General features: G+C 56.4%; 149 protein-coding genes, 5 tRNA genes, 2 other RNA genes and 4 pseudogenes. 115 read left to right on the forward strand and 45 right to left on the reverse strand.

All coding sequences use genetic code 11. The features are described 5' to 3' along the window. Positions 1-930 (forward strand): reverse transcriptase family protein (locus H5P17_RS09855; RefSeq protein ID WP_182822631.1); only part of this gene is annotated, 930 nt, incomplete at its 5' end. Beyond that, the gene (locus H5P17_RS09860) at positions 930-1,652 is read left to right on the forward strand and encodes a retron Ec48 family effector membrane protein (RefSeq protein ID WP_182822632.1); all 723 of its coding nucleotides are present in this window, start codon (positions 930-932) and stop codon (positions 1,650-1,652) included. The genes H5P17_RS09855 and H5P17_RS09860, both read left to right, overlap by 1 nt. 47 nt (positions 1,653-1,699) lie before the next feature. On the opposite strand, the pseudogene H5P17_RS26635 reads toward H5P17_RS09860, so the two are convergent. After that, positions 1,700-1,798 (reverse strand): annotated as a pseudogene (locus H5P17_RS26635) (hypothetical protein); the annotation flags it as partial. A 307-nt stretch (positions 1,799-2,105) separates the two neighbouring features. On the opposite strand from H5P17_RS26635, the gene H5P17_RS09865 reads away from it, so the two are divergent. Together H5P17_RS09865 and H5P17_RS09870 are read left to right on the forward strand one after the other, a co-directional pair. Beyond that, complete coding sequence (locus H5P17_RS09865; protein WP_182822783.1) at positions 2,106-2,330, forward strand: hypothetical protein; 225 nt, start codon at positions 2,106-2,108, stop codon at positions 2,328-2,330. Continuing rightward, positions 2,318-2,560 (forward strand): annotated as a pseudogene (locus H5P17_RS09870) (alpha/beta hydrolase); the annotation flags it as partial. The gene H5P17_RS09865 and the pseudogene H5P17_RS09870, both read left to right, overlap by 13 nt. Here H5P17_RS09870 and H5P17_RS09875 read toward each other — a convergent pair. Together H5P17_RS09875 and H5P17_RS09880 are read right to left on the reverse strand one after the other, a co-directional pair. Further along, positions 2,557-3,306 (reverse strand): NAD(P)-dependent oxidoreductase, encoded by a 750-nt coding sequence (locus H5P17_RS09875; protein WP_182822634.1) that lies wholly within the window; start codon positions 3,304-3,306, stop codon positions 2,557-2,559. The pseudogene H5P17_RS09870 and the gene H5P17_RS09875 sit on opposite strands and share 4 nt — an antisense overlap. Positions 3,307-3,397: 91 nt before the next feature. After that, a complete protein-coding gene (locus H5P17_RS09880; protein WP_182822636.1) occupies positions 3,398-4,261 on the reverse strand; it encodes a LysR family transcriptional regulator in 864 nt (287 codons plus the stop codon). 114 nt (positions 4,262-4,375) lie between these two features. Between H5P17_RS09880 and H5P17_RS09885 the strand changes: the two genes are divergently transcribed. The 4 genes from H5P17_RS09885 to H5P17_RS09900 all read left to right on the forward strand — a co-directional run bounded on the left by H5P17_RS09885 (position 4,376) and on the right by H5P17_RS09900 (position 10,200). After that, on the forward strand, positions 4,376-5,134 hold the full coding sequence (locus H5P17_RS09885) for an SDR family NAD(P)-dependent oxidoreductase (RefSeq protein WP_182822638.1): 759 nt from the start codon (positions 4,376-4,378) through the stop codon (positions 5,132-5,134). Between the two features lie 262 nt (positions 5,135-5,396). After that, positions 5,397-7,259, forward strand: a complete 1,863-nt coding sequence (gene bglF / locus H5P17_RS09890; protein WP_182822639.1) for a PTS beta-glucoside transporter subunit IIABC — start codon at positions 5,397-5,399, stop codon at positions 7,257-7,259. A gap of 14 nt (positions 7,260-7,273) precedes the next feature. After that, positions 7,274-8,677, forward strand: a complete 1,404-nt coding sequence (locus H5P17_RS09895; RefSeq protein WP_182822641.1) for a glycoside hydrolase family 1 protein — start codon at positions 7,274-7,276, stop codon at positions 8,675-8,677. Positions 8,678-8,805: 128 nt separating this feature from the next. Next, a complete protein-coding gene (locus H5P17_RS09900) occupies positions 8,806-10,200 on the forward strand; it encodes a carbohydrate porin (protein WP_182822643.1) in 1,395 nt (464 codons plus the stop codon). A 3-nt stretch (positions 10,201-10,203) separates the two neighbouring features. Here H5P17_RS09900 and H5P17_RS09905 read toward each other — a convergent pair whose 3' ends face one another. Next, positions 10,204-10,803 (reverse strand): HD domain-containing protein, encoded by a 600-nt coding sequence (locus H5P17_RS09905; protein WP_041415142.1) that lies wholly within the window; start codon positions 10,801-10,803, stop codon positions 10,204-10,206. 112 nt (positions 10,804-10,915) lie between these two features. On the opposite strand from H5P17_RS09905, the gene H5P17_RS09910 reads away from it, so the two are divergent. The 8 genes from H5P17_RS09910 to H5P17_RS09945 all read left to right on the forward strand — a co-directional run bounded on the left by H5P17_RS09910 (position 10,916) and on the right by H5P17_RS09945 (position 18,118). Then, positions 10,916-11,380, forward strand: coding sequence for a MarR family winged helix-turn-helix transcriptional regulator (locus H5P17_RS09910; RefSeq protein ID WP_020824719.1), 465 nt, complete (start codon positions 10,916-10,918; stop codon positions 11,378-11,380). Between the two features lie 158 nt (positions 11,381-11,538). Then, positions 11,539-11,964 carry an organic hydroperoxide resistance protein gene (locus tag H5P17_RS09915; protein WP_004934114.1) on the forward strand — a complete coding sequence of 142 codons (426 nt, stop codon included), beginning with the start codon at positions 11,539-11,541 and terminating at the stop codon, positions 11,962-11,964. Positions 11,965-12,190: 226 nt separating this feature from the next. After that, positions 12,191-13,885 carry a kdo(2)-lipid A phosphoethanolamine 7''-transferase gene (eptB, locus tag H5P17_RS09920; protein WP_182822645.1) on the forward strand — a complete coding sequence of 565 codons (1,695 nt, stop codon included), beginning with the start codon at positions 12,191-12,193 and terminating at the stop codon, positions 13,883-13,885. Positions 13,886-14,204: 319 nt separating this feature from the next. Beyond that, the gene (gene uhpA, locus H5P17_RS09925) at positions 14,205-14,795 is read left to right on the forward strand and encodes a transcriptional regulator UhpA (RefSeq protein WP_020824721.1); all 591 of its coding nucleotides are present in this window, start codon (positions 14,205-14,207) and stop codon (positions 14,793-14,795) included. Beyond that, positions 14,795-16,336 carry a signal transduction histidine-protein kinase/phosphatase UhpB gene (uhpB, locus tag H5P17_RS09930; protein ID WP_182822776.1) on the forward strand — a complete coding sequence of 514 codons (1,542 nt, stop codon included), beginning with the start codon at positions 14,795-14,797 and terminating at the stop codon, positions 16,334-16,336. Before uhpA ends, uhpB begins: the two co-directional genes overlap by 1 nt. Positions 16,337-16,430: 94 nt before the next feature. After that, positions 16,431-17,762 (forward strand): MFS transporter, encoded by a 1,332-nt coding sequence (locus H5P17_RS09935; RefSeq protein ID WP_182822647.1) that lies wholly within the window; start codon positions 16,431-16,433, stop codon positions 17,760-17,762. A 120-nt stretch (positions 17,763-17,882) separates the two neighbouring features. Next, positions 17,883-17,959, forward strand: a tRNA-Pro gene (locus H5P17_RS09940). Positions 17,960-17,990: 31 nt separating this feature from the next. Continuing rightward, a non-coding RNA gene (locus tag H5P17_RS09945) (RtT sRNA) lies at positions 17,991-18,118 on the forward strand. Positions 18,119-18,171: 53 nt separating this feature from the next. Here the strand turns inward: H5P17_RS09945 and H5P17_RS09950 are convergent. Beyond that, positions 18,172-18,504, reverse strand: a complete 333-nt coding sequence (locus H5P17_RS09950) for a transcriptional regulator (protein ID WP_255477887.1) — start codon at positions 18,502-18,504, stop codon at positions 18,172-18,174. An 11-nt stretch (positions 18,505-18,515) separates the two neighbouring features. Next, a complete protein-coding gene (locus tag H5P17_RS26545) occupies positions 18,516-18,683 on the reverse strand; it encodes a DUF6516 family protein (RefSeq protein WP_370570034.1) in 168 nt (55 codons plus the stop codon). 508 nt (positions 18,684-19,191) lie between these two features. Here H5P17_RS26545 and H5P17_RS09955 point away from each other — a divergent pair. From H5P17_RS09955 to dppF, 6 genes are all read left to right on the forward strand, one after another. Continuing rightward, positions 19,192-20,883, forward strand: a complete 1,692-nt coding sequence (locus H5P17_RS09955) for a glycosyl hydrolase family 18 protein (RefSeq protein WP_182822651.1) — start codon at positions 19,192-19,194, stop codon at positions 20,881-20,883. A 604-nt stretch (positions 20,884-21,487) separates the two neighbouring features. Then, the gene (gene dppA / locus H5P17_RS09960) at positions 21,488-23,095 is read left to right on the forward strand and encodes a dipeptide ABC transporter periplasmic-binding protein DppA (RefSeq protein WP_020824727.1); all 1,608 of its coding nucleotides are present in this window, start codon (positions 21,488-21,490) and stop codon (positions 23,093-23,095) included. Positions 23,096-23,265: 170 nt separating this feature from the next. Beyond that, a complete protein-coding gene (dppB, locus tag H5P17_RS09965; protein ID WP_182822653.1) occupies positions 23,266-24,285 on the forward strand; it encodes a dipeptide ABC transporter permease DppB in 1,020 nt (339 codons plus the stop codon). Between the two features lie 11 nt (positions 24,286-24,296). Continuing rightward, on the forward strand, positions 24,297-25,199 hold the full coding sequence (dppC, locus tag H5P17_RS09970; RefSeq protein ID WP_182822655.1) for a dipeptide ABC transporter permease DppC: 903 nt from the start codon (positions 24,297-24,299) through the stop codon (positions 25,197-25,199). Positions 25,200-25,214: 15 nt separating this feature from the next. Then, positions 25,215-26,195, forward strand: a complete 981-nt coding sequence (dppD, locus tag H5P17_RS09975) for a dipeptide ABC transporter ATP-binding protein (RefSeq protein ID WP_020824730.1) — start codon at positions 25,215-25,217, stop codon at positions 26,193-26,195. Then, complete coding sequence (gene dppF, locus H5P17_RS09980) at positions 26,192-27,181, forward strand: dipeptide ABC transporter ATP-binding subunit DppF (protein WP_044554378.1); 990 nt, start codon at positions 26,192-26,194, stop codon at positions 27,179-27,181. The genes dppD and dppF overlap by 4 nt, the downstream gene beginning before the upstream one ends. Positions 27,182-27,514: 333 nt before the next feature. On the opposite strand, the gene bcsG is transcribed toward dppF, so the two are convergent. From bcsG to bcsE, 3 genes are read right to left on the reverse strand one after another with little or no spacing between them, the layout of a single operon-like run. Beyond that, entirely contained in the window at positions 27,515-29,167 is a 1,653-nt protein-coding gene (bcsG, locus tag H5P17_RS09985) for a cellulose biosynthesis protein BcsG (protein ID WP_044554379.1), read from the reverse strand. Next, complete coding sequence (bcsF, locus tag H5P17_RS09990; RefSeq protein ID WP_044554380.1) at positions 29,164-29,367, reverse strand: cellulose biosynthesis protein BcsF; 204 nt, start codon at positions 29,365-29,367, stop codon at positions 29,164-29,166. The genes bcsG and bcsF overlap by 4 nt, the downstream gene beginning before the upstream one ends. Beyond that, positions 29,354-30,922, reverse strand: a complete 1,569-nt coding sequence (gene bcsE, locus H5P17_RS09995) for a cellulose biosynthesis protein BcsE (RefSeq protein ID WP_044554381.1) — start codon at positions 30,920-30,922, stop codon at positions 29,354-29,356. The genes bcsF and bcsE overlap by 14 nt, the downstream gene beginning before the upstream one ends. A gap of 201 nt (positions 30,923-31,123) precedes the next feature. Here bcsE and bcsR point away from each other — a divergent pair, with 201 nt between their 5' ends. The 9 genes from bcsR to H5P17_RS10040 all read left to right on the forward strand — a co-directional run bounded on the left by bcsR (position 31,124) and on the right by H5P17_RS10040 (position 47,174). Then, entirely contained in the window at positions 31,124-31,315 is a 192-nt protein-coding gene (gene bcsR / locus H5P17_RS10000; protein ID WP_044554382.1) for a cellulose biosynthesis protein BcsR, read from the forward strand. Between the two features lie 3 nt (positions 31,316-31,318). Then, the gene (gene bcsQ / locus H5P17_RS10005) at positions 31,319-32,056 is read left to right on the forward strand and encodes a cellulose biosynthesis protein BcsQ (protein ID WP_182822657.1); all 738 of its coding nucleotides are present in this window, start codon (positions 31,319-31,321) and stop codon (positions 32,054-32,056) included. Beyond that, on the forward strand, positions 32,053-34,656 hold the full coding sequence (gene bcsA / locus H5P17_RS10010; protein ID WP_182822659.1) for a UDP-forming cellulose synthase catalytic subunit: 2,604 nt from the start codon (positions 32,053-32,055) through the stop codon (positions 34,654-34,656). Before bcsQ ends, bcsA begins: the two co-directional genes overlap by 4 nt. Before the next feature lie 55 nt (positions 34,657-34,711). Continuing rightward, positions 34,712-37,021 carry a cellulose biosynthesis cyclic di-GMP-binding regulatory protein BcsB gene (gene bcsB, locus H5P17_RS10015; RefSeq protein ID WP_182822661.1) on the forward strand — a complete coding sequence of 770 codons (2,310 nt, stop codon included), beginning with the start codon at positions 34,712-34,714 and terminating at the stop codon, positions 37,019-37,021. A 5-nt stretch (positions 37,022-37,026) separates the two neighbouring features. After that, entirely contained in the window at positions 37,027-38,139 is a 1,113-nt protein-coding gene (gene bcsZ / locus H5P17_RS10020) for a cellulose synthase complex periplasmic endoglucanase BcsZ (protein WP_044554479.1), read from the forward strand. After that, positions 38,121-41,594, forward strand: a complete 3,474-nt coding sequence (gene bcsC / locus H5P17_RS10025) for a cellulose synthase complex outer membrane protein BcsC (protein ID WP_182822663.1) — start codon at positions 38,121-38,123, stop codon at positions 41,592-41,594. The genes bcsZ and bcsC overlap by 19 nt, the downstream gene beginning before the upstream one ends. Before the next feature lie 214 nt (positions 41,595-41,808). Continuing rightward, complete coding sequence (hmsP, locus tag H5P17_RS10030; protein ID WP_182822665.1) at positions 41,809-43,815, forward strand: biofilm formation regulator HmsP; 2,007 nt, start codon at positions 41,809-41,811, stop codon at positions 43,813-43,815. A gap of 296 nt (positions 43,816-44,111) precedes the next feature. After that, positions 44,112-45,401 (forward strand): dicarboxylate/amino acid:cation symporter, encoded by a 1,290-nt coding sequence (locus H5P17_RS10035; protein WP_020824742.1) that lies wholly within the window; start codon positions 44,112-44,114, stop codon positions 45,399-45,401. 279 nt (positions 45,402-45,680) lie between these two features. Continuing rightward, entirely contained in the window at positions 45,681-47,174 is a 1,494-nt protein-coding gene (locus H5P17_RS10040; RefSeq protein WP_044554389.1) for a pitrilysin family protein, read from the forward strand. Positions 47,175-47,201: 27 nt separating this feature from the next. Here the strand turns inward: H5P17_RS10040 and ppiC are convergent, their stop codons facing one another. Beyond that, positions 47,202-47,483, reverse strand: a complete 282-nt coding sequence (ppiC, locus tag H5P17_RS10045; protein WP_182822667.1) for a peptidylprolyl isomerase PpiC — start codon at positions 47,481-47,483, stop codon at positions 47,202-47,204. Positions 47,484-47,592: 109 nt separating this feature from the next. Here ppiC and rep point away from each other — a divergent pair, with 109 nt between their 5' ends. Further along, a complete protein-coding gene (rep, locus tag H5P17_RS10050) occupies positions 47,593-49,617 on the forward strand; it encodes a DNA helicase Rep (RefSeq protein ID WP_182822669.1) in 2,025 nt (674 codons plus the stop codon). Positions 49,618-49,797: 180 nt separating this feature from the next. Here the strand turns inward: rep and ppx are convergent, their stop codons facing one another. Further along, positions 49,798-51,294, reverse strand: coding sequence for an exopolyphosphatase (ppx, locus tag H5P17_RS10055; RefSeq protein ID WP_020824746.1), 1,497 nt, complete (start codon positions 51,292-51,294; stop codon positions 49,798-49,800). 6 nt (positions 51,295-51,300) lie between these two features. Further along, on the reverse strand, positions 51,301-52,587 hold the full coding sequence (rhlB, locus tag H5P17_RS10060) for an ATP-dependent RNA helicase RhlB (RefSeq protein WP_020824747.1): 1,287 nt from the start codon (positions 52,585-52,587) through the stop codon (positions 51,301-51,303). Positions 52,588-52,704: 117 nt separating this feature from the next. Here rhlB and trxA point away from each other — a divergent pair, with 117 nt between their 5' ends. The 20 genes from trxA to H5P17_RS10160 all read left to right on the forward strand — a co-directional run bounded on the left by trxA (position 52,705) and on the right by H5P17_RS10160 (position 70,672). After that, positions 52,705-53,031, forward strand: coding sequence for a thioredoxin TrxA (gene trxA / locus H5P17_RS10065; protein ID WP_044554391.1), 327 nt, complete (start codon positions 52,705-52,707; stop codon positions 53,029-53,031). A 577-nt stretch (positions 53,032-53,608) separates the two neighbouring features. Beyond that, positions 53,609-54,868 carry a transcription termination factor Rho gene (gene rho, locus H5P17_RS10070; RefSeq protein WP_004950874.1) on the forward strand — a complete coding sequence of 420 codons (1,260 nt, stop codon included), beginning with the start codon at positions 53,609-53,611 and terminating at the stop codon, positions 54,866-54,868. Between the two features lie 315 nt (positions 54,869-55,183). Beyond that, entirely contained in the window at positions 55,184-56,281 is a 1,098-nt protein-coding gene (gene wecA / locus H5P17_RS10075) for a UDP-N-acetylglucosamine--undecaprenyl-phosphate N-acetylglucosaminephosphotransferase (RefSeq protein WP_156033879.1), read from the forward strand. A gap of 20 nt (positions 56,282-56,301) precedes the next feature. Then, the gene (gene wzzE / locus H5P17_RS10080) at positions 56,302-57,354 is read left to right on the forward strand and encodes an ECA polysaccharide chain length modulation protein (protein WP_182822778.1); all 1,053 of its coding nucleotides are present in this window, start codon (positions 56,302-56,304) and stop codon (positions 57,352-57,354) included. Positions 57,355-57,438: 84 nt separating this feature from the next. Then, positions 57,439-58,569 carry a non-hydrolyzing UDP-N-acetylglucosamine 2-epimerase gene (wecB, locus tag H5P17_RS10085; RefSeq protein WP_044554394.1) on the forward strand — a complete coding sequence of 377 codons (1,131 nt, stop codon included), beginning with the start codon at positions 57,439-57,441 and terminating at the stop codon, positions 58,567-58,569. Continuing rightward, the gene (wecC, locus tag H5P17_RS10090) at positions 58,566-59,828 is read left to right on the forward strand and encodes a UDP-N-acetyl-D-mannosamine dehydrogenase (RefSeq protein ID WP_182822671.1); all 1,263 of its coding nucleotides are present in this window, start codon (positions 58,566-58,568) and stop codon (positions 59,826-59,828) included. Before wecB ends, wecC begins: the two co-directional genes overlap by 4 nt. Beyond that, positions 59,819-60,892 carry a dTDP-glucose 4,6-dehydratase gene (gene rffG, locus H5P17_RS10095; protein ID WP_182822673.1) on the forward strand — a complete coding sequence of 358 codons (1,074 nt, stop codon included), beginning with the start codon at positions 59,819-59,821 and terminating at the stop codon, positions 60,890-60,892. Before wecC ends, rffG begins: the two co-directional genes overlap by 10 nt. A gap of 48 nt (positions 60,893-60,940) precedes the next feature. Next, positions 60,941-61,822: a glucose-1-phosphate thymidylyltransferase RfbA gene (rfbA, locus tag H5P17_RS10100; protein ID WP_182822675.1), complete on the forward strand. Its 882-nt coding sequence runs from the start codon at positions 60,941-60,943 to the stop codon at positions 61,820-61,822. Continuing rightward, a complete protein-coding gene (gene rffC, locus H5P17_RS10105; RefSeq protein ID WP_182822677.1) occupies positions 61,800-62,531 on the forward strand; it encodes a dTDP-4-amino-4,6-dideoxy-D-galactose acyltransferase in 732 nt (243 codons plus the stop codon). The genes rfbA and rffC overlap by 23 nt, the downstream gene beginning before the upstream one ends. Then, positions 62,518-63,648, forward strand: coding sequence for a dTDP-4-amino-4,6-dideoxygalactose transaminase (rffA, locus tag H5P17_RS10110; protein ID WP_182822679.1), 1,131 nt, complete (start codon positions 62,518-62,520; stop codon positions 63,646-63,648). Before rffC ends, rffA begins: the two co-directional genes overlap by 14 nt. A 1-nt stretch (position 63,649) precedes the next feature. Beyond that, positions 63,650-64,900: a lipid III flippase WzxE gene (wzxE, locus tag H5P17_RS10115; protein ID WP_130016597.1), complete on the forward strand. Its 1,251-nt coding sequence runs from the start codon at positions 63,650-63,652 to the stop codon at positions 64,898-64,900. Then, positions 64,897-65,982 carry a TDP-N-acetylfucosamine:lipid II N-acetylfucosaminyltransferase gene (locus tag H5P17_RS10120; RefSeq protein ID WP_182822682.1) on the forward strand — a complete coding sequence of 362 codons (1,086 nt, stop codon included), beginning with the start codon at positions 64,897-64,899 and terminating at the stop codon, positions 65,980-65,982. Before wzxE ends, H5P17_RS10120 begins: the two co-directional genes overlap by 4 nt. Further along, positions 65,979-67,355 (forward strand): ECA oligosaccharide polymerase, encoded by a 1,377-nt coding sequence (gene wzyE, locus H5P17_RS10125; RefSeq protein ID WP_182822684.1) that lies wholly within the window; start codon positions 65,979-65,981, stop codon positions 67,353-67,355. The genes H5P17_RS10120 and wzyE overlap by 4 nt, the downstream gene beginning before the upstream one ends. Before the next feature lie 14 nt (positions 67,356-67,369). Continuing rightward, positions 67,370-68,110, forward strand: a complete 741-nt coding sequence (gene wecG, locus H5P17_RS10130; RefSeq protein ID WP_044554403.1) for a lipopolysaccharide N-acetylmannosaminouronosyltransferase — start codon at positions 67,370-67,372, stop codon at positions 68,108-68,110. 367 nt (positions 68,111-68,477) lie between these two features. Continuing rightward, positions 68,478-69,881 carry an amino acid permease gene (locus H5P17_RS10135; RefSeq protein ID WP_182822686.1) on the forward strand — a complete coding sequence of 468 codons (1,404 nt, stop codon included), beginning with the start codon at positions 68,478-68,480 and terminating at the stop codon, positions 69,879-69,881. Positions 69,882-70,016: 135 nt separating this feature from the next. Next, positions 70,017-70,093, forward strand: a tRNA-Arg gene (locus H5P17_RS10140). 62 nt (positions 70,094-70,155) lie between these two features. Next, positions 70,156-70,231 (forward strand) — tRNA-His (locus H5P17_RS10145). A gap of 43 nt (positions 70,232-70,274) precedes the next feature. Next, positions 70,275-70,361 (forward strand) — tRNA-Leu (locus H5P17_RS10150). A gap of 74 nt (positions 70,362-70,435) precedes the next feature. Further along, positions 70,436-70,512: transfer RNA gene (locus tag H5P17_RS10155), tRNA-Pro, on the forward strand. Positions 70,513-70,543: 31 nt separating this feature from the next. Then, positions 70,544-70,672, forward strand: a non-coding RNA gene (locus H5P17_RS10160) — RtT sRNA. Between the two features lie 695 nt (positions 70,673-71,367). Here the strand turns inward: H5P17_RS10160 and hemY are convergent. The 4 genes from hemY to hemC are packed head-to-tail and all read right to left on the reverse strand — an operon-like array spanning position 71,368 to position 75,394. Further along, positions 71,368-72,564, reverse strand: a complete 1,197-nt coding sequence (gene hemY, locus H5P17_RS10165; protein WP_044554404.1) for a protoheme IX biogenesis protein HemY — start codon at positions 72,562-72,564, stop codon at positions 71,368-71,370. Between the two features lie 3 nt (positions 72,565-72,567). After that, entirely contained in the window at positions 72,568-73,692 is a 1,125-nt protein-coding gene (gene hemX / locus H5P17_RS10170; protein WP_182822687.1) for a uroporphyrinogen-III C-methyltransferase, read from the reverse strand. A gap of 17 nt (positions 73,693-73,709) precedes the next feature. After that, positions 73,710-74,456, reverse strand: a complete 747-nt coding sequence (gene hemD / locus H5P17_RS10175) for a uroporphyrinogen-III synthase (protein WP_182822689.1) — start codon at positions 74,454-74,456, stop codon at positions 73,710-73,712. Further along, positions 74,453-75,394 (reverse strand): hydroxymethylbilane synthase, encoded by a 942-nt coding sequence (hemC, locus tag H5P17_RS10180; RefSeq protein WP_182822691.1) that lies wholly within the window; start codon positions 75,392-75,394, stop codon positions 74,453-74,455. The genes hemD and hemC overlap by 4 nt, the downstream gene beginning before the upstream one ends. 316 nt (positions 75,395-75,710) lie before the next feature. On the opposite strand from hemC, the gene H5P17_RS10185 reads away from it, so the two are divergent. Then, complete coding sequence (locus H5P17_RS10185; protein ID WP_046374741.1) at positions 75,711-78,263, forward strand: class I adenylate cyclase; 2,553 nt, start codon at positions 75,711-75,713, stop codon at positions 78,261-78,263. 49 nt (positions 78,264-78,312) lie between these two features. Here H5P17_RS10185 and cyaY read toward each other — a convergent pair whose 3' ends face one another. Beyond that, complete coding sequence (gene cyaY, locus H5P17_RS10190) at positions 78,313-78,633, reverse strand: iron donor protein CyaY (RefSeq protein ID WP_182822693.1); 321 nt, start codon at positions 78,631-78,633, stop codon at positions 78,313-78,315. Between the two features lie 78 nt (positions 78,634-78,711). Here cyaY and H5P17_RS10195 point away from each other — a divergent pair, with 78 nt between their 5' ends. From H5P17_RS10195 to uvrD, 6 genes are all read left to right on the forward strand, one after another. After that, on the forward strand, positions 78,712-78,918 hold the full coding sequence (locus tag H5P17_RS10195) for a lipoprotein (RefSeq protein ID WP_304621579.1): 207 nt from the start codon (positions 78,712-78,714) through the stop codon (positions 78,916-78,918). Positions 78,919-78,976: 58 nt separating this feature from the next. Next, entirely contained in the window at positions 78,977-79,801 is an 825-nt protein-coding gene (dapF, locus tag H5P17_RS10200; protein ID WP_020824769.1) for a diaminopimelate epimerase, read from the forward strand. Next, positions 79,798-80,502: a DUF484 domain-containing protein gene (locus tag H5P17_RS10205; protein WP_182822697.1), complete on the forward strand. Its 705-nt coding sequence runs from the start codon at positions 79,798-79,800 to the stop codon at positions 80,500-80,502. Before dapF ends, H5P17_RS10205 begins: the two co-directional genes overlap by 4 nt. Then, a complete protein-coding gene (xerC, locus tag H5P17_RS10210; RefSeq protein WP_182822699.1) occupies positions 80,499-81,410 on the forward strand; it encodes a tyrosine recombinase XerC in 912 nt (303 codons plus the stop codon). Before H5P17_RS10205 ends, xerC begins: the two co-directional genes overlap by 4 nt. Then, positions 81,410-82,126 carry a 5-amino-6-(5-phospho-D-ribitylamino)uracil phosphatase YigB gene (yigB, locus tag H5P17_RS10215; protein WP_182822701.1) on the forward strand — a complete coding sequence of 239 codons (717 nt, stop codon included), beginning with the start codon at positions 81,410-81,412 and terminating at the stop codon, positions 82,124-82,126. Before xerC ends, yigB begins: the two co-directional genes overlap by 1 nt. 77 nt (positions 82,127-82,203) lie before the next feature. Beyond that, positions 82,204-84,366, forward strand: a complete 2,163-nt coding sequence (uvrD, locus tag H5P17_RS10220; protein ID WP_044554480.1) for a DNA helicase II — start codon at positions 82,204-82,206, stop codon at positions 84,364-84,366. A gap of 61 nt (positions 84,367-84,427) precedes the next feature. On the opposite strand, the gene H5P17_RS10225 is transcribed toward uvrD, so the two are convergent. Next, positions 84,428-84,907, reverse strand: a complete 480-nt coding sequence (locus H5P17_RS10225; RefSeq protein WP_044554414.1) for a WbuC family cupin fold metalloprotein — start codon at positions 84,905-84,907, stop codon at positions 84,428-84,430. Between the two features lie 445 nt (positions 84,908-85,352). Between H5P17_RS10225 and corA the strand changes: the two genes are divergently transcribed. Both corA and H5P17_RS10235 read left to right on the forward strand, forming a co-directional pair. Then, positions 85,353-86,303 carry a magnesium/cobalt transporter CorA gene (corA, locus tag H5P17_RS10230; protein ID WP_020824775.1) on the forward strand — a complete coding sequence of 317 codons (951 nt, stop codon included), beginning with the start codon at positions 85,353-85,355 and terminating at the stop codon, positions 86,301-86,303. A gap of 113 nt (positions 86,304-86,416) precedes the next feature. Further along, on the forward strand, positions 86,417-87,475 hold the full coding sequence (locus H5P17_RS10235; protein WP_182822703.1) for an AbrB family transcriptional regulator: 1,059 nt from the start codon (positions 86,417-86,419) through the stop codon (positions 87,473-87,475). A gap of 7 nt (positions 87,476-87,482) precedes the next feature. Here the strand turns inward: H5P17_RS10235 and rarD are convergent, their stop codons facing one another. Next, positions 87,483-88,370, reverse strand: a complete 888-nt coding sequence (gene rarD, locus H5P17_RS10240; protein WP_044554416.1) for an EamA family transporter RarD — start codon at positions 88,368-88,370, stop codon at positions 87,483-87,485. A gap of 64 nt (positions 88,371-88,434) precedes the next feature. Continuing rightward, positions 88,435-88,905 (reverse strand): thioesterase family protein, encoded by a 471-nt coding sequence (locus tag H5P17_RS10245; RefSeq protein WP_182822705.1) that lies wholly within the window; start codon positions 88,903-88,905, stop codon positions 88,435-88,437. 202 nt (positions 88,906-89,107) lie between these two features. On the opposite strand from H5P17_RS10245, the gene pldA reads away from it, so the two are divergent. The 3 genes from pldA to rhtC are packed head-to-tail and all read left to right on the forward strand — an operon-like array spanning position 89,108 to position 92,506. Then, positions 89,108-89,986, forward strand: coding sequence for a phospholipase A (pldA, locus tag H5P17_RS10250; protein ID WP_044554417.1), 879 nt, complete (start codon positions 89,108-89,110; stop codon positions 89,984-89,986). A 48-nt stretch (positions 89,987-90,034) separates the two neighbouring features. Then, positions 90,035-91,867 carry an ATP-dependent DNA helicase RecQ gene (recQ, locus tag H5P17_RS10255; RefSeq protein WP_020824780.1) on the forward strand — a complete coding sequence of 611 codons (1,833 nt, stop codon included), beginning with the start codon at positions 90,035-90,037 and terminating at the stop codon, positions 91,865-91,867. 12 nt (positions 91,868-91,879) lie between these two features. Continuing rightward, the gene (gene rhtC / locus H5P17_RS10260; RefSeq protein WP_044554418.1) at positions 91,880-92,506 is read left to right on the forward strand and encodes a threonine export protein RhtC; all 627 of its coding nucleotides are present in this window, start codon (positions 91,880-91,882) and stop codon (positions 92,504-92,506) included. A gap of 51 nt (positions 92,507-92,557) precedes the next feature. Here rhtC and rhtB read toward each other — a convergent pair whose 3' ends face one another. After that, complete coding sequence (rhtB, locus tag H5P17_RS10265) at positions 92,558-93,178, reverse strand: homoserine/homoserine lactone efflux protein (RefSeq protein ID WP_182822707.1); 621 nt, start codon at positions 93,176-93,178, stop codon at positions 92,558-92,560. Between the two features lie 135 nt (positions 93,179-93,313). Here rhtB and pldB point away from each other — a divergent pair, with 135 nt between their 5' ends. Both pldB and yigL read left to right on the forward strand, forming a co-directional pair. Continuing rightward, positions 93,314-94,351: a lysophospholipase L2 gene (pldB, locus tag H5P17_RS10270; RefSeq protein ID WP_044554420.1), complete on the forward strand. Its 1,038-nt coding sequence runs from the start codon at positions 93,314-93,316 to the stop codon at positions 94,349-94,351. A gap of 11 nt (positions 94,352-94,362) precedes the next feature. Continuing rightward, the gene (yigL, locus tag H5P17_RS10275) at positions 94,363-95,163 is read left to right on the forward strand and encodes a sugar/pyridoxal phosphate phosphatase YigL (protein WP_020824784.1); all 801 of its coding nucleotides are present in this window, start codon (positions 94,363-94,365) and stop codon (positions 95,161-95,163) included. Positions 95,164-95,238: 75 nt separating this feature from the next. On the opposite strand, the gene glpQ is transcribed toward yigL, so the two are convergent. Then, positions 95,239-96,318 carry a glycerophosphodiester phosphodiesterase gene (gene glpQ, locus H5P17_RS10280; protein ID WP_182822710.1) on the reverse strand — a complete coding sequence of 360 codons (1,080 nt, stop codon included), beginning with the start codon at positions 96,316-96,318 and terminating at the stop codon, positions 95,239-95,241. Positions 96,319-96,401: 83 nt separating this feature from the next. Continuing rightward, positions 96,402-97,757 carry a glycerol-3-phosphate transporter gene (glpT, locus tag H5P17_RS10285; RefSeq protein WP_182822712.1) on the reverse strand — a complete coding sequence of 452 codons (1,356 nt, stop codon included), beginning with the start codon at positions 97,755-97,757 and terminating at the stop codon, positions 96,402-96,404. Positions 97,758-98,122: 365 nt separating this feature from the next. On the opposite strand from glpT, the gene glpA reads away from it, so the two are divergent. Genes glpA through glpC form a run of 3 tightly spaced genes read left to right on the forward strand, consistent with a single transcriptional unit; the run spans position 98,123 to position 102,223 of the window. Next, positions 98,123-99,766, forward strand: coding sequence for an anaerobic glycerol-3-phosphate dehydrogenase subunit A (gene glpA, locus H5P17_RS10290; protein WP_182822713.1), 1,644 nt, complete (start codon positions 98,123-98,125; stop codon positions 99,764-99,766). Further along, entirely contained in the window at positions 99,756-101,027 is a 1,272-nt protein-coding gene (gene glpB, locus H5P17_RS10295) for a glycerol-3-phosphate dehydrogenase subunit GlpB (protein ID WP_182822780.1), read from the forward strand. The genes glpA and glpB overlap by 11 nt, the downstream gene beginning before the upstream one ends. Beyond that, positions 101,024-102,223, forward strand: coding sequence for an anaerobic glycerol-3-phosphate dehydrogenase subunit GlpC (glpC, locus tag H5P17_RS10300; RefSeq protein ID WP_182822715.1), 1,200 nt, complete (start codon positions 101,024-101,026; stop codon positions 102,221-102,223). The genes glpB and glpC overlap by 4 nt, the downstream gene beginning before the upstream one ends. Positions 102,224-102,269: 46 nt before the next feature. Here glpC and H5P17_RS10305 read toward each other — a convergent pair whose 3' ends face one another. From H5P17_RS10305 to H5P17_RS10315, 3 genes and pseudogenes are all read right to left on the reverse strand, one after another. Further along, positions 102,270-102,833, reverse strand: a complete 564-nt coding sequence (locus tag H5P17_RS10305; RefSeq protein ID WP_182822717.1) for a DcrB family lipoprotein — start codon at positions 102,831-102,833, stop codon at positions 102,270-102,272. An 80-nt stretch (positions 102,834-102,913) separates the two neighbouring features. Further along, positions 102,914-103,366 (reverse strand): annotated as a pseudogene (locus H5P17_RS10310) (N-acetyltransferase family protein); the annotation flags it as partial. A gap of 22 nt (positions 103,367-103,388) precedes the next feature. Beyond that, entirely contained in the window at positions 103,389-104,054 is a 666-nt protein-coding gene (locus H5P17_RS10315) for a 7-cyano-7-deazaguanine/7-aminomethyl-7-deazaguanine transporter (protein ID WP_020824792.1), read from the reverse strand. A 220-nt stretch (positions 104,055-104,274) separates the two neighbouring features. Here H5P17_RS10315 and tusA point away from each other — a divergent pair, with 220 nt between their 5' ends. Then, positions 104,275-104,526, forward strand: a complete 252-nt coding sequence (gene tusA, locus H5P17_RS10320; RefSeq protein ID WP_020824793.1) for a sulfurtransferase TusA — start codon at positions 104,275-104,277, stop codon at positions 104,524-104,526. 13 nt (positions 104,527-104,539) lie between these two features. Here the strand turns inward: tusA and H5P17_RS10325 are convergent, their stop codons facing one another. From H5P17_RS10325 to H5P17_RS10340, 4 genes are all read right to left on the reverse strand, one after another. Continuing rightward, on the reverse strand, positions 104,540-105,661 hold the full coding sequence (locus tag H5P17_RS10325; RefSeq protein WP_182822722.1) for a DUF4056 domain-containing protein: 1,122 nt from the start codon (positions 105,659-105,661) through the stop codon (positions 104,540-104,542). After that, on the reverse strand, positions 105,661-106,797 hold the full coding sequence (locus H5P17_RS10330; protein WP_182822724.1) for a BamA/TamA family outer membrane protein: 1,137 nt from the start codon (positions 106,795-106,797) through the stop codon (positions 105,661-105,663). The genes H5P17_RS10325 and H5P17_RS10330 overlap by 1 nt, the downstream gene beginning before the upstream one ends. Continuing rightward, entirely contained in the window at positions 106,797-107,861 is a 1,065-nt protein-coding gene (locus H5P17_RS10335; protein ID WP_182822725.1) for a hypothetical protein, read from the reverse strand. The genes H5P17_RS10330 and H5P17_RS10335 overlap by 1 nt, the downstream gene beginning before the upstream one ends. A 175-nt stretch (positions 107,862-108,036) precedes the next feature. Beyond that, positions 108,037-110,352: a zinc/cadmium/mercury/lead-transporting ATPase gene (locus tag H5P17_RS10340; RefSeq protein ID WP_044554430.1), complete on the reverse strand. Its 2,316-nt coding sequence runs from the start codon at positions 110,350-110,352 to the stop codon at positions 108,037-108,039. Between the two features lie 672 nt (positions 110,353-111,024). Between H5P17_RS10340 and H5P17_RS10345 the strand changes: the two genes are divergently transcribed. Beyond that, the gene (locus H5P17_RS10345; protein WP_182822727.1) at positions 111,025-112,488 is read left to right on the forward strand and encodes a serralysin family metalloprotease; all 1,464 of its coding nucleotides are present in this window, start codon (positions 111,025-111,027) and stop codon (positions 112,486-112,488) included. 55 nt (positions 112,489-112,543) lie between these two features. Then, positions 112,544-112,921, forward strand: a complete 378-nt coding sequence (locus H5P17_RS10350; protein ID WP_182822729.1) for an AprI/Inh family metalloprotease inhibitor — start codon at positions 112,544-112,546, stop codon at positions 112,919-112,921. Positions 112,922-112,960: 39 nt separating this feature from the next. Here H5P17_RS10350 and H5P17_RS10355 read toward each other — a convergent pair whose 3' ends face one another. Next, entirely contained in the window at positions 112,961-113,587 is a 627-nt protein-coding gene (locus H5P17_RS10355) for a lysoplasmalogenase (protein ID WP_020824800.1), read from the reverse strand. Between the two features lie 399 nt (positions 113,588-113,986). Between H5P17_RS10355 and H5P17_RS10360 the strand changes: the two genes are divergently transcribed. Beyond that, complete coding sequence (locus H5P17_RS10360; RefSeq protein WP_370570033.1) at positions 113,987-114,544, forward strand: tyrosine-type DNA invertase; 558 nt, start codon at positions 113,987-113,989, stop codon at positions 114,542-114,544. A 46-nt stretch (positions 114,545-114,590) separates the two neighbouring features. On the opposite strand, the gene H5P17_RS10365 is transcribed toward H5P17_RS10360, so the two are convergent. The 3 genes from H5P17_RS10365 to H5P17_RS10375 all read right to left on the reverse strand — a co-directional run bounded on the left by H5P17_RS10365 (position 114,591) and on the right by H5P17_RS10375 (position 117,246). Further along, entirely contained in the window at positions 114,591-115,385 is a 795-nt protein-coding gene (locus H5P17_RS10365) for a LuxR C-terminal-related transcriptional regulator (RefSeq protein ID WP_182822731.1), read from the reverse strand. Between the two features lie 288 nt (positions 115,386-115,673). Continuing rightward, a complete protein-coding gene (locus H5P17_RS10370; protein WP_182822733.1) occupies positions 115,674-116,054 on the reverse strand; it encodes a CaiF/GrlA family transcriptional regulator in 381 nt (126 codons plus the stop codon). Between the two features lie 634 nt (positions 116,055-116,688). Beyond that, positions 116,689-117,246 (reverse strand): tyrosine-type DNA invertase, encoded by a 558-nt coding sequence (locus tag H5P17_RS10375; protein ID WP_182822782.1) that lies wholly within the window; start codon positions 117,244-117,246, stop codon positions 116,689-116,691. Positions 117,247-117,392: 146 nt separating this feature from the next. On the opposite strand from H5P17_RS10375, the gene H5P17_RS10380 reads away from it, so the two are divergent. From H5P17_RS10380 to H5P17_RS10395, 4 genes are all read left to right on the forward strand, one after another. Then, on the forward strand, positions 117,393-117,698 hold the full coding sequence (locus H5P17_RS10380; RefSeq protein ID WP_182822735.1) for a hypothetical protein: 306 nt from the start codon (positions 117,393-117,395) through the stop codon (positions 117,696-117,698). Positions 117,699-117,720: 22 nt separating this feature from the next. Next, positions 117,721-118,407: a hypothetical protein gene (locus H5P17_RS10385; RefSeq protein WP_182822737.1), complete on the forward strand. Its 687-nt coding sequence runs from the start codon at positions 117,721-117,723 to the stop codon at positions 118,405-118,407. A gap of 595 nt (positions 118,408-119,002) precedes the next feature. Then, positions 119,003-119,686 (forward strand): LuxR C-terminal-related transcriptional regulator, encoded by a 684-nt coding sequence (locus tag H5P17_RS10390; RefSeq protein WP_182822739.1) that lies wholly within the window; start codon positions 119,003-119,005, stop codon positions 119,684-119,686. An 86-nt stretch (positions 119,687-119,772) separates the two neighbouring features. Next, the gene (locus H5P17_RS10395; protein ID WP_044554438.1) at positions 119,773-120,129 is read left to right on the forward strand and encodes a DUF2500 domain-containing protein; all 357 of its coding nucleotides are present in this window, start codon (positions 119,773-119,775) and stop codon (positions 120,127-120,129) included. A 27-nt stretch (positions 120,130-120,156) separates the two neighbouring features. On the opposite strand, the gene H5P17_RS10400 is transcribed toward H5P17_RS10395, so the two are convergent. Together H5P17_RS10400 and rsmD are read right to left on the reverse strand one after the other, a co-directional pair. Further along, entirely contained in the window at positions 120,157-120,429 is a 273-nt protein-coding gene (locus H5P17_RS10400) for a DUF1145 family protein (RefSeq protein WP_006317223.1), read from the reverse strand. Continuing rightward, positions 120,419-121,039, reverse strand: a complete 621-nt coding sequence (rsmD, locus tag H5P17_RS10405) for a 16S rRNA (guanine(966)-N(2))-methyltransferase (RefSeq protein WP_044554439.1) — start codon at positions 121,037-121,039, stop codon at positions 120,419-120,421. The genes H5P17_RS10400 and rsmD overlap by 11 nt, the downstream gene beginning before the upstream one ends. Before the next feature lie 221 nt (positions 121,040-121,260). Here rsmD and ftsY point away from each other — a divergent pair, with 221 nt between their 5' ends. The 4 genes from ftsY (at position 121,261) to rpoH (ending at position 125,727) form a co-directional block, all read left to right on the forward strand. After that, positions 121,261-122,934, forward strand: coding sequence for a signal recognition particle-docking protein FtsY (ftsY, locus tag H5P17_RS10410; protein ID WP_182822741.1), 1,674 nt, complete (start codon positions 121,261-121,263; stop codon positions 122,932-122,934). Between the two features lie 5 nt (positions 122,935-122,939). Then, the gene (ftsE, locus tag H5P17_RS10415; RefSeq protein WP_020824813.1) at positions 122,940-123,611 is read left to right on the forward strand and encodes a cell division ATP-binding protein FtsE; all 672 of its coding nucleotides are present in this window, start codon (positions 122,940-122,942) and stop codon (positions 123,609-123,611) included. Further along, positions 123,601-124,554 carry a permease-like cell division protein FtsX gene (gene ftsX / locus H5P17_RS10420; protein WP_020824814.1) on the forward strand — a complete coding sequence of 318 codons (954 nt, stop codon included), beginning with the start codon at positions 123,601-123,603 and terminating at the stop codon, positions 124,552-124,554. The genes ftsE and ftsX overlap by 11 nt, the downstream gene beginning before the upstream one ends. Positions 124,555-124,869: 315 nt before the next feature. Then, complete coding sequence (rpoH, locus tag H5P17_RS10425; protein ID WP_020824815.1) at positions 124,870-125,727, forward strand: RNA polymerase sigma factor RpoH; 858 nt, start codon at positions 124,870-124,872, stop codon at positions 125,725-125,727. Positions 125,728-125,786: 59 nt separating this feature from the next. On the opposite strand, the gene H5P17_RS10430 is transcribed toward rpoH, so the two are convergent. The 3 genes from H5P17_RS10430 to panM all read right to left on the reverse strand — a co-directional run bounded on the left by H5P17_RS10430 (position 125,787) and on the right by panM (position 129,461). Beyond that, a complete protein-coding gene (locus H5P17_RS10430; RefSeq protein ID WP_255477892.1) occupies positions 125,787-127,784 on the reverse strand; it encodes a hypothetical protein in 1,998 nt (665 codons plus the stop codon). Between the two features lie 70 nt (positions 127,785-127,854). Further along, positions 127,855-129,072 carry a DUF3142 domain-containing protein gene (locus tag H5P17_RS10435; protein WP_182822745.1) on the reverse strand — a complete coding sequence of 406 codons (1,218 nt, stop codon included), beginning with the start codon at positions 129,070-129,072 and terminating at the stop codon, positions 127,855-127,857. Next, entirely contained in the window at positions 129,069-129,461 is a 393-nt protein-coding gene (gene panM, locus H5P17_RS10440; protein ID WP_044554443.1) for an aspartate 1-decarboxylase autocleavage activator PanM, read from the reverse strand. Before panM ends, H5P17_RS10435 begins: the two co-directional genes overlap by 4 nt. 406 nt (positions 129,462-129,867) lie before the next feature. Between panM and H5P17_RS10445 the strand changes: the two genes are divergently transcribed. The 12 genes from H5P17_RS10445 (at position 129,868) to H5P17_RS10500 (ending at position 142,447) form a co-directional block, all read left to right on the forward strand. Continuing rightward, complete coding sequence (locus tag H5P17_RS10445) at positions 129,868-130,983, forward strand: branched-chain amino acid ABC transporter substrate-binding protein (protein ID WP_044554444.1); 1,116 nt, start codon at positions 129,868-129,870, stop codon at positions 130,981-130,983. A 125-nt stretch (positions 130,984-131,108) separates the two neighbouring features. Next, positions 131,109-132,035, forward strand: a complete 927-nt coding sequence (gene livH, locus H5P17_RS10450) for a high-affinity branched-chain amino acid ABC transporter permease LivH (protein ID WP_044554445.1) — start codon at positions 131,109-131,111, stop codon at positions 132,033-132,035. Then, a complete protein-coding gene (locus tag H5P17_RS10455; RefSeq protein ID WP_122076566.1) occupies positions 132,032-133,315 on the forward strand; it encodes a high-affinity branched-chain amino acid ABC transporter permease LivM in 1,284 nt (427 codons plus the stop codon). Before livH ends, H5P17_RS10455 begins: the two co-directional genes overlap by 4 nt. After that, the gene (gene livG / locus H5P17_RS10460) at positions 133,312-134,079 is read left to right on the forward strand and encodes a high-affinity branched-chain amino acid ABC transporter ATP-binding protein LivG (protein WP_020824822.1); all 768 of its coding nucleotides are present in this window, start codon (positions 133,312-133,314) and stop codon (positions 134,077-134,079) included. The genes H5P17_RS10455 and livG overlap by 4 nt, the downstream gene beginning before the upstream one ends. 3 nt (positions 134,080-134,082) lie before the next feature. Then, positions 134,083-134,784, forward strand: coding sequence for a high-affinity branched-chain amino acid ABC transporter ATP-binding protein LivF (livF, locus tag H5P17_RS10465; RefSeq protein ID WP_020824823.1), 702 nt, complete (start codon positions 134,083-134,085; stop codon positions 134,782-134,784). Positions 134,785-134,889: 105 nt separating this feature from the next. After that, positions 134,890-136,077 carry a PLP-dependent aminotransferase family protein gene (locus H5P17_RS10470; RefSeq protein WP_182822747.1) on the forward strand — a complete coding sequence of 396 codons (1,188 nt, stop codon included), beginning with the start codon at positions 134,890-134,892 and terminating at the stop codon, positions 136,075-136,077. Positions 136,078-136,391: 314 nt separating this feature from the next. Next, positions 136,392-137,711, forward strand: coding sequence for a sn-glycerol-3-phosphate ABC transporter substrate-binding protein UgpB (gene ugpB / locus H5P17_RS10475; RefSeq protein ID WP_182822749.1), 1,320 nt, complete (start codon positions 136,392-136,394; stop codon positions 137,709-137,711). Positions 137,712-137,819: 108 nt separating this feature from the next. Further along, positions 137,820-138,707, forward strand: a complete 888-nt coding sequence (ugpA, locus tag H5P17_RS10480; protein WP_044554449.1) for a sn-glycerol-3-phosphate ABC transporter permease UgpA — start codon at positions 137,820-137,822, stop codon at positions 138,705-138,707. After that, complete coding sequence (gene ugpE / locus H5P17_RS10485) at positions 138,704-139,549, forward strand: sn-glycerol-3-phosphate ABC transporter permease UgpE (RefSeq protein WP_044554450.1); 846 nt, start codon at positions 138,704-138,706, stop codon at positions 139,547-139,549. Before ugpA ends, ugpE begins: the two co-directional genes overlap by 4 nt. A gap of 16 nt (positions 139,550-139,565) precedes the next feature. Continuing rightward, entirely contained in the window at positions 139,566-140,642 is a 1,077-nt protein-coding gene (locus tag H5P17_RS10490; RefSeq protein WP_182822751.1) for a sn-glycerol-3-phosphate import ATP-binding protein UgpC, read from the forward strand. Continuing rightward, positions 140,639-141,385 (forward strand): glycerophosphodiester phosphodiesterase, encoded by a 747-nt coding sequence (gene ugpQ, locus H5P17_RS10495; RefSeq protein WP_044554452.1) that lies wholly within the window; start codon positions 140,639-140,641, stop codon positions 141,383-141,385. Before H5P17_RS10490 ends, ugpQ begins: the two co-directional genes overlap by 4 nt. Before the next feature lie 105 nt (positions 141,386-141,490). Continuing rightward, a complete protein-coding gene (locus H5P17_RS10500) occupies positions 141,491-142,447 on the forward strand; it encodes an AEC family transporter (RefSeq protein ID WP_044554453.1) in 957 nt (318 codons plus the stop codon). On the opposite strand, the gene H5P17_RS10505 is transcribed toward H5P17_RS10500, so the two are convergent. Further along, a complete protein-coding gene (locus H5P17_RS10505; protein WP_044554454.1) occupies positions 142,428-142,757 on the reverse strand; it encodes a hypothetical protein in 330 nt (109 codons plus the stop codon). The two genes, H5P17_RS10500 and H5P17_RS10505, sit on opposite strands and share 20 nt — an antisense overlap. A 150-nt stretch (positions 142,758-142,907) precedes the next feature. Between H5P17_RS10505 and H5P17_RS10510 the strand changes: the two genes are divergently transcribed. Then, positions 142,908-143,771: a carboxylate/amino acid/amine transporter gene (locus H5P17_RS10510; protein WP_044554455.1), complete on the forward strand. Its 864-nt coding sequence runs from the start codon at positions 142,908-142,910 to the stop codon at positions 143,769-143,771. 32 nt (positions 143,772-143,803) lie between these two features. Here the strand turns inward: H5P17_RS10510 and metR are convergent, their stop codons facing one another. Beyond that, on the reverse strand, positions 143,804-144,754 hold the full coding sequence (metR, locus tag H5P17_RS10515; RefSeq protein WP_044554456.1) for an HTH-type transcriptional regulator MetR: 951 nt from the start codon (positions 144,752-144,754) through the stop codon (positions 143,804-143,806). 90 nt (positions 144,755-144,844) lie between these two features. On the opposite strand from metR, the gene metE reads away from it, so the two are divergent. After that, complete coding sequence (gene metE, locus H5P17_RS10520) at positions 144,845-147,136, forward strand: 5-methyltetrahydropteroyltriglutamate--homocysteine S-methyltransferase (protein ID WP_182822752.1); 2,292 nt, start codon at positions 144,845-144,847, stop codon at positions 147,134-147,136. Between the two features lie 87 nt (positions 147,137-147,223). Here metE and H5P17_RS10525 read toward each other — a convergent pair whose 3' ends face one another. Then, positions 147,224-148,060, reverse strand: a complete 837-nt coding sequence (locus H5P17_RS10525) for a dienelactone hydrolase family protein (RefSeq protein ID WP_182822754.1) — start codon at positions 148,058-148,060, stop codon at positions 147,224-147,226. Between the two features lie 512 nt (positions 148,061-148,572). On the opposite strand from H5P17_RS10525, the gene udp reads away from it, so the two are divergent. The 12 genes from udp to hemB all read left to right on the forward strand — a co-directional run bounded on the left by udp (position 148,573) and on the right by hemB (position 159,238). Continuing rightward, a complete protein-coding gene (gene udp / locus H5P17_RS10530; RefSeq protein WP_044554459.1) occupies positions 148,573-149,334 on the forward strand; it encodes a uridine phosphorylase in 762 nt (253 codons plus the stop codon). Positions 149,335-149,505: 171 nt separating this feature from the next. Beyond that, complete coding sequence (locus tag H5P17_RS10535) at positions 149,506-150,288, forward strand: tyrosine-protein phosphatase (protein WP_182822756.1); 783 nt, start codon at positions 149,506-149,508, stop codon at positions 150,286-150,288. Positions 150,289-150,375: 87 nt separating this feature from the next. After that, positions 150,376-150,906, forward strand: coding sequence for a DedA family protein (locus tag H5P17_RS10540; protein ID WP_182822757.1), 531 nt, complete (start codon positions 150,376-150,378; stop codon positions 150,904-150,906). 140 nt (positions 150,907-151,046) lie between these two features. Then, the gene (rmuC, locus tag H5P17_RS10545; protein ID WP_182822759.1) at positions 151,047-152,594 is read left to right on the forward strand and encodes a DNA recombination protein RmuC; all 1,548 of its coding nucleotides are present in this window, start codon (positions 151,047-151,049) and stop codon (positions 152,592-152,594) included. Between the two features lie 79 nt (positions 152,595-152,673). Next, entirely contained in the window at positions 152,674-153,429 is a 756-nt protein-coding gene (gene ubiE / locus H5P17_RS10550) for a bifunctional demethylmenaquinone methyltransferase/2-methoxy-6-polyprenyl-1,4-benzoquinol methylase UbiE (RefSeq protein WP_020824839.1), read from the forward strand. A gap of 13 nt (positions 153,430-153,442) precedes the next feature. Then, on the forward strand, positions 153,443-154,051 hold the full coding sequence (locus H5P17_RS10555; RefSeq protein ID WP_044554483.1) for an SCP2 domain-containing protein: 609 nt from the start codon (positions 153,443-153,445) through the stop codon (positions 154,049-154,051). After that, positions 154,048-155,679: a ubiquinone biosynthesis regulatory protein kinase UbiB gene (gene ubiB, locus H5P17_RS10560; protein ID WP_044554463.1), complete on the forward strand. Its 1,632-nt coding sequence runs from the start codon at positions 154,048-154,050 to the stop codon at positions 155,677-155,679. The genes H5P17_RS10555 and ubiB overlap by 4 nt, the downstream gene beginning before the upstream one ends. 80 nt (positions 155,680-155,759) lie before the next feature. After that, entirely contained in the window at positions 155,760-156,023 is a 264-nt protein-coding gene (gene tatA / locus H5P17_RS10565) for a Sec-independent protein translocase subunit TatA (protein WP_006323098.1), read from the forward strand. Positions 156,024-156,026: 3 nt separating this feature from the next. Then, complete coding sequence (gene tatB, locus H5P17_RS10570; protein ID WP_044554464.1) at positions 156,027-156,593, forward strand: Sec-independent protein translocase protein TatB; 567 nt, start codon at positions 156,027-156,029, stop codon at positions 156,591-156,593. Between the two features lie 3 nt (positions 156,594-156,596). After that, positions 156,597-157,367 (forward strand): Sec-independent protein translocase subunit TatC, encoded by a 771-nt coding sequence (gene tatC / locus H5P17_RS10575; RefSeq protein ID WP_012004722.1) that lies wholly within the window; start codon positions 156,597-156,599, stop codon positions 157,365-157,367. A gap of 51 nt (positions 157,368-157,418) precedes the next feature. Beyond that, positions 157,419-158,201 (forward strand): 3'-5' ssDNA/RNA exonuclease TatD, encoded by a 783-nt coding sequence (gene tatD / locus H5P17_RS10580; protein WP_182822761.1) that lies wholly within the window; start codon positions 157,419-157,421, stop codon positions 158,199-158,201. 14 nt (positions 158,202-158,215) lie between these two features. Further along, a complete protein-coding gene (hemB, locus tag H5P17_RS10585; RefSeq protein WP_044554465.1) occupies positions 158,216-159,238 on the forward strand; it encodes a porphobilinogen synthase in 1,023 nt (340 codons plus the stop codon). A 45-nt stretch (positions 159,239-159,283) separates the two neighbouring features. Here hemB and rfaH read toward each other — a convergent pair whose 3' ends face one another. After that, on the reverse strand, positions 159,284-159,772 hold the full coding sequence (gene rfaH, locus H5P17_RS10590; protein WP_020824847.1) for a transcription/translation regulatory transformer protein RfaH: 489 nt from the start codon (positions 159,770-159,772) through the stop codon (positions 159,284-159,286). 243 nt (positions 159,773-160,015) lie between these two features. Between rfaH and pepE the strand changes: the two genes are divergently transcribed. The 3 genes from pepE to fre all read left to right on the forward strand — a co-directional run bounded on the left by pepE (position 160,016) and on the right by fre (position 163,077). Further along, entirely contained in the window at positions 160,016-160,741 is a 726-nt protein-coding gene (pepE, locus tag H5P17_RS10595) for a dipeptidase PepE (protein ID WP_115057978.1), read from the forward strand. A gap of 63 nt (positions 160,742-160,804) precedes the next feature. Further along, positions 160,805-162,325, forward strand: coding sequence for a 4-hydroxy-3-polyprenylbenzoate decarboxylase (ubiD, locus tag H5P17_RS10600; protein WP_182822763.1), 1,521 nt, complete (start codon positions 160,805-160,807; stop codon positions 162,323-162,325). A 50-nt stretch (positions 162,326-162,375) separates the two neighbouring features. After that, complete coding sequence (gene fre / locus H5P17_RS10605; RefSeq protein ID WP_020824850.1) at positions 162,376-163,077, forward strand: NAD(P)H-flavin reductase; 702 nt, start codon at positions 162,376-162,378, stop codon at positions 163,075-163,077. 169 nt (positions 163,078-163,246) lie between these two features. Here fre and fadA read toward each other — a convergent pair whose 3' ends face one another. Both fadA and fadB read right to left on the reverse strand, forming a co-directional pair. Then, positions 163,247-164,410 (reverse strand): acetyl-CoA C-acyltransferase FadA, encoded by a 1,164-nt coding sequence (gene fadA, locus H5P17_RS10610; protein WP_182822764.1) that lies wholly within the window; start codon positions 164,408-164,410, stop codon positions 163,247-163,249. Positions 164,411-164,420: 10 nt separating this feature from the next. Continuing rightward, the gene (gene fadB / locus H5P17_RS10615; protein ID WP_182822766.1) at positions 164,421-166,610 is read right to left on the reverse strand and encodes a fatty acid oxidation complex subunit alpha FadB; all 2,190 of its coding nucleotides are present in this window, start codon (positions 166,608-166,610) and stop codon (positions 164,421-164,423) included. A gap of 233 nt (positions 166,611-166,843) precedes the next feature. On the opposite strand from fadB, the gene H5P17_RS10620 reads away from it, so the two are divergent. From H5P17_RS10620 to hemG, 5 genes and pseudogenes are all read left to right on the forward strand, one after another. After that, on the forward strand, positions 166,844-168,040 hold the full coding sequence (locus H5P17_RS10620) for an MFS transporter (protein WP_182822768.1): 1,197 nt from the start codon (positions 166,844-166,846) through the stop codon (positions 168,038-168,040). 117 nt (positions 168,041-168,157) lie between these two features. After that, complete coding sequence (gene pepQ, locus H5P17_RS10625) at positions 168,158-169,489, forward strand: Xaa-Pro dipeptidase (protein WP_182822770.1); 1,332 nt, start codon at positions 168,158-168,160, stop codon at positions 169,487-169,489. Then, positions 169,489-170,103 carry an IMPACT family protein gene (locus H5P17_RS10630; protein ID WP_182822772.1) on the forward strand — a complete coding sequence of 205 codons (615 nt, stop codon included), beginning with the start codon at positions 169,489-169,491 and terminating at the stop codon, positions 170,101-170,103. The genes pepQ and H5P17_RS10630 overlap by 1 nt, the downstream gene beginning before the upstream one ends. Positions 170,104-170,138: 35 nt before the next feature. Then, positions 170,139-171,598: pseudogene (gene trkH / locus H5P17_RS10635) on the forward strand (Trk system potassium transporter TrkH). Between the two features lie 22 nt (positions 171,599-171,620). After that, positions 171,621-172,154, forward strand: a complete 534-nt coding sequence (gene hemG, locus H5P17_RS10640; RefSeq protein ID WP_182822774.1) for a menaquinone-dependent protoporphyrinogen IX dehydrogenase — start codon at positions 171,621-171,623, stop codon at positions 172,152-172,154. Positions 172,155-172,524: the final 370 nt, after the last annotated feature.

Here is a 172,524-nt window from a genome sequence, read left to right on the forward strand (position 1 = left end):
GAATATATCTACGGATCCATTCCTACTAATAAAGATGAAAAGAAAGCTGGAGTTGAAAGACATTATATAGCTTGCGCAAAAAAACATTGCCAGTCAAAAACAATACTCAAAGTAGATATGAAAAGCTTTTTTGATAACATTCATAAAGATATAGTTATTGATATATTTAAGAGAGTGTTGAAATTTAAAGGTGATGCTTTAGATTATTTAGTTGATATATGCTGCTATCATGATGGAATAGTTCAAGGTGCTTTAACCTCAAGTTATTTAGCATCTTTGTGTCTTTTTGACTTAGAGGGCGATGTCTTTATAAGAGCTAAAAGAAAGAACCTTGTATACACACGTCTCGTGGATGATATAACAGTTTCCTCAAAAATAGTTGATTATGATATGGGGCAAATTTTGCAACATATAAGAAATATGTTGGCAGTAAAAGATTTGCCTATTAATGAAGTTAAAACAAAGGTTCACAATATATCAACTGAATCACTGAAGGTTCACGGTTTAAGAGTATCGTTTAGCACCCCAAGATTACCCTCAACTGAAGTTGGTAGAATTCGCTCGTCTGTTCATAATCTAGAAAAGTTGGCTAAAAAAAACAACTCTATAACCAGTGTTGCCTATAGGTTAGAGTATAATAGATGCGTTGGTCGAGTGAATAAACTTGGAAGATTAGAGCATAATAAGCATAAGGTTTATCTTGGGATGTTAAGAAAAATTATACCTAAAGCTTCTTTGTTGGATGTCGATAAAGTAACTAAAGCAGTAAGGTCACTAGAAACATCATTTAATAGTGGTTTTTCTGGTAAAAGAACATATGAACGAAAATATAATATTACGGTTTTTAATTTAATCATCTTAAGAAGAACCGAAGCATATAAATTAATTGCAGAACAATTAAATATTCGACTGGCAAGGGTAAAGCCATAATGTATAGGATAAAACTAGGATTAGATCCTGATATTGAACTTCTTATCACAATTTTCTTATTGGTTTTTTTAATAGGTTTTTGCGTAGGTGGTATTTCCTTTGCGTGCACAGTATACACGGAAAAACTATTTCAAAAAGAATTGTGCTTTACAAATAGTTGTCTTGGTTATTTCTTTTTAAGAAATAATGAAGTTATAAAGGTTTTTCAGCTTACTGCTTGGTTGTTAACATTCGTGGCAACTATCGGCGGGATTATTGTTGCCCTGCTGACATACAAATCGGGATTGAAAAATAATAGTCTCACGAATCACATATCTCATCTTAATATGTTCAGGGAATATGTTAATGCTGAAATATCAAAAAGAACGTTTATGTCTTCTGATAAAATAAATTTATTTAAATGGTATAATTTAATGTTCCCAAATTCTAAATCAGGAGATGTAACTGTTTCACATGAATATTCTATCAAAATTTCGGATATAAAAGGTGTTGTTGATAGTGCAAACCAAAAGATCTCTAATTCAGGAGAAAGATATATATATAACAATCATCAGATAGATCTAATAAATAAGATATCTGTAATTGGCATAAAAATGAGCACCGGCCCTAAAAATGAATTCATTCTAATTGAAGAGCAAATATTTGATTTAATTGATTGTATAAATATCACCTTTACGAATATAGATATTGAACTATCTTCAGTTCCAAGAAAATACATTTGATTTCCATTGGCATGAATTATATACGCTTGGATCATATCACGTTATTTTTATAAATATTTCGCATGGTTATAAGTTCCGCGAATTGGGTTCTTGTCAATATAAGAAAGTTGTATTTCAATCCAGGCACTATCAAAACCCTGCTCATTCTGTCAACGGAACTGGGCCGTAGACACCAAAATAAATCATTTTAGGTTACCCGCTAAGCGATATATGAATCGCCAGCCATTCACACCAGAAGTTTCTATGATCAAAGAGGCCCATAACTATCACGGAGTGTCAAAATTTCCGCCTGGTTTAGCGCGTTTATTTGGATATCACTAAGCGGCATATGAATAGCGCTCTATCTCGAACCTGAGTTATATACAAAAGAGTTAGGCCCTACTGAATTTTATGGAGCGAGCTCAGACTGAGTGGTAGCTTTAATTAATTTAAATTAATGACTTCGTATACGCTTTGAGCTGTCTGGAAGGTGAGAATTGTATCCCCTCTTATAGCCTGCGGCATATCGCCGAGAACTACTGGCAGCAGGAGTATGTGGCGGTAGGTATTCGCCTGCCGGCGCACGGTACGGTGCCGGGGGTACTGACCGATATTGAATGGCGCGACTGGCCGGCGGTAACGCGACTAGCCGTGCGCGCAGTCGCAGTAAAGCCGGGGGCGATAAGCCGCTGGGCATGATCTATCCAGCGGATATCTATTCGCTGTCGCACGTGGCGCTGCCATTCCCGGTGAGCGATTCGCTTTATGGCCGGTTCCCGGCTCAGCGCGGCGAATTCGGCATCAGCCTGGGCACGCTGGCAGCACGCGGCGAACGTTCAGTGCTGGTGGTTGATCTTGATTCGCTGATGCGTATCGCCTCCAACCCGTTTTTCCCCTACCTGCTGCAGCGTATCGATAACAAGCTTTAGGCGAACCCCAGGATGCTGAACGCATCGTCCTGCGGGCAGTAGCCGAGCAGGCGGGTGGTTTCCTCCAGCGACAGACGCTTATAGCGGTTGTTGGAAACGCCGTGTACCACCGCGTGGTGCACGCCTTCAATGCGCAGGCAGCGTTCAAGCAGATCGGCGGCGTCGCGGTGGCTGAGAAAAGCGCTCATATCACGGGCGCTGAGCTGCTCGCCGGGCTCTAGCGTGTTGAAATTGGCGATGCGTACCGACAGCGAAGACAGCCCCTCCTGATGGGCAAAATAGGCAGCGATGCCCTCGCCAAACGCTTTGCTGACCCCGTACAGATTTTTCGGCTTGGGCGCGTCCTGCGGCCGAATTTGGTAATCCAACGGATAGCCTTCCACCGCCTGCGCGCTGCTGGCGAACACCACGCGTTTGCAACCGGCGTCTTTCGCCGCGCGAAAGATATTGAAGGTGCCGAGGATATTGTTATCCATCAAGGAATTGCAGAAGTCGGCATCGGGGGAAGGATCGGCAGCCAGGTGCAGTACGGTATCGATATTGGCGCAGGCCGCCCGGCAGGCCTCGATATCGGCGATATCAAAGCTGATGATCTCGTCGTCCGGCTGCAGATTGTGCAACAGGCTGACGTCCCTTTCCGCCAGCCGCAGCTGATAGCGATTGCCGACGGATTGGCGGAATGCGGTGGCGACCCGGCCGCCCGCGCCGGTAATCAGAATTCGTCCAAATTCAGTACGCAAAGTCATGATCTCAGCAGTCCCTAAAGTCAAATACGCGGTGATCAGTAATAATCCCCTGCGTGACTTTTGTCCAGCATCAATTAGCTTGGCTGATGTTTTATGTCACCAATGGGCATTTTTTTTCGATGATATCGGCCAGGAAAGTCATCACCGCGCGTACGGCAACGGACCGCGCCAGATCGGGGTAGGTGACCAGCCACAGTTCGCGCGTCGGCGCGGCGATGGCGGTGGGTAATACCACCAATTCCGGGTCGCTATCGGCGACAAATGTCGGCAATACTACAGCCCCCAGTCCCGAACGTGCGGCTTCTTGCAGCGAGAACAGATCGCTGGCCTCAAAAACCACCGGGCGGCCCTGCAACAGCAGCTGCAACCACTGCTGGTGGGGCTGGTGTTGGTAGTGGTGGTCGTAGGCGATAAAGGCCCGTGCGGCTTCCGGCAGGGCTGCGTGCTGAGGTGTGGCGTACAGTGCGTAGCGCATCAAGCCGATGCGCTGAACCAGCAGATCCGGTTGCTGCGGTCGCACCATGCGCACCGCCACTTCAGCATCGCCCCGATCCAATTCGGCGATGGCCGATTCGCCGGATAATATCAACGTAATATGCGGAAAATCCTGATGAAACTGCGCAATTTGCGGTGCGATAATCCGTGCGGCAACCGACGGTGGCGCACTGATGCGTACCTGGGTTTGCGGTGTCTCGCCGGCGCTGCGCGCATGACGGACAATGGCGTGGCTTTGGTTTTCAATCTCGGCAGCCAGCCCGGCAATCATTTTGCCATCCTGTGTCAGCGGTGTGCTGCGTGGCAGGCGGAGGATTAGCCGCAGACCGAGCGCTTTCTCCATCGCTGCGACCCGACGGCCCACGGTAGCATGGTCGCAGCCCATTTCTCGCGCCGCTGCCGACAATGAACCGGTACGCGCCAGCACCACAAAGTGTTTTAAATCCTGCCAATCGAACATCAGTGAATTCCTGCACAGTATCGTTGCGAATTTATGGAATATTCACACAGAGCGGGGTGTGATTCAATGCCGTTATGTTTGAAACCAGATTGAATTATTCAATAAGGTAATCTTATGAATTTGCAACTGCAGGATCGCGTCGCGCTGGTGACCGGCGCCAGTGAAGGGATCGGTGCGGGTATGGTTCGGGTATTGGCGGCGCAGGGCGTTACCGTGGTGGCTACCGCCCGTCGTGAAGACCGCCTGCTGGCCCTGGCAGATGAGATCGAGAAAAATGGGAGTGTGCGTCCCTGCGTGATGGCGGCGGACATCACTGATACGAGAGCGCTCGACAGTATGCTTGCGCAGGTGGTGCAACGCTTTGGCACCATAGACATTGTGATTAATGCCGTCGGCGGCGCTCGTCCGACCGCATTGAACGAAGGGGACGCGGGCTGGGAAGAAGCCTTTGCCCTGAACTTTACGCCGGCGCGTCGGGTGACCCATGCATTGCTGCCCGGCATGCAGGCGCAGGGATGGGGGCGGATTATCAACATCAGTGGGTCGATGGAGCCACGCAGTTTGAACGCCGCCACTGCCGCTAAAGGCGCATTGCATCTGTGGGCCAAGGGGCTGGCGGGTGAGGTGGCGGCGCAGGGCATTACCGTCAATACGCTGCAGCCCGGGCGGATTAATAGCGAACAGGTGCGTGAAAAGCTGCATCCGACCGACGCTGCGCGCCTGGCATTTATCGAACAGAACATCCCGATCGGCTATTTTGGTGAGCCGGAAGACATGGCTTATCTGGCCGCGTTTCTTTGTTCCCCGCTCGCGCGGTATATCACCGGTGCAGTGATCCCGGTAGACGGTGGCATGCACTATTTCGCTCACTGACGCCGTTTTGTACGGCGGATCACAGTTCGGTAATTTGCCGCCGCAAGCCCTTGCCTCGACAAAAAGCCGGGTGTTAACGTCATAGCTCAGCCGATTTAGGGTTGTCACTGCTCCGGCAGGCAAAACCTAAACCTCGTGCTTCTGTCCCCTTTTGGGGCCCAGAGGCCATGAGGTTTAGGTTTTTTTTTGCGCTGAATTCCGTCGCGGCGATTGGCCACCGCTGAATGGGATTTGGCAGAACGCAGGATTGAAGGATATCGCGATGAAATATGAAGCATTAGCCAGTGAGATTTTGGCCGGCGTCGGTGGCCGCGACAACGTAAAAAGCCTGGTGCACTGCGCCACTCGCCTACGCTTCAAGCTGCGCGACAGCCGCCGTGCCGACGCCGCCGCCCTGAAAAAAAATCCGGGTGTGATCATGGTGGTGGAAAGCGGCGGGCAGTTTCAGGTGGTGGTAGGCAACCATGTGGCCGACGTCTACAACGCGGTCAATCAGGTGGGCGGCCTGAGCGAGCGTGAGGCGGTGACGGAAGATGGCGACAAAAAAGACAATCTGTTCAGCCGCTTTATCGACGTGGTCTCCGGCATTTTTACTCCGCTGCTGGGGGTAATGGCCGCTTCGGGGATCCTGAAAGGCTTCCTGGCATTGAGCCTGGCCTGCGGCTGGCTGCTGGAGAGCAGCGGCACCTTTAAAATGCTGTTTGCTGCCAGTGATGCGCTGTTTTACTTTTTGCCCATCATGCTCGGTTACACCGCTGGGAAAAAGTTTGGCGGTAACCCCTTCATTAGCATGGCGATCGGCGGTGCTTTGACCCACCCCCTGATGATGGCGGCGTTTGAAGCCGCCCAGCAGCCCGATGCGGTGCGGGAATATTTCTTCGGTATCCCGCTGACCTTTATCAACTACAGCTCGTCGGTCATTCCGATCATATTTGCCACCTGGATTTCGTGCCGCCTGGAGCCGCTGTTTAACCGGGTGATCCACAGCGCGGTCCGCAACTTTATTACGCCGCTGCTGTGCCTGGTGATCACCGTCCCGCTGACCTTCCTGCTGATCGGCCCGGCGGCCACCTGGCTCAGCCATCTGCTGGCCAACGGCTATCAGAGTATCTACGCCTTTAACCCGATTATTGCCGGTGCCTTTATGGGCGCGATGTGGCAGGTGTGCGTGATCTTCGGCCTGCACTGGGGACTGGTTCCCTTGATGATCAATAACCTGAGCGTGCTTGGCCGCGACACCATGGTGCCACTGCTGCTGCCGGCCGTGATGGGGCAGGTGGGGGCCACGCTGGGCGTGATGTTACGTATCCGCGACGCCAAACTCCGGGCGCTGGCGGGATCTGCTATCGGCGCAGGGATTTTTGGTATCACCGAGCCCGCCGTTTATGGCGTGACCCTGCCGAACAAGCGGCCGTTTATTTTCGGCTGTATCGGTGGTGCGCTGGGCGGAGCGGTGATCGGCTATTTCCACACGGCCACGTATTCCTTTGGGCTGGTGAACGTTTTCACCTTTGCGCAGATTATTCCCGCCGGTGGCTTTGACGCCACGGTGTGGGGCGCGATTGCCGGTACCTTGCTGTCGTTCTGCTTTGCGGCGGTGGCCAGCTATCTGTTCGGCGTGGTCCCCGTTGAAGTGGTCGCCGAGCAGGCGCCTGCCGCCCCGCTTAACCGCAAGCAGTCCGTCGTCAGCCCCATTGCCGGTGACGTGTTGCCGCTGGAGCAGGTAAACGACGCGACTTTCGCCAGCGGTTTATTGGGCAAAGGGGTAGCGATCGTCCCACTGCAGGGCCGGGTGGTGTCACCGGTCGCCGGGCACGTGGCCTCATTGTTTAAAACCCGTCACGCCATCGGCATTGAATCGGACGACGGCGCGGAGATTTTAATTCACGTCGGCATAGATACCGTCAAGCTCGACGGGCTGCATTTCAGCGCCCATGTGCGAGAGGGGGATCGGGTTATGCCAGGCGATCTGCTGATTGAGTTTGACCAGGCGGCGATCCGCGCCGCCGGCTTTGACACCACTACGCCGATCATCATCAGCAACAGCGATGACTACGTCGAGGTGTTGGCCAGTGGCGAGAGCAGGGTGCGGGAGCAGGCACCGCTGCTGACTTTATTACGTTAACCGAGGAGAAAACCATGAGCAGCAAATTTCCAGACCATTTTCTGTGGGGCGGTGCGGTAGCGGCTAATCAGGTGGAAGGGGCGTATCAGACCGACGGCAAAGGGCTGTCGACCTCTGATTTGCAGCCGCAGGGCATTTTCGGCGCGATTGTCCCACGGGTTGACGGCGACAGCGGCATCAAGGACGTGGCGATCGACTTTTACCATCGCTACCCGCAGGATATCGCGTTGTTCGCGGAGATGGGCTTCAAATGCCTGCGCACCTCCATCGCCTGGACGCGGATTTTCCCGCAGGGCGACGAGGACACGCCGAACGAGGCGGGTTTGGCGTTCTATGACCGATTTTTCGACGAAATGGCGAAGTACGGCATTCAACCGCTGATTACGCTGTCGCACTACGAGATGCCGTACGGGCTGGTGAAACGCTACGGCGGCTGGGGCAGCCGCAAAACCATCGGCTTTTTTGAACGCTACGCCCGCACGGTGTTCGAGCGCTACAAGCACAAGGTGAAGCACTGGCTGACCTTTAACGAGATCAATATGTCGCTGCATGCGCCCTTTACCGGCGTTGGCCTGGCAGAGGACAGCAGCAAGAGCGAGATTTACCAGGCCATTCATCATCAACTGGTGGCCAGCGCCAGGGCGGTAAAAGCCTGCCACGAAATCGTGCCGGACGGCAAAATCGGCAATATGCTGCTGGGCGGTATTGTCTATCCGCTGAGCTGCCGACCGGAGGACGTGCTGGAGACCCAGCGCCAGAACCGCGACTGGCTGTTCTTTGGTGACGTGCAGGCCCGTGGTGACTATCCGGCCTATATGCAACGCTACTTCCGCGAAAACGGCATCCAGATTGAGATCACTGCCGAAGACCGGCTGGCGCTGCGCGAGACCATCGATTTTATCTCCTTCAGCTATTACATGAGCGGCTGCGTCACCACCGACGAACAGCAAAACAACGCCGCCCGCGCCAACATTCTCAATATGGTGCCTAACCCGCATTTGGCCAGTTCGGAGTGGGGCTGGCAGATCGACCCCGTTGGCCTGCGTTATCTGCTGAACGTCTTGTACGATCGCTATCAGAAGCCGTTGTTTATCGTGGAGAACGGGTTGGGGGCCAAGGACCGTATCGAAGCCGACGGCAGTATCAACGACGACTACCGTATCGATTATCTCAACGATCATCTGGTGCAGGTGGCGGAAGCGATCGACGACGGCGTAGAAGTGATGGGCTACACCAGCTGGGGGCCGATCGATCTGGTCAGCGCTTCTAAAGCCGAAATGTCCAAACGCTACGGCTTTATTTATGTCGACCGCGACGATGCCGGTAACGGGAGCCTGGAGCGCCATCGTAAAAAGAGTTTTTACTGGTATCGCGATGTGATCAAAAGCAACGGTAACTCACTGAAAGAAAAAGCCTAAGTTTTACCCATTCACCCGGTGGCAATCACCGGGTCATGACCTTTATCTACTGCTGCCAATGTTTGGGGAATTCTCGCCCAGGGAATGCTGTTGCCCGCAGTCAGCGTAATATGCGGAGAAATATAATAATGAAATACCCATTACCTCACTCAATAACCTTCGCAGGATTATTGTGGGTCAGCGTTGGCGCACAGGCCGAAGCTTTGCAAACCGCCAAAGACGTGGAGGCGCCAACGCCCCAATGGCAAGGCGTGGCGCTCGGGCTCGAACCGCCACAACCCGGGTTGTTGGGCGACATGCTGGGGATCAGACCGATCCTCGAAGATCATGGTTTCCATTATAATCTGGGTTATCTCAGCCAGCTTTCCTATAACGCCGGCGGTGGATATAACCACGACCGGCAGGCGTCCTATATCGATCAGTTCTCGCTGACCTTCAGCCAGGACCTGCAGGCGTTGACCGGCATTCCGGATGCGGCGCTTGAAGGCAATATCGTTAACCGCAACCATGATAACAACCTGACGCGCGACCGCCTGCAGGATCCGCGCGTCAACCCGACCGACCTGTCCCAGGAAAGCTACGGCGGCCAGTCGATCACCCGGCTGGGCTGGCTGACCTTTAGCCGCAGTTTTCTTGAGCGTCGGCTGCAATGGCGCATAGGTATGATGAACAAGGTACAGGATTTCGATCAGATCATTCCTTGCGATTTCCAGACGCTGACGCTATGCGGCGGCAAGTCCGCCAACTCATTGACCTGGTATAACTGGAACGTCCACTACTGGGGCACCACGCTGCAATACAAACTGACGGACGGGTTGACCTTCAAAACCGGCCTGATGGAGCAGAACCCAAGCGCCCCAAGCCGCAGCCATGCCTGGAGCTGGTCGACCAAAGGCAGTAAAGGCCTGTTGCTGCCGATGGAACTGGAGCTGAAAACCCATGCGTTCAATCAGTTGCCGGGGGTTTATAACCTGGGAGTGTTGTTCACCAATGCCCGGCAACCAGATTTGTATGAGGGGGTTTCCGGCGGTCCGGGAGCGAGCGATCCGAACGGCTATCGCAGCCATGACCGCACCTGGTTCCTGTACAGCGGTTTTAACCAACAGCTAACGCGTCATCCGGATGATGCCAACCGGGGTCTAAGCCTGTTCTACAGCCTGGGATTGGCGGATCCGCGTTCCAACTATATGCATTACTCCACCTCAACCGGTATCCGCTACCGTGGATTGTTTGATGCGCGTCCGGACGATTGGCTGGGCCTGGGCGTTTCCATGGTCAAGTTGAGCGACCATTACCGGGATAATCAGCGTTACCTGAATCAACTCAACAACGCCACCGCGTATAACGATCCTAATTTCCGCCCGGTGCCAGGACATTCCGTGACGGCAGAACTCTACTATCGCTTCAACGTCACCCCCTGGCTGCAGCTGCAGCCGGGCCTACAATACTGGCATCATCCGGGGGGCGTAAGTGAAACGCAGGATGCCTGGGTGACGGCGTTGAAAACCGTAGTGACCTTCTGAGGATTACGCCGCATCGCTTTCCCGGTAACGCTGGCGTGCATGTTCGAACCAGCTTGCCGGGACGTTATGCGGCGGCAACAGCAGCTTTTCCAGACCCTGCTCGACGATATGGTTGGCCTGGCGCCACAGCGTCGGATCGCCTTCGGTCAGCACTTCCAGCAGACGCTGTTTTTCTATCAAATAAGTGCGCGCAAAATGGCTGTCGAATTCCAGCAGTGAACGGGTGTTGTCGATCAGATCGGCCAGTTTGATGGTTTTGGCCTGCGGCGAAGCGTTGGCGCTGTGCCGTCGATCGCGATTTTTGCGTTCGAAGCGGTTACCGCCGCCGGTGCCGCTGACGTTGGTCAGCATTGCCACCAGTTCTGCCACCTTTGGCCCAAAATGGCTTTCGATATCGCCGAGGGTGGTGGGCGTGTCCTCCACCGTGTCGTGCAGCCAGGCGGCAGCCAGCATTTCCTCGCTGTGCGGCACGCTGCTGACGATTTCCATTACCGCCTGCGGATGAACGATGTAGGGGTCATTGGTGTATTTGCGGCGCTGGTCGATTGCCGCATGCGCCTTGGTGGCGTAGCGGCGTGCGCGTTCTACCAGTGTGGTTGTCATATCCTTTTCCTCCGGCACAGCACCCTGCTGTGGCATCCCCTGCATTAAAAAAGGTAGCATATCGATTAAAAAATAGCTTGCGATTACATCGTGCACTATCTATATTCAAAACATGAAAAGTAAAAACCCTGAACACCCGGTAGCGAAAAACCTGCTGCTGCTCGATCAGCAGATGTGTTTTGCCCTGTACTCCGCCAATCTGGCGTTGCACAAGGTGTATCGCAAACTGCTGAGCCAGCTTGATCTCACCTACCCGCAGTACCTGGTGATGCTGGTGCTGTGGGAGCGGGACGAAATCACGGTTTCGGACATCGGCGAGCGGCTGTTTCTTGATTCCGCCACGCTGACGCCGCTGTTGAAGCGGCTCGAGACTGCAGGGCTGTTGTTGCGTTACCGCGCCACGACCGATGAGCGGCAGGTGATCATCGCGTTAACTGACGCCGGGCGCGCGCTGCGTGAAAAAGCGCAGGCGGTGCCGGAAGCGGTGATGTGCGCCACCGATTGCAGCCTCGATGAAATCGTTAATATCAAGCAGCAGCTCGAAAAGCTGCGCGGCAAGCTGATCGATCAGATTTGACGAACGGGGTGCCAGACGCAGGATCGGCGATCCTGCGCTACACTGAAGTAAGTGGATAATTTAAGTAGTGCACGATTTAATCGTGAAAGATAGACCTGTGATCGGGTTCAGCCAATTGGATCCGATGTGATGCCTCCAACCAAAAGAAGGAATGATTTATGTCGATTGAAAAAGTTGTTTACCGCGCTCATGCCACAGCAACCGGTGGCCGCGATGGCCGTGCGACCTCATCCGACGGCGTGTTGGATGTCAAACTGGGCGTGCCGAAAGAAATGGGTGGCGCGGGCGGTGAAGTCACCAACCCGGAGCAGCTGTTTGCTGCCGGTTACTCGGCCTGTTTCCTCGGCGCGCTGAAGTTTGTTGCGGCGAAAGAAAAGGTGAAAATTCCTGCCGAAGCCAAAATTGATGGCACCGTCGGCATCGGTGAAATCCCCAACGGTTTCGGTATTGAAGTGCAGCTGGATATCAGCCTGCCGGGTATCGAGCGCAGCGTGGCGGAAGACCTGGTGAAAAAAGCCCACGTGGTCTGCCCTTATTCCAACGCCACTCGTGGCAATATTGATGTCACCCTGAACGTTAAGTAAGTTTTTGCTGACGTTTAGCAAAAGTGGAGGGGTTATCCCCTCCCTTATCTGGTTCTGCCCCCGCCTTTGCACTTCTCACAGAAAATGAAAAAAATGTTCATTTTTTGAGAATTCACTTGATTATTACCCCCAAAATAGCGCTTATTGCCGATCGGCTGAACCTGAGGCCGCATTGAATGTCTGACTGATTCAGAACTGTTATCGTCCCCCGGAGCCACCGCGTTACATGAACAAAGTTAAATCGCTTTCACAGCAGAATTTATCGTTATTGTTAGCGATTTATATCGGCATATTTTTAAACCTTTCCGTTTTCTATCGTCGCTTTGATTCGTTTTCGCACGGCATTCAGGGGATTAAGGTTATTTCTGCGGTAACGGAAGTTATCGCTATCGTGCTGTTCACCTTCTTTATTATGCGGTTGGTCTCGCTCGGCGGTCGGCTGTTTTACCGCATTGTCGCCTCGTTACTGGTGCTGATTTCCGTTGCCGCCAGCTATTACATGACGTTCTTCAACGTGGTGATTGGCTACGGCATCGTGGTTTCGGTCATGACCACGGATATCGACCTGTCAAAAGAAGTGGTCGGCATGCACTTCGTGCTGTGGATGCTGGTGCTCAGCGCCTTGCCGCTGTTGTGCATTTGGAAAAACAACCTGCGCTACACGCTGATCGAACAGCTGAAAACCCCAGGACACCGGGTGAAACCGCTGGCGGTGCTGGTGGCGGTGGTGGCGCTGGTTTGGTTGCCGTTGCGCATGCTGGATAGCGAGCAGAGCGCGCAGGAAAAAATCACCAATGTGGATTTGCCAAGCTACGGTGGCGTAGTGGCGCACTCCTATTTACCTTCCAACTGGCTGTCGGCGCTGGGTCTGTTTGCCTATACCCGTTATGACGAAAGCCAGGATCAGGCTAATTTGTTTGACCCGGCCAAGAACTTTACCTATGTGCCGCCGGCCGATATCGATGACACCTACGTAGTGTTTATTATCGGTGAAACCACGCGCTGGGATCACATGGGGATACTGGGTTACGACCGTGACACTACGCCACGGCTGTCCAAAGAGAAAAATCTGGTCGCGTTCCGCGGTGAATCCTGCGATACCTCGACCAAACTTTCTTTGCGCTGTATGTTCGTGCGGGAAGGCGGTACGTCAGACAACCCGCAGCGTACGTTGAAAGAGCAGAACGTGTTTGCGGTGCTGAAAGATTTGGGCTTCACCTCGGAGCTGTTCGCCATGCAGAGCGAAGTCTGGTTCTACAACAATACCGAAGTGAACAACTATTCGTTCCGTGAAATGATCGCCTCCGAGAAACGCAACGACGGTAAATCGGTTGACGATATGCTGTTGGTGGACGAAATGAAGGAGTCGCTGGCCCGTTATCCGCAGGGCAAGCACATGGTGATCCTGCACACCAAAGGCTCGCATTACCTCTATTCACAGCGTTATCCGCGTAGCTACGCCCGCTACCAACCGGAGTGTACCGGCGTCGACAATTTCTGTTCTAAAGAGCAATTGGTCAACGCTTTCGATAACTCGGTGTTATATACCGACACCTTTATCGCCAACGTGATTGATCAGGTGCGTGAGAAGAAGGCGATTGTGTTCTATTCGTCTGACCACGGCGAATCGATAGGCGAGAATTCGCACCTGCACGGTACGCCGCGTGAAATGGCACCACCGGAGCAGTTCCGCGTGCCAATGATGGTCTGGGCATCTGACAAATTCCTGGAAGATCCTCAGCATCGCGGCGCGTTTGAGCAACTGCAGGCCCAGCAGCGCGTGGGCAAAACCCATCGTCACGTAGAGCTGTTCGATACCATTCTCGGTTGCCTCGGTTATACCTCGCCGAACGGCGGCATCGTGGCGAAAAATAACTGGTGTAATATGCCGCAGGAAAAAACGCCGGCGGCACGGCTGTAACCTCTTCAATACCGGGCGCACTGCGCCCGGTAAAATCCGTTAATACCTTCCCTTCATTAATTAATCCGGCACAGGCTTACGGTATATACCCGTCATCTTTCAAGTTGCAGCGTTGTTACCTGCTTACAAGACCTCTCCGTGGGTCTTGCCCCTTCGGGGCCGCTGCAAGCAGCGTTCAAATCAGTTCCCGACAGATTTGTCGTTCACCCCAGTTACTTACTTAAGTAAGCGCCTGGGGATGAACGAGCTGGGCGCCTAGCTGCAACTTGAAAGCTATAGGGTATACTTGCGCACTTTCCCCCTCGAACCGGAGATTTCCATGACCTTGCGCGTGGCGTTTATTGACGATCATGACATTGTGCGATCGGGCTTTGTGCAACTGCTGTCGCTTGAGGCGGATATTCAGGTGGTAGGGGAGTTTAGCAGTGCCGCTCAGGCGCGCGCCGGGTTGCCTGGTCTGGAGGCGGAAATCTGCATCTGCGATATTTCGATGCCGGATGGCAGCGGGTTGGATTTGCTGGCGGACATCCCTTCCGGTATTCGGGTGGTGATGCTGTCGATGCATGACAACCCGGCGCTGGTGGAAATGGCGCTGGAGCGCGGCGCCTGCGGTTTCTTGTCCAAACGCTGCAAGCCGGAAGATTTGATCACGGCGGTGCGTACCGTCGCCAGCGGCGGCGTGTATCTGATGCCTGAAATCGCCCAGCAGTTGGCGCGGGTGAAGGTGGATCCCCTCACGCGTCGCGAACGCGAGATCGCGCTGTTACTGGCCCAGGGGCAGGAGGTGCGGGAGATTGCCGTCGCCCTGGGGCTATCGCCGAAAACGGTCCACGTGCATCGCGCCAATCTGTTCGCCAAGCTGGGCATCAACAATAACGTCGAACTGGCGAAGCGGATGCTGAATCTGTGATGCAACGCCTGATCACCCAACTGGCGCTGTTTTTCATTTATGCCACCAGTGCGTTTTGCCTGTGGGGGATCGGTACCGCGCTGATCGACCCGCCCTGGCAGGCGCTGCTGCTGTTCCCGTTTGGCCTGCGCCTGGGCATTCTGCTGCAAAGTCCTTATCGCTTCTGGCCGGGGATCTTGCTGGCCGACCTGCTGCTGATGGTATTGCTGGCGGATCAGTTCGGTTACGGGCCGGCGTTGTGGGCTTCGGTGGTGGTGCTGGCGTTGACGGTGCTGCTCAGCCTGGTCGCTTCCCCCTGGCTGCTGCGTCATCAACAAAACGACAGCGAATGGCAATGGCCGCTGATGCAGGGCGCGGTGGTGGCGGTCGCAGCACTGCTGCAGGCGCTGGTGTGGCAGGTGGTGAACGGCGAGGGCGCCCGTGCGCTGTTGCTTGGGCTGGCGGGCGGTTTCACCATTGCCCCGACCTGCCTGCTGTTGTGGCACTATCTGGCGCGGCAAATCTGGGTACCGCTCGAACCGGGCCTGATCCATAAACCGGTCACGCTGCGGTTGCGGCATCTGGCCACCTATCTGCTGCTGTTTGCGCTCAGTATCTGGCTGCAACAGCAGGTGAATGCCGCCGAGCTGCGTCGCTTTGCGCCGTTTTGTCTGGCCATCCCCATCGTCTTCATGTCGTACCGCTACGGTTGGCAGGGGGCACTGTTGGCGACGCTGCTTAATGGCGTGGTGTTGGTCGCCAACGAGCCACCGCAGCCCGAGTCGCATCGCGATCTGCTGCTGTCGCTGCTGGCCCAGAGCCTGACCGGGCTGCTGCTCGGGGCCGGTATTCAACGCCAGCGCGAGTTGAATCAGCAACTGCGGCTGCGATTGACGGAAAACCGCCAACTGGCGCGCGCGCTGGTGACGGCGGAAGAGCAAACCCGGCGGGAGGTTGCGCGAGAACTGCATGATGAGGTCGGCCAGACCATCACAGTTATCCGTACCCAGGCCAGTATTATCAAGCGTCTGGCGCCACAGCCGCCGGTGATCGGCTGTGCAGAAGCGATAGATACGCTGGCGCTGCGGGTGTATGACGGCGTTCACGACGTGCTGACCCAACTGTGGCCCGCCGCGCTGAATAACCTGCCGCTGTCGGCGGCGGTGGCGGCGATGCTGCGTGAGTCGCTACCGCAAGATACGTCGCTGGTGAGCACGATGCAGTGGCAGGTGCCGGATGAGCTGCTGGATGAAACGCTGAAAATTACCCTCTACCGGGTCTGTCAGGAGGGAGTGACCAATGTTTGTCGTCACGCGGCTGCCAGCCGCATTGAGCTGGATGCGCGCCTTCGTCACCGTAAAGGGCGACCGCCGCAAATCCTGCTGACCATTCGCGATAACGGCGTCGGTATCGATTTGGCCGACCATGAGCCGGGTTACGGCCTGCGCGGCATGCAAGAGCGCATTAGCGCACTGGGAGGCCAGCTGCGGCTGACGTCGGAGCATGGCACCTGTTTGAATGTGATCTTACCCACAGTTTCAACGGCAGAAGCGCCAAACTAGGAAATACTCCTAACTGCGTCGGGAATCCGGCGTAAGTCATTTTCGCGCGCGCGCAGCATGATAGCGGCACTTTTCCTATTCTCTGAGGTTTCACATGTGGTCTTTCCTTAAAAGCCGCCAGGATGTGCCGCCGGTCACCGATCAAAAACAGATCGATGCCAGCTATAAATACTGGCGTATCCAGCTGATGTGGACGATGTACATCGGCTATGCCGCGTTTTACTTCACGCGCAAAAGCTTCAACTTCATCATGCCGGCAATGCTGAGCGATCTTGGCCTGACGATGTCCGATGTCGGCATCCTGGGTACGCTGTTTTACATCACCTACGGCTGCTCGAAATTTATCTCAGGCATGATCAGCGATCGTTCCAACCCGCGCTATTTTATGGGCCTGGGTCTGATCATGACCGGCATACTGAATATCTTCTTCGGGCTCAGCTCTTCGTTGCTGATGCTGGGTACGCTGTGGATCCTCAACGCCTTCTTCCAGGGCTGGGGCTGGCCGCCCTGTTCCAAGATCCTTACAAGCTGGTATTCCCGCTCCGAACGCGGCAGTTGGTGGGCTATCTGGAACACTTCGCACAACTTCGGTGGCGCGCTGATCCCGCTGCTGGTCGGTTTTATCTCGCTGCACTTCAGCTGGCGCTACGGCATGATTATTCCGGGCATCATCGGCGTGGTATTGGGCCTGCTGATGTGTTGGCGCCTGCGTGACAAGCCTTCTACCATGGGGCTGCCTAGCGTGGGTAAATGGCGCAACGACGCCATGGAACTGGTGCAGGAATCGGAAGGCCAGGGCCTGACCAACCGGGAAATCATCAAGCGTTACGTGCTGACCAACAAGTACATCTGGCTGCTGGCGGTGTCTTACGTGCTGGTATACATCGTACGTACGGCGATCAACGACTGGGGCAACCTGTATCTGACGCAGGAAAAAGGCTATTCGCTGATGACCGCCAACTCGGCGATTTCGCTGTTCGAAGTGGGTGGCTTTATCGGCTCGCTGGTAGCCGGTTGGGGCTACGACAAGCTGTTCCGCGGTAACCGCGGACCAATGAACCTGATTTTCGCCATCGGTATCTTCCTGTCGGTGGCGGCGCTGTGGCTCATGCCGGGCGTGACTTTCCTGCTGCAGGCTGCCTGCTTCTTTGCTATCGGCTTCTTTATCTTTGGCCCGCAGATGCTGATCGGCATGGCGGCGGCGGAATGTTCGCACAAGGATGCCGCCGGGGCGGCGACCGGTTTCGTCGGCCTGTTTGCCTATCTGGGGGCGGCACTGTCCGGCTACCCGATTGCCCGCATCATGGAAATCTGGCACTGGAACGGCTTCTTCGTGGTGATCTCTATCGCCGCCTGCCTGTCCGCGCTGTTCCTGCTGCCGTTCTTACGTGCGCAATCACCGGCGCTGAAAACCGCCAAGGCATGATGCAAAAGCGCGGTACAGGGCATCGTACTGCGCTTTATGACGCTTTTATCGCCACTTGGCGGGCTGGGTTGAAAAAGTGATTGACGCGTATTATCCCCAGCAGTAAGATGCGCCCCGCATCGGCGAGTAGCGCAGCTTGGTAGCGCAACTGGTTTGGGACCAGTGGGTCGGAGGTTCGAATCCTCTCTCGCCGACCACATTCAAAAAAACCCGCTTTTAGCGGGTTTTTTTACATCTGTAGTTTATAGGATGAGAACCTCCGAAGGAGGTTTGAGCCGAGCGCAGCGAGACAACGTTGCTTTAGCAACGGCCCGCAGGGCTGCATCGCAGATGCAGTAATCCTCTCTCGCCGACCACATTTGAAAAACCTGCTTTATAAGCAGGTTTTTTTTCGCCTGTCATTTGCCCTTCAGGCCGCTTTTCCGGTGACGAAGTCAAAATGAATTTCGTCATAAGAGAAGATAATTTTCGCACCTTTCTTATCTAAAACGCCGGCATTCAGTAGTGCTTGCACATCCGTATGTACGGCTTTGAAATCCCGGTTTAGTCGTCTGGAAAGCTCTCGAATCGACATAGCTTCTGCACCGGTCATTATTTCCAGCAGAGTCATCCGATTAGCGTTCAGCAAGACATAAGTCAGCGTTTTGACATCGGGGAATATCAGCCTGTTGCCCATCTCCTTACCGGATAAAGCTTTGGCAAAATCAGTCTTCAACCCCTCTATTGCCTGTTGGACAGGCATTACACTTACCCTCAGAGTGCGCATTTCGGCCTCCTTAGCTGGTTCACTTCTGCAATAAAGTCGTCAACCAGTTGATTAATATCGATAAAACTTATCGAGATCTCAACGGTGTCCAGATGCTTATGGTCACCTTTGCCTGCCTCGATGTCATAGCGTAATACGCATTTATCCTCAACCACATAGGCCAGGCGATATTTGTACTTGTGGTTGCTGCCTCTTACCGCGGGAGTGACGGTCCCAGACAACCAGACTGAGCAAACTGTTTGTATCCAGCCAAATACGCCTGTTCATTACGAGTGTCGCTGGCATTGAACATTCCTTGTTGATGTTTACGCTACCATCAATTTAAATTTGATGTCAATGATGACATCAGCCCTATGACAAATATTTATCCTTTCCCGGAAATTAATTCACATTCCTTATTCCTATTGGTCGCGGTGATTCATTATTAAATAAATTCATCGCTGCTCAATAAAACCCGCTTGATAGCCATCTTGTTTTAATGATTATTTTATCTATAGTCTGAATACACGAAATGGGAATGATAGATTTCCGTTGAGTGGAAAGATGAATGCTTATTTATTTGACTTTAATCGGCCAGGATTATTGCGGGATTATTTTGTTCCGACAATGGGTGGCCATGATTAATTATTTTATGTTTATCCTCTCGGAATAAAGGAATCAGTTATGCGCAAATTTAATAAACCGCTGTTGGCGTTGCTGATCGGCAGCACGCTGTGCTCTGCGGCGCAGGCCGCTGCACCGGGCAAACCTACGTTGGCCTGGGGTAATACCAAATTCGCCATTGTCGAAGTCGATCAAGCGGCGACGGCTTATAATAATCTGGTGAAAGTAAAAAATGCCGCCGACGTTTCTGTTTCATGGAATTTATGGAATGGCGATACCGGTACTACGGCAAAAGTATTATTAAATGGCAAAGAAGTTTGGAGCGGTGCCTCAACCGGTGCTTCGGGAACTGCAAACTTTAAGGTGAATAAAGGCGGCCGTTATCAAATGCAGGTGGCGTTATGCAATGCCGACGGCTGTACCGCCAGCGATGCAACCGAAATTGTGGTGGCAGATACCGACGGCAGCCATTTGGCGCCTTTAAAAGAACCTTTGTTGGAAAAGAATAAGCCTTATAAACAAGACTCCGGCAAAGTGGTCGGTTCTTATTTCGTTGAATGGGGCGTTTACGGCCGTAATTTCACCGTTGACAAACTTCCGGCTCAGAACCTGACGCACCTGCTGTACGGCTTTATTCCTATCTGCGGCGGTGACGGCATCAACGACAGCCTGAAAGAGATCGAAGGCAGCTTCCAGGCGTTACAGCGTTCCTGTCAGGGGCGTGAAGACTTTAAGGTGTCGATCCACGATCCGTTTGCTGCGCTGCAGAAAGGCCAGAAGGGCGTGACCGCCTGGGATGACCCCTACAAAGGTAACTTCGGTCAGTTGATGGCGTTGAAACAGGCCCGCCCGGACCTGAAAATCCTGCCGTCGATCGGTGGCTGGACGTTGTCCGATCCGTTCTTCTTTATGGGCGACAAGGTGAAGCGCGACCGCTTCGTCGGCTCGGTGAAGGAGTTCCTGCAAACCTGGAAGTTCTTTGACGGCGTAGATATCGACTGGGAATTCCCGGGCGGGCAGGGTGCTAACCCGAAACTGGGCAGTACGCAGGATGGGGCAACCTATGTGCAACTGATGAAAGAGCTGCGCACCATGCTGGATCAGCTTTCGGCGGAAACCGGCCGTAAGTATGAACTGACCGCTGCGATCAGCGCCGGCAAGGATAAAATCGACAAGGTGGATTACAACACCGCACAAAACTCAATGGATCACATTTTCCTGATGAGCTACGACTTCTATGGGGCATTCGATCTGAAAAACCTCGGCCACCAGACTGCGCTGAAAGCGCCGGCCTGGAAACCGGATACGGCGTATACCACGGTGAATGGCGTTAATGCACTGCTCACGCAGGGCGTGAAGCCGGGCAAAATTGTGGTGGGCACCGCCATGTACGGTCGCGGCTGGACCGGGGTGAACGGTTACCAGAACAACATTCCGTTTACCGGCACCGCCACCGGCCCGGTGAAAGGCACCTGGGAAAACGGCATCGTGGATTACCGCCAGATCGCCAATGAGTTTATGAGCGGCGAATGGCAGTACAGTTACGATGCTACCGCTGAAGCGCCTTATGTCTTCAAACCTTCCACAGGCGATCTGATCACCTTTGATGATGCTCGCTCAGTGCAGGCGAAAGGCAAGTATGTGCTGGATAAGCAGTTGGGTGGACTGTTCTCATGGGAAATTGACGCTGACAACGGCGATATTCTGAACAATATGAACAGCAGCCTGGGCAACAGCGTCGGTACGCCATAACTCGGTTGTAGTACGTTGCCGGGGGATATCCCTTCGCCCCCGGCGTTTTGACAGACGAAAGTTTTTTAACGGCGCATAGATTGTGGCACTGGCCCGATCAAAAAGGCCACTGACACCTCACTCTTTCGGGTAGGGGATCAGCATTTCATCCTGTATTTAACGCAGATCACAAAAATAACCGTTCAGATATTCATCATTCAGCAACAAACTTTTTTAGTTTTTTATCGGAGTTAAACACCAGTAACTTTCTTCAGTGCAGCCTATCGAACTAAAAATGTCCGTGTAGCATAATTTTTAATGCTGTAACTGTTAAAGAAAGGTTTTTTTTATGTTTGTTTGCTGTTTCTCACAGTCTGTGTAAATCCCTACTGGTTATATTGACGACACCCCAAACAGTTGGCAATTTGGTAGCCTCAGGGGTAAGAGCGAGAGTTGTTTGAGTGAATTCCACGCGCTCAGACGCCCCCACCGGGACGCGTTCCACCCGGCTCTCTCGCGCAATTATCCCTCCCAGCCTTCGGGCACCGACTGCACAGGCCGCGCAATAAAAAATACAGGCTCTGGCGGTAAAACACACATCACATCACATAATGGAGCACTAGCGATGACAAGTTCCTTGGGAAAAACAGGGATTCTGAAATTCGGTATTGGGCTGATTGCGTTGACCGTTGCGGCCAGCGTGCAAGCCAAGACTCTGGTTTACTGTTCTGAAGGTTCCCCGGAAGGGTTCAACCCGCAGTTGTTCACCTCGGGTACCACCTATGACGCCAGCTCGGTGCCGATTTACAACCGCCTGGTCGAATTCAAAATCGGCACCACCGAGCTGCAGCCGGGCCTGGCTGAAAAATGGGACGTCAGCGAAGACGGCAAAGTCTACACCTTCCACCTGCGCAAAGGCGTGAAGTGGCAGAGCAGCAAAGATTTCAAACCGACCCGTGACTTCAACGCCGACGACGTAGTGTTCTCCTTCGAACGCCAGTTGGACGCGAATAATGCCTATCACAAAGTCTCCGGCGGCAGCTATGAGTACTTTGAAGGCATGGACATGCCGAAACTGATCGCCAAAATCGAGAAAGTGGACGATTCCACCGTTCGTTTCGTGCTGAACCGTCCGGAAGCCCCGTTTGTGGCTGACCTGGGTATGGACTTCGCTTCTATTCTGTCTGCCGAATACGCCGACGTGATGATGAAAGCCGGCACCCCGGAAAAAGTTGACCTGAACCCCATCGGTACCGGTCCGTTCCAACTGCTGCAATATCAGAAAGACTCCAAAATCCTTTATAAGGCATTCGACGGTTTCTGGGGCACCAAGCCGAAGATCGACCGTTTAGTGTTCTCTATCACGCCAGACGCTTCAGTGCGTTACGCCAAACTGCAGAAAAACGAATGTCAGGTGATGCCGTTCCCGAACCCGGCTGACATCGCGCGCATGAAGCAGGACAAAACCATCAACCTGATGGAACAACCGGGGCTGAACGTTGGCTACCTGTCGTTCAACGTTGAGAAAAAACCGCTGGATAACCTGAAGGTGCGTCAGGCGTTGACCCTGGCGGTCAACAAGCAGGCGATCATCGACGCGGTGTACCAGGGCGCAGGCCAGGCGGCTAAAAACCTGATCCCGCCGACCATGTGGGGCTATAACGACGCGGTGAAGGATTACACCTACGATCCGGTCAAGGCCAAAGAGCTGCTGAAAGAAGCGGGCATGGCAGACGGCTTCGCCATCGATCTGTGGGCTATGCCGGTACAACGTCCGTACAACCCGAACGCGCGCCGCATGGCGGAAATGATCCAGTCTGACTGGGCGAAAATCGGCGTGAAAGCCAAAATCGTGACCTATGAGTGGGGCGAATACCTCAAGCGCGCCAAAGCGGGCGAGCATCAGACGGTGATGATGGGCTGGACCGGCGACAACGGGGATCCGGACAACTTCTTCGCCACGCTGTTTAGCTGTGCCGCGGCGAAAGATGGCTCCAACTATTCTCGCTGGTGCTACAAGCCGTTTGAGGATCTGATCCAACCGGCACGCGCTGAATCGAACCACGACAAACGCATCGAACTGTACAAACAGGCTCAGGTAGTGATGCACGATCAGGCTCCGGCACTGATTGTCGCCCACTCCACCGTTTACGAGCCAGTGCGTAAAGAAGTGAAGGGCTATGTTGTGGATCCGCTTGGTAAGCATCACTTTGAGAATGTCTCTCTAGATTAATTCTGGCCGTTAGGCCGGCGACACACGAATGGACTTGGCAGGGGCGCAACAGGTTGCGCTTCTGCTGACCAGTCTCCGGCGTACGGCATCAGGGTTGTTCAAAGTGTGTGAGCTTTAATAAGCCTGGCGGACGATGAGCTGCCGGGCATTTTATACAGAGAGTTCGGGATATGTTGCAGTTCATACTCCGACGTTTGGGGTTAGTTATCCCAACGTTTATCGGCATAACTTTGCTGACTTTTGCATTCGTCCATATGATCCCCGGTGACCCGGTGACCATCATGGCCGGGGAACGCGGGATCTCCGCAGAACGCCATGCGCAGTTGATGGCGGAAATGGGGCTGGATAAACCGCTCTATCAACAATATTTCTCTTACGTATCCAACGTGTTGCAGGGTGATTTGGGTACGTCCCTCAAAAGCCGCATCTCCGTTTGGGATGAGTTTGTTCCACGCTTCAAGGCCACGCTGGAATTAGGGTTCTGCGCGATGATTTTCGCCGTGCTGGTGGGGATCCCGGTGGGGGTGCTGGCGGCGGTCAGGCGAGGCTCAATATTCGATCATACCGCGGTGGGCATCTCCCTGACCGGCTACTCGATGCCGATTTTCTGGTGGGGCATGATGCTGATCATGCTGGTCTCGGTGCAGCTAAACCTGACGCCGGTATCGGGGCGGGTCAGCGACACGGTGTTCCTTGACGATACCTTGCCGTTAACCGGCTTTATGCTTATTGATACCCTGTTTTGGGGCGAACCGGGCGACTTCGCTGATGCCGTGATGCACATGATCCTGCCGGCTATCGTGCTCGGCACCATCCCGCTGGCGGTGATCGTGCGTATGACGCGCTCCTCAATGCTGGAAGTGTTGGGCGAAGATTACATCCGTACCGCGCGCGCCAAGGGCGTGAGCCGCATGCGGGTGATAGTGGTGCATGCGCTGCGCAATGCCTTGCTGCCGGTGGTGACGGTGATTGGTCTGCAGGTCGGCACCATGCTGGCCGGTGCGATCCTGACCGAAACCATCTTCTCCTGGCCGGGCCTGGGGCGCTGGCTGATGGATGCGCTGCAGCGTCGCGACTATCCGGTTGTTCAGGGCGGCGTTTTGCTGGTCGCCTGTATGATTATTCTGGTTAACCTGCTGGTAGACGTGCTCTACGGCGTGGTCAACCCGCGTATTCGCCACAAGAAATAAGGGGCGCTCTGATGTCTCAAGTCACTGAGTCTGTAGTTAAAGGTGCGCCGAAGCCCATGACCCCGTTTCAGGAGTTCTGGCACTATTTCAAGCGCAATAAAGGGGCCGTTGTCGGCCTGGTCTATATCATTGTGATGTTCGTTATCGCCATCGGTGCCGGGGTGCTGGCACCGCATGCGCCGGCGGATCAGTTCCGCGACGCGCTGCTTAAACCGCCGGTCTGGCAGGAAGGCGGCAGTTGGCAATATCTCCTCGGTACTGACGATGTAGGCCGCGACGTGTTGTCGCGCCTGATGTACGGCGCGCGGCTGTCGCTGTTGGTCGGCTGTCTGGTGGTGGTGCTTTCGCTGATCATGGGCGTAGTGCTGGGCCTGCTGGCGGGCTATTTCGGCGGCGTAGTGGATGCGATCATCATGCGTATCGTCGACATCATGTTGGCGTTGCCGAGTTTGCTGCTGGCGTTGGTGCTGGTGGCCATTTTCGGCCCGTCGATCGTCAACGCTTCGCTGGCGTTAACCTTCGTCGCCTTGCCGCACTACGTGCGACTGACGCGCGCGGCGGTCTTGGTGGAAGTAAACCGCGACTACGTCACCGCTTCACGCGTGGCGGGCGCTGGTGCGCTGCGCCAAATGTTTATCAACATCTTGCCAAACTGCCTGGCGCCGCTGATCGTCCAGGCTTCTCTTGGCTTCTCGAACGCCATTCTGGATATGGCCGCTCTCGGCTTCCTGGGCATGGGTGCGCAACCGCCAACGCCGGAGTGGGGCACCATGCTCTCCGACGTACTGCAGTTCGCCCAAAGCGCCTGGTGGGTGGTGACCTTCCCCGGCGTGGCGATTCTGCTGACGGTGCTTGCATTTAACCTGATGGGGGACGGCTTGCGTGACGCTCTCGACCCCAAACTCAAGCAGTAACAGAGGACGAGAGAGATGGCGTTATTAAATGTAGACAAGCTTTCGGTGCACTTCGGTGACGAAGGCACTCCCTTCCGCGCGGTAGACCGCATCAGTTACAGCGTGGAGCAGGGTCAGGTGGTGGGCATTGTCGGCGAATCCGGCTCCGGCAAGTCCGTCAGCTCGCTGGCGATTATGGGGCTGATCGACTTCCCCGGTAAGGTGATGGCCGAAAAACTGGAGTTTAACGGCCAGGATCTGCGCAAGATTTCCGAAAAAGAACGTCGCCAACTGGTGGGCTCGGAAGTGGCGATGATTTTCCAGGATCCGATGACCAGCCTGAACCCGTGCTACACCGTCGGCTTCCAGATCATGGAAGCGTTGAAGGTGCACCAGGGCGGCAACCGCCGCACTCGTCGTCAACGGGCTGTCGATCTGCTGACGCAGGTAGGCATCCCCGACCCGGCTTCGCGTCTCGACGTGTATCCGCACCAGCTTTCCGGTGGGATGAGCCAGCGCGTGATGATCGCCATGGCGATTGCCTGCCGACCAAAGCTGCTGATTGCCGATGAACCGACCACCGCGCTCGACGTGACCATTCAGGCGCAAATTATCGAACTGCTGCTGGAACTGCAGCAGCGTGAAAATATGGCCCTGTTGCTGATCACTCACGATCTGGCGCTGGTGTCCGAGGCGGCGCATCACATCATCGTGATGTATGCCGGGCAGGTGGTGGAGTCCGGTAAGGCATCGGAAATCTTCCGCGCGCCGCGTCACCCCTACACTCAGGCGCTGCTGCGCGCGCTGCCGGAATTTGCCGCCGATAAAGCGCGCCTGGCTTCGCTGCCGGGCGTGGTACCGGGCAAATATGACCGCCCAAGCGGCTGTTTGCTCAATCCACGTTGCCCGTACGCCAATGAGCGTTGCCGTACTGAAGAGCCGGAACTGCGCAGCATTCCCGGTCGTCAGGTTAAATGTCACACACCGCTGGATGATGCGGGGAGGCCGACCGTATGAGCCAGAATCAACCCTTATTGCAGGCGATTGACCTGAAGAAACATTACCCGGTCAAGAAGGGGTTATTTGCCCCGGAGCGGCTGGTCAAAGCGCTGGACGGCGTTTCCTTTACGCTTGAGCGTGGCAAAACGCTGGCGGTGGTGGGCGAGTCCGGCTGCGGTAAATCGACGCTGGGTCGCCTGCTGACGATGATTGAAATTCCGACCGGCGGCGAGCTGTACTATCAGGGGCAGGATTTGCTGAAGCCGGATGTCACTGCCGAGAAGCTTCGACGACAGAAGATCCAGATCGTGTTCCAGAATCCTTATGGATCGCTCAACCCACGCAAGAAGGTCGGGCAGATCCTTGAGGAGCCGTTGCAGATCAATACCGCGTTAAGCAGCGCAGAACGTCGTGAGAAAGCGCTGGAGATGATGGCCAAGGTCGGACTGAAGACCGAGCATTACGATCGTTATCCCCATATGTTCTCCGGCGGACAGCGGCAGCGTATCGCTATTGCACGAGGGTTGATGCTTAATCCGGACGTAGTGATTGCCGATGAGCCGGTTTCCGCGCTGGACGTGTCCGTGCGGGCGCAGGTGTTGAACCTGATGATGGATTTGCAGCAGGATCTGGGGCTGTCTTACGTGTTTATCTCCCACGATTTATCGGTGGTGGAGCACATTGCCGACGAAGTGATGGTGATGTATCTCGGCCGCTGCGTGGAGAAGGGCAGTAAAGACGCCATTTTCAACAACCCGCGCCATCCGTATACCCAGGCATTGCTGTCCGCGACGCCGCGCCTGAATCCGGATATGCGTCGCGAGCGCATCAAGCTGACCGGCGAACTGCCCAGCCCGATGAACCCGCCGCCAGGCTGTGCATTCAATGCCCGCTGCCGTCGCGCTTTCGGGCCTTGCACCCAACTGCAACCCCAGTTAAAGCAATACGGCGAGCAGATGGTCGCCTGCTTCGCGGTCGATCAGGATGAAAATTCTGCGGCATAACTTTGTTATCCATGACAATTAACCAAGAATGCCGGCCTTTACGCCGGCATTTTTTTGCTTTTAATTATGAGCGTATTAATTAGTTAATTGAGTGGATTTTTTATTTGTATTAATGGCGCTTATTTCTCTTAACGAAATCCTGACGAAATAAGCTGAATTAGGAATCTTCGCAAGCCAGTGATAATTAATCCCCTGGCTTTTTCTGCCCGGATTATTACGCGGTTGGGAATGGAATTCCCAAAGTTAATGTAAAGGATTGAGGTTCCGCCGCAGATTGACGCCTGCAAAAAAAGCACGCCCGAAGGCGTGCCCCTGAGTCATCACGTAATGCCATTACTGGGGATAAGGTACCCAATCGCCGCCGTTTAGCCGGATGTAAGGCTTGCCTTGGTATTGCATCACGATGGCGTTGTCATTCTCGGAAATGACCGCCGTCTGCGGCAGGTTCTGCGTCAGCGCCTGCCAGTCTACGCTCGGCGCGGTGAAGGCCTTGCCGTCCACCAAGCGAGAAACCAGCTCGGAAAGCGCCAGGTAGCTGCTTGGCGTTTTGACCTGCAGCGGACTGCCCTGATGCGGCGCTTTCATACCCACCAGTTTGATGCCCACCGGCGTATGGGTAATGTTCGGGCTGGGGATATCGCGCAGGCCGGACATCTGCATTTTGTCGCCTACCAGTGCTGCGCCGTGTTCCGGCACAATCACCACCATCACCTTGCGGCCGGATTTTTCCAGTTGTTCCAGGAAGGTGTTCAACTGGTCGAACAATTTCTGCGCTCGGGGTTGATAGTCCGCGCTCTTGTTCGAACCGACAAAACGGTTGCCGTCATGCAGCGGAATGATGTTGAAGAAGGTGGCGCTGCGGGTATCACCGGCCTTTTGCTGCTGATCCTGCCAGCGGGTGAGCAGTTCCAAATCGTTGTATATCGGTTCGCCGTCAAACGAAGCCAGCTCATTGCCGATCCCGGCCTGAGACATCAGCGGTGCCTGCATATCACCCTGTTCGCGCAGCTCTTTCAGGAAGTTGCCGAACACGCCGGAGTGATCCAGCATCAGCTGCTCTTTGAAACCCAGCTTGGCAAGGTTATCAAACAGATAGCACTGCTGATTGACCGGCTGATACAAATCGTGATGCGAAGGCTGACCGCAGCTGGCTCGTAACAGACGAATTGCCGCCGGGCCGCTGTAGGCGGTTGCCGAGTTGAAGTTGTCGAACATGATGTCCATCTTCGACCACAGCGGGTGGTTTTCCAGTTTTACCGCGTCCATGTCGGCCCAGGCCAGCGAACAGATATTGATCACCAGCAGGTCAAACGGCTGAGCATCGGCAGGCAGGCTGGCCGGGAAGGCGGTAACGCGGGTTTTTTCTTTGTCGTAGAACTGGTTCAGATAGGCCGTCAGGTTGGCGCTGGTGGGGGGCGCGCTGTCTGCCGGCGCGCTGTCGCTCCCGGCAGCCGGGGCTGTCGTCGCCGGAGTGCTGCTGGTGGACGCACTGGTGCCGGCCGGCAGCAGTGACACGGCCGGGCCGGCAATGTTGACCAGGTTCAGCCACACCAGCGCGGCAACGGTGAATACCGTAACCCGTACCCACTGGGCCAGAAACAGGTAGGCAATCAGCATCACAAAGGCGGCGCCGACCATCTGCCAATTGATAAAGCGATTTATCAGCTCCAGCAGATACTGGGCGCTGAAGCCGGTCAATTGCGAACCCTGGCTCATGATGCTGTTGATGCCGGGCAGCCAGGTATCGTGATAGAACAGCGCAATCCCAATCGGGATCGCCACGTAATGACGCCAGCGGTGCAGGCGCATCGCCGGTATCGGCATCAGCAGAAATGCCATGAACACCAGGTTGGGCAAGGCATGGAAGTTCAGGTAGCCGAACCACAGCAGGGCGAATTTGACCAGGAAGTAGTAATTCCAGCCGCCCAGCCCACGCCAGTAGCGCCACAGGGAGTTATCGGATTGCGGGTTGTTTGTTGGCTTCATGGCTGTTTCTTACGCTTAATCTGAGAAGAAGACCCTTCGCGCACCCATAATCCGATGGATTTTAAATAGCGCGGTGATAACAACAGGTTTTGCCAGTACTGACGCCAGTGCGGGAAACGCCGGTGAAAGGCATAGCCCAGCGGGATAAAAATAACTGCGCACAGAATAATCAGTTGCACAATGTCGTTAAGATTCAACATGCTTATTCTCCCGTACGCCAGTCGTCAGCGTGAAGGCCACCGGTTGACGACGCTCCTGAGGACGGTCTGCCGCGCTGGCGGCCTGGCGTGGCGCGGCCGTTGAGGTTGCTGCAGGCAACGGAATATTGGCGTTGTGCGCCAGCCGTTTGATTTCTGAAATAATATCCACGTCCTGGTGCCACACCACCCGGTTACTGAAGGCTTCGTCCACCGGCAGACGAAAAATGAATTTCAGTGCGGTATCCAGATCGTTGATCCGGCAGGTGGAGAGGAACAGCACCAGCCGGCCTTGCACCACGGTCATCACGTCGCCGAAGCGCCGTAAAAAACACAGGGTCATCGCCTGTTCGGCGCGCAATCCGGGTACCGGACGTAGCGCGACCATCACGCCTTTGCCGTCTTCCGGCAGCAGCGTATTGCCCATCAGCGAAATCACTGCCTGACTAAAATCGTCCGGCCGCATGTAACCCTTCAGTTGCAGCGGGCGCAGCCCGGCCAGCAGGGCATCGATATCTGCCGGAACGTGGCGGGAGAAGCGTTGCCCCTGGATCCCCTCAAGCATGGTCAAAAAACGCGATAACGGTGCCACGTGCGGCACAATCAGGTTGGCGCCGCAGGCCAACAGCAGACGTTCGTCGCTGTAGCGCAGGCTGGCGCTCATCTCGCGCACGACAATTTTCAGGCCGTTGCCGCGTTGACGGCGCAGGCTGTGAATTTGATGCGCCAGCGCATCGATTTCGTCGCTCTGGTACAGGGCAAAAATCAGCGTTGCCGAAAGTGTCAACATGCCGTGCTGCGCCAGCTGCGCATTGGTTTCCAGCAGTTGCCAGTTGGCCGAGAGCGGTGGCGCACCTTCAAGAATGCTCCGTTGGGCCAGATAACGCCCTTCATCGCTGCGGATGGAGGTCGGGGAAGGTTTGTTGCTGTCGTCGTCACCCTGCCAGCCGTGCTCGCCGGTATATAACGTCAGCAGCTGGTTGGCGTTGATGCCGTTTTCGGTGCTCCACCAGTTAACCAGATACTGTGCGCTGTCCTGCTGCCACTGCAGGCTGGCCAACCCGTTAAGGATCCGGTGTTGGGTACTGAGTTGTCCTTTGAGTTTATTCACGCCGCCGCCGTGGCTGAGGATCAGCAGCGTGCAGCCTTGTCGGCGCAGCCAGGCCGCGGTGGCGCGGGTCCAGTCACGCAGCTCTTCACGGGTGAAGGTCTGCCATAAACTGGCGTGGGCCAACAGAATCAATAGGCGATTTTGCGGTTTTAGGGCGCGCATCAGATCGTCGCCCAAGTGCAGCAGCGCCGCTTTTTTCTCGGGTAACTGGTACAGCGGGATTTTTTTCAATGCGGGCGAGGCCAGTTCCGCCAGCAACCCGTCGGGTTTTTCGCCGCTGCAAATCAACGCCACCTGGCTGGTCGCAGCCTGGGCAGCTAAAGTTTGCTGGCAGAGCAGGTTGGCATCGGTCTGACGGTCGACATTCACCCAATACAACCCCGGGGCTTGCATGACAGACAGTTCTTCCCAAATCTGCCGAACACCTAATGAGAAAGATTGCGCCATAGGATATTTTTCTACTTTCGTTGAAAGTGTCGTCGCGGCCCACTGAGTATAGCTATTCGGCCATCCTGTCATTGGGAACAATAATAAAAAAAATTAAAACCCGCCATGTACTAATATTTGTTGAGAATCATCTTATTGGCTATGTATTTTTTTACCGTTGCTATAGTTATTAACATTAGCCTATTTTTTTAAGGCGGCAGAATGAATAATCAATTAACGCGCTTTCATGCGGTGGCCCCATCGGAAACTCAGGACGATTTGCTGGCGCTCAGTCAGGCATTTTCGCTGCCAAAATTAAGCTATGTCGATATCGCACGTCAGGAGCGGTTAACGCAGATGATGGCCAACTGGCCGCTGCTGGCCGAATTGGCGCAGACCACGGGGAGCCGTTAGTTTATGCCGGTGATTGCTCTGCAGGGGTTGCGAGGCGGGATGGGGGCGACGTCGGTCACCGCAGCGCTCGCGTGGGCATTACAGCAACTGGGCGAGTCGGTATTGGCGATTGATTTTGCGCCGGATAACCTGCTGCGTCTGCATTTTAATACGCCATTCGAGCTGGCTCGGGGTTGGGCCCGGGCCGAGCAGGACGGGGGCGATTGGCAACAGGGCGCGATGCGCTACTGTGAAAATCTCGACTTTCTCCCCTTTGGCCAGCTCACCCTGGCGGAACGGTTGAATGTACAACAATCTTGTCGGCAGCAGCCTGCTCGCTGGCAGGACAATCTGGCGCAGCTAAACGCCGCGGCGCAGTACAACTGGATCCTGTTGGATCTGCCGGCGGATGATGTGACGCTGGCTCAGCAGGCGCTGGCGGTGGCGGATTGTGTCTTTACCCTGATTGCCCCGGACGCCAACTGCCAGGTGCGGCTGCACCAGCAAGCGTTGCCGGAAGGCTGCCGTTTCCTGATTAACCACTATTTCGCTGCCAGCCGGCTTCAGCAGGATTTACACCAGTTGTGGCTGCAAACGCTGGGCGGATTGCTGCCGGTGGTGATACACCGCGATGAGGCGATGGCTGAGGCCCTGGCGGTTAAACAGCCTTTGGGAGAATATCGGCCGGAAAGCCTGGCAGCAGATGAAGTGCTGACGCTGGCAAACTGGTGTTTGATCAACCTGAAGGAGACGGCGTCATGAGCCGGGTGTTGAACCTGCTGCTGGTGCCGCCGGTCTATCAGGCGGTGCAGACGCGTTACCGTACCTACCGACGGCACGGTTCGTCGGCGTTTACCGCCTTTTTCACCACGCTGCTGGTGGCACTGGGCTGGATTTTCCTGCGTTTCGAATCCCCCGGCTGGCAACGGTTGCGCGCTGCGCGCAGCTATTGGTTCCCCCATCTATCCTCCAGCCGTCCGCGGCCGGCGGACGCGCTGCGCTATCTGGTGCAAGGGTTGTGGCTGCTGGTGTTCCGCACCGATCGCGAACCTGTGGCCCGCCATCGTTTCGCCGGCTGGCGGCGCTTGCAATTGCGTTACGCGCAGTGGCTGCAAACCCTTCCTCAGCGGCTGGAAAGCGCTGGGCTGGAGCAGCGTTCGGTCGAGCGCCTTGGCCGGATGAGCCAGCGTATGCGTCGCCTGCTGTTTATCATTGTCGGCGTGCTGGCGGCAATCCTCGCCATACTCTGTATTTCGCAACCGTTTGATCTGCCCGCGCAGTTTGTGTTTGTTGTGCTGCTGTGGGCCATTGCCATGGTGGTGCGCCGGGTACCGGGCCGGCTGCCGGGGCTGATGTTGATCGTGCTGTCGCTGACCGTCTCCTGCCGCTACCTGTGGTGGCGCTATACCGCCACCTTGAACTGGGACGATCCGCTCAGCCTGACCTGTGGTCTGCTGCTGCTGATAGCGGAAACCTATGCTTGGGTGGTGCTGGTGTTGGGGTATTTCCAAACCGTCTGGCCGCTGAATCGCCAACCGGTGCCGATGCCCGCCGACAGCGCGACCTGGCCGACGATTGATCTGCTGGTGCCGACCTACAACGAAGACCTGGGGGTGGTGAAGCCCACCATCTACGCCGCGTTGGGCATCGACTGGCCGAAAGAGAAAGTCAGTATTTACATCCTCGATGACGGTAACCGGCCAGAATTCAAGGCCTTCGCCGAAGAGGTCGGGGTGAAGTATATCGCCCGACCTACCCATGAACATGCCAAGGCCGGCAACATCAATAACGCGCTGAAACAGGCCACCGGCGAGTTTGTCGCGATTTTCGACTGCGACCACGTGCCGACGCGCTCGTTCCTGCAACTGACCATGGGCTGGTTCTTTAAAGACAAAAAGCTGGCGATGCTGCAGACCCCACACCACTTCTTCTCGCCGGATCCGTTTGAACGCAACCTGGGGCGTTTTCGTCAGACGCCGAACGAAGGCACGCTGTTCTATGGCCTGGTGCAGGACGGCAACGATATGTGGGACGCGACCTTCTTCTGCGGCTCCTGCGCGATCCTGCGCCGCAGTGCGCTGGACGAAATCGGCGGTATCGCGGTGGAAACCGTCACCGAAGATGCCCATACCTCCTTGCGTTTGCATCGCCGTGGACACACCTCGGCCTATATCCGTATTCCACAGGCGGCGGGGCTGGCGACCGAGAGCCTGTCGGCGCACATTGGCCAGCGCATTCGCTGGGCTCGCGGCATGGTGCAAATCTTCCGGCTGGATAACCCGCTGTTAGGCAAGGGGCTGAAGTTGGCGCAGCGGCTATGTTATGCCAACGCCATGCTGCATTTCTTGTCCGGCATTCCCCGCCTGATCTTCCTGACCGCACCCTTGGCCTTTCTGCTGCTGCATGCCTATATCATCTTCGCGCCAGCGTTGGCGATCGCGCTGTACGTTTTGCCGCATATGATCCACGCCAGCCTGACCAACTCGCGCATTCAGGGGAAATACCGCCACTCGTTCTGGAGCGAGATCTACGAGACGGTTTTGGCCTGGTATATCGCCCGACCCACCACGGTGGCGCTGTTCAATCCGCACAAGGGCAAATTCAACGTCACCGCCAAAGGCGGACTGGTGGAGGAAGAGCACGTCGACTGGGTGATCACCCGGCCCTATATGTTCCTGGTGATCCTGAATCTGGCCGGGCTGGTCTTCGGCGTCTGGCGGTTGGGTTACGGCCCGACCGATGAAATCATGACGGTCATCATCAGCCTGGTGTGGGTGTTGTACAACATGACCATTCTCGGCGGCGCGGTGGCGGTGGCAGTCGAGGCCAAGCAGGTGCGCCAGGCACACCGGGTAGAGATTGCCATGCCGGCCGCCATTGCCCGCGCTGATGGCCACCTGTTCCCCTGCACGCTGCGCGATTATTCCGATGGTGGGGTGGGCATCGAGATGCGTGTCGCGGATGCATTGAAAGACGGCGACAAAGTGTCGCTGCTGCTCAAGCGCGGGCAGCAGGAATACAGCTTCCCGTGCGTAGTGACGCGCGCCTTCGGTAGCAAGGTCGGGATCCGCATGGTTTCCATGACCACCCGCGAACACATTGATTTTATTCAGTGCACCTTTGCTCGCGCCGATACCTGGGCGCTGTGGCAGGACGGATTCCCTGAAGATAAACCCATCGAAAGCCTGCGCGACGTTCTGGCGCTGGGCTTCCGGGGTTACGTACGTATGGCGGATTACGCACCGCCGATGGTGCGCCGGCTGCTGGTCGGGTTCACGACGCTGATTGCGTGGGGGGTGTCATTTATCCCGCACGGCGTTGGCAGAGCTCCGGCCTTCAGCCAAAAAGAGACAGTGGTATAGGCAAACCGCCCGCTCACTCGCCTGGCCTCCAGGCTATAACATTGATGATGATACGATGACGAGAAAAATAACCTGGTTTACCGCCTTGGCCTTAGGCATCAGCACCTTGTCTCAGGCTGAAACCGCCACCGCGCCAACCGTGGCCGCACAGCCGCCGGTGAATGTGCCTGCCGATGCGTCGGTCACCACGCCAATGGGGTCGGCCGCGCCGGTGGATCCGAATGCGCCGGTGCGCGACGTGCAATTACCTTTCGCCACTATTGCCCCGCCGCCGGGGACCTTTACCCTGCGCGGAACCCGACCGGATGGTCAGGTTGAATTTGGCGTGCGCAGCGATGAAGTGGTCTCGCAGGCGATGCTTGATCTGGAGTTCACCCCGTCACCGTCGCTGATCCCGGTGGAATCGCACGTCAAGGTGTACCTCAACGATGAATTGATGGGGGTAACCACCCTAGCCAAAGAGCAGCTCGGCAAGCCGAATCGTATCCAAATGGCGATAGATCCTCGCTATATCACCGATTTTAACCGCGTACGGCTGGTGTTCGTCGGTCATTACCAGAACATCTGCGAAAACCCGGCCAGCACCACCTTGTGGCTGGAGGTCAGTAAATCCAGCTCGCTGAACCTGCGCTTCCAGACCCTGCCGGTGAAGAACGAGCTGTCGCATTTCCCGGAGCCGTTTTTCGACAGCCGCGACAACCGCCCACTGATCTTGCCGATGGTGTTTGCCGGCCAGCCGGATATTACCCAGCAGCGCGCGGCGGGCATTTTGGCTTCGTGGTTCGGCAGCAAAGCGCAGTGGCGCGGCCAGTCGTTCCCGACGCTGTACAACAAGTTGCCGGAACAGCACGCCATCGTCTTCGCCACCAACAAGCAGCGTCCGGACTTCCTGCGGGATTATCCGGCGGTCAACGGGCCGACGGTGGAGATGATTAGCCATCCGGATAACCCGTACATCAAACTGCTGCTGGTGCAGGGGCGCGATGACAACGATCTGATCACCGCGGTGAAAGGTATCGCGCAGGGCAATATTCTGTTCCGTGGCCAAAACGTCACGGTGGACAAGGTCGAGCAGCTGGCTCCGCGTCAGCCCTATGATGCGCCTAACTGGGTGCGCACCGATCGGCCGATGACCTTTGCCGAGCTGCAGCAGTATGCTGAGCAATTGCAAACCAGCGGCATCGAACCGGGCCCCATTTCGTTGACCATGAACTTGCCGCCGGACCTGTTCCTGATCCGCAGCACCGGCATCGATATGCACCTGAAATACCGCTACACCGCGCCGCGCATTCAGGACGGTTCACGGCTGAGCGTCAGCCTGAACAATCAGTTCGTCCAGGCTTATTCGCTGGTACCGGAGCACGAGCAGGGTGCCCAGTTGCTGCGCTTGCCGCTCACCCAGGGGCTGATCGACTCGGACAAAAACGTCAATATTCCGGCGCTGCGTCTGGGGGCGACCAACCAACTGCGTTTCGATTTTGACTACACCACGCTGCTGGCCAGTGGCGCGGAAGGACGTTGTGAAACCTACTCCTTTACCGCTAACCATGCGGTGATCGATGGCGCCTCGACCATTGATTTCTCCGGTTACCGCCACTTTATGGCGATGCCGGACCTGCGGGCCTTCGCCAATGCCGGTTTCCCCTTCAGTCGGCTGGCCGATCTGTCGCAAACCCTGGTGCTGGTGAACAAGCAGCCACAGCCGCCGCAGGTCAGCGCCTTGCTGAACGCGATGGGCATCATTGGCGCACAGACCGGTTACCCGGCGTTGGCGATGACGCTGAGTGACGACTGGTCGCAGGCCAAGGATCGGGATGCCGATATTTTGATGATCGGCACCATCCCCCCGGAGCTGAAGGACGACAAAAAGATCAGCCTGCTGGTGGACGCCACCCAGAGCTGGGTCAAACAACCGACGCGGCAGTTGCCACTGCCGACCATGGACGTGTTGGCAGAAGACACCAAGCCGGACAGTAAAACCACCATCAGCTCAGAAGGCGCGATGGCGGCGATTATCGGCGTGCAGTCGCCGTTTAACGCTCAGCGCAGCATCGTGGCATTGCTGGCCGACAGCGCGCGGGGTTACGACCTGCTGAACACGGCACAGCTGGACAGCGGCAAGCGTGCTGCGGTGTTTGGCTCGGTTGCGGTGATCCGTGAATCAGGCGTGAACAGTCTGCGAGTGGGCGACGTTTATTATGTTGGCCATCTGCCATGGTGGGAGCGTATCTGGCACGCGCTGTCGACCCATCCGGTGTGGCTGGCGGTGATCGCCGTGGTGGTAGTGGTGGTGCTGGCGCTGATGTTGTGGCGTGGCCTGAAGGCCTTCAGCCGCCGTCGCCTGTCACCTGAAGACCGGGATTGATGACCATGCCTGCGCGGTTGAAGCGTCTGACCTTCGGCATGCTGCTGCTGTGCTCGTTCAGCGCGGCCGCAGCCTGTGAATGGCCGGCCTGGCAACAGTACAAACAGTTTTATATCAGCGAGCAGGGGCGGGTGATCGACCCGAGCAGTCCTGAGCGTATCACCACCTCGGAAGGTCAGAGTTACGGTTTATTCTTCGCCCTGGTGGCGAACGATCGGCCGGCATTCGACCTGTTGCTGGAATGGACGGAAAACAACCTGGCGGCGGGCGACCTCAGTGCGCATTTGCCCGCCTGGCTGTGGGGCGAAAACGAGAAGAAACAGTGGACGGTGCTGGACAGCAATTCGGCATCCGATGCTGACCTGTGGATTGCCTACAATCTGCTGGAAGCCGGCCGGCTGTGGAAAAGTCGCCGTTATCAAACCCTTGGCACGTTACTGCTGCAGCGTATTGCCCGCGAAGAAGTGGCGGAGATCCCGGGGCTGGGGTTGATGCTGTTACCGGGCAAAGTCGGCTTCGTGGCGGAAGATCGCTGGCGCCTCAATCCGAGCTATTTACCCCCGCAACTGCTGGCACGTTTTGCCGTGCTGAATGGCCCATGGCGGAAGATGCAGCAAACCAACCAGCGGTTGTGGTTGGAAACCGCGCCGCACGGCTTCTCGCCGGACTGGGTGGTGTGGCAGGTCGGCAAAGGCTGGCAGCCGGATACCGTCAAACCGAACATTGGCAGCTATGACGCCATCCGGGTTTATTTGTGGGCGGGTATGCTGGCGGATGACGACGAGCATAAGGCGGCGTTGATCAAGCAACTGCAACCTATGGCGCAGCTAACGGCCCAGCAAGGCGTGCCGCCGGAGAAAACCGACACTGCCAGCGGTAAAACCCACGGCGATGGCCCGGTGGGTTTCTCGGCGTCGATGTTGCCGATGTTGGCGCACGAGCCAGAGGCCCTGCAGGCGCAGCGCCAACGCATCAAGCAAAACCCGCCTGGCGATCGGGCCTATTTCAGCGCCTCGCTGACGCTGTTCGGCCAGGGATGGGATCAACAACGTTATCGTTTTAATCGGCAGGGTGAACTTCAACCCTCCTGGGGCGGCCAATGCGTAACTTTCGAATAAACTGGCTGGGCCTGGTGCCTTTAAGCCTGGCGATGCTGCCGCAGGCGCAAGGGGCAGAAACCGTTGCGCCGGAGCAGTGGCTGCTGGAGCAGGTGCGTGTTGGTGAGGCCGGCAACAAAGATGAGCTGGTGCGGCAGTCGCTCTATCGGCTTGAGCTGATGGATCCGAATAACCCGGAGGTAATTTCCGCGCGTATGCGTCTGGCATTGCGTCAGGGCAATTTGGCGCTGGCGCAGCAACAGTTGGATAAGCTGAAACAGATTGCGCCGCAGTCAAGCAGCTATCGACAGGCAGAAATGAACATGCTGCTTACCCAGCCGGAAACCCGTCAAAAGCTGCAGCAGGCGAGGCTGATGGCGACCGCCGGGCGTTTGCCGGAGGCGAAGGCGCAGTATGACGAGCTGTTCCACGGCGATCCGCCGACGTTGGAGCTGGCGGTGGAATACTGGCGTCTTGTCGCCCGGTTGCCGGGCCAGGAAGCCACGGCGCTGAAACAGTTACAGAGGCTGGATCAGCAATACTCCGGCAACGTGCCGCTGCGCATGTCGTTGGCACGGATGCTGTTTAGCCAGGATCGCGATGCGCAGGCCTATGATCTTTTGCAGAAAGTGGCTGCCGATCCTGCCGGGCGCGGGGATGCCGCCGATCTGTGGCTGGAGAAAGTCAAAGCGATGCCGGTCAGTCCGCAGAGCGTTGCTGCCCTTAACCGTTTTCTTGGCGTTTTTGAAACCGGCGATCAGGCGGTCAGCGCCCGGCAAGAACTGGCCCGGCAGCAGGCACTGCTTGCCGATCCTGTCTACCTGGCGCGGGTGCGCGGGCTGGCGCAGGTCGACAAGGGCGGCAGCCGCGCCGCCATTCCAGAGTTGAAAAAAGCGTTGGCGGCTTCACCCAATGACGCCGAGGTGCTGGGGGCGCTGGGGCAGGCCTATTCCCGCGTCGGTAATCGCCCACAGGCGTTGAGCCTGTTTCGTCAGGCCTTGCAGGCCGATAAAAGCGGTTACGGTAGCAGTAAATGGCAGAGCCTGATCAAGAGCAACAGCTACTGGCTGGCAGTTGACGAGGGCGATAAGGCGCTGAAAGCCGGCAATTTGGCGCTGGCCCAGCAAAAATACCAACAGGCGCGACAGATAGACAACAGTGACAGCAGTGCGGTAATTGGCTTGGGCGACGTTGCGGTGGCGCGTAAAGATGATGCTGCCGCCGAACGTTTCTACCAGCAGGCGCTGCGCTTGGATCCAGGCAGCGGCAGCGCGGTACGCGGTCTGGTGAATATCTATCAGCGTCAGTCTCCGGAAAAGGCGCTGGCCTATCTCAACAGCCTGCCACGCAGCCAGCAAAATAAATTGCGCAGCACGCTGGAAGGTTTGCAGCTCGACATGCTCAAGCAGCAGGCTGACCAGCTTGCAGAGCAAAAACAGTGGCATCAGGCGGCAGAGAAATATCGTCTCGCCCAGCAGAAGGATCCTGACGATGTGTGGCTGACGTATCATTATGCTCAGACTCTGCGTCAGGCCGGGCAGGAGGAGCAGGCGGACGCCCTGTTCAGTCGACTGGCGCAAAAACAGCGTGGCAACCCGCAACTGACGTATGCCTACGCACTGTATCTTTCCGGCAGCGATCGCGATCAGCAGGCGCTGACGCAGCTGAATACCCTGCCCGCCGCGCAGTGGAACGACAATATGCGTGAACTGGCGCAGCGCTTGAAGATGCAGGCGACGCTGGAACATGCCGATCGGTTACGTACTGCGGGCGATGAGCCGGGGGCGGTGGCTTATCTACGCCGCCAGCCGGCGGATACCCGCATCGATCTCCAGTTGGCCGACTGGGCGCTGGCGCGCGGTGAATATGACGCCGCACTGGCTGACTATCAGCGTGTGCGGACGCGTGAGCCGAACAACCCGGATGCCAGGTTGGGAGAAATAGAAGCCTATGTGGCGCAGGGCAAGCTGAGTGAGGCGCGTCAGCGATTGCAAACCGCCGCGCCGGACCCAAGCGAATCAGACAACAGCGAACGGCGGGTGGCCAATGCCTGGTATGCCGTGGGTGAACCACAAAAAGCGACCGAGATTTTTACCCGGCTAAAAACGGCGGCGCAGCAAGCGCCGGCAAGCCAGGCAAAGGCACTGATTTACCGCGATGCGGCGCGGCTTGAACGCGATCGGCAGCAGCCGGCACTGGCACAACAGGATTACAAACAGGCGATGGTCGCCAGCGGCATTACGCCGAGCGTGCCGCAGGATAATGACGGTTATACCTATCTGACGCGCAACAACCCGACAGATGACTGGCTGAAACGAGGCATCCGTTCGGACGCGGCGGATTTGTACCGCCAGCAAGACGTCAATGTCACCCTCGATCACGATTACTGGGGCTCCAGCGGCACGGGCGGCATCTCCGATTACAAAGCGCACGACACCATGTTGCAGGTGGATATGCCGTTGTATGACGGGCGGGCGTTTTTCCGTTCCGATACCGTGCAGTTGAATGCCGGCAGCTTCTCCACCGACGGCAGCGGTAAATATTACGAAAGCTTCGGCACCTGTAATAGCCAAGGGTGCAGCGGCGATGAGCGTCAGAAAACCACCGGCACCAGCGTGGCGGTCGGTTGGAAAAACGATCGCTGGGCGGGGGATATCGGCACCACGCCAATGGGCTTTGAGGTGGTTGACTGGGTCGGCGGGCTGGCCTACAGCGACGACTGGAACCACATTGGCTGGACGTTGGCGGCCTCGCGGCGCCCCATTTCCAGCTCATTGCTGGCGTTTGGCGGTACCAAAGACCCAAATACCGGTACCACCTGGGGCGGCGTGCGCGCGACTGGGGTCAGCCTTAGCGCCAGTTACGACCGCGGCGAAGCGCACGGTGTCTGGGCCGATCTCAGCGCACATCAGTTAACCGGTAAAAACGTTGAGGATAACCAGCGTGAGCGCTTTATGGTCGGTTATTACTATAAGTTGATCAACGAAGATAATCGCCGCGTCACCGTCGGGCTGAACACCATGCTATGGCATTACCAGAAGGATTTGAGCGGTTATTCTCTCGGTCAGGGGGGCTATTACAGTCCACAGCAATATATGTCGCTGGCGGTGCCGGTCAATTATCGCCAGCGCACCGAAAACTGGTCCTGGGAGCTGGGCGGATCGGTGTCGTTGTCCCATTCAAAAACCAACAGCCAACGGCGTTACCCACTGCAGGGACTGATCCCGGATTCGCTGCCCGACAAGTTTGCCGTCGAGGACGGCAGCTCTTCTTCCGGCGTAGGTTATACCCTGCGGGCGCTGGTTGAGCGTCGCCTCAGTTCGCACTGGACGCTTGGTGCCGGCATCGACATCCAGCAGGCAAAAGACTATACCCCGAGCCACGCTTTGATTTATCTGCGCTATTCGCTGGCTGGTTGGCAGGGTGACCTGGATTTACCGCCGCAACCGCTGACGCCGTACGCCGACTTCAAGTAACCCAACAGAGGGAGATTCGGAGTGTCGACACGGGGTAGTTTTGCTACCCTGTGTTTATTCCCATTAGGAAAAGACTGAAACCCTCGTTTTTCTCGGTTTTGCCCAGGGCATGAAGAGATAAAAACAGCTAACAATCGAGTATACTCAGACCGGTTCAAGGGATGGGTATTATTCATCCCTTTTTTATTTCAGCCCGAATTAGCGGAGAGCAGGTTTGCGGGTCAGGCGCTCATTAACGATTAAACAGATGGCAACGGTGTCCGGCGTGGCGCTGGTGACGATCTGTATCTTTATCGTGATCCAGTTATTCCATTTTGTGCAGCAGCGCAGGGATGACTATGCCCAGCAACTGGAGAATATCGCGCATTCGGTACGCCAGCCGCTGGCGGAAGCTGTGTTGCGTATGGACGTGCCGGAAACGAAGAAGGTGCTGAATACGCTGTTGCCGGTAGGGATCCTGACGCGCGCGGATATCGTGCTGCCGAACGAATTTCAGGCACTGCACGCCAACTTCCCGCCGGAACGCCCGGTACCGACAATGATCGCCCGCCTGTTCGAGTTGCCGATCCAGATTTCCGTTCCCCTCTATTCGGTGGAGCGCGTGCCGGCCAACCCGCAGCCATTGGCTTATCTGGTGCTGCAGGCCGATTCGTTCCGCATGTATCAATTTATTCTCAGCATGCTGTCGACCATGTTGTCGACCTATTTGCTGCTGGCCTTGATTTTGTCGGTTGCTATCAGCTGGTGTATGAACCGGCTGATGGTGCACCCGCTACGCGCGATGGCCAAAGAGCTGGAAAACATTTCCCAGGAAGAAGCGCCTTATCATCAACTGATGTTGCCGGCGTTGCACCAGGACGATGAACTGGGGCTGCTGGTGCGCAACTACAACCGCAATCAGCAGCGACTGGCCAAGGCCTATGCCGAACTGAGCCGCATGAGCACTCGCCATCCGGTCACCGAGTTGCCCAATCAGGCGCTGTTCACCGCGCTGCTGGAACAACACATTGCTTCCAGCCTGCGGCCCGAGCGTTTCAATCTGCTGGTAATCGGCATTGAAACGCTGCATGAGGCCTCTGGCGTGCTCAACCCGACGATGCGTGAAGCGCTGTTGTTGACGCTGGCGAAGAAATTGCGTGAATGCATTGATGAAAACGGCGTGCTGGCGCAGTTAAGCAATACCGAATTCGCCATTCTGGCCAAAGGCGTTGAACGGCCGTTCCATGCCATGCAGTTGGCCCGCCGTATCATGGCGCAGATCAATGCGCCGCTGAGCCTGCAGGAAATGCCGCTGCGGCCCAGTGCCAGTATCGGTATCGCCCATTACCTGAACGCCGGGGAGAGCGCGGAGCAGCTGTTGCGCAGTGCCACCTCGGCGATGATGTCGGCGCATCGCGAAGGCAAAAATCAGGTGCTGTTCTTCGAACCGAGCCTGACGGAACGCACCCAAAAGCGCCTGACGCAGGAAAGTGAGATCTTGCATGCCATTGAGCAGCGTCGTTTCACCCTGTTCCTGCAGCCGCAGATAGATATGCAGTCCAACGCGGTGATCGGCGCGGAAGCATTACTGCGTTGGCAGCAGTACGACGGCAGCTTTACCTTGCCGGCAGACGTCATTCCATTGGCTGAAGAGCTCGGGGTGATTGTGCCGCTGGGCAACTGGGTACTGGAAGAGGCTTGCCGTATCCTGGCGGATTGGCAGGCTCGGGGTATCACCCTGCCGCTGGCGGTAAACGTCTCGCCTATCCAGATGCAGCATGAGAATTTTGTCCCGCATCTGAAAAGCCTGCTGGCCCAGCACCGGATTGACCCGCGCAAGCTGCTGCTGGAAATTACCGAAACGGTGCGCATTGACGACCTCGATCGTGCGCTGGCGCTGCTGCGGGAACTGCACGATCTGGGGCTTTCCATCGCGTTGGACGATTTCGGCATGGGCTATTCCAGCCTCAATTACCTCAATCGATTGAAATGCTTGCCGATAGACTTGATTAAAATCGACAAGAGCTTTATTCAGGGGCTGCCGACGGATGACGCCATGGTGCGCATCGTCAGTTCGATTTCCGAGGTGCTGGCGCTGCCGGTGATGGCCGAAGGCGTCGAGAACGCCGAGCAACGCGACTGGCTGCTGCAGCACGGTATTCATAGCGGTCAGGGGTTTTTGTTTGCCCGCCCGTTGCCGCGCAGCGAATTTGAAGTCGAGTTCTGTCCGCCGCCAGCCTGATTTCCCTGTTCAGCCTTTTGCTACGGGCGGCACTCACGTCGTCCGCTGGTTCTCTGGCTTGAAATACCCCGCTTTCTCTACCCCTTTTGCGTTAGTGCAAAGAAAGGGTTACATCCTTTACAGCCTTGCATTCGGGCTGGCGCGTTTCAGCTCTTAAATTCGTATCAACATGTATCTATTGGTGCAACAAATTATTTCCATGTTGTTAGGCGGGTGTTATTTTCCGCGCAAGCGATGAACAGGCGAGATAACCATAACACCGCCTGGTGCGTGTCTTCCCCCCAAAGGATGTCCATATGAAACTCACTATCTTTAAAAGCCTCTATTTTCAGGTGCTGACGGCGATTACGCTGGGTGTCCTGCTTGGCCATTTCTATCCTGACATTGGCGCACAGATGAAACCTCTGGGCGACGGATTCGTTAAGCTGATTAAAATGATCATCGCTCCGGTGATCTTCTGTACCGTGGTGACCGGCATCGCGGGCATGGAAAGCATGAAGGCCGTTGGCCGTACCGGTGCGATTGCGCTGCTTTATTTTGAAATCGTCAGCACCATTGCGCTGCTGATAGGTTTGCTGATCGTCAACCTGGTACAGCCGGGCGCCGGGATGAACATCGATCCGGGTACGCTGGATGCCAAAGCGGTGGCGGTCTACGCCGAGCAGGCTCAGCAGCAGGGCATCATTCCGTTCTTGCTGGATATTATTCCGGGTAGCGTTATCGGCGCCTTCGCCAGCGGTAACATTTTACAGGTGTTGCTGTTTGCCGTGCTGTTCGGCTTCGCTCTGCACCGCCTGGGTGAGAAAGGTCAGTTAATTTTCAATGTGATCGACAGCTTCTCTCGCGTGATTTTCGGCATCATCAATATGATTATGCGTCTGGCACCGCTGGGGGCTTTCGGGGCGATGGCATTCACCATCGGTAAATATGGCGTGGGCACGCTGCTGCAACTTGGCCAGTTGATCGCCTGCTTCTACATCACCTGCGTTCTGTTCGTGGTGGTGGTGCTGGGCTCCATTGCTCGCGCCAACGGCTTCAGCATTTTCAAATTCGTTCGCTATATAAAAGAAGAGCTGTTGATCGTGCTCGGGACCTCTTCCTCCGAGTCGGTGCTGCCGCGCATGCTCGACAAAATGGAGAAACTGGGGTGTAAGAAATCGGTGGTGGGCCTGGTTATTCCTACCGGTTACTCCTTTAACCTGGACGGCACCTCGATTTACCTGACCATGGCGGCGGTGTTTATCGCGCAGGCGACCAACACCCATATGGATATCGTGCATCAGGTGACGCTGCTGGTGGTGCTGTTGCTGTCCTCGAAAGGGGCCGCGGGGGTGACCGGCAGCGGCTTTATCGTGCTGGCTGCGACCATTTCCGCCGTGGGCCACCTGCCGCTGGCCGGTCTGGCGTTGATTCTGGGCATTGACCGCTTCATGTCTGAAGCCCGCGCCCTGACCAACCTGGTCGGTAACGGTGTGGCTACGGTGGTGGTGGCCAAATGGTGTAAACAGCTGGACGAAAAACAGCTGCAAGACACCCTGTCCAACAAGCCGGGTGCAGGTGCCGACAAAACGCTGCCTTCAGCCTGATTTAATCCTCAAATCACCGGTTGCAGCCGCAGCCGGTGACGTTTTATCCCCCCGCGTAATGATTTCTTGCATTAAAAAACCGGTTATCCATTATTTTTCACACCAATGAGTGACATCCGCAAAGGCGCGCGGTCTAACTCGATGGTACACTTTCTGCTTTCCGCCCCACCGTGAAACTCAGGGCGTTTTTATAGGCTGTGCGTCATGGCCTAATATTCCGGCGAATGGAATATCCGCATTTGCATAAAGAAATTGGATAGTCATTAAGTAGGGGTTCACATGCAGGGCACCAGAATTCATCTCATAGTAGGTGGGCTGCTGTTGGCTGCAGCCAACAGCAGCGTGCAGGCCGAAGCACTGCAACCCGATCCTGCCTGGCAGCAGGGGGCACTGGCCAACGGGTTTTCATGGCAGATACTGGATACACCGCAGCGGCCGAGCGACCGCGTAGAGCTGCGGTTGATGATCAATACCGGCTCGCTGGTCGAGTCCTCACAGCAGATCGGTTTTGCCCATCTGCTGCCGCGCCTGTCTTTAGCGCGCAGCGAAAGCTTTACGCCGCCGCAGTTGCGTTCACTGTGGCAGCAGAGCGTGGATCCGGAGCGGCCTCTGCCGCCGGCCATCAGCTCTTATGATTTCACCCTGTATAATCTCAGTTTGCCGAATAACCGCCCGGACTTGCTGAAAGAAGCGCTGGCGTGGCTTTCCGACACTACCGGCAAACTGGCGATCGACGAGCATACGGTGCATGCGGTAATAAACTCCAACGTCGATCCGGTGGGCACTTTCCCGCCGAACCCGAAAGAGGCCTGGTGGCGATACCGCCTGAAAGGCTCGACGCTGCTGGCGCACGATCCGGCCCAGCCACCGAAGCGACCGGTGAATGTCGATCAACTGAAAAAATTCTACCAACAGTGGTATACCCCGGACGCCATGACGCTGTACGTGGTGGGCAAGGTAGACAGCCGCAGCCTGGGCGAACAAATCAACAAGGCCTTCTCGCCGCTGAAAGGCAAGCGTGAAACGCCGGCCACCATGCCGACGCTGACGCCGCTGCCACCGCAGCCGGTCAGCCTGATCAGCGAGCAGGTCAAGCAGGATACGCTGTCGATCATGTGGGATGCGCCATGGCACCCGATCCGCGATTCGCAGAATTTGAGCCGCTACTGGCGTGGTGATATGGCCCGCGAGGCGCTGTTCTGGCATCTTCAGCAGGTACTGGAAAAGAGCGACCAGAAAAACCTGCATCTGGGCTTTGATTGCCGCGTGCAATACCAACGTGCCCAATGCGCTATTCATCTCGACACGCCGAATAACAACCTGAACAACAGCCTGGGCTTTATTGCTCGCGAGCTGGCAAACGTGCGTAACAATGGGCTGTCGCAGGATGAGTTTAATGCCCTGCTGGCGCAGAAAACCGATCAGCTGAGCAAGCTGTTCGCAACCTATGCCCGTACCGATACCGACGTGCTGATGAGCCAACGCCTGCGTTCACAGCAGAGCGGCGTCGTGGATATCGCACCGGAGCAGTATCAGAAACTGCGCCAGGAGTTCCTGAGCGGATTGACGCTGGAAGCGCTGAATCAGGAGCTGAAACTTCAGCTTTCTCAGGATGCGACGCTGGTGTTGATGCAGCCGAAGGGCGAACCGGAAATGAGCATGAAGCAGTTACAGGAAACCTATAGCGGCATTATGTCTCCGGCTCCGGCCGTGGTGTCGGAGGAGGTCAAACCGGCCGATACCGCCCCTGCACCGGAAACCAGCGCACAGTAACGGCGGAGGGGGCGTTTGCCCCCTCACTCAGTTGCGGTACAGCACCTTGATGATGTGGTAGCCGAACTGGGTTTTCACCGGGCCGTAGGGCTTCAGCAGCGGAATGCTGAACACCGCTTTATCGAAGGCCGCCACCATGGTGCCCTTGTTGAATTCGCCCAGCGAACCGCCGTTGCGCTTTGACGGGCAAGTTGAGTATTTGCGCGCCAGCGTGTCGAAACTGACGCCGCGTTTAAGCTTGGCCAGCAGTTCACCAGCCAGTTTTTCGTTATCTACCAGAATGTGCAGGGCGCACGCCGTCTTTGCCATGGTATTGCCTTTGTCGATACAGAAATTGCGCTGATTATACCCGTTAAATCTCATCGGCGCTTTCTGCTACAATCCTCTCCCACGTTATAAAGTCGAGCAATAAAGCGCCATGCGATTAAACCCCAGCCAACAACAAGCCGTCGAATTCGTTACCGGGCCCTGCCTGGTGCTGGCCGGTGCCGGTTCCGGCAAGACGCGCGTCATCACCAACAAGATTGCTCACCTGATCCATAACTGTGGCTATCAGGCGCGGCACATCGCCGCCGTGACCTTTACCAATAAGGCCGCGCGCGAGATGAAAGAACGTGTGGCGCAAACCATGGGGCGCAAAGAGGCGCGCGGGCTGATGATTTCTACGTTCCACACCCTGGGGCTGGAAATCATCAAGCGGGAATATGCCGCGCTGGAGATGAAATCCAACTTCTCGCTGTTCGACGATCAGGACCAGTTGGCGCTGTTGAAAGAGCTGACTGAAAAATGGCTGGAGAATGACAAAACGCTGGTGGCGCAGCTGATTTCCACCATCTCCAATTGGAAGAATGACCTGGTCGATCCCAAGAAGGCGATGGAGCTGGCACGCTCTGAGCGCGACAAGCTGTTCGCGCATTGCTACGGCCTGTATCACGCGCATATGCGAGCCTGTAACGTACTGGATTTCGACGATTTAATTCTGTTGCCGACCCTGCTGCTACAACGTAATGAAGAGGTGCGCGAGCGTTGGCAGAACCGTATTCGCTACCTGCTGGTGGACGAATATCAGGACACCAACACCAGTCAATACGAACTGGTGAAATTGCTGGTGGGTAACCGCGCGCGTTTTACCGTGGTGGGTGATGACGATCAGTCTATCTACTCCTGGCGCGGCGCTCGCCCGCAGAACCTGGTGCTGTTGAAGGAAGACTTCCCGGCGCTGCAGGTGATCAAGCTGGAACAGAACTACCGTTCGAGCGAACGCATTCTGAAGGCGGCGAATATTCTGATCGCCAATAACCCGCACGTGTTTGAAAAACGACTGTTTTCCGAACTGGGTTACGGCGAAGAGCTGAAGGTGGTGACCGCCAATAATGAGGATCACGAGGCCGAGCGCGTAGTGGGCGAACTGATCGCCCACCATTTCGTGAAGAAAACCAACTACGGCGATTATGCGATCCTCTACCGTGGCAACCATCAGTCGCGGCTGTTTGAAAAAATGCTGATGCAAAACCGCATCCCCTACAAAATCTCCGGCGGCACCTCGTTTTTCTCGCGGCCGGAAATCAAGGATCTGCTGGCCTACCTGCGCGTTCTGACCAATCAGGATGATGACAGCGCCTTCCTGCGCATCGTCAATACGCCAAAACGCGAGATTGGCCCGGCGACGTTGCAAAAGCTGGGTGAATGGGCAAACCAACGCAATAAAAGCCTGTTCCGTGCCAGTTTTGATCTTGGATTGAGCCAACACCTGACCGGGCGCGGGCTGGAGTCTTTGCAACGCTTTACCCACTGGCTGGACGGCATCGCCCAACTGGCGGAGCGCGAGCCGGTGGCTGCGGTGCGTGATTTGATTCACGGGGTAGATTACGAAAGCTGGCTGTTTGAAACGTCCCCCAGCCCGAAAGCCGCCGAAATGCGCATGAAAAACGTCAATACGCTGTTCGGCTGGATGACGGAAATGCTTGAGGGCAGCGAGCTGGATGAGCCGATGACGCTGACTCAGGTGGTGACGCGCTTTACTCTGCGCGACATGATGGAACGTGGTGAAAGCGATGAAGAGCTGGATCAGGTGCAGCTGATGACGCTGCACGCCTCCAAAGGATTGGAGTTCCCCTATGTGTTTCTGGTGGGGATGGAGGAGGGGTTACTGCCGCATCAGAGCAGCATTGACGAAGATAACGTCGATGAAGAGCGACGTTTGGCCTATGTAGGCATCACTCGTGCTCAAAAGGAGCTGATTTTCACGCTGTGCCGCGAACGCCGTCAATATGGCGAGCTGGTCCGCCCGGAGCCGAGCCGTTTCTTGTTGGAACTGCCGCAGGATGACCTGGCGTGGGAAAGTGAGCGTAAAGTGGTCAGCCCGCAGGAAAGGATGCAAAAAGGGCAGAGCCATCTCGCCAATATTCGCGCTCAGTTGGCCAAGGCCAAGGGCGGAAGCTAGAAGAAAGGGCGCGGTTAGCGCCCTCAGATGGCTGACAAAGTCCTTTGCAGTTAAACGTCCTGACCTTGGGGTTAATAAAAACAAAGGATTATGTCTTCTGATTTACCCCCAAACATCCGAAAATCCCATTTTTCGGGTGTTTGTCATCAGACTAAGGGCGCGGTTAGCGCCCTTGTCATTTTAACGTTGCTCTTCCAGTATCAGCGGCCAGTGAACGTAGCTTTGCCAATGGCTTTCCTGTTCCAGCGCTTCTGCCCGTAACGGGTGCTGCTCCAGCCAGCCTGGCGGCAGGATCACCGTCAACTCGTCATCATGATTGGCGCGCAGGCGCACCGCAGGCAGCGTGTCGTCGCGGCGACGGCTGGCAAAGATGATCGCCAGGCGTAAAATCCGACATAAACGTTGTGCCGTACGTGGCGGCAGGGCGTTTTGCTGGCTCAGCAGTGGCAGGTCAAGGGTGTTGCTCTGGTTTTGCAGCAGGGTGGCTAACAGTTTTTTCTGTGCCGGGGTGAAACCGGGTAAATCCAGATGGCGGATCAGGTAGGCGGCGTGTTGCGGCGCCTGCTTGAAATCAACGCTGAGGCCGATTTCGTGGATCAGGCAGGCGCTGTGCAATAACTCGCGACATCGCGCATCCAACTGCCATTCATTGCTCACCTGCTGCGAGAAATTGGCCGCGAGTTGGCTGACGCGCTCGGCCTGCTCGGTATCCAACAGATAACGCCGTTGCAGGTTGCGGATGGTGCGGCTGCGGATATCCTGTTCAACCGGCAGATGCAGCATGCCGTAAACCAGACCTTCGCGTAGTGCACCGCCGGCCAGCATCATGCTTTCAATGCCCAACTCCTGGAAAATCGCCAGCAGAATGGACAGCCCGCTTGGGAACACCAGGGCGCGCTCCAGCGTTAGCCCTTCGATTTCCAGCTCTTCCAGCTTGCCGCACTGAATGGCACGCTGTTTCAATTGGCGCAGTTTGGACAGGGTGATGCGTTCATCCATGCCCTGCGCCACCATGATTTCCTGCAGCGCCTGGACGGTGCCGGAAGCGCCGACGCAGATTTGCCAGCCGTGCTGACGCAGCTGTGGCGCTATCGGGCGCACCATTTCACGCGCAGCCTGTTCGGCACGCTCGAAATTTTCCTGCCCCAAATTACGATCGGTGAAGAACCGTTCCAGCCAGGTGACGCAGCCCATCGACAGGCTATACAGCTGAGCGGCCTGCGCGCCGGTCCCCGTGACCAGCTCCGTGCTGCCCCCGCCGATATCGACCACCAAACGTTGGTCCGGACCGCCGGTGGTATGGGCTACACCGTGGTAAATCAGGCGCGCTTCTTCCTCGCCGCTGATCACCTGGATCGGACAACCGAGGATCTGCTCGGCGGTCTGCAGGAATTCATCGGCATTGGACGCCAGCCGCAGCGTGGCCGTGGCGACCACGCGGATTTGCTCGCGAGGGATGTCCTGCAGGCGTTCGGCGAACAGCTTCAGGCATTGCCATCCGCGTTGCATGGCCTCATGCGACAGAAGATTGTTCTGATCCAGTCCGGCCGCCAGACGCACTTTGCGCTTGATGCGCGCCAGGGTCTGAATACTGCCGGCCACCTCGCGCACCACCAACATGTGGAAGCTGTTGGAACCGAGATCGATAGCGGCATAAAGTGCGCTGGAACTGAGCATTGTCTATCAGCCTGAACGTTTACGGTTGTTGCGCGGCGCACCGCCACGACGTGGCGCTGAGTTACGACGTGGACCGTTACCGCCGCGTGGGCGAGCCAGGCGTTTCGGCGCAGGCAGGTCAGTCAGTAACGCATCGCTGTTGTACTTGCTCACCGGAATGCTGTGGCCGGTATAGGTTTCGATCGCCGGCAGGTTGAGCGCGTACTCTTCGCAGGCCAGGCTGATGGAATGGCCGCTTTCGCCTGCACGGCCGGTACGACCGATACGGTGGACGTAATCTTCGCAGTCGTCAGGCAAGTCGTAGTTGAATACGTGCGTCACCAACGGGATGTGCAGACCGCGAGCGGCGACGTCGGTGGCGACCAGAATATCCAGGTTGCCCTTGGTGAAATCGTCGAGAATGCGCAGGCGTTTTTTCTGCGCCACATCGCCGGTCAACAGGCCTACGCGGTGACCATCGGCGGCCAGGTGGCCCCAGACGTCTTCACAGCGGTGCTTGGTGTTGGCGAAGATGATGCAGCGGTCTGGCCACTCTTCTTCGATCAACGTCTGCAGCAGACGCATCTTTTCTTCGTTAGAAGGGTAGAACAGCTCTTCTTTAATGCGGTGGCCGGTTTTTTGTTCCGGTTCCACTTCGACATATTCAGCGTTGTTCATCTGCTCGAAAGCCAGTTCGCGTACGCGATAGGACAGGGTGGCAGAGAACAGCATGTTCAGGCGTTGATCGACCGCAGGCATGCGGCGGAACAACCAGCGAATGTCTTTGATAAAGCCCAGATCGTACATACGGTCGGCTTCATCCAGCACCACGACCTGGATTGCGCCCAGATCGATATAGTTCTGTTTGGCGTAATCGATCAAACGACCGGTAGTACCGACCAGGATATCCACGCCGCTTTCCAGCACTTTCAGCTGTTTGTCGTAGCCGTCGCCGCCATACGCCAGGCCAAGTTTCAGGCCGGTGGATTGGGACAGGGCTTCCGCGTCGGAGTGGATCTGTACCGCCAGTTCACGCGTTGGCGCCATGATCAAGGCGCGCGGCTGGTTGGTCTGGCGATCCTGTTTCGCCGGGTGAGAAAGCAAATAGTGAAAAGTAGACGCTAAAAATGCCAGCGTCTTTCCGGTACCGGTTTGCGCCTGACCTGCAACGTCACGCCCGGAGAGCGTGAGCGGCAATGCTAACGCCTGGATAGGCGTGCAATGTTGAAACCCTTTCTTTTCAAGGGCTTCAAGGACTAACGGGTGCAGGGCGAAGTCGGAAAACTTCTGTTCGGTCAAGTGTGTTTTGCTCATAGTGTGGTAGAATATCAGCTAACTATTGCTTTACGAAAGCGTATCCGGTGAAATAAAGTCACCTTAGGTTGGTTAATGCTACACCAACAAGGTAGACACAATCCTTTGGAGTAGAACATGAGCGATAAAATTATTCACCTGACTGACGGCAGCTTCGAAAACGACGTGCTGAAAGCTGAAGGGCCAATCCTGGTCGATTTCTGGGCTGAATGGTGTGGACCGTGCAAGATGATTGCTCCGATTCTGGATGAGATTGCCGAAGAGTTCGACGGCAAGCTGACCATCACCAAGCTGAATATCGACCAAAACCCGGCAACCGCACCTAAGTACGGTATCCGTGGTATCCCTACGCTGTTGCTGTTCAAGAACGGTGAAGTGGCTGCGACCAAGGTTGGTGCGCTGTCCAAAGGCCAGCTCAAAGATTTCCTTAACGCGAATCTGTAATCGGGCGGGATGCCCTATGCCCAAGGGGTCTGACGTTGCGGTCAAAAAGCCGCGAAGTGAGAGACTGCGGGGATATACAGGCGTCTAGCGGGGATGTTTAATTCACCGCTAGACGCCTGCCAAGAAGCGTGTTAAGTTTAACCATACTGCATATAGAACTTGCCCGAAGTTTTAAATCTAAAGAGTCTAAATCTAAAGCTTTACTCTGTGTTGAACCGCTGGCGTTGAAAGAAAAAATGAACTCAGCCCGTGTTTTAACAATCAAACGGTTTTGCAAAATCAATTTTAAGGTACCTTCGATCTTAAACCGTCAATGCGCGCGTCCTCTGTAAGCCATTTCTTACCGTGACGGCTCAGCGCCCGGCGATCGAACGTCCAGTAAACAGGCACGAATATCCAAAGGATTTCAAGGCGTGGCCCGTCGGCAACCGAACGAATCTCTGCAGCTTAGTCCGCTAAGTGGTGGGGTAAGCAAGGAAGGCCAAGGCAACCACCAGAAAGACGAAAGATATATCCCGCTGCCATACCATTCACGATACAAGTTCGAGACATACCCCGAGTTTAAGAACCCACCACTATGAATCTTACCGAATTAAAGAATACGCCGGTTTCTGAGCTGATTACTCTCGGCGAAAATATGGGGCTGGAAAACCTTGCCCGCATGCGCAAGCAGGACATTATCTTCTCTATCCTTAAGCAGCATGCGAAAAGTGGAGAAGATATCTTCGGCGATGGCGTGTTGGAGATATTGCAGGATGGATTTGGTTTCCTCCGCTCTGGAGACAGCTCCTACCTTGCAGGCCCCGACGACATCTACGTATCCCCTAGCCAAATCCGCCGTTTTAACCTCCGTACAGGTGACTCCGTTTCCGGTAAGATTCGTCCGCCAAAAGAAGGCGAGCGCTACTTTGCCCTGTTGAAAGTTAACGAAGTTAACTACGACAAACCGGAAAACGCCCGCAGCAAGATCCTGTTCGAGAACTTAACCCCACTGCATGCCAACTCCCGTCTGCGGATGGAACGCGGTAACGGTTCAACCGAAGACCTGACGGCTCGCGTGCTGGATCTGGCTTCGCCGATTGGCCGTGGTCAGCGTGGTCTGATTGTTGCTCCGCCGAAAGCCGGTAAAACCATGCTGCTGCAGAACATTGCACAGAGCATCGCTTACAACCACCCAGACTGCGTGTTGATGGTTCTGCTGATTGACGAACGTCCGGAAGAAGTGACCGAGATGCAACGTCTGGTGAAGGGTGAAGTTATCGCTTCTACCTTTGACGAGCCGGCTTCCCGTCACGTCCAGGTGGCAGAAATGGTGATCGAGAAGGCCAAGCGCCTGGTTGAGCACAAGAAAGACGTTATCATCTTGCTCGACTCCATCACCCGCCTGGCTCGTGCCTACAACACCGTGGTACCGGCTTCCGGTAAAGTGTTGACCGGTGGTGTGGATGCCAACGCCCTGCATCGTCCCAAGCGTTTCTTCGGTGCGGCACGTAACGTTGAGGAAGGCGGCAGCCTGACCATCATCGCTACCGCGCTGGTCGACACCGGGTCGAAAATGGATGAGGTTATCTACGAAGAGTTTAAAGGTACCGGCAACATGGAATTGCATCTGGCGCGTAAAATCGCCGAGAAACGCGTATTCCCTGCGATCGACTACAACCGCTCTGGTACCCGTAAAGAAGAATTGCTCACCACGTCTGAAGAACTGCAAAAAATGTGGATCCTGCGTAAAATTATTCACCCTATGGGCGAAATTGACGCGATGGAATTCCTCATTAATAAGTTGGCCATGACCAAAACCAACGATGAATTCTTCGATATGATGAAGCGCTCATAAATGACGATGCGCTCATAATTGAGTAAAAAATTCAGAGAACGCCACGCCTAGTCGTGGCGTTTTTTGCTTTTGGCAGATACGATAAGTAACAGAAATGGAAACGTAAGTTATTTTCATGGCTTACTGAGAATTCATCTTATTTGCGGTCGGCGTTTCGTCGTTCGCACATTGTTACTGTTTAAACGGCAGGCAGAAGCGTTGGAATAAGAATGAATGGCTGTTGTCATAGGAAATGACTGAAAGGTAGCGGGACCCGATGGCGTGACCTGTCGCCCGTGTTAAGCTGCCTTATCTTCTACAGAGATCTTGTTAACTGTGAACTTACTCACTATGAGTACTGAAATTCTATTTGTTTTCCTGTTTTCCTTGGCTTTTCTCTTTGTTGCTCGCAAAGCAGCAAAACGTATTGGTCTGGTTGATAAACCTAATTACCGTAAACGTCATCAGGGGTTAATCCCGCTTGTCGGGGGTATTTCTGTTTACGCCGGGCTGTGCTTTGCTTTCCTGATCTCTGACCAAACGATTGCGCACGGAAAACTCTACCTCGCCTGTGCGGGGCTATTAGTGTTTGTTGGTGCTCTCGACGATCGTTTCGACATCAGCGTTAAAATTCGCGCGCTGGTTCAGGCATTGGTCGGCATTGCGATGATGGTGTTCGCCGGGCTCTACCTGCGCAGTTTTGGTCATGTGCTGGGCGACTGGGAAATGCAGCTGGGGCCGTTCGGCTATCTGGTCACGCTGTTTGCCGTTTGGGCAGCCATCAACGCCTTTAATATGGTAGACGGCATCGACGGCCTGCTGGGCGGGCTCTCGTGTGTTTCTTTCGGTGCGCTGGGCGTGTTGTTGTACCTGAGCGGCCACTCCGACTTGGCTTTCTGGTGCTTCGCGATGATTGCCGCTATCGTTCCTTATATCCTGCTTAACCTCGGCATTCTTGGCCGACGTTACAAGGTGTTTATGGGGGATGCGGGCAGTACGCTGATCGGTTTCACCGCCATTTGGCTGCTGTTGCAGAGTTCACAGGGTAAAGCCCATTCCATCAATCCTGTTACCGCCCTGTGGATAATCGCTATTCCATTGATGGACATGATTGCGATCATGTATCGTCGCCTACGTAAAGGGATGAGCCCCTTCTCTCCAGACCGTCAACACATTCACCATCTGATTATGCGCGCTGGCTTTACGCCGCGGCAGGCTTTCGTGCTGATTACCCTGGCGGCGGCGCTGCTGGCGGCCATTGGCGTGCTCGGCGAACGTCTTACTTTTATCCCTGAATGGGTAATGTTGGCATTATTCTTGCTTGCCTTCTTCTTGTACGGTTACTGCATTAAGCGCGCCTGGCGTGTTGCACGTTACATTAAGCGTATCAAACGGCGCCTGCGGCGTTCGAACGACAATAAGCAAGAATCCTAACCAGAGGCTTTTGGGCAGTGATGAATCCAGAAACAACGTCTGACAAGACTATCCCGGCAGTGGATAACGAACTCGATATTCGCGGCCTGTGCTGTACCCTGTGGCGCGGTAAGTCATGGATTATTGGTATCGCGGCGCTGTTTGCCGTGGTGGCGCTGGTGGTGTCCTACCTGGTGAAACAGGAGTGGAGCGCGGCGGCAATTACCGATCGGCCAACGGTGAATGCGTTGGGAGGGTATTATTCCCAGCAGCAGTTCCTGCGTAATCTGGATGTGCGTACTCTGCCGGCGGCGGCTACCGAGCAACCGGGCATTGCTGACGAAGCCTATAATGAATTTATTATGCAGTTGGCGGCATACGATACGCGCCGAGATTTCTGGCTGCAGAGCGATTATTACAAACAGCGTCAGGAAGGCGACGCGGGCGCCGATGCGGCCTTGCTCGACGAGCTGATTAACAATATCCAGTTTACGCCGCGTGACGATAAAAAAGTGCCGAACGACGGTGTGAAACTGACGGCGGAAACGGCGGTAGATGCCAATCGCCTGCTGCGTCAGTACGTGGCGTTTGCCAGCCACCGCGCGGCTCAGCATTTAAACGAAGAGATCCAGGGTGCCTGGGCGGCCCGTACCACGTCAATGAAAGCACAGGTTAAGCGCCAGGAAGCGGTGGCAGAGGCCGTGTACAAACGTGAGCTGAACACCATCCAACAGGCGTTAAAAATTGCCGAGACGCAGGGCATCAGCCGGACTCAGACCGATACCCCGGCAGAACAACTGCCAGACTCTGATTTGTTCCTGCTGGGTAAACCTATGCTGCAGGCGCGTCTGGAAGGATTGCAGGCATCGGGCCCAACCTTTGATTTGGACTACGACCAAAATCGCGCGATGCTGGCGACACTGAACGTTGGCCCAACGCTGGACGAGAAATTTCAGACTTACCGCTATTTGCGGACCCCGGAAGAGCCGGTAAAACGTGACAGCCCACGACGGGTATTCTGGTTGATCATGTGGGGCGCGATGGGCGCTTTGGTTGGCGCAGGTGTTGCCCTGGTGCGTCGGCCGCGTAAATAAAAATAATATAATAATTCGCTGATGGGCGTGTGAGCGCCCAATTCGCAGGTTCGCCTGCGGTTAACCGACCAAAAGAGATTCGCTGTGAAAGTGTTGACTGTTTTCGGCACCAGACCTGAAGCCATCAAAATGGCACCGCTGGTACATGCCCTGGCTCAGGATGAAGCCTTTGAATCAAGAGTCTGCGTGACGGCACAGCATCGTGAGATGTTGGATCAGGTATTGCGGTTATTTGAGATAGTGCCTGATTACGATCTGAACATCATGAAACCGGGCCAGGGATTGAGTGAGATCACCTGCCGCATCCTTGAAGGCCTGAAAGGCGTTCTTGAGGAATTCAAACCGGATGTGGTGCTGGTTCACGGCGATACCACCACCACGCTGGCGACCAGCCTGGCGGCATTTTATCAGCGTATCCCGGTGGGGCATGTAGAGGCGGGCCTGCGTACCGGCGACCTTTACTCTCCGTGGCCGGAAGAGGCTAACCGCAAGCTGACCGGCCATCTGGCGATGTATCATTTTGCTCCGACGGAAAACTCGCGGCAGAACCTGTTGCGCGAGCTGTTGCCGGACGATCATATCTTCGTCACTGGCAACACGGTGATCGACGCGTTGTTCTGGGTGCGCGATCGGGTGATGGGTGATGCTGCTTTACATGACAGCCTGGCTCAACGCTACCCGTTCCTGGATGCCGACAAAAAGTTGATTCTGGTAACTGGCCATCGCCGTGAAAGTTTTGGCGGCGGGTTCGAACGCATTTGCAGCGCGCTGGCAGAAATTGCCCGCACTCATCCCGATGTGCAGGTGGTGTATCCGGTACACCTAAACCCCAACGTCAGCGAGCCGGTCAACCGCATTCTGAAAGGGATTGACAACATCGTCCTGATCGACCCGCAGGATTATTTACCCTTTGTCTATCTGATGGCTAAGTCATATATGATCCTGACCGACTCTGGCGGCATTCAGGAGGAGGCGCCGTCATTGGGTAAGCCGGTGCTGGTGATGCGTGACACCACCGAGCGGCCGGAGGCGGTGGATGCGGGCACGGTGCGGCTGGTGGGGACCGACGTGGCAAAAATTGTTGATGCGGTTAACCGGTTGCTGACTGACGAAAACGAATATCACGCCATGAGCCGGGCGCATAACCCTTACGGTGACGGGCATGCCTGCCAGCGTATTCTGGAAGCTTTGAAGAATCATCAGGTGACACTATGAGTTTTAACACTATTTCGGTAATCGGCCTGGGTTATATCGGTCTGCCAACGGCGGCGGCGTTTGCCTCCCGCAAGAAAAAAGTGGTGGGCGTAGATGTTAACCAACATGCGGTGGATACCATTAACCGTGGCGCGATCCATATCGTTGAACCCGATCTGGATAAAGTGGTGAAAGACGCGGTCGACGGTGGCTATCTGCAAGCGGTGACCAAACCCTTGGCAGCGGACGCTTTCCTGATTGCGGTACCGACGCCGTTTAAAGGCGACCATGAGCCGGATCTGGCATATGTCGAAGCCGCGGCCAAATCTTTGGCTCCGGTGCTGAAAAAAGGCGATCTGGTGATCCTGGAGTCCACCTCGCCGGTGGGCGCTACCGAACAGATGGCGCAGTGGCTGGCCGAAGCGCGTAACGATCTCAGTTTCCCGCAGCAGGCCGGTGAGGCCGCTGATGTAAATATTGCATATTGTCCGGAGCGCGTGCTGCCGGGGCAGGTGATGGTTGAGCTGATTCAAAACGACCGCGTGATTGGCGGTATGACGCCAAAATGCTCGGAGCGTGCCAGCGAGCTGTACAAGATTTTCCTCGAGGGTGAGTGCGTGATTACCAATTCACGCACCGCTGAGATGTGCAAGCTGACCGAAAACAGCTTCCGCGATGTGAATATCGCCTTTGCCAATGAGCTGTCGTTGATTTGCGCCGATCAGGGCATCAACGTCTGGGAGCTTATCCGTCTGGCGAATCGCCATCCGCGGGTCAATATTTTGCAGCCTGGCCCCGGCGTAGGCGGCCACTGCATTGCGGTAGATCCCTGGTTTATCGTCTCGCAGAATCCGCAGCAGGCGCGTTTGATTCATACCGCGCGCCTGGTGAATGACGGAAAACCGCTGTGGGTGGTTGATCGCGTGAAAGCGGCGGTGGCTGACTGTCTGGCGGCTACCGACAAGCGCGCATCGGAAGTGAAAATTGCCTGCTTCGGCCTGGCTTTCAAGCCGAATATCGATGACCTGCGCGAAAGTCCGGCGGTGGAAGTGGCGCATTTGATTGCCGATTGGCACGTGGGTGAAACTCTGGTGGTTGAGCCGAACGTCGAGCAGTTGCCGAAATCGCTGGCGGGCCATGTGACGTTGAAAGCGATGGCCGACGCGTTGCAGCAGGCAGATGTGATCGTGATGCTGGTCGATCATAAGCAATTCAAGGCAATAAGGCCGGAAGAGATCACGCAATCCTGGGTAGTGGATACCAAAGGAGTATGGCGTTGAAACGTATTTTAGTCACTGGGGGCGCCGGTTTCATCGGCTCTGCGGTCGTCAGACATATTATTGAAGACACGCAGGACAGCGTGGTGGTGGTGGACAAACTCACCTACGCGGGCAACCTGGAGTCGCTAGTGGTGGTTGCCGATAGCGAACGCTATTCCTTCGAGCAGGTGGATATCTGCGATCGCGCGGCATTGGATCGGGTGTTTGCCCAGTATCAGCCGGACGTGGTCATGCATCTGGCGGCGGAAAGTCACGTTGACCGTTCGATAGATGGCCCGGCGGCCTTTATCGAGACCAACGTGGTGGGAACCTATACCCTGTTGGAGGCGGCCCGCCATTATTGGCAACCGCTGGAGGCGGAGAAGAAGCATAGCTTCCGTTTCCACCACATCTCCACCGACGAAGTGTATGGCGACTTGCACGGTACGGACGATCTGTTCACCGAAACCACGCCTTACTCGCCAAGCAGCCCGTATTCGGCCTCCAAGGCCTCCAGCGATCATCTGGTCCGCGCCTGGCTGCGGACCTATGGCTTGCCGACGCTGGTCACCAACTGTTCCAATAACTACGGCCCGTATCACTTCCCGGAAAAACTGATCCCGCTGGTGATCCTCAATGCCGTTGCCGGCAAACCTTTGCCGGTGTATGGCAACGGTGCGCAGGTACGAGACTGGCTGTATGTCGAAGACCATGCGCGCGCGTTGTATCAGGTGGTTACCGAAGGCGTTGTGGGTGAAACCTACAATATCGGAGGGCACAACGAGCGCAAGAATATCGAAGTGGTGCACGCCATTTGCGATTTGCTGGAAGAGCTGGCGCCGAACAAACCGCAGGGCGTGGCGAAATACCGCGATCTGATCACTTACGTCAAGGATCGCCCGGGCCATGATATGCGCTATGCGATCGACGCCGGGAAAATTGACCGGGAACTGGGCTGGCATCCACAAGAAACCTTTGAAAGCGGCATTCGCAAAACGGTCTCCTGGTACTTGAACAATGAAACCTGGTGGCGTCGCGTTCAGGATGGTTCCTATGCGGGCGAGCGTTTAGGTTTATCCGACTAAGTTTACCCGGGCTGCCTGAGTGGTGGCCCAGTGGCTTCTGGAGTGAGTATGAAAGGCATTATTCTGGCGGGTGGATCCGGTACACGTTTGCATCCAATTACTCGCGGCGTATCCAAGCAGTTGCTGCCGATCTACGACAAGCCGATGATCTACTATCCGCTGTCGGTGCTGATGTTAGCCGGGATCCGCGACATTCTGATTATTTCCACACCGGAAGACCTCCCTTCATTCAAACGTCTGCTGGGTAATGGCGAAGAGTTCGGCATTAATCTCAGCTATGCCGCACAACCCAGCCCCGATGGTCTGGCGCAGGCGTTCCTGATCGGTGAAGAGTTTCTGGGCGGTGAACCGAGCTGTCTGGTGTTAGGCGACAATATCTATTTTGGTCAAGGATTTAGTCCAAAACTAAAAACGGTCGCTGCGCGTACCCAGGGCGCGACCGTGTTCGGTTATCAGGTGATGGATCCTGAACGGTTCGGCGTGGTGGAGTTTGACGATAACTTTCGCGCTTTATCGATCGAAGAAAAGCCTGCCGAACCCAAGTCCAATTGGGCGGTGACCGGCCTTTATTTTTACGACAGCCAGGTGGTGGAGTTTGCCAAACAGGTCAAGCCCTCCTCCCGTGGCGAACTGGAAATCACCAGCATTAACCAGATGTATCTGGAGCGTGGCGAGCTGACCGTTGAACTGCTGGGCCGCGGTTTCGCCTGGTTGGATACCGGTACCCATGACAGCCTACTGGAAGCCAGCAGCTTCGTACAGACGGTGGAAAAACGCCAGGGCTTTAAAATTGCCTGCCTGGAAGAGATCGCCTGGCGCAACGGTTGGCTGGATGATGACGGCGTGAAACGTGCCGCACAGGCGCTGGTCAAAACCGGTTACGGCAAATATCTGCTGGATTTATTGCATGCGCGTCCACGCCAATATTGAGCCCTTAGCCTGGGAAAGCGAATTTTTCGCTCTTAGCAGCGCCAAGCTCAACTTTTCCACCGCGGCCCCGGCGTTAACCGAGGCCGCTCTAGCCGAATACGCCTTGGTGCAAGCTAAAATCCCGGCGCACCAAACCGCTTTGGCGGACGAATTGTCGGGTCTGGGCTTCCAACTGGTTGAGGCTGAAGTCGATCTGGTGCTGAATATCGGCACGGAATGTGCATCGCCGCAGGGTGCGCTACCGTTAACGATTCGCCCGGCAGTGCCGGGGGATATTCCGGTATTGCGTGCGGCAGCGGCCAATGTGTTCACCGCCAGCCGTTTTCGGGCCCCTTGGTACGACGTTCAGGATAGCGGGCGCTTCTATGCCGCCTGGATCGAAAAAGCGGTACTGGGAACCTTCGATCACCAATGCCTGTTGGCACTGGACGAGGCTGGTCAGCCGGAGGGCTTTGTCAGCCTGCGTGATATCGGCGATCAAGAGGTTAGAATCGGCCTGCTGGCAGCTTTCCCCGGCGCGTCAGGCAAAGGTATTGGTGCGCGATTAATCGCGGCGGCCATTGCAGAGTGCCGGAAAGGCTCGCGGATGCGTCTGCGGGTAGCGACCCAGTTCGGCAACATCGCCGCACTACGGCTCTATCAACGACAGGGTGCTGTTATTGAAAGCACCTCGTATTGGTTATACAGAGGAAAACATGATCCCATTTAACGCTCCACCGGTTGTTGGCACTGAACTTGACTATATGCAGGCTGCGATGGGCAGTGGCAAGCTGTGCGGGGATGGTGGTTTTACTCGCCGTTGCCAGCAGTGGATGGAACAGCGTTTTGGCAGCCCGAAGGTGCTGTTGACACCGTCTTGCACCGCGTCGCTGGAGATGGCGGCGATCCTGCTGGATATCCAGCCGGGCGATGAAGTGATCATGCCGAGCTTCACCTTTGTTTCAACCGCCAATGCCTTCGTGCTGCGCGGCGCCACCGTGGTGTTTGTCGACCTACGTCCGGACACCATGAACATCGATGAGACTAAAATCGAAGCGGCCATCACCGAAAAGACGCGAGCCATCGTGCCGGTGCATTACGCCGGGGTGGCCTGCGAGATGGACACCATCATGGCGCTGGCGAAAAAATATAACCTGTACGTGGTGGAAGACGCCGCACAGGGGGTGATGGCTACCTACAAGGGCAAAGCGCTCGGTACCATCGGTCATATTGGTTGCTTTAGCTTCCATGAAACCAAAAACTACACCGCAGGCGGTGAGGGCGGCGCCACGCTGATCAACGATCCGGCGCTGATCGACCGGGCGGAAGTCATTCGTGAGAAAGGCACTAACCGTAGCCAGTTCTTCCGCGGTCAGGTGGATAAATACACCTGGCGCGATATCGGCTCCAGCTATCTGATGTCAGATTTGCAGGCCGCTTATTTGTGGGGCCAACTGGAAGCGGCCGATCGCATCAATCAGCGCCGCCTGGCGCTGTGGCAAAAGTATTACGACAGTTTCCTGCCGCTGGCTAAAGCTGGACGCATCGCGTTGCCGACTATCCCGACAGACTGCGTGCACAATGCACACATGTTCTATATCAAACTGCGTGATATTGAAGACCGCACGGCGTTTATCGATTATCTGAAAGAAGCCGAAATCATGGCGGTGTTCCATTACATCCCGCTGCACGATTGCCCGGCGGGCGATCGCTTTGGCCGTTTTGCCGGCGAAGACCGCTTCACCAGCCAGGAAAGTGCGCGTCTGGTGCGTCTGCCGTTGTTCTACAATATGTCTGATGTCACTCAGCGTACGGTGATCAATACCATTCTTAGCTTCTGCGCCTGATATGTCGCTGGCAAAAGCATCGATTTGGACCGCCGGTTCCACGCTGATCAAGATCGGCGTGGGGCTGTTGGTGGTGAAACTGCTGGCGGTGGCCTTTGGCCCCAGCGGGGTTGGGCAGGCGGGCAACTTCCGTCAGTTGATTACCGTGCTGGGCGTGCTGTCCGGCGCCGGGATTTTTAACGGCATCACCAAGTATGTTGCCGAATATCATCAGGATCCGCAGCGGTTGCGGCTGGCTGTCGGGACGGCGTCCAGCATCGTGCTGGGCTTCTCCACGCTGCTGGCGCTGGTGTTTCTGTTCGCGGCGGAGCCTATCAGTATCGGGTTGTTCGGCCATGCTGACTATGTCGGCGTGGTGCGGGCGGTAGCCTTTATTCAGATGGGTATCGCCTACGCCAACCTGTTTATGGCGGTGCTGAAAGGCTATCGCGATGCGATGGGCAACGCGCTGGCGGTGATTGGCGGCAGCCTGATTGGCGTGGTGGCCTACTACCTGTGCTTTAAGCTGGGCGGCTACGAAGGCGCGCTGGCGGGTTTGGCACTGGTGCCGGCATTGGTGGTGTTGCCCGCAGGTTTCATCCTGTGGCGGCGTAAAACCTTGCCGCTGCGCTATTTGGCATTGGCCTGGGACAAGGCGTTAGCCAGCCATCTTGGCAAGTTCACCATCATGGCATTGATCACATCAGTGACGCTGCCGGTGGCCTATGTGATGATGCGTAACCTGCTGGCCAGCCATTACAGTTGGGATGAGGTCGGGATTTGGCAGGGCGTCAGCAGCATTTCCGACGCTTACCTGCAGTTTATCACCGCCTCGTTTACCGTTTATCTGCTGCCTACGTTGTCGCGGCTGAAGGAAAAAAGCGCCATCTCTCAAGAGATTGTGCGCTCGTTAAAATTTGTACTGCCCGCGGTAGCGGCGGCGAGTTTCACGGTCTGGTTGCTGCGCGACTTCGCCATCTGGTTGCTGTTCACGGACAAGTTCGTCGCGATGCGCGATCTGTTTGCCTGGCAACTGGTGGGGGACGTCCTGAAAGTGGGCGCCTATGTGTTCGGCTATCTGGTGATTGCCAAGGCGTCGCTGCGTTTTTATATCCTGACCGAAGTCAGTCAGTTCCTGCTGTTAACGCTGTTCTCGCATTGGTTGATACCGCTGCATGGTGCGCTGGGAGCGGCACAGGCCTACATGGCAACCTACATCGTGTACTTCACGCTCTGTAGCTGCGTATTTATTCTTTATCGTAGACGAGTATGACTACACTGATTCACGTATTGGGATCTGACATCCCGCATCATAATCAGACGGTGCTGCGTTTCTTCAACGATGTGTTGGCGAAGCGCCTGCCGTCCGAACAGACGCGTCATTTTATGGTAGCCGCCAAAGATGCCGCCGCGTTAGGGGCGTTTCCCGAACTGAACCTCGAATGCCATCCGGACAAGAAAAGTCTGGCGATGGCGGTTATTGCCCGTGCTCAGGCCGATCGCAATCAGCGTTTCTTCCTGCACGGCCAGTTCAACCCTACGCTGTGGCTGGCGTTGCTGAGCGGTAAAATCAAGGCCGATCAGGTGAGCTGGCATATCTGGGGCGCTGATTTGTATGAAAACGCCACCAGTTGGAAATTCCGCCTGTTCTATTTGCTGCGCCGTATTGCGCAGGGCAGAGTGAGACACGTGTTCGCTACCCGCGGTGATATTATTCATTACCAGCAACGACACGCGCGCGTGCCTGCCTCTCTGTTGTATTTCCCGACGCGGATGGATCCGGCGCTAACCGGCATTGAGGTAGAGAAAAACCTGGCCGGGCCGATGACCATTCTGGTGGGGAATTCCGGCGATCGCACCAACCGGCACGTTGAGGCACTGAAAGCGATTCATCAGCAGTTTGGCGCCGAGGTGCGGGTGATCCTGCCGATGGGTTATCCGGCCAATAACGACGCCTATATTGAACAGGTGCGCAGCGCCGGGCTAGAGCTGTTCAGCGCCAGGAACCTGCAGGTGCTGACGCAGCAGGTGGCGTTTGACGATTACCTGAATATTCTGCGCGAGTGCGATCTCGGTTACTTTATTTTTAACCGCCAGCAGGGCATAGGCACGCTTTGTCTTCTGATCCAGTTTGGCGTGCCCTTTGTGCTGAGCCGACAGAACCCGTTCTGGCAGGATCTGGCGGAGCAACATCTGCCGGTGCTGTTCTATGGCGATTCGCTGGATGAGGCGGTGGTGCGTGAAGCGCAGCGCCAACTGGCATCCGTCGATAAACAGGCCATCGCTTTCTTCAATCCTAACTACGTTGATGGCTGGCAACAGGCATTAACCCTGGCGGCAGGGGACAACGTATGACGCTGGCGCAATTTGGCGGGTTGTTTGTCGTTTACCTGGTGAGCGTGCTGTTTATTCTGACGCTGGCTTACCAGGAGTTCAGGCGAGTCAGGTTCAATTTTAACGTCTTCTTTACGCTACTGTATCTGCTGACGTTTTACTTCGGTTTCCCGCTGACCTGCCTGCTGGTGTTTCAGTTTGACGTCGAGGTGGTACCGGTAGAGTTTTTACTCTATGCGATCCTCTCCGCTACTGCGTTTTATGCGATTTATTACGTCAGCTATAAAACCCGGCTGCGAAAGCGAAGCGTGCAACCGCGTAATCCGGTCTTCACCATGAACCGGGTGGAAACCCATCTGACCTGGATGCTGCTGGCGCTGGTGGCGATGGCGACCGTCGGCATTTTCTTCATGCAAAACGGTTTCCTGCTGTTCAAACTCAACTCTTACAGCCAAATTTTCTCCAGCGATGTCTCCGGGGTGGCGCTCAAGCGGTTCTTCTATTTCTTCATCCCGGCGATGCTGGTGGTGTATTTCCTGAAGCAAGATCTGCGCGCCTGGTTCTTTTTCCTGGCGGCGACGGTGGCCTTTGGCATCCTGACTTACGTGATCGTCGGCGGTACCCGCGCCAATATCATAATTGCCTTCTCGCTGTTTCTGTTTATCGGCATCGTGCGCGGCTGGATCTCGTTGTGGATGCTGGTGGCCGCCGGAGTGTTCGGTATCGTCGGCATGTTCTGGCTGGCGTTAAAGCGCTACAGCCTGGACGTCAGCGGCCCCGAAGCGTTTTATACTTTCCTTTATCTGACGCGCGATACCTTCTCGCCATGGGAAAACCTGGCGTTGTTGCTGCAGAACTACGACAAGATAGATTTCCAGGGCCTGGCGCCGATAGTGCGCGATTTCTACGTGTTCATTCCGACCTGGCTGTGGCCGGGGCGACCAGACACGGTGCTCAATAGTGCCAACTATTTCACCTGGGAAGTGCTGAATAACCATTCCGGCCTGGCGATTTCGCCAACGCTTATCGGCTCACTGGTGGTGATGGGCGGCGCGGTGTTTATTCCCGTTGGCGCGGTGCTGGTCGGGATGATCATCAAGTGGTTCGACTGGCTGTATGAGATGGGCAAAAGCGAACCTAACCGCTATAAGGCCGCGATATTGCAAAGTTTCTGTTTCGGTGCGGTATTCAACATCATCGTGTTGGCGCGCGAAGGGGTAGATTCCTTTGTCTCGCGTGTGGTGTTCTTCTGCCTTATTTTTGGCGCCTGCCTGCTGATGGCCAAGTTGTTGTACTGGCTGTTTGACACTGCCGGGTTGATTAAGGCGCGGGTACGGCGTACGCGTACGCTGGCATCGCCGCCATCATCCGTACGGGTCGACGGCCTTCTGTAAGGGTAATAATAACGATGGAAGCAAAGATTTCGGTTCCCCAATATGAGCTGCGTGGTTTCAGCCTTTGGGGATTTCGCGATATGGCGCAATGCCTGGATTTTCTGTTTGATGGCGGCCGGGTAAAGCAGGGCACGCTGGTCGCGATGAATGCCGAAAAGATCCTCAAGGCGGAAGAAGATACGGCGCTGCACGCCTTGCTGGATGAAGCCGAATACAAGTATGCGGACGGGATCAGCATGGTGCGTTCGATCCGCCGTAAATACCCGGGGGCAGAGGTATCGCGCGTCGCAGGAGCCGACCTGTGGGAAGCGTTGATGCAGCGCGCTGGGCGCGAGGGTACGCCGGTATTCCTGATTGGCGGCAAGCCCTCGGTGCTGGCGGAAACCGAACAGAAGCTGCGTAGCCAGTGGAATGTAAACCTGGTGGGCAGTCAGGACGGCTATTTCAAGCCTGAACAGCGGGATGCGCTGTTCGAACGCATTCGCGGCAGCGGTGCCGCCATAGTGACGGTGGCCATGGGATCGCCGAAACAGGAAATCCTGATGCGTGACTGCCGTAAAGTGCATCCGCAGGCGCTCTATATGGGCGTAGGCGGCACCTACGACGTGTTCACCGGGCACGTAAAGCGTGCGCCAAAGATTTGGCAGAACCTCGGTCTGGAGTGGCTGTATCGGCTGCTAAGCCAACCGAGCCGTCTGGGACGCCAACTGAAGCTGCTGAAGTTTGTCGGCTACTATTACCGCGGCAAGATGTGATCTTTGCGTTGGGGCGGGGGATCCCGCCCTGATGCGATAAATTGTGCAAATAACCTGCTTTGTGGCGTATTCGTCAGCACTCCTATAACCTCAGCCCATAAACTCACCTGTATTTATTCCATAAAGTTTTAAATTGCGGTTTGCTTATAGCGGCAAAATGCGAAACGATACCGCCCGGAAATTATCCCCGAGCGTTGGCGCAAAACGTGATAGCGCTTAACGACGTTTTTCTCGCCGTAAGATCGTCCCATCACCAGCTGATGTCCGCCAACGCGGCGGGAGAGGTTTTACGCTATTTTCATTAAAACAATAACGACCGGTAACGGCCGGCATGCAAACACAATCAAAAAAATAATATTGAGGATTTATGGCACACAAAGAAAAACCGCAAGGCCTACACCGGGGGCTGGAAGCCCGGCATATCGAGCTGATTGCTCTGGGGGGCACCATCGGGGTGGGCCTGTTCATGGGCTCGGCCAGCACGCTGAAATGGGCGGGACCGTCGGTATTACTGGCTTATATCATTGCCGGCCTGTTCGTGTTCTTCATTATGCGTTCGATGGGCGAGATGCTGTTCCTTGAACCGGTCGCGGGCTCCTTTGCCGTTTATGCCCATAAATACATGAATCCCTATTTTGGCTACCTGACCGCCTGGGGCTATTGGTTTATGTGGATTGCCGTGGGCATCTCGGAAATCACCGCCGTCGGGGTCTACGTGCAGTATTGGTTCCCGGAAATGCCGCAGTGGATACCTGCGTTGATCGCCGTGGCGATGGTAGCGCTGGCCAACCTGGCCGCCGTGCGCCTGTACGGCGAGCTGGAGTTCTGGTTTGCCATGATCAAGGTCACCACCATCATTGTGATGATTTTGGTGGGGCTGGGGGTGATCTTCTTTGGCTTCGGGAATGGCGGGCAGCCGATTGGCTTTGCCAACCTGACCGAGCACGGCGGTTTCTTTGCCGGCGGCTGGAAGGGCTTCCTGTTCGCGCTTTGTATTGTTGTGGCGTCCTATCAGGGCGTTGAGCTGGTCGGGATTACCGCCGGTGAAGCCAAGAACCCGCAGGTGACACTGAAGCGTGCAATTAACAATATCCTGTGGCGCATCCTGATCTTCTACGTCGGCGCTATCTTTGTCATCGTCACCATCTTCCCCTGGAACGGCATCGGTACCGCAGGCAGCCCCTTCGTGCTGACCTTTGCCAAAATCGGCATCGTCGCTGCTGCCGGCATCATTAACTTTGTGGTGTTGACTGCCGCGCTTTCAGGTTGTAACAGCGGGATGTACAGCGGCGGTCGTATGCTGTACGCGCTGGCCAAAAACCGGCAGTTGCCTGCGTCGTTGACCAAGCTGTCCGCCAACGGCGTGCCAGTTAACTGTATCGCCGTGACCATTGCCTGCCTGCTGGTCGGCTCGGGGTTGAATTACCTTATCCCCAATCCACAGGCGGTGTTTGTCTATGTCTATAGCGCCAGCGTGTTGCCAGGCATGGTGCCGTGGTTCGTGGTACTGATTAGCCAACTGTATTTCCGCCGTGCCCATAAGGAAGCGATTAAAACCCACAGCTTTAAGTCGATTATGTTCCCCTATGTGAACTATCTGACCATCGCTTTTTTGGTCTGCGTGCTGATCGGCATGGGAATTAACCCGGATACGCGAATTTCTTTGCTGGTCGGGGCGATTTTCTTAGCGGCAGTCAGCCTGTGCTACTTTGCTTTCGGCATGCACAAGAAACATCATCCGGCTGAAAAACGGACAGAAACACAGCAATAACCGGTGAAAAGGGGCTGCGGATAGCGCTTTCCTGCGCGGGAGTGAGCAAAGCGTAATCAAACACAACATTTCTGCGAAAAAGCACTAGACAGGATTGTGTTAAATCCGTAGTATCCCCTCCCGCAACGGCGCTATGCGCCCGTAGCTCAGCTGGATAGAGCGCTGCCCTCCGGAGGCAGAGGTCTCAGGTTCGAATCCTGTCGGGCGCACCATTAAGTTTGTGTGCAAGAGCTGCGGTGGTAGTATTACCGCGTGAAGTAGTTAAGAAGTAATGGTGGCTATAGCTCAGTTGGTAGAGCCCTGGATTGTGATTCCAGTTGTCGTGGGTTCGAGTCCCATTAGCCACCCCACTTCCTAAGAGAAGTGAAGAATTTTAAGCTGTTTTGTGACTGTGCGAAGGTGGCGGAATTGGTAGACGCGCTAGCTTCAGGTGTTAGTGTTCTTACGGACGTGAGGGTTCAAGTCCCTCTCTTCGCACCACACAAAATGTCTAATAAATTTAATATTTACATAGACATAAGCGATAAAATTTAGTAGTATCTGCAACAAGAAATCGGCGAGTAGCGCAGCTTGGTAGCGCAACTGGTTTGGGACCAGTGGGTCGGAGGTTCGAATCCTCTCTCGCCGACCACATTCAAGAAAACCCGCTTTTAGCGGGTTTTTTTACATCTGTAGTTTATAGGATGAGCACCTCCGAAGGAGGTTTGAGCCGAGCGCAGCGAGACAACGTTGCTTTAGCAATGGCCCGTAGGGCGGCATCGCAGATGCAAGTCATCCTCTCTCGCCGACCACATTCAGAAAAGCCCGTTCAGCAATGAACGGGCTTTTTGCTTTCTGACATTCTGCTTTTCGTCCTCCTGCTCTGGTTTTGCCTCTGCCCGCTCTCTGTCTGTCGGATCCCGCCAGGACGTTTTTGGCTTGGTGTTGGCTTCCGGCGACATCGCTATGCCGCATTGTCGTCAGCTTGAGACATTTAATGTATTGATTTTATTTAATAAAAATGACTTTGGCTTAAGTCGTCGTTTTAAGGCGACATATCAGCAGACGGCAGGTGAGAACAGCAGGAATGGACAGTGAGCGGTATGCACCTAAGTACTGAGATTAAATTTGTTTTAATTCAGCTTATTAGGTTGTTCGCCTGAAGGGCCGATGCGTTTTTCCCAAAGTTGGCACGCCAAGTGCAATATCCATTACGTAGATGCTCATTCCACCTCTTATGTTCGCCTTAGGCTTCATAAACCCTGGGAATGACGCAGAGCCGATTTAGGGTGCCTATTGCCCACCAGAACGATGACGGCGTTGCTTGCAATGGCTGACATCACACTCCGGGCAAAACGTTGAGTGAGGCACCGCCCCTGTTGTCCTAGACCTGATTGCTTTTTTATACACTTGCCACCGCGGCAAGTGTTTTTTTTTGCCTGCGAGCGACCGACAGGCAAAAAAAAGCGCGACACAATGCCGCGCTTCGATGGTATTGATGATGTTGTTAGGGCTCGCCGTTTTGTTTCAGCGTCAGCATCAGGCCTTCACGACGCATTTGAGCCGCTTCATCCGAGCGGTGCAGCTTCTCCAGCACGTCAGCCAACCAAGCGTAATCGTAGGCGTCAGGACGCTGTTTCAGCGCTTCCCGGAATGCATCGGCCGCCGCTTGCCATTCGCCGTGCTTCATCAGCAACTGGCCCAGGGTGCTGTTCAGCAGTGGCGTGGCGCCATGCTGCTTCACCTGCTGGCGTAACGCTTTCTCCAGCTGTTGCGGGTTGCCGGACTTCAGACGCGGGATCAGCAACACCAGGCGTTCGTCATACTGACGCTTGAGGCTGTCGAGCACGATTTCTTGCGCCAGTTCATGGTCATTGCATTCGATCAGGTGCTCAACCATCGCGATTTGCAACGGCACCTCATGCCGGATTTTGCGGCTCTGATCTTTCCACCAGCGTTTCAGGCCATCGCTGCCCTCATCCGCCATCGCCTGATTCATCAGGCCAATGTAGGCCTGCTGTTGCAGTGCCTGCAGCTCAGCCTCGCTGTGCAGATTGATCTTGCTCATCGACGGCAGGATCTCCAGCAATGAGGCAAAAGCGCCGGTGCGCAGATAGGCCATTTCCGCCAGTCGCAGCACTTCCGGATGACGCGGGGCCTGATTAAGCAGGCGATCGACACCGTGGCGTGCCGCATGGTTTTCACCCTGAGCCAGTTGGATGCGCACGCGGGTGATGTCTACCGGCAACTGGTCGGTGTCGGCGGCTTCGGCGGCGCGTTCGAGATACTGATTGGTACGGAAATCGTCACCCCTTTGCTGTGCGGCCTCCGCGGCCAGCAGGTAGTTCACCACCGGTTGTTCGGCGTGATCGGCATTGCGCGTCAGCAGTTTTTCAACCTGCTTGTAATCACCTTCGGCCAGTTTGATCAGCGCGGCCTTGGTCTGCTTGCGCGCGCGGCTGCGTTTGCGGCCCAGGAACCAGCCGCGAGTGCGGGCGCTGGTGCTGAAGATGCGACGCAGGATCCACTCGATCACCAGCAGCACCACAAACAGCAAGATACCCATGATCACCAGGCCGGTGACGCTGGTTTCGATATTGTAGTTATCGGTCTGAATCAGCACATAGCCCTGATGGCCGGCCAACATCGGCCCAACCACCACGCTGGCGATCAGCACCAGGAACAGAAATAGCACGCGTAACATGGCTTATCCCTCCTGATGAGCGGCAGGAGACTGGGCCATCAGATTGCGCACCCGGGTCTGCATCAGTTTTTCCAGCAGTGGCTGGCTCTTCAGCTGATCCGGCACGTCCATGGTGATCGACTGCTGGCTCAGGGTATCCAACTCTTCCAGGAAAGCTTTCGTGGCCGGGTCGGTGGTGTCGAAGTAGGCGCGAACCCAAGTGGAAATGGTCTCCAGCGACTGCTTATACACTTCGTTCTGATGGCGCGGGATGGCCTGTGCGGCAACCAGCAGGCGCGAACGAATATTTTCGCGCAGGTAAATGTCCTGGTTCGGAGCCAGCAGCGGCTCGGCATTGCTATCGCGGCGGCGGACGGTAATAAAGTCGGCCATAAAGTTGTGCCAGCTTTTGGTCAGGTTTTGCCGCCATTCGCCGATCGAGCTCGACAGCTCGCTGCTGTCTTGATCCATCGGCGCTTCGTCGCTGTTGTTATCCGCCAGGCGCAGATTATCCACCTGATTGGACAACTGATTGGTCTTGAGAATGATTCCGTCGAAATCCACCTGAGTCAGCGTGGACAGCGTGCTGACGTCTTCGGTGATGGCGCGGCGAACCTCGAGCAGGCTCGGGTCATTCATGTCTGCCAGGCTGGCATCGGCGCTTTTCAACAGGGCGGCGGCGGTGGTGACGTCCTGATCGCTCCACAGCTTACGTCCGGCCATTTTCACCAGAAAATCGGCCTGCGCCAGCAACCAGGTTTTGGCGTCGCTGCCGGAAATAATGGCGACTTTCTCTTGCAGCTCATTGAGCTGTCGCGCCAGGGTAGCCTGTTCGCGATCGGCGGCGTCCAGCGTTTTGCCCTGTTGCTGCAACAGGCCTTCCAGCGCGCTTCTTTCCTGCTGTTGGTTCTGTTTCAGCGCTTCAAGCTGTTGCTGCAAGGTTTGATTGGCGGCGATAAGCTGCTGCGCCTGCCGATGGGTGTGGTAATAGCCACCGGCGGCCAGAGCGATGACCAGCACGATCGCTATTGCGCCCAATACCGGGCCGGTATTTTTACCTTTACGCTTTTCAGCGTCTGGCTGCTGGGGGCTCTCAACCGCAGAGGTGGGTTCTTCAACCGGGGCGGATGGGGTATTTTGTTCCGTCATAGTGGCACATCCCATAGTCAGGTTTGTTGTAGCGCGCGGATCAGCGCGTCATTATCGGCATTATCAGCTACCCGAATTGTGCTCCAGCCCAATTCCTGGGCGAGGGTAGCCAGACGTTCACTCACTACGACCAGGCGGCAACGTAACAGCCACGAAGAACGGTAGTAATCAGGAACTAAAGTATAGAGCTGTTGTAACATTTCACCGCTGGTAACCACCAGCGTATCAACACCGGCTCGCTGCCAGTGGGCGCTTTGCTCGCTGCCATCATAGTGCACCGGGCTGCGTTGATAACATTCATAATAGCTGACGGCGGCGCCGCGCTCGCTCAGGGTGTTGCCGAGCAGCTCACGTCCGCCGTTACCGCGCAGGATCAGCGCCTGTTTGCCGTCCAGCTTCTGCAGCGCCGGCAGCAGCAGCAATGTTTCGCTGATCTCCTGCTCACGCGGGTATTCTACCGGCAGGCTGCTGATGCGGTGCATGGCCAACGCCGTGTTGCGACCGATAGCATAATAGGCCAGCCTGGCGGGCCATGGCAGCCCGACGCGGCCCATCACCGAGTTGGCGTAGCTCACCGAGTGCTGCGACAGGATGAACACCAGATCGCCATCGTTAAGCTGCTGCAAGGCCTGTGGCAATTTGGGCAGATCACCGCCAGGGGCGAAATCGATCAGCGGAGCATGATAGGCAACCCGGCCGAGCGCGCGCAGTCGGCTTACCAGTTCTTCTCCTGACGGAGAGGGGCGGGTTACCAGAATCGTCATGCCGGGGGATTTCCCTGATAAACGTCCTGCAGAATTTCGCGAGCGCCTTGCGCAAGCAGTTCTTCCGCCAGCGCCACGCCCATCTGTTCAGCCTGTGCTGCCGGACCACGGCGTTCGCCGCGTACCATTTGGCTGCCGTCTGGTGAGCCCACCAGGGCTCGCAGCCACAGGGTGTCGCCATCCAGTTCGGCATAGCTGCCGATCGGTACCTGGCAACCGCCCTCCAGTCGGGTATTCATCGCCCGCTCGGCGCGTACGCGAGTTTCCGTGGCAACGTGATTGAGCGGTGCCAACAGCGCGCGGGTGGTTTCGTCGTCGAAGCGGCATTCGATACCCACTGCGCCCTGGCCGACGGCCGGCAGGCACTCTTCCGGGCTCAATGGGCTGCGGATACGTTGTTCCAACCCCAGGCGCTTAAGCCCGGCGACCGCCAAAATAATGGCGTCGTAATCACCGTTATCCAATTTTGCCAGCCGGGTACCGACATTGCCGCGCAGATCGCGCACGATCAGATCCGGGCGGCGCTCACGCAGTTGGCACTGACGACGCAGGCTGGAGGTACCGACCACGCTGCCCTGCGGCAGTTGATCGAGTGAAGCGAAACGATTGGAAACAAATGCGTCGCGCGGGTCGTCGCGCTCACAAATGGTCACCAAACCCAAGCCATCGGGGAAATCTACCGGGACGTCTTTCATCGAATGCACGGCGATATCCGCGCGGCCATCCAACAACGCCAGCTCAAGTTCCTTAACAAACAGCCCTTTACCACCGACTTTCGCCAGCGGCGTATCCAGAATAATGTCGCCCCGCGTGACCATCGGCACCAGTTCGACCTGCAGGCCAGGGTGGCTGGCCATCAGGCGCTGCTGCACATAATGTGCTTGCCAGAGAGCGAGTGGGCTTTGTCGGGTGGCAATTCGAATAATTTTGTCTAACATGCTTGTTACCGTTTTTATAATTCGCCGTTCATCCTACCACTGAGTACGAAAACTGTCAGTGCAAGAAGCCACAGGCGAAGAAAGGACAACGGAATCAACGGGACGTGTGATGTGTTTTGGGGCAGTTAACACTGCGGGTAAATCGTTTGGAGTGGCGCTACAATAATAGTGAAGCGTTACTTCCTTTACGGTCAATCAGCAAGGTGTTAAATTGATCACGTTTCCAACAATAAGTTGCCAAATATTCTTCCAACACTAACGGCGCTTATGGAATACGGGTTTTTTTCTAAACACCGGGATAATCAGGCGAGACGTCTTGTACCTCTACATCGAGACACTGAAGCAGAGACTGGATGCGATCAATCAATTACGAATCGATCGCGCCCTAGCGGCCATGAAGCCCGCGTTTCAACGGGTATACAGTCTGCTGCCTACCTTATTGCATCACCACCACCCACTGATGCCAGGTTACCTGAACGGTAACGTTCCCCACGGCGTTTGCCTCTACACGCCTGATGAAACCCAACAAGATTACCTCAACGATTTAGAAGACAAATGGGGCAGCCCGTTTGACAAAATGGCCAGCGGTGAACTGCCGATTACCGGGGTTTACTCGATGGGCAGCACCTCGTCGATCGGCCAGAGCTGCAGCTCGGATCTCGACATCTGGGTGTGCCACCAATCCTGGCTGGACAACGAAGAGCGTAACCGCCTGCAGCAAAAATGCAGCCTGCTGGAAAAATGGTCGGCGTCGATGGGGGTGGAAGTCAGCTTCTTCCTGATCGATGAAAACCGCTTCCGTCATAACGAAAGCGGCAGCCTGGGGGGCGAAGACTGCGGCTCCACCCAACATATCCTGCTGCTGGATGAATTTTACCGCACCGCGGTGCGCCTGGCCGGCAAACGTATTTTGTGGAACATGGTGCCGGGCGAAGAAGAAGCGCATTACGATGAGTATGTGCTGTCGCTGTACTCGCAAGGCGCGTTAACGCCGAACGAATGGCTGGATCTCGGCGGGCTGAGCACGCTGTCGGCGGAAGAATACTTCGGCGCCAGCCTGTGGCAACTGTACAAAAGCATCGACTCGCCTTACAAGGCGGTGCTGAAGACCCTGCTGCTGGAAGCCTATTCCTGGGAATATCCCAATACTCAGCTGTTGGCGATGGACATCAAACAGCGCCTGCATCAGGGCGAGATTGTCTGCTTTGGTCTTGACGCCTACTGTATGATGCTCGAACGCGTTACGCATTATCTGAATCAAATCAACGACACTACCCGCCTCGATCTGGTCCGCCGCTGTTTCTACCTGAAAGTCTGTGAAAAACTGTCGCGCGCCAATGCGTGCGTCGGCTGGCGCCGTGAAATTCTCAGTCAATTGGTCAGCGAATGGGGTTGGGACGAAGAGCGTCTGGCGATCCTGGATAATCGCGCCAACTGGAAAATCGAACGGGTACGTGAGGCGCACAACGAATTGTTGGATGCGATGATGCAAAGCTATCGCAACCTGATCCGCTTCGCCCGGCGCAACAACCTTAGCGTCAGCGCCAGCCCGCAGGATATCGGCGTGTTGACCCGCAAGCTGTACGCTGCGTTTGAAGCGCTGCCCGGCAAGGTGACGCTGGTGAACCCGCAGATTTCGCCGGACCTGTCAGAAGACGACTTAACCTTTATTCACGTGCCGATTGGCCGCGCCAACCGCACCGGCTGGTACCTTTATAATCAGGCACCGGCCATGGACTCGATCGTCAGCCATCAGCCGCTGGAATATAACCGCTACCTCAACAAGCTGGTGGCCTGGGCCTATTTCAACGGGCTGCTGACGCCGAAAACCCGTCTGCACATCAAGAGCGGCAACCTGTGCGATACGGCCAAACTGCAGGAACTGGTGGCCGATGTGTCGCACCACTTCCCGCTGCGGCTGGCGGCCCCTACGCCAAAAGCGCTGTACAGCCCGTGCGAAATTCGCCACCTGGCCATTATCGTCAATCTGGAAAACGATCCGACCGCCGCCTTCCGCAATCAGGTGGTGCATTTCGATTTCCGCAAGCTCGATGTATTCAGCTTTGGCCAGCAACAGCAGTGCCTGGTGGGCAGTATCGATCTACTGTACCGCAACTCCTGGAACGAAGTGCGTACCTTGCATTTCAGCGGCGAGCAATCGGTGCTGGAAGCGTTGAAGACTATTCTCGGCAAAATGCACCAGGATGCCGCGCCGCCGGAATCGGTCGAGGTGTTCTGCTACAGTCAGCACCTGCGCGGCCTGATCCGTACCCGTATACAGCAGTTGGTGTCGGAGTGTATTGAGCTACGCCTGTCCAGCACCCGACTGGAGCCGGGCCGTTTCAAAGCGGTACGGGTTGCCGGCCAGACCTGGGGCCTGTTCTTCGAACGGCTGAGCGTGTCGGTGCAGAAGCTGGAAAACGCGGTGGAGTTCTACGGCGCCATTTCCAACAACAAATTGCACGGCCTGTCGATCAAAGTGGAAACCGATCAGGTGCATCTGCCGCCGGTGGTGGACGGTTTCGCCAGCGAGGGGATTATTCAGTTCTTCTTCGAAGACACTACGGACGACAAAGGCTTTAACATCTATATTCTGGATGAATCTAACCGGGTTGAGGTTTATCACCATTGCGAAGGCAGCAAAGAGGAACTGGTGCGCGACGTTAGCCGTTTCTACTCGTCCTCGCACGATCGCTTCACCTACGGCTCCAGCTTTATCAACTTCAACCTACCGCAGTTCTACCAGATAGTGCATCTTGATGGCCGCACACAGGTGATCCCGTTCCGCAGCAATGTGCTGTCGAGCCTGTGCGTTCCCCTGACCGACAGCGCCGTCCAACCGCTGAAGCAACAGTTCCAGCTGCATTGATATCGTCAAGGTTCAGCAGGCTGAGCCTTGACGACGGATGCGACCATTCTCAGGAAAACTTCACCTCTTCGCCGGCCTGTGCGCTGGCTGCTTCGCTCAGTAAGGGGTAGAAGGCGCGGTCGCTGCGATCGCACAGCCACACGCCGTCACGGTAGTTAAAGTGGTAGCCGCCGGTTTTGGTCGCCAGCCAAATCTGATGCAACGGCTCTTGGCGATTGATCACAATTTTGGTGCCATTTTCGAAGCTTAACGTCATTACGCCACCGTTAGTTTCGTAATCGATGTCCGCATCGCCCTCAAAATCGTCCAGGGTCTCTTCAATATTCAGCATCAGTTGGTCAGCCAACTGGTGAAACTCACTGTCGTTCATATTCAATTCCTATTGCTTTTCATGATCCACCTGCGATTATAGAGACCTTGGACGCATGAATTACAGGCATTAATGCAAATGAAAAAACAACTACGCTATGCGCTGATGGCAGTTCTGCTTGCCGGGCTCTCCGGCTGCGGCCTGAAAGGCCCGCTGTACTTCCCGCCGACCGATCCGGCCAGCGCTAAGAAACCGGCTACCCAGGTTCAGACCGGCGATCAGGTACAGAAAAATCAGCAGGAACTTTCTGGCTCTCAGCAAAAACCGTCGATGAGCGACCAGTAACACCTTGTTTGCGGCGGCGTGAGTCACCGCAAACCCAAGACGGATAGCGGAGTATGATATGCAGTTCTCCAAAATGCACGGTCTGGGCAACGACTTTATGGTGGTCGATGCCGTTACACAGAATGTCTATTTCTCACCCGAGTTGATCCGCCGTCTGGCCGATCGGCACTTGGGCGTTGGCTTTGACCAGCTGCTGGTGGTAGAACCGCCTTACGATCCGGAACTGGATTTCCATTACCGCATTTTTAACGCCGACGGCAGTGAAGTGGCGCAGTGCGGTAACGGCGCTCGCTGCTTTGCCCGCTTTGTACGGCTGAAAGGCTTGACCAACAAGCGCGATATTCGCGTCAGTACCCAGACCGGGCGCATGGTGTTGAGCGTGACCGACGATGATCTGGTGTGCGTGAATATGGGTGAGCCGAACTTCGATCCCCAGGCAGTGCCGTTTCGCGCAACCAAAGAAGAAAAGACGTATATCATGCGGGCTGCGGAACACACGGTGCTGTGCGGCGTGGTGTCGATGGGCAATCCACATTGTGTTTTACAGGTGGATGATGTAAAAACCGCCAAGGTGGAGTTGCTTGGGCCGGTGCTGGAAGGGCATGAGCGCTTCCCGGAACGGGCCAACATCGGTTTTATGCAAATTGTCAGTCGCGAGCACATTAAACTGCGCGTCTATGAGCGCGGTGCTGGCGAAACGCAGGCTTGCGGTAGTGGAGCCTGTGCGGCCGTGGCAGTGGGGATTCAACAGGAATTGCTGTCAGAAGAGGTGCATGTAGAACTGCCGGGCGGCAGCCTGCATATTCGCTGGAAAGGGCCGGGCAGCCCGCTGTTTATGACCGGTCCGGCAACCCATGTATATGACGGATTTATTCATCTATGAAGAGCGTTGAGGACCAGGCTGTCGCAGGCATTGAGCTTGATGACGACGCCGTGATGCAGTTTCTGCTGCAAAACCCGGATTTCTTTATGCGCAACGCACGGTTAGTGGAGCAGATGCGCGTTCCCCATCCCGTTCGCGGCACCGTATCGTTGGTCGAGTGGCATCTGGCTCGCCAGCGCAATCACATCCATCGGCTGGAAGAAGAAATCACGCTGCTGATGGAGCAGGCCAGCGCCAACGAAACGCTGTTTGCCAGCCTGCTGCATTTACAGGCCAATCTGGCCACCGCCGACAGCCTGCAGGATATGCTTAACCGCCTGCAGCGTTGGGCGCGCGGTTTCGGTTTGGCCGGCGCCAACATCCGCCTGTTTTCCGAAAGCTGGAAAATCGGCGCACCTTCCGATTTCACCCACCTTGCCCTGACGCGCTCTTCGTTTGAACCGTTGCGCATTCAGCGCCTGGGTGACCAACAGCACTTTCTCGGCAGTCTGAATGGCCCCGAACTGCTGCTGTTGCTGCCGCAGGCCAAACTGGTCGGCTCGGTAGCGCTGTCGATGCTGGGTGATGAGGGCGAGTTGGGCATGGTGATTTTCAGCAGCCGCGATACGCAACATTATCAGCAGGGCATGGGCACGGTGATGCTTAATCAACTGGCGCGCATGCTGCCGGAACTGCTGGAACGCTGGATCGAACGAGTATGACTCCGCTGGCGGCCAGCCTGCAACAGCCGGTCGATGCCTTTCTGCGCTATCTGAAGGTGGAACGCCAGCTCAGCCCCTTGACGCAGTTAAGCTATTCACGCCAATTACAGGCGCTGATGGCGCTGGCTCAGGATATGGGCATCACGGAGTGGCCGTCGCTGGACGCCGCCAAAGTCCGGATGCTGGCGGCGCGCAGTAAACGCGCCGGCCTGCAGTCTTCCAGCCTCGCGTTGCGCTTGTCGGCATTACGCAGTTTTCTCGACTGGCAGGTCAGCCAGGGCATACTGATAGCCAACCCCGCCAAAGGGATCCGCACGCCACGCAGTGGCCGCCATCTGCCGAAAAACATCGACGTCGATGAAATGAATCAGCTGCTGGATATCGATCTCAACGATCCGCTGGCGGTGCGCGATCGCGCTATGCTTGAGGTGATGTACGGGGCAGGGCTGCGTCTTTCTGAACTGGTGGGGCTGGACTGCCGCCACGTCGATCTGGCCGCCGGTGAAATTTGGGTGTTGGGCAAGGGCAGCAAGGAACGCAAGCTGCCGGTCGGCCGTACCGCCGTGACCTGGCTGGAACACTGGCTGGCGATGCGCGATTTGTTCGGGCCGTCAGACGATGCGATGTTCCTGTCCAATCAGGGAAAACGCATCTCGACTCGCAACGTGCAAAAGCGTTTTGCCGAATGGGGCGTCAAGCAGGGCGTTAACAGCCATATCCATCCGCACAAGCTGCGCCACTCCTTTGCCACCCATATGCTGGAGTCCAGCGGCGATCTGCGCGCGGTGCAGGAACTGCTTGGCCACGCCAACCTGACCACCACCCAAATCTATACCCACCTCGACTTTCAACATCTGGCGAACGTGTACGATGCCGCGCATCCGCGCGCCAAACGGGGGAAATCCTGATGCACTTTTATCGTCCGCTACGCCCGCTGGCGGCATTGACCTTCGATCTGGACGACACGCTGTATGACAACCGTCCGGTGATCAAACAGACCGAATTGCAGTCGGTCGCTTTTTTGCAGAACTATCACCCCGGGCTGAACCACTTCCAGTCGGCGGATTTTCATCGCCTGCGCCAGGAGCTTCGCGAGCAGGATCCGGAGATTTACCACGACGTCACCCAGTGGCGCTGGCGCGCTATCCACCTGGCGCTGAGCCGCCAGGGGCTGCGTGATGCCCAGGCCGCGGAGGGGGCTGATGCGGCGATGCAGAATTTCGCGCTGTGGCGCAGCCGTATCGAGGTTCCTGAAGCCACCCACGCCACGTTGAAAGCGCTGGGCGAACGCTTCCCGCTGGTGGCGATCACCAACGGCAATGCCGATCCTGCGCTGTGCGGGCTGGACGGTTACTTTCAGTTTGTGCTGCGCTCCGGGCCGGATGGCCGTGCCAAACCTTACCAGGACATGTACCAGACGGCTGCCGAGCGGTTGGGGATAGCCCCTGAGCATATTCTTCACGTCGGCGATGATTTAACCACCGACGTCGCCGGCGCGTTGCGCTCCGGCCTGCAAGCCTGTTGGATCAACGACCGCCAGCGCAGCCTGATGCAGGTCGCCGATAGCCGGCTGCTGCCACATATTGAGATTTCGCAGTTGGCATCGCTGACAGCATTGTTATAATCCCTGCCAGAACTCTGTATAAATTCCCAGTGGAATCGCGTCGCTGACGCGCTTTCCCTTACCAATTAATGGTGCCTATGGACGTTTCCGATCTGCTCGACAGCCTGAATGAAAAACAACGCGAAGCCGTGGCGGCGCCACGTGGCAACCTGTTGGTACTGGCCGGTGCGGGCAGCGGTAAAACCCGGGTACTGGTGCACCGCATCGCCTGGCTGCTGTCGGTAGAGAACTGTTCGCCGTATTCGATCATGGCGGTGACGTTCACCAACAAAGCGGCGGCAGAAATGCGCCACCGTATCGAACATCTGATTGGCACCAGCCAGGGCGGCATGTGGATCGGCACCTTCCACGGGCTGGCTCACCGGTTGCTGCGCGCACACCATATGGACGCCAATCTGCCGCAGGATTTCCAGATCCTCGACAGCGACGACCAGTTCCGCCTGCTCAAACGCATCGTCAAGGCGTTGAATATCGACGAGAAACAATGGCCACCGCGTCAGGCGATGTGGTACATCAATGGCAAAAAAGATGAAGGCCTGCGCCCGCAACACGTCGAAACCTACAATAACCCGGTAGAGGCGACCTGGCTGCGTATCTACCAGGCCTATCAGGAAGCCTGCGATCGCGCGGGGCTGGTGGATTTTGCCGAGCTGTTGCTGCGCGCCCATGAGCTGTGGCTGAACAAACCGCATATCCTCAACCATTATCGCGAACGTTTTACCAACGTACTGGTGGATGAGTTTCAGGATACCAACAGCATTCAATATGCCTGGATCCGCCTGCTGGCCGGCAATAACAGCAACGTGATGATCGTGGGTGACGATGACCAGTCGATTTATGGCTGGCGCGGCGCTCAGGTGGAAAATATTCAACGTTTCCTGAAGGACTTCCCAGGGGCGCAGAGCGTCCTTCTGGAACAAAATTACCGTTCGACCAGCAATATTCTAAAGGCAGCCAACACCCTGATCGCCAACAACGGCGGGCGCATGGGGAAAAACCTGTGGACCGAGGGTGGGGATGGCGAACCTATTTCCATCTACTGTGCATTCAACGAACTCGATGAGGCGCGCTTTGTCGTCGGCCGCATCAAAACCTGGCAGGAAAATGGCGGCGCACTGAATGACTGCGCCATCCTTTACCGCAGTAACGCCCAGTCGCGCGTGCTGGAAGAGGCGCTGCTGCAAACCGCCATGCCTTACCGCATTTACGGCGGGCAACGCTTCTTCGAACGTCAGGAAATCAAGGATGCGCTGGCCTATCTGCGGCTGATAGCCAACCGTAATGACGACGCTGCGTTCGAGCGCGTAGTAAATACCCCGACTCGTGGCATTGGCGACCGGACGTTGGACGAAGTGCGTCGAACGGCGCGCGATCGTCAATTGACCCTGTGGCAGGCCACTCGCGCCCTGTTGCAAGATAAAGTGCTGGCCGGCCGTGCGGCCTCTGCGCTGCAGCGTTTTACCGAACTGGTGGATTCACTGGCGCATGAAACCGCCGATATGCCCTTGCACGTACAGACCGACCGGGTGATCCGCGATTCGGGGCTGTTCATTATGTATGAGCAGGAAAAGGGCGAGAAAGGCCAGGCGCGTATCGAAAACCTTGAGGAACTGGTGACGGCAACCCGTCAGTACAGCTATCAGGATGAAGATCAGGATCTGATGCCGCTGCAGGCATTTTTGTCGCACGCTGCGCTGGAGGCGGGCGAAGGACAGGCCGATGCCTATCAAGATGCGGTGCAGCTGATGACCCTGCACTCGGCCAAGGGGCTGGAGTTCCCGCTGGTGTTTATCGTCGGTATGGAAGAGGGGATGTTCCCGAGCCAGATGTCGCTGGATGAAGGCGGGCGGTTGGAAGAAGAACGTCGTCTGGCCTACGTTGGCCTGACACGTGCCATGCAGAAACTGACGCTGACCTATGCCGAAACGCGCCGTCTGTACGGCAAGGAAGTTTACCATCGGCCTTCGCGTTTTATCGGCGAACTGCCGGAGGAGTGCGTGGAAGAAGTGCGGTTGCGTGCCAGCGTATCGCGACCGGTGAGCCATCGTCGTATGGGCACGCCGATCAGTGAAAACGACACCGGCTACAAGCTGGGCCAGCGGGTGCGTCACCCTAAATTTGGCGAAGGCACCATCGTCAATCTGGAAGGCAGCGGCGAACACAGTCGGCTGCAAATTGCGTTCCCAGGGGAAGGCATCAAATGGCTGGTGGCAGCTTATGCCAGACTGGAAACGGTGTAGCGGGGCAGTAGAGTAGCCGCCAAACCCAAAGGGGCGAATTTCTTCGCCCCAGCACTCAGGCTTAAAGCGTACGGGTATAGCGATCGCCAATTTGCGCGGTGGCATACCAGCGCATCACCGCTTCGATGCCTTCACCACCTTCCGGAGGGGCCCAGTGCATGCAGTCCTCTTCCGACAGCGCCTGATAAGGCCCCTGTTTTACTTCGAACACCACGCCGCCCGGATCAACCGACAGCACGGCATGCCAGGTAAACGCCGGCATCTCCAGCACTTTGGTTTCTTCGCCGAGCAGGGTGCGTTGGGTGACGACACCTTCCTCATTAAACTGCAATACCACAAAGCGCCCGCGCAGCGGCGTCAGCAGCTCCCAGGTTTGCGGATGGCGGTGCGGTCGGATATAGGTGCCAGGTTCCATGGCGATTGCCAGTCGCTGTACCGGCTCGCTCAACTCGTCGTGTAACGTACGGTGCGCGCGCAGGCGAGCCACTTTAGCGGCCTGCTCACTCATGGCGGTCAGGTCGTGGGCGGTAATCTGTTTCATCGTTAAAGTCCGCAAGCTTATCGTGGCTTCATATTAGCAATATTCACCGACGCGGTCAGAGATCCCCGCGACTTTTTCGTTACCCTTTATCGCGGATTAAACTGATTTTGTCCCATTGGTTATGGCGATGAATTGTTGCGCAATTATCGGGCCTAACCGGTTGACAGACTTTTTCTTCTCGGCGTAACATGCGCGCACTATTATCAATGAGGACATACGCCTTGGACACACCCAGTAGATACTGGCTCACTGACCTGGACAACAACAGGTACAACTTCTAAGGCTATCCCATCGAGCTGATAGCCTTCGTGGTTGTCGGCGACCTCTTATGTGTCGCTACGAGTCAGATCCTTCATGGTCTGAAACAAGCTGGTGATGCAACACCCCTCTGTTTCTGTGCTTCCACGCGTTGTTTACCCCTGTCACCCTAAGGGAGTTTTAGCAGATGCTGAGCGCGTTTAAATTAGATAAAAGCCGCCTGTCCCGTCTGGAGTTGGATGACTCCGATGATCTCACCACCTCGCTGTGGGTTGATCTGGTTGAGCCGGAAGAAGGTGAGCGTGAACGCGTGCAAAACGAGTTGGGCCAAAGCCTGGCGACACGTCCGGAGCTGGATGATATCGAAGCCTCCGCGCGTTTCTTCGAAGACGAAGATGGCCTGCATATTCACTCCTTCTTCTACTTTGAAGATGCGGAAGACCATGCCGGTAACTCCACCGTAGCTTTCACCATCCGTGATGGCCGCCTGTATACCCTACGTGAGCGCGAGCTGCCGGCGTTTCGCCTGTACCGCATGCGCGCACGTAACCTGACGATGGTGGACGGCAACGCTTACGAGCTGTTGCTGGATCTGTTCGAAACCAAGATTGAGCAGTTGGCTGACGAAATTGAAAACGTCTACAGCGATTTGGAAAAGCTCAGCCGGGTGATCATGGAAGGCCATCAGGGCGACGAATACGACGAAGCACTGTCGACGCTGGCCGAACTGGAAGATATCGGCTGGAAAGTGCGACTGTGTTTGATGGATACCCAGCGTGCGCTGAATTTCCTGGTGCGTAAGGCGCGGTTGCCGACCGGTCAGTTGGAGCAGGCGCGTGAAGTGCTGCGCGACATCGAATCCCTGTTGCCGCACAACGAATCGCTGTTCCAGAAGGTGAACTTCCTGATGCAGGCTGCGATGGGTTTCATCAATATCGAACAGAACCGTATCATCAAGATCTTCTCGGTGGTTTCGGTGGTGTTCCTGCCGCCGACGCTGGTGGCCTCAAGCTATGGGATGAACTTCGAGTTTATGCCGGAGCTGAAGTGGTCGTTCGGCTATCCGGGTGCCATCAGCCTGATGATCCTGGCGGGGCTGGCCCCGTACCTGTACTTCAAACGCAAGAATTGGCTGTAAGCTGACGGGCGAACCGCTGTTCGCCCGATATTTCTGTGGTTGACCAACGCTTAGCCTGCTAAATAGGGGTAGAATGCCCTTTTGGCTTATCTGTCCGTAAGGCATGCGTTTTGATGGAGAGATTTCCCCGCTTGATCCAATGGTCGATCCTGTTGCTGGCTTCGCTGGTGCTGGGGTTTGGCCTGCAAACCTTCCATATTCCCGCCGCGCTGTTGCTGGGGCCGATGATTGTCGGCGTGGCCATGGGGCTGTTGGGCGCCACGGTTCGCATCCCCGGTTACCTGTTTATCGCTGCCCAGGCGGTACTGGGTTGCATGATCGCGCAAAGCCTTTCCCCCGCTATTCTCACGCCGCTACTTGATGACTGGCCATTGGTGCTGTTGGTGCTGGCTGCTACGCTGCTGGCCAGCGGTGTCTCCGGCTGGTGCCTGGTGCGTTACAGCAGCCTGCCAGGGCCGACCGGTGCCTGGGGGGCATCGCCCGGTGGAGCATCGGCGATGGTAGCGATGGCTGGGGATTTCGGTGCTGACGTGCGGCTGGTGGCGTTTATGCAATACCTGCGGGTGCTGTTTGTCGCAACGGCGGCGGCGATGGTGGCACGTATTGGGTTGGGTGATGAAGCGGGCCAGGGTAGCGCGATGCTGGAATGGTTCCCATCGCTGGATTGGCGTTTTCCGGCGACGCTGGGCGTGGCGCTTGTCGGTGCCTGGCTTGGCCCCCGGCTGCGTATTCCCTCCGGCGCGCTGTTGCTGCCGATGATCATCGGCGCGGCGCTGCATTCCAGCGGTACCCTGGCGTTGCAGGTGCCGGAATGGCTGTTGGCCCTGGCTTATACCCTGATTGGCTGGAGCGTCGGGCTGCGTTTCACCCGGCCGATATTTTTGTTGGCGCTGCGCACCTTGCCGCAGATGGTGGTGTCGATCGTCGCCCTGATGCTGTTTTGCGGCCTGCTGGCATGGATGCTGACGCGCTTCCTGCCGGTGGATTTGATGACCGCCTATCTGGCGACCAGCCCGGGTGGGCTGGATACCGTGGCGATCATCGCCGCCGGCAGTCGGGTCGACATGTCGTTCGTGATGGCGATGCAGACGCTGCGTTTGTTCACCATCTTGCTGACTGGCCCGGCGATGGCGCGATTCATCTCTAACCGCGCCGCGCCGGCCTCAACCTAGCGCTGGATCAACGCAGTTTGCGTTGGGTATAAAGCGCGTCGAGGATAAACAGCAACAGTGCCGCCCAGATAAAGCCGAAGGTCACCAGCTTGTCCTGGCCGATGGTTTCACCGTAGAAGGTGACGGCCAGCAGGAACATCAGCGTGGGGCCGAGATACTGGAAGAAGCCGAGTGTCGACAGGCGCAGGCGGGTGGCTGCGGCGGTAAAGAACAGCAGCGGCACGGTGGTGACGATACCGGCGGCGACCAGCAGCAGATTTAGCGACCAAGGGTTGGCGCTCAGATGGCTGGTCGGGCTGTCGGCGAACAGAAACAGATATGCTGCGGCGACCGGCAGCAGCCACAGGGTTTCAATCAGCATGCCGGTTTGCGCGTCGATGGCGATCTTCTTGCGCAGCAGGCCGTAGAACGCGAAGCTAAATGCCAACCCCAGCCCGATAATCGGCAGCGAACCGAACTGCCACAGCTGAATCAGCACGCCGGCAAATGCCAGTGCCACCGCAATCCATTGCATGCGGCGGAAGCGCTCACCCAGGAACAGCATCCCCAACAGCACGTTCACCAGCGGGTTAATGAAATACCCCAGGCTGGCTTCCAGCATATGGTGGTTATTCACTGCCCAGATAAACAGCAGCCAGTTGCCGCCGATCAACACCGCGGTCACCGCCAGCAAGAACAGCCGTTTGCGGTCACGGCAGGCCGCACGGACCTGTGGCCAGTTACGGCCGAGCGTGATCAGCGCCAGCATGAAGAAGAATGACCAAATGACCCTGTGGGTGAGGATCTCATCCGCAGGCACCTGTTGGATCAGTTTGAAATAGGCCGGAGCTATGCCCCAAATAAAATAAGCGGCCAGGGCAAAGAAAATGCCCTGCCGCGTTTGCTGTGCGTCCATGACGTTACTCGGATGGGAAAAACGGAGATGCGGTGAGTGTACTCAAGAGCCTCACCGCATACAATCACCCGACCAGATAGGTCGCAGTGGCGCTGGCGATGTGTAAGCCGTCGTGGTTATGAAGTTCAACGCGGGCGACCGCGACTTTGTTGCCGCTGCGCAATACGCTGGCGGCAGCGACGAAATGTTCGCCACGGCCCGGGCGAAGATAGTCAACGCGTAGATCTATGGTGCCCATGCGCGACAGACGGCTAGCGACTTCTTCTTCGATCAGCGGATCCAGGCGCATCAGTACGCTACCGGCGCAGGCTAAGCCGGCGGCGACGTCCAGTACTGAGGCGATCACTCCGCCGTGCAGGATCTTCTGGGCCGCATTGCCGACCAGCTTGGGCTGGTTGGTGAAACTCAGCTCCACGTAGTCGTCGTCAAAGCGGCGCAGCTCGAGGCCCAGCTCGCGGTTAAACGGCATATGATAAACAAAGATTTCGCCAATTTTCTGGCGTGCGGCTTCTAGTGTGAGTGGTGTGGTAGACATAAATACCCATTCTTGTTCTGTGTCGTAGGGGAAGTTAACTGGTCAGTCCAGGTTAACTGTTTGTTGATATTATGCCTATATTTTGTTGCTTTCCAGACTAATCCAATAAATACACGCCGCGCTGCTGTAAAATCTCCTTTGTGTGTAAAATGGCCTGTTTTTATTTCAGAGTTTGTCATTTTTTGTTGGGGTGAGGAACGTTATGCGCATTTTGTCAGGGATCGTTTTGGCCACGCTGGCCGCGCCGCTGCTGGTACAGGCGGAAGAAGCCAAACAGCAGCAAATTCATGATAAACCGGCGGTACGCGGCAGCATTATTGCCAACATGCTGCAGGATCACGACAACCCATTTACGCTGTATCCGTATGAAACCAACTATGTGTTGTATACCGATACCAGCAATATCAATAAAGAAGCCATCCAGTCCTATAACTGGTCCGATAATGCCCGCAAGGACGAGGTCAAGTTCCAGCTTAGCCTGGCATTCCCACTGTGGCGCGGCATCGCCGGCGACAACTCGGTGCTGGGTGCATCTTATACTCAGCGCTCCTGGTGGCAGCTTTCCAACCACGGTGAATCATCGCCGTTTCGCGAAACCAACTACGAGCCGCAGGTGTTCCTCGGCTGGGCGACCGATTACAGCTTTGCCGGCTGGACATTGCGCGATGTTGAAGTGGGCCTCAATCACCAGTCCAACGGCCGCTCTGATCCGACGTCACGCAGTTGGAACCGCGGTTACGCGCGCTTTATGGCGCAAAACGGCAACTGGCAGGTGGATCTGAAGCCCTGGTTCCGATTCTCGGAAAGCAGCAGCAGCGACGATAACCCGGACATCACCAAATACATGGGCTACTACCGCCTGAAAGTCGGTTATGCCTGGGGTGACAGCATATTCAGCGTCGACAGCCACTATAACTGGAACAGCGGCTACGGCGGCGCGGAAATGGGCTGGAGCTACCCGATCAGCAAGCACGTGCGTTTCTACACTCAGGTGTTCAGCGGTTACGGCGAATCCTTGATTGATTACAACTTCCGGCAGACACGGGTTGGCGTTGGTGTCATGCTTAACGATATTATGTAATCCGGCCGTCATACAGGCGTCGCTACGCAGCAAAAAATGGGGAAGTGTGTGTCAACCGCAGCAGTGATAAACAAAGAGTTGCTGGCAGAGCAGGTATTACGCGATACCTTCGGCTACCAGCAATTCCGACCGGGTCAACAAACGATTATCAACACGGCGATCGGCGGGCAGGATTGCCTGGTTGTCATGCCGACCGGCGGCGGTAAATCGTTGTGCTACCAAATCCCGGCGCTGGTGATGGATGGCCTGACGTTAGTGGTTTCCCCGTTGATTTCGCTGATGAAAGATCAGGTCGATCAACTGTTGGCCTATGGCGTCTCCGCCGCCTGCTATAACTCGACGCAAACGCGCGAGCAGCAGCTTGAAGTGATGGCGGGTTGCCGCAGCGGCCAAATCAAAATGCTGTACATCGCCCCCGAACGGCTGATGATGGACAGCTTCCTCGATCTGCTCGACCACTGTCCGCCGGCCTTGCTGGCGGTAGACGAGGCACACTGTATCTCGCAGTGGGGCCACGATTTCCGTCCTGAATACCGTGCATTGGGGCAGTTGAAGCAACGCTTTCCTGCCATGCCGGTGATTGCCCTGACGGCGACGGCCGATGAATCTACCCGTGGCGACATTGTGCGCCTGCTGGCGCTGCAGGATCCCTTGGTGCAGGTCAGCAGCTTTGACCGGCCGAACATCCGCTATACGCTGGTGGAGAAGTTTAAACCTCTCGATCAACTGTGGCGTTTCGTGCAGGACCAGCGCGGCAAGAGCGGCATTATTTATTGCAACAGCCGCGCCAAGGTGGAAGACACCACCGCACGCCTGCAAAGCCGTGGGCTGAGCGTGGGCGCCTATCATGCCGGGCTGGACAACGATCGCCGCGCCCAGGTGCAGGAAGCGTTCCAGCGCGACGATTTGCAGGTGGTGGTTGCCACCGTGGCCTTCGGTATGGGCATCAACAAACCCAACGTGCGCTTTGTGGTGCACTTTGATATTCCGCGCAATATCGAATCTTATTATCAGGAAACCGGCCGCGCCGGGCGTGATGGCCTGCCGGCCGAAGCGATCTTGCTATACGATCCGGCCGATATGGCCTGGCTGCGTCGCTGCCTGGAAGAAAAGCCTGCCGGGCAACAATTGGATATCGAGCGCCACAAGCTGAACGCCATGGGCGCATTTGCCGAGGCACAAACCTGCCGCCGCCTGGTGTTACTCAACTATTTTGGCGAAGGCAAGCATCAGAACTGCGGCAACTGCGATATCTGCCTGGATCCGCCCAAGCGCTACGATGGGCTGGAAGATGCGCGCAAAGCGCTGTCTTGCGTCTATCGCGTCGGGCAGCGTTTCGGGCTGGGGTACATTGTTGAGGTGCTACGCGGTTCCAATAATCAGCGCATTCGCGAATACGGTCATGAAAAGCTGCCGGTGTACGGCATTGGCCGCGACCAAACCACCGAACACTGGACCAGCGTGCTGCGCCAGCTGATCCACCTGGGCTTTATCACCCAGAACATTGCCATGCACTCGGCGCTGCAACTGACCGAAGCTGCCCGCCCGGTGTTGCGCGGCGAGCTGGAGCTGCAACTGGCGGTGCCGCGTATTCAAAGCCTGAAGTCGCGTGGCAGCGCTAACCAGAAATCCTATGGCGGTAATTACGATCGCAAGCTGTTCGCCAAACTGCGCAAGCTGCGTAAATCGATCGCCGATGAAGAAAATATTCCGCCTTACGTGGTGTTTAACGATGCTACGCTGCTGGAAATGGCGGAGCAGATGCCGATCAAGGCGGGCGATCTGTTGAGCGTTAACGGCGTTGGCCAGCGAAAGCTGGAGCGTTTTGGCGCCCCGTTTATGGCGATGATCCGCGATCATCTCGATAATGACGAAGACTAAGGGCAGTAAATCATGCTGATGTTGTTTCTGACCGTGGCGCTGGTGCACCTGATTGCGTTAATGAGCCCGGGGCCGGATTTCTTTTTTGTTTCGCAAACCGCCGCCAGCCGTTCACGCCGTGAGGCGATGATGGGGGTGGTGGGCATCTCGCTGGGCATCGTCGTCTGGGCGGGCGTGGCGCTGATGGGGCTGCACCTGATCCTGCAAAAAATGGCCTGGCTGCATCAGGTTATCATGGTAGGCGGTGGAATTTACCTGTGCTGGATGGGTTGGCAGCTGCTGCGCTCCGCGCGCTCCCAGAATGCGCAATCTGCACCTGCACCGGAAGTGAAAGTGGCCCTGCCGAAGCCCGGCCGCAGCTTTATTCGTGGCTTTTTGACCAACCTGTCAAACCCGAAAGCGGTTATCTATTTCGGCAGCGTGTTTTCACTGTTTGTCGGTGATGACGTTGGCGCCGGCGCTCGCTGGGGGCTGTTCTTGTTGATCATCGCCGAGACTTTTGTCTGGTTCAGCCTGGTAGCGGTGGTGTTTGCGCTGCCGGCAATGCGCCGAGGCTATCAACGCCTGGCGAAGTGGATTGACGGATTGGCGGGCGTCTTGTTCACCGGTTTCGGTTTGCACCTGATCTTTACCCGTTGATTTTGGGGCAGTGAACCAGAGGGCCGAACAGCGATGTTCGGCCTTTTTGCATCAGGCCTTCTTTGCCGTGGCCAGCAGTCCTGCGACCAGAATGAACAACGAGCCGAAGATGCGGTTCAGCAGTTGCATCTGGCGTGGGGTCTTCAGCCAACCGGCAATACGGGTCGCCAAAGTGGCGTAGCCAATCATCACGATGATATCCACCACCACCGTAGTGACGCCGAGTACCAGGTACTGCTCGGCTTGGGGCTGATTGGGCAAAATAAACTGTGGAAACAGCGCCGCCAGAAAAACGATGCTTTTCGGGTTGGTCAGATTCACCAGCACGGCGCGGCGGAACAGACGGCGGCGCGGCAGGGTGCCCGCCAGCGTATGCAAGTCCAGCGAACCGGCGGCGCGCCACTGCTGAATACCGAGCCACACCAGATAAGCGGCACCCAGCCATTTCAGCAATTCAAAAGCCATCAGCGACTGCGAGATCAGCGCCCCCAGGCCAATGCCTACCAGCACGATATGCAGGCTCAGCCCGACCTGCAGCCCGGCGATCGAGGCTGCTGCCCCGCGATAACCGTGGCTGATGCCGGTGCTCATGGTGTTAATTGCCCCAGAGCCGGGTGACAGGCTGAGGATAAGGGTTGTCAGCAGGTAGGTTAGCCACCAGTCCAAAGTCATTGCAGTGCTCCCTGAAAGCGCCAATTTGTGCCAAAATGGTTCGGTTTTTGTAGGAATTGAATCACAATACGCTAGTATTATTTCTTGTGCCAGCGGTCACATTTTTACCGCTGGCGGCCCAGGGAAAAGCCTTTGATGACGTCGTTTACTCTCAGCACCGATGACTGGTTAACGCGTGAAACGCAGTTTGCTGCTTTCGCCACCGGCCCGCTGCTGGACTTTTGGCGGCTGCGTGAGGAGGGCGAGTTCATCGGCGTTGGCGGCGTCCCCATCCGCTTCGTACGATTCCGCTCTGCGCGTCATCAGCGGGTGGTGGTGGTAAGCCCCGGCCGCATCGAAAGTTACGTTAAATATCCTGAGGTTGCCTACGATCTGTTTCAGTGCGGCTACGATGTGATGATTTTGGATCACCGTGGGCAGGGTCGTTCCGGCCGTTTGTTGGCGGATACCCACCGTGGTCATGTGATAAACTTCAGCGATTACGTCGACGATTTCACCCAGTTTTATCAGCAGGAAGTGAAGCCACGCGGTTACCGGCAACGCTTTGCGCTGGCGCACTCAATGGGGGGCGCGATCCTGGCGCAATTCCTGGTACGTCAGCCGCAGGCCTTTGACGCCGCCGCGTTTTGTGCGCCAATGTTCGGCATTTATTTACCGATGCCGGGTTGGATGGCGAATCGCATTCTTGACTGGGCGGAGAAGCGCCAGAAGGTGCGTGAGTACTATGCGATAGGCACCGGCCAGTGGCGGCCACTGCCGTACGTGGTCAACGTGTTGACCCACAGTCGTGAACGTTATCGGCGCTGCTTGCGCTATTACGCCGACTATCCCGAGCTTCAGGTGGGGGGGCCCACTTACCATTGGGTGCGAGAAAGTCTTCAGGCCGGTCGGGATATCATCGCTCAGGCGGCTAACATCACTACGCCGCTATTGTTATTGCAGGCCGGTGAGGATCGGGTGGTCGACAACCGTTCTCACCAGGCTTTTTGTCAGGCATTGTCAGAAGCGGGGCACCCTTGCGAAGGGGGAAAACCGCAGGTTATCGAAGGCGCACGGCATGAGATCCTGTTTGAGCGGGACGCGATGCGCGCCGAAGCATTGAACGCAATCCTGCGTTTCTTTGCTCAACACTTAGGTGGTACCCCAACCGCCGACCACTCCATCAGAGGTTAGAACATACCGCTATGTATCACGTCGTCGCTTCCGATTTAGATGGCACGCTGCTGTCACCTGACCACACCTTGTCACCGTACGCCAAAGAGACCTTGAAGCTGCTGACCCAGCGCGGCGTTCATTTTGTTTTTGCTACCGGGCGTCACCATATCGACGTTGCGCAGATCCGCGATAACCTCGACATCAGCGCCTTTATGATCACTTCCAACGGCGCTCGCGTGCACAACACCGACGGTGAGCTGATTTTCAGCCATAACCTGGCCGAAGACATTGCCCGCGATCTTTACGGCATGCTGCATAACGATGCCGATATCACCACCAACGTCTACCGCAACGACGACTGGTACATCAACCGCGAAAGCCCTGAACAGAAAGAGTTTTTCCAGGAATCCATTTTCCAGTACCAGTTGTTCGAACCGGGCCTGTTGGAAACCGACGGCGTGTGCAAGGTGTACTTCACCTGCGACGATCACGAAAAGCTGCTGCCGCTGGAAGATGCCATCAATGCGCGCTGGGGCGATCGGGTTAACGTCAGCTTCTCGTTCCCAACCTGTCTGGAAGTGATGGCGGGTGGCGTGTCAAAAGGGCATGCGCTGGAAGAAGTAGCCAAGATCATCGGCTATACGCTGAAAGAGTGCATTGCCTTCGGCGACGGCATGAACGACCTGGAAATGCTGTCGATGGCCGGCAAAGGCTGCATCATGCGCGACGCGCATCAGCGCCTGAAAGATAAACTGCCTGAGCTGGAAGTCATAGGCTCCAACGTCGACGACGCGGTGCCGCATTACCTGCGCAAAATGTTTCTGGGCTGATAACACAAAGGGGAAAAACCACGCTTTTATCCCCCCTTTGTCAATAAGTCAGGGCGCCTTGCGGCGCCCTGATGGTTACTTGTGCTGGCCCTGCTTTTGCAGGAATTGCACGCCCTTGTCAGGGAAGTCGGTGAATACGCCATCCACGCCTGCCTGGTTGTAAATCACGTCATACAGCTGATTCACGTCGGTCACGTAGTTCGGCAGCGCATCGGCGCGGATGGTGAACGGGTGCACCGCCAGCTTGTTGGCATGCGCTTCTTTCACCATGTCGGTCAAGACCACCTTGCCCGGCTTGGATTTTTCCGCCACCACCAGCATGTGGTAGTCCGGCCCGATACCGTCGGCATACTGGGCGATCTGCTTCATCGCGCCCGGTTTGAACATCCAGTCATAGTCGTATTCCACCCATTTGCCGTCGGCTTTCTGCTCATAGGTTTCCTGCCATTTGTTATAGGCGATCAGTTGGATCAGCTTCAGATCCATGCCCATCTTCGGCTCCAGCTCGGTCTTAATCCGCTTCAGTTCGTTGGCGTCGAAACATTGCAGATAAACGTTATCGCCCTTGCCGGTGTAGCCGTACTGTTTCAGAACCGCCAGCACCTTGCTGGAAATGTCTTTGCCTTCCTGCTTGTGGAACCACGGCGCTTTGATTTCCGGGTAAATACCGATGTTTTTGCCGGTTGAATGATTCAAACCCTGCACAAATTCGATCTCTTCCTGGAAGGTATGGACGCGGAAGTCGGATTTGCCCATCGGGAAACGCCCCGGGTAGCCCTGCACCTTTTTGCCGTTTTCGATCTCAAAACCTTCGGTGAACTTCAGCGACTTGATTTCAGGCAGCGTAAAGTCGATGGCGTAATAACGGCCGTCTTTGCGCGCGCGGTCCGGGAAACGTTCGGCTACGTCGGTGACGCGATCGAGGTAGTGGTCATGCAACACCACCAGCTCGTTGTCCTTGGTCATCACCAGATCTTGTTCGAGGAAGTCCGCACCCTGCGCGTAGGCCATGGCCTTTGCCGGCAGCGTGTGTTCCGGCAGATAACCGCTGGCGCCACGGTGGGCAATCACCACCTTGTCGGCGGCTTGCGCAGCGCTGACCATTGAGGTGGCCAGGATAATCCCTGCCAGCAGGGCTTTGACTTGAGTCCGCATATTGTTGTTCTCCATGTTGTAGGTGCAGGGGTAGTAAAAAGGCCGCAAGGCGGCCTTTAAATAATGCGAAAGTTGTATGACGCTTAACCGCGTTTGTTGGCAGCGATTTCCGCGTGGTGTTTTTTCTCGCTCATCATGGTCAGCAACAGCAGCACTACCGCGCCGATGCTACCGCCAATCATCACCATAAAGCCGCCGTCCCAACCGAAGTAGTCAACGGTGTAGCCGACGATGGCGCTGGCTGCAACAGAGCCGCCCAGGTAACCGAACAGACCGGTGAAGCCTGCGGCGGTGCCGGCGGCTTTCTTCGGCGCCAGTTCCAGTGCGTGCAGGCCGATCAGCATGACCGGGCCGTAAATCAGGAAGCCGATGGTGATCATACAGGCCATATCAATGCCAGGATTACCGACCGGGTTCAGCCAGTAAACGACGGTGGCAATGGTCACTAGCGTCATGAAGAACACGCCGGTGGCACCGCGGTTGCCTTTGAACACCTTGTCCGACATCCAGCCGCACAGCAGGGTGCCCGGAATACCGGCATATTCGTACAGGAAGTAAGCCCAGGAAGACTTGTCCAGCGCGAAGTGTTTCACTTCTTTCAGGTAGGTCGGTGACCAGTCCAGAATGCCGTAACGCAGCAGATAAACGAACACGTTGGCTACGGCGATGTACCACAGCAGTTTGTTCGGCAGGATGTACTGCATGAAGATCTGCTTGGCCGTCAGCTCTTCTTCCGCTTTATCGGTGTAGTCGTCCGGATAATCGTTTTTGTATTCTTCAATCGGCGGCAGGCCGCAGGATTGCGGGGTGTCGCGCATCAGGGCAAAGGCGATCAGGGCTACCAGAATGGCACCGAAGGCCGGCATGTACAGCGCCGCGTGCCAGTCGTTGAACCAGGCCATGCCCAGCAAGAACAGCAGCGGTGGCAGACCGCCACCCACGTTATGGGCGCAGTTCCAGACCGAAACGATACCGCCGCGTTCCTTCTGTGACCACCAGTGTACCATGGTACGGCCACAAGGCGGCCAGCCCATGCCCTGGAACCAACCGCACAGGAACAGCAGCACGAACATGACCGCGATGCTCGATGTCGCCCATGGCACGAAGCCCATGAACAACATGACCGCGGCAGCCAAAATCAGGCCGGCGGGCAGGAACACGCGTGGGTTGGAGCGGTCAGAAACCGACCCCATGATAAATTTGGAGAAACGGTAGGCGATGGAAATACCGGACAGCGCGAAACCGAGGTCACCGCGGCTGAAGCCCTGGTCAATCAGGTAAGGCATGGCCAGGGTGAAGTTCTTGCGCACCAGGTAGTAGGCGGCATAACCGAAGAAAATCCCCATAAATATTTGCCAGCGCAATTTACGGTACAGCGGGTCGACTTTGTCGACCGGCACACGTGAAATGTGTGCTGCCGGCTTAAAAATACTCAACATGAGCGCCTCCGATGGCTTTATCTAGTTATCACATCAATATGATCTTTTACGTTCATTTGATGATTGAGCGGATATCGAATGTGGTGTTTTTTTGTTCCATAACGAGCGTCATCCTAGTCAAAACCGCCTGGTGTCGCTGTGATGAATGGCGCAAATGTTACACTTTTATGAAACACCGGCGGATTTTGAGCGATTCGTTAACGTTATGAAATAGAAAAACGCCTAAAAATCGTGATTGTGATCACATTAGTGGTTTTTTGTGGACATTTTACTTTCGTTTTAAGTTCGTTATTGTTCCTTATCAAACAAAGACCCCAATGACTGTGGCCCAATAGGGCAATAACCACGGATCCAGAGGGAGCGTCATGAGCAGCCATTCAGCAGAAAACGAAACGGATGTGATCATCATTGGCGGCGGCGCGACCGGCGCGGGCATTGCTCGTGACTGCGCACGCCGCGGTCTGCGTTGCATACTGCTGGAGCGTCATGATATCGCCACCGGCGCGACCGGGCGTAACCACGGCCTGCTGCACAGCGGTGCGCGTTATGCGGTAACCGACGGCGAGTCGGCACGCGAATGCATAGAAGAGAACCGCATCCTCAAGCGCATTGCGCATCACTGTATTGAGCGAACCGACGGGCTGTTTATCACCCTGCCGCAGGATTCACTGGCATACCAACAGCAGTTTATTGTCTCCTGCCACAGCGCCGGTATCAACGCCGAAGCGATTGATCCCCAACAGGCACTGCGTCTGGAGCCCGCGGCCAACCCGGCGTTGATCGGCGCGGTACGCGTGCCGGACGGCACCGTCGATCCTTTTCGTTTGACCGCCGCCAATATGCTCGATGCCCGTGAGCACGGCGCGCAGATCCTCACCTATCACCAGGTGGTCGGTTTATTGCGCACGGGCGATCGCGTTACCGGAGTGCGTGTTTTCGACCATCAGTCGTCGCGCCGTTACGATATTCACGCCGAAGTGGTGGTCAACGCCGCCGGTATCTGGGGTCAGCAGATTGCAGAATATGCCGACCTGCGGATCCGTATGTTCCCGGCCAAGGGCGCTTTGCTGATCCTGGGCCATCGCATCAACAACATGGTGATCAACCGCTGCCGCAAGCCGGCGGACGCTGATATTCTGGTGCCGGGCGACACCATCTCGCTGATTGGCACCACCTCCACCCACATTGACTATGACCAGATCGATAACATGCTGGTGACGCCGCAAGAAGTGGACATTCTGATCCGCGAGGGCGCGTTGCTGGCACCTGAACTGGCACAGACTCGCATTCTGCGTGCTTATGCCGGCGTGCGCCCGCTGGTCGCCAGTGACGACGATCCCAGCGGGCGCAACGTCAGTCGTGGCATCGTGCTGCTCGATCATGCCAGCCGCGATGGCCTGGAAGGCTTTATCACCATCACCGGCGGCAAGCTGATGACCTACCGGCTGATGGCGCAGTGGGCGACCGATAAAGTGTGCGAAAAGCTTAGGATAGACAGCCCCTGCACCACCGCGCAGGAGGCGCTGCCGGGCTCTCGTCAGTCGGCGGAAGAAACGGTGCGCAGCGTGGTTTCCCTGCCCGCCAGCATTCGCGGCTCGGCGGTTTACCGTCACGGCGACCGTGCAAACCGGGTACCGGCGGGGGATCGGTTGGACAACAGCCTGGTGTGCGAATGCGAAGCGGTGACCGCCGGCGAGGTGCGCTATGCGGTTAACTCCCTCACCGTCAATAACCTGGTCGATTTGCGTCGCCGTACCCGCGTTGGCATGGGCACCTGTCAGGGGGAGCTATGCGCCTGCCGTGCCGCGGGGCTGCTGACACGCTTTAACGTCACCACCCCGCAGCAGTCGATCGACCAGCTATCGCACTTCCTAAACGAGCGTTGGAAAGGCGTCCGGCCCATCGCCTGGGGCGATGCGCTGCGCGAAAGTGAATTTACCAGTTGGGTTTACCAGGGATTGTGCGGGCTCGATGCCCGGGGGGAACAGGAGGCCGATGATGCGATTTGACGTAGTGGTGATTGGCGGTGGCCTGGCGGGAATGACCTGCGCCATTCGGCTGGCGGAACAGGGCAAGCGTTGTGCGGTGGTCAGTTCTGGCCAGAGCGCACTCTATTTTTCATCCGGCTCGCTTGATCTGCTGGCGCAGTTGCCCGACGGCACCCCGGTGACAGAGCCATTGGCGGCGTTGCCCGCGTTGGCAACACAAGCGCCCCGGCATCCTTATGCGTTGATCGGCACCGAACGGGTGGCGTCGCTGTCGGGTGCAGCCGCTTCACTGTTGCAGCGCTGTGGGCTTGATCTGCAGGGCGACAACGAACGCAATCATCTGCGCATCACGCCGCTGGGCACGCGCCGGGCTACCTGGCTCAGCCCGCGAGCTATCCCCGTTACGCCGTTGGACGGCGAACTGCCGTGGCAGCACACAGCCGTGATCGGCATTGAAGGCTTTTTGGATTTTCAGCCGCAGTTGGCCGCCAGTTCACTGACGCAGAGCCTGGGCGTTCGGGCTGAGGTGGCAGATATGCACTTGCCGGCGCTGGATCGGCTGCGCAACAACCCCAGTGAATTCCGGGCGGTAAATATCGCCAGGGTCTTGGATCTGCCGGAAAACTTGACGCCAATGGCGGATGAGCTTCGGCGGTTGGCTGCGGACGCCGAGGCGATATTCATGCCGGCCTGCCTGGGGCTGGAGGATGACGGGCCACTGGCGGCGCTGCAGGCCGCGGTCGGCAAACCGATTCGCCTGCTGCCGACGCTGCCGCCTTCGGTGCTCGGGATGCGGTTGCACCAGGCGCTGCGCGCGCGGTTGCAGCAATTGGGCGGCGTTTTTATGCCGGGGGACAGCGTGCTGCGGGCGGATATTGAAGCCGGGCGTGTTACCGGTCTCTATACCCGCAATCACACCGACATTCCGCTGGTGGCGCAGCAGGTGGTACTGGCCAGCGGCAGTTTTTTCAGTAATGGGCTAGTGGCGGACTTCGACGGCATACGTGAACCGGTATTTGGACTGGATGTCGACAGTAAGGCGGAGCGTGCAGACTGGAGTTGTCGTGAGCTGTTTGCTCCACAACCCTACTTGCAGTTTGGCGTGCGCACCGATAACCGGCTGCGAGCACTAAGGCAGGGAGAGCCTTTGAGTAACCTGTACGCCATAGGGGCGGTGACCGGCGGCTACGATCCGCTGCAGCAGGGCTGCGGTGCAGGTGTTTCGCTGGTGGGAGCATTGCATGTCGCGCAACAGATTGTGGCACAGGAGGAGCAGCCATGAGCCTGCAGAAAGACAACAGTTTTGAAAACTGCATCAAGTGCACCGTCTGCACCACCTATTGCCCGGTAGCCAAAGTGAATCCGCTTTATCCCGGGCCCAAGCAGGCGGGACCGGACGGTGAGCGCCTGCGGCTAAAAGATCCGGCGCTGTACGACGAAGCGCTGAAGTATTGCACCAACTGTAAACGCTGCGAGGTGGCCTGTCCGTCCGACGTCAAAATTGGCGATATCATTCAGCGGGCGCGTGCCGACTTTGCCCAGAGCAAGCCGACGCTGCGCGACGCCATCCTCAGTCATACCGATATCATGGGCTCACTGTCGACGCCGTTTGCACCGATCGTCAACGCTGCCACCGGGTTGAAGCCGGTGCGCGCGCTGTTGGACAAGGCGTTGAAAATTGACCACCGTCGCGAACTGCCGAAATACTCGTTTGGCACCTTCCGCCGCTGGTACCGCCAGCAAGCGCAGGCCCAACAGCGTTACGCTGAACAGGTGGCTTTTTTCCACGGCTGCTTCGTCAATTACAACCATCCACAGCTGGGTAAAGACCTGATCAAAGTTTTCAATGCGATGGATATCGGCGTGCAGTTGCTCAAGCGCGAAAAATGCTGCGGCGTGCCGCTGATTGCCAACGGCTTTATTACCCAGGCCAAGAAACAGGCCAGGGTGAATGCCGAATCGCTGCATGAGGCGGTGTTGGAGCGCGGGATCCCTGTTGTGGCCACTTCATCGAGCTGTACTTTTACGTTGCGTGACGAATACCCGCATTTGCTGGAGGTGGACACCTCGGCGGTGCGTGAACGGGTGGAGCTGGCGACGCGCTATCTGTACCGCCTGCTCAATCAGGGGCGCAGGTTGCCGCTGAAGCACACGCCGTTGCGGGTGGCCTACCATACGCCTTGTCACATGGAGAAAATGGGCTGGACGGCCTATACGCTGGAATTACTGCGACAGATACCGGGGCTGGAGCTGGTGGTATTGGATTCGCAGTGTTGCGGTATTGCCGGCACCTACGGTTTTAAATCCGAGAACTATGCGACTTCGCAAGGGATTGGCGCATCGCTGTTTCGTCAGATTGAGGAGAGCGGGGTCGATTTGGTGGTCACGGACTGCGAAACCTGCAAATGGCAAATCGAGATGTCGACCAGCAAGCGCTGCGAACACCCGATCACCCTGCTGGCACAGGCTTTGGCGTAGGGCGCAGCAGTGTGAACTGCGCCCTATAGGCTGAGTCAGTAAAAGTTTACTTGTTCAGTTTCAGCGTTTTGATGATGCCTTCGGCTTCACTTTGCGCCTGCTGCTGGTTATCCGCCGGCAGCGTCACCTGAATGGTCAGCATGTTGTTATCCAGCGTGCCGATCAGGATGGAGGAGTAGGCCTTCTCGCCGCCGCTGGTAATGATGCTGTCCAACTGACGCAGCGGCACGCCGTTTACGTCGATGGCTTTGTTGGTCACCACCTGCAGGTTGGCATCACGCGAACGTTGGGTATCTTCGAGACGCTTGCTCAAGGTTTCCAGACTGTCGGCGGTTTTGTCGCCGAGGATCACGATCACTGCGCGTTGGCCGGTGCTGTCGGCGTAAACGTGCATGTTGTTCGCCTGATTACCCAGCTTGCCGCTTTGGTCTGCCATACCGACCGGCAAGGTGAACGCCAGCTTACCCTCCAGCAAGCTTACCTGTTGCCCGGCCGGTGCGCTGGCTGCGGCATCGCCCGCCGGCGCTTTGGTGTCTTTGGTTTCGCCGTCGCAGGCCGCGAGGCCAAGTACTAACAGGCTGATACCCATCAATTTTGCTACTTTACGCATTGGGCTTCCTTCTTCCTTTCAGGTAGGGTTTCACTGCCGTATCGCAACCTATTCCAGGGTGAAATGCAAGGCAGATGTTGTCACAAGGTTTTCTCAAGTAATAGCCGATAATCAGCCACTTCGCCTTTCTTTTCCAGTTGAACAATCTGATAGTGATTGTTGATAAGCATCATCAGCATCGCACGGAACTGATTACGGGTTTTCACCCTCAACTGGTGATAACCCTGCGCCCGCGCCCAGTTTTCCTGCTCGGCCAATAGCGCTAACGCCACACCGTGGCGGCGATAAGCCGGCAATACGGCACCCAACCAGCTGTAAAACACCCCGTCTTGCTGCTGATAACCGAGTTTAAAACCGGCAGCCTGGCCATCGACTTCGGCGATCAGTGCGGCCATCGGGAGTGAGCCGATACGCTGTTGCAGATCGTTGAGGTTGTGCAGATGGTCGAATTCGGGGATTTGCTGATACAGACGGTGAACTTCTTCGAGGGTGGCGTGGCGGGTGGTGACGGTCATGGCGGCCTCCGGATGGGTAGGCCGCCAATGATAACACGGGTCAGCTCGGTTGCAGGCTGCTGTCGCCCTGGCGAGCGGCAATGCGTTTGAGCAGCATATTCAGCAGCACGCCATACATTGGCAGGAAGAACAGCATGCAGATCAGCACCTTGAAGCTGTAATCGACCAGCGCAATCTCGACCCAGTTGTTGGCCATAAAGGCGTCGCTGCTCTTGTAGAATGCAATAAAGAAGAACGACAGCGTGTCGCTGATATTGCCGAGGAACATGGCCGCGGCAGGGGCCACCCACCAGGCGCTGCGCTGGCGTAACCGGTTGAAAACGTGTACGTCGAGGATCTGACCGAGCACGTAAGCCATAAAGCTGGCGACGGCGATGCGTGCGACAAACAGGTTAAAGCTGCCCAGTGCGGCAAACCCCTGCCATTCCCCCTGATAGGTGACGGTGGAGATGACGTACGAGATAAACAGGGCCGGCACCATCACCGAAAGAATGATGCGTCTCGCCAGCGGGGCGCCAAAAATACGCACCGTCAGGTCGGTTGCCAGAAAGATAAACGGGAAGGTAAACGCGCCCCAGGTGGTATGGAAGCCGAAAATGGACATCGGCAACTGCACCAGGTAGTTACTGGAGGTAATGATGACAATATGGAACAGCGATAGCCAGACCAACGCGGTAAGGCGCTGTCGAGCGGTAAACGAGTACATGTTGTAGCCTTTTTAGCAGTGGGGTGAGGGAACCCAGAATGTCTTGTCTGTGCAGCGAAAAAAGCTGCGCGGCCGCATGATACGCGTTTGCGCAACCAATGCAATGGTTAAATTTAACGCAAACGTTAACGCATCTTGCACAGAAAAACTACCGGCGTAAACTAGGCGCTAATGAGATGCGGCGAGCGTGCGCCGATCGCTTTTGACCGAGAAAAATTGCATGACTGACTTGTTTGCCCAGGCCGACCAGACGCTTGATGCGCTGGGGTTGCGCTGTCCGGAACCGGTAATGATGGTGCGTAAAACCGTGCGCCATATGGATAACGGTGAAACCTTGCTGATTATCGCTGACGATCCGGCCACCACCCGGGATATCCCGGGCTTCTGCCGTTTTATGGAGCATACGCTGGTGGCGCAGGAAACTGAAAAAACGCCTTACCGCTATTTATTGCGTAAAGGTGTTGAGCGCTAATCGCCGCTTTTGCCTAGCGTTTTTGCAGTATTTGCTGTGCGTCCGATGCGCGAGCATGCATTGCCAGCCCCCTGAAATCCTGCGGGCGGTAATAGTGGGGCGGCACCGGCAGAGAATGCATCGCATCCGTCGGCCAGAGTTGCAGTTCACCCAGCCTGGCCAGCCAGAACCCCTGAACCTGCAGCGGTAACATCAGGCGCTGTGGGGCGGTACTTTCGAACGGGGGCCGATGGGGCAGGCGATTGCTGCCGGTGGTGTAATCCCGTTTCAAGACCAAAAACTTCTCCGGCACCCGGCGATGGCTGTCCCACCAGTCGCCATCAATCCCGTCGAGTTGCCGCTGTGTTTCCCTGATGGAGACGGCGCCAAGCTGGTGCAGGGCCTGGGGGAGCAGCGTCTCCATGGCGTGGTTGTAGGCCGTGAGGGAAACCGCCTGCCCCTGCAAGATAGCATCGATCGCCAGCCGTGATCCCAGCAGGTTGGAATACAAATCCTCCGGTGAAAAAGCCGAGACCTCCTCTGAAAACCCCGGTACCGACTGATAGCCATACCACTGTGCCACTTCATGCCACGCCGCCATTTGAAAGGCGAGTTCTCCTGCCAAATACGCCGCGAGCGTATAGCGCTGCGCAGCATCCTTAGGCGGGGTAAAGGCGTTCAGCTGGATACGGCGTATTGCCAACTCGGGGCTAAGATCGATATTCCATTGCTGGCCCAATCGGGGTAGCAGTTGGCTGAACAGGAAAAGGGTATTGTCGGCGGTGTCGCGCACGTGAGCGATATCGATAAATCCCCCGCGGCGGGTGTACATCACCCCCAATTGCTCGCTGCCAAGTCCCATCAAGTTGCTAACGGCATTGAAAGCGCTGTCGTTATAGTGGTGACGGCCAAGCCGGTCTGCATCCACCAGGTTACCCAACTGATAAAAGGGCACCGGGATACCCCAAACTTGCGCTTTGAGGTTGTAGCCAAAGGCACAGCAGGGGCGCAAACCATCCGGCGGGGACAGCGGCGCAGCCACCGGCCAGGCGATACGGCTTTCGTTGATGGGTTGCGAGGTCACCAACGTTTCCACGGGTTTGGCAGTTAGCGCGGAAGTAAACGACAACAAAACCAGCAGTACAACAGAGCGCATTAAAAAGCTTCCCCAACCTGAAAGTAAAATCCACTGCTGCCACGTCCGATGCCAAAATCGAGCCGCACGTTCATTTTCGGTTTGAATTCAAAACGGTAACCCGCTCCCAGCGTGGGTAACCAGGGCCCCTGGCCCAAATCACCGGCCTTGCTACTTAGCGTGCCCGCACCGGCCCAAAGAACGTAACCGTGGCGCCAGTTCAGCTTGCGACGATACTCGATCTGGCTGCTGAACACATTTCTGTCGCGATAGCGGCCTTGATAATAGCCGCGCATGCGTTTGTCGTCACCCAGGCCGGACAGCCTGTCCCAGGGCACCTCGCCCGTCGTCAGGCGGCTGTAAGCGTCTAACGCCAGCACGCTTTTCGCACTCAAGCTGTGGTAGGCATTGTACTGGCCTTCTACAGCATTGAAACGGCTGTCGCCGCCCAATTCGGGCGCAAAATAGGTGTCGCTCAGGCGAAGATACTGGCCACGGCTGGCATTAGAAACGAAGTCGCGGGTATCGTAACTCAGCGAACCGCTGACTCCTGAACTTAGCGATGAAACGCCGGCCTTTTGGGCCCTTAGCAGGCTGCTGCCATCCTCATCCGTCTTGCTGGCGTGCGTCGAGGAAAAATCCCAGCCAACCCCCGCGTAGGTGGCATTGGCAATGCGATACAGCAGCTGTGGCGCTATCTGGAATGCCTGCTGCGTGTACTTTTCTTTGTTACCGTTGTTATGCCCAGCCTGGTAACCGGTGCCCCAGAAATAGGTGGGCATATTATTCAGCGAGCCGTCGGCAAAGAAACGCCATTGGTCTTCGGCGAAAAAACTGTGGTTTTGGAAACCGACGCCGAAGGCGCCGGTAGTGCTGAAAAAGCCCTTTAGCGCCAGCGTCGAGTTTTGGCTGACCTTATCGCGGTTGTCCGGCCGGTATATTCCCACCACGGCGGTGCCGATGCCCAGACCGAGTTCTGGCGTATAGAACGGGCCGGGCAACACACCCCAGTCGATGGTTTTACTGCTGTCAAAATGGTTGTCAGACCCCAGCGGGGCCAACATTCCATCGATTTGCTGACGTGACAACAAGGCGGCGTTGGCCGAGGGCAGCAGCACCAACAAGGCCAGCGGTAAACTGCGGAGCGATATTGCCATCAGAAGCGATATTCACCCGAGACCATAAAGCTGTTGCGTTCGCTAAAGCCAAACTCGGTCAACAGGTTAAAGTGTTTAGTGATTTCATACTGCGTGCCAATCAGTACGTTCCACGGTGATTGCAGATGCTGCTTCACGTCGAAACGGCCTTCTCCTTTCCCATTGGCCATTTGCATCATTTGCTGAAGCTCTGCCGGCATTTTTAAGTCAGACAGGCTGCCTTTGAACCTTTGCTGCACGTCCTGATACATGGTGCCGACCCACAGGTTGAGGTGGCTTTGGCCACTGATACCCGGTACCAGGAAGCGGTAACCTACCCGAGGCGACACCGTCAGCGCGGAAATCTGACCATCAAGGATATCGAAATTGGTGCGGGTGTAGTTGGTATCGACCGAGGTGAACCAGTTCTCATAACCTCCGACCAGGGTGAAACCGGCACCGTAGGTGGTGCCTTTAAAATCGAGTTTGAAATCCAGATCTTTCAGTGTCCCCTCTTTGTTCATCTCGTGTACGAGATACGCGATCACGCCATCCGGTCCACTGAACTTGTTGGGGTCGGCGTCCACGGAGACCTTGGATAATGAACTGCCTTTGGTGTGACCGATAATGCCGTAAACATTCAGGAACGGCAGCACCCAGGTGTCCAGACGCATGGTTTCCGTTTTGCTTTTCTCACGAGTTTTGCCCACGTCAATGTTGAACAAATTGGATGGCAAGGGAGTTTTACCCAGGCTCAGGCCGGAAAATTGGATACTGTCGACATCGATATTCTGCCGCATGTTCATGTAGTTGAAGCCGATCCCGAAGGGTTCCGGCAAATCATAACCGCGAGCCCGTGCTTCATCCCCCCAAAGGGGGAGCAGGCGGTGCTCCGGCTGGGGTTTCGCCTTCGGTACATCAGCATGCTGGGCTGCCGGCAAGGTATGTTGGGTGATGAAGAGGGGGCGATCGGCACTATCGATGAGCCGCTCGGTGGCGGCTGAATCAGGCTGCTGCGCCAGAGCCAGTGAAGGGATAAAAGGAACGACGATCAGGTTGAGAATTTTAAAATATAGCGGTTTCATTCATTCGGCCATGACTCTGATAAGTTTGATTGGCTTATCGGGTTTCAGTGAATAGATGGCGGAAGAATATAGAAAGGCCTGCTGGTTTTATGGTTATTACGTGCGACTTGGCGGTGTTATTTTTCGGGTAAGTGAGTCAGGGGGCTGTCAATGTCCCCCTGACATGTGGTTCTTATTACTGACGTTTTTTCAGCAAACGCAGGGCGTTGGCGGTGACCAGCGCGGTGGCGCCGGAGTCTGCGAGCACCGCCAGCCACAACCCGGTCAGGCCCATCAGGGTGGTGATCAGGAATATCCCTTTCAGCCCCAATGCAATGGTGATGTTCTGGCGGATATTGGCATGTGTTGCCCGTGAGATGCGGATCATCTCCGCCACGCCCAGTAGCCGATTGTGAGTCAGCGCTGCGTCGGCGGTTTCCAGAGCTACATCGGTGCCACTGCCCATGGCAATGCCGATGCTGGAGGCTTTCATTGCCGGCGCGTCGTTGATGCCGTCACCGATCATCGCCGTTGGGCGCAGCTCGCTCAGCTCGGTCACCGCTCTTACCTTGTCTTCCGGCAGCAGCCCGGCGCGGTAATCCAGCCCCAGCTCAGCGGCAATCGCTGCGGCGGCACGCGGGTTGTCACCGGTTAACATCACCCCGTTGATCCCCAGCGCATTCAGTTCGGCAATCGCCTGCTTGGCGTCGCTGCGCAGCGTGTCGCGCAGGGCCAACAGGCCGATCGGCACGCCATCTTCCAGTACCACTACCGCCGTTTTACCGGCATTTTCCAACTGTTCTACCCGGTCAGTACCCTGCCGGTCGAGCAAGCCGGCAGCCAGCTTGGCCGGTGTGCTGATCAGCACGGTTTTACCGTCGACAATGCCTTCCACACCGACGCCGGCCAACGCGCGGCGATGCTGTGCCGGCGGCAGAGGGGCGCCATATTGTTCTGCGCGGTTGATAATGGCCTGCGCCAACGGGTGATGGGAGCCGGCTTCTACCGCGGCGGCAAGGGTCAACAATGACTGTTCGCCGATACCGTTGAGCGGCAGTACGTCCGTGACCGTCGGCTTGCCTTCCGTCAGGGTACCGGTTTTATCGAAGGCGATGGTTTGTACCTGGCCCAACTGCTCCAGCGCGGCGCCACCTTTAATCAGCGCACCGCGACGGGTTGCCGCCGCCAGTCCGGAGGTAATGGCGGCCGGCGTGGAGATCACCAGCGCACAAGGACAGCCGATCAGCAACAGGGTCAGGCCGCGATAAATCCAGACATCCCAGGGTTGCGCATACACCAACGGCGGAACCAGGATCACCGCAATGGCCAGCAGCATAATGGCCGGTGTGTAGTAACGGCTGAAGCGATCGAGGAAACGCTCGATCGGCGCGCGGCGCTCTTCGGCTTCTTCAATCAGTTGTAGGATGCGGTCGATGGCGTTTTTGCCCGGTTCGGAAATCACCTTCATCTGTGCGGCCTGATCGACCGACAAACTGCCCGCCGCCACTTTCTGACCCTGCTGACGTTCGACCGGGACCGACTCGCCGGTCAGGGCGCTTTCGTCGAAGCTGGCGAACGGGTTGAGCAGTTCGGCATCGGCCGGCAGGCGACCGCCGGGGGCAATTTCAATCACGTCACCGGGGCGCAGGCTGGCGACCGGCACGCGTTTGCGTTCGGTTCCCCGCAGCAGCAGGGCATCTTCCGGGACCAGCTCCATCAGCGCCTTCACGCCACGGCGGGCGCGGTTGGCGGCATAGGATTCGAGCATTTCGCCGACCATAAACAGCAACAGCACCATGGCCGCTTCGGCGGTCGCGCCAATAAACAGCGCGCCGATGGCCGCCACGCTCATCAGGGTTTCAATGGCAAACGGTGTGCCGGAGCGGATCAATCGCAGCGCTTTGGTGGCGACTGGTGCCAGTCCCACCAGCGTGGTGGCGATAAAGGCAATGCGGCTCAGCTCAGGGTTGACCATGCTGAGCGCCCAACTGACGATCATCAGCGCGGTGAGCAGCAGCAATGGGCCAAATTCCCCCAGGCGCGAAGGCTTTGGTGGCTCGGTTTGGGTTGGCTGGGTGCCAAGCAGGGTAAAACCGGCTTGTTTTACCGCATCCTGAATGCGCAGGCTGAGATCGGACTGGCCGTCGACCACCAGCTTTTCAGTGGCAAACAGCACGCGGGCATTTGCAACGCCTGGAATAGCGGTAACGGCATTCTCAATTTTTTTGGCGCAGCTTGGACAGTCCATGCCCGTGACCTTCCAGCTGTAGCGTTGACTACCGGCGAGGGGGGCGGCAACTGGCCTGTCGCTCTCCTCGTCGGGATCCCCATGATCGTCAGCGCTGCAACAGCTGGCGCCATGATCGTGGCTATGGGCGTGCTCGCTGTGGTCAGCGGCATTTTGTTTTTCACTGCTGCAACCGTGCTGAGTTTTGCTGTGGCTATGATTGCAACCGCAGCCGCCTTCGGCGTGGTTATGTTCCTGATGATTATGGTTTTCATGGTTATGCATAACGTCCCCCTCAGGGCAGTTAATGAGCTTCTTGAAACCCACTCTACACCCTGGAGTCCACTCCAGAGTCAAGCGCCGGATGAGAATTATTGCTAACGGCGTGACTGAGGGGAAGTTGGGGCATTTCTTTCTGCCTATGTCGTTTATCGCGGGGACAACGAGCGCGAATCGCTCAAGCGGGCACGAGGCTATTAGTCAAAAAAAGAAAATGTTATTCCGGCAGGAACTAAAAAATACCGGCGGCTAATAATAAAGAGTTATTAATCTATAACGCTTTAGCAAAATTTAACTTTTAGCCGTCTAAATCCCAGCACGATTCGCTTGACCCTACAGGCCGCATTTTTGTTGGAGTTTGTTACCAACTCATGGCGTTTAAGTTTCATTAATATTGTAAATAATGGAAAAAACCAGCACAAATCGCCTTCGAAACGACAATAAATGGCTGATTATTTTATGTTCAGTTTTGAGCCCCTGCCTATAATTGGAATCGATTACCTTTTATATCGGTAATCTTATTTGCTGATATATATGCATTAATTCTATCTAACACACTGCCGTCAACGGCGCATAAAGCCCTTCCCGTTAGCATGCGGTTAGTTATCCGCGGCTTCCTGGCAGGTTATGTCTATCTGTCTGATTGAAAACAATCAGCTAATGAGTGGAATCGAACCAATGCAATCTACTAAAAAGGCAATTGAAATTACTGAATCCAGCCTTGCGGCTGCGGGCTCCGGTTACAATGCAGTAGACGATTTACTGCATTATCATGAGCGCGGCAACGGCATTCAGGTTAATGGCAAGGACTCATTTTCTACCGAACAAGCCGGGCTGTTCATTACCCGCGAGAACCAAACCTGGAACGGTTATAAAGTTTTTGGCCAGCCGGTTAAATTAACCTTCTCTTTCCCGGATTATAAATTCTCTTCCACCAACGTCGCCGGCGATACCGGGCTGAGCAAATTCAGCGCGGAACAGCAGCAGCAGGCCAAGCTGTCGTTGCAGTCCTGGTCTGACGTGGCCAATATCACCTTTACCGAAGTTGGCGCCGGCCAGAAGGCCAACATCACCTTCGGTAACTACAGCCAGGATCGTCCCGGCCATTATGACTACGATACCCAGGCTTACGCCTTCCTGCCGAACACCATTTATCAGGGCCAAAACCTGGGCGGGCAGACCTGGTATAACGTCAACCAGTCGAACGTGAAACACCCGGCCAGCGAAGACTATGGCCGCCAGACCTTTACCCACGAAATTGGTCATGCGCTGGGCTTGAGCCATCCGGGCGATTACAACGCCGGTGAAGGCAACCCGACCTACAGAGACGCCAGCTACGCCGAGGATACTCGTGAGTTCAGCCTGATGAGTTACTGGAGTGAAACCAACACCGGTGGCGACAACGGCGGGCACTACGCTGCGGCACCGTTGCTGGATGACATTTCCGCTATTCAGCATCTGTATGGCGCCAACCTGACCACCCGCACCGGCGATACCGTGTATGGCTTTAACTCCAATACCGGTCGTGACTTCCTCAGCACCACCAGCAACTCGCAAAAAGTGATCTTCGCGGCCTGGGATGCGGGCGGCAATGACACCTTCGATTTCTCCGGTTACACCGCTAACCAGCGCATTAACCTGAACGAGAAATCTTTCTCCGACGTGGGTGGGCTGAAAGGCAACGTGTCCATTGCCGCGGGTGTGACCATCGAGAACGCGATTGGCGGTTCAGGCAATGACGTGATCGTCGGCAATGCGGCCAACAACGTGCTGAAGGGGGGCGCGGGCAACGACGTGCTGTTCGGCGGCGGCGGGGCCGATGAGCTGTGGGGCGGTGCGGGCAAAGACACCTTTGTCTTCTCTGCGGTCAGCGATTCTGCGCCGGGTGCTTCCGACTGGATCAAGGATTTCCAGAAAGGCATCGATAAAATCGACCTGTCATTCTTCAATCAGGGTGCGAAGGGCGGCGATCAGATCCACTTCGTCGATCATTTCAGCGGCGCAGCGGGCGAAGCTTTGCTGTCTTACAATGCGTCGAATAACGTCAGCGATCTGGCCCTGAATATCGGCGGCCATCAGGCGCCGGACTTCCTGGTGAAGATCGTCGGCCAGGTGGACGTCGCCACTGACTTTATCGTGTAACAGTCCAGATGGTAACGCCCGGCCCCGGTTGGTCGGGCGTTATACGGGAGCCGATATGAAGGGCAGCTTAGCGCACGCCGCCTTAGTGGCAGGCGGCATGATGGTTACGGGAGCAGTTATGGCCAGCAGTTTGGTTCTTCTCAGCGCGCAGTCACTGGCGGGGCAATGGCAGGTTGCCAATGCGGAACAGCAATGTCAGATACAATTTTTGGCCAACGAACAGCCTGAAACCCATGGCTACGTCCTGGTCGATCGCCAGCGCTGTTTGGAAAAGGTGTTAACCGCCGAGGTCGTCGGTTGGCGCCCGGCACCGGATGGTATCGCTTTGCTTCGGGCGGATGGCAGTACGCTGGCGTTCTTCTCGCGCGATGGCGATATTTATCGTAACCAGCTTGGGGCAGATGATGGGCTGACGTTGAAGGCGTTGGTATAACAACCGCGGGTTCGGTAGCCGAACCCGCCCTGATGAGCTTTAAAGGTACAGAGAACGTACGATCAGGAAATGACCGGAGAAATAGCAGAAGGCCACCAGCGCATCTGCGGCGCGGAAGGTCCAGCGATAGCGGTTAACCAGCCATACCACGTTGGCCAGTAGCAGCAATGAAGTGCCCGCCAGCAGCGAGAAACCGAAATCGGTGCTGCGCATAAAGTATTGTTCACCCGCCAGCCACACCATCAGCAGCGTCATGGCGACATAGGTGGCAATAGGCCATCGCATTTCTTCCAGCCGCGTCCAAATCGTCGCCAGCAACAGCACGCCGATAATCAGCAGCGCCAGCGGCAGCGGCCAAAACAGGCTGAAGGTCATCTGGCTGGCGAAGCTCAGGGTATACAGCAAGTGCGAAAGGAAAAATGCCCCGATGGCGTAAAGCACGCGTTCGCGCGGCAGCAGCAGCAGAGTGTCGGCGATCAGGGTTGCCAGCAGGCCGAGGACGATCAAATACCCGGCAGGCCCCAACACCGGCGCCTGCCATGCCAGCAATAACAGCAACAGCAGGGTGATGGGCTTAAACACCCAACGCTGCCAGCGCGGCCCACGGTAGGAGGCATCGACGAACAGCCAACCGGAAAAGAATACGGCAAGGAACGGCCAACTCATTATGTCTTCCTTATTCATTATGGGAACCGCAGCAGCCGGTTCCAAATTGTCACCAGTGTCACTTCCTGATTGCAGTGTAGGCAGCGCCCCTGCAATCGACAATGCTTTCTTGCTGATGAACGGTAACTTATTTGCAGAGTAAGAAAGGGCGGCGAAGTTTCTTTCGAACAAAGCTGCTGGCAATGGCGGCTCAGGCGTTGCGGATCATTTTCTGAGAGCCATAATTTTCAGATGAGAATGCTAATTAATTAGTAATTAATGCTGCGCGTGACAATAATAGCTAAGGATTAATCTTAGAATCTCATTATTATTTAGCAGGTTGGGTAACTGCATTTGCAGTTTTAGCTGTTTTTAGACCCGCCGTCGGTCCCGCCTGATACATGATGTTTCTGGGGAGTTATGCAATTGGAAATAAGAAAATATCTGAATGAATCAGAAATAAAAAAAATGATAAAAAATATAAAGGGAGGACTCAATTCGATCAGGGACAGTTGCATGATCACCATGTGTTTTGTTCACGGTTTGCGGGCCAGCGAGTTAAGCCGTATGACGGTGGACAATATAGAGCTCGCCGAGCGGCGGGTTTTTATTTCGCGACTGAAGAATGGCCTGTCGGTTCAGCACCCATTACAGCCGGATGAAACCCTGATGCTTAAACGCTGGTTGGATCACCGCAAATACAGCCCACACGCCGGTCAGCCCTGGTTGTTTCTATCGCGCAAAGGCGGGCGGTTATCACGCCAGCAAATCTACCGACTGATCCGCGATTACGGCAAGGCGGCCTGTCTCGAATTACCTGCCCACCCCCATATGTTGCGTCACGCCTGCGGCTATAGCCTGGCGAATAAAGGCATGGATACCCGATTGATACAAGATTATCTCGGCCACCGGAATATTCAGCATACGGTGCTCTATACCGCCAGCAATGTCCGCCGTTTTAAAAGAATCGAATTTTAACTTTAGGTCAGGAGATTAATCCTCTCGAAATAGCCACAGTGTGAACTCACTGTCGTAACGGCCGTCGGTCATTAAATGACACTCTTCCACCGCTGTGTGAACGGGGTGTTTTTTCGGGCTCAATATTGCAATGCTCGGCGGCGGCAAACAGCGCCACCTCATGGGGCACGTTAAGCCGTCGCATAAGATTGTGCTTCTGACCACTGACGGTTTTAACGCTTTTTCCCAGTAACCGTGCGGTCGCCGTGACGCTGCCGTTGTGCAGCAGAGCGGCCAACACCTGCTGTTCTGCCGTCGGCAAGGCAATCTGCGCGCTGGCATGCTGTGGGCCATAAAGCAGCGCCCCCAGCGCATAGAGTTCGCCGTTGTGCTGCAAGCCGGCTTTGTCCATGGCCCGTTTTTTATGACTGGAAATGGTACGAATATCCCGATTCATGCGGGCGGCCAACTGCCAGGGGTGCATACCACCCAGCAACGTCAGCAACACCCTACTCTCGGTTAGCGTCAAGAGTGGCAGGCTTTGTGGCTGTTTGACGGCCAGACCGGGGGCAATGTTCAGCACGTTTAACAGACGGTGCCAGGCGGGGGCGGAAAACGGCGCCAGCAGGCTCAGTTTCAGATCATGTCGGCAAGACTTCAGCACCACCAGTTGCCACAGTAGCGGCAACCAGTTGATGCCGCCGGTATGGGGCAGGGGTTCCAGCCGCACGGCGCTTTCGGCGGCGGGGTGTAGTTTAAGGACAATACTGGGCAGACTGTCTGCCGTGGCGATATTACGCAGCAGGTCCTGCTCCTTGGGGGCGGGGAAATAGCCGGTGTGCTCGTTAACGGTCAAACGCATATCATCTCTCCTGCAATCAAATGAAAAATAGCGCCGGGGTTAAAACACCCAGTAGAGCAGCAGCGCAAACAGACACCAGAGCAGTGCACTGAGAGCAAACACCAGATCCCAGGCAAACTGTTCCAGGTAATACAGGGTTCTTTTGGTCAAGAGCGGGTTATCCCCCTTGGTTTGAAAAAGCCGGGGCCGATTAAACGCAACGCTGTTCATGTCATCACGGCCTGGCCCCGGTGGGAAAAGTTGTCTATAAGCAACGTCCCCAACGAGGGGAGCGAAGAGGGCCGGCTATTACAGATGCAGTTCGCTCCACGGTCGCTGTAGAAGCTGTGCCCAGACGCTTTGCCTGTCTTCACTGTGAACCCGGGTGCTCTTCGTTCGTAATGGCTGGGGTTGGCTCACCGTGCGGATCCAGACTCGCAGTTCCTGGCGGTGCGATCGCGGATGGGTGTAAACGTGTTGATCGCAGGTGATGCAAGGGCTGTGCACGATATAGCGCAGAATGTAACCTGCTTTACGGCGCGGTACGTTAAAGGCCTGCATGATGCGTTGGCGATTCAGATAGTGGTTTTGCAGCAACCCCCAGGTGGCCACAATGCGACATAATGGCTGTTCGGCCAGGTGCGCTACCGTTTCTGGCAGGGTGATACTCTCGTCATGCTGAAGCTTCATAAAACCCCCTGTCTCCTTGTTCAATGAATAGCTGTTGAGGTGGCTTTGCCATAGATAAATTGTCTTGCGCCCGGTGCTTGTGATTAATGCTGAAGCCAGTGTTAGGTGACTTGAAAAAACAAGGGTAAATCTGTCGTCACTATTGGGTATTTTCTTCACGAGCACGCTCCCACCACTATTTCCACCTTTGCTGTTTTAAAGGGAACCGGTGCAAAGATGCAGAATTTCCTTTTGGTATATCAATTAAAGTTGTTTTTTATTTTCTCCTTTATTTTCAATGTGATGCATTGGTTTTGTCGTTCTGAAAATGCGACATTTTGGACCAAAGAGTGACATTCAGATAATTAAGCTGTTTTTTTGTGGTTCGCTGGTTCAATGTTTTATTTTGTGTCGAATGCCCGTGGATTTATCAGTGCATGTATCTGAAAATAAAATGACGTTGCTTCGCTGTTTGATTGCGTTAATTTATTTAACAAAGGTTCGCTTCGGCGGGCCTTTTTTATTTTGTTTTGTGGGTGATTGATATTGAAGGGAATAAAATTATTGCGTAAAAGCGGGGGGTATTCTTATTGACTTGAAATTGTACAAAACTAAGATATGTAACACTTTGGTCCAAAATGACCTATTTTTCACCTCACTTTTTTTGCCATAATCCAATAAAGCGATTGGGATTGCTTGCGGTATATATCACCGTATGTCGAATATTCCGGTGACCCAGATAATCCTGAATCAAACGCGTGTCCACGCCCGAATCTGCCAGCGCATAGCCACAGGCATGTCGCAGCATATGTGGGTGCGATGCCACCGTAATATTGGCGGCCTCGCCGTAACGTTTAATCAAGTAATGCACGTGTTTACGCGTCAGTTGACCGCCTTTTTGCGACAGAAATAGCCACTCACTGTCAGCATCGCGCCACCTGCCGCGCAAATTCAGCCAGCACAACAAGTGCGGCAGCTCATCTTGCGCCAGGGGATGCACGGTCGAAAAACCGTTCTTCAGGCGACGGATATAAATCACGTTATCGCGCAAATCGATATCAGATATTTTTAACTGACAGGCTTCGCTGGCGCGCAGCCCATGGATAAAACACATCTGTATTAAACAACGGTCACGCTCCGGATGTTTTCCAATGTGCGTGGCAAACAGAATGTCATTTATTTCACCGAGAGTGAGGTGTTTTCGAGTTTTCATTATTTTGGCTCCATATACCCTCTCCGGCCCGATGCCGTATGAGGATCTTACCGGAGAGAAAATAGCCTGTTTCCATTTTTTTACGTATCTATTTTCTTCGCGAATAAATGGCGGCAGCCGATCTGACATGAGGAGTAAAAACCACCATGCAGCAGGAAATAACCGCGATGTCCGCACCCACGATACTCACCCGCAAGGCCGCCCGTGCCGTTGCCGGAAAAGCCGCCAGTTTGGAGCGGCGCATCATGCAACTTAGCGGCATGGCTTATGGCGTAGAGGATTGGTTGTGCGCTTTGCGCAAGGCTGCCGAGCTGTGGCGTTGCGTCAGTGAGACGCCCTTGTTGGCTGAAAACGAACGACGCTATGCCCGGTTACGCCACCGGCATTGTTCGCACCCGGCAACCCAATTGCTGGTACGTCAACGCTATCAGGCCGATTACCAACAACCCTGAATCCACTGCAGAGGACTAACTTATGTCTGCAATCGCCCTTCCACCTCGTTTGCGTGTGGTCGTGATGATGAGGCCGGGGTTGATGCGCGAAGGCACCCTGCGGGTGCTCGAACTGGCCGGTCAGGCAATCGCATCGTTAACCGTGGTCGACGATCTTTTGACTCTGAGACAGGCGCTGTCGCAAGGCGGAGCGGATATCATCCTCACCGGCCTCACTGGGCACCGCGACAGGCTGCGCGACTTTTTTCTGTTCTATTCCCACTACCTGCGCTTCAACATCGACACGACATGGCTGTTGTACAGCGAACCCCTCACTCCTTTGCTGACCACTCTCAGCCCGTTGGCCCCCCATGAAGGGCCGCTGTGCCTGCCACACGATCTGCAGCCGCATCTGCTGCACGATTTACTGTTGAAACGCCAGGCAATGAGCCACCTTGCTTTTATGAACAGCGACCCGTTTCCCCGGATGACGGCGAATATTGTGCTCAGTTGGCCCGAGTTGCAGGTTCTTAGTCATTTTGTCTGTGGTGCACTGGAACATCTGACTACGCCGACGGGCGGATTCACGACGAAGACCCTGAGCGCCCATAAACGCAGCGCGATGCGCAAACTGGGCGTGTGCTGCGATCAACAACTCCATGCGTTGCTGCATGGATCTCGGCTATGTCCAGCAAGGAGGCTCCCGGATGTGGTCGTCAGCCAGGGATAAACGTATCCGTCGCTACACCTGGCTGGCGATGCTGCTGGTTTGTGGCATGTTTTGGTGGGGGGGCATTTGGTGCGTGCTGAAATTTACCGGTCTTTAATGGCAGACCGGCGGAGGTCGAGCCGACGCTTAAAACAATTTACCGGCAGGTGCTTACTCCCTCGGGGCTATACACTCGCCGTTGGGGTGGCGGCGGCTTTGTTGGGAGGCGTGTTGTTTTTCCCTCCGGCTGAGGCGAGCACGTGGATGGGCAGCTCGCCGGCTTCTTTTATCGGCAGCTGTCGGAAGAACGCGTTGCCGCAGATAGTGGCGCAGTGTCGCCATGATGCGAGCGCGCTTGATACTTCGCCCGCGCGTCACTCCGGGCGTTATCTCCACGCGCTGAACGATCGGTTTGCTCAATGGGGCATCGGCCCTGCAGCAGATGCCAGCTCTTCATTGACCCGCCGCCAGCGTTGCGAGCTGTATCGCTTCTGTGGGCTGTTGCATCGGCAGGTTGGCAGGCATCTGTTGGACCAGCTGTTTCTGCCACAGGGTGGAATGGCTGAAGTGGATTATCGAACGGTGGCCATTAAGGCTCCCTGTTTAAGGAGAAACAATGATACGTCTAAAAGTGATGGTTATGGAGCCGGATCCCTGGTTTCGGCTCGGGGTTGTGGCGGTGCTGGCCTCGCTCCCGGCTCAGTTTGAAGTTTGCGGGGTCACTGACCGGCTGTCGGATTTGCAGAGTCTGGTGCAGAAACAGCCATTTGACCTGTTGCTTTCAGACACTCATGGGCAGGGTGAAAGCCTGGATGACTACTTTGTCTTTCGCAGGGAGTTTTGCAAGAGGCACTCTCATGTGACCTGGCTGATGTGGAGCGACGGTTATGGTCCTTTCTTATCGGGCCTGTCTTCCAGGCTGAAACTGCCGGTTTGCCTGCAAAAAACGCTGGGGCCGGCCGAGTTGAATTCGCTGCTGGTGCTGCGTCATCGGCTGGGGCATCAGCATTTTTTGGCCGAACATCGGCGGACCCAGATGCGCGTCTGCTGCCACCTGACGCAAAAAGAGCTTTTGGTTATCAGTGCGCTGGCCCATGGCGAACCGCAAAAGCAGCTGGCGCGGCGCCTGGGCCGCAGTGAAAAAACCATCAGTTCACACAAGATCCAGGCCTTGCACAAGCTGGGCGCCAGTAGCGATCGGCGGTTATTTCATCATCAAGGAGAAAACCTCCTGCTGGAAATTCTGCGCAATGCGGGCATCAATATTCCCCATGATCCCTATGGGAGTTACTCGGCGTAACTCAATCTGATGCCGGTGATAAGCTGTGTAGTGGGGAGCGTATGCTATGTTTACGCTGATTTCACCGCGTGGAGATGGGAATAAAGATGAGTAAGCCGCCGCTGTTTTTTATCGCCGTGATTGCGTTGATCGCCGTACTGGCGACACAGCGCTATTTCAATCAGCGCCGTACTGAAGCGGATAACGACCGCGCGCCGGTGCGCAGCCTACAGGTCACGGTGAGTGACAAACGTGAGTTTCCGGTTGCCAAGACCCGGGCACCGCAGCGGGAGCCGCTGGTCAATGAGCCGATGCATTATGAGGTGGTGTTTAGCCCGCAGGGTGGCGGTGAAGAGATCCGGCTGCGGTTGAAGCCGTGGCAGTATAATCCGATTGAAAAAGGCGCGCAGGGCACGTTGAGCATGCAGGGCACGCGCTTCGTCTCTTTTACCGCCCAGCCGTAGGGCACCGGATCCGGTGCCCATGCGGGGTTATTTTCTTTTGATCGGCGGCTGTTTTTTCTGCCAGGCCAGCAGTTCGAAGACGCCAAAGATGAAGATCTTGGCTTCTTGCCAGTAGCTTATCGGCTGATCTTTCGGCTGCGTGGACTTCAGCAGAACCAGCTGCAGCCCGTGCATCACCACCATAAAGAACAGCGCCACGTCGATGAAATATTTCAGCGGCTTGGGAAAGGGGTGAAACAGGTTGGAGAGCAGAAAGCCCCACACGCACAGCATCAGCAGGCGACCCAGATTAATCAGCATTTTCGGTTTTCTCTTGCGAACGGATATAAAGACGATAAGCCACCTGCCCGGCGACTTTTTCGCGGTGTAACTGCCAGTTGGCCGGGACATCAGCGGCGGCGCTTTCGGCTTCGGCCTCTACGTAGATCCAGGCCTCATCGGCCAGCCAGCCCTGCTGCTCCAGCAGCGTGACGGTTTCGGCCAGCAATCCTTTACGAAAAGGCGGATCGAGAAACACCACGTCAAACGGCTGAGCGGGGGTCGCCAGCCAGCTCAACGCGTTGGTATTGACCACCTTGCCATTGCCTTGCAGCAGGGCCAGATTTTTTTCCAGTTGCTGCGCCACCGGGCGCTCAAACTCCAACAGAGTGACGCTGCCGGCATAGCGCGACAGCGCTTCCAGGCCGAGTGCGCCGCTACCGGCGAAACAATCCAGGCAACGTGCGCCCTGGATCACCGGCGCCAGCCAGTTGAACAGGGTTTCACGAACGCGATCGGTGGTCGGACGCAGCCCGGGGCTGTTGGGTACCGGCAGTTTTCGTCCGCGCCATTGGCCGCCGATAATGCGGATCTGCCCGGCCGCAGCCTGAGGCGCTTTTTTTGCCGATGCCCGTGGCGATATTCTTGTCATAGGTTTGCTTTGATGGTTTTTCTGGCGATGAGGCCGAATGAGTTAACGATCAGTTGCCGCTATTCTACCGGTGAGACGCGCCGGGGGAAACGGTAAAACTTTGTTGCCTGATTTCACAGTGGAAAGCGTGCCGGATGCGTGTTGCTGGGCGAGGGAAAGTGATAGACTCGGCGAATTATTGTCAGCATAAGCAAGCCTTCGGTACGGAGTAGAGTCATAACATGGCAAAAGATAAGAAACGCGGGTTTTTCTCCTGGCTGGGCTTCGGCCAGAAGGAAGAAGAGCAACAGCAACCTGAGACGCCGGTAGAAGCGGCGGAGGATCAGGCCGTGGAGGTCCCGGCTGAGCCGGTCGCTCCCAAGCTGGATGACCAGCTCCCCGCGCAGGAATCTGAACCTGCCGCCTCCGTAGAGACGCCTGGGGAGTGGGACGGCAGTCTGACCGGCGAGCATATTGCAGAAAGCGTGCCGGCCGTCGTCGAACACTCTGCCCCGGCAGAAAAGCTGGCGGAAGAGATTGTCACCCTCACCGAACAGGTGGCGGCGGAGCAACTGCCGGCAGTTGAAGAAATTGCCGAACCGGTGGCTGTGGTTCAGCCTGAACCCGAACCCGCCATTGAGCCCGAGCCCGAAGCGGCGGTGATATCAGAACCCGAAGTGATTACGCCAGAGCCGATTATTGCGTCAGAGCCGGAAGTGATTGCGCCTGAACCTATTATCGTGCCAGAGCCAGAGCCAGAGCCAGAGCCAGAGCCAGAGCCAGAGCCAGAGCCAGAGCCAGAGCCAGAGACAGAGCCAGAGCCAGAGCCAGAGCCAGAGCCAGAGCCAGAGCCAGAGCCAGAGCCAGAACCAGAACCAGAACCATTACCGGCCAGCGTGGCGCTGGAACCGATTATCGTCGCGCCGGCCATTGAAGAAGAAAAAGAAGCTGAACTGTTGGTCCCTGCGGTCACTCAGGAACAGGAACGCCCGACCAAAGAAGGCTTCTTTGCCCGGCTGAAACGCAGCCTGGTGAAAACCAAGCAAAATTTGGGTTCCGGTTTTGTTGGCCTGTTCCGCGGCAAGAAAATTGACGACGAGCTGTTTGAAGAGCTGGAAGAACAGCTGTTGATTGCCGATGTCGGCGTGGAAACCACGCGTAAAATCATTACCTCTCTGACTCAGCATGCCAGCCGCAAGCAGTTGAAAGACGCCGATGCGTTGTACGGTAAGCTGAAGGAGGAAATGTCCGAAATTCTGGCTAAAGTTGATCAGCCGCTGGATGTTGGCGGTAAAAACCCGTATGTCATTCTGATGGTTGGGGTGAACGGCGTAGGTAAAACCACCACCATCGGTAAGCTGGCTCGCCAGTTCCAGGCGGAAGGCAAATCGGTGATGCTGGCGGCGGGGGACACCTTCCGTGCCGCGGCGGTAGAGCAACTGCAGGTGTGGGGCGAGCGCAACCGTATTCCGGTGGTGGCGCAGCATACCGGCGCGGATTCCGCCTCGGTGATTTACGACGCGGTCCAGGCTGCCAAGGCCCGCGGTATCGACGTGCTGCTGGCCGATACGGCAGGGCGTTTGCAGAACAAAGCGCACCTGATGGAAGAGCTGAAGAAGATCGTCCGCGTCATGAAAAAACTGGACGACCAGGCCCCCCATGAGGTTATGCTGACTCTCGATGCCAGCACCGGACAGAATGCTGTCAGCCAGGCGAAATTATTTAATGAAGCCGTGGGCTTAACCGGTATCACACTGACTAAACTGGACGGTACCGCCAAGGGCGGGGTGATCTTCGCCATTGCCGATCAGTTCGGTATCCCGATTCGCTATATCGGCGTTGGGGAAGGCATCGAAGATTTGCGGCCGTTTAAGGCTGACGATTTTATTGAGGCACTTTTTGCCCGAGAGGATTAATACGGATGATTCGCTTTGAACAGGTCAGTAAAGCTTATCTGGGCGGACGGCAGGCCCTGCAGGGGGTAGATTTCCATCTGCGCCCGGCAGAGATGGCGTTTCTGACCGGCCATTCCGGCGCGGGGAAGAGTACCCTGCTGAAACTGATTTGTGGTATCGAACGGCCAAGCGCCGGCCATATTTGGTTTGGCGGCCATGACATCAGCCGGTTGAAAAACCGTGAGGTGCCGTTCCTGCGTCGTCAGATCGGCATGATTTTCCAGGACCACCATTTGCTGCTGGATCGCACGGTGTATGACAACGTGGCGATGCCACTGATCATCGCCGGTGCCAGCACCGAAGACATCCGTCGCCGCGTTTCCGCTGCGTTGGACAAGGTCGGGCTGCTGGATAAGGCGAAAAACTTCCCGATTCAGCTTTCCGGCGGTGAGCAGCAGCGTGTGGGGATCGCCCGTGCGGTGGTCAACAAGCCGGCGGTACTGCTGGCGGATGAGCCTACCGGTAACCTGGACGATGCGCTGTCGGAAGGCATTCTGCGCCTGTTCGAAGAGTTTAACCGCGTGGGTGTCACCGTGCTGATGGCCACCCATGACACCGGGCTGATCGCCCGTCGCAATTACCGCATTCTGCGCCTGAGTCAGGGCCGCATGGCTGGAGGAGCGCATCATGGCGAATAATGCAAAAACCGCCAAGAGCAAAGCGCTGCGTGGCGGCTGGCGAGAACAATGGCGCTATGCCTGGATGAACGCCGTCAAGGATATGCTGCGCCAGCCACTGGCGACGCTGCTGACGGTGATGGTAATCGCCATCTCCCTGACGCTGCCAAGCGTGTGTTATATCGTTTGGAAAAACGTCAGCACCGCGGCGACGCAGTGGTACCCCACGCCACAGTTAACGGTGTACCTGGATAAATCCCTGGATGACGACGCGGCGGTGAAAGTGCTCGACGCCATCAAGGCGGAAGCCGGCGTAGAGAAAGTGAATTACCTGTCGCGTGAAGAGGCCCGGGGCGAGTTCCGCAACTGGTCCGGCTTTGGCGGCGCGCTGGACATGCTGGAAGAGAACCCGTTGCCGGCAGTGGCTATCATCACGCCGAAAATGAGCTTCCAAAGTTCCGACACCCTCAATACCCTGCGCGATCGCGTAGCGGCGGTGCAGGGTGTGGATGAAGTGCGAATGGACGACAGCTGGTTTGCCCGTCTGGCTGCACTGACCGGGCTGGTGGGGCAAGTGGCCGCGATGATCGGCGTGCTGATGGTGGTGGCGGTGTTCCTGGTGATCGGCAACAGCGTACGTCTGAGCATCTTCAGCCGTCGCGATACCATCAACGTGATGAAGCTGATTGGTGCCACCGACGGTTTCATCCTGCGGCCGTTCCTGAACGGCGGTGCGATGCTGGGCTTCTTTGGCGCATTGCTGTCGTTGGTGTTGTCCGGGGCGATGGTATGGCGACTGGAGTCGGTGGTCACCGGCGTGGCCAAGGTGTTCGGCACCACCTTTACCCTGCACGGCCTGGGTTGGGACGAGGCGTTGCTGCTGTTGATTGTCTCTGCGATGATCGGCTGGATCGCCGCCTGGCTGGCGACGGTGCAACATTTACGCCGATTTACACCACAATAAAGATTTTTTGGTATACTCTTCTCCTGCTGCTCCGAGCGTGTTGTGGGAGAAGAGCTACCGGCACTAATCTAAGCCTCATCCAGTCTCTTCTTAGCGCACAAATTCCCTATCGGCCTGAGTCTTCGTCACGTATTGTCATGCACAATGCGATCGAAAAACTGTGAACTAATAGGGCGGAACGCGGTCAAAATCTGCAGCAAAATGTTATGGTGCCCGGCGTGTGGACCGCTTTTGCAATAGCAACTGCCGTAAAATCAATCTTTTCCCCGCCGTGACAATCACCTGCATGACCTGTTTTTTCAAGAGAGGGTTTGAATGACCAAAGAAATGCAAACTTTAGCTTTAGTGCCCCAGGGCAGTTTGGAAGCCTATATCCGGGCCGCCAACACCTATCCGATGCTGACGGCAGAGGAAGAGCGGGAGCTGGCTGAACGGCTGCATTATCAGGGCGATCTGGAAGCCGCTAAGCAGCTCATCCTGTCTCACCTGCGCTTTGTCGCTCATATTGCCCGCAATTACTCCGGTTACGGCCTGCCGCAGGCAGACCTGATCCAGGAAGGTAATATTGGCCTGATGAAAGCTGTTCGCCGCTTCAACCCAGAGGTTGGTGTGCGTCTGGTTTCCTTTGCGGTGCATTGGATCAAGGCAGAAATTCACGAGTACGTACTGCGCAACTGGCGTATCGTTAAAGTGGCTACCACCAAAGCACAGCGCAAGCTGTTCTTTAACCTGCGTAAAACCAAGCAGCGTCTGGGCTGGTTCAATCAGGACGAGGTGGAATTGGTCGCTCGCGAGTTGGGCGTGACCAGTAAGGACGTCCGCGAGATGGAATCCCGCATGGCGGCGCAGGACATGACGTTCGATCCTACGCCGGACGACGAAGCCCGTGATGGCCAGTCTATGGCGCCGGTGCTGTACCTGCAGGATAAAAGCTCGGACTTCGCCGAAGGCATCGAGGAAGATAACTGGGAAAGCAACGCCGCAGACAAACTGGCCTATGCGCTGGAAGGTCTGGACGAGCGTAGCCAGCATATCATTCGCGCCCGCTGGTTGGATGACGACAATAAATCCACGCTGCAAGAGCTGGCCGATCAGTACGGTGTTTCCGCTGAGCGTGTGCGCCAGCTAGAAAAGAACGCCATGAAGAAACTGAAAATGGCGATCGAAGCCTAATCCCACATAAGCGTTAAAAAGCCCGGCTAGCCGGGCTTTTTTGTGCCTGAAATTCGACGTTATGGCGTAACCGCCGCGAAATCTGGTGCCGGGCAATCGTAGCCAAACTTGTTGGCCCAGCTGTAACGCGTCCCGGTATTGATATAGCGCTGATACAGCGCCCGGCCGGTTTTCGCGTCACGTTTGATCACCCAACTAGCGGCATTGCACAGCACGGCGGCATAGGCCTGGCTTTTTGGCGGCAGTAAGTCGGCGGCCTGCTGCGCCAGATCAACCGCCTGCCAGCGGTAGTGCAGGAAGCGATTATCCTGTGGCGGCAATGCCGCTTTGGCCCGAGCCGCCTCTGCGTTGCTGATCCAGCTCTTATGCTTGAGCTCGCGCGTATCAAAGGCATCCCCCAGATAAGAATAGCCCGCGTCATAAATCGCATAATCTGGCGTCATCTCATAACCCGTGAATACCAGCCCCTGGCTGCGCAGCAGCGTTGCCGCCTGATAGTAGGCTTTGGCGCGCGCCAGTTTGTCAGCGGTTTTGTCCTGCGCCGCTTTCAGCGTATCGGCGTACTGTTGGGCAACCTGACGATAGTTCGGGATATCAAAGTAGGCCATTGCTTCTTGAGGGCGTCCGGCGCGCATCAGCCGCCGCGCCAGCAGCTCGCGCAGTTGCACATCCGGCGTAAGCAGCTGGCCGTTGTAGTCGTCGGGATTGACCGGTTTCAACGGCGTAGCCGGGGCCGGTACATGCTTATCAACAAAGCCTTTCAGCTCATCGATGGAGAGCACGCGTTCGGCCACGTCGGCGACGTCCGCCCAGTAAATTTCTTTGCCGCGATAAAGGAAGTCCATTGCCTGCAGATAGTCGCCGCGATCCAGGGCCAGAATGGCCTGCTCCCCCGCCACCCGGCATTCGGGCACGATGGTTTCTGGCGTAAAGTCCGCGTTGCGCTGTTCGCCCCAGCTTTCATTGGAGGGGAACGCGGCCGCTGCTTTGGCGTAGTCTGCGGTGGCGGCTTTAACATCCCCGTCGCGCAGCGCCATCTTGGCGCGCAGCCACCAGGCCAAACCGCTGTCACCGGCATGTTTCAGCAGGCTGGCGGCCATCGGGTACTGCCCGGCGCGATAGGCCAGCGCCGCCAGCCGATCGCTGCCGCTGAAGCCGCTTTTCACCGAGGCATCCAGCAGCGTCAGAATCTGGCTGATGATCTGCGCAGAACGGGTGCCGGTGCCGTCCGTGTCCGCCATTTGCAGATTGCTGCTGCGGGCAAACAGCTCAATGGTGACCAGTTGTTGGATCAGCGGGTCGGCGATCGCCTGTTTCAAGGCCTCGAAGTGATCGGGATTGACCAGGTAACTGGAGACGTACTGCAACGACAGCCCACCCTCCTGGTCGCCCTGTGCCGCCTGTTGCGCATACAACCTGGCCGCCTGAGGGATATCGCCCAGCCAAAGATGAATACGGGCCTGCTGCCCCAGGCTGCTCAGCGCCAGTTGATCAGGATCGGCCGTACCGCCTTTCACTTTATCAATCACCTGCTGGAAGGCCGCTAGCGCCTGCTCGAGCTGGGGCTTCGCGGGATGTTCGACTGCGATGCTCGAGCCGTCGCCTTGGTTTTCCGGCGTGCCGTGATCGCCCATCAACAACCGGCCGAGTGAATACTGTGCCCTTAGCCCCCAGTCACCTTGCTCTGCGGCAGGTAGCGCCAGAACCTGCTGGAAGTACTCACCGGCGCGTGGATCTTTGCCGGCGAAGGCCACGGCACCCAGTTGGTAAAGGCGGGCCGCATTAGACAGCCCCTGGCTATTGACCGCATCGGCCTCTTCAACGGTTTTGGCCGCGCGCATCTTGCCGATGATGACAGTTTCCGGCGACAGCGGCATCGGTTTCGGTGGCATGGCCGGCGGTGGTGCTTTCCACAACGGCAGCTGTTTATCCACTGCGACCAGGCGCCCGGCTTCAAAGGCAAAGTTGCCTTCCGGCATATACAGTAGCGTGCCGTTGCGATCGACCAGCAAACGGTTAGGGAAATCCGGCCCGCAGGCGTAGCCATTAAGCGGCATTGCCAGCGCCGAGCCGATCAGGGCAGCCAATGGAAGAGTTCGACCGCGCAGACTCCGTGTGGCGCGCGTATTAAGGTATGACAAGGGTGCCTCCTGGCGTCAGTTGTTGGCAGCGCAGCCAGCCCAGCGGCCGGGATTGTCCGGCGCGCAGCTGGTCACTGCGGATAAGCACAAAGCGTTGCCGTTGAGGCTCGCTTTCCAGCCGGTAATTGCCCGCCGCGTCCGCCGCCAGGCACTCGCTGGCGTTGATGACAATTTCATGCGGTAGTGGCGCATCCACCGGCCCGTTGTTTTGAATTATCAGATCATTTAGGCCGTTTTGCTGTGTCTGAGGGCTAAATTTTACCTGCCAGCTGACGTCAAGCGGCTGCTTTTCTATTACCGCCCGCAGCGTAGCCAGTGACCAGGCGCGGCGATCGTCCTCCAGTGGCAAACGGAACCAGATCAGGCCCAGCAGGTGCGGCGTCGTCCGTGTGTTCAACTGGCGCAGAAAATCGGCCACCTGCTGTGGCGCGACCGTCAGTTCGCGTGTTGTCCCCGTCACCCTCAAAGAGGTTTCGCTTTCAACCTGTGCGTCCTGCGCATCGAATCCAACCAGGCCCATGCCATAGGCAGGCAACGCCACCCGGAAAGGTTTTGGCGTGATTTGTGCGTACTGTTTTATCCAACGCAGCGCCAGCGGGGTGGCAAACAGCCCCTGCTCGGGCGAGAGTACGGCATGTACCTGCAGCACCGAGCTGTCTGCCTGTTGCAAGACACCGGGCAGTGCAGCTGAGCCGATCCAGGCCGGCAATGCGGTAATGCCCAGCTGCAGTGAGGAAGGTAACTGCTGGCGCAGCTGCTGCAGGAAATGTTGATACGCGGGCAGGCGGGCGGTGGCGGCGTCATGATCTATTTCAACGCCGATGACCGGCAGCCCCGCGGCCTGCCAGTGCTGAACCTGTTTAAGCAAGCGTCGGCGAATTGCCGATTCATCCAGCTGCGCCAGTTGCCCGTCCAGGCGGGCCACCAGCCACAGCGGGCGACCATCTTGTTTCAGTAAAGGGAGATTGACCGGCATTTCCCGCCAACCTTCACGCGGGTGTACCTGCAAGGCCAGCACCCGCATCACCGGGAACAGATCGCGGCTTTGTGCCAGCGCCGCATCATGCTGCGGCGTCCAAACCCGTTGCCAGACGTAAACCTGATTATCCCAGGCCGGCTGTAGCCGCAACGCCTGCTGGCGGCCACCAAACCAGGCGATTAACGCCAGCACCAGCATCAACAGTGCGAGGAGCCTGCGTTTCATCGCAGCCAGAGTTCGCCTTGCTGGGTGAAACCACAGGCGCGCATAAAGTTATCCACCTCACCGCGCTCACGCGGTGTCAGACCGGCAGTCGAAAGCTGCCAATGCGTTATCTGCGGTAACTGACGCAGCACGTCCTGCACCAGATACAGCCCGACGCCGCGACGGCGTGTCACTTCACGCACCAGCAAATCCTGCAGTTGGGCACGGTCACCGTCCAGCTCGAGTTTCACCGCACCCAGCAGCCGTTCATTGAAGCGGGCGGCAAACAACGCTTTATCGCCACCCAGCCAGCTTTCCCACTGTTCCGGCTGCTGATGCGGCCAGATTTTGCCAAGGTCGATAAGGTCTTGCTGGGACAGCGTGGTTAATCGCTCAATAGTCAGTTTCATGCAGGATTTCCGAACGGCTAATCGATGCCGACAGTGTAATAGATCTTGCACAGAGCGTTGTGTAAGTTTTTCTGTACGATTACTGCGCAAAATGTTTTTTGCAGGACGCATTTTCCGAGTAAATATGTAGTAAAGCGATCGAGAACCAGCATAACGCGCTGTGCCTGATGCAAAACAGCGCAGATTTAATCCGGATTTTATGCTGTTTACACCGCTTGTTTCTGATTGTGTAAGTTGATTTGCAGCAGAAAATTCCTGTTTAATGGCATGAAAAATAAAGTCTTATTAGAAAATATTGCCACAAAAACACCTAAATCATTATTACTTATGAATAAAAGCAGTAAATAAGGGTCAGGTGCCGGCAAACACAACAGGTACGTTCACAACGACAGAGGGGGATTTGCGGATGAAATTAACAAAGGGTAAGGCGCTGTTGGCGGGTTGTATCGCGATGGCTATCGGGCATTCGGCAATGGCGAAAGACATCAAGGTGGCGATCGTCGGGGCGATGTCCGGCCCGGTGGCGCAGTATGGCGATATGGAATTCACTGGCGCCCGTCAGGCGATTGCCGATATCAACGCCAAGGGCGGTATCAAGGGCGACAAGCTGGTCGGCGTGGAATATGACGACGCCTGCGATCCAAAACAGGCGGTAGCCGTCGCCAACAAGGTGATCAATGACGGTATCCGCTATGTGATTGGCCACCTGTGCTCATCCTCGACGCAGCCGGCTTCCGACATTTATGAAGATGAAGGCGTAATCATGATCACCCCGGCGGCCACTAACGCCGATCTGACCACTCGCGGTTACAAAATGATCATGCGTACCACCGGCCTGGATTCCGATCAGGGGCCGACGGCGGCGAAATACATCCTCAGCGAGATCAAACCCAAGCGCATTGCCGTGGTGCACGACAAGCAGCAGTACGGCGAAGGCCTGGCGCGCTCGGTGCGCGACAGCCTGAAAAAGCAGGGCACCGACGTGGTGATGTTTGAAGGTATCACCGCTGGCGATAAAGATTTCTCCACCCTGGTGGCGCGCCTGAAGAAAGAAAACGTCGATTTCGTTTACTTTGGTGGTTACTACCCGGAAATGGGCCAGATCCTGCGCCAGGCTAAACAGGCCGGTTTGACCACCCGCTTTATGGGGCCGGAAGGCGTGGGCAACTCCTCGCTGTCCAACATCGCCGGTGCGGCCTCTGAAGGCATGCTGGTGACCTTGCCCAAGCGTTACGATCAGGTGCCGGCCAACAAACCGGTGGTGGATGCGCTTAAAGCCAAAAAGTTGGATCCAACCGGGCCGTTCGTCTGGACCACTTACGCAGCGTTGCAATCTCTGACTGCCGGGATGGAGCGCAGCGGCAGCCAGGAACCGGCCGATATCGTCAAGGATCTGAAAACCGGCAAGCCGGTGGACACCGTGATGGGGCCGTTGAGCTGGGATGACAAAGGCGATCTTAAAGGCTTCGAGTTCGGCGTGTTCGAATGGCATGCCGATGGCACTTCAACGCCGATTAAATAAGCCATAATAATTAGGGTAGGGCGCAGCTAGCTGCGCCCGCAGGCCGGCTTACCGGCCCGCACCCCTTTACCTGAATTTCTCTCCGCGTTCAGGTTTGCTATAAAAGCGCAGCCAAGGGTTAGAGTATGTCTGAGCAGGTTCTCTATTTTCTGCAGCAAATGTTCAACGGCGTCACGTTGGGCAGCACCTATGCATTGATCGCCATCGGTTACACCATGGTCTACGGCATCATCGGCATGATCAACTTCGCCCACGGCGAGGTGTACATGATCGGCAGCTATGTCTCCTTTATTGTTATCGCCGCCCTGATGATGATCGGCATCGACGTCGGTTGGCTGCTGATTGGCGCGGCTTTTCTGGTATCGATCGTGATCGCCAGCGCTTACGGCTGGAGCATCGAGCGGGTGGCCTACAAGCCGGTACGCAGTTCCAAACGCCTGATCGCGCTGATTTCCGCCATAGGGATGTCGATATTCCTGCAAAACTACGTCAGCCTGACCCAGGGGTCGCGCGACCTGGCGTTGCCAAGCCTGGTCACCGGGCAATGGGTACTGGGGGAAAGCAACGGCTTTGCCGCCACCATCAGCACCATGCAATTGATCATCTGGGGCGTTACCTTCCTGGCGATGCTGGCGTTGACGATGTTTATTCGCTATTCACGCATGGGCCGCGCCTGCCGCGCCTGTGCGGAGGATTTGAAGATGGCCAGCCTGCTGGGCATCAATACCGACCGGGTGATCTCGCTGACCTTTGTCATCGGCGCGGTGATGGCGGCGGTCGCCGGCGTACTGCTCGGGCAATTCTACGGAGTGATTAACCCCTATATTGGCTTTATGGCCGGCATGAAGGCCTTCACCGCGGCGGTGCTGGGCGGCATCGGCAGCATCCCCGGCGCGATGATTGGCGGCCTGGTCCTGGGGGTGGCGGAAGCGCTGACTTCGGCTTACCTGAGCACCGAATATAAAGACGTGGTGTCGTTCGCGCTGCTGATTGTGGTGCTGCTGATCATGCCAACCGGCATCCTTGGGCGTCCGGAGGTTGAGAAGGTATGAAACTCAATTTGCTCAACGCGCTGATCGCCACCCTGGTGCTGTTTGTGATGGCTTCATTCCTGATGGGCATGCAGCTGAGCCTGGACGGCACCAAACTGGTGGTGCACGGCGCGGCGGAAGTGCGCTGGATGTGGATCGGCATCGGCTGCGTCATCGTGTTTTTCTTCCAACTGCTGCGCCCGCTGATGCAGCACGGGCTGAAAAAAATCTCCGGCCCGGCCTGGGTATTACCGAGCTTCGATGGCACGACCGCCCGGCAGAAGCTGTTGGCCGCAGCAATCATTATCGCCGCGGTTGCCTGGCCGTTTCTGGTCTCACGCGGCTCGGTGGATATCGCCACGCTGACGTTGATCTACGTGATGTTGGGCCTGGGCCTGAACGTAGTGGTGGGGCTGTCCGGTTTGCTGGTGTTGGGCTACGGCGGTTTCTATGCGATTGGCGCTTACACTTACGCACTGCTGAACCATTATTACGGCCTGGGTTTCTGGGAGAGCCTGCCGCTGGCGGGTATGGTCACCGCCCTCTTTGGTTTTCTGCTCGGATTCCCGGTGCTGCGCCTGCGCGGCGATTATCTGGCGATTGTCACGCTGGGGTTCGGTGAGATCGTGCGCATCCTGTTGTTGAACAATACCGAGATCACCGGCGGGCCGAACGGCATCAGCCAGATCCCGAAACCGACCTTTTTCGGCCTGGAGTTCAACCGCAGCGCGCGTGACGGCGGCTGGGACACCTTCCATAACTTCTTTGGCCTGAAATATGATCCGAGCGATCGCATTGTCTTTTTGTACCTGGTGGCGTTGTTGCTGGTGGTACTGACGCTGTTTGTGATCAACCGCCTGCTGCGCATGCCGTTGGGCCGTGCCTGGGAAGCCTTACGTGAAGATGAAATCGCCTGCCGTTCGCTGGGGCTTAATCCGACCAGAATCAAACTGACCGCTTTTACCATCAGCGCTGCCTTCGCCGGTTTTGCCGGTACGCTGTTCGCTGCGCGCCAGGGCTTCGTCAGCCCGGAATCCTTCACCTTTGTCGAGTCGGCCTTCGTGTTGGCGATCGTGGTCTTGGGCGGCATGGGATCGCAGTTCGCCGTGATCCTGGCGGCGATCCTGCTGGTGGTGTCGCGCGAACTGATGCGTGACCTGAACGAATACAGCATGCTGTTGCTGGGTGCCTTAATGGTATTGATGATGATTTGGCGGCCGCAGGGGCTGCTGCCGATGAAGCGGCCACAGCTAAAACTGAAGGCGGCGGATATCCAGGCAGGCAAGGGGGAGCAAGCATGAGCATGCAACCTTTGTTGAAGGTCGAAGGGCTGTCGATGCGCTTCGGCGGCCTGCTGGCGGTCAATAACGTGGCGCTGACGCTGAACGAGGGCGAGATTGTTTCGTTGATCGGCCCGAACGGTGCCGGAAAAACCACGGTGTTTAACTGCCTGACCGGCTTTTACCGTCCGACCAGCGGGACCATCAAACTGCGCGAGCGCCATCTGGAAGGGCTGCCCGGCCAGGCCATCGCCCGGATGGGCGTGGTGCGGACTTTCCAGCACGTACGGCTGTTTCGCGAGATGACGGTGATCGAAAACCTGTTGGTCGCACAGCATCAGCATCTGAAAAGCGGCGTGTTCGCCGGGCTGCTGAAAACGCCGGCCTTCCGCCGTGCCGAAGCCGATGCGCTGGAGCGCGCCTCGGTTTGGTTACAACGGGTTGGCCTGCTGGAGATGGCGAACCGTTCGGCGGGTAATCTGGCTTACGGTCAACAGCGGCGGTTGGAGATTGCGCGTTGCATGGTCACCCGGCCGGAATTACTGATGCTGGACGAGCCGGCGGCGGGCCTGAACCCGAAGGAAACCGACGAGCTGGATCACCTGATCGTCGAGCTGCGCAATCAGCATAAGGTGTCGGTGCTGTTGATTGAGCACGACATGAAGCTGGTGATGGGCATCTCCGATCGTATCTACGTGGTGAACCAGGGCACGCCGTTGGCGCAGGGCACCCCGGCAGAAATCCGTAACAACCCGGACGTGATCCGGGCCTATCTGGGCGAATAATTTATGTTGTCATTTAATCAGGTATCCGCCCATTACGGCAAAATCCAGGCGCTGCATCAGGTTAGCCTGAACATAAAACAGGGCGAGATTGTCACTCTGATCGGCGCTAACGGCGCCGGTAAAACCACGCTGCTTGGCACGCTGTGCGGTGAACCCCGCGCCAGCGAAGGCAGCATCACCTTTCTCGATCAGGACATTACCCAGTGGCAGACTTCGCGCATTATGCGCGAGGCGGTGGCGATCGTGCCGGAAGGCCGGCGGGTATTCTCGCGCATGACGGTGGAAGAGAACCTGGCGATGGGCGGTTTCTTTGCCGACCGTCACCAATATCAACAGCGCATCGAAAGGGTGTTCGGTCTGTTTCCGCGCCTGCTGGAACGCCGTACACAGCGTTCGGGTACCATGTCCGGCGGTGAGCAACAGATGTTGGCGATAGGCCGTGCACTGATGAGCCAGCCGAAGCTGCTGCTGCTCGATGAGCCCTCTCTGGGGCTGGCGCCGATCATCATTCAGCAGATTTTTGACATCATTCAACAGCTGCGTGAAGAGGGTATGACCATCTTCCTGGTCGAACAAAACGCCAATCAGGCGCTGAAACTGGCCGATCGCGGTTATGTACTGGAAAACGGGCGCGTGGTGTTGGAAGATACGGGGGCCGAATTGTTAGCAAACGAAGCAGTGAGGTCGGCGTATCTGGGCGGTTGAAATACCCGTCGAAGCGGTAGGGGGCGAATATCTTCGCCCCGAGCGACTCGGGCGCAGCGTATCGGACCCCTACAACATTTTTAACGATTACGAGAAGAATAAGAAATGAACACAGAAGGGTTACTCGCGCAGCGCATCGTAAAAGTAAAAAGCTCGGCAATCCGTGAATTGCTCAAGCACAGTAAGATGGAAAACGTCATTTCGCTGGCGGGCGGCATCCCCTCTGATGCCCTGTTTGATTTCGAAGGGCTGAGCATCGCCACTCATCAGGCGATCACCGAACAGCCGAAAAGCGCTTTTCAGTACGGTCTGACCGAAGGCAGCCCGGTGCTGCGTGAACGCATCTGCGAGCTGTGTGCCGAACGCGGCGTCACCGCCACCGCCGATGAAGTGATGGTCACGGCCGGTTCCCAGCAGGCGCTGGATCTGGTGATGCGCGCCATCGTGAATCCGGGCGACGTGTTTGTGGTGGAGCGTCCGACCTACCTGGCGGCATTGCAGACGCTGGAACTGGCGGAAGCCAACATCATGTCGGTATCGTCCGACAGTGATGGCATGGTGGTCGAAGAACTGGCCGAGCTGTTGAAAACGCAGCGCATCAAGGGTGTGTATGTGGTGCCGAACTTCGGCAACCCAAGCGGCATTACCCTGAGCGCCTCGCGTCGCGAAATGTTGGTCAAGCTGGCGGCCGAGCACAATTTCCTGATCATCGAGGATGACCCGTACGGTGAACTGCGTTTTACCGACGAGCGTAACGCGACGCTGCACCAGGTTTCACAGCAGGTGCTGGGCCATACCGATAATATTATCTATACCTCGACCTTCTCCAAGATCCTGGCTCCGGGCTTACGTTTGGGCTGGGCTATCCTGCCGCCGTTTTTGCTGCATAAAGTGGCGATCATCAAGCAGGCGGCGGATCTGCATGCCAGCGCATTGTCGCAAAGCATCGTAGAGTGTTACCTGGGGCTGGGTCGCCTGCCGGCGCAGATCGAAAAGATCCGCGCGGCTTACAAACAAAAAGGCGAGATCCTCGCCGGACTGGTGGAAAAAGAGCTGGGTGACCATATCAGCTTCGATATGCCAAAAGGCGGCATGTTCCTGTGGGCGCGTTTCCGTCAGCCGTTCAACGCCACCGAATGGCTGAAAACCACCCTGCAGCAGGGCGTGGTGTTTGTGCCAGGAGAGTACTTCTTCTCCGACAACCCGGATCGTTCGACTTTCCGCCTGTCTTTCGCCACTGCCACTGAACAGCAAATGCAGGAAGCGGTCGCTCGGCTGCGTCGTTCACTGTAATCCTCACGGCGGCGGGGAAGGTTCTCCGTCGCCGACATCAAACCGCAATCTGCACTTCACCCTTCCGTCATCTGGCTGTCACCTGACAGTTATATTTCTGTCATCCGAGCATGGCATGTTATCCCCGTCATCTTTCAAGCCGCAGCGTTGTTGCCTGCCCTGATGTTTCCCTGTCACTTAGTTATCTAAGCTCCAAGGGATCCATCAGGTTGCCGTCTAGCCGCGACTTGAAAGCTATAGGGGAACACTTCCGAACAAGAATTGATTCTTTTCGCACACGCGCTTATTACACCAGCTTTTTTCAGGAGTTAGGCATGCTCACCTACGCTATTCGCAAAACCACGCTGTGCGTCGCGTTGACCCTGGTGGTCAGCACTCAGGCACTGGCGGCGACCGAGATCCCGTTCTGGCATTCGATGGAGGGCGAACTGGGTAAAGAAGTGGACTCCCTGGCGGACCGCTTTAACCAGTCGCACACCGACGTCAAAATTGTTCCGGTTTATAAAGGCAACTACGAACAGAGCCTGGCGGCGGGCATCGCGGCTTACCGCTCCGGTAAAGCGCCGGCGATCCTGCAGGTGTATGAAGTGGGTACCGCCACCATGATGGCCAGCAAGGCGATCAAGCCGGTGTATGAAGTGTTTAAAGACGCGGGCATCAGTTTCGACGAATCGGTATTCGTGCCTACGGTGTCCGGTTACTACACCGACAACAAAAGCGGGCACCTGCTGTCGCAGCCGTTCAGCAGCTCCACCCCGGTGCTGTATTACAACAAAGATGCCTTCAAGAAAGCCGGCTTGAACCCGGACCAGCCGCCAAAAACCTGGCAGGAGCTGGCGGCGGACACCGCCAAACTGCGTGAAGCCGGCATGAAATGCGGCTATGCCAGTGGCTGGCAGGGTTGGATCCAACTGGAGAACTTCAGTGCCTGGCACGGTGTGCCATTCGCCACAGAGAACAATGGTTTTGGTGGCGCGAGCGCCAAGCTGGAGTTCAACAAGCCGTTGCAGGTCAAGCATATCCAACTGCTGGAAGAGATGAACAAAAAAGGTGACTTCACCTATTTCGGCCGTAAAGACGAATCCACCGAGAAGTTCTACAGCGGTGACTGTGCCATTACTACCGCTTCATCCGGCTCGTTGGCGGACATCAAGCATTACGCCAAATTCAACTATGGCGTGGGCATGATGCCGTATGACGCCGATGCCAAAAATGCGCCGCAGAACGCCATTATCGGTGGCGCCAGCCTGTGGGTGATGAACGGCAAAGATGCCGCCACCTATAAAGGCGTAGCCGAGTTCCTGCAGTATCTGGCACAGCCGGAGATCGCCGCCGAGTGGCACCAGAAGACCGGCTATCTGCCGATCACCACGGCAGCGTACGACCTGACCAAACAACAGGGGTTCTATGACAAGAATCCAGGGGCGGACGTGGCGACGCGTCAAATGCTGAACAAGCCGCCATTGCCGTTCACCAAGGGGCTGCGTTTGGGCAATATGCCGCAAATCCGCACCGTCGTGGATGAAGAGCTGGAGGGCGTGTGGACCGGTAAGAAAACGCCACAGCAGGCATTGGATGCCGCCGTACAGCGCGGTGATGTGTTGCTGCGTCGCTTCGAGTCCTCGACCAAGTAAGCCTGTGTTAAGGGCGCAATTTATTGTGCCCCAGCAGAAGTACGGGCTCAGCATGCTGAGCCCGTACTTCCACGGTCATATTTCAGTACCTGAAAACGGTTAACCCCTATGTCATCTTCCCGTCCCGGTTTCGGCTGCAGTTGGCTGCCCTATGTTCTGGTGCTGCCGCAGTTGCTGATCACCGCAATCTTCTTTCTGTGGCCTGCCGGTGAGGCGCTGTGGTATTCGGTGCAAAGCCTCGATCCGTTCGGCCTGTCCAGCCAGTTTGTCGGGCTGGACAACTTTACCCAACTGTTCCACGACCCTTACTACCTGGACTCGTTTTACACCACGCTGATTTTCAGTTTCCTGGTGGCGGGTATCGGGCTGGTCGTGTCGTTGTTCTTCGCCGCGTTAGTGGATTACGTGCTGCGCGGCAGCCGGATCTACCAAACGCTGATGATCCTGCCTTACGCCGTGGCGCCCGCGGTGGCGGCGGTGCTGTGGATTTTCCTGTTCAACCCCGGCCTGGGGCTGATTACCCATTTCCTCAACGGACTGGGCTACAACTGGAACCATGCGCAAAACAGCGGACAGGCGATGTTCCTGGTAGTGTTGGCCTCGGTATGGCAGCAAATCAGCTATAACTTCCTGTTTTTCCTGGCTGCGCTGCAGTCTATTCCACGTTCTCTGGTTGAGGCGGCGGCCATTGACGGTGCTGGCCCGGTACGGCGTTTCTTTAATCTGGTGCTGCCGTTAATCACGCCGGTCAGCTTCTTCCTGCTGGTGGTGAATCTGGTGTACGCCTTCTTCGATACCTTCCCGGTGATCGATGCCGCGACCGGCGGCGGACCGGTACAGTCCACCACCACGCTGATCTACAAGATTTACCGCGAAGGCTTTGCCGGTCTGGATCTGTCCAGCTCTGCGGCACAGTCGGTGATCCTGATGTTGCTGGTGATTGGCCTGACGGTGATCCAGTTCCGTTTTGTCGAACGTAAGGTGCGTTACCAATGATAGAGAACCGACGCGGGCTGGACATTTTCAGCCACGTAATGCTGATTATCGGCGTGCTGGTGGTGCTGTTCCCGCTGTACGTGGCCTTCGTGGCGGCTACGCTGGACGACAAACAGGTGTTTCAGGTACCGATGACCCTGATCCCCGGTGGTCACCTGTGGGAAAACATCCGCAATATTTGGCAGGGTGGCGTGGGCAACCTTAAGGTGCCGTTTTCGCTGCTGCTGTTGAACAGCGTGGTGATGGCGCTGGCCATCACCTTCGGCAAGATTGTGGTGTCGGTGTTGTCCGCCTATGCCATCGTTTATTTCCGTTTCCCGCTGCGCAGCCTGTTCTTCTGGCTGATATTCCTCACCCTGATGCTGCCGGTTGAGGTGCGTATTTTCCCGACGGTGGAGGTTATCTCCAACCTCAACCTGCTGGACAGCTACACCGGCCTGACGTTGCCGCTGATGGCGTCGGCGACCGCCACCTTCCTGCTGCGTCAGTTCTTTATGACGCTACCGGACGAACTGCTGGAAGCGGCGCGGATTGACGGTGCCGGCCCGATGCGTTTTTTCTGGGATATCGTGCTGCCGCTGTCGAAGACCAATCTGGCGGCGCTGTTCGTCATCACCTTTATCTACGGCTGGAACCAGTACCTGTGGCCGATCCTGATCACCAGCGATGCTTCGATGGGCACCGCGGTGGCGGGTATCAAGAGCATGATCTCCACCTCCGGCGCGCCGACCCAGTGGAATCAGGTGATGGCGGCGATGATTCTGACTTTAATTCCACCGCTGACGGTGGTTCTTCTGATGCAGCGCTGGTTTGTACGCGGCCTGGTTGATAGCGAAAAGTAACGAGAGAAATTTTCACATGGCAGGTTTAAAACTACAGGCAGTCACCAAGTCTTACGACGGTAAAACGCCGGTAATCAAGCAGATTGACCTCGACGTGGCGGACGGTGAATTTATCGTGATGGTCGGCCCGTCCGGCTGCGGCAAATCGACGCTGTTGCGCATGGTGGCAGGGCTGGAACGCACCACCAGCGGCGATATTTATATCGACAGTCAACGCGTAACGGATATGGAGCCGAAAGATCGCGGTATCGCGATGGTGTTCCAGAACTATGCGCTGTATCCGCATATGAGCGTATACGACAACATGGCCTATGGCCTGAAAATTCGCGGCTTCGGCAAACAGCATATCCAGCAACGGGTAGAAGAAGCTGCGCGTATTTTAGAGCTGGAGCCGCTGTTGCAACGCAAGCCGCGCGAGCTTTCCGGCGGCCAACGTCAACGGGTAGCGATGGGGCGCGCTATCGTGCGTGAGCCGGCGGTATTCCTGTTTGATGAACCGCTGTCGAATCTGGATGCCAAGCTGCGCGTCCAAATGCGCCTGGAACTGCAACAACTGCATCGCCGGCTGAAAACCACCAGCCTGTATGTGACGCACGATCAGGTGGAGGCGATGACGCTGGCACAGCGGGTGATCGTCATGAACAAAGGCGTGGCAGAGCAAATTGGCACCCCCAGCGAGGTCTATCAGCGCCCGGCGTCGCTGTTCGTCGCCAGCTTTATCGGTTCGCCGGCGATGAACCTGTTGCCGGGTACCCTGAGCGCAGACGGCAGCCAGCTGCAGCTGGCGGAGGGGATGACGCTGAATTTACCGCAGCCAAAGGCGCAGTGGGGCGGTCGCCGGTTGACGCTCGGCATCCGCCCGGAGCATATTCAACTGACCACCCCCGAGCAAGGGGGCGTGCCGCTGGCGCTGCAAACGCTGGAGTTATTGGGCGCGGATAACCTGGCGCATGGGCAGTGGGGCGGTCACGGCGTGATTGCGCGTTTGTCGCATGAAACTATGCCGACGGCGGGCAGCACGCTATATTTGCAGTTGCCTGCACAGGCGCTGCACTTTTTTGATACCGATAGCGGATTACGGATGGAATCATGACCACAGCCTGGCCTTATCCCCACATTGTCGCCCACCGCGGCGGCGGTTCTCTGGCGCCGGAAAATACCCTGGCGGCGATCGACGTCGGCGCACGCCACGGTCATAAAATGATTGAGTTCGACGCCAAGCTGGCACAGGACGGGCAAATATTTCTGTTGCACGACGATACCCTCGATCGCACCAGCAACGGTTGGGGCGTGGCGGGTGAATTACCGTGGGACAAACTGGTACAGCTGGATGCCGGCAACTGGTACAACTCCGCTTACAAGGGCGAACGCTTGCCGCTGTTGGCCGAAGTGGCGGAACGCTGCCTGCAGCACGGCATGATGGCGAACATTGAAATCAAGCCTACCACCGGCAGCGATGATGAAACCGGCCGCGTTGTGGCGTTGGCGGCACGTTTGCTGTGGCAGGGCCAGACCGATCCGCTGCTCTCTTCTTTCTCGATTGAGGCGCTTGAGGCGGCGCAGCGTACGGTGCCGGAACTCCCACGCGGCCTGTTGCTGGATCACTGGGACGACAACTGGCAGGCGCTGACCGAAAGACTGGGCTGCGTTTCATTGCACATCAACCATAAAGAATTGACGGCCGAACGGGTGTCGGCGTTGAAGGCGGCGGGGCTGCGCATTCTGGTTTATACCGTTAACCAGCCCGCCCGTGCGCGCCTGTTGTTGAACTGGGGCGTTGACTGTATTTGCACTGACCGGATAGATTTGATCGGCCCGGACTTTCCCAACGAGTGATCCCGTTGCCACGGGCGCAGTTTGCTGCGTCCGTGAGAAAGCCGTCGGCGCCTGTTGAATATTGCGACGTCAGCCCTTTGCCGCCGCGCTAACGGAAGGGATGCGATGTCAGTTTTCATGGTTTCTTTATGGCACCAAATAGCGCTTTCTTTGCCGTTGTTTGTGCTGATCGTGTTGGGGTATGGCCTTATCCGCTGGGGTAAATGGCCGGCTACCATCACCGACGGTTTAACGCGTTTCGTCTTCTCTCTGGCCCTCCCCGCTATGCTGTTTCGCATGATGTGCGACTTTTCGCAACGTCCGGCGGTAGATGCTCGCTTGCTGATTGCCTTTTTCGGCAGTTGCCTGATTGTGTTCGTGATCGGGCGAATCACGGCGCGCCGGGTATTTAAACTGGATGGCGTGGCAGGATCGGTGTTCGCGTTGGGCGGAATTTTCTCCAATAACGTGATGCTGGGTCTGCCTATCGCCAGCGTCATGCTTGGCGAGGCGGCGATCCCGTCGGTGGCCTTGGTGTTGGTGTTTAACGGCCTGATCCTCTGGACGCTGGTGACTATCTCCATCGAATGGGCGCGCAATGGTTCGCCGACGCTGCAGGGCTTTATCAAAACAGCGCGTAGCGTGCTGACCAACCCGCTGATTATCGGCATTCTTTCCGGCACGCTGTTCAGCCTGACCGGCTTGCCGCTGCCGACGTTTGTCGATCAGCCGGTCAGTATGCTGGGTCAGGTTGCCGCACCGCTGTCGCTGGTGGTGCTGGGTATGGGGCTGGCGGAGTATCGCATCAGCGAAGGCTGGCGTCTCAGCAGCGGCATCTGTTTCCTCAAGCTGATTGTTCAACCGCTGATCATCTGGCTACTGGCCTGGATGATGGACCTGCCGCCGATGGAAACCCGGGTGGTGGTGTTGCTGGGGTCGATGGCCGTTGGCGTCAATGTTTACCTGATGTCACGCCAGTTCAACGTATTGACCGGGCCTGCCGCCACCAGCCTGGTGATGTCCACCGTGCTGGCAGCGGTCACCACGCCGCTGATCCTTACCATCATGGGCGTGCGGGGCTAGCCGGTAGCGGTGCCTGGGATACCGGCGGCGCCGTGCGATTGAATGGGCTGCGCGGCTGGTTGCCATTGGGCAGCAGTTGCCCGCCGTTTGGCGCCGTTCGCTGCAGTTGTTGCTGATTATTATCGAACTGCCGCTGCTGTTGCAGGCGGCGCTGATCCATCTGCTGATTATTCAACATACGCTGTTGTTGCGCCTGTTGAGTGCGTTGGTTGAGAAACTGCTGTTGCGAGCTGAGTTCGGTAACGCCGTTGGCTGCAGTGGCCAATCCGGACAGCAGCAACAGGCCATAGAGCAGATGATAACTTTTCATGATGTTCTCCTCGTCTTTTATTAAGCCTAACCCAGCGGTGAAAATTTGCCGACAGTTTGTATTTTGCTCAGATGTAAACCGCCTTTTCATCACGCCCCTTCCTGCCTTCCGCTACAATCGCCCTTTCTGAATCTTTAGGGTGAACCCATCGTGCTGCTTCTGGTGATTACGACCATCCTGTGGGCATTTTCTTTCAGCCTGATTGGCGAATATCTGGCGGGTCAGGTCGACAGCTGGTTCTCGGTGCTGATGCGCATCGGTTTGGCGGCGGCCGTGTTCCTGCCTTTCCTGCGCTGGCGCAACATCAAGCCGAAAGTGATCCTGCTGTATATGCTGGTAGGAGCCTGCCAGCTTGGCATTATGTACCTGTTCAGCTTCCGTGCTTACATGTACCTGACGGTGCCGGAATTCCTGCTGTTTACCGTGCTGACGCCGCTGTATGTTACGCTGATTTATGATTTGATCAGCGGTCAGCGCCTGCGCTGGGGGTATGTGCTCAGCGCGCTGCTGGCGGTGCTGGGGGCAGCAATTATCCGTTACCATCAGTTAAGCGAGCACTTTTGGTGGGGGCTGTTACTAGTGCAGGCGGCGAACATCAGCTTCGCTATCGGCATGGTCGGTTACAAACGGCTGATGGAAGTGCACCCGCTGCCGCAACACACCGCATTTTCCTGGTTCTATCTGGGGGCCTTGGTTGTGGCGGTGGTCGCCTGGTGCCTGTGGGGCAACCCGCAGCAGCTGCCAACCACTAACCTGCAGTGGGGGATTTTGGTGTGGCTGGGCGTGGTGGCTTCCGGGCTGGGTTATTTCATGTGGAACTACGGCGCAACGCAGGTGGATGCCGGTACTTTGGGCATCATGAATAACATGCATGTGCCGGCAGGACTGTTGGTTAATCTGGCCATCTGGCAGCAACAGCCGCATTGGCCAAGTTTCATTATCGGCGGGGCGGTGATTGTCGCTTCGCTGTGGGTGCACCGCCGCTGGGTAGCACCGAAAGTGGTCAGCAAATAAACGGGCAGCCCAAGCGCGAGCTGCCCTGAAGGTCAGGGCTGCGAAGCCAGTGGTTTCACGCTGGCGACGCCGGCGCTTGGGCGTGCAGCATCACGTACGAAGGGCAGATGATTGCAGGCGTGCTGGCGTGCCGAGCGGATAAAGGCTTCGGTGACAGCCTGGCGCTGTTCACCGTCGCGTACCGCGGCATAAAGACGGCTCCACAGGCCATCCCCCAGGGTTTTGGTCACCACTAATCCCTGGCGTTCAAAACTTTCCACCACCCAATGCGGCAACGCCGCGATCCCCATCCGCGCCGATACCATCTGGATCAGCAACAGGGTGTTATCCACGTTTTTCAGCGCCGGGCTGATGCCTGCGGGCTGCAGGAAATGGCGCCAGATATCCAGCCTCTGACGCTGTACCGGGTAAATCATCAGCGTTTCGTCAATCAAATCTTCAGGCTCGATGTGCAGCTTGCTGGCCAATGGATGATCCGGCGCCAGCACCAGTCGTACTTCGAAATCAAACATCGGCGAATAGTGCAAACCGCTGCGCGGCAGAATGTCGGAGGTCAGCACCAGATCCAGTTCACCCTGTTGCAGCGCCGGCTGTGGATCAAAGGTGACACCGGATTTGAAGTCCATCGCCACCTGCGGCCAACTCTGACGGAAGTTATCCAGCGCCGGCGTCAGCCATTGAATGCAGCTGTGGCATTCAATGGCGATACGCAGCGTGGCCTGATGAGGTTCGTGGCACGCCTGCAGCGCCTGCTGGATTTGCGGCAGCACCTGCTCTGCCAGCTGCAACAGGATCTCACCCTGCGCGGTAAAGCGCAGCGGCTGGCTTTTACGAACGAACAGCTTGAAGCCCAGACGCTGCTCCAGATCGCTGAACTGATGCGACAGAGCAGACTGTGTCTGATGGAGTTGGGCCGCCGCGGCCGCCAGCGAGCCGGTATTGCGCAGAGCCTGCAGCGTCCGTAAGTGTTTCAGTTCGATCATGAGAGTCCTTCACAGTGACAGTGAATAAATTGCGCTTGTGGTTAATACAGTACCTGCGGATTATGGATGTGTAAACATCTGGACGGCTAAATGGGGAATATGACGATGGCAATTTTAAATCACACACTGGGTTTTCCTCGCGTTGGGCTAAGACGTGAACTGAAAAAAGCTCAGGAAAGCTACTGGGCTGGCAACTCAACGCAGGAAGAACTGTTGGCGGTTGGCCGCGAGCTGCGCGCTCGCCATTGGCAACAACAGCAGCAGGCCGGGGTGGATTTGGTGCCGGTCGGCGATTTCGCTTGGTACGACCATGTATTGACCACCAGCCTGCTGCTGGGCAACGTGCCGGCACGTCATCAGAATGCGGATGGCTCAATCGATCTGGATACGCTATTCCGCATTGGCCGTGGTCGCGCACCCACCGGAAAACCGGCAGCGGCGGCAGAGATGACCAAATGGTTTAACACCAACTACCACTACATGGTGCCTGAGTTCCACAAAGGCCAGCAGTTCAAACTGGGATGGACCCAACTGTTGGAAGAAGTGGACGAAGCGCTGGCCCTGGGCCACAAAATCAAGCCTGTGTTGCTGGGGCCGCTGACCTATCTGTGGCTGGGTAAAGTGAAAGGCGAGGCGTTTGACCGTTTGTCGCTGCTGAAAGACATCCTGCCGGTTTACCAGCAGGTGCTGGCAGAATTGGCGCAGCGCGGCGTGGAGTGGGTGCAAATTGACGAACCTGCACTGGTGCTGGAGCTGCCGCAGGAATGGCTGAGCGCCTTCAAGCCGGCTTACGACGCGCTGCAAGGTCAGGTAAAACTGCTGCTGACCACCTACTTCGACAGCGTGGGTCACAACCTCGATACGATCCGCGAGCTACCGGTGCAGGGGCTGCACGTTGATCTGGTTGCCGGTGATGACGATATCGACGCATTGAACAAGGCGCTGCCGAAAGCGTGGCTGCTGTCTCTGGGCGTCATCAACGGCCGTAACGTCTGGCGTGCCGATCTGAGCAGTTGGTTCGAACGCCTGCAACCGTTAGTCGGCAGCCGCCCACTGTGGATCGGTACTTCCTGTTCACTGTTGCACAGCCCTATCGATCTGAGCGTGGAAACTCGTCTGGATGAAGAAGTGAAGAGCTGGTTCGCCTTTGCCCTGCAAAAATGTACCGAATTGACCCTATTGAGCGCGGCGCTGAACGCACCGGGTGCCGACAAGCAGGCCGAACTGGACGCCTATAGCGCGCCAATCCGTGCTCGTCGTCAGTCCAGCCGCGTACATAATGCGCAGGTAGGGCAACGTCTGGCGGCGATTACCGCACAGGACAGCGAACGTCAGCGCCCTTACGCCGAGCGAGCTCAGGCACAGCGTGAGCGCTTTAACCTGCCGGCCTGGCCGACCACCACGATAGGGTCTTTCCCGCAAACCACGGAAATCCGCGGCCTGCGCCTGGACTTCAAGCAGGGGCGTTTGGACGGCAACAACTACCGCACCAGCATTAGCGAACACATCAAACAGGCGATCGTTGAACAAGAGCGCCTGGGGCTGGACGTGTTGGTGCACGGCGAAGCCGAGCGTAACGACATGGTGGAATACTTCGGTGAAAACCTGGACGGCTTCGTATTCACTCAAAACGGCTGGGTACAGAGCTACGGTTCCCGTTGCGTAAAACCGCCGGTGATCATTGGCGATATCAGCCGTCCTCAAGCCATCACCGTCGAGTGGGCGAAGTATGCTCAGTCGCTGACCGACAAGCCGGTAAAAGGCATGCTGACCGGTCCGGTCACCATTCTCTGCTGGTCGTTCCCGCGTGAAGACGTGACCCGCGAAGTGATCGCCAAACAGATCGCCCTGGCGCTGCGCGACGAAGTGGAAGATCTGGAAAAAGCCGGTATCGGCATCATCCAGATTGACGAGCCTGCACTGCGCGAAGGTTTGCCGCTGCGTCGATCCGACTGGGCGGCTTACCTGAACTGGGCGGTGGAGGCGTTCAAACTGAACGCCGCTGTCGCGCAAGATGACACGCAGATCCACACTCACATGTGTTATTGCGAGTTCAACGACATCATGGATTCCATCGCGGCGCTGGACGCCGACGTGATCACCATCGAAACCTCGCGTTCCGATATGGATCTGCTGGAAGCCTTCAAAGAGTTTGAATACCCGAATGAAATTGGACCGGGCGTGTATGACATCCACTCGCCGAACGTGCCAAGTGTGGAATGGATCGAAGCGCTGCTACGCAAAGCTGCGCAGAACATCCCGGCAGAGCGCCTGTGGGTGAACCCGGACTGCGGCCTGAAAACCCGTGGCTGGCCGGAAACCCGTCAGTCGCTGACCAACATGGTGCTGGCCGCACAGCGCCTGCGTGAGCAGTTGGTTTAAGGGGTTAAGCCTGATTATTCTGGGCGCTTCGGCGCCCTTTTTTATGACGTAAGAGACTGCCTGTTCAGGCAGCCTTTAGGCGAGATGTTATTTAACGCCGGGCACTCCGTACTGCGCGAACCAAGCGAGCATGCGTTGCCAGCCATCTTCTGCGGCTTCGGCGTCAAAGCTGGGCCGGTAGTCGGCATTGAAGGCATGGCCGGCTTCGGGATACACCACGATCTCGGCATTGGCGTTGGCGGCGCGGATCGCCTGACGCATGCTTTCCACCGTCTCTTGCGGGATGCTGCTGTCCTGGCCGCCGTAGAGCCCCAGCACCGGTGCCGTGAGCTGCGTGGCGATATCGACCGGATGTTTTGGTGAATTCAGCGTTTTTTCACCCACCAGTCTGCCGTACCAGGCCACCGCGGCTTTTAACTGCGGGTTGTGCGCGGCATAGAGCCAGCTAATACGTCCCCCCCAGCAGAAACCGGTAATCGCCAGCTTGCCGGCATCGCCGCCGTGGCGAGTTGCCCAATGGGCAGCATGATCCAGATCCGCCAGTACCTGACGATCCGGCACCTTGCTCACCAGCTTTTGGAACAGTTCGCTGATATCGGTGTATTCCCGGGCATCCCCTTGACGGAAGTACAGCTCGGGCGCTATCGCCAGATAACCCTGCTTCGCCAGGCGACGGCACACATCCTGAATATGTTCATGTACACCAAAAATCTCCTGTACCACCAGAACGACCGGGAAGGGGCCGCTGTGATCCGCCGGTTTGGCGATATAGGCAGGCAGGTTGTCACCCTGAGAAGGAATGGTGGTTTCCCCGGCATGAATGCCTTGCTCGTCGGTGAGGATGGTAGAAGTCGCCAGGGGGGTTACGGCCGGGGTGAATCCCCCCTGGGCCTGTTTTAATGTCATCACATGATCGGTTTTCATTGCGGTCTCCGTGCAATCAATAGAGAAAAGCGCTGCGATTAACTATAGGAAAGATTACCCGTTATTGGCATTGAGTGGAGCATTTTCAGTCAAGTCTGTAAAAAACGATTAAATATCCGGCTTTACCGCGTTTTTATTGTCTTTTTATCATGCTATTACGCAAGTTGACCTGCATTAGTACCATAAGGTGCCTTAGTTCCGCTTATTCTGGCTAAGTCACCGATAAGCCAAGGCTATTTTTCTGTATCGGCATACGGGATTTATTGGTAAACCGCCTTGATAAATTCCGAGTGGCGGGGGAAACCGGCGGTGCGATTTGTCGACTAGACTGGTGGCTATTGGGGCCATCGGGCGGGCCTTATTGCTAATTTTTGTGACTTTAGTCACAAGAGTTATGTAGATTGCATTCTGTTTCTTTGTCTGTAGTGATTGCCGTCACGAAATTTCGTGACGATTTTCAGTAGAGTACTTTTTTGTTCCTCCCAATAAACATGATCTATGAGGAGTCTCGTATGTCTCAATCTGACGTTTTCCATCTCGGCCTGACCAAAAACGATTTACAAGGGGCCCAGCTTGCCATCGTTCCTGGCGATCCGCAGCGCGTAGAGAAAATTGCCAAGCTGATGGAAAATCCGGTGCACCTGGCTTCCCATCGTGAATTCACCTCCTGGCGTGCAGAGCTGGACGGCAAGGCAGTGATCGTCTGCTCCACCGGTATCGGCGGCCCGTCGACTTCTATCGCGGTTGAAGAGCTGGCACAGCTGGGTATCCGCACCTTCCTGCGTATCGGCACCACGGGTGCGATCCAGTCAGACATCAATGTAGGTGACGTTCTGGTCACCACCGCGGCGGTTCGTCTGGACGGTGCCAGCCTGCACTTCGCGCCGATGGAGTTCCCGGCGGTGGCCGATTTTGCCTGTACTACCGCACTGGTCGAGGCTGCCAAGGCAGCAGGCGCTACCACGCACATCGGCGTGACCGCGTCTTCCGACACCTTCTATCCGGGCCAGGAACGTTACGATACTTACTCCGGCCGCGTCGTCAGCCGTTTCAAAGGTTCGATGGAAGAATGGCAATCGATGGGCGTGATGAACTATGAAATGGAATCTGCCACGCTGCTGACCATGTGTGCCAGCCAGGGCCTGCGTGCCGGTATGGTTGCCGGTGTGATCGTTAACCGTACCCAGCAGGAAATTCCGAACGCGGAAACCATGAAAAACACCGAGAGCAAAGCGGTGCAGATCGTGGTTGATGCGGCGCGTCGTCTGCTGTAATCCCTCCGTAATTCAACGGGCCGCCATGCGGTCCGTTTTTCCATTCAGCCGTTATCTGTTACGGTTATCATCATTAGCGCCATCTAACTGGCCACCTCTTTGACCCGTTGAGCCCGGTTTTACCGATGCTCTCAGGTTGCGTTTTATCAGACAATAACCACGAGGACGTCTATGACCGCCCAGATCCTGCTTCATCCTTCATTGGCACCGCTTGATGGCGGCATTAACTTTCGCGATCTCGGCGGTAACAGCGTTGCTGATGGCCGCCGCATCAAGCGCGGGTTACTGTTCCGTTCCGGGTCGCTGGAGCGCCTGACGGAAAACGACTGCGCCTTCCTGGCCGGCGTGCCGGTGCGATCGGTGCTGGATTACCGCGATCCCGATGAAGTGCAGGCCAAGCCCGATATCCTGTGGCAGGGGGCGGATTACCACCATTTTCCTGCCAACCCGTTGAGCAATGAGGTTAATGCCAACCTGGAAAAACTGACCAGCGAAACGCTGGCCGGTTTCGATGCGCGGGCGTTTATGCTGGAGTTGTACCGCCGACTGCCGTTCGGCAATGCGGCTTACAAGCAGTTAGCCCATCTGCTGAGCCATACCGATAACGGTGCCATCGTCCAGCACTGCGCAGTCGGTAAGGACCGCACGGGGGTTGGATCGGCGTTGGTATTATTCGCACTGGGTGCCGATGAGGCGACGGTGGTGGAGGATTACCTGCTGACCGAAACCACGTTGGCGACCTTCCGTGAACAGATGTTGGATCAACTGTCGATTCGTTTAAGTGATTCGGCATTGGGGCAGTTTGCCTATGTGCTGAGCGCCCGAGAAGAGTTCCTGATGACCGCCCTGGGCTGCATCCGTGACCAATACGGTTCTACCGACCGTTGGCTGGAGGCGGAATACGGGCTGGGGCAAAGCCAACGAGCAGCGCTGCAGGCGTTCTACCTCGAGTAAACCGCGTGGATGTTTAGCCGGGGTTTAACCGACGCCGGCTGGCATTGCGTATCCTTGGGGCAGTAAACCCCGCATCAGGAGCCCGTATTGAGCCTCAATGACATTATCCACTGGGTCAGCGACACCGTGCGCCAGCACGAAGGCTGGGCCATCCCGATTATCTTCTTCCTGGCGTTTGGCGAGTCGCTGGCGTTCCTGTCGCTGCTGTTGCCGGCCACGGTGATCTTGCTGGCGCTGGGCGCGCTGATTGGCGAAAGTGGCATTGCCTTTTGGCCTATCTGGGCCGCCGCCGCCGCGGGTGCCTTCTTTGGCGACTGGCTTTCCTACTGGATTGGCTACCACTATCAAGATCGCGTGGCGCACATGTGGCCGCTATCGCGTAATCCGCAACTGCTGACGCGCGGCCATGCGTTTTTTGAGCGCTGGGGCGTGCTGGGCATTTTTATTGGCCGCTTCTTTGGTCCGTTGCGGGCCGTGGTCCCGCTGGTCGGTGGCATTTGCGCTATGCCCCAGCGTTATTTTCAGGTGGCGAATGTTACCTCGGCGATGATCTGGGCGTTCGGCATTCTGGCGCCGGGGGCGTTTGGCATCAAGTGGTTAAGCCAGTGGTTTGGCTAATCTTTGCCTGACTTGCGCAGCGTTTCGCAATAATGCGCCGTCGGGACAAAATCAGGCTGGACATCCATACAGCATCCCCTTAACGTGACGGGCAGCGGGCGGATAAAACGCCGGAACGGTCAGGTGTAACAGGAGGCAGGGTGGATACCAGTTTGGTTTACGGTATAGGCGGGGTGGCGGTAGGCCTGCTGTTGGGCTGGTTAATCGCCAGCCTGCGCGTGCAGCAGTCCCATGCGCAGCATGAAACCGAGCTGCGGCTGCTGGAACAATCGCTGCAACAGGCGCAGCAGGAAACGGCAGCCCGGCAAGAGACGCTCCTGCGCCATGAACAGCAAATGCGGCAGAACGATTTGGAGCTGCGCAATTTGCATAGCCAGTTGGCTGCCGGACACGAAAAGCTTCAGCAGCTTAATCACTGGCGTAACGAATGCGAATTGTTGAACCAGGAACTGCGCGCACAGCGTGAAGTGAACAGCGCCCAAGAAGCCGAGCTGCGTGAGGTGACCATCCGTCTGGAGGAAACTCGCATGGCGGCGGAAGAGAAACAGCGTCTGTTGATCAACAGCGAGCAGCGCCTTACCACCCAATTTGAAAATTTGGCCAACCGCATTTTTGAACACAGCGGACGTAAGGTGGATGAGCAAAATAAGCAGAGTCTGGATCGCCTGCTGTTGCCGCTGCGTGAGCAACTGGACGGTTTTCGCCGCCAGGTGCAAGACAGTTTTGGCCAGGAAGCTCGCGAACGTCATACGCTGACCCACGAAATACGCAACCTGCAGCAGCTTAATGCGCAAATGGCGCGTGAGGCCATTAACCTGACCAAGGCCTTGAAAGGGGATAATAAAACCCAGGGCAATTGGGGCGAAGTGGTATTAAGTCGGGTGTTGGAAGCTTCGGGCCTGCGAGAAGGGCACGAATACGAAACGCAGGTCAACGTGCGGCTGGACCATCAGAGCCGGATGCAGCCCGACGTTATCGTTCGTCTGCCGCAGGGCAAGGACGTGGTGATCGATGCGAAAATGTCGCTGGTGGCCTACGAGCGTTACTTCAACAGCGAAGATGAAACGGAGCGCGAAGCCGCGTTGAGTGAGCATATTGCCTCGCTACGTGGCCATATTCGTCTGCTGGGCCGTAAGGATTATCAGCAGTTGCCCGGCCTGCGTTCGCTGGATTACGTGTTGATGTTTATCCCGGTGGAGCCGGCTTTCCTTTTGGCCATAGACCGTGAGCCGGAGCTGATTAGCGAAGCGCTCAAGCACAACATTATGCTGGTGAGCCCAACCACCTTGCTGGTCGCCCTGCGCACCATCACCAACCTGTGGCGCTATGAGCATCAGAGCCAGAATGCTCAACGCATTGCCGACCGGGCTGCGCGATTGTATGACAAAATGCGGTTGTTTGTTGACGACATGTCGGCGCTTGGGCAGAGCCTGGATAAGGCCCAGGGGAGTTATCGCCAGGCGATGAACAAACTGAGTGAAGGCCGTGGTAATCTTATCGGCCAGACCGAGGGGTTCCGCGCGCTGGGGGTTGAGGTGAAAAGACCGATCAACCCGCTGCTGGCCCAGCAGGCCAGCGCACAGCATGATGAAGAATTCGAGGCAGCGGGCGAAGATGACATTGACGCGCTGCCGGGGGCGGAGGATGACGACGCCGCAGAGCAACCACGCTCCGCATCGCAGGCATGACAGCCGCGGTGAGGTGGGGTATTTCGTGGGGTTCTGGTACACTCAACCACACTAAATTGACTGAATAGCAGGCAGGACAATGGCAGATCAACCGCAGGAAACCACCGATTTCGGTTTTCGCACCGTAGCTCGAGACGAAAAGCAGGCCATGGTGGCAGACGTTTTTCATTCGGTAGCGGCAAAGTATGACGTGATGAACGACCTGATGTCGTTTGGTATCCACCGTATCTGGAAGCGTTTTACCATTGATTGCAGCGGCGTGCGCCGTGGGCAGCGTGTGTTGGATCTGGCCGGCGGTACCGGTGACCTGGCCGCCAAGTTCTCCCGCATGGTCGGTGAGCAAGGACAGGTGGTGCTGGCGGACATCAACGATTCCATGCTGAAAATGGGGCGCGAAAAGCTGCGGGACCGCGGCATTGTCGGCAACGTCAGCTACGTTCAGGCCAACGCCGAAGCGCTGCCGTTCCCGGACAACTATTTTGACTGCATCACCATCTCCTTCGGCCTGCGCAACGTCACCGACAAAGACAAGGCACTGCGCTCCATGTTCCGCGTGTTGAAGCCGGGTGGCCGTTTGTTGGTGTTGGAGTTCTCCAAACCCCTGCTGGCGCCGCTGAGCAAGGCTTACGACGCTTATTCTTTCCACGTGTTGCCGAAAATCGGCGAACTGGTGGTGAAGGATCCAGAAAGCTATCGCTATCTTGCCGAGTCGATCCGCATGCATCCCGATCAGGAAACGCTGAAGGGTATGATGGGCGCAGCCGGTTTTGACAACGTGACCTATTTTAACCTGACCGGCGGTATTGTGGCCCTGCATCGCGGCTTCAAGTTCTGATATGGACATGCCGATGCTGCTAACCCCTTTGTTGACCGGCGTGCTGGAAACATCGCTCAATAGCTTGCTGTTCCGCGATCGCAGCATGAAGGCCGCCCGTCTTCGCCTGGCTGGCAAGGTGCTGCGCATAGAGTTGCAGGAGCTTGCTTCGCCGTTGGTACTGATCTTCAGTGAGCAGCGCGTCGATGTGCTTGGCCAGTCTGACGATACTGCCGACTGCACGGTGCGCAGCCGCATATCTGTGTTGCTGCAACTGCGGGATCGTCAACAGCTTTCGCCCTTGATGCGCAGCGGCGAGCTGATTGTTGAGGGCGATATTCAGGTCGTGCAGCAGTTGGTTGGCCTGCTTGATCTGGCTGAGTGGGATCCGGCGGAATGGCTGGCGCCTTATCTCGGTGATATTGCCGCGCAGGGTATCACTCAGGCGTTCGGCAAGGGTGCGAATCTGCTGAAGAGAGGTTTGCAGCGTCAACAGCATTACGTGGCCGAAACCTTGACGGAAGAGTGGCGTGTGGCTCCTGGCCCGCTGGAAGTGGTGTGGTTTAACGAGGAAGTTGACGCCACCGTTCGCAGTGTCGAAGCGCTGATGGCTCGCATGGACAAGTTGGAGGGTAAACGATGACCCCTGGCGAACTACGCCGCCTGTATTTGATCGTCCGCGTTTTCCTCAGTTATGGCCTGGATGAACTGATCCCCAAGATACGTTTGACGTTGCCGCTGCGCTTTGGCCGACGTCTGCTGTTCTGGATGCCAAACCGCCACGCGGATAAACCGCTGGGGGAGCGTTTGCGTCTGGCCTTGCAGGAGCTGGGGCCGGTATGGATCAAGTTTGGTCAGATGATGTCTACCCGTCGTGACCTGTTCCCGCCACAGATTGCCGATCAGCTGACTTTGCTGCAGGATAGGGTTGCCCCTTTCGACGGTGCCCTGGCGCGCAAGCATATCGAATTGGCGATGGGCGGCCCGCTGGAAACCTGGTTCGATGATTTTGACCAACAGGCGCTGGCTTCGGCATCCATCGCGCAGGTTCATACTGCACGGCTGAAAACCACCGGGCAGGAAGTGGTGCTGAAGGTGATCCGGCCGGATATCGGGCCGATCATCAAGGCCGACGTTCGCCTGATGTATCGCCTGGCGGGCTGGGTGCCAAAACTGATGCCGGACGGTCGCCGTTTGCGCCCGCGTGAAGTGGTGCGCGAATATGAAAAGACCTTGCTGGACGAACTGAACCTGCTGCGCGAAGCGGCCAACGCCATTCAGCTGCGCCGTAATTTCGATGGCAGTCCGATGCTGTATGTGCCAGAGGTTTATTCCGATTACTGTCGCGAAAGCGTGCTGGTGATGGAGCGGATCTACGGCATCCCGGTTTCGGATATCCCTACGCTGGAAAAGCAGGGCACCAACATGAAACTGTTGGCCGAACGTGGGGTACAGGTGTTCTTTACCCAGGTCTTCCGCGACAGCTTCTTCCATGCGGACATGCATCCCGGCAATATTTTTGTCAGCTATGAGCATCCTGAAGATCCCTGCTACATCGGCATTGACTGCGGTATTGTCGGTTCGCTGAACAAAGACGATAAGCGCTATCTGGCGGAAAACTTTATCGCCTTCTTCAATCGCGACTACCGCAAAGTGGCAGAGTTGCACGTTGATTCAGGCTGGGTGCCGCGCGATACCAACGTGGAGGATTTCGAATTCGCTATCCGCACCGTGTGCGAGCCTATTTTCGAAAAACCCCTGTCGGAAATTTCGTTTGGCAACGTGCTGTTGAACCTGTTCAATACCGCGCGCCGTTTCAATATGGAAGTGCAGCCTCAACTGGTGTTATTGCAGAAGACCTTGCTGTATGTTGAAGGTCTGGGACGGCAGCTCTATCCGCAGCTGGATTTGTGGACCACCGCCAAGCCTTTCCTGGAAAGTTGGATGCGCGATCAGGTCGGTATTCCGGCGGTGATCCGGGCACTGAAAGAAAAAGCGCCGTTTTGGGCGGAGAAACTGCCCGAACTGCCTGAATTATTTTACGATAGCCTGCAGCAACATAAGCTGTTGCAACAAAGCGTTGATAAGCTGACCAATCAGATGCAGGCGCAGCGCGTTCGCCAAGGGCAATCACGTTATTTGTTCGGAGTTGGCGCTACACTGTTAGTAAGCGGTACGATTTTGCTGTTGGGGGACGTCGATGTGTTCCCTGCGTGGCTGATGGCAGCCGGCATCGTATCCTGGGTGATTGGCTGGAAGCGAACCACCTGAATTGACTCGAAACTCTGGTAAAATCTGCCGTATAATGCGACGGATTTTGAAAAAACCCTTTTAAAATAGAGGTAATTGCAATGGGCGGTATTAGTATTACGCAATTGTTGATCATCGCGGTGATCGTGGTGCTGCTGTTCGGCACCAAAAAGCTCCGTACTCTGGGGTCCGATCTCGGTGCATCAATCAAGGGCTTCAAAAAGGCGATCGGCGATGACAACACGCCGCCAACCAACACGGCTGAAAAAAGCAGCCTGGACGACGCTGACTTCACGGCCAAGCCTATTACCGATAAGCAGCCGGAAGTGAAAACGGAAGAGTCGAAGAACAAAGAGCAGGTATAAACCGTGTTTGACATTGGGTTTAGTGAACTGCTGCTGGTTCTGGTGATTGGCCTGGTGGTACTTGGGCCAGAACGGTTGCCGGTAGCGGTAAGAACAGTTTCGGGCTGGATCCGCGCGCTGCGTTCGCTGGCGGCTTCAGTGCAGAATGAGCTTTCTCAGGAACTTAAGCTGCAGGAACTGCAGGACAGCCTGAAAAAGGTAGAGAAGGCGGGCATGCAGAATTTGTCGCCGGAGCTGAAGGCGTCAATGGATGAGCTGAAAGACGCAGCGGAATCGCTGAAACGCTCTTATCAGGGCGACAGTGGCACCAAAACCGAACCTGCGCACACCATCCATAACCCTCTGGTCACCGATCCGGAAGCCATTCATGACGGCGTGACGCCGGCGGAAGCCGCGGCCGTGGCATCCTCTCCGGCCGCAGTGCCGGAGCCGGTTGCAACGGGCACGCCGCAGGTGGAACAACCTGCCACGGCACCGGTGAAACAACCGGTCGCGCCGGCTGTTCAGGCCACCCCAGAACCTGTTGTGGATAAAACCCCAGCGTCTCACCAACCTAGTGGCGATCGTTAAAACATGGCTGTTGAAGATACCCAACCCCTTATCAGTCACCTGATAGAACTGCGTAAGCGGCTGTTAAACTCGATTATCAGCATACTGGCGATCTTCCTGGTGCTGGTTTTTTTCGCCAATGATATTTATCAACTGGTGTCCGCGCCGCTGATCAAGCAACTGCCTGCCGGGGCAAGCATGATCGCCACAGACGTGGCTTCACCTTTCTTTACCCCGATCAAGCTGACGATGATCGTCTCGGTATTCGTGTCCGCGCCGGTGATCCTGTACCAGGTCTGGTCCTTTATTGCGCCGGCGTTGTATAAGCATGAACGTCGCCTGATGATGCCTTTACTGGTCTCCAGCAGCCTGCTGTTTTATCTCGGCATGGCCTTTGCCTACTTTATCGTCTTCCCGCTGGCGTTCGGCTTTTTTGCCAAAACTGCACCGGCCGGGGTGATGATCGCCACCGACATCAATAACTATCTCGACTTCGTCATGGCGCTGTTTATGGCGTTTGGCGTGGCGTTTGAGGTGCCGGTTGCCATTATTTTGCTTTGCTGGAGTGGCGTCACCTCACCGGAAGATCTGAAAAAGAAACGTCCTTACGTTTTGGTCGGGGCTTTCGTGGTCGGCATGCTTCTGACCCCGCCGGATGTGTTCTCGCAAACCTTGCTGGCCATTCCGATGTATCTGTTGTTTGAAGTGGGCGTGTTCTTTGCCCGTTTCTATACCGGTAAACGTCGTCCACAGCCGGAAGAAGAAGACGAGGGTGACGAACCCCCGGCACCTTAAATTTGTTTGCTCCTGAGCCGCCCGATGGGCGGCTTTTGCATTGGGAAAACCATGTTTGATATTGGCGTAAACCTCACGAGTTCACAGTTTGCCAAAGACGGCCCTGCGGTGGTGGATCGCGCACGAGGCGCAGGCGTGACAGGGCTATTGATTACCGGCACTGATTTGCAGGAAAGCCAGGCTGCCTGTGAGCTGGCGCAGCAGCATCCTGGTTATTGCTGGTCCACCGCCGGTGTGCATCCCCATCAGGCCAGCAGTTGGAATGAGCAGGTCGCAGAGCGGCTCCGTGAGTTGGCCTCTCAGCCGCAGGTTGTAGCTATGGGTGAATGTGGGCTCGATTTTAACCGTAATTTTTCCACCCCAGAGCAGCAGGAGAGGGCATTCAGCGCTCAACTGGCGCTGGCGGCGGAGCTGAAGATGCCGGTTTTCCTTCATTGCCGTGATGCGCACGCACGTTTTGCCGCGCTGTTGACGCCGTGGTTGGATAAACTGCCCGCGGCGGTAGTGCACTGTTTTACCGGCACCGCCGAAGAATTGGAAAGTTGCTTGTCGCTGGGCCTGTCGATCGGGATTACCGGCTGGGTCTGTGATGAGCGACGTGGCCTGGAGTTGCGCGCATTGCTGCCGCAGATCCCCGCCGATCGTCTGTTGTTGGAAACCGACGCACCCTATCTGTTGCCCCGGGATTTACATCCGAAACCTGCATCTCGCCGCAACGAACCCTGTTTTTTGCCTCATATCGTCCGGCAGGTGGCTACCTGGCGACAAGAAGATCCCGAATGGCTGGGGCAGAAAACCGATGAGAACGCCCGCCGGCTATTCCGGCTGGAATGAGTTAGGAGAAAACTATGAGCTATGCATTTCCGGGTACCTTCCCGGGTCGCCGTATGCGCCGTGTGCGCCGTCACGATTTCAGCCGCCGCCTGGTGGCCGAGAACCAACTGACGGTTAACGACCTGATTTATCCGGTATTTGTCATGGAAGGCAGTAACCGACAGGAAGCGGTGGCATCGATGCCAGGCGTATCGCGCATGAGCATCGACCTGCTGATCAAAGAAGCGGAAGCCATCGCCAAGCTTGGCGTGCCGGTGATCTCCCTGTTCCCGGTAATTGAACCTGGCCTGAAGTCACTGCACGCGGAAGAAGCTTATAACCCGGAAGGTCTGGTACAGCGTACGGTGCGTGCACTGAAAGACGCGGTGCCAGAGCTGGGTATTCTGACGGACGTGGCGCTCGATCCCTACACCACTCACGGTCAGGACGGTGTTATCGACGAACAGGGTTATGTCATTAACGACATCACCAAAGAGATCCTGGTTCGCCAGGCGCTGTCTCACGCGGAAGCCGGGGCAGAGATCGTGGCACCGAGTGACATGATGGACGGCCGTATCGGCGCGATCCGCGATCGCTTGGAGCATCAGGGGTTGGTGAATACTCAAATCATGGCTTACTCCGCCAAATATGCGTCTTGCTACTATGGCCCGTTCCGCGATGCGCTCGGTTCCAGCGGTAATCTGAAAGGCGGCAACAAGAAAACCTATCAGATGGACCCGGCCAACAGCGACGAAGCGCTGCAGGAGATCGCACAGGATCTGCAGGAAGGCGCGGATATGGTGATGGTGAAGCCAGGTATGCCGTATCTCGACGTAGTGCGTCGGGTGAAAGACACCTTTGGCGTGCCGACTTTCGCCTATCAGGTTTCCGGTGAGTATGCGATGCACATGGCGGCGATTCAAAACGGTTGGTTGCAGGAGCAACCGGCGGTGATGGAATCGCTGATGTGTTTTAAGCGTGCCGGCGCCGATGGCGTCCTGACCTACTTCGCCAAGCGAGTCGCTCAGTGGATGCATGAAGAGGCTATGCAGCGCTAAGGCGCTAGCCATAGAGACAAAAGGCGCCCTGGGCGCCTTTTTGCATTACAGTTTTTGGAATTGTCGGTTATCCACGCTTTGACTGACCTGCTTGTTGATCAGGTTCAGCAGCAGCATTGAACGAGCTTCGCCGTCCGGCTCGGTGTAAATCGCTTTCAACCCTTCGAACACGCCATCGACGATTAACACGCTATCACCCGGCTGTGGCGTTTCCGGATCGACGTAGGTTTCACCGGTATGCGTCTGCAACTCTTCGATGACTTTCTGCGGGATGGTGGTCGGCGTTGAGCCAAAGCGCACAAAGTGGCTGACACCACGAGTTGCACTGATGGTAGTGGTGTGGATGCGCTCCGGATCGAACTTCACAAACAGGTAGTTCGGAAACAGGGGCTCGCTGACCGCAATGCGTTTACCGCGTACGATCTTTTCCAGCGTAATGATCGGACTCAGGCAGTTCACTTCCTGCCGTTCCAAATGGTCCTGCGCCCGTAAAAGTTGGCCGCGCTTGCAATACAGTAGGTACCAAGATTCCATAATTTCACATGCCTTTCTGTCAGCCGGTAAGCATATCAAAAGCCATTACGGATACATAGTGATGCAAGTTTCAGCATGTAACGGCCGCTATCTGCATGAATTGTTGGCAATTAGCGAAGGGTCACACACTTATTCGCACGGCTTGGGTATAACAGAGGGCTAAAAATTTGTTACCGTCGGAGTATGCCTTGTGCGGCTTTTGTCGGGTGTGACGTATTCATCGTTTTCGATTGAGGGGGAAAAATGGAGTTATTTCTGTTGAGCAACGGCAAGCTGTCCGGTGAGGATGAACTGCTGGGGTATGCCAAGAGCCACTTGCTGGCGATGATCGCGCGTCGTGGCATTACGTCTGCCGTATTTATCCCCTATGCCATGATCCGCAGCGATTACGATCAGCGTGCGCAGGAACTGGCGAAAATTCTCGGCATCAAGGTCACCAGCATTCACCACGCCGACTCTCCCGCAGCGGCGATTGAACAGGCAGAATGCATTTTGGTCAGCGGCGGCAATACCTGGATGCTGAATCAGATGCTGCATGAAAACGGCCTAATCGTCCCGATTCAACGGGCAGTTCGTGAACGTAGCGTGCCCTACGTGGGGTGGAGCGCAGGGTGTAACGTTGCCACACCAAGTATTCGCACCACCAATGACATGCCGGTGCGTAACAGCGTCGTACTGCCGGCGCTGAGCCTGTTCCCGGTGCAGATTAACCCGCATTATATCGATGCCCATATTAGTGGTCACATGGGGGAAACCCGCGATGAACGCCTGGCCGAGTTCTGCGCGGTTAACCCGAGCGAATCCGTAGTGGCGTTGCGCGAGGGCAGCCTGTTGCACGTTGAGGGTAATGATCTGCGTTACTTTAGCGCCAGAGATCAAGGTTTCAAGGTGTTCCGCCACGGTGTGGAAACTCAGGAATATCGCGATACCCGGGCATTGCGTCCGCTGGTGCCCTTTACCTGCCACTAATGCCGACGATGTCTTTACCGGTGTTTAACAAAAGTGCAGCAACAACTGTGAAGAGGGCTTATAATGCCCTCCTCACTGGCCGTTATAATGATCAGCATGAAATACCGTGACTTACGCGATTTCCTCTCGTTGCTGGAAAAGAGAGGGGAACTAAAACGCATCAGCCAGCCGATTGATCCCTATCTGGAAATGACAGAAATTGCCGATCGTACTTTACGTGCGGGCGGCCCGGCACTGCTGTTCGAAAACCCTAAAGGGTACGATATGCCGGTGCTGTGCAATCTGTTCGGTACCGCCAACCGCGTTGCGATGGGCATGGGCCAGGAAGATGTCAGCTCGTTGCGCGAGGTCGGCAAATTGCTGGCGTTCCTGAAAGAGCCAGAGCCGCCGAAGGGCTTTCGCGATCTGTTCGATAAACTGCCGAAGTTCAAACAAGTGTTGAACATGCCGACCAAGGTGTTGGGTTCAGCCCCTTGTCAGGAACAAGTATGGCAGGGCGATGACGTTGATCTCAGTCGTATCCCGGTGATGCACTGCTGGCCGGAAGACGCTGCGCCGCTGATCACCTGGGGGCTGACGGTAACCCGCGGGCCGCAAAAAGAGCGCCAGAATCTGGGCATCTATCGCCAGCAGGTGCTGAGCAAAAATAAAGTGATCATGCGTTGGCTGTCTCATCGTGGCGGCGCGTTGGATTATCAGGAATGGTGCCAGGCGCATCCCGGTGAACGTTTCCCGGTTGCTGTGGCATTGGGGGCAGATCCCGCCACTATCCTCGGCGCGGTGACGCCAGTACCGGATACCCTGTCTGAATATGCTTTTGCCGGGCTGTTGCGCGGCAACAAAACCGAAGTGGTCAAGTGCCTCTCCTGCGATTTGGAAGTGCCGGCCAGCGCGGAAATCGTGTTGGAAGGCTACATTGAGCCGGGTGAAATGGCGCCGGAAGGTCCGTATGGCGATCACACCGGATACTACAACGAGATCGATCACTTCCCGGTATTTACCATCACTCACATCACCCAGCGTCGCGATGCCATTTACCACTCGACCTACACCGGCCGTCCGCCGGATGAGCCGGCGGTGCTGGGCGTGGCGCTGAACGAAGTCTTCGTTCCCATTCTGCAAAAGCAGTTCCCGGAAATTGTCGACTTCTATCTGCCGCCCGAAGGCTGTTCTTATCGTCTGGCGGTGGTGACCATCAAGAAACAGTATGCTGGTCATGCTAAACGCGTAATGATGGGCGTCTGCTCGTTCCTACGTCAATTTATGTACACCAAGTTCGTTATCGTCTGCGACGATGACGTCAATGCGCGTGACTGGAATGATGTGATTTGGGCGATTACCACCAGAATGGATCCGGCAAGGGATACCGTGATGGTGGAGAATACGCCGATCGATTATTTGGACTTCGCCTCACCGGTTTCCGGTTTGGGTTCGAAGATGGGGCTGGATGCCACCAATAAATGGCCGGGTGAAACCGAGCGCGAATGGGGCCGTCCGATTGAGATGGATGAAAAGGTGCGTGCGCGCATCGATGACATCTGGGATGAGCTCGCAATTTTCAGTGACAGAGAACCGACTCTATAGCGCCAGGCTCTGTTCTCAGTTTTGCATTGATGACCCGACAGAGGGAACGCATGACAATATTGAGCTGTAAAGTGACCTCCGTAGAGGCCATTACCGATACGGTTTACCGGGTACGTTTGGTGCCAGAGGCGCCGTTTTCTTTCAAGGCAGGGCAGTATCTGATGGTGGTGATGGATGAGCGCGACAAGCGTCCGTTCTCGCTGGCATCGACCCCGACAGAGCAGGATTATATTGAACTGCATATCGGCGCTTCGGAACTGAATCTGTACGCCATGGCCGTGATGGATCGCATTCTGAAAGAGCAGGCAATCACCGTTGATATTCCGCACGGCGACGCTTGGCTGCGTGAAGAAGGCAGTCGCCCACTGGTGTTGATCGCCGGCGGTACCGGTTTCTCTTATGCACGCTCGATTCTGTTGGCCGCACTGGAGCAGCAGCCTGACCGCGATATCTCTATCTATTGGGGCGGGCGCGAGCTCAAGCACCTGTATGATTTGAGCGAGCTGGAAGCGCTGTCGGTGCAACACCCGAACCTGAAAGTCATTCCGGTGGTTGAACAGCCGGAAGAAGAGTGGCGTGGCCGCAGCGGCACGGTGCTCAGTGCGGTATTGCAGGATTTCGGTACGCTGGCGGAGCACGACATTTATATTGCCGGTCGTTTCGAGATGGCGAAAATCGCTCGTGAACGCTTCTGTGCCGAACGCGGCGCGCTGGAAGCGCACATGTTTGGCGACGCCTTCTCGTTTATCTAAGCGACGAAGCGGGTAACAACGGGGTGGCCAATGGCTGCCCTTTTTTATTGGGCCGTCTGTGGATTTCAGGCATAAAAAAACCCGCCCCTGACAGGCGGGAAGTACGGCAACTAAACTTGTTGGCATGCTGCGGTTTAAAGTGTGACGCAGTCAGGCCAAAGAGACACAGCTAAACGCGTTCAAAGACGGTGGCAATCCCCTGGCCCAGGCCAATACACATGGTCGCCAGACCGAACTGTACATCGCGGCGTTCCATGTTGTTCAGCAGGGTGGTTGAGATGCGGGAACCCGAACAACCCAGCGGGTGACCCAGCGCAATGGCGCCGCCGTTCAGGTTGATCTTGTCGTCGATGCTGTCCAGCAGACCCAGATCCTTGATACAAGGCAAGGACTGCGCTGCAAAGGCTTCGTTCAGTTCGAACAGGTCGATATCCTGTACGGTCAGCCCGGCGCGCTTCAGCGCCAGCTTGCTGGCAGGCACCGGGCCGTAGCCCATAATGGACGGATCGCAGCCGACTACCGCCATTGAGCGAATGCGTGCACGGGCTTTCAGACCGAGCGCTTTGGCACGAGATTCACTCATCAGCAGCATGGCGGATGCCCCGTCGGACAAGGCCGAAGAGGTGCCGGCGGTCACGCTGCCGTTGACCGGGTCGAATGCCGGACGCAGCGCCGCAAGGCTTTCGACGGTGGTTTCCGGGCGGATCACTTCGTCGAAGTCATAACGGGTCAGCACGCCATCGGCATCGTGGCCGGTGGTGGGAATGATTTCATTCTTGAAGTAGCCGGCCAGGGTAGCGGCATGCGCACGTTGGTGTGAACGCGCGGCGAACTCGTCCTGCATCTGACGGCTGATATTGTGTATCTTGGCCAGCATCTCGGCGGTCAGGCCCATCATGCCGGCGGCTTTTGCCACGCTGCGGCTGAGCCCCGGGTGGAAATCCACCCCGTGGTTCATCGGCACGTGGCCCATATGTTCGACGCCGCCAATCAGGCTGACGTGCGCGTCGCCGACCATAATGGCGCGCGCTGCATCGTGCAGCGCCTGCATGGAGGAGCCGCATAACCGGTTGACGGTTACGGCCGGTACGCTGTGCGGGATCTCAGCCAGCAGCGAGGCGTTACGGGCGATGTTAAAGCCCTGCTCCAGCGTCTGTTGCACACAACCCCAGTAAATGTCGTCAATTTCGGCTGCATCCAACGCCGAATTGCGGCTCAGTACGGCACGCATCAGGTGAGCGGAAAGATCTTCGGCTCGTACCTGGCGGAAGGCACCCCCCTTGGAACGGCCCATCGGCGTGCGTACGGCATCAACTATAACTACGTTTTCCATCTTTATGACCTCATGCCGGTTGGCCAGTGGAGACATCGGACAGCGGCGCTGCCACCGGGTAGTAGCTTTCATTACGTTCGGCTTTGGCGCGCAGGCCGGCAGGCACCTGATACAGAGCGCCAAGGTGCGCATAACGCTGGGCCAGTTCGACGTAATGGGTGGTGCCAAGCGTATCCAGGTAGCGGAATACTCCCCCGTGGAACGGCGGGAAACCGATGCCGTAGACCAGTGCCATATCGGCCTCGGCCGGGCTGGCGATGATGTTTTCTTCCAGGCAACGCACCACTTCATTGATCATCGGGATCATCATGCGGGCGATAATTTCTTCGTCGCTGATGATCTGACGTGGCTGGCTGACGGTCGCCAACAGCGCATCGGTTTGCTCATCGTTGTCTTTACGCGGCTTGCCTTTGTTGTCCTGGCTGTAGCGATAGAAGCCCAACTGATTTTTCTGACCGAAACGTTGGTTATCGAACATCACGTCGATAGCGTCACGATAATCTTTGCTCATACGCTCAGGGAAACCGGAAGCCATCACTGCCTGGGCATGGTGTGCGGTATCAATCCCCACCACGTCGAGCAGATAAGCCGGGCCCATTGGCCAGCCAAATTGTTTTTCCATCACTTTGTCGATCTGACGGAAGTCCGCCCCGTCGCGCAGCAGCAGGCTGAAACCGGCGAAATACGGGAACAGCACGCGGTTGACGAAGAACCCCGGGCAGTCATTCACCACAATCGGCGTTTTACCCATGCGACTGGCATAGGCCACCACGGCAGCGATAGTGCTGTCGCTGGTCTGCTCGCCGCGGATGATTTCTACCAGCGGCATACGGTGTACCGGGTTAAAGAAATGCATGCCGCAGAAATTTTGCGGGCGCTTCAGCGATTTCGCCAGGTGATTAATGGGAATGGTTGAGGTATTGGACGCCAGGACGGTATCTTCGCCAATCAGCCCTTCCACTTCGGACAGCACTGCCGCCTTGATCTTGGGATTCTCGACCACGGCTTCGACGATCACCTGCGCGCGCTCGATACCGGCATAGTCCAGCGTTGGCTGAATGGTCGACAGCACCTGGGCCATCTTCATGCCGTCCAACTTGCCACGCTCGAGTTGCTTGTTCAGCAGCTTGGCGGCTTCGTTCATGCCGAGCGTCAGGGATTTGTCGCTGATGTCTTTCATGATCACCGGCACGCCTTTCAGCGCGGACTGGTAGGCGATGCCTCCGCCCATGATGCCGGCCCCCAATACTGCTGCCTGCTTCGGTGCTTCAGCATTCAGCGCTCGCTTCTTCGCCTGACCTTTCACGAACTGATCGTTGAGGAAGATGCCGACCAGTGCGCGTGCTTCTTTAGAGCGGGCCAAGGGTACAAAGCTGGCGGTTTCCAACTTCAACGCTTCGTCACGGCCCAGCTTAGCGGCGGCTTCAATGGTTTTGACCGCGGTCATCGGTGCCGGGTAATGTTTGCCCGCGGTTTGCATCACCATGCCTTTGGCGGTGGTAAAACTCATCGCGGCTTCGATTGGGCTAAGCTTCAACGGCTCGAGCTTTGGCTGACGATACGCGCGCCAATCCAGTTTGCCGTCGATCGCCTGTTGCAGCATTTTCAGGGCGGCATCGACCAATTTTTCCGGGGCGACCACGGCATCCACCAGGCCGACTTTCAGGGCGTCTTTGGCGCTGACGTCTTTACCGGCGGCGATGATCTCCAGAGCGCTGTCGTTACCCAACAGGCGTGGCAGACGTACGGAACCGCCAAAGCCGGGCATGATACCCAGTTTGGTTTCCGGCAGGCCAATGCGCGCATCCGGTGAGGCGACGCGGAAGTCGGTTGCCAAAATGCATTCGCAGCCGCCGCCGAGCGCATAGCCGTTAATGGCCGAAATGGTCGGCACCGGCAGATCTTCCAGCCGGTTAAAGATGCTATTGGCAAAGACCAGCCATTCCTGCAGTTTCTCAGCTGGAGCCGCAAACAAAGAAAGGAACTCGGTGATATCGGCGCCGACAATAAAGGCGGCTTTCGTGGAACGCAGCAGCAGGCCTTTCAGCTCGGTCTGCTTTTCCAAAACCGTGAGCGCTTCGCCCAGGCTGGCAACGGTGCGGGTATCCAGCTTGTTTACAGAACCTGGGGCATTGAACACCAGCTCGGCGATGCCGTTGTCGAGCCAGTGCAGTTGTAATGTTTCGCCTTGGTAGAGCATGTCTATCTCCTGAATCAGCGTTTGATCTGGTATGACCAGATGATGAGGAGTGTGGTTTTTATGTTAACAATATGCAAATGAGAGATTGCATTTTTGCAGGTCGGATCACATGGCTCTGGGTTAGTGTTCTGATTTAAAACGAAGTTATATTTTATGCGTTATGGTGATTTGCTGGTGTCGGAAACCCCTCATACACTTGCCGGAGCGAAGCGCTAAACACCCAGAGGTGCGAAATGAGTAAAGCGGTATGTGCAAAACAGAGTGGGTTTTGGAGTCTTCCCGCCAGAACCATGACGCTGGCCTGCTTGCTGGTCTTCATGGCGCAGATGGCGACAACGGTGTATCTGCCTTCGTTACCGACGGTGATGCAGGAGTTGTCGATGACGCGTCGTGCCACCGAGCTATCGATATCGATATTCGTCATTGGTGCCGCGCTGCCGGTGCTGTTCTGGGGGGCGGCAGCCGATCGCTTTGGGCGGCGTCTGCCGCTGACGTTGTCGTTGGCGTTGTTTATCAGTTGCAGCGCGCTGCTGGCGTTTTGCAGCAATGGCACCCAATTATTGGTGCTGAGGGCTCTGCAGGGCATTGCCGCCGGGGGCGCTGCGATCATTGCGCGTATTATTGTTCGCGATAACTGGAGCGGCGACGAGCTGGCAAGGCGCCTTTCGGTACTGTCGATTGCCTTTATCGCTGCGTTGGGCGGCGGGCAGTTTATCGGTGGGCTGCTTAGTCAATATTCGCACTGGCAAATGGGCTTTGTACTGATGGGGCTGACCGGATTGGCGATCCTGCTGCTTATGCAGACGCTGCCGTTGGAAGTCGGCAGGGCTGTGGGGCCTCGGCCGCCCATGGCCACGACCTATTGGCGCATTTTGCGTCTGCCGGGGTTTTTCTGGCCGGCCTGCGTCGGCGGATTGGGGTTTGCTACCACGGTGACCCTGCAAGAGGTGAGCCCGTTTATTATGCAGCAGGGGTTTGGTCTGAACGTGACGGCCTTTGGGGCGCTGGGATTGGTGATCGGCGTAGCTTACTTTACCGGGGCGATGGCGGTGAACCGGACGGTGGCTCGTTTCGGCGGCAAACGGCTCATGCATGTGGGAGCGAGTATTGTCGCTATGGCGACCGTTGCGATTATGGTGTTGTGGTGGAGCGGTGTGCTGGTAGGGCTTTCCGGCATGGCGTTATTTATTGTGCTGTACTGCCTGACGATTTTTGGCCAGGCGGTATTGTTTCCTAACAGTATGGCGATGGCCGTCAGCGATGCCAAAGAGCAGGGTGCCTATGCCATGGCGTTGTGTGGATTTCTGCAGCAGTGCTTGGCGGGTATTGCTGCGGCCGGCGCTGTTTTGCTTGAACATCACGGTCTGTGGGCCGCGGCGATCGCCTCGTCAGGTTTTATCGCCTGGTTAATTGTTAAGCTGCGGATGTAACGACATTTACAGTGATTTGCGAAGCGCCCCGCATGCCAGAGGTGATGAGGTTGGTGCGCAGGAACGGTGTGCTAAGATGAGGCATTCCGTTCTAATGGTATGTAAAAGGGTATTGTGATGGAAACACTGGCTTCTTTGTATAACGACCACCTGGCAGAACTGCAAAAACGGGCGCGTGAAGTGTTAACGCGCAACAAACTGGACGCGTTGCTGATTCACTCCGGGGAACTGCAGCGGATATTCCAGGACGACCGCAGTTATCCGTTCAAAGTGAATGCGCATTTTAAAACTTGGGTGCCGGTGACTTCGGTCCCAAACTGCTGGCTGTGGGTGGACGGCGTTAACAAACCGAAGCTGTGGTTCTATTCGCCGGTCGATTACTGGCATAGCGTTGAGCCGCTGCCGGACAGTTTCTGGACCAAATCTGTTGAACTGATGCCGTTGGCCAATGCTGACGATATCGCTCAGCAGCTGCCAGCTCAGCGTGAGCGCGTGGGCTATATCGGTTATGCGCAACAGCGCGCTCGCGATCTCGGTATTTCGGCAGAAAACGTCAACCCTAAAGCGGTGTTGAACTACTTTGACTTCCATCGCTCAATCAAAACCGGCTACGACCTGGCCTGCATGCGTGAAGCGCAGAAGACCGCGGTTATGGGGCATCGTGCTGCCCACGAAGCTTTCCTGTCAGGCATGAGTGAGTTTGATATCAACCTGGCTTATCTCACGGCGACAGGCCATCGCGACACCGATGTGCCTTATGACAATATTGTTGCGCTGAATGAGCATGCATCGGTACTGCATTACACCACGCTGGATCACCAACCGCCGGCTGAAACGCTGAGTTTCCTGATTGACGCCGGAGCGGAATATAACGGCTACGCCGCGGATCTGACGAGGACCTACGCCGGCCAGAGCGGTAGCGATTTCGCCCAGTTGGTCAAAGATCTTAATAACGAGCAGTTGGCGCTGATGGAAACCATCAAAGCCGGTGTGCGTTACACCGATTATCATGTGCAGATGCACCAGCGCATCGCCAAATTGCTCAAGAGCCACAAACTGGTGAGCGGCATCAGCGAAGAAGCCATGGTGGAACAAGGGCTCACCACGCCGTTCCTGCCGCACGGTTTGGGCCACCCTCTGGGCCTGCAGGTGCACGACTCAGCCGGTTTTATGCAGGATGAACAAGGTACCCATCTGGCGGCGCCATCGAAATACCCATACCTGCGCTGCACCCGCGTATTGCAACCTGGCATGGTGTTGACCATCGAACCTGGCCTCTACTTTATTGAATCCCTGCTGGCACCGTGGCGCAGCGGCGAATTCAGCCAGCACTTTGCCTGGGATCGCATTGATGCGCTGAAACCTTATGGTGGTATCCGTATTGAAGACAATATCGTGATCCACGAAAAGCGCATTGAGAACATGACGCGCGACCTGAACCTGGCCTGATGGAGCCTTATCCGATCCCCGCAGGCCCCATTAGCGTCAGCGAGGAAATCAAGAAGAGCCGTTTTATCACCCTGCTGGCGCCGACCAGCGGGGTTGATGCGGCCAAGGCGTTTATCCAGCAGGTACGTGATGAGCACCCGGCAGCCAGGCACCATTGCTGGGCATTTGTCGCCGGGCCGCCGACCGATTCTCAGCAATTAGGCTTCTCCGATGACGGGGAGCCCTCCGGCACGGCGGGTAAACCTATCCTTGCGCAGCTTATGGGCAGTGGCATAGGCGAAATCACCGCCGTAGTGGTACGTTACTACGGCGGTATCAAGTTGGGCACCGGCGGTTTGGTGAGAGCCTATGGCAGCGGGGTGCAGCAGGCATTAAAACAGTTGGCCGTGAGCCACAAGATCCCGCAGGCCGAATATACTTTGCAATGCGACTATGCTCAGTTGGCGCTGGTAGAGAATCTGTTGCAGCAAACAGAAGGGCGGATTGTACAGGGGGAATATGGTGCCTCCGTCATGCTGCATCTGGCTTTGCCTGTAACCGGCGTTGAGGCGTTCGGGGATAAATTACGTGATCTCAGTCGCGGTAATTTGCAATTAACCCCCATTTCGCAATAATTCCCCCCAACTGAATTGCTAAGGATCGTGCTGAAATGCATTTTCGCGCTATTACCCGTATCGTGGGTTTGTTGGTCATCCTGTTCTCCGGGACGATGTTTATTCCTGGTCTGGTGGCATTGATATACCGCGATGGGGCGGGACGGGCGTTCAGCCAGACCTTCTTTGTGGCGGTAACCATTGGCCTGATGCTGTGGTGGCCTAACCGTAAACAAAAGCACGAGTTGAAGCCGCGGGAAGGCTTTTTGATCGTGGTGCTGTTCTGGACGGTGCTGGGCAGCGTCGGGGCATTGCCGTTTTTATTTTCGGAGCGGCCTAACCTGTCGCTGACCGATGCCTTCTTCGAGTCGTTTTCCGGCTTGACCACCACGGGGGCGACAACGCTGGTGGGGTTAGACTCGTTGCCCAAAGCCATCTTGTTCTATCGACAGATGCTGCAATGGATGGGCGGGATGGGGATCATCGTGTTGGCCGTAGCGATACTGCCGATCCTCGGTGTCGGGGGGATGCAGTTGTACCGGGCAGAAATGCCGGGTCCACTGAAAGATAACAAAATGCGCCCGCGCATTGCCGAAACGGCTAAGACCCTGTGGCTGATTTACGTTCTGCTGACCATTGCCTGCGCGTTGGCGCTCTGGGGGGCCGGCATGTCGATGTTTGACGCCATAGGCCACAGCTTCTCGACCATCGCCATTGGCGGCTTCTCTACCCACGATGCCAGCATCGGTTACTACGCCAGTCCTACCATCAACACCATTATTGCTATATTGCTATTTTCCTGCTGATCTCCGGTTGTAACTACGGCCTGCACTTTGCCTTGTTGAGCGGGCGCAGCCTGAAAGTGTACTGGCGTGATCCTGAGTTTCGTATGTTTATCGCCGTCCAGTTGACGCTGGTGGTGGTCTGCACCGGCGTACTCTGGGGGCATGGCGTTTACAAAACCGGTATGGAAACGCTCAATCAGGCATTCTTCCAGGTGGTGTCGATGGCGACGACGGCCGGTTTTACTACCGACAGCATTTCCAAGTGGCCGTTATTCTTGCCGATGTTGCTGCTTTGCTCTGCCTTTATCGGCGGCTGTGCCGGCTCGACGGGCGGTGGCCTGAAAGTGATTCGTATTCTGTTGCTCTATTTACAGGGCTCGCGTGAGTTAAAAAGGCTGGTGCACCCTAACGCGGTTTACACTATCAAATTGGGTAACCGCGCACTGCCGGAACGGATCCTGGAGGCGGTATGGGGATTCTTCTCGGCTTATGCATTGGTCTTTATCGTCAGCATGCTGGCCATTATCGCGACCGGTGTGGATGATTTCTCTGCCTTCGCTGCTGTGACGGCGACGCTGAACAACCTGGGGCCGGGGTTGGGGGTGGTGGCGGATAACTTTACTACTATGCCTGCACCGGCGAAGTGGATCCTGGTTCTGACGATGCTGTTCGGTCGCCTTGAGGTCTTTACACTGCTGGTTCTGTTTACGCCGACGTTCTGGCGCGAATGACCTTGATAAAAGGAGTAACGCCGTGAAGGCACTGATTCTTTATTCTAGCCGTGATGGGCAAACACGTTCTATCGCCTCTTATATAGCAAACAAATTGCAGGATACGCTGCGCTGCGATGTGATCGATTTGCTGCAGGCGGATAATATTGACCTCACGCAATATCAGCAGGTGTTGATTGGCGCATCGGTGCGTTATGGCCATTTCCATCCGACATTGGAAAAGTTCGTCAAACGCCACGCCAAACAATTGAACCGCATGCCGAGCGCATTCTTTAGCGTCAACCTGACCGCCCGCAAAGCGGACAAGCGTTCCCCGCAGACCAATGCTTATACCCGCAAGTTCCTGCTGGCGTCGCCTTGGCAGCCAAAACAGTGCGCCGTGTTTGCCGGCGCACTGCGTTATCCACGTTATCGCTGGCTCGATCGCGTAATGATTCAACTTATTATGCGTATGACCGGGGGCGAAACAGACAGCAGTAAAGAAGTGGAGTACACCGATTGGCAGCAAGTAGAACGTTTTGCCCAAGAGTTTGGCCATATTCAGTATGAAAAGTGACGAAAACGCTGGCTTGTGCAGCGTTTTGTCGAAAAATACCGCGCTTGAAAAGTTTTTTGCATTTAGGGGTTGCGGCCTTCTGAGAACTCCCTATAATGCGCCTCCACTGACCGGGAACAACGACTCCTCTAACGAGAACCAGTCGCCCAGCCAGAAAGATTCAAGCCGGTGAAAATACCGTTTCTTAATAAGAAAAAAGCTTGACTCTTCAGGTGAAAAGCGTAATATACGCCACCTCGAGTTAGCAACCTAACTCACTGCTCTTTAACAATTTATCAGACAATCTGTGTGGGCACTCCACAAGACGATATCCAGAACCTTCGGGTTCAAAAAAATATCAAGTCTTGAAGAGTGACCAAGCAATAAGTCA

The sequence above is a fragment of the Serratia sp. OS31 genome, from assembly GCF_014164835.1.
Lineage (GTDB): Bacteria > Pseudomonadota > Gammaproteobacteria > Enterobacterales > Enterobacteriaceae > Serratia > Serratia liquefaciens_A.

Excerpts from the sequence above, each read along its gene's own strand:
- H5P17_RS10360 (WP_370570033.1), top strand. The coding sequence starts at position 113,987 with ATGCAATTGGAAATAAGAAAATATCTGAATGAATCAGAAATAAAAAAA.
- hemD (WP_182822689.1), bottom strand. The coding sequence starts at position 74,456 with ATGACGATTCTGGTAACCCGCCCCTCTCCGTCAGGAGAAGAACTGGTA.
- H5P17_RS10305 (WP_182822717.1), bottom strand. The coding sequence starts at position 102,833 with ATGCGTAAAGTAGCAAAATTGATGGGTATCAGCCTGTTAGTACTTGGC.
- fadB (WP_182822766.1), bottom strand. The coding sequence starts at position 166,610 with ATGCTCTACCAAGGCGAAACATTACAACTGCACTGGCTCGACAACGGC.
- H5P17_RS10350 (WP_182822729.1), top strand. The coding sequence starts at position 112,544 with ATGAAGGGCAGCTTAGCGCACGCCGCCTTAGTGGCAGGCGGCATGATG.
- H5P17_RS10380 (WP_182822735.1), top strand. The coding sequence starts at position 117,393 with ATGCAGCAGGAAATAACCGCGATGTCCGCACCCACGATACTCACCCGC.
- tusA (WP_020824793.1), top strand. The coding sequence starts at position 104,275 with ATGACTGACTTGTTTGCCCAGGCCGACCAGACGCTTGATGCGCTGGGG.
- rhtC (WP_044554418.1), top strand. The coding sequence starts at position 91,880 with ATGCTGATGTTGTTTCTGACCGTGGCGCTGGTGCACCTGATTGCGTTA.
- ugpQ (WP_044554452.1), top strand. The coding sequence starts at position 140,639 with ATGACCACAGCCTGGCCTTATCCCCACATTGTCGCCCACCGCGGCGGC.
- pepQ (WP_182822770.1), top strand. The coding sequence starts at position 168,158 with ATGGAAACACTGGCTTCTTTGTATAACGACCACCTGGCAGAACTGCAA.
- wzzE (WP_182822778.1), top strand. The coding sequence starts at position 56,302 with ATGAATCCAGAAACAACGTCTGACAAGACTATCCCGGCAGTGGATAAC.
- H5P17_RS10390 (WP_182822739.1), top strand. The coding sequence starts at position 119,003 with ATGATACGTCTAAAAGTGATGGTTATGGAGCCGGATCCCTGGTTTCGG.
- corA (WP_020824775.1), top strand. The coding sequence starts at position 85,353 with ATGCTGAGCGCGTTTAAATTAGATAAAAGCCGCCTGTCCCGTCTGGAG.
- H5P17_RS09950 (WP_255477887.1), bottom strand. The coding sequence starts at position 18,504 with ATGCCTGTCCAACAGGCAATAGAGGGGTTGAAGACTGATTTTGCCAAA.
- H5P17_RS10490 (WP_182822751.1), top strand. The coding sequence starts at position 139,566 with ATGGCAGGTTTAAAACTACAGGCAGTCACCAAGTCTTACGACGGTAAA.
- H5P17_RS10205 (WP_182822697.1), top strand. The coding sequence starts at position 79,798 with ATGAAGAGCGTTGAGGACCAGGCTGTCGCAGGCATTGAGCTTGATGAC.
- H5P17_RS10225 (WP_044554414.1), bottom strand. The coding sequence starts at position 84,907 with ATGAAACAGATTACCGCCCACGACCTGACCGCCATGAGTGAGCAGGCC.
- bcsC (WP_182822663.1), top strand. The coding sequence starts at position 38,121 with ATGCGTAACTTTCGAATAAACTGGCTGGGCCTGGTGCCTTTAAGCCTG.
- H5P17_RS09915 (WP_004934114.1), top strand. The coding sequence starts at position 11,539 with ATGTCGATTGAAAAAGTTGTTTACCGCGCTCATGCCACAGCAACCGGT.
- bcsG (WP_044554379.1), bottom strand. The coding sequence starts at position 29,167 with ATGAAGCCAACAAACAACCCGCAATCCGATAACTCCCTGTGGCGCTAC.
- metR (WP_044554456.1), bottom strand. The coding sequence starts at position 144,754 with ATGATCGAACTGAAACACTTACGGACGCTGCAGGCTCTGCGCAATACC.
- metE (WP_182822752.1), top strand. The coding sequence starts at position 144,845 with ATGGGGAATATGACGATGGCAATTTTAAATCACACACTGGGTTTTCCT.
- uhpB (WP_182822776.1), top strand. The coding sequence starts at position 14,795 with ATGCAACGCCTGATCACCCAACTGGCGCTGTTTTTCATTTATGCCACC.
- ftsE (WP_020824813.1), top strand. The coding sequence starts at position 122,940 with ATGATTCGCTTTGAACAGGTCAGTAAAGCTTATCTGGGCGGACGGCAG.
- H5P17_RS10535 (WP_182822756.1), top strand. The coding sequence starts at position 149,506 with ATGACCGCCCAGATCCTGCTTCATCCTTCATTGGCACCGCTTGATGGC.
- H5P17_RS10365 (WP_182822731.1), bottom strand. The coding sequence starts at position 115,385 with ATGCGTTTGACCGTTAACGAGCACACCGGCTATTTCCCCGCCCCCAAG.
- ubiD (WP_182822763.1), top strand. The coding sequence starts at position 160,805 with ATGCCCTCCTCACTGGCCGTTATAATGATCAGCATGAAATACCGTGAC.
- H5P17_RS10325 (WP_182822722.1), bottom strand. The coding sequence starts at position 105,661 with ATGCGCTCTGTTGTACTGCTGGTTTTGTTGTCGTTTACTTCCGCGCTA.
- H5P17_RS10470 (WP_182822747.1), top strand. The coding sequence starts at position 134,890 with ATGAACACAGAAGGGTTACTCGCGCAGCGCATCGTAAAAGTAAAAAGC.
- hemY (WP_044554404.1), bottom strand. The coding sequence starts at position 72,564 with ATGTTACGCGTGCTATTTCTGTTCCTGGTGCTGATCGCCAGCGTGGTG.
- rep (WP_182822669.1), top strand. The coding sequence starts at position 47,593 with ATGCGATTAAACCCCAGCCAACAACAAGCCGTCGAATTCGTTACCGGG.
- H5P17_RS09910 (WP_020824719.1), top strand. The coding sequence starts at position 10,916 with ATGAAAAGTAAAAACCCTGAACACCCGGTAGCGAAAAACCTGCTGCTG.
- H5P17_RS09860 (WP_182822632.1), top strand. The coding sequence starts at position 930 with ATGTATAGGATAAAACTAGGATTAGATCCTGATATTGAACTTCTTATC.
- H5P17_RS09905 (WP_041415142.1), bottom strand. The coding sequence starts at position 10,803 with ATGACAACCACACTGGTAGAACGCGCACGCCGCTACGCCACCAAGGCG.
- fre (WP_020824850.1), top strand. The coding sequence starts at position 162,376 with ATGACAATATTGAGCTGTAAAGTGACCTCCGTAGAGGCCATTACCGAT.
- H5P17_RS10340 (WP_044554430.1), bottom strand. The coding sequence starts at position 110,352 with ATGCATAACCATGAAAACCATAATCATCAGGAACATAACCACGCCGAA.
- rffC (WP_182822677.1), top strand. The coding sequence starts at position 61,800 with ATGCGCGTCCACGCCAATATTGAGCCCTTAGCCTGGGAAAGCGAATTT.
- H5P17_RS10400 (WP_006317223.1), bottom strand. The coding sequence starts at position 120,429 with ATGCTGATTAATCTGGGTCGCCTGCTGATGCTGTGCGTGTGGGGCTTT.
- H5P17_RS10445 (WP_044554444.1), top strand. The coding sequence starts at position 129,868 with ATGAAATTAACAAAGGGTAAGGCGCTGTTGGCGGGTTGTATCGCGATG.
- tatA (WP_006323098.1), top strand. The coding sequence starts at position 155,760 with ATGGGCGGTATTAGTATTACGCAATTGTTGATCATCGCGGTGATCGTG.
- bglF (WP_182822639.1), top strand. The coding sequence starts at position 5,397 with ATGAAATATGAAGCATTAGCCAGTGAGATTTTGGCCGGCGTCGGTGGC.
- ftsY (WP_182822741.1), top strand. The coding sequence starts at position 121,261 with ATGGCAAAAGATAAGAAACGCGGGTTTTTCTCCTGGCTGGGCTTCGGC.
- bcsF (WP_044554380.1), bottom strand. The coding sequence starts at position 29,367 with ATGTTGAATCTTAACGACATTGTGCAACTGATTATTCTGTGCGCAGTT.
- H5P17_RS10525 (WP_182822754.1), bottom strand. The coding sequence starts at position 148,060 with ATGAAAACCGATCATGTGATGACATTAAAACAGGCCCAGGGGGGATTC.
- H5P17_RS09885 (WP_182822638.1), top strand. The coding sequence starts at position 4,376 with ATGAATTTGCAACTGCAGGATCGCGTCGCGCTGGTGACCGGCGCCAGT.
- xerC (WP_182822699.1), top strand. The coding sequence starts at position 80,499 with ATGACTCCGCTGGCGGCCAGCCTGCAACAGCCGGTCGATGCCTTTCTG.
- ugpE (WP_044554450.1), top strand. The coding sequence starts at position 138,704 with ATGATAGAGAACCGACGCGGGCTGGACATTTTCAGCCACGTAATGCTG.
- H5P17_RS10375 (WP_182822782.1), bottom strand. The coding sequence starts at position 117,246 with ATGAAAACTCGAAAACACCTCACTCTCGGTGAAATAAATGACATTCTG.
- rfbA (WP_182822675.1), top strand. The coding sequence starts at position 60,941 with ATGAAAGGCATTATTCTGGCGGGTGGATCCGGTACACGTTTGCATCCA.
- H5P17_RS10430 (WP_255477892.1), bottom strand. The coding sequence starts at position 127,784 with ATGCCGCTTAATGGCTACGCCTGCGGGCCGGATTTCCCTAACCGTTTG.
- wzyE (WP_182822684.1), top strand. The coding sequence starts at position 65,979 with ATGACGCTGGCGCAATTTGGCGGGTTGTTTGTCGTTTACCTGGTGAGC.
- glpT (WP_182822712.1), bottom strand. The coding sequence starts at position 97,757 with ATGTTGAGTATTTTTAAGCCGGCAGCACACATTTCACGTGTGCCGGTC.
- rarD (WP_044554416.1), bottom strand. The coding sequence starts at position 88,370 with ATGGACGCACAGCAAACGCGGCAGGGCATTTTCTTTGCCCTGGCCGCT.
- rpoH (WP_020824815.1), top strand. The coding sequence starts at position 124,870 with ATGACCAAAGAAATGCAAACTTTAGCTTTAGTGCCCCAGGGCAGTTTG.
- wecG (WP_044554403.1), top strand. The coding sequence starts at position 67,370 with ATGGAAGCAAAGATTTCGGTTCCCCAATATGAGCTGCGTGGTTTCAGC.
- ubiB (WP_044554463.1), top strand. The coding sequence starts at position 154,048 with ATGACCCCTGGCGAACTACGCCGCCTGTATTTGATCGTCCGCGTTTTC.
- livH (WP_044554445.1), top strand. The coding sequence starts at position 131,109 with ATGTCTGAGCAGGTTCTCTATTTTCTGCAGCAAATGTTCAACGGCGTC.
- wzxE (WP_130016597.1), top strand. The coding sequence starts at position 63,650 with ATGTCGCTGGCAAAAGCATCGATTTGGACCGCCGGTTCCACGCTGATC.
- glpA (WP_182822713.1), top strand. The coding sequence starts at position 98,123 with ATGAGCAGCCATTCAGCAGAAAACGAAACGGATGTGATCATCATTGGC.
- H5P17_RS10120 (WP_182822682.1), top strand. The coding sequence starts at position 64,897 with ATGACTACACTGATTCACGTATTGGGATCTGACATCCCGCATCATAAT.
- H5P17_RS10555 (WP_044554483.1), top strand. The coding sequence starts at position 153,443 with ATGCTGCTAACCCCTTTGTTGACCGGCGTGCTGGAAACATCGCTCAAT.
- H5P17_RS10355 (WP_020824800.1), bottom strand. The coding sequence starts at position 113,587 with ATGAGTTGGCCGTTCCTTGCCGTATTCTTTTCCGGTTGGCTGTTCGTC.
- glpQ (WP_182822710.1), bottom strand. The coding sequence starts at position 96,318 with ATGCGGACTCAAGTCAAAGCCCTGCTGGCAGGGATTATCCTGGCCACC.
- H5P17_RS09880 (WP_182822636.1), bottom strand. The coding sequence starts at position 4,261 with ATGTTCGATTGGCAGGATTTAAAACACTTTGTGGTGCTGGCGCGTACC.
- trxA (WP_044554391.1), top strand. The coding sequence starts at position 52,705 with ATGAGCGATAAAATTATTCACCTGACTGACGGCAGCTTCGAAAACGAC.
- hemC (WP_182822691.1), bottom strand. The coding sequence starts at position 75,394 with ATGTTAGACAAAATTATTCGAATTGCCACCCGACAAAGCCCACTCGCT.
- fadA (WP_182822764.1), bottom strand. The coding sequence starts at position 164,410 with ATGGAAAACGTAGTTATAGTTGATGCCGTACGCACGCCGATGGGCCGT.
- eptB (WP_182822645.1), top strand. The coding sequence starts at position 12,191 with ATGAACAAAGTTAAATCGCTTTCACAGCAGAATTTATCGTTATTGTTA.
- dapF (WP_020824769.1), top strand. The coding sequence starts at position 78,977 with ATGCAGTTCTCCAAAATGCACGGTCTGGGCAACGACTTTATGGTGGTC.
- ppiC (WP_182822667.1), bottom strand. The coding sequence starts at position 47,483 with ATGGCAAAGACGGCGTGCGCCCTGCACATTCTGGTAGATAACGAAAAA.
- hemX (WP_182822687.1), bottom strand. The coding sequence starts at position 73,692 with ATGACGGAACAAAATACCCCATCCGCCCCGGTTGAAGAACCCACCTCT.
- bcsR (WP_044554382.1), top strand. The coding sequence starts at position 31,124 with ATGAATAATCAATTAACGCGCTTTCATGCGGTGGCCCCATCGGAAACT.
- H5P17_RS10630 (WP_182822772.1), top strand. The coding sequence starts at position 169,489 with ATGGAGCCTTATCCGATCCCCGCAGGCCCCATTAGCGTCAGCGAGGAA.
- H5P17_RS10435 (WP_182822745.1), bottom strand. The coding sequence starts at position 129,072 with ATGAAACGCAGGCTCCTCGCACTGTTGATGCTGGTGCTGGCGTTAATC.
- H5P17_RS09955 (WP_182822651.1), top strand. The coding sequence starts at position 19,192 with ATGCGCAAATTTAATAAACCGCTGTTGGCGTTGCTGATCGGCAGCACG.
- H5P17_RS10135 (WP_182822686.1), top strand. The coding sequence starts at position 68,478 with ATGGCACACAAAGAAAAACCGCAAGGCCTACACCGGGGGCTGGAAGCC.
- H5P17_RS09895 (WP_182822641.1), top strand. The coding sequence starts at position 7,274 with ATGAGCAGCAAATTTCCAGACCATTTTCTGTGGGGCGGTGCGGTAGCG.
- H5P17_RS10040 (WP_044554389.1), top strand. The coding sequence starts at position 45,681 with ATGCAGGGCACCAGAATTCATCTCATAGTAGGTGGGCTGCTGTTGGCT.
- ppx (WP_020824746.1), bottom strand. The coding sequence starts at position 51,294 with ATGCTCAGTTCCAGCGCACTTTATGCCGCTATCGATCTCGGTTCCAAC.
- H5P17_RS10330 (WP_182822724.1), bottom strand. The coding sequence starts at position 106,797 with ATGGCAATATCGCTCCGCAGTTTACCGCTGGCCTTGTTGGTGCTGCTG.
- H5P17_RS10315 (WP_020824792.1), bottom strand. The coding sequence starts at position 104,054 with ATGTACTCGTTTACCGCTCGACAGCGCCTTACCGCGTTGGTCTGGCTA.
- yigL (WP_020824784.1), top strand. The coding sequence starts at position 94,363 with ATGTATCACGTCGTCGCTTCCGATTTAGATGGCACGCTGCTGTCACCT.
- ugpA (WP_044554449.1), top strand. The coding sequence starts at position 137,820 with ATGTCATCTTCCCGTCCCGGTTTCGGCTGCAGTTGGCTGCCCTATGTT.
- dppC (WP_182822655.1), top strand. The coding sequence starts at position 24,297 with ATGTCTCAAGTCACTGAGTCTGTAGTTAAAGGTGCGCCGAAGCCCATG.
- rffA (WP_182822679.1), top strand. The coding sequence starts at position 62,518 with ATGATCCCATTTAACGCTCCACCGGTTGTTGGCACTGAACTTGACTAT.
- udp (WP_044554459.1), top strand. The coding sequence starts at position 148,573 with ATGTCTCAATCTGACGTTTTCCATCTCGGCCTGACCAAAAACGATTTA.
- pepE (WP_115057978.1), top strand. The coding sequence starts at position 160,016 with ATGGAGTTATTTCTGTTGAGCAACGGCAAGCTGTCCGGTGAGGATGAA.
- yigB (WP_182822701.1), top strand. The coding sequence starts at position 81,410 with ATGCACTTTTATCGTCCGCTACGCCCGCTGGCGGCATTGACCTTCGAT.
- rffG (WP_182822673.1), top strand. The coding sequence starts at position 59,819 with ATGGCGTTGAAACGTATTTTAGTCACTGGGGGCGCCGGTTTCATCGGC.
- panM (WP_044554443.1), bottom strand. The coding sequence starts at position 129,461 with ATGAAACTGACTATTGAGCGATTAACCACGCTGTCCCAGCAAGACCTT.
- pldB (WP_044554420.1), top strand. The coding sequence starts at position 93,314 with ATGACGTCGTTTACTCTCAGCACCGATGACTGGTTAACGCGTGAAACG.
- pldA (WP_044554417.1), top strand. The coding sequence starts at position 89,108 with ATGCGCATTTTGTCAGGGATCGTTTTGGCCACGCTGGCCGCGCCGCTG.
- glpC (WP_182822715.1), top strand. The coding sequence starts at position 101,024 with ATGAGCCTGCAGAAAGACAACAGTTTTGAAAACTGCATCAAGTGCACC.
- hemB (WP_044554465.1), top strand. The coding sequence starts at position 158,216 with ATGAGCTATGCATTTCCGGGTACCTTCCCGGGTCGCCGTATGCGCCGT.
- uvrD (WP_044554480.1), top strand. The coding sequence starts at position 82,204 with ATGGACGTTTCCGATCTGCTCGACAGCCTGAATGAAAAACAACGCGAA.
- H5P17_RS10335 (WP_182822725.1), bottom strand. The coding sequence starts at position 107,861 with ATGAAACCGCTATATTTTAAAATTCTCAACCTGATCGTCGTTCCTTTT.
- bcsA (WP_182822659.1), top strand. The coding sequence starts at position 32,053 with ATGAGCCGGGTGTTGAACCTGCTGCTGGTGCCGCCGGTCTATCAGGCG.
- H5P17_RS09900 (WP_182822643.1), top strand. The coding sequence starts at position 8,806 with ATGAAATACCCATTACCTCACTCAATAACCTTCGCAGGATTATTGTGG.
- H5P17_RS10505 (WP_044554454.1), bottom strand. The coding sequence starts at position 142,757 with ATGAAAAGTTATCATCTGCTCTATGGCCTGTTGCTGCTGTCCGGATTG.
- dppA (WP_020824727.1), top strand. The coding sequence starts at position 21,488 with ATGACAAGTTCCTTGGGAAAAACAGGGATTCTGAAATTCGGTATTGGG.
- ugpB (WP_182822749.1), top strand. The coding sequence starts at position 136,392 with ATGCTCACCTACGCTATTCGCAAAACCACGCTGTGCGTCGCGTTGACC.
- rsmD (WP_044554439.1), bottom strand. The coding sequence starts at position 121,039 with ATGACAAGAATATCGCCACGGGCATCGGCAAAAAAAGCGCCTCAGGCT.
- bcsB (WP_182822661.1), top strand. The coding sequence starts at position 34,712 with ATGACGAGAAAAATAACCTGGTTTACCGCCTTGGCCTTAGGCATCAGC.
- bcsQ (WP_182822657.1), top strand. The coding sequence starts at position 31,319 with ATGCCGGTGATTGCTCTGCAGGGGTTGCGAGGCGGGATGGGGGCGACG.
- ftsX (WP_020824814.1), top strand. The coding sequence starts at position 123,601 with ATGGCGAATAATGCAAAAACCGCCAAGAGCAAAGCGCTGCGTGGCGGC.
- H5P17_RS10370 (WP_182822733.1), bottom strand. The coding sequence starts at position 116,054 with ATGAAGCTTCAGCATGACGAGAGTATCACCCTGCCAGAAACGGTAGCG.
- livG (WP_020824822.1), top strand. The coding sequence starts at position 133,312 with ATGAGCATGCAACCTTTGTTGAAGGTCGAAGGGCTGTCGATGCGCTTC.
- H5P17_RS10455 (WP_122076566.1), top strand. The coding sequence starts at position 132,032 with ATGAAACTCAATTTGCTCAACGCGCTGATCGCCACCCTGGTGCTGTTT.
- dppF (WP_044554378.1), top strand. The coding sequence starts at position 26,192 with ATGAGCCAGAATCAACCCTTATTGCAGGCGATTGACCTGAAGAAACAT.
- H5P17_RS10385 (WP_182822737.1), top strand. The coding sequence starts at position 117,721 with ATGTCTGCAATCGCCCTTCCACCTCGTTTGCGTGTGGTCGTGATGATG.
- H5P17_RS10500 (WP_044554453.1), top strand. The coding sequence starts at position 141,491 with ATGTCAGTTTTCATGGTTTCTTTATGGCACCAAATAGCGCTTTCTTTG.
- H5P17_RS10245 (WP_182822705.1), bottom strand. The coding sequence starts at position 88,905 with ATGTCTACCACACCACTCACACTAGAAGCCGCACGCCAGAAAATTGGC.
- tatD (WP_182822761.1), top strand. The coding sequence starts at position 157,419 with ATGTTTGATATTGGCGTAAACCTCACGAGTTCACAGTTTGCCAAAGAC.
- livF (WP_020824823.1), top strand. The coding sequence starts at position 134,083 with ATGTTGTCATTTAATCAGGTATCCGCCCATTACGGCAAAATCCAGGCG.
- rhtB (WP_182822707.1), bottom strand. The coding sequence starts at position 93,178 with ATGACTTTGGACTGGTGGCTAACCTACCTGCTGACAACCCTTATCCTC.
- H5P17_RS10195 (WP_304621579.1), top strand. The coding sequence starts at position 78,712 with ATGAAAAAACAACTACGCTATGCGCTGATGGCAGTTCTGCTTGCCGGG.
- H5P17_RS10035 (WP_020824742.1), top strand. The coding sequence starts at position 44,112 with ATGAAACTCACTATCTTTAAAAGCCTCTATTTTCAGGTGCTGACGGCG.
- uhpA (WP_020824721.1), top strand. The coding sequence starts at position 14,205 with ATGACCTTGCGCGTGGCGTTTATTGACGATCATGACATTGTGCGATCG.
- rhlB (WP_020824747.1), bottom strand. The coding sequence starts at position 52,587 with ATGAGCAAAACACACTTGACCGAACAGAAGTTTTCCGACTTCGCCCTG.
- H5P17_RS10345 (WP_182822727.1), top strand. The coding sequence starts at position 111,025 with ATGCAATCTACTAAAAAGGCAATTGAAATTACTGAATCCAGCCTTGCG.
- H5P17_RS09935 (WP_182822647.1), top strand. The coding sequence starts at position 16,431 with ATGTGGTCTTTCCTTAAAAGCCGCCAGGATGTGCCGCCGGTCACCGAT.
- dppB (WP_182822653.1), top strand. The coding sequence starts at position 23,266 with ATGTTGCAGTTCATACTCCGACGTTTGGGGTTAGTTATCCCAACGTTT.
- dppD (WP_020824730.1), top strand. The coding sequence starts at position 25,215 with ATGGCGTTATTAAATGTAGACAAGCTTTCGGTGCACTTCGGTGACGAA.
- rfaH (WP_020824847.1), bottom strand. The coding sequence starts at position 159,772 with ATGGAATCTTGGTACCTACTGTATTGCAAGCGCGGCCAACTTTTACGG.
- rho (WP_004950874.1), top strand. The coding sequence starts at position 53,609 with ATGAATCTTACCGAATTAAAGAATACGCCGGTTTCTGAGCTGATTACT.
- cyaY (WP_182822693.1), bottom strand. The coding sequence starts at position 78,633 with ATGAACGACAGTGAGTTTCACCAGTTGGCTGACCAACTGATGCTGAAT.
- bcsZ (WP_044554479.1), top strand. The coding sequence starts at position 37,027 with ATGCCTGCGCGGTTGAAGCGTCTGACCTTCGGCATGCTGCTGCTGTGC.
- H5P17_RS10395 (WP_044554438.1), top strand. The coding sequence starts at position 119,773 with ATGAGTAAGCCGCCGCTGTTTTTTATCGCCGTGATTGCGTTGATCGCC.
- glpB (WP_182822780.1), top strand. The coding sequence starts at position 99,756 with ATGCGATTTGACGTAGTGGTGATTGGCGGTGGCCTGGCGGGAATGACC.
- H5P17_RS10235 (WP_182822703.1), top strand. The coding sequence starts at position 86,417 with ATGGAGAGATTTCCCCGCTTGATCCAATGGTCGATCCTGTTGCTGGCT.
- H5P17_RS09875 (WP_182822634.1), bottom strand. The coding sequence starts at position 3,306 with ATGACTTTGCGTACTGAATTTGGACGAATTCTGATTACCGGCGCGGGC.
- ubiE (WP_020824839.1), top strand. The coding sequence starts at position 152,674 with ATGGCAGATCAACCGCAGGAAACCACCGATTTCGGTTTTCGCACCGTA.
- bcsE (WP_044554381.1), bottom strand. The coding sequence starts at position 30,922 with ATGGCGCAATCTTTCTCATTAGGTGTTCGGCAGATTTGGGAAGAACTG.
- wecC (WP_182822671.1), top strand. The coding sequence starts at position 58,566 with ATGAGTTTTAACACTATTTCGGTAATCGGCCTGGGTTATATCGGTCTG.
- H5P17_RS10620 (WP_182822768.1), top strand. The coding sequence starts at position 166,844 with ATGAGTAAAGCGGTATGTGCAAAACAGAGTGGGTTTTGGAGTCTTCCC.
- tatC (WP_012004722.1), top strand. The coding sequence starts at position 156,597 with ATGGCTGTTGAAGATACCCAACCCCTTATCAGTCACCTGATAGAACTG.